Raw genomic sequence first — 229,525 nt, forward strand, 5'->3', positions numbered from 1 at the left:
GATGAACACCGCGACCAATCCTGCCCATCGGGCGAACGATCCGATCAGGGCGTAGAGACCCAGCATCAGCACCGCCCCGAATGCGACACCGAACGCACTGACGATCAGCCCCAGCACCCACGGCGTCGACTCGGTGTGCCGCCAGCCCTCCAGATCGGCGCCGGAACTCGACCCGGCCACGACCCGCTCGGGTTCGCGCGCGTAGATGGTCCATGCGGGTGGCTCGGGTTCGCTCACGCGTCCATCGTGCCCGATCGGGCCCGTTCATAGAAGGCGATGGCCGCGGCCGTGGCCACGTTCAGCGAATCGGTTCCGCGGCTCATCGGGATCCGGGCGGTGCGGGTCGTGGCCTGCATCGTCGCCGCGCTCAGCCCGGGTCCCTCCGCCCCGACCAGGAACGCCACCCGTGGTGCATCGACGACCTCGGCGAGCGGGACGGCCTCGGCATCGGGGGTCAGGGCGACGGTGGTGAAGCCGCGATCGTGGACGATGTCGAGATCGGCAGGCCAGCCATCCACGTGGGCGAACGGAACCAGCAGGACATGTCCCATTGACACCCGCACGCTGCGCCGGTAGAGCGGGTCGGCGCAGCCCGCACCGAAGAGCACCGCGTCGACGCCGAGTCCGGCGGCGTTGCGGAAGATGGCACCGATGTTCTCGTGATCGTTGACGCCCTCGAGGATCACCACGGTCCGTGACGAGGCGAGGACCTCGTCGACGCCGAGTGCCGCGGGCCGCCGCGCCACGCCGAGCACACCGCGGTTGAGGTGGAAGCCGACGATCTGCGCCATCACCTCCGCGCCGACGCGATAGAACGGGACCGGTGCGTCCGGGTCGACGCGGATGTGGCCGACCAGCTCGTCCAGACGTCTACCCACCCCGAGAAAGGCGTGCGGCGCGAACCGGGACGCGATCATCCGCTGCGCGACGAACACGCCCTCGGCGATCACCAGACCGCGGCCCCGGCCACCCCCGGGCATCGCGGGTAGGTCGGGACGGCGGTCGGCCGAACTGAGGTCGCGGAAATCGTCGACACGCGGATCGTCGGGATCCTCGATGTCGACGACACGCACCGGCAGCGGCCCATCGCCGGGTGCACGTACGGAGGTCACGGGTGCATCGGACACGGCAGTTCAGTCTGCCAAAACCCTTCGTCGGCGGGATCATCGCCAAACGATGTGGGCCGATGTGCACCACGGCGACCACGATGTGACACGGTGGATGGCGTGAGCAGCGCAGATACGACCATCGACGGACTGAGGTTGGCCCGGGCGACCGATGACGACTGGGACGACATCATCGACGCCGACGCCCGCGCATTCGCGATGCGCAATCCGCTCCCCGATGACGAGCGAAATGACTTGCGCGGCAAGGTATCCGACGCCGACATCGTCGTCGTGCGCGACGACGACACACCCGGGGATCCTCTGGTGGGTGTGTCGATGTTCTATCGGATGACCATGACGCTGCCCGGGGGCGCGCGGTCAGATGCGGCCGGCCTGTCGTGGGTGTCGGTGGCCGCGACGCATCGTCGACGCGGCATCCTGCGCCGGATGATCACCGAGCTCTTCACGCAATGGCTCGACGAAGGGCAGGTCTTCGCCATCCTGACCGCGTCGGAGGGCACCATCTACGAACGCTACGGATTCGGTCCGGCGACGTTCGCCCACCGGATTCACGTCGGCGGATCACCCCGGATGCGGGCCGCGGCACCGAAGCGCACCGGCGTGCGATTCGCCCGGCCCGACGAGGTCGCCGCGGCGGTCGCCGACATCCACGACCGCTGGTGTGCCACCCGGCCGGGCGCCCTGGGCCGCACCACACAGTGGTGGGCGCCGATCCTCGCCGATCGCGACTCCGAGCGGGCACCGGCGGCCAGCGGCCTGCACTATCTGCTCCACCAGGACGGATATGCCTCCTATCGCATCCTCAAGGGTGTCGCCGACGGCGAGGTGCGTGCGGAGGTGTCGGAGGTCGTCGCGGTCACCGATGACGCGCACACCGAACTGTGGCGCGTGCTCATCTCCCTCGATCTGGTGCCGTCGCTGACCGCCTCGATCCCCACCGACGATCCGCTGCCGTACAAGCTGGTCGACCTGCGGTCGGCGGAGGTCACCGGCATCGCCGACACCATGTGGCTGCGCATCCTCGATGTGCCGGCGGCACTGTCGGCGCGTCGCTATGCCGCCGATCTCGATGTCGTCATCGAGGTCACCGACGCGTTTGTCGACCGCGGCGGGGTGTTCGCGGTCAGTGTTCGAAGCGGCGCGGCCGCGGTGATTCGTACCGACGAGAAACCGACTGTGCGACTTGATATCTCGGTGCTGTCGAGCATCTACCTCGGCGGGATCCCGGCGCGGGAGTTTGCTGCCGCCGACCGGTTGTGGACCGATTCCCCGGAGACATTGACGGCGCTCGAGCAGTCCTTCGCCACCGGACGGGCACCGTTCGCCGGCACCTTCTTCTGACGTCCGCCGGAGGTCAGATGTCGTTGACGATGATCTTCTCCAGCACCGGGATCGCGGCGCACAGGGTCGCGCGTTCGTCGTCGGAGAGTTCGTCGAGACGATCGTTGAGCCAGGCCTTGCGGGCGGCCACCTCGTCGGTGATGACCTTCTCACCGGCCGATGCGAGCGTGACGATCGCCTGCCGGCCGTCGGTCGGGTGCGCCTCGCGGCGCACCATTCCCAGGTCGGCGAGGGAGGCGATGACCCGTGTCATCGACGGGGGTTTGACGCGTTCGGCGGCCGCGAGTGCGCCCGGCGACATCGAGCCCTCCTGATAGAGGGTGTTGAGCGCCGACAGCTGGGTCAGCGACACGAGTTCGTGGTCGCGGCGCAGACGCAGCCGACGTGCCATTCGGACGATGGCCAGGGCCAGCGATCCGGCGAGACGTTCATCGCTCGGCAAAGTTGCTTCCACGGGCTGAATATTAGATTTTATTCAGGCTCCTCGCAGCTTCCTCGGCCGTATTGTCCATCGTCCGGACCACGCCGAATCGCGTCTCATACTTTCTGTGTGATCATCCGATCCAGTCAGAGATCGGTTGCCGGGCGAAGTAGGCGACGAACACGATCGCGACGAGCCACATCAGCGGATGGATGGTCCGCGCCTTACCTGCCGCGGTGGCCATCACCACCCAGCTGATGAAGCCCACGCCGATGCCGTTGGCGATCGAGTAGGTGAACGGCATCGTCACGATGGTCAGGAAGGTCGGCAGGGCGATCGCGAAGTTGGTGAAGTCGATGCTGCGGACCTGCGCGATCATCAGGCCACCGACGATGACCAGTGCCGGTGCGACCGCCTCACTGGGGATCACCTCGTAGATCGGGGTGAGGAACATCGCGATCAGGAACAGCACGCCGGTGACGATGTTGGCAAGACCGGTGCGGGCGCCCTCGGCGATACCGGAGGCGGACTCCACGAACACCGTGTTCGACGACGAGGAGGCGACACCGCCCGCGATCGCACCGGTGCCCTCGACGACGAGTGCCTTGCCGATGCCGGGCAGGTTGCCCTTCTCGTCGGCGAGGCCGGCTTCCTTGCCGAGTCCGGTCATGGTGCCCATCGCGTCGAAGAAGTTCGACAGGACCAGCGCGAAGACGAACACGCAGGCGGCGAGGACACCTATACGGGTGAACGCCCCGAACAGGTCGACGTCACCCACGAGACCCAGATTCGGCAGGCCACCGAAGGAATCGGGGATCGCCGGCACCGACAATCCCCAGCCGTCGGGGTTGGTCGCGCTCGAACCGAGATCGAGGACCGACTCCAGGATGATGGACACGATGGCGGTGACGACGATGCCGATCAGCAGGCCGCCGGGTACGCGCCGGACCACCAGCACCCCCATGAGCAGGACACCGATCACGAAGATCAGGGTCGGCACGGTGGTGATCGAGTTGCCGAAGCCCAGTTGCACCGGCACCGTGGTGCCGGCGGCGTCGGGAATGCGTTTGACGAAGCCCGCGTCGACGAATCCGACGAAGGCGATGAAGCAGCCGATGCCGGCGGCGATCGCCGCTTTCAGTTCCGCGGGAACGGCATTGAACACCGCGGTCCGGAAGCCGGTGACCGCGAGCGCCACAATGATGATGCCGTCGATGACGACCAGGCCCATCGCCTCGGGCCACGTCACCTCCGGCGCGATGGTCACCGCGAGCAGGCTGTTGATGCCGAGACCGGTGGCGATGGCGAACGGGTAGTTGGCGACCAGACCGAAGATGATCGACATGACGCCGGCGACAAGCGCGGTGACGGCGGCGACCTGTGCGAGCGGGAGCACATTGCCGAGGACGTCGGCGTTGTGCGGCTCACCCGGGATGCCACCGATGATGATCGGGTTGAGGATCACGATGTAGGCCATCGTGAAGAAGGTGACAAGACCGCCACGCATCTCGCGGGTCATCGTCGATCCACGTTCGCTGATCTTGAAGAAGCGGTCGATGACGTTGGTCGGCGGGTTCGGGGCCGGCGATCCCGATTCGCCCTGTGGTGGCGCGGGCGTGTTCAGGTCTGACTTGCTCAGGTCCGGCGGGTTCGGCTCACTCGACGATTCGGTGGACACACCCGAAAGTTACCCTGAGCACATGTCCGATGCAGCCGACGTTCCCGAACTGCCGCGATCGTTGCGTGCGCCCGAACCGGTGATCGCGGTCGGGATGACCGCGTGGCTGATCGCAGCCATCGTCGTCGGTGTCACCGGGTGGGGCGGTGGACGGACGCTCGCCGTCTGCCTGGTGGGTCTGGGTGTGGGCGTGCTCGGGACGTCGATTTTCCTGATCCAGCGCGCCGCGTCCCGTCGTGGGGATCGCACGGCGCAGCGCGGGCTGGACTGACACGCGCCTGCGCATCGCGCCTCTCAGCCCCCGCAGATCGCCCATCCGTGCGGTGCGACGGACCCGGGTGTGTCGCGGGTGGCGTCGTCGGAGTCGAGCAATGACGCGGAGTCGATGCCGACGGGTTGGTCGCCGAGGTTGAGGGTGAACTCCAGACGCTGTCCGTCGGCGGTCACCGCCCAGGTGGCATGCTCATTGGCCAGCGTGAGCTGTTCGGTGGTGGCCCGGTGTAGCCACGGATAGCGTCGGCGAAATCCGATGAGCCGCTGGTGAAGTCGGTAGATCCGTTCGTCCGGGTACTCGAGTTCGCCGGGGGTCGATGGGAATGGCGGCCGGACCTCGTCGTCTCCGCCGACTCGTTCGTCCTTGACGCCGGTGAAGCCGTATTCGTCGCCCGCGTACACCGACGGTGTCCCACCGAGGACAGCGAGCAGCACGATCGCGTGGTCGAGGTGGCGCGCATCGGCGATCTGGCTGGCGATGCGGGTGACGTCGTGATTGCCGATGAAGGTGGCCGGCACGAAGGCCTCGAGCATCTCGCTGTGGCGGGTCATGGCCCAGGCGAGTTCGAAGAGATTGCGGTCGTTGATGGCCGACCAGATTGCTTTCCACAGTTCGTACTGGGTGACGGTGTCGGCGGTGCTGTCGGCGACGAACCCGGCATAGTCGCCGTGGATGACCTCGGCCTCGAACCAGACGTCCGGATGAGAGGTGCGCACCTCGGGAAGCACCTGCGCCCAGAATCGGGTCGGTACCGCGTAAGCGGCATCCAGGCGCCAGGCGTCGGCACCGCGGTCCAGCCAGTGCCGCATGACGTCGACGGTGAAGCGGCGGACCTCGTCGTCGTCGTGATTGAGGGTGACGAGGATGTCGTGGCCCTCGAAGGGCACGAATCGCCGGTCGTCACCGCTGCCGGTGGTACGCAGGCGCCGCGCGGCGTCACTGTCCGGCCCGTCCCGCAGTGCCGCCGCGGCGAGCGGATGACCGCGGCCGACGTGGTTGAACACGCCGTCGAGTTGGATCTTCAGTCCGCGACCGTGGGCCTCGGCGACGAGTCGGTCGAAGTCGTCGTCGGTGCCGAGCCGCGGGTCGATCCGGAAGTGGTCGACGGTGTCGTAACCGTGGCTCTCCGCGGCGAAGATCGGGCCCAACTTGATCCCGGAACAGCCCAATTCGATGGCGTGGTCGAGCCATCCGAGGATCCGCAGCAGTCGGTGCTCGTCGTGACCGTGGGGATCGGGATGGGCGCCGGTGAACCCCAGGGGATAGATCTGCCACCAGATGACGTGCTGCACCCAGTCCGGTTCTGCTCGTTGCGCCATGGTGGTCACGCTATCGCGCGCCCCCGGGTTCGCGGGTCGCCGCGCCCGACATGCGACCGGAAGGCCGCCTCAGCAGTGTCGCGGCCGTTCGGATCTGGAGGCGGACCACGGTTTCCCTGAGAATTCCTCCCCCACCGGCAGGTTCGTCCCCCAACAGTTTCCCATGGATGACCACATACCCGGGGTACGAACTACTCCTCCCCACTTTCGTACTCGCCCAACACTTTCAGCGGCGGTGAGCGTCGAGCCTCTCGCGGGCCGCCGCACCCATCGCGCGGCCCGCCGCGATCAGTGGTTCGCCGGAGCGCAGCGTTCGCGCGAGAACGAAGGCGCCCTCGAGCGCCGAGATCACGGCAAAGGCCAAGGCGCGGGCTTCGGCGTCGGCGAGGCCCCGCGACGCGAAGAGAGCCGTCGCCCCGTCGATCCAGGTACCGAAGATCGCGGCCGCGACCTCACGCAACGCGGGTTCGGAGTCCGCGGTCTCCCCCGCGACCGTGCCGACCGGGCACATGTTGATCCAGTCGGACCGCTCGATGTCGTCGGCCGCCGCGGTGAAGGCGGCCTCGATCGTCGCGGGTAGATCGTCGCCCTCGGCCAGCAGCCCACCGACGAGTTCGCCGTAGGCGGCGCCCATTCGCCGGAGTGCCACGCCGGCCAGTTCGCGCTTGCCACCCGGAAAGTGGTGATAGAGCGACCCATTCGGCATCCCGGACGCGGCGATCACCTGGCTGATCGGGGTTCCGGCGTAACCGTTGCGTCGCAGCGACTCACCCATCGCTACGGTGATCCGCTCGTCATTTCGCATGATCTCACTCTAGACCACACGCTCCAGAGTGGTTACTCTAGAGCAATCACTCCATCACCCATGGGAGGCCCGATGCCCACCACGACCACACGCCGCCGCGTCGACCTCCCGGCGGGAACCATCGAGTACCTCGACCAGGGCGCAGGCCATCCCGTCGTGCTGTTGCATGGGTTGTTCATGGACGGAGCCCTATGGGATCCGGTGATGCCACTCCTGCCCGACGGGTTCCACTACCTCCGCCCGGTACTACCGCTCGGCGCCCACCGGATTCCGATGAACACAGACGCCGATCTGTCGCTGACCGGACTCGTCCATCTGGTCGCCGACTTCCTCGACGCTCTTGATCTCCACGACGTCACGGTCGTCCACACCGATTGGGGCGGTGCGCTTTTCCTGACCGCGATCGGTCGCGACGATCGCGTGGGCTCGATGATGATCCTGCCGTGCGAGGCCTTCGACAACTTTCCTCCGGGATTGCCCGGACGAATGGCATCCATCGCCGCCCGGCTACCCGGCGGGCTCACCCTCGCGGCTCGCCAGATTCGTAGTTCCCTGTTCCGGCGGACACCGATGGTGTTTGGCTGGATGACGGCCCGCCCCCTCGACAACGACCTCGCCCGCAGGTGGACCGATCCGGTCTTGACCATTCCCGGTATCGCCCGCGATCTTGCGAAGTACGCGTCAACCGATTTCGACCCGGCGAGTTTGATCCGTGACACCGAGGCACTGTCGGGGTTCGACGGGAACGCCGTGGTTGTCTGGTCGCCGGACAACAAGGTGATGCCCACCACGCACGGACGCGCCCTGGCCGACCTTCTTCCTCACGCCGGCTATCGCGAGATCGGCGGCGCCGCAGTGCTACTCACACTCGACGCGCCCGCCACGGTGGCCGCGCACCTGACCGAGTTGGTGAACACGATCTGAACGGTGGCGGTTAGGATCGGCAGAGTCATCGGGATACTGAAGGGGACGGTCCATGCCGCATCGACTGCTGGTGGTGGAGTTCGCGCTCCGATCGGACTATCGCGAATCCCTTTTGGGGACACTGCTTCCGGCGTTCACCGAGCATGGCTACGACGTAGCCATCCATTGCTTCGATTGTGATGCACCGAAGCCGAGCCCCGATCCTTCCGACTTCGACGCCGTGCTGGTCACCGGCTCACCCGAATCCGCCTTCGACGACACCCTGCCCTGGATCGACGATGCGCGACAACTGATGTCGGACACCGTCGATCAGGGAGTACCCACCCTCGGGGTGTGCTTCGGCGCGCAGATGCTGGCGATCGCACTCGGCGGGTCGGTGGCCCGCAGCACACACCCCGAACACGGTTTCGTCGAGGTCGAGAGCACCCGTCCCGATCTCATCGGCCCCGGACCGTGGCTCGAATCCCACATCGACACCATCACCGTGCCCGACGGCGTCGATGTGATCGCCACCAATGACGCAGGTGTTCAGGCCTTCGTCTCGGGCCCACACCTCGGGGTTCAGTTTCATCCGGAGGTCACTCCCGAGGTGCTGACCTCCTGGTATCAGGGGTTCATCCGTCGCAGCCATCACGATTCCGGCGACGTCGACCGCGCTGCGATGGCCGCCGCCGTTGCCGCGCGGATCGACGAGTCGGCGGCCGATTGCCGCGAACTCGTCGATCGGTTTCTGCGGCACGCGGCGTTACCGCTCACCGAGTGACCGGGTGGCGCGATCCGCCGACAGCGGTCGGCCGCTCCCGGTCACGCAATCAAAGTATTCGCCGCAGCGTCCATACGCTCCGCATCGGTTTTCGCAGCCTTGCCGGCATCGCCGGCGGCGATCGCGTCGACGATGTCGAGGTGGCGTGGCATCCATGTTGCGGATTCCGCGATCGACGCCGGCGAACATGATCGACATCCGGATGGTGCCTCCGAGCGATTGCCAGGAATGCACCAACCCGCTCCTCACACCAGCGGCGCTGTATTGCTCCCTGACCTGATCGGCTCGCTCTCCGGCGGCCACACCTCGCTCGAACTCGGCAATGGTCATGGCCACACCTAACCACCGCCGATATCACTCGAACGATATCCCCAGGAGCACATGAACAGCCGGTCGGCGGCAGGTGGGTTTCTACGCCTACCCTCTCCAAATACTCGATGTGACCCTTGACACGCCGTCGGAGTGAATGTACGTTCATTCACCATGAAGTGCTGATCACCGCCCGGCGATCAGGGACCGAACACAGGGAGCACCGAGATGAACTACGAAGACATCGACTACACCGTCGAGGGACCGACCGCGATCATCACGATGAACCGGCCGCAGCGCTACAACGCCTTCCGCGCCAAGACCGTCGAAGAGATGATCAACGCGTTCCGTCGCGCCTGGGCCGACAAGAATGTCCAAGCCGTGATCCTCACCGGCGCCGGCGAGAAGGCCTTCTGCACCGGCGGCGACGTCAAGCAGCGCGCCGAGACCGGCGACTACGGCCCGTCCGAGAGCGGCATGTTCGAGATCGGCAACCTGCACAAGACCATCCGCGACATCCCCAAGCCGGTCATCGCCGCGGTCAACGGCCTGGCCATCGGCGGCGGCCACGTGCTGCACGTGCTGTGCGACCTGACCATCGCCGCCGACACCGCCCGCTTCGGCCAGTCCGGTCCCAAGGTCGGCTCCTACGACGCCGGGTTCGGCTCGGCCTTCCTCGCCCGCATCGTCGGCGAGAAGCGGGCCCGCGAGATCTGGTACCTGTGCCGCCAGTACGACGCCGAGACCGCCGAGCGTTGGGGTCTGGTCAACTGGGTCGTCCCGGCCGCCGACCTGCTCGACGAGGCCAAGAAGGTCGCCGCCGAGATCGCCGAGAAGAGCCCCACCGCGATCCGTTTCCTCAAGCAGAGCTTCAACGCCGACACCGACCACCAGGCCGGCCTGTCCAACCTCGCGATGAGCTCGCTGGACCTGTTCACCCACTCCCCCGAGGGTCTCGAAGGCGCCGCCGCATTCGCCGAGAAGCGGATGCCCGAATTCAACAAGTACGTCGGCGCCTGAGCCCCGACTCCACCCCACCACACCGGAGAAACCATGAGCAGCAACAACATCGCCGTCGTCACCGGAGCCGCATCCGGCATCGGCAAGGCCATCGCCCTCGCGTTCGCCGAACAGGGCACCACCGTCATCGCCGCCGACCTCAACCTGGACGCCGCCAAGCAGACCGCCGCCGAGAACACCAACATCGTCCCGATGAGCGTCGACGTCTCCGACCGCACCCAGGTCGACGCCCTGCGTGACGCCGTCAACGCCGAGGTGGGTGTGCCCGACATCCTGGTCAACGCCGCCGGCTGGGACCGCACCGACCAGTTCCTCAACGCCACACCGGAATTCGCCGAAAAGGTCGTCGCCATCAACTACCTCGGTCCGGTGCACATGGCCAGCGCCTTCCTGCCCGGCATGGTCGAGGCATCCAAGGTCGACGGTTGGCAGGGCGGCCGCGTGATCAACCTGGCCTCCGACGCCGGACGCGTCGGCAGCTCCGGCGAGTCGATCTACGCCGGCGCCAAGGGCGGCGTCATCGCACTGTCGAAGTCCCTCGCGCGTGAGATGGCCCGCTACCAGATCACCGTCAACGCGGTCTGCCCCGGACCCACCGACACCCCGCTGTTCCAGGCCCAGGACGAGAAGCTCAAGGCCGCTCTCGTCAAGGCGATCCCGTTCCGTCGTCTCGCCCGCCCCGACGAGGTCGCCGCACCCGTCCTGTTCTTCGCCTCCCCCGCAGCGTCGTTCATCACCGGACAGGTGATCAGCGTCAGCGGCGGACTCACCATGGCCGGCTAGGCCAACGGTCACCCGAGAGATCACTGGAGATCCGCCATGAGTTACGTCTACGACGCACACGCCTACCGTTCGTTCTTCGAGAACGAATTCACCTATCTGAACGGCTTCCGCCGCAACGTGTCCCGCTACGCGAATGCGGTGGCGATGATCGACCCGGTGACCGAACGCACCTGGACCTACGCGCAACTCGGCGCCGACGTCGACACGGTGGCGGCCGGACTGGCCGCGGTCGGCGTGAACACCGGTGACGTCGTCGCCTACCAGCTGCTCAACGGCCCGGAGTTCGCGCAACTCTATCTCGCCACCCAGGTCGCCGGCGCGGTCGGATCTCCGGTGAACTTCCGGCTCGCCGCCGGCGAGACCGCCGTGATCCTCGACGTCAGCCGCCCCAAGGTGTACATCTACGACACCGACTACACCACCATGGTGACCGAGGCGATCGCGCTGGCCGACCACACACCGGAGATCCTGGTGGGCGTCGGCACCGGGGCTCTCGTGGACGGACCCGTCTCCATCCGCTTCGATGACCTACCCTCGGATTCGGCTGTGCCACAATCGGAGCGAGGAGTCTTCGACGAGACCACGCGGCTCTACACCTCGGGCACCACCGGCATGCCCAAGGCCGTGCCGATGAACAGCGCCATCGAGATCTTCTCCGCACACGACGTCATCATGGCCTTCCCGCTCTCGCCGGAGGACCGCACCCTCAACATGACCCCGTGGTTCCACCGCGGCGGCCTGTATTGCGCCGGGCCCAATCCCACCTTCTACCTGGGCTCCTCGCTGGTGCCGATGCGCGCCTTCGACCCCGAGGTGGTGCTCGACTGGGTGGAGAAGTACCAGCTGACCTTCCTGATCGGCGCCCCGACGAACCTCGCCATGCTCGCCACCGCACAGCAGGCCAAGCCTCGTGACCTGTCCAGCCTGCGGGGTATCGTCACCATGGGCGCACCGCTGGAACGTGAAGCCGCACTGCACTATCAGAGCGTCCTCACCCCGAGGATCTTCAACGGTTACGGCTCCACCGAGGGATTCTGGAACACCTTCCTGCGACCCACCGATCTGCCCGATCACGCCGGCACCGCCGGCCGCGCCTGCATCGACGACGATGTCCGGGTGGTCGTGGTGCACGACGACGGTCACCTCGCCGACCCCGACGAGATGGTCGCCCGCGACGGCTCCGAGGTGGGTGAGGTCATCATCCGTTCACCCAAGTGCGCTGCCGCCTATTACGATTCACCCCTTCAGGAGAAGGCGAAGTACAACGGCAGCTGGCTGCACATCGGCGATCTGGCCACCTGGGATGCCGACGAATTCGTCACCATCGTCGGACGCAAGGACGACATGCTGATCTCCGGTGGCGAGAATGTGCACCCGGTACAGGTCGAGGAGGCCCTCAACGGCCACCCGCAGGTCGCCGATTCCCTCGTCGTCGGCGTCCCCGACGACCGGTGGGGCCGACTCGTCGTCGCCTATGTCGTCCCCGTCGAAGGCGCCCACCCCACACCCGAGGAACTCGACGCCTACTGCCGCACCCATCCGATGCTCTCGCAGTTCAAACGGCCCCGCGCCTACCGGGTCATCGAATCCCTCCCCGTCTCGGCCACCGGAAAGAAGCTGCACTACAAGGCAACCGAATCCGCGGCCACCGAGATGGCCGCCGGACACTTCACCTCCCCCGACTCCGCACTCTCATCCTCGACAGGAGCCACCCGATGAGCGCCACCACCTCCGCACCCAAGTTCTCCGCGATCGATCCCCTCAACCTCGACCTCGGATACTCCGACGACGAACTCGCGGTGCGTGATTCGGTCCGCGGATTCCTCGCCGAACACGTCACCCCGCACATCGCCGACTGGTTCGAGGCCGGCGGCATCCCCGGCGCCCGCGACCTCTTCAAGGAATTCGGCCAGCTCGGCGTCCTCGGCATGCACCTCGACGGATACGGTTGCGGCGGAGCATCATCGGTGCACTACGGTCTCGCCAGCCTCGAACTCGAGGCGTGCGACTCCGGCATCCGCTCGATGGTGTCGGTGCAGGGCTCCCTGGCGATGTTCTCCATCTACAACAACGGCAGCGAGGAACAGAAGAACCGCTGGCTGCCGTCGATGGCCGAGGGCACAACGGTCGGCTGCTTCGGCCTCACCGAACCCGACGCCGGCAGCGACCCCGCCTCGATGAAGACCCGGGCCCGCCGCGACGGTTCCGACTACATCCTCGACGGCCGCAAGATGTGGATCACCAACTCCCCCATCGCCGACGTCGCCGTCGTGTGGGCCAAGACCGAACTCGAGGACGGTTCGGTGGGCGTGCGCGGCTTCATCGTGCCGACCGACACCCCCGGCGTCTCCACACCGGAGATCAAACACAAACTGTCGCTGCGCGCCTCGACCACCGGCGAGATCGTCCTCGACAACGTGCGCCTGCCCGCCGACGCCCTGATGCCGGGCAATGACGACCTGCACAAGGGCAAGGGCATCAAGGCACCACTGTCAAGCCTGACCGAGGCCCGCTACGGCATCATCTGGGGTTCCATCGGCGCGGGCCGCACCGCATGGCAGGCGGCCGTCGACTACGCCACGCAGCGAACACAATTCGGCAAGCCCATCGCCGGATTCCAGCTGACGCAGGCCAAGATCGCCGACATGGCACTGGAATTGCAGAAGGGCCAGCTGCTCGCCCTGCACCTCGGACGCCTCAAGGACACCGTCGGTCTGCGCCCCGATCAGGTCAGCTTCGGCAAACTGAACAACACCCGGGAGGCCATCAAGATCTGCCGCACCGCACGAACCATTTTGGGCGGCAACGGCATCTCCCTGGAGTACCCGGTGATCCGGCACATGGTGAATCTCGAGTCGGTGCTCACCTACGAGGGCACCCCGGAGATGCATCAGCTCGTCCTCGGTCAGGCGTTCACCGGCGAGAACGCCTTCCGCTGAGCAATCGCGTACCCCCCCCCCGCCGGTCGAGTAGCCCCGAGGAACGAGGGGCGTATCGAGACCCCCTATCCCAGGAGACCCACCATGACATCCCTCACCCACGACATCGAGCACAAGCACTTCCGCGAGACCGTCGCACGGTTCGTCGCCGAACAGATCACCCCGCACCACGAGGACTGGGAGTCCGCGGGCCTGTGGGACCGCAGCATGTTCACCGAGGCCGGCAAGAACGGCCTGCTCGGATTCCCGGTGGCCGAAGAGTTCGGCGGACCCGGCGTCGACGACTTCCGATACAACGCCATCGTCATCGAGGAAACCGCGAAAACCGGTGCGGCAGCCGAAGCCATCTCGTTCTCACTGCAGAACGACGTGGTGCTGCCGTACCTGGTGGAGATGACCACCGACGAACAGAAGTCGCGGTGGCTGCCCGGCGTCGTGTCGGGCGAGACGGTGCTGGGCATCGCGATGACCGAACCCGGCACCGGCAGCGATCTCACCGGCATCCGCACCTCCGCGGTCCGCGACGGCGACGACTACGTCGTCAACGGGTCGAAGACCTTCATCTCCAACGGCCGCAACGGTGATCTGTTCGTGGTGGCCACCCGCACCAGTCCGGACAAGCACAAGGGACTCACCCTGCTCGTCGTCGAGGCCGACACGCCGGGCTTCGAACGCGGCCGCAACCTCGACAAGATCGGTCTGCACGCCCAGGACACCAGCGAGTTGAGCTTCACCGACATGCGCGTGCCGGTGGCCAATCGGCTCGGCGAGGAGGGGCAGGGCTTTTACCAACTCGTGCACAACCTTCCGCAGGAGCGGTTGAGTCTGGCCATCGGTGCGGTCGCGGCCGCCGAGGGTGTCTTCGCCCGGACGATGGACTATGTCAAGGAGCGCACCGCCTTCGGTTCGCCGATCAGTTCCTTCCAGAACACCCAGTTCGTGCTCGCCGAGATCGCGACCGAACTCGACATCGCCCGAACCTCTCTCGACGACTGCATCGCCGAGCACGTGAAGGGTGAGCTGACCGCCGCACGGGCGGCGAAACTGAAGTGGTGGGCCACCGAACTGCAGTTCCGCACCGCCAACCGCTGCCTCCAGTTGCACGGCGGCTACGGCTACATGCGCGAATACGCAGTGTCCCAAGCGTTCATCGACGCCCGCATCCAGACGATCTACGGTGGCACCACCGAGATCATGAAGACGATCATCGCCAAGGACCTCGGCATCTGAGGCGTTCGTCGTCGTCGCATACACTGTGAACGGCGATTCACCGGCCCAACCAGCAGAGGAGACACGGATGGCCAAGACAGCCGCGGCCCGATCGGTGGCCGACACCGCGGTCGAGGATGCGGTGCGGGCGGTCCGGGTGTCCTCACGTCAGCGGCAACTTCTCGACGCCGCGGTGGCGGTCATGGAGCGCACCGGCTTTCACCAGATGTCGATGCAGGCCCTCGCCGAGGAGGCGGGCGTCAGCGTCGGACTGTTCTACAAGTACTTCGGCGGCAAGGAGGACATCCTGCTCGCCGCGATCGTCGACATCCTGGAGAAGTTCCGGGACCGGCTGCAACCGGCGATGGACGTCGCCGGTGACGATCCGGTGCGTCAACTCATCGCGGGCTTCCGGCAGTACCTGCAGATCGTCGATGAGAATCGCGACGCCGTCGTCCTGACCTACCGCGAGAGCCGGACCCTCGATGCCGACGGCCGCGAGGCGATCAAACAACTCGAGGTCGAGACATCGGCCCCGATGCGGGGCGCCATCGAGGCCGGCGTCGCGGCCGGACTCATCCGTGCCGACGTCGACGCCGACCTCGTGGTCTTCGATCTGATGATGCTGGCCCACGGCTGGGCGCTCAAACACTGGCATTTCGCGCCGCACCTGACGATCGATGCGTACACCGAAAGCCAACTGCGCCTGGTGCTTCCGTCGCTCGTCGTCCCCGAGCGGGTGGCCGACTACCAGCCGTAGCCGAGTCGGCCGGGAGTTCTCAGGCCGTCTGGCCGGCAGATTCGAGTTGGAGGACGTGGCGCAGCCCACCCGAGAGCACCGGCTTGGCGAACGGTGCGCCCCAACGCCAGGGCAGGAAGCCGATCCACTTCGGTGAGCCGCCGACCTCCCACCGGACCGTCAGCGTCCCTGCTCGCGGACCGTCGGCGATGGTGAACCGCTCGGCCGCGTCACGTACCGCCAGCGGAATCGAGACACCCGAACCCACGAGGGACAGCCGTTCGCCCGCAACGGATTCGACGACGCGCAGCTCGGCCGACACGAAGGTGCCCGACGCGGTGCACCAATCCCCGGCCGACACCCCGGCACGGCCGGCGTTCCATACGGGGCCGGTGAACAGCGGCAGCGCCGACAGGTAGGGGCTTTCGGTCAGTCGCTGCCAGACCTCGGGCCGCGACAGCGCGGTGGTCACCTCGACCGAGGTACCGAAGCTCGCCCTCGTGCCGAAGTAGGAATCGAGTTCGGCCACCGGCACATTCCGCAGTTTCGCCCGATCGGGACGCTTCGCCATCGCGCGCGCCACGAGGAGCCCGAGGACTCCGAGGATGCCGATGGCGAGAACCGCCCCGACCACGATTCCCGCCACCGTCACACCATCCACTTCGACCCTCCCGAGAAGTCATCCGTGTATCAAATATGAAATTTGACCGTAGCGGGGTGAGCTCTGTCACGCAACCCTCTGAGGGTGACTGCTGTCCGGGGCGCTCAGCGGTAGCGCGTGGAACCGTCGGCCGGCGCCGTCGTCGACACGAGCTTGGCGAAGCAGTGATCGCCGTCGAAGCCCTGCGCCGAACACCACGCGTTGGCCTGATCGGGTCCGGGGAACGTCAGCGCGGCCACCGTGACCCACCACCCCGGCTGACTGAACACGCTCCATTCGGTCGAATAGAGCAGACGGACGTCGTTGAATCGGAGCCGCAGACCCAGGAATTCGTCCAGGATCGCCTGGTTGTCCCACGTCTTGCCGTCCGCGTACAGGCCCGGTCGTTTGGAACTGAGTTGCGCGACCCACCGATTGTTGAGGTTCGCGAGGATGAAGGCGCGGTCGGAGTCCGCCTGCGCCCGCAACGCGTCGCCCGTGGTGGCGACAATGTCGGTGCCTGCGGGTACGGCCGGGCCGGTCGCGGTGATCGGGGGCGCCGTCGATCCCGACTGCGGCGCGGGGAGTTGATTCGTGGTCTGCGCGCCGGGGTCGCAGTCGACGGTGAACTGGCCGCTCGCGGTGCCATTTGCCTGACCGAGCGTGTCCGGCGTCCGATAGAACGACCCCGGCGGATAGGTCAGGTCCATCGTGATGCTCGCGTCGTCATCACTCGACGGGATGGCCGTCGGGGCACGGGAGAAATCAAACAACCCCGACGCCACCAGCTTTCCGGCGTCCGAGATCGAAATGCGGGTCGCTGCACCGGACATCACGTCTCCGTCGGGACACGTCGCCACCACCTTCATCGTCGCCACCAGCCCGGCGGAGGTGGTCCGGAACTTCTCCGGTGTGAACGTCGGAGCCGAACTACAGTGCGTCACCGAACCTTCCGGGGCCGGGGCCTTCGTGGTCGGCGCACCCGGGACGGTGGCGTCGCCGCCGGTGGGGGCGAAGCCGGTGATGGTGGTGCTGGTCAGGGTCACCAAACTCTTCCCGACCGCGAACACCCGGGGTGCCATATTCGACGTCGCGCCGAGCGCCGATGACGGCAGGCTCCACGCGGACGACCCGTCCGTCAGATTCAACGCCTGGAGTCCGGACGCGGAATCGCCGGCGATGAGCCGGGCGCCGTCGGTGACGCCGGTGTTCTGGTAACCCGATCCGGTGCCGAGTTCGGCGGTCCAGACCTGGCGGCCGGTCGCGGTATCGCTCGCGACGATCTGCTGCCCCACCCGCGTGAGGATCTCGCGGTTGTCCGCGACGATCACCTCGGCGGCGCTCAGTTCGTAGCTTTCCCCGGAAAGCGACGTGGCCCAAGAACTCTGGGCCGTGCTCGCCGAGGTCCACTTGCCGGCCACCAGCAGGTGATCTCGCTGCTCCGGGGTGACCACCGTCGCGGCCGCCACCGCCCTTCCGGGGATCTCGACGACGGTGCCGTCGGGGCGCACCACCACGACCGGGCCCGCCTGGAACGTCCCGCCCGAGCCGGTTCCGGACACCGCCGCGATGGATCCGTCCGGGAGTGATTCGAGGGTGGAGAATCCGGGTCGGTTGAGGATCTCGCGGCCGTCGACCGCCGAGACCACCACCAGGGAGGTCTGCGCACTCGCCACCAGCGCGGGCGTCGCCGTGAACGACGAGGAGTCGCCGCCCGGCGCGCCGTCGGTCAGCGTGTACGCCTTGGTCCACTCGGCCTGTCCCTGCCGGGAGATCTTGCTGATCCGCATGCTTCCACTCCCGCCGCCGAAGTCCCGGAGGTAGGCGGCGTCGCCGTTGAGGGCGATCTCGTACGAGGTGGAAGCGGAACTGGGTGCGGTGGCGGTGACCCGTCCGGTCGCCGCGTCGAAGAAGGTCACCGTACTCTCGTCGTAGCAGGCGATCTGGCCGCCGACGATCGCATCCGCGCATCCTGTGACGGCGCGGGCCGCGGTCCAGTGTTCACCGGTGGCCGGGTTGATTCCCACCACCCGCCGACCCTCGCTCGACGATGTCGACCCGACCATCGTCACCAGGTGGGTCCCGTCGCTGACCGCGCCGACGGTGCCGTACGCGGACCGGCTCGGATCGACCGACAGGAACTGCTCCCCACCCGCGTCGGAGGCGTTGACCGTCCACGCCGCACTCGGCGCGCTGGGGTAGGCGCCGGTGAGTTGCCCCGGCAGCAGTGCTTGGCGTTCGGCGTCATTGTCGTCGCCCGCCACCCAGCGGATGACGCCACCGACCACCAGACCGACCACGCACAGCAGGGCGACGCCGGCGATCGCCCACGGCCAGATACGGCGGCGTCGTGGCTGGGGTGGCATCTGCGGCCCCGGTGATCCCGGCGGCTGCGGCGGATACCCGTAGAACCCGGTGCCGGACTGCGGGTATTGGCCGGACTGCGGGTATTGGCCGGACTGCGGGTATTGGCCGGGTTGCGGGTACTGGCCGGGTTGCGGGTACTGATCCTGCGCCGGAAAGCCACCCGTGGGGATCGGGCGCGCCATGGTCGGTTCGTAGTTGCCGACCGGAGGCGGTGGAGTCGTCGGATCCGGGGGCCGCTGCGACTGTGGCATCGGGGCCATGTTGGTGGGTGGCGCGGGTCGCGGGATGAATTCGGTCGAGTCGTTGCGCCCCGGCTCAGGCTGTCCCGGCGGCCAATCCGAATCCGACATCGACCCAGTTAATCGCATCGTCGATGTCCGTGCCCATCGTCCGAGTGGATCAATCTGGGTGGTTCACGTCCGGGAGGTCGACGGCCGTAACGTCACCCTGGTGGACAACCACACGCAGAGCAGTACCCACAGTGCGCCGCACACCCAGCCGGCCAGGACGTCGGTGGTCCAATGAACACCGAGATACACGCGTGTGACGCCGATCGCGAACGACAGGATCGGTGCCGCGAGCATGATCCAGGGGTGATCGCGTACCCACGGAATGGTCCGGTAGGCGACCACCGCGAGGAGGCAGTAGACAATCATCGACATCATCGCGTGGCCGGAGGGAAACGAGTAGCTCTCGATGTGCAGGAGACGGTCGTCGACGGGCGGACGGGTCCGGGCGAAGAGATGTTTGAGCGCGACCATCACCACCGATCCCATCAGCGCGCCGACGCCCAGCAGAACGGCCTCGGCGTAGTGACGGCGAAACGCGAGCAACGCCACCACGACGGCGGAGATCACGGTCATGGTGAGCGAGTTGCCGAAGAAGGTGATGGTGTGCGCGACGCCTATCCAGGGCTCAGAACGCCCCTGCACCATCCATTCCGTCACGCCGTCATCGATCCGGAGTTCGCCGAAGGCCAGGGGTGCGGTCATGCCCTCACCGTAGGCGACTCACGCGGTGGCCAGTGACCGGCTGATCACCAGGCGCTGAATCTGGTTGGTGCCCTCGAAGATCTGGGTGATCTTCGCCTCCCGCATGTAGCGTTCCACTCGGAAGTCACGCGTGTAGCCGTTGCCGCCGAGCACCTGCACGGCGTCGGTGGTCACCTTCATCGCGGCATCGGTGGCGACGAGCTTCGCGGTGGCTGCGGCACGCGAATACTGTTGTCCGGCATCGCGCCGGCGCGCCGCGTCGAGGTAGGTGGCGCGCGCCGAGTCAACTGCGGCGGCCATGTCGGCCAACAGGAATCCCAGGCCCTGATGGTCGATGATCTTGCGGCCGAACGTGGTCCGCTCCTGCGCGTACTCGACCGCGGCATCCAGCGCCGACTGCGCCAGCCCCGTCGCACACGCGGCGATACCGAGCCGGCCGGAATCGAGTGCGGAGAACGCGATCGGCAGACCCTGACCTTCGACCCCGAGCAGCCGGTCGGCGGGCACCAACGCGTCGTCGTAGGTCGCCGACGTCGTCGGCACGGCGTGCAGACCCATCTTCTCCTCGGGCTTGCCGAAGCTCAGCCCGTCGGTGTCGCGGGCGACCAGCAGACACGAGATGCCCTTGGACCCCTCACCCGTGCGGACGAAGACGTTGTACACATCGGCGATCCCGCCGTGGGTGATCCACGATTTCGTGCCGGTCACCCGGTAGCCACCATCGGCGGGTCGGGCCCGGCACACGAGTGCCGCGGCATCGGAGCCCGCCTGCGGTTCGCTGAGGCTGTAGGCGCCGATCAGTCTGCCGTTCAACAGATCCGGCAGCCAGCGCTGCTTCTGTTCCTCGGTGCCGAAGGTGAACAGCGGATGCGCGGCGAGGCCGTGCACACTGACCGCCACGGCCACCGCCGCCCACCGGGCCGCGAGTTCCTCGAGCACCTGCAGGTAGACCTCATACGGTTGCCCACCGCCGTCCCACTCCACCGGATACGGCAATCCGAGCAGGCCCGCCTCCCCCAGCTCCGCGAACAGGCCGTCGGGGTAGGCCTCCCGCTTCTCGTGATCGTCGACGATCGGCGCCAGTCGCTTATCGGCGATGTCGCGGGTCAGGGCGATCAGGTCGCGGGCATCGTCGTCGGGAAGTAGCCGGTCCACCGCCATGTCATCACCTCTCGGGCTCACAAATAGTACTCAAGTACGCCTGACAGTACTATTCTCGGACGAGAGGCATCAACCCCGTCGACGAAGAGGAGGCAGCATGCCCCGCCCCGCCGCCACCGACTTCGCGACCCGACGTCGCAGTGCCCTGTTCGACGCGCTCCTCACCCTGGTGCTCGACGAAGGGTTCGCGCACCTGTCGGTGGCCGATCTCGCCGCCCGGCTGACCTGTTCGAAGTCGACGCTCTACACCCTTGCCGACAGCAAGGAGCAGCTGGTCACCAAGACCGTGGCCCATTTCTTCCGTACCGCAACCGATTCCGTCGAGGAGAAGGTCGCTCAGGCGTCGTCGGCGCGGGACGCGGTGATCACCTACCTGATCGCGGTCGGCGATGCCCTCACGCCCGCATCGCCGAGGTTCATGGCGGATCTGCACGCCTTCACACCGACCCGCGAACTCTACGAACGCAACACCGCCGCCGCGGCGTCCCGGGTCCGCGAGCTGATCGATGCCGGCGTCACCTCCGGTGAGTTCCGGGATGTCAACGCCGCTTTCGCCGCCGATCTGGCCGCCTCGATGATGAGCCGCATCCAGCGCCGCGAGGTCGCGGCCACCACCGGTCTCGACGACGCGCAGGCCTACCGGCAGCTGGCGGCCATTCTCACCACCGGTATCGACGCCCGCTGATCAGCGCCCGACGCCGAGATGGGTGATACCCCGATAATCGACCCACCAGCGCACCCGCACGGTTATCTTGTGATCGGTCCCGTTGCGCGACAGCGTGATCCACAGCTCATCGTGTACCCGGACCTGTCCGAGGAGTGCGCGGCCGGTCTCCGCGGTGAACAGCACCGCCGCCGTCGACGACCCGGTGGCCGGTCGCCCCTCATCGTCGACGCGGGCGGAGAAGGCCTCCCCGACCGTGGGGAGGTCGAGGATATCGGCCAGCAGGGAGGCACCGTCGGCATCGGCCGGTCCGACGACGAGGTCGTCCGGGTCGATTGCCTGCGCCCACCACGGGGCATCGAGGATCGCCGATCCGGTCGCGGCACCTGATGCCGCCCGGACCCCCTCGGGTTCGGCGACGTCGCGCCAGTCCACCGCACCGGCGCGGCAGGCGTCCACGACGGCGGCATACACCCCGCGCGCCACGCCGGGGCTGACCTGCCGTCGCGGATCGCCCACCCGGGTGATCAGCAGCGATGCCTCGTCAGAGGACGCGGGCGGCAGCGACGCCACCGCGGCGGCGAAGGCGTCGGCGTGCGGATGATCCAACTGATCGAGGACACCGTCGAGCGACGTGTCGGAGGCTGCCCGGTACTCACCGAGGAGCAGTCCGTCGATCTCGGCGAAGTTCCGCAGCCACCAGGCGGTGTAACCGGCCCGGTCGTCGAGCGTTGCGGCGATGTCGGGGTCGGTGGCCAGCAGGGTGAGTGCCGCCGGCCACTTGTCGGGATCCACGAGATCGAGATCTCTTACCGCACAGATCGACTCGGGTGCAGCGGAGAGTGTGTCCCACCACTGTTCCTCGTCGGGTAGCTCGTGATCGGGACCGGTCGGAAGGTCGTCACGCACCACGGCGAACCCCCAGCCGACGCCGAGCCTGCGCAGCGTCCCGACGCCGAAACGTCCCACCATCTCGTCGGCGACGAGCGAGAACGGATGATCCTCGACCAGCACGGCCAGCAGCGGCGAGTCCGCGAGCACCATCTCGTCGGCACTGCGGAACTCTCCCTCGCTGTCGCGCAACGGAATCCGGGACAACCACTCCGGGGTCGGGACGTCCGGATCGGCGGCGAGCAGGGCGAGCACCTCCTCGGCGAGACCGGTGACCTCGTCGTCATCCTCGCCGCTGTCGGCGAGGTCGACGGCCGCCTCGACGAGGGCTCGCAGCGCCGGATCGGCGAGTGCCTCCGGGATCGAGAGCGGCTGCGCGCCGACACGCAGCAGCAGGGGGTGGTCGGCGTCGGGCGCGATGGTGTGAATCCAGCGCAGCGGGATACTCACCGCACCGGCCGAGAACAGGCCGCGCACACCGAAGTTCGTCCGGCCATCGGCGCGTGGAACCGGCAGTGCGGCAAGTTCTTCGACGTCGAGCGGGGTGGCCACCAACGGTGCGAGCGCCTCGTAGAGCCGTCCCCACCAGCGTGGTTCACGCTCGAGGCCGGCCAAGCGTTCCGCCAGACCGGCCAGACCCAGCCGTTCGACGCCGAGCGACTCGAGCAACGCGAGATGCTGCGCCAGAGACAGTTCCGGGGACACCAGATCGGCGAATGCGTCACCCAGCAGTTCCGCGAGGGCATCGGTGAGGCCGATCAGCACCACGGCACGCGCAGGCACCAGCGATGACTCGTCGATGCCGGGCAGCCACGACGTCACCCGGAGTTCGTCGAGTACCGCCTCGATCAACTGCGCGTCGACACGTCCGCGTGCCCGGTGCGCGGAGGGCACCAGCGACAACCGTTCCGAACCGGCGATACAGCGCATCACATCGGTGTATCCGACTGCGGCCGAGGATATGTCGGCATCCGGGTGGAGGTGCCGACGGTCCGGGGTGAGCGGCAGGTCGGCGATCAACCGGCACGGCAGCGACAACTCGATCTCGGTGGGCGTGGGCGCCCACAGCACGTCGCGGGCGATCGGCTCGACCGACTCCCCGTCGGCGCGACGCGAAATGAGCCATCGCGACGGCGGGCGGGCGACCTCCGTCCAGACCTGTGGTGTCCGGGTCTCCGGGCCGGCCGTCCGGGTGATCACCAGTCTGCGCATCGTCGACCCGATGGCCGGATCGGTTTCCGGCACAGCGGTGCGTTCGATCTCGACATCGTTGTCGGCCACCGTGATCCGATCGACACCGGCCAGCGCGAGCAGGAGCCCGGGCGCCTGATCAGCGGCGGATTCGAGGAGTTTTCCGACGTCGACGTCGGGTCGCAGATGCAGGACGACCTCGGTGTCGAAGGGTTGTGCCGGCGCGACATCGGTGGGCCAGGCCAGGCGCAGGACCGGGACGGCGGCGGTCTCGATGCCCGCTGCTGCTGCGGCATTCGCCGCACGCTCCCGGTCGAAGACGACCGATCCACTCCGCGACCGGATCTCGATCCGATCGGCGACGGTGGCGGTCGCGGTGAACCCGACACCGAACCGCCCGATCACATCGGGATCGTGGGCATCGCCCTTCGCCGAGACGCGCAGTGCCAGCAACGATCGCACACCCGAATCCGTCAGCGGCGCACCGGTATTGGCCACATGCAGGGCACCGTCATCGTCGGCCCAGACGCCGACGACACCGCCGACCCCGACGGCCCCGGCCGCGTCGGCGGCGTTGGCGATCAGTTCGACGAACAGCCGATCCCGGTATCCGACGGTGGCGAGGTCCGCCTCGGCGGCGCGGTCCTCGGCCATCCGGGTCGGCGAATCACGCCACGCGGCGAGGGTCGCCGCGCGCAGGGACGCCGTCGCGAAGGGATCGTCGGCGGCGGCGCCGCGATCGCCGGCACCACTCTCGTCCCGGTTCAGGACGACGGGTCCGCCTGGGCGCCGGTTCCCGCACCGACCGCGACGATCTCGAGAACCCCGTCATCGAAGGCGTCGTAGGCCGGTGATCCCTCACCGGAGGGCGCGACGACCGACGAATGTGCCCCGCAACCGAATTCGGCGGAAACCACCTGGGCGTCGGCGGCGTACGCGTTGGCGCAGGCACCGAACGCCACCCGCAGCGTCCCCGACAGCGGGATGTAGAAACCGCAGGTGCAGCACGCGTACGGTGCCGCCTGCGCCATCTCGGAATCGGGACCGCGGTCGCCCTCGTACCACCGTGTGGCGGCCTCGTCACGACCTTCCCGGCTCAGCACACGTTCGCGGCCCAGACCGAGTTCGCCGGCGACCTCGGCGACCTGATCGGGATCGGCACCGTCGGCGAGGTCCACACCGTCGGCGGTGTCCACATACCCCGGGACCAGTCGCACATCGTCGGCGTCGGCGGCCAGCAGGTCACCCGCGGACAGGTCACCGGCGGCGACCCGCTCATTCCACGGCACCCATTCCGGCGCCAGCAGCGCGCCCTCGCCCGGCAGCAGCACCACTTCGCTGACGGTCACCGTGTCGGCACCGGGAGCCCCCGCCACCACCACGCACCACTGCCAACCGCGGTATCCGACCAGGTCGGCGTCGAAATAGTGGGCAGCCGCCCACTCCCCTTCCGCCACCGCCGCACGATGCGCCCCCGGCTCGTGTCCATCATCGATGAGCGCGCCCCGGGCGATGTCCACGGCGTCGAGCAACCGCGGCCCGTCCACTACTCCAGTCACCGTTCCAGTGTGCCTCACTCGCCCACGTCGAGGCACACAAGGTCGCCCACGACACCACCGGATGACGGCATGCGGCGGGCCCGGCCACCGATGAGGAACAATTGACGCGTGATCGGACGGACGCCGAAGGACAACGCCACCGCGCCTGGGGGGAACGACACCCCGCAGCCCGCTGCGCGTACCCGACGCAACCCCGTCGACCATCCCGGTGCGGCCAACTACCCCGCCGACGGTCCGCGTCGCCGCGGCGGCAACGGCGCCGGTCCGCACGGTAACCCGCCGGGCGGAAACCGCGGTGAGGCGTACCTGCCGCCACGGACCCACAATCCGCATCTGCCGCCGCTCCACGACGCTCCCACCGATCCCCAGGAGACCTCGCACCGCCCGTCGGGCTCGACCGCGGCACTGCCCACCGACCCCGAGCAAGCGCAGATCCCCAAGAAGATCACCGTTGCCCGCGTCGCCGCCATGCGCAGCAGGCAACTGACGGCCAAGGGAATCGGCAAGATCCACCGGGCCGCCACCGCCGACGGCGCCGACCGGTCCGGGTTGACCGCCCTCACCCTGCCGGTGATCGCCAACTTCACCGTCGACGCCGCCATGGCCGTCGCCCTGGCGAATACGTTGTTCTTCTCCGCCGCCACCGCCGAGTCCAAGGTCAGCGTCGCGCTCTACCTGGCCCTGACCATCGCGCCCTTCGCCCTGATCGCCCCGCTGATCGGGCCGGCCCTCGACCGCCTCCAGCACGGACGGCGGGTCGCGATGGCCGCGACGTTCGCGGCGCGTGTGGTGCTCGCGCTGCTGATCATGGCGAATGTGTCGTGGGACGTCGCGGCACAGCAGCTCACCTACGACCCGTGGGTGCTGTATCCGTGTGCGCTCGGGCTGCTGGTCCTGTCGAAATCGTTCGGGGTGCTCAAATCGGCGGTGACGCCCCGTGTGGTGCCACCGTCCATCGACCTGCCGAGGGTCAACTCGCGATTGACCACCTTCGGCCTCATCGGCGGCACGATGATCGGCGGCGCGGTGGCCGCCCTGTTCGAGCTGCTGCTCGCCAAGGTGCTGCCCTTCCACCTCCCGGGCGCGATGCTGTGGCTGGCGATCGTCGCCGCGATCGGCGCCTACCTGTGCATGCGGATTCCGTCGTGGGTGGAGGTCACCGAGGGTGAGATCCCGACGACGCTGACCTATCACGCACCCGACTCGCACACCTCGACCCGCGGCAGTGTGCGGGGCGGCGCGAAGGCCATCGCCGCCAAGATGCGCCAGCCGCTGGGCCGGCGGGTGGTCGCCGCGCTCTGGGGGAACGGCACCATCCGCATCCTGACCGGCTTCCTGACGCTCTACATCGCCTTCTACGCCAAGGCCCAGCAAGGTGTGCACTCCGACTGGCGGCAACTGGCGATGCTCGGAGCGGTTGGTGCCGCGGCGGGCGTCGGCAACATGATCGGCAACGGTGCCGGCACCCGGCTCGAGCTGAAGAACCCGGCGAAGATCGTCGTCTATGCGACGGCCGCCTGCTTCACGATGGCCGTGCTGGCCGCCATCTTCGGCAACATCCTCCTCGCCGTCCTCACCGCATTCGTCGCCTCCGGGACCAGCGCGATCGGCAAGGTGTGTCTGGATTCGTCCATCCAGGACGACCTTCCGGAGGAATCGCGGGCGTCGGCGTTCGGCCGGTCGGAGACCGTGTTGCAGCTGTGCTGGGTGCTCGGCGCCGCGCTGGGTGTACTGCTGCCGACGACCCTGTGGATCGGTTTCACGGTGGTGTCGGTGCTGCTCGGTCTCGGGCTCATCCAGACCGTCATGACCGACCGCGGCCGGTCGCTGGTGCCCGGGCTCGGTGGCGAACGTCCCGAGCAGGCGGCACCGACCATGCCCTTCGGTGCGACCCTGAACCCACACCACCAGAACCCACAGTCCCAGAACCCGCGGCCCCAGAACCCCCACGCATCGACGCCACACCAGCCGAACCCGCACCCCAACCCCTCGGCACCGAAACCGGGACAGCCGGGCTCCGAGGCACCCACGACGCGGTACCCCTCCGGACCGGGTGACGCCTCGACCAAGCGGATGGGATATCACTAGAGCGTGCTCAACTCCGGTGACAAGAAGGCCATCGCGATCGTCCTCGCGGTCGTCGTGGTGTTCGTGGCGGTGGTCGGGACGACGGTGGGGATCCTCGCCGCGACCGGTACCTCACACAAGGACGAGGCGTATCTGCAGCTCGCCGTCGGCGACGAACTGCACACCGTCGAACCGGTCAAGTGGTGCGACGTCTACCTCAAGGAATGTGACCCGCCACTGCTCAGCCCGCAACGAGAGACCCCGCACCTCCCCATCGCGACGGGCCAGACGATCCTGTTGTCGGTATCCAGCGAGATCGCCGAGGGGCCGTGGAATCTGACCACGCTCTACTGGACCCCCGAGGGTCTGGCCGAGAACGAGTCGCCGTTCGCGTCGGGCACCACGTTCACCGTGCCGCTGCAGACCGAGCCCCAGCACATCCTGTTGGGCATCACCATCACCGCGGCGTCGGTGGTGGCCTCCGACGACGGGACCACCAGCTTCGCTCGCGGGGTGCTCACCGTCGACACCTCACCGGCCGACGTGCCGCAGATCCGCTGACGCGGCGTCGGCGTCGTTCACGCGGGTCGTGCTCGCCCGCGCGGCACGCCCACCCTCGCGTGGTCATTGCACAGCGCGCGTGAGCGCGCGGGTGCCGCGTCGGCATGGACGACCCGCGCGAACGACGACCCGGCGTGGCCTAGCGGTCGAGTTCCCGGGCGACCGCCCGCACAACCTCGGAAATACGTTGCGCGGTCTTGCGATCGGGATACCGTCCCTTGCGCAGGTCCGGCTGCACCTTGCCCTCGAGCAGGGTGATCAGGTCGGCGACCATGCCGTGCAGCTCGTCGGGGCTGTGGCGCTTGACCTCTTTACGCGCGGCCTCGCGATCACGGTCGCGGGTGTTCTTCGCCACCGACGGCGCCGGTTCGAGGACGGTGACGGTCAGTGCCTGCGGGCCGCGGCGTCCGGCGGCCATGCCGAACTCCACGCGCTGACCGGGCTTGAGCGCATCGACACCCTCCGGGAGTGCCGACGAGCGGACGTACACGTCCTCGCCGTCCTCCTGCGCGAGAAAACCGAAGCCCTTCTCGGCGTCGTACCACTTCACCTTGCCGCTCGGCACTGTGCTCACCCTCATCTGATGGTCGAAATCGGTCACAATAAAAGGCGCGGAGACACACGACTTGAGCCTTTCCGCGCCTGGTATCCACCATTCTAAACACTGGGCCAAGCGGTTTCTGACCACCCGTCGGGCCACCGACGTGCTCTACCGTGGAAGGCTATGGATCAGAATCGTTCCTCGCGCCTGCTGGCGGTGGCCGGCGTGGTCTTCGCGATCGGACTGTTGGCCATCGTCGCGTTGTTCGTCACGCCGCTGGTCACCGACGGTGACACCGCACCGACCGCCGTCTACCTGCTGACCATGTGCGCACCGCTGGGTTTCCTCCTCGGCCTGGTCTACGCGCTGCGCTCGGGTCGACGGACCCGGTGACGCGGTGTCGGCATCCTACGACCCGGTCCCGGCGATGATCGATCGTCGGCCCGATCTGTCACCGGCCTCCGACGAAGGCGCGCTCAAACGCGCCTTCAGTTGCTTCCCGTCCGGTGTGGTGGCGGTCTGCAGTCATCATCACGGCACCGAGCCGGTGGGGATGGCGGCGAGCGCCTTCACCGCCGTCTCCATCGATCCCCCGCTGGTGAGTGTCTGCGTCCAGAACACCTCGACGACGTGGCCGCGGCTGCGCGACGCCCACATGCTCGGTGTCAGCGTGTTCGCCCACGATCAATCGCGGCAGTGTCGTCAGCTCGCCGGTCCCGCGGCACACCGATTCAACGACATCGATCCCCTCGCCGCCGGCGACGGCTCCCTGTTCATCCCCGGCGCGGCTGCCCACCTGTCCTGCAGTATCGAGCAGGAGATCCCCGCCGGCGACCACATCCTCGTCCTGCTGCGCATCGAACAGTTGCAGGCCGACCCCAGCGTCGAACCACTCGTCTTCCACGCGAGCACCTTTCGCGCCCTGGCGACCCGGGCCGACGTCATCGAAACCCGGGACCGCTGATGACCGCCGTCGACCTCGGACTGCCGCTGCCGTCGCTGATCCCGGCGTCGCGCGCCCCGGCACCGGTCGACGGCCCGCTGCGGGACACCTTCGGCCGGGTGGCCACCGACCTGCGGGTCTCGGTGACCGACCGCTGCAATCTGCGCTGCACCTATTGCATGCCCGCCGACGGTCTCGACTGGTTACCGACCGACGCGGTGCTGAGCACCGACGAGTTCGTTCGTGTCCTGACCGTCGCGGTCCGTGACCTGGGGATCCGGACGATCCGCTTCACCGGCGGTGAACCACTGCTGCGCCGGGATCTCGAGGAGATCATCGCCCGGGTGTCCCGGCTGCCGGAACGTCCCGGGATCGCGATGACCACCAACGGCCTCGGCCTGTCCCGTCGGGTGCAGGGACTCACCGAGGCCGGGCTGACCCGGGTGAACGTGTCGCTGGACACCATCGACCCGGCCCGATTCGCCGAGATCACCCGGCGCGATCGTCTCGGTGACGTCCTCGAGGGACTCGCGGCCGCCCGCGCGGCCGGACTCGATCCCGTCAAGGTCAACGCCGTCGTCCCGGACCGAAGCGATCTCGGTGGACTCGCGGCGCTGTTCGGGTTCTGTCTGCGTGAGGGATATCAGTTGCGGGTGATCGAGCAGATGCCGCTGGACGCCGATCATCGCTGGGATCGCTCGGCGATGGTGACCGCGGTGGAGATCCTCGAGGCGCTGCGCCACGTCGCGCGGCTGACGCCCGACGACGTACCGCGCGCCGGTGCGCCCGCCCAGACATGGCTGGTCGCCGGCCACACCGACGCCGCGGGTCGTCCCGCGCGGGTCGGCGTCATCGCCTCGGTCACCCGCCCGTTCTGCGGCGACTGCGACCGCACCCGCCTCACCGCCGACGGCGCTCTGCGCAACTGCCTGTTCGCCGAGACCGAGACCTCTCTGCTGCCGGTCCTGCGTGGCGGCGGCGCCGACGTCGACGCCGCGATCGCCCGGCTGTGGCGCGAGAACACCTGGGCCAAACGTGCCGGGCACTCGGTCAACTCCGGCGACTTCCGTCAGCCCACGCGTCCGATGTCGGCGATCGGGGGCTGATCGGTGCGTCTGACGATCCGCTATTTCGCGGCCGCGCGGGCCGCCGCGGGCCGGGAAACAGACGTCGTCGACGTCCCCGACGAGATCACCCTCGGTGAGCTGGAACACATTCTGGCAGCCGACAATCCGGCCCTGCGGCATGTGTTGGATCGGTCGTCGTATCTCTGGGACGAGGTCGCGGTGTGCGACCGCGGCCGGGACCTCGGCGCGACGCGCACCATCGACGTCCTGCCGCCCTTCGCCGGGGGCTGAAACGCCGCCGCACCCATGTGAGCTTAATCACATAACGGGCCGATAACGAGATGGACACGAGAAGGGCATCATGCCCGTGAACTGCGGCGACGATCGAATGGGGCCGAAAGTCCCACTCGCAGACACGAAAACCGTTGTGGAAGAAGGTGTGATTCGTCGGCGTCGAGGCCGTACTGTACGAAGCGTCCTTCCAAGAAGGTCACAGCACAGCAACCAAGACACACAACTTTCACCGGTCGCGCCGAGCCTCGTTCCACCGGTGGAATGACGAGCAACATCTGGGAACGAGGACGGGGGACCCACCCTTCCGCACGGAAGAACGGACGTCAACGACGTTCTTGGGGTTAAGTCCGACGGCTACGGCCGACGCGACCGAGCACCTCTCGCTCGAACCCGACAGCTGACTTCGCAGGCGCGTGGAGAGAGGTAACACACTCATGTCCGGACGTCATCGCAAGCCGACGACCACCACTGCCACCAAGACCTTCGCGAAGGTCGCACTGACCGGAGCCGTCCTCGGCGGCGGCGCGGCCCTCCTGGGCACCGGTTCCGCACACGCGGCCACCGACGCCGAATGGGATCAGGTCGCCCAGTGCGAGTCGGGCGGCAACTGGGCCATCAACACCGGCAACGGCTACCAGGGCGGGCTGCAGTTCAGCCCGAGCACCTGGTCCGGCCACGGTGGCGGCGAGTTCGCACCGAGCGCCAACCAGGCCACCCGTGAGCAGCAGATCGTCGTCGCCGAGCGCGTCCTGGCCAGCCAGGGTCCCGGCGCATGGCCGACCTGTGGCACCGGGCTGTCGGGCGCCACCCCGCGCACCGCTCCGACCACCACCCCGAGCCTGCCCGCCGTCCCGGCACCGTCGGCGCCGAGCACCGGCAGCAGTGGCGCCACGAGCACCGACGACGCCCTCACCACGCTCCGCGACAAGACCACCGACCCGAGCCTGCTGGCTCTGCTCGATGCCGCCCAGAACAGTGGCTACCAGCTCACCCCGGATCAGCTGAAGCTGTTCAACGAGCACCAGGGCCAGATCCCGAATCTCCCCTGAGCCTGATAAAGGCCCCTGAGCAAAGAGCCCCCGCATGCTGCTTCGCGCCGTGCGGGGGCCCTTTTCATGCTCGTGTCACCACTCAGGCCGACCCAACCCATTCGTCGCGACCGTCGGTGAAGAACTGGTGCTTCCATACCGGGAGTTGGGCCTTCACCTCGTCGACGAGCCGAGCGCACAGAGCGAATGCCGGACCACGGTGATCGGCGGCGACCGCGACGACGAAGGCGACATCACCCACGGCCAGGTCGCCGATCCGGTGCGAGACGGCCACCGCCCGAACCCCGTCGGCATCCTCGGCGACCTCCGCGACGACGCGGCGCAGCACCTGCGCGGCACTCGGGTGGGCCGAATAGGACAGCCGGGTCACGCCGTTGCCACCGTCGTGATCGCGGACCGCGCCGACGAATCCCACCACGGCTCCCGCCGCTCCCGCCGCGGCGTCGGTGACCAGCGCCTCGTGATCGGCAAGACCGATCGGGGCCTCGGAGATCTCGGCGCGCACGATCTGCGCCATCTAGTGATCCCCGCCCCGGATCTGGTCGAGCGCGTGGTCGAGGACGGTGCCCAGGACGTCCAGGCCATCCCGGACGCCCCCGGTGGAGCCGGGAAGATTGATCACCAGGGTCCGGCCGGCCACGCCGGCGATACCGCGCGAGAGAATCGCCGTCGGCACCTCGGGCAGGCCCGCCGTGCGGATGGCGTCCGCCAGCCCCGGCAACTCGACGTCGAGCACTGGCCGGGTCTGTTCGGGAGTGCGGTCGGTGGGTGAGAGCCCGGTACCCCCGGTGGTGACGACCAGATCCACCTCGGCGTAGATGCCGGCGCGGATCGCATCGCCGACGGCGGGCCCGTCGACCACCACGTCGACCTCGTCGACGGTGATGCCGCGATCGGCCAGCCAGGCGGAGATCAACGGTCCGGTGCGGTCGGTGTAGACACCGTTGGCCGCCCGCGTGGAGGCCACCACGACGCGCGCCACCCGCTGACCTGTCATCGACCGATCGCCGGGTCGTTGCTGCCGGTGTCTCGGGTGCCGGTGTCTCGGGTGCCGGTGTCTCCGGTGGCATCTCGTGTCCAGTCGCCCGAGCGGCCACCGGATTTGGCCAGTAGCCGGATCGCGTCCATCTGGGCATGCCGGTCGACGGCCTTGACCATGTCGTGCAAGGTGAGTCCGCTGACCGCGACGGCGGTGAGCGCTTCCATTTCGACACCGGTCGGCCCGGCGGTGGTCACCGTGGCGGTGACGTCGACGGTGTCCTCACCGATCTCGAAGTCCACGTCGACCGACGACAGGGCGAGCTGATGACACAGCGGGATGAGGGAGTCGGTGCGCTTGGCGGCCATGATCCCGGCGATGCGTGCGGTGGCCAGGACGTCACCCTTCGGCAGCGACGAGGACGTGAGCAACTCGATCACTCGACGGGTCGTGCGGAAGGTCCCACCGGCGACCGCCCGGCGACGGGTACGCGGTTTGTCGCCGACGTCGACCATCCGCGCCGTGCCGGAGTCATCGACGTGTGAGAGTCGGTCTGCGGTCCGCGATACGTCCGGATCGACGTCGGTCACCGCGTGTCAGCGGTTGATGACGGTCTTGGGATTGATGTAGTGGACCTCGTCGGCCGGCAACGGGAACTCCACGTCGCCGAACGGCGACAACGCACCGGCGAGTTCGGCCGCGAATTCGGAGACCGCGTGCTCGGGTCCGTCGCCCTCGGCCGCCTTCGGCCAGCCGTTGTCGACGTAATGCTTCTTCGAAGTGCTCTCAGCCACGGATGTATTGTGCCATGCCATCGCCGCCCCCACGTGATCGAGCTCGCACCGGGTGGCCGACGACACCGACTTCGACCGGTCACCCACCCACCGTTCGAATGATAAGACGACCAATTCGGAGGGCACTTCGGTAAGGTCACACACCATCGTCCGGAGACAGTCGAAGGGGTTAGACGTGCCGCTCAGTCCAGGTTCACAGGTCGCCGGATACAAGGTGATCTCGCTGCTGGGATCGGGCGGGATGGGTGAGGTGTACCTCGTCGAGAATCCGCACCTGCTCCGGAAAGAGGCACTCAAGGTCATCTCGTTGGCCGGCGCCCACGATCCCGACTTCCAGAAGCGATTCACCAACGAGGCTCGCACCACCGCGTCGCTGGATCACCCCAGCATCATCTCGATCCATCAGTACGGGATCAACGACGAGGGCACGCCGTGGTTCACCATGAGCTACCTCGACGGACGCGATCTCAGCAGCGGCCCGACCTCGCCGGCCGACGTCGTCGCGGTGACGGCGCAGGTCGCCGATGCCCTCGACTACGCGCACCGGCACCGCGTGATCCATCGAGACGTGAAACCCGCCAACATCATCGTCAGTCGGGATCCGTCGACCGGCGATGTCGAGCGGGTCACCGTCCTCGACTTCGGTATCGCCAAGCTGGTCAACTCCACGTCGCTGACGGCCACCAGCGCCTTCATCGGGACCCTGGCCTATTGCGCACCCGAGGTCATCGAGGGTCATGACGCAACCGCGATGTCGGATCAATACTCGTTGGCGTGCACCGTCTTTCAACTCCTGACCGGCCAGGCCCCGTTCACGACGACGACGCCGTCGGCGCTGGTGATGGCGCACTTGACCAAACCGATCCCGCCGATCAGCTCGCTGCGGCCGGATCTCGCCGCCTTCGACCCGGTGCTGCACAAGGCGCTGGCCAAGAATCCCGCCGACCGCTACCCGAACTGCCGCGCCTTTGCCGCCGCGCTGAAGCAGGCGCTCGACGCCCGTCCCAGCCCGGGCCCGGGTCTGAGCGCCGGGCCGACCGGCGTCACCAACCCACCGTCCTACGGTTCCGGACACCAGACCCGGCCACCGTCACAGCCGACCCCGGCCGGGTTCTCCCCCGTCGGCGCCACCGTCCCCGGGCACGCCCCGATCGCTCCGACCCCGCCGCCCTCGGCTCCGTCGTATCCCGGTGTGGGCCAGCCGAACCTGGGGATGCCCTACACGTCGCAGCCGAATCCGTCGGTGCCCTTCGGCGCTCCGCCCTCGGCAACCACCCCGGCGACAGCCGGATTCGGTGGTGGCACACCTCCGCCCGGATACAATCCGGCGCAACCGAATTCACTGCTCGGCGGTGGGGGCTACCCGTCGCAGCCGGGTACGGTTCCGCCGAAGAAGAAGCGCACGGGTCTGATCATCGGGGCAATCGCCGCGGCGCTCGTGGTCGTCGTCGTGGCGGTGGTCGGAATCGGTTTCGCCACCGGCCTGTTCGGTGGCAGCGATGAGCCCGCGGCAGTCGTCGCGCAGCCCAATACCGTTGCCACATCCGGTAATACGACATGCGCTGTCACCAACGAGGCGCTGCACTGCTGGGGCAACAACGCCAACGGCCAGTTGGGCAACGGGACGTCGACCGATACCACCACGCCGGTCGCGGTGAATCTGACACCGGTCACCTCGGTCAGCATCGGCAACTACGTCAACACCGACGACAAGTACGTCACCACCGCCTGCGCGGTCTCCGACCGGCAGGCCTACTGCTGGGGCGCCAACAACTACGGTCAGATCGGCGACGGCAGCACCGATTCCAGTGAGACGCCGAAGAAGATCTCCACGCTGAGCGACGTCACCGCCATCTCCACCGGATTCGGATCAACCTGCGCGATCTCGGCCGGCGACGTGTACTGCTGGGGCGACAACGATCAAGGCCAGCTCGGTACCGGCGGCACCACGGACTCCACGACACCCACCAAGGTCACCGGGGTGACCGGAACAGCCACCGACGTGACCACCGCACGCGGCACCACCTGCGCGATCGCCGACGGCGCCGTGTACTGCTGGGGCAACAACGACAGCGGGCAGATCGGCAACGGCTCGACGAGCCGCCAGCCCTCTCCGGTGAAGCTCTCCCTCACCGACGCCACCGACATCGCGATCGGCACCTACAAGCAGAGCGGGACCGGGTCGACATACCCGCAGACCGCATGTGCGGCCGCGGCGGGCAAGGCCTATTGCTGGGGAGACAACGCGTACGGTCAGATCGGCGACGGAACCACCGCCGCACGACAGACCCCGACCGAGGTGGTCGGACTGACCGATGTCACCGATGTCGCCACCGACTGGGGTACCTCCTGCGCAGTCGCCGGTGCCGAGTTGCGGTGCTGGGGCGACAATTCCGACAAGCAGCTCGGTGACGGTTCGACGTCGGATTCGTCGGCACCAAAGCAGGTCACCCTGGCCGGTGCCGTGGACTCCGTATCCACCAACTCGGGTACGACGTGCGCGCGGGTCGACACCACCGACGTCTATTGCTGGGGTTATAACGTCGCCGGTCAGGTCGGCAACGGGGCGAGCGGGGAGAACAACGTCGTCGCCACTCCGTTCCGAGTCAACATCACCACGTCGTAGAACGTGCCCCTGGCCCGGGCTGATCCCGATCGGAAGACCCGCTCGGTAGAATCGGTCGAATGAGTCCGGACAGTCGCGCGAGTGCACTCGCCGATGACCTGGCGTCGCGTTCGGATGCGCAGCTGGCCGATCTCATCACGCTGCGGCCGGATCTCGCCTCACCCCCACCGCAGGGCACACAGGTGCTCGCCCAACGCGCACTGTCCCCGGCGTCGGTGGCCCTGGCGGGTGAGAGCCTGGATCTACTCGGCCTCGCCGTCCTGGAGTCGCTGATCGAGCACGGCCCCCCGGAGTCAGACACGGTATCGCTGCCGACCATCCGGTCCGCGCTCGCCGACCGCGCCGATGCCGACGAGGTCGAGGTGCGCGTCGATCAGCTGCGACGGCTCGTTCTGATCTGGGGACCCGACGATGCGCTGCACATCGGGGCGCACGCCGCATCCGCAATGCCGTGGCGCGGTTTGCACCTCACCGGCCCGTCGGCGACGCTCGCACCGGCCGAACTCGCGCAGCGGCTCGCCGCGCTCGACGAACGGGAGCGGGAATTGCTCGGCGCACTGTCGCGTGGTCCCGCGCTCGGACGCAGCCGTGATGCCGCTCCCGACGCCGATCCCGCCGCGCCGGTCGCCCGTCTCATCGCCGACGGCATGCTCGCCCGCATCGATCATCAGACCGTCGAGCTCCCACCCCAACTCGGCCAACTGCTGCGCGACGAGCCCCCACTGCGGACCGACGATCTGAGTCGCCCGCGGCCCGAGGACGACTCCGGCTCACGTCGCTTCTCCGCCCGCGACGTCGATGCGGCTGCCGGCGGCGAGGCACTCGAGGCCATCCGGCATACGACAACCCTGCTGCGGATCCTCGGCGCCACACCCGCGGCGGTGCTGCGGTCGGGCGCGCTCGGGGTACGGGAACTGCGCCGCCTGACCAAGGCCACCGGTCTCGATCAGCAGCGGGTGGCGTTGCTCATCGAGATCCTCGGACATGCACGACTGATCGACGCGGGATTCCCCGATCCGCCACCGCCGGGCGACACCGGTGAGCACGTGTTCGCGCCGACCACCACCGTCGACACCTGGCTGCACCAACCACGAGAACGCCAGTGGTACACGCTCGTCGAGGCCTGGCTGACCATGCCGCGACGCGCCTGGCAGGTCGGCGAGCCCGACCGCGACGGCACCGCGATCCCGGCACTGTCGGGTGACAACTACGACGCCCACGCACCCGCCCAACGGCGCACCATCCTCTCCGCGATGTCCCTGAGCCCGGCGGCGGCACCGGTGTCGGTGGCCGGCCTGGTCTCCCTGTTGGCCTGGCAACACCCACATCAGATGCGGCGCTTGGGTTCTCATGTCGTCGAACACACGCTTCGGGAAGCGCGCGAGATGGGACTCGTCGCCCACCACGCCCTGAGTTCGGTCGGACGCGCGATCCTCGAGGCCGATGCCGGCGCCGACGACGCACCGATCGTCGCCGCGATGCGCACGGCACTGCCGGAACCGGTGGATCACTTCCTCACCCAGGCCGACCTCACGATCACCGTCCCCGGCCCGATGACCCCGGAACTCGCCGAACAGGTCGAGATGGTGGCCGATCTCGAATCCGGCGGCGCCGCATCGGTATACCGCGTCAGCGAGGTGAGTGTGCGGCGCGCCCTCGACGCCGGTCGCTCCAGCAGCGAACTCATCGCGATGTTCACCACACACTCCCGTACGCCAGTACCACAATCACTGACATATCTGATCGAGGACGTGGCCCGTCGGCACGGACAGTTGCGCGTCGGCATCGCCTCGTCGTTCATTCGCTGCGAGGATGCGGCCACCCTGGCCGCCGTGTTGCGCAGTGAGGCCGCCGCGCACCTGTCGATGCGGGCGCTCGCACCGACGGTTGCGGTGTCCCCCAGCGAGATCCGCGACGTGCTCGACTCCTTGCGTGCTGCCGGGTTCGCGCCCAGCGGGGAGGATTCCTCGGGCGAGTTGGTGGACATGCGTGAACGCGGCAGCCGGGTCCCCGTCACCCGCGCACGACGTCACGCCATCCCGCCGCGGCGGTCCGCGCTGAACGACGACCAGGTATTGGCGGTGATCGGCCGTGTCCGATCCGGCGATCGGGCCGCGACCGCACGCCCGGCGTCGGCGTCGGCGTCGGTACGGGCCGGCGGAAACGGTGAAACCGCCACGGCCCTCATCCAATTGGCGCTACGCGCCCATCGCAGACTGCGGGTCGGCTACGTCGACGCACACGGGTCGGCCAGTCAACACGTCGTCACCCCGCAGGCCTTGGGTTCGGGCCAGCTGATCGGCGTCGAGGACGGCACCGATGACGAACAACGGTTCTCGTTGCACCGCATCACCAGTGTCGAACTGCTCGACACGTAGCCCACGTCGGGGTGTCCGGTTTCCGGCGTCCCGGTCCGAAAATGGTTCGCCCTCGCCGGGATTCGCACGTACCTTTGCCACGCCCCGGAAACCTCCTGGGCAACAGACACGAGCAATGGAAGAAGCCATGGAACCGCAGTTCCCCGTATCCCTTTCGGGCACCACCGCATCGACCCTCATGTGGGCCGACGAGGAGTCGATCGAGCATCAGGCGCGCAATCAGCTGCGCCGGGTCTCGACGCTGCCCTGGGTGTACGGGGTCCGTGTGATGCCCGACGTGCACGTCGGGAAGGGCGCGACCGTCGGATCGGTGATCGCCATGCGTGATGCGGTGTGCCCGGCCGCGGTCGGCGTCGACATCGGTTGCGGCATGGCCGCCGTGCGCACGGACCTGACCGCTTCGGACCTGCCCGACGATCTGTCCGGGTTGCGTTCGGCGATCGAGGCCAAGGTGCCGGTCGGATTCCGGGGTCATGCGGAGCCGGTCAACGTGGTCCGCCACCGCCTCGGCGGCGGCTGGGACAGCTTCTGGGAGCGCTTCGCCGGCCTGCATCGTGGGGTTCGGCAGCTCGACACCCGCGCGCAGCGTCAGATGGGGTCACTCGGTGGCGGCAACCACTTCATCGAGATCTGTCTCGACGACGAGCAGCAGGTGTGGATCATGCTTCACTCCGGGTCCCGCAACATCGGCAAGGAACTCGCCGAACGGCATATGACGGTGGCGGCCGCCCTGCCGCACAACGCGGAGCTGCCCGACCGTGATCTCGCCGTGTTCCTGACAGGGACCGCAGAGATGGACGCCTACCGTCGTGACCTCGACTGGGCGCAGGAGTACGCGGCACGCAATCGCCGGGTGATGCTGGCACTGGTGTGCGAGGCGGTCCGGCAGAGCTTCGCCGACCGCGTCGTCCGATTCGACGAGCCGATCAGCTGCCACCACAACTACGTGGCCACCGAGCACATCGACGGTCTGGAGTTGCTGGTGACCCGCAAGGGAGCGATCCGCGCCGGCGCCGGCGACCTCGGTCTCATCCCGGGATCGATGGGTACCGGCTCCTACGTGGTGCGGGGGTTGGGTTCGGAGCAGTCGTTCTACTCGGCGTCGCATGGTGCGGGGCGTCGGATGAGCCGGTCGCAGGCACGTCGACAGTTCACCGCCGACGACCTCGTCGCCCAGACCCGGGGTGTCGAATCCCGCAAGGATTCGGGCGTCGTCGACGAGATCCCGGCCGCGTACAAGGACATCGACGACGTGATCGCCGCGCAGACCGACCTCGTCGAGGTGGTGGCGCACCTGCGTCAGGTGGTCTGCGTCAAGGGGTGAGGGCGCACCCACCGTCGACGTTGACAGCGCCCTCACCCACGTTGACAGCGCCCTCACCCACGTTGACTGCGGTCGGCTGGGCGCTGTCAACGTCCCGGCAAGCGCTGTCAGCGAGGTACAGAGCGCTGTCAACGGCCGTGCGGGGTCTGGCTCGACGGGACTTGCACCGATCTGGACAATGGATCGGGTGACTGATGGACCCCTGATCGTGCAATCCGACAAAACGCTGCTGCTCGAGGTCGACCACCCCGACGCCGCGGCGGCTCGTGGTGCGATCGCCCCGTTTGCCGAACTCGAACGTGCACCCGAGCACGTCCACACCTATCGGGTGACCCCACTCGCGCTGTGGAACGCGCGGGCGGCCGGGCACGACGCCGAGCAGGTCGTCGACGCCCTGGTCACCTACTCCCGGTATGCGGTCCCGCAGCCGCTGCTGATGGACATCGTCGACACGATGGGCCGGTTCGGTCGGCTGCAGTTGGTCAAGAGTCCGGTCCACGGCCTGACGTTGGTCAGCCTCGACCGCGCGGTCCTCGAGGAGATCCTGCGCAACAAGAAGGTCGCGCCGATGCTCGGCGCCCGCATCGACGACGACACCGTCGTGGTGCATCCGTCGGAGCGGGGACGCCTCAAGCAGGTGCTGCTGAAGGTCGGCTGGCCGGCCGAGGACCTCGCCGGTTACGTCGATGGTGAGGCTCATCCGATCGCACTCGATCAGGGCGACTGGCATCTGCGCGACTATCAGGAGATGGCCGCGGACTCGTTCTGGGCGGGTGGTTCGGGTGTCGTCGTGCTGCCGTGCGGTGCCGGTAAGACGATGGTCGGCGCGGCGGCGATGGCCAAGGCGGGCGCGACCACCCTGATCCTGGTCACCAACACCGTGGCCGGCCGCCAGTGGAAACGCGAACTCATCGCCCGCACCACGCTGACCGAGGACGAGATCGGTGAATACTCGGGTGAGCGCAAGGAGATCCGGCCGGTGACGATCGCGACCTACCAGGTGATGACCCGGAAATCCAAGGGCGAGTACAAGAATCTCGATCTGTTCGATTCCCGGGACTGGGGCCTGATCATCTACGACGAGGTGCATCTGCTGCCCGCTCCGGTGTTCCGGATGACCGCCGATCTGCAGTCCCGTCGCCGTCTGGGCCTGACCGCGACGCTGGTCCGCGAGGACGGCCGCGAGGGAGATGTCTTCTCCCTCATCGGCCCCAAGCGGTACGACGCGCCGTGGAAGGACATCGAGGCGCAGGGCTGGATCGCGCCGGCCGAGTGCATCGAGGTGCGGGTGACCCTCACCGACGAGGAACGCCTGCAGTATGCGGTTGCCGAGGCGGAGGAGAAATACAAGCTCTGTTCGACCGCCCACACCAAGGTCAACGTGGTGCGGTCGATCTTGGCCCGCCACAGCGAATCCCAGACGCTGGTGATCGGCGCGTACATCGATCAGCTCGAGGAACTCGGCCGTGAACTCGACGCCCCGGTGATCCAGGGAGCGACCAAGAACAAGGAACGCGAGATCCTGTTCGACCGCTTCCGGTCCGGTGAGATCCAGACGCTCGTGGTCAGCAAGGTCGCCAATTTCTCCATCGATCTCCCCGAGGCGTCGGTGGCGGTTCAGGTGTCGGGCACGTTCGGTTCCCGGCAGGAGGAGGCGCAGCGCCTCGGCCGGCTGTTACGTCCCAAGGCCGATGGCGGACAGGCGCACTTCTACTCGGTGGTCTCCCGCGACACCCTCGACGCCGACTACGCCGCGCACCGTCAGCGGTTCCTCGCCGAACAGGGGTACGCCTACCGCATCACCGATGCCGACGACCTGCTCGGACCCACCATCGGCGAGGAATCGGCGGGCTGACGGCCCCGGCCTCCGAGAACGGTCCGTCGAGGGCGAACCTCAGATCAGGAACCGGATTCCTGGGTCAGGCAGTACCCCAGGGATTCGGGCTGGGCGAAGATCCACCGCAACTCCCCCGTCGCGCAGCTCACCGCGCTCGTCGACCGGTTGGTGATCCGGAATGCGACCGTTCCCGCCGCCGCGGCCGCACCGCAACTCAACTCGTGGTAGTCGGCGAGTGAACCACCCGAACTGGGGATCTGGTAGCACTGCCCTGGCGTGAAATTGGGTGCCAGACAGAGCTTTTGGGCGGTCCCACCGAAGGACAGACTGGCGTTGTGGTCGTTGGGGCACTCCGCGGAGGCGGCGACGAATTCGGCGGCGTAGAACGTCATCGCCGACGTGGCGCAATCGACGCGACTGGTGTCGACATTGCCGGCGGAGTCGGGCTGCCGACCGATCTGCACACAATCACCGACCGCGATCTGGCCGGGACCGGAGATCTGCGTCGGCTGCTCGGTCACCGGCGGGCGGGTGAACGGCGTGGAGGTGGGCGTACCCGCGACCGCCGTGGTGGTGACCGAGTTGCCGGCGGCGGTCGAGGTGCCCGAATCCGACCCGGACAGCAGATTCGCCACCCAGACACCGGCGCCGATCACCAGGCCCAGCACCAGCAGGGCACCGACGACCGCCAACGCGGTCTTCGACGACGATCCGCGTCGAGGTGCCGGCGGCAGCGGATAACCGCCGGTGCCGCCCGGCTGACTCGGATACGACCCCACCGACAGCGGCGCACTGGGCGGGCCGTACGGCGGAACCGAACCGGGCGCCGCGGCGCCGGGATACGACGCTCCGGTGTACGGGCCCGCGGGCGCCGGCGGAACCGGTGAGGACGGGATCGGCTGCGCATACGGCGGCGGTACCGACGCCCGTGCCGGGATGACCTCCGTGGGACCCGGCGGCGGCCCCGCCTGCGGTGGTCCCGACTGGGCGCCGCGCAAGGCCCGATCGAGGTCGGCGGCGAGATCGCCACACGACGGATACCGCTCGTCGGCGGTCTTGCCGAGTCCGCGCCGCAACACCTCGTCGACGGCGCTCGAGGTTCCCGGCCGCAGCCCGGAGAGCGCAGGCGGATCGGAATTCAGGTGCGCGGCGATCACACTGGTCTGGGTACTGCCCTCGAACGGCGGGACCCCGCAGAGCAACTGGAACAGGGTGGCGGCGAGACTGTACTGGTCGGCCCGCCCGTCGACCTCGGTACCGAGGAGTTGCTCGGGAGCGACGTAGGCCACCGTCCCGAGAAACATGTTCGCCGAGGTCAGGTTGGTGACGTCGGCGGTCGACTTGGCGATCCCGAAGTCCGCGAGCAGCACCCGCGGCGGCTGCCGGCCGACGCGTGTGGCACCCGCGCCGTCGGCGCCCTGCACCAGGATGTTGGCCGGTTTCACATCCCGGTGCAGCAGGCCGCGGGCGTGCGCCGCATCCAACGCCGACGCCACCGACATGGCGATCACCGACACCAGTGCGGGGTCGAGACCTCGGGGGTGACGACGCAGCAGTTCACTGCCGTCGACGCCGTCGATGAACTCCATCGCCAGCCACAGGTGGCCGTCGTCCTCACCGGAGTTGTAGATCGTGACGATCGCCGGATGCACCATGCTGGAGGCCAACTCGGCCTCCCGGATGAAACGCTGCCGGAACATCGGATCCCGGCTGAGATCGGCCGGCAGGATCTTGACGGCCTCCTTGCGGGGCAGTTTGGGGTGGCGGGCCAGATAGACCTCACCCATGCCGCCGCGGCCCACGAGCCGCTCGATCGTGTACCCGGCGAAGGCATCACCCGGTGTGTAGACCACCTCAGCCCTCCTCGACACCGGCGGCACGTCAGGTCCGTAACCTTACCTGCTCCCTGCGCTTTCCCCGGATCAGACGACAGTCCTCAGGCAGTAGCCCACCGATTGCGGCCGGGCGAATGACCACATCGTGTCGTCGGCGTCGCAGGTGATCGACGCGTCGCCACGCTCGACGGCGCGCGCCACCACCGTTTGCTCGGCGGCCTGCGCATCGCAGGTCACCTCGCGGTAGTCGACGAGGTCGCCGCCGATCGGGATCTGATAGCACCGTCCCTCAGTGAAGTTCGGTGTCAGGCAGAGACTCTCGCGATTCTCACCGAAGGTGAGGGTGGAGGTGTTGGCGGCGTCGCAACCGGATTCGGCGGCCACCGTCGACGCGGCGTAGAACGTCAGCCCATCGGTGCGTTCGCAGTCGACCTTGGCGGCGTTCACCTTGCCCTGCTCGTCGTCGGCACCGATCGACAAGCATTCGCCGACTTCGATGTCGTTCGGGGATTCGATGGCGTCGGTGCCGAGGCTGACGCTGCATGCAGCGACGAGCATGAACCCGAGGCAGCCGATGATGACGGCACCGTTGTAGGCGAGCCGCAACAGTGGCCGGGCGGGCCGGCCCTCGACTTCGGGGTCGTGGTTGTGGTCGTGGTCGTGGCGATCGGTGGTGAACATGGCGGGTCCTTTCGGCAGCGGTGGTGTGCTGCCGACACGGTCGTCGTCGTGGCTTGTCGCGCACTTGACAAACGCTTGGACGGCGTCGGTCGTTCAGCTCACCCGAAGGCAGTAGCCGAGCGGTTGAGGTTCGGTGAACTCCAGGGCGGTCAGACTCGCATCGCAGGTCACCGTGCTGTTGGAGCGGGTGACGACCTCGACCACGGCGGTGCCGTCGGCCGCCGTCGCGCCACAGTCGACGGCCTTGAAGTCGGTCAACGACCCGGCGCCGCCCGAGGGCACCTCGTAGCACTTGCCCTGCGCCATGTTCGGCGTGAGACACAGCTGTTGGTCGCCCTCCTCGAACGTCAGTCTGGACTCCTGACCCGGGCATTCCGACGTGGTCGCGGTCGTCGACGCCACGTAGAAGGCAAAGGACTCGGTGGTCTCGCAGTCGGTCTTGGTGGCCTCGACCTTGCCGTCGGAACTGTCTGCGACGGACACGCACTCGCCAACGTTGACGTCGTCGGCCGAGTCGACGGTGTCGCTGCCGACGCTGACCGAGGTGCTGCAGGCGGTGAGCAGGCCGAAGGCCAGGCAGGCGCATGCGACGCCGAGACGCCGAGCCCATGCAGATGTGATCTGACTCACTTGCGTTCCCATTCCGGGGAGGTTACTCCGGACAACCGAGGCAATCGTCGGAATTCACCCGACCGGGGTGTGACAGCCTGAACCCATGCCTCCTTCTCCGGCCACCGTCACGCGTCTGCGCCCGTTCTCCGCCACGATCTTCGCCGAGATGTCGGCACTGGCACTGCGTCACGACGCGGTGAACCTGGGTCAGGGTTTCCCGGACACCGACGGACCCGAGGCGATGCTCGAGGCGGCCCGGGACGCCATCTCGACCGGCCAGAACCAGTACCCGCCGGGGATCGGGGTCCCGAACCTGCGCCACGCCGTGGCCGGCCACCAGCGCGAACATTACGGCCTCGACTACGACCCCGACACCGAGGTGCTGATCACCGTCGGCGCCACCGAGGCCATCGCGAGCGCGGTCGTCGGGCTGACCGAACCCGGCCGTGAGGTGATCATGATCGAGCCGTACTACGACTCGTATGCCGCGACCGTCGCGATGGCCGGCGGTGTACGCCGCACCGTGCCATTGATCCCCGACGGCGACGGGTTCCGCCTCGACCGCGACGGGCTGGCCGCCGCGTTCGGACCCGACACCGCCCTGATCCTGGTGAACTCGCCGCACAATCCCACCGGGACCGTGCTCTCCGACGACGACCTCGCCGAGATCGCGCGCCTGTGCGTCGAGCACGACGTGATCGCGGTGACCGACGAGGTGTACGAACATCTGCTGTTCGACGGACGCACCCACACGCCACTGGCCACACTGCCCGGGATGCGCGAGCGCACCCTCCGGATATCGAGTGCGGCAAAGACATTCAACTGCACCGGCTGGAAGGTCGGCTGGATCAGCGGTCCGCGCGAACTGGTCGCCGCCGCGCGTGCGGCCAAACAGTTCATGACCTACGTGGGTTCGGGACCGTTCCAGCCCGCCGTCGCGGTGGCACTCGAGCAGGAGATGGCATGGGTCGCCCGCAGCGCCGGCGAACTCCAGAACAAACGGGACCTGTTGTCCCGGGCGCTGTCCGATGCCGGGTTCGCCGTGCACCGCAGCGAGGCAACCTATTTCGTGTGCGCCGATCCGCGCCCGCTCGGATACTCCGACGGCGAGGACTTCTGCCGGTCGCTGCCCGAGCGGATCGGGGTGGCCGCCGTGCCGGTCAGTGTGTTCGCCGATCACAAGGACCCGTGGAATCACATGGTGCGCTTCGCCTTCGCCAAACGCGACGACGTGATTGCCGAGGCCGCCGACCGGTTACGGCGTCTCTGAACACATCTCAGACACGCACGACCATCTTGCCGATGTTCTCCCCGCGCATCATGCCGAGGAAGGCGTCGACGGCATGGTCCACCCCGTCCACCACGGTCTCGTCGAAGACGATGTCGCCGCCCGCATACCACTGCGACATCTTCTCGTTGAACTCCGCGGCGAAGCCGAGGTAGTGCCCGAGGGTGAAACCTCGCAGGGTCAGTCCGCGGGTGATGATGTTGCTCATGTTGCGGGGGCCGGGCTGCGCCTCGGTGGCGTTGTAGGCCGAGATCGCACCGCACAGGGCCGCGCGCCCACCGTCGTTGAAGACGTCGAGCGCGGCCTCGAGGTGCTCGCCGCCCACATTGTCGAAGTACACGTCGATACCGTCGGTGGCCAGCTCCCGCAACTGCTTTCGCACCGAACCGGCCTTGTAGTCCAGCGCCGAATCGTAACCGTAGCGGGAGGTCAGCAGATCAACCTTGGCCGGCCCGCCCGCGGAACCGATCACCGCCTTCGCGCCGAGGAGTCGGGCGATCTGTCCGGCGGCGGTACCCACCGCGCCCGCGGCGCCGGAGATGAACACCACGTCACCGTCTTTCAGCTTCGCGATCTCGGTGAGCCCGACGTAGGCGGTGAGTCCGGTCAACCCGAAGATGCCCAGATACGCCGAGGAGGCCACACCATCGGGCGGCTCCGGCAACCGGGTGAAAGCCGTTGCGGGGGCTTGTGCCACGTCGCGCCACCCCAGTTGGTGGCTGACCAATGTGCCGACCGGGAGGTCGTCGGCGCGCGACTCGCTCACCCGGCCGACCGCACCGCCGGTCATCGTCTCCCCCAGCGCGAAGGGCGGGATGTAGCTTCGGGTGTCGATCATCCGGCCGCGCATGTACGGATCGACGCTGACGAACTCGTTGGCGACGCGCACCTCACCCGCGGCGAGGTCGTCGAGTTCGATTGTCGCCACACGGAAGTCGTCGGCGGTGGGCCAGCCGACGGGTCGCGACACGAGTTGAACCTGCGTGCTGGTGACGGTCATGAAATCCTCCTTGATTCAGCGGAAATGATGTCAGTTCACCGATGAGAGAAGCGCGATACTCAGGGCGACCACCGCGATCAGCGGAAGCGCCGACTGGGTGATGGCTGCCCGCGCCTTGTCCGGCGAGGAGATCAGCAGCACGAGACCCGCGGCGAGCATCGATCCGGCCCCGGCGTAGATCAACGCGGCGCCGACGGCCTCGTCGACGAACCAGGTCACCGCACCGATCCCGGCGATCAACGCCAGGAAGAGGTTGTAGAAGCCCTGATTGAAGGCCATCTCGCGGGTCGCGACCGCCTCGTCGGCGGTGGTGCCGAATGTGGCGCGGGTCGACGGGTGAGTCCAGCGCCACGACTCCAGCACCCAGATGTAGACGTGCAGGGCGGCCGCCAGAGCGGCGAACACGATGGCGACGATACCCACGGCAACTCCTTTGTGAACCGAACGTTCCAGTACTATACTGGAATGATCGTTGCACAAATTGTCAACAGGGAATCGAGGAGGCCATGGGCCGCGCAGTGACCCACGATCGCGGCAGGCTTGTCAGCGACGCGCGTGACCTATTCTGGCGCAAAGGTTTCGACGCCGTATCCGTGGCCGACGTGGAGGCGGCCACCGGGGTCGGACGATCCAGCATCTACCACGCGTTCGGCAACATGCGCGGCCTGTTCGACGCCGCGGTGACCGACTATCTCGACACCATCGTGCGCCCCCGGCTGCGACCGATGACCGTCGAGAAGGTCGACGGTGACGCCGTGATCGACTACCTGCGCGGCCTGGGCGATGCGATCGCCGTCATCGACCGCGACGGCGCGGCACCGGCCGGTTGCCTCCTGCTCACCACCGCGGCCGGCAACATCGGCGGCGATGACGCCGTCGCGCAGGTCGTCGCCGCCTATCACCGGGAATTGTCGACGGCGATCGCACGTGGCGTGCAGGCTCATCTGCCCGACGCCGACGCCACCACGTGGGATCGCCTGACCCGGATGACGGTGGCGGCGAGCATCGCCGCGCTCTCACTGGCCCGCGTCGACGCCGATGCGGCTTGCGCCACCATCGACGCGGCGATCGCGACACTGAGCGCGGCACCGACCGAGGTGCGTCGCCGATGAATCCGCGGCAGGATCAGAAGTGTTGCGCCCCACCATCGACGGAGATCGATTCGGCGGTGATGAACTTCGATTCATCGGAGGCCAGGAACGCCACCGCGTTCGAGATCTCCTCCGCCTCGGCCACGAACTGATTGACAAAGGTCATGCCCATGCCCGCCAGCCGCGGGTTGGCCGCATTGGTCTGCTCGATGCGCGCGACCATCTGACCCGAACCCATCGGGGTGGCGACCGCCCCCGGGTGCACCGTGTTGACCCGGATGTGGTGGGCGCCGAGCTCGGCGGCGAATGCCCGGGCCATCCCGACCAGCGCATGCTTGCTGGTGGTGTAGTGAACCATGAACGGCTGCAGCTTCTTTCCGGCCAGGGAGCTGATGATGACGATCGACCCCGCCGCGCGAGATGAGGTGATTGGCGGTGGTGGTCAAGGTGTTCCACACGCCGATGACGTTGATGTCGATGGTGTCGCGAAAGCTGTTGGGGGTCACCTCATCCCACGTCTCGGGGATACAGACGCCGGCGTTGGCCACCACGATGTCGAGGCCACCGAGTGCCTCGACGCCCCGTGTCACGGCTGCGGTCATACCCTCGAGATCACGCACATCACATTGCGCCAGAAGGGCTGTGGCGCCTTGTTCTTCGACCAGCCGGGCGGTTTCGGCGAGATCCTCGGGCGTCGCCGAGTCATAGGGCACCCCGGGCAGCGGTCCGGCCAGATCGACCCCGATGATCTGGGCGCCTTCACTCGCCAGCCGAACCGCATGCGCGCGTCCCTGACCGCGCGCCACACCGGTGATGAAGGCGACCTTGCCACTCAAACGTCCCACGATGCACATCCTTCCCCGCCGCGTCGTCGCCGCGGACCAACACTATCGGCCGCGATCGAGCGGTAGTCCTTGTTCCAGTAGATCGACGGCGTCGAGCAGGGTGCCCAGAACGTCGCCGTCGCTCGGGTCCACGACGGATTCGGCGATGTGGAACATCACCCCGCTGGTGGCGGCGATGAACACCCGCAGACACGGATCATCCACCGGCACATCCAGATACGCGGCGAAGTACGCGGCACCCTGAGAGATCGACGCATCCGCCTCGATCCGATAAGCCGTCCGTAGCGCCGGTTCGGACCGGATGAGCTGCAACCGCTGCGGATTCGATGCCCACGGATCCTCGAGGGCGATCCGCCCTTGCGCGGTGATCAACGCACGGAGCAGGTCGAAGTGCCCGAGTTCCTTCGGAATGGCCGCCGCGGCGGCGTCGCGTTCATCGTCGAGCCCGTCGGAGATGACCACCTGTTCCTTCGAGGCGAAGTACCGGAAGAAGGTCGTGTGGGAGATCTGAGCCTCGCGCGCGATCTGCTGGACGGTGGTCTGCGTGTATCCCTGCGCCGCGAACAGGCGCATGGCCGCATCCCGGATCGCCTGCCGGGTGCGCTGCTTGTGCTTCTCACGCAGCCCGGCAGGGCGAACGGTGGGCGCCACCGTATCCGGCAGGTCGATCATGGCGCCGTCGTCAGAGCCTTCTCATCCTCGGCGGAGGGCACACCCCGATCGCGGACGGCCCCGCCCTCGATGTCGAAGTCGAACACCACCTTGTCCAACCACTTCGGCAGACTCCAGGCGCGATCGCCGAGCAACGCGATCACTGCGGGCACCACGGTCATCCGGATGATGAAGGCGTCGAAGAACACCGCGATGGCCAGGGCGAATCCGAGCATCTTGGAGGTGGTGTCCGGGGCGAGCATGAAGGAGGCGAAGACACTGATCATGATGATCGCGGCGGACGTCACCACTCGCGCACCGTGCCGGTAGCCGGCGATGATCGCGTCCTTGGCACTCATGCCGTGGACGTACTCCTCGCGCATCCGGGTCACCAGGAACACCTGGTAGTCCATCGCGAGACCGAAGACCACGCCGATCAGGAAGATCGGCAGGAACGACAGTGTCGGGCGGGTGTCGGAGATGATCCCGAGGTAACCCTCCTGGAAGATCGCGACGGTGACACCGAAGGTCGCCAGCACCGAGAAGATGAATCCGACGGTGCCCACCAGCGGCACCCAGATCGATCGGAAGACACCGATCATGATCAGGAATGCCAGCCCCACCACCACGATGAGATACGGGATGAGCGCCTTGTCGAGCTTCGCCGAGAGGTCCGACATGATCGCGGTCTGCCCGCCGACGTGCATCTCGACGCCGGCCTTGTCGACCTGCGGCCCGTAGTCACGGATCGTCTCCATCAGGTCGTGCGTCGCCTGATCCGACGGCGCACTGGTGGGCGTGACCATGATCAACGCCGTGTTGGCACCGACGTTCGGGTTGGCACCGGTGCCGTTGCCCGTCCAGGCCAGCGACGCCGCGTTGGCCACACCGGGCAGCGTCTTGATGTGTGCGACGGCCTCGTCGGCCGCGGTGGCGACCTGCCCGTCGTCGTGCAGGATCACCAGCAGCGGCCCGTTGATGCCCTCGCCGAAGCCCTTCTGCAGCAACGCCGATGCGCGCGCCTCGTCGGCGTTGGACAGGTCCATGCCGAGCTCGAGCTTGCCCACCGGGATCGCCGCGAGGACCAGGACGGCGAGTCCGACGATGATGAACGGCAGCGGCCGCTTGACCACCTGCTTACCGAAGCGCACGCCGTTGGTGTCGGCGGTCGTCGATTCCTCGGCGTGCCTGATCCACGGGATCTTCGGGGTGAAGGCGAACCGTCCGGTGGCTCCGAGTAGCGCCGGGATCAGGGTGAGCGCCGCGAGGACCGCGATGATCACCGCGACCGCCGCACCGGCACCCATCTGGGTGATCAGGGGGATGCCGACGACGGTCAGGGCCACGACCGCGATCACCACGGTCAGACCGGCGAAGACCACCGCGGTGCCGGCCGTGCCCACCGCACGTCCGGCGGCATCGGCCGGGTCACCACCGCGGTGCCGTTCGGTCCGGAACCGCGACACAATGAACAGCGCGTAGTCGATGGAAACCGCGATACCCAGCATCGTGACGATGCCGGTGGCGGTCTGGTTGACGGTCATGAACTCCGCCGACAACGTCACCAGCATCATCGTCAACGCGACCCCGACGACGCCGGTGATCAGTGGGATGAAGGCCGCCACCAGGGCCCCGAAGGCCACGATCATCACCACGAAGGCGACGGCGAAGCCGATGAGCTCGGCGGTGCCACCCTGTTCCATAACCTGCATGAGCGACCCGGTGGCTTCCACCTGCAGTCCACCGGCCCGGTTCTTCTCCAGCACGTCGATCAGCTGCTGTTTCTGATCAACCGTCAGATCCTGGATGTTGGTGGTCACCTGCACCGAGATGAGTCCGACATGACCGTTGTCGCCGATCACCGACGCGGCCATCTCCGGTTTCGCCTGGGCCACCGCGAGCGGGCTGACCACGGCCTGCGGATCGGCGATGTCGGAGAGCCCACGCAGGTCGGTGGCCAGCTTCTGCAGCTGTTCGGCATGCGCGTCGAGACCGTCGGCGGCGTACACCACGACCGTCGCCGACCCCTGCGACTGCTGCTCCATGACCTTGGGGAAGTACTCCTGCAGCTGGCTGGTCGCCGTCCCGGAGTCGGTTCCCGGCAGATCGAAATCCTGCGCGAACTTCGGCTTGAGCAGGCCGACCGATCCAGCGACCACGACGAGCAGGATCAGCCAGGTGGCGATCACCCACCACTTGTGCCGGAAGGAGAACCGGCCGAGCCGGAAGAGTATGGATGCCATCAGGGAGTCCTCGAAAGACGAGCGAACGGGCGGTGTGTGCGGACGAGTCTCGGCCGCCGGGGAGTTCTCCGCGACGGCCGCCACCCACGAAAGTGTGAGTGACTAACACTTGACAATGTTTACTCCACTTTCTTCGCGACAGCCAGGCCGGATCGGGAATGTGGGCGAACCCACGCACACAGGTATTGGCCGGCCCGCGTCATGCCGCGGTCGCATCTAGAACATTCTTTCGATCGACGCTACGCTGGACGAATGACCGTCGGCATGCAGGGTTCGATCTTCGACCTCACCGATACCACGCCGCAGATCGGGGCCGTGGCCACCGGAGTGACCCGCCGCGAACTCACCGACGGCGCGTGGGTGGACGTGCGTCCCGGCTGGATCACCGGTTCGGAACCCCTGTTCGATGCACTGCGGGAGAAGGCCGCCTGGCGCGCCGAGCGACGTCGGATGTATGACCGGGTGGTCGACGTCCCACGTCTGCTGGCCACCTACCGGGCCGACGAACCGCTCCCCGATCCTCTTCTCGCCCAATGTCGTTTGACGTTGACCGGCCACTACCGTGACGAACTCCCAGAGGGCTTCGCCACCGCCGGACTGTGCCTTTACCGCGACGGTTCGGATTCGGTTGCCTGGCACGGTGATCGGATCGGACGTGGGGCGAGCCACGACACGATGGTGGCGATCCTCTCGCTGGGCTCACCGCGTGCACTGACGCTGCGTCCGCGCGGAGGCGGCGCATCGTTGCGTTTCGTGATGAGTTCCGGAGACCTGCTCGTCATGGGCGGCAGCTGCCAACGCACGTGGGAACACGCGGTTCCCAAGAGCCCGGGCGCCGGTGCCCGCATCAGTGTGCAGTTCCGGCCACCCGGGGTCTGGTGACGGCGTGGTCAAGTGCTTCGGCGCAGCGCCCCTCAGACGGCGAAGGTGACCCCGGTGAGCTTCTCCGACGCGGCCCAGAGCCCGTCCCGGATGGCCCGATCGTTCGCGCGCCCGGAGTATGACGACACCCCCGGCGCCCCACGCATCCCGAAGAGCGCCGTCGGTCCGTAGAAGGTGCCGTTCACCACGTCGGGCGAGGTGGCGGCGTACAGGGTCGGCAGGGCTCCCGACGCCGCCGACTGCGCGAACAGATTGCCCACCTTCATCACCTGATCCATCAGCGATTCGGTGTGCCCCTGCAGTTCGGTCGCGGCGTATCCGGGGTGGGCGATGAGCGACAGTCGGCCGTCGTCGGCGGCGTCGAAACGGTCGGCGAGGTCCATCCCGAACATCAGGTTGGCCATCTTCGAATCGCCGTACGCCTGCCACCGCTTGTACCGGCGCGACCGCCAGTCCAGATCGCCGAGGTCGATGCGCCCGAGTTGATGCAGGCCCGACGACAACGTCACCACCCGCTCGGAGATCTTCGGCAGCAGCAGCCCGGTCAGCGCGAAGTGTCCGAGATGGTTGGTGCCCATCTGCATCTCGAAACCGTCGGCGGTGCGCCGTAACGGCAGCGCCATCACACCGGCGTTGTTGATCAGCACGTCGGCGGCGGGCGCCGCGTCGGCGAAGGCCCGCACCGACGCGAGGTCGGCGAGGTCCAGGGACGCGACGCGCACGCGGTTGCCGAGTCCGGCGGCGATCGCATCGGCCTTGGTGGTGTTACGGCACGCCATGACGACGCTCGCGCCGGCGGCCACGAGGGCCTTGGTGGTCTCGGCGCCGAGTCCACTGTTGGCACCGGTGACGATGTAGGTCTTGCCGGACTGATCCGGGATGTCTGCGGTTGACCATCCGCTCATATGCGAGTCCCTTCGTGGACGAACGTGACGTTCGTCGCCCAGCGTAGGCGTCGGACGGGCCGGGTCAGCGCAGGCGCAATAGTCCGGCCGATCCCAGCCACTTGGTCGGACGCAACAAACCCGACAACATCTCGCCCATCGACGGCGCGTTCCGGGCGACCAGATCGGCGGGCGCGAAGATCTCGGTGGGTTCGCTGCGGCCGCGCATCACGCGCCGGTCCAGCAGCGTCCACCTCTGCGTTTCGTCGCCCGCAGCGGTCACCGCGGGCCCGCTGGCCAGCACCGGTACCCGACTGGTCTTGGCCATCTCCGACAGTCGGGCGCATTCGTTGACCGGGTCGCCGATGACGGTGTACTCGTAACGGCGTTCGGCGCCGATGTTTCCGGCGAACACCATCCCGAACGACACCCCGATCCCCCACCGAACATCGAGTGCTTCGGTCAGCCCCGCTGCAAGGTCGCAGGCGGCGGCCAGCGCCGCGCCCGCCGGATTGTCGATGGCGACGGGGGCGCCGAACACGGCCAGGGCCGCATCCCCCTCGAACTTGTTGACGAAGCCGGCGTGATGGTCGACGACCTGCGCGACAATCTCGAAGAATTCGTTGAGCAGCGCCGCGGTGTCCTGCGGACAGCGTTCCTGGGCGATCGTGGTGGAGCCGATGATGTCGACGAGCAGCACCCCGACCTCGGTGTTGGTGCCGTGCAGACCCATCCCGTTCTCGATGGCCAGCTCGGCCACCGTGTCACCCACGTGCCGGGCGAACAGCTCTCGCATGCGCTCACGTTCATCGAGGCCGGCCACCATCTCGTTGAATCCGTGCTGCAGCACCCCGAGCTCCGAGGAGTCGTAGACGTCGACGTGGACATCGAATTCGCCCTGATCGACCTTCTCGACCGCGTCGCGCAACTCGGTGAGCGGATCGATCAACGACTGCCCGACGAGTGCGATGATCCGGGCTCCGGCGGCCAGGCCCACGATCGCCAGCACCACCGATGCCCAGTCGACATCCCCGACCACAGCGGGCAGCAGATGTATCCGCCGGCCGATGTTGAGGATGATCAGGCCGATCATCGGGACCGCCGAGCTGATCGCCCACACCGCGAACATCCGCTCCCGGACACCGTGCACCACACGCGAGGTGGGGTCGGAGGCCAGGGCTACCATCATCAGCGGGCGGGCCGCCCGTTCGGCGAACAGGTACGTCAGACACGCACTCGACATGCCGGCCAGAAAGAACGCCACCGTGACCCCGACGAGTGTCGACACGGTGAGCGTACGCGCCGCCAGGAGCACGTAACACAGCAGCGAGGCTGCCCATGCGACGCTCGTCCCGATCACTTGCATCATCGGGATACGTTGCACGGCAAGGCGTCTGGCGTGATCGGCGACCTCTCCGCCGACAAACCAGGCGATCTGCGGGCGGAGCAGTACTACACCCAGAACCACATTCACCACGATCGACACCGCGATCGCGGTCACGATCGCCGGGAAGTTGGGCGCACCAATCGTGGCGTCCACGGTCAGCAGTCCACCGTTGTAGGCGAGTTGGACGAGAAGAAAGGTCTCCAGACCGATCAGTGCGTTGCTGCCGACGATCGCGGCCACCGAGACGGCCACCGCCCGGCGGGCCAGGCGCCGGCGTCCGTCGATCCCCAATTGCTCCCACTCGGCCGCAGTCGGCTCGCCGGCCACTCCCCAGACCCGGGCGGCGTATCGGCGTCGCGCATTCGACCACCGCAAGCCGTCGAAAGGGGGCCGCGTATGCGGCCCGTCGGCGGAACTCGGTGTTGGGGTCATGCGCCTTTCCCTGCCGATCGATGTCACACGTGAGATTACCGAATGACACCGCTCACAAAAGGGCCCGACGGACCCGCAGAGCCGGGATCGCCGTCATTCGGTCGGCGTCGTGCGGCCCGACCCACCGCGCCGGGCGCGTTTATCGTCGCACCGTCACTCACCCCGACACGCCGACACCCGCGGAGGTTTCATGAGCCAGAGCACCCCGTCGAGCAGACGAGAGCGGTATTCGAACGGTGGCTCGGCCAGTTGGATCGCTACCCCGTCACCGACCGCGCCGCGACGATGAGCGAGGTCGATCTGCAGCGGTGTGACGGTGCCGGGTTGGCCCACCGGTTCGCTGGTACTCCCGTTGGTGCGCAGCGCATTCGGAGAGTTCTGGTTCTACAGTCCGGGGAACTCCGGCCGGCTGGGCGTGCATCCGGGCACCGGCCACGTGAACACCGACCGCACCGAGAAGCACGACGGTGATCCCGACGCGGACATCATGTCGTGGTTCAACCGGATCAACGAATACCCCAGCCTGATCGAACCTGAGTTCAGGCTGCTCGACGAGGTGTGCGGGACCCTCGCCTACGACGAGTGCCACGCCTACACGCCGGCGCTCACCGAGGGCGGCAAGGCCCGAGACACCCATGCCTCGCTGGTCTTGATGCGTGACCACCTGCACTTGCTCGACAACCTTCGACGGCGGCCGAGCGCGACACGCCAGTGCCGACGACGGCTTGTTCGACCCCGGCGGTGAGCTGATCTGCCGGCTCGAGTCGTACGGACCCGATGAGCGGCCGGCCAATCCTTATGCGTCGGGCCGCCACGAGAAGGAGATCGTCGCCGACATCGCGACCGACCTGCAGGTCGTCGCCGACAGGACACTGCCCGATTGGCGATGCGTCGTGCTGGGGCTGGCACGGGTCGGCCGAAGGTCATATCAGTCCGCGGTGATCGCCTACAGCGCGGACGCGGGCAAGCTGTCGCAGTCAGACCATCATCGGGCACGTGAGATGTGGCGCAATGTTGCCGCACTGCCGGCTCCCATGCCCTGGGAGCACAAGGGACTCAAGCTGATCGCGTATCGAGCCGGCCGAACGCGGATCGAACGTACCGACGACGCTGCACAGGCTGCGTCGTGGACGGCCTACGGAATCGGATCTCCGCCCGTCGACGTCGTCGTCGAGGCGATGCGGCCCGGGATGCTCTGACTCTCGTCGGCACCCGCGGTGCCCCCAGTAGGGCTCGAACCTACGACCTGCGGATTAAAAGTCCGTAGCTCTACCAACTGAGCTATAGGGGCAGTCCTTCGGTTAACGAAGGCGGATGCGAGTTTACCCGGTCGGATCCGACGTCGGTGCGGACGGTCGGCCCCGTGCGTGTCATGATCGAGAAACCCGCTCTGACATGGCGATTTGTGTTTTCTCCGCGCGGTGTCCTAATCTAAGTCGGCTCCCAACGGAGCGCCTCCTAACGGAGAACCGGCCCCCTTCGTCTAGCGGCCTAGGACGCCGCCCTTTCAAGGCGGTAGCGCGGGTTCGAATCCCGTAGGGGGTACGCTGCGGGTTTCGACCGGCAGATAACTGAACATGGCCCTGTGGCGCAGTTGGTTAGCGCGCCGCCCTGTCACGGCGGAGGTCGCGGGTTCGAGTCCCGTCAGGGTCGCCAAAGGTTTCGGTATGCACCGGACCTTCCGGCCAGGTAGCTCAGTTGGTACGAGCGTCCGCCTGAAAAGCGGAAGGTCGCCGGTTCGATCCCGGCCCTGGCCACAGATATTGCCCCGACTTCGGTCGGGGCTTTCTCTGTTGCACCACATCTCGCAGCGAGTCAGTTGATGTGCTGTTTTCTTGACATCGGGCACATACCCATCTCATGTGGCATTTTCTTGACATCAGCATCCGAGGTTCGCAATGTGGCGATATGTCAACATCCGAGGGTTTCGACGATGTGCGGGTCCGATCCGCTTCCGCACTCGGCCGAGTCCTCCGGGCCGCACGTCAGTCACGCGGCATGACCCAATCCGATCTCGCCGACATCTCGCGCACCAACCGTTACACATTGGCTCAGATGGAGGACGGCGACGCCACCAAGGCCGTCGACCGGCTCTTCGATGTGCTCGCCGCACTGGAACTCGAACTCGCGGTCCGTCCTCGCCGTCGACGCCCGGCCGGCGAATGACCGAGTTGGACATCTGGCTCGACGGCGTGATCGTTGCGACGGCCGCGACGACATCTCGAGGCCGCAAGGTCATGGTGACCTACACCGATACCGCGACCGAAGCCTACGAGCAGGGCGACCCGATCCTGTCGTGCTCACTGCCCGCGCTACCAGGAGCAAACCCACCCGCCGCCTCACGCGCCTTTCTCGAGGGCCTGCTGCCAGAAGGACGGGCGTTGCAGATCGCGGCCGCGCATCTGCACGGCGTAGGCCTGGATTCGTCGGGTGCACCCGAGACCGCCGCCGACTCGATCAGACTGTTGGCGGAGTACGGAAGGGACTGTGCGGGAGCCGTGTCCGTCCTCCCGGCCGGCGAGCCGCCTTCGGCCAATGCTCGACCATCCGCACCGTTGACCGTCGAAGAACTCGGTTCGCTCATCGTCGATCTTCCGGTCCGGCCCCTGGGTGCGGACCGGGCAAGGGGGTTCGCATGTCCCTCGGCGGAGCGCAAGACAAGGTACTGCTCACCCGGGTGGGCGACGACTGGTGCACACCGCTGGACGGCTATCCGTCCACCCACATCCTCAAACCCGCGACCGTCTGGAGTCACAGCGCCGAGAATGAGGCGTTGGTGATGACACTCGCGCGGACATGCAGATTGTCCGACACCGATCTCTGGGTCGAGTCAATCGGCGGCAGAAGCACATTCGTGACCACACGATACGACCGGACGGTCGGCGAGGACGGGGTCGATCACCCGCATCCACCAGGAGGACATGTGCCAGGCGCTCGGGATACGACCGAAGGACAAGTACCACGTGGGACGACCCTCGGAGCGCATGGCGCGGATCCTGCGTGAGTTCGCCGATTCACCAGGGCACGAGGTGCTCAGACTCTTCCGCCAAGTGGCGTTCCGGGCTTTGGTGGGCGATGAGGATGGCCACGGAAAGAACTACTCCCTGCTGTTGCGCGGCGGCTCCGCCACCGTCGCCCCCATCTATGACTCGCTGTGTACCCTCTACTACCCCGAACTGTCCGCACGGATGGCACTGCCCATCGGCGGCCAGACTTCGTTGGCGAAGGTCGACCGCGCCGCCCTGATCGCCGAGGCAAGGGCGATGCTCTTGCGGGAGGCTGACGCTCAAGCGGCCATCGATGACCTCATCGCCGGAGTCCGGGCGGGGCTGGAATCACTGCCCGACGAGGTGACCTCCGGTTGGCCGTCGGATCACCTCATCACCACCATCACCGACCGGGCCCGACGCCTGGAGTCGGGGCAACCTCTGGGCGACAACGGTTCCCGTTCACGAAGGCCCACTCTCGACGAGGCGACTGCGCGTCGGCACACACCGTGACCGACCGGCGACCGCAGGCCCCTGACCGACTCAGGTCACCGATTGGGCGACGCAGCGCCAAACACCGAGATACCTTCGCGGGCAGCATCACCGGCAATCACCCGGAGCTGATTGCGGTCTCGGCGCGCAGCGCACCGGCCAGATCGTGATCCCAGATCTGGTTGAGTAACGTCTTGGTGCCGGCGAGCGCTTGACCGGAGACCCGGCCAGGCGACCGGCGATCCCGGACCCACGGTGATCAGATCAGCGGCCGGGACCACCCATCCTGCCGCTCGACGCGCTTGCCTTCACCCTGGTCACAACCCTCGAATCCTTCTGTTACACATGGCTTGCCACCGATGGAGACATCGGCGTGGCACGCCCCGACGACGACACCGCCATCGAGATCCTGACCGCGATCTCGTACCGCACGGTGTACGGGCCCGGCACCGGGTAGTCCCGGGGGACGCTCAGCGCCACCGCCGCTGCAATTGCGGATCGGCCTGCCACCACAGGCCGGTTGACGCAACCGGGGTGTCCTCGCCGTCATCGGCCAGGTCGAGCACGGCGTCCACCGCGTCGGCGCGATCTCGCTCGTCCAGCCGGAATCGGTGAAACAACACCAGCAGGAACGGAAGCCCGATGAGGTCACCGAGTATCCAGAAGACACCCGCACCGATGGTCTGATCGGTGCGGAGTGACGGACCCCAGGTCCGGTGCAGCGCCTCATAGTACGTCGCCGCGATCAGCGGCCCCTGCCACATCACCACACCGAGAACGCCGTCACCCAACGTCTCCGCGAGGGTGATCAGCAACGACAGACCCTGCGGGTATCGTCGCGGCACCGGATCGAGTTGCAGCCGTGCGTAGAAGTAGCCGAAGCCGCAGAGCACCAGCAGAATTCGGGTGAGCACGTCGATAGCGTCGGAGCGCAGCACGAGCGGATACCAGCCGGTCAGGTAGATCAGCCACGGCATGAGCACCACTCCCGCCGACGTCACCATCGGCGATGCGAGGACGCGAACGGCCCTCAAGGCGAGCGCATCGTCGACGAGTGATGCGCGATCGGGTCCGAGGGCCCGACGCAGGACCGATACCGGCCGGCCGAGGGCCAGACAGAATGGCACGGCGAGCAACACCACGACGAACTGCAGCGACCGCACCCAGAACAGGGTGTCGGCGTACACGCCGACGAAGCTGCACGCTCCGACGACCCACAGCACGACACCCGCCGCGAACGCACCGGCCGGCCGCCACCCGATTCCGGCGCGGCGCGCACCCCACGAGTAGATGAGCGCTATCGCCACGACGGGGAGCAGCGTCAGGTCGGCCCGCCACGAGGTGAACGCCGCGGTGAGTGTCAGTGGGGCAAGCGTCGATGACACGCGACCAGTATGCGCACACCGGGTACCGGGTAATCGACTCGTAAAATGCAGGACTGCAACCGGATTCGGTTGACACAGACAACGCGGGCAAGATTGGGGCATCGATTGCCACAGATGACGCCGCAGGCGATCACCGGTGGAATAGGGTGGATCCACGGATCGTCGACGCGGAGGTCGGGACATGGGCAAGAAGAAGCACAAGCACAACAAGCACCACGAACCGGTGGCGATTCAGCAGGTTCCGCCATCACCGGACCGTGAACCCATGACCAACAAGGAGTTTCGCAAGCTCATCAAGCCCCTCCACGCCGAGCTCGTTGCCCTGCAGGAATGGGTGAAGTCCACCGGGGCCAAGATCTGCATCGTCTTCGAGGGCCGGGACACGGCCGGTAAGGGCGGGGTGATCAAGGCGCTCACCGAGCGGGTCAGTCCACGGGTATTCCGCGTCGTGGCGCTGCCCGCCCCCACCGAACGCGAGAAGTCGCAGATGTACATCCAGCGGTACGTGCCGCATCTGCCGGCAGCCGGCGAGGTGGTGATCTTCGACCGCAGTTGGTACAACCGTGCCGGCGTCGAACGCGTCATGGGATTCTGCACCGAGGAGCAGAGCAAGCAGTTCCTGGCCGACACCCCCGGCTTCGAGAAGGCCGTGGTCGCCTCCGGGATCATTCTGCTCAAGTACTGGCTCGAGGTCAGCGAGGAACAGCAGACACTGCGGCTGCAGGGGCGGATCGATGACCCGCGCAAGTACTGGAAGCTCTCCCCGATGGACCTGAAGTCCTACACACATTGGGATGACTACAGCCGGGCGCGTGACGAGATGTTCCGCACCACCGACACCGGCTGGGCGCCGTGGTACGTCGCCAACACCGACGACAAGAAGCGCGGACGCCTCAACGTCATCCACCATCTGCTCGAGCAAGTTCCCTACACGCCGCTGGAGCCCCTCGACATCACGCTGCCGGAACGGACGGTCGGCGAGTATCGCGCCGCCGACCTTCCGTTGCGCCGGATCGCGACGCCGTACTGACGCCGCCGGCGTGGTCAACTGAACGGGTGACCCATCCCGATCGAGACACCCTGACCGCACGCCTGGACGCCTTCGACCGCCGCGGTACCGAGCTCCCCGGCACCGCCGCCGCGGTGGCCGTCGTGGTCACCGAACGCGAGGGCACCCTCGGCATCTGGCTGATGAAGCGTCCGGCGACGATGCGTCGGCATGCGGCGCAGTTCGCCCTTCCGGGTGGCCGGTGCGACGCCGGCGAGGACGCCCCGACGGCCGCGTTGCGCGAACTGCAGGAGGAGATCGGCATCGCACTCGACGACGATGCCGTCGTCGGTCTGCTCGACGACTACCCGACCCGCTCGGGATTCGTGATCACCCCGGTCGTCTGCTGGGCGGGGGTTACCGAGGATCCCACGCCCAACCCGGACGAGGTGGCGCAACTGTTTTTCGTGCCTCTCGACGACGTCCTGGTCACTCCGCGGTTCCTGTCGATCCCCGAGTCCCCGCGTCCGGTCATCCAGCTGCCGATCGTCGGCGCCCTGGTCCACGCGCCGACGGCCGCGGTCATTCATCAGTTCGCCGAGGTATGCCTGCGCGGTCGCAACACGCGCGTCGACGGATACGAGCAACCGGTTTTCGCCTGGTCATAGACCTTCGGAAAGAATTTTCGCGGATCCGGGAATGAAATCGGACCGCGGTCCGGTTATGCTCGGTGATGGGTCACGACGGCCCAGAGACCACCCAGCATCACCAACCGAGCGTAGGAGCCACCATGAGCACCCCCACCGTCACCGCACCGATCGCCGCCGGCACCTGGACCATCGACCCGACCCACTCGACCGTCGGCTTCTCCGTGAAGCACCTGATGGTCAGCAAGGTCCGCGGCAAGTTCGACACCTTCAGCGGCACCATCACCGTCGCCGAGGACGGCACCCCGTCGGTGCAGGCCGAGATCGACGTCACCTCCATCACCACCGGAAACGCCCAGCGTGACGGGCACATCAAGTCGGCCGACTTCTTCGACGCCGAGAAGTTCCCGACCGCCACCTTCGTCTCCACCGACGTCCGCCCCGCCGGCGACGACTACAAGCTCGTCGGTGACTTCACCCTCAAGGGCGTCACCAAGCAGGTCGAGCTCGATCTCGAGTTCAACGGCCAGAACCCGGGCATGGGACACGGCGCCGTCGCCGGTTTCGAGGCCAACACCGTCATCAACCGCAAGGACTTCGGCATCGACATCGAGATGCCGCTCGAGGGCGGCGGCGTGGTCGTCGGCGACAAGATCACCATCACCCTCGAAATCGAGGCCGTTCAGCCTTCCTGAAATCGCAGGCCACTTGATATTCTGAGACTCCCTTCTCACAGGGAGCGGTGACGAACCGATCGGCGTCATCGCACACGAGACCGATACCGCGACCCCCGACTGCGGTATCGGTCTCGTCGTATGTGGGGTCGTGGCGATGCCGATGCGCCGGCCGACCTACCGCAGGATCGACCTACCGCCGGATCCGGCGACGGCGCCGATCGTGGCCGCCGACCGGCGAATCAACCCGGATGGCCGAGGCGACCTCAGGGCAGGATGAGCCGTGGCCGTGTACTCAGATCGGCCGCGGTCACCACCGCGTCGACCGCATCGAGGAACTGCGGGACGAACTTGTCAGCGCCGAGAACGCAGCAGGCGTGCCCGCCGTCGACGTCGAACCGTTGCGCCCCGGGGATGCCGTCAACCAGGAGCTGCTGACGTTCGGGCGACACGGTCTTGTCTCGAGTCGAGACGACCACCGCCGTCGGAACGTCGATCTGGTGCAGCCAGTCACGAGAATCGAAGCGACCCAGGCCTTCTCCGAAGTCACCGGTGTGCGACAGCGGCGTGGACAGGAACTGGCGCATCCCCCACACCACGGTGTTGGAGGTCGGCTTGTCCAGGGTCTGGCCCGATGATCGCGGGATCACCTTGTAGACCGGTTTGAGGAGGCGACCGGTGCGATTGGCCTGTTCACGCAGCCGCGGATCGTGCGTACTGAAGAACGGTCCGGTCGAGCACAGCACCAGGCCGGCGACGCGATCGGCATGCCGACGCCACGCCAGCTGCGAGATGCCACCACCCATCGAGAACCCGGCTGCGACAAAGCGTTCGACGCCCAGGACATCGGCCAGTGCCGCCACGTCGTCGGCGCAGTCGAGCAGGTTGAACTCGGTGGACCGGATACCCCGGCCGTGCCAGCGGTGGTCGAGCGTGATTACCCGGTACCGCTGATTCAATTCGGGGATGGTCGGGTACCAGCACAACAGGCCGGTCGTCATCACCGAGTGCTGCAAGATGATCACCGGGGCGTCGGCCGGACCGGAATCGGTGACGAAGGTGGCGCCCCGACCCGGGAGTTCGACCATGCGGCCGGTTGGCAGATCACGGACCCGCGGGTAGGGCGACTGCCCCAACGGTAAGGCTCGTGCCACCCGCTCCACCACTGACGTACTCACCAGTACGACGGTACGCGACAATCCTTCCGGGGACCTGGGGACGAGACGCCGCGCGTCAACCCCGACTACGCCCCTACGCGGCCAAAGTGCGATCCTGATCACATGATGGAAATCGACCGCCCGAAGATCGAGGGTTCGGTGGCCGTAGACGCCGGACGACGCCGTATCGGTTTCGCCGAGTTCGGTTCGGCCACCGGCCGCACCGTGATCTGGCTACACGGCACGCCGGGTGCGCGCAGGCAGATCCCGACCGAGGCGCGCGCCTACGCCGCCGAGAACCACATCCGTCTGATCGGCCTCGACCGGCCCGGTGTCGGCAGTTCCACTGCCCACCGCTACCAGAAGGTCGCCGACTTTCCCGCCGATCTCGAACCGGTACTCGAGGCACTGGGCATCGAGAGGTTCGCGGTGATCGGCATGTCCGGCGGCGGCCCGTACGCCCTGGCCTCCGCCTACGCCTTCCCCGACCGGGTGGTGGCCGCCGGGATCGTCGGCGGCGTGGCACCGACCGTCGGCCCCGAGGCCATCGGTGGCGGGGCGATGCGACTGGGGACACTCGCCGCACCGATCGTCGGTGTGGCGGGCGCACCGGTGGGCAAGGTCATCAGCTCGTTCCTGGGCGTGGCCCGGCCCATCGCCGATCCCGCGATCCGCCTCTACGGGCAACTGTCTCCGCGCGCCGACCGGGAACTGCTCGCCCGCCCGGAGTTCCGGGCGATGTTCCTCGACGACCTGCTCCACGGCGGGAGCCGCCGGATGGACGCGCCGTTCGCCGACATCCTGGCGTTCTCCCGCGACTGGGGTTTCCGCGTCGCCGACATCTCCACCCCGGTGCGGTGGTGGCACGGCGATCACGACCACATCATCCCGTATGCTCATGGGACACATATGGTTTCGCTGTTGAGTGATGCCAAGCTGTACGAGCTTCCCGGTGAGAGTCACCTCAGTGCGCTGGGTGCCTCGACCCAGATCCTCGCCGAACTGATGGCCCTATGGGATTCCGCTGACGCCGCCGAGGAACCCGCCGGACTTCTCATCGAGCCCTGACCAGGTAGTGGGCCCGCCATGACCGCAGACTCCAAATTCCCCAACGACTTTCCGGGCGTCCGGATTCGCGAACTGAGTTCCACCGACGACCTCGATGCGCTCACCCGGGTGTTCGACGATGTGTGGCACCCGGATCCGACGAATCGTCCGGTGAGCGTCGACATGCTCAAGGCGTTGTCGCACGCCGGCAACTACGTCGTCGGAGCGTATGTCGACGGCGAACTGGCCGGCGGGACCGTCGCCTTCTTCGGCGCCCCGGTCGGCGAGGTTCTGCACAGTCACATGACCGGGGTGTCGCGCCGCGGCACCGGACGTCGGGTCGGATTCGCGCTCAAACTGCATCAGCGTGACTGGGCGCGCGCGCAGGGACTGTCGCGAATCACCTGGACCTTCGATCCGCTGGTGGCACGCAACGCCTACTTCAATATCGCCAAACTCGGTGCCGTACCGGTGGCCTATCACCGTGACTTCTATGGCGCGATCGGCGACGAACTCGGCGGCATGGACGAATCCGACCGGATGGTGATGAGCTGGGCGATCGATGGACCGGACACGGTGGGCCGCAACGCCATCGACCCCGTCGGCGATCTCCGTGCCGCCGGCGGGGTCGCTGCGATCGACACGATGGACCCGGCGCATCCGATATCGGGCACCGAGGAGCCCGGTCCGGGGGACACCGTGCTGGTGGAGATTCCGCGGGACATCGAGGCGATGCGTCGAGTACATCCCGTAGCGGCGTCACGCTGGCGGCAGGTGACGCGAGACGCATTGTCGCCGTTGCTGTCCGATGGGCCGGTCCGTCCGGTGAGCTTCCTGCGATCGGGGTGCTATGTCTTCGGTCCGGCAACCGAGCGTGAACGCAACCCGATGAACGGAGCGTCGTGAAGATCACCGGAGTAGAGTTGCGGCGGGTGGAACTCCCGCTGGTGTCACCATTTCGCACATCCTTCGCCGTCGAGCGCAGCCGCAACGCCCTTCTCGTGCGGGTGGTCACCCCGGGCGCGGAGGGGTGGGGTGAATGCGTCAGTATCGACGAGCCGGTGTATTCGTCGGAGTACACCGACGGAGCGATAGACGTCCTGCGGCGCTTCCTGATTCCGGCGGTGACCAACGCCGACGACCTGACTGCGATTGCGGTGGCGCCACGCCTGGCCCACATCAAGGGACACCGCATGGCCAAGGCGGCGTTGGAGGCAGCGGTCCTCGACGCCGAATTACGGTCGGCAGGGATGTCATTGGCGTCCCGACTCGGCGGTACCGCGACGTCGGTGCCGGTCGGGGTGAGCGTCGGCATCAAAGACGACATCGGCGCCCTGCTCGACGAGGTCTCCGGATATCTCGAATCCGGTTACGGCAGAATCAAACTGAAGATCCAGCCCGGGTGGGATGTGGAGCCGGTCGCGGCCGTGCGAGACCGCTGGGGTCCACGCCTCCCATTACAGGTCGACGCCAACACCGCCTACAGTCCGGCCGATCTGCGTCATCTGACCCGCCTCGATGAGTACGACCTCCTGCTCATCGAGCAGCCGTTCGACGAGGAGGACTTCGCCAGTCACGCACGGCTGCGCCAGATCTCGACGACACCGGTGTGTCTCGATGAATCCATTCTGTCGGCCGCGGGGGCGGCCGACGCGATCACCCGCGGGGCGGTCGACATCGTCAACATCAAACCGGGCCGCGTGGGCGGATACCTCGAGGCGGCCCGCATCCACGACGTCTGCGCCGCGCACGGAATCCCGGTGTGGTGCGGCGGCATGCTCGAGACCGGAATCGGCCGCGCCGCCAACCTCGCACTGGCCTCACTCCCGGGCTTCACCCTGCCCGGCGACATCTCCTCGTCGGCACGCTACTTCCACACCGACATCACCGAACCCTTTGCGGCACAGGATGGTCGGATGACCGTTCCTACCGGACCGGGCATCGGCGTCACACCACTGACCGATACCCTGGCGGCCCTGACCACGTGGAGTGAGTGGATCACCGGGCCATGAGCCCCGGGGTGACAAAAGTGGGGGAAGAAGATTCTTCCCCCACTTTTTGCAACCGGTTCGCGCGGACGGTTCGCTACTCGTCGTCGAGTTCGGCGAGGATGGCATCGGTGTGCTCACCGAGGGCGGGGACCGCACCCATCGACAGTTCGACGTCGTCAAAGGTGATGGGCGGCAACAGTGCTCGGATCGAGCCGATCTCCGTGTCGACGGTGCGCCATCGGTCGCGGGCGGAGAGTTGGGGATGTTCCACCAGACCTGCGACGTCGCGGATCTGGGCGGCCGGGATGCCGGCCTTCGCCAACCGCTCGTCGAGGTCGGCGCTGGAGAAGTCGCGGGTGCAGTGGGCGACGAGTCCGTCGACCTCGCCGCGGCGGGCGACCCGCTCGATGTTGGTGGCGTAGCGCGGGTCGTCGGCGAGGTCGGGGCGACCGAACACGTCGGTCACCAGAGCGCGCCAACCGCGGTCGTTCTGAACGCCGATGAGGATCTCGCCGTCGCGCGTCGGGTAGGCGTCGTAGGGAACGATCGCGGCATGCCCCACCCCGCAGCGTGGGATCTGCCGATCCTCGTACATCTGGATGTACATGGCGTGGCCCATCCACTCGACAGTGGCGTCGAACATCGACACCGAGATGCTTGCGCCGCGGCCGGTCACGCCGCGACGCACCAGCGCCGACAGGATCGAGGTGAGCGCGTACATCCCGGCGGCGATGTCGGAGGTCGGTACGCCGGTCTTGGTGGCGTGCTCGGCGGTACCGGTCACCGAGATCAGTCCGGCCTCGGCCTGCACCAACATGTCGTAGGCCTTCCGGTCACACATCGGGCCATGGGTGCCGTAGCCGCTCATGTCGACCACGATGAGTTCGGGATGACCGGCCCGCAGTGTGCCCGCATCCAACCCGAGGCGGGTCGCGGCGCCCGGCGCAAGATTCTGCAGGAAGACATCGGCGCGGCCGATGAGGCGGCGCACCTGCTGCTTACCCAGCTCGGACTTGAGGTCGACCGCAAAGGACTCCTTACCGCGGTTCAGCCACACGAAATGCGACGCCAAACCCTCGACCGCGGCGTCGTAGTTGCGGGCGAAATCCCCCTCCCCGACCCGCTCCACCTTGATGACGCGCGCCCCGAGGTCGGCAAGGTGCCGGGTGGCCAGCGGCGCGGCAACCGCCTGCTCGACGGCCACCACCGTCAAGCCGGCCAACGGCAACCCGCCGTCGGCGCCGGCGTCACCGGCGGGGTCAGCAGAGGTCGCATCATCGAAGCCCACTGCGCCACCCTGACCGTCGCACCCTGCGGTGTCAACGTCCGAGCACATCTGGGACACATAGGGTTTACCTCACGATGTATGAGCCCAGAAATGGTTGCCCGATGCACCTATCCCGTGATCGTATGGATCGATGAGCACTGCATCGGATACCGAGCCGACGGGCTTGTCGGTGGTGGTCACCGGCCACCGACAGCGCGAGGCATGGGCTGAGAAGGTTCTCCCACCGGTCGAGGAGGTCCGTCCCGGCCTGTTCTCCGTTCCGGTGCCGATGCCGGGCAATCCGCTGCGCTACATCCTGGTGTACGCGCTGGTCACCGCCGACGGTGGACTGGCTCTCATCGACACCGGCTGGAACACCGACGAGTCGTGGGACACCCTCGTCGCGGGGATTCATGCCACCGGGCACGACCTCTCCGACATCACCGATGTCTTCATCACCCACCTGCACCCCGACCACTTCGGTCTGGTCCCCCGTCTGCTCGAGCACACCGATCCGCGGCTGGGTATGCACCGCAACGACGCCCGGTTCCTGCGTCATCACGACGAGGAGGAGGTGGCCCGCCAAGTCACCGACGCCCAGCTCGATCTCGTGGATCTGGGCGCTCCCACCGAGATCGTCGACGCCGGAATCCGTGAGATCGTGCGTCTACCGAAGGGCCGCACGATGGACGTCGAACTGGACGGCGGCGAACCCCTGGACATCCCCGGCTGGAACCTACGCGCGATCTGGACACCCGGTCACACGGCCGGGCATCTGTGTTTCGCCGACGACGACGCCGGGGTGATCTTCACCGGCGATCATCTGCTCCCCCGGATCAGTCCGAACGTCTCCACCAACCCGTTCCAGAGCCGGAGTCCACTCGCCGACTATCTGACCTCACTGGCCAATACCGAGCACCTCGGTGATCTCGAGGCGATGCCGTCGCACGAGTACCGATTCCGCGGCCTGTCCGACCGCGTCACCGACCTGCTGTCCCATCATGAGGAGCGGCTGACCGAGATCGCCGAGACCATCACCAACGCACCGGGATCCACCGCCTGGGAGATCACCCGGTCGGTCACCTGGTCACGGCCGTTCGAGCAGCTGTCGTTACCTCTTAGCCGAATGGCGTTGCGCGAGACCAATGCCCACCTGTTGGTATTGGCCGAACGCGGACTCATCAAGGGCGTCGGCACCGAACCCATCGGGTGGTTCCCGATCGCGTCGACATCCACACCATCGCATTCCACTTCCCGAGAGGACATCTCCCGATGAGTCCGGTCACAACCGAATTCGCCGACGGCGTCGCCGTTTTCACCATCGACCGCCCCGAGGCGCGCAATGCGGTCAACAGCGAGGTCGCCGAACTCCTCGCCGCCGCCATGGACGAGTTCGATTCCCGCGACGACATCACCGTCGGAATCCTCACCGGAGCGGGTGGAACCTTCTGCGCCGGAATGGACCTCAAGGCCTTCACCCGCGGCGAGGTTCCGAGCGTTCCCGGTCGCGGCTTCGGCGGCATCACCGAGAAGCCGCCGAGCAAACCGTTGATCGCCGCGGTCGAGGGCTGGGCCCTGGCCGGTGGTTGCGAGCTGGCCCTGTCCGCGGATCTGATTGTCGCCGCCGACAACGCGAAATTCGGTCTGCCGGAGGTGAAGCGCGGACTCGCAGCCGCTGCCGGCGGCCTGCTGCGGCTGCCGAAGATCCTCCCCTATCAGCTGGCCATGGAGATCGCCCTCACCGGAGACCCGATCACCGCCCAGCGTGCGCACGATGCCGGCCTGGTCAACGTCCTCACCGCCCCCGGCGGGGCGCTCGACGGCGCGCGGGAACTCGGCGCACGCATCGCCGCCAACGGCCCGCTCGCGGTCCGCGCCACCAAGGAGGTGGTCGGCATGGCGATCCGCTACACCGATCCCGACCTCGTCACCGCACAGCGCAGTGTCCTCGACCCGATCTTCGCCTCCGCCGACGCACAAGAAGGCGCTTTGGCCTTCGCCGAGAAACGTGCCCCGAAGTGGACCGGGAGCTGACTACTATGCTCGTATGATCCCGCCCCCATCCGGCCCCGGCCTATCGCGCCGACGCCTTCTCACCGGTGCCGGCATGGGTATTGCCGGGTTGATGGCCGGCACCCCGGTGGTATCGAAGGCCGTTGCCGCACTGAATGATTCATCGTTTGTCTCCGCGGCACCGGTTCCCGGGTGGACGGACGGCTTCCACTTCGGCGTCGCCAGTTCGGGTTTCCAATGCGAGGGATTCAACCCGGATTCCAACTGGCGCCGCTACACCGACCGCGCGGCTGCCGCGGGCACCGTCGATCCGGTACGTTCTGCCGTCGACTTCCGGCACCGCTACGCCGAGGACCTACGACTCGCACAGGGTTTGGGGCTCAACACGTTCCGGCTCGGCATCGAATGGGCGCGCGTGGAACCGCGCCGCGGACATTACGATCCGACGGCGCTCGCCTATTACGACGCGGTGATCTCGACGATCCGGTCGCTGGGTATGAGCCCGATGATCACCCTGGTGCATTACGTGTACCCCGGGTGGGTGGCCGATCAGGGCGGGTTCCTCGCTTCGGACACCCTGCGTGACTTCGAGCGATATGCGCGCATGATCACCGCCCGCTACGCCGAAGCCTGCACGATGTGGATCAGCTTCAACGAGCCACTCGTGTTCTACGGCCACGAGATGGAGATCGGCGCGATCACTGCCGGCGATCTGCCGCGGTTCCTCGATGCCGTCGCCGAGGGGCATCGCATCGCCCACCGGGTGGCGCACGCAGCGAACCCGAAGGCACGCGTCGCCGTCAACGAGGCGTTCCTGCCTGCGGTGACGCCGGTGACCGACGCGATGTTCTTCGATCGGGTTGTCGACGTTCTCGACTTCATCGGGATTGACTACTACTACGGTGCCGCGCTCAGCAACCTCACCGCGATCTACGGTGCGACAAGCGAGTTCGCCCGGATCACACCGCAACCCGACGACATCTATCAGGCGTGCCACCATTACGCCCGGGCGTTCCCCGGCAAGCCGCTGTACATCGTCGAGAACGGGATGCCCACCGACAACGGCCAACCGCGGGCCGACGGCTATACCCGCGGAAACTTCATCCGCGACACGATGTTCTGGCTTCAGCGGGCCCGCGGCGAGGGACTGCCCGTCGTCGGCTACAACCATTGGGCGATCACCGACAACTACGAGTGGGGTACCTATGACTCACGCTTCGGGTTGTATCAGGTCGACGTGCTGACAGATCCGACCCTGACGCGCAAGCCCACCACCGGTGTCGAGGCCTATCGGGAGATGACCGCACGCCACGGCCCGCCCGCGGGGTATCGCCCCGTGATGGCCCCGGCCACCGGCTCCTTCGCCCGTGTGCCACAGTCCTGGACGTCGCCGTCGGTGGTGGCCGGGCCACGGGCGCGGTTGGCCTAGGATCGACGGGTGGACCTGCATCTCGCCACCTACTTCGTCGCAGTCATCGACCACGGCGGCATCACCAAGGCGGCTCAGGCGCTCTACATCTCGCAGCCGTCGCTGTCGCAGGCCATCCGCACCCTCGACCGTCGTCTCGGTGTCACCCTGTTCGACCGCGCCGGCCGTCGCCTCGAACTCACCGACGCCGGACGCCGGGTGGAGGTGGCCGCGCGACGCATCCTGACCGACGTCGACCGCGCCAAGGCCAAGGTCGCGGCGGTCCGCGAATTGCGTTCGGGACGTGTGCATATCGTCGCGGATGCCTCCTTCGCGATCGATCCGCTGGTGTCGCTGGTACGGGCCTTCCGCACGCGATTCGATCACGTCCTGGTGCGGATCACCGCCGCCGACGGCCCCGCCGGCATCCTCACCGCGCTGCGCAGCGGCGACGCCGAGATCGGGGTGATGGATTCCGACGCCGACCATGCGAGTTTCACCGCGGTGCCGCTGGGGACGCAGGAGTTGGTGCTGGTCGCCGCACCGGGCATCGTCGACGACGACCTACCCGACGCCGACGGCAGACTGTCACACGCGCGTGTTCGTGACCTGCCGTTGATTGTCGATCTGTCCGATCAGGCCAGTGCCGCGGTTTTCGCCGGGATCGTCGCCGACGGCGCCCGCAACGTGGTCGTGGATTCGGCACATCCCAACGTGACGTGGGATCTGGTGTCACGCGGGGTCGGTGCGACCATCGCGCCGCGGGCGGTGGCCGCCGACGAGGCACCGCCATTGCCCGTCTACGAGTTGCGGCCGCCGTTGCGACGCCACTACGGCCTGGTCCTGCGGTCCGGTCAACCGTCGCCCGCGGCGGCGGCGTTCATCGCCACCGCGCGCGGTGTGCTCGGTTCGCCGTCGGCACCCGGCTCGGATCCCGGTCCACTCGACGACGTGGCGGTGTGGTGAGCCGTGGAGTTACGTCAGGTCGAGTACTTCCTCGCCGTCGTCGAGCACGGCGGCATCGGCGGCGCGTCCACCGCGTTGGGCGTCACCCAACCGACTGTGTCCCAAGCACTTCGGGCTCTGGAACGGGAGCTCGGGGTGCAACTGTTCCACCGCATCGGTCGCGGTATGGTGCCGAGTTCCGCCGGCCGCGCCCTGGTGGGTAGCTCACGGCAGATCATCCGCGACGTCGGCGCCGTCGACGATGCACTGTCGGCGGCCGGCGGTGAGGTGACCGGCCGGGTGGAGATCCTGGCCTCGCCCTTTGTCGAGGGACAAGCCGTCACCGACCTGATCCAGCGCTTTCGGCTCGACCATCCCAGTGTCACCGTTCATCTGGGCGATCTTCGCGACGAGGAACTGGCCGCGACCATGCTCGAGGAGGGTCGCTGCGAGTTCGTGATCACCCACTTGTCCACGGTGTCCGACGATCTCGACGCCATCGTGCTCGGTGAGCACGAGTACTGGCTGGTCTGCCCACCGGGCACCGAGCTTCCTGACGGTCCGGTGGCGGTGGCGGACATGCCACTCATTCCGATGATCTTTGTCCCGAGGGGCGGCTCGGTGGCCGACGAGATCGAAAGCGCCATCCGCGAATCCGGGGTTCGACTACCCCACGCGGTGATCTCCGCGCATCGGCAGGAACGGTTGCCGATGGTGCTCGCCGGGATCGGCGGCAGCCTCCTCGAACGGCAGATCGCCGAAGCTGTCGCCGACCGCGCCGTCGTGCGCCCGATGAGTCCGCGTTTCGCGCGGACCTTCGCGCTCGTCTTCGATCCGGGCGCTCTGTCGTTGGCGGGTCAGGCGTTTGCCGATACCGCGCGGGCGATGATCGGAGGCTGAGGAGCCGTATCCGCCGAGTCGGGCATGTCGGGGTCGAGGAGGTTCCACGGTTGAGTGCTGTTGCGTGCGTGAGGTTTTCGGATTGCGGTGGTCTCGACCTCGACAAGCTCGGCCCGGCGGACACACGACGAGCTCGCTTCGCGTGCGCACTCGACCAGCGGGAGTGACGGCCGCCGCCTCCTCAGGAATCCAGGTCGTCGGCGATCCGACGAATCTCCGATCTCTTTGCCCGATGTCGCGCAAACAGGTAGGCGGCCGTGCCGCCGGCCACCCCGCCGACTATCGCTCCGACGATCGTGGCCGAGTCGCCGGACGGAGTGATCTCGAGGATGACCGCGAGGGCCATGGACACTGAACACGCTCCCGTGATCACGCCGAGACCGAGGACGCGTCGCCGTGAGGCACGAGCGTAGACCAGCGATTGCGCGTCGACGCCACGCGCCTTGGCAAACCGCTGCCATTCCATCGCCGGCACGATCAGTACCAGCCACAAGCCGATCGTGACCCAGATCGGGATGAACCAGGCAGCCACCGCTGAGAGGATCCACAGCGCAACCGCCATCACCGAATAGATGTAGGCGTAGCCCTCGAGCAGGACCGCCCGTTCTCGTTCATCCCCCCAGGAGGCGTCTTCGGGTCCGAGGACGAGATTCGGGAGAGTTCTTCGTGCTGAACCCATGTCATTCCTTCCGATCATCGAGCGGAAACAGTTCCTCCACGGTCGCACCGAGAGCTCGTGCGATCCGCAACGCCAAGTACACCGACGGCGCGTAATCGCCACGCTCCAGCGACACGATCGTCTGCCTGCTCACCCCGACCGCCGATGCCAGATCGGCCTGTCGCATGGCGTTCCGGGTCCGCGCCACCCGTACCGGTGACTCCCCATCCGCCATGCCACGAGTAAAGCCCGCTTGACATGACATGTCAAGCGGGCTTTACACAGAACGCGTGGCTACAGGTGCCAGCTCACCCGCTCGAACACCGCGGCCAGGCCCTGACCACCGCCGATACACATCGTCTCGAGACCGTAGCGGGCTTCGCGCCGGTGCAGTTCCCGAGCGAGGGAGGCGAGCATGCGGCCGCCGGTCGCACCGACCGGATGTCCCAGTGAGATACCGGAGCCGTGGACATTCGTGCGCGCGAAATCGGCACTGCCGGTGGAGAACCGGCCGAAACCCCATTCCCGGGTGACCGCGAGGGCCTGCGCCGCGAATGCCTCGTTCAGTTCGATGACGTCGATGTCCGACAACGCCAAACCCGCTTTGGCCAGGGCCTTCTCGGTGGCCGGGACCGGTCCGATACCCATCGTGCGGGGCGGCACTCCCGCCAGCCCCCAGGACACCAGCCGCACCAGCGGTCGCAGCCCACGCTTCTCGGCGACATCGGGGGTGGTGACGATGCACATCGACGCGGCATCGTTCTGGCCGCTGGCATTGCCCGCGGTCACCGTGGCGTCGGGGTCGGTCTTGCCCATGATCGGCCGCAGACCCGACAGGGCCTCGAGTGAGATGTCGGCGCGCGGATGTTCGTCGGTGTCGATGACGTTCTCGCTCTTCCGGTTCCGTACGGTGACCGGGACGATCTCCTCGGCCAGGATGCCGTCCTTCTGTGCGCGGACGGCCCGCTGATGGGATTCGACGGCGAGTTCGTCCTGCTCGGCGCGGGAGATGTCGTACTGCTCACGCAGGTTCTCGGCGGTCTCGATCATCCCGCCGGGCACCGGGTAGTTCTTGCCACCGGCGGTCGAACGCGCGCGAACGAGACTGTCGTGCATGGTGATTCCGGTGCGTGCGCCACCCCAGCGCATGTCGACGGAGTAGAACGAGGCGTTGCTCATCGATTCGGTGCCGCCGGCGATCACCAGATCGTTGTCACCGGCGGCCACCTGATAGCCGGCCTGGATGACGGCCTGCAGCCCGGAGCCGCAGCGACGGTCGATGTGCATGCCGGGTACCGACGTCGGCAGTCCGGCGTCCAGCGCCACCACCCGGCCGATGGCCGGCGCCTCGCTGTTGCCGTTGCAGTGTCCGAGGATCACATCCTCGACTACGTCAGGCGCGATACCGGTGCGCTCGAGCAGGCCGGACAGTGCGCTCACCCCCAGCTCGACGGCGGTCAACGCCTGAAACATGCCGCCGTAGCGGCCGATCGGGGTGCGAACCGGTTCACAGATGACCACGTCGCGCATGGGGTCTGCCCTTCTCCTTCGTGAACGATCAAAAGAATGTCGTGATTCAGCATGCCGCGAGCTGGGCCCGCAACGCCACCTTCTGGATTTTGCCCGCCGCCGACGTCGGCAGGGCGTCGACGACGATGACGTCGCGGATCTTCTTGTACGGCAGCACCTGTTCGGCGACGAAGCCGATGACGGCATCGGGGTCGACGTGATGACCGCCCTCGGCCACCACGAATGCCACCGGCTCCTGCCCCTTGGCGCCGACCTCCCGCGCCACCACCGCGGCACTGGAGATGTCGGGGTGGGTCACCAGGATCTCCTCGAGCTCACGCGGATACACGTTGTACCCCTTGTAGATCAGCATGTCCTTGGCGCGGTCGCAGATGTAGAGGTGACCGTCGTCGTCGAGGTAGGCGATGTCGCCGGTGTCGAGCCACCCGTCGACGTACTGCGCGGCGGTGACATCGGGATGATTCAGGTAGCCGGCGGTCACCTGCGGGCCGCGCACCCAGAGCCCGCCACGCTCGCCCGGTGCGAGCACCGTCGCTTGATCGTCGAGCGAGCGGATCTGCACCTGGGTGTCGAAGGTCGGCAATCCCACACTGCCGAAACGGTAGTCACCGATCCCCGATGCACCGGCGGTCAGTGGTGCCGACGACACCAGGCAGGTGGCCTCGGTCAGACCGTAACCCTCCACCACCGAGCCGTGCGGGAACGCGGCGGCCAGCCGCTCGAGGGTGACGTGATCGATCGGTGCGGCCCCCGACGAGACCACCCGCACCGACGACAGGTCCCGGGTCGCGACGTCCGGATGCGCGGCCAGCGCATGCCACATCGTCGGGCTCCCGGTGATGTAGGTGGCGCGGTGGGTCTCGATGAGCTCGAGCATCCGCGCCGGATCGAACCGCTGCGCGCCGGTCACCGCCAGCACATGGGTGGCGCCACACAACAGCAGGAAGGACATGTTGATCAGGGCGTGGGCATGGAACAGCGGTGAGACCACCACGGTCGCAGCAGCTCCCGGCACCACGCCGCGATTCGAGTCTTCTCGAGCCACCAGCGTGAAGCCACCGTCGGCGTCCTCGGTCACGGCGTGTCCCGCCCGCCAGGCGATCATCTGCGTGGCGTTGGCGATCACGTTGCGGTGCAACACCTGCACGCCCTTGGACACCCCGGTGGTGCCGCCGGTGAAGGCGAGGTGCGCGACGTCGTCCCCGGTGATCGTGAGCTCGGGAACCCCGGTGGCGTCGGCGGTCAGTTCGGCGAGGGTGATCACCCCGGCCGGGGCCGCCTCGCCGTCGACGAGGATCACCGCCCGCAACGCGGAATCGGCTGCGGCCAACAGGGTGTCGAGTTGCTGTGCTCCGGTGAACACCGCCACGGCGGCGGTCTCGACGAGTTGGCCCCGCAGACCCGCAACCGGTTGCGCCGGATTGATCAGCGTGACCGCGGCACCAGCGCGCAACGCACCGTAATAGGCGACGACGAACTCGACGCTGTTGGTGAGATGCAGTGCCACCACATCTCGTTCGGCCACCCCGACCGCCCGCAGCCCGGCGGCCACCGCGGCGGTACGCACGTCGAGGTCGTCGTAGGTCAGGACGGTGTCACCGTCGACGACCGCCGCACATCCCGGGTAGAGGTGCGCCATGCCGGCCGGGAGATCGGCGAGAGTGAGTGCCGGGTAATGGAGTTCGCTCATCGCGGCGCCATCCGGATGGCGCCGTCGAGCCGGATGGTCTCGCCGTTGAGGTAGCTGTTCTCCAGGATCGACACGGCCAGCTGACCGAATTCCGACGGCTTGCCCAGCCGCGACGGATTGGGGATGCTCGCGGCCAGCGACGCCCGGACATCGTCCCGCAGACGCGCCAGCAGCGGCGTGTCCATGGTGCCGGGGGCGATGGTGTTGACCCGGATGAGTTTGCTCGCCAGGTCACGCGCGGCCACCAGGGTCATGCCGACGATGCCGGCTTTGGAAGCGCTGTAATTGATCTGACCGATCTGGCCCTCGAAGGCGGCGACCGACGCGGTCATGATGATGGCGCCGCGTTCACCGTCGATGTCGTCGAGGCGGGCCATCCGTTCGGCCCCCAGCGAGAGGGCGTGGAAGGAGCCGATCAGGTTGAGGCGGAGGACGAACTCGAAGTCGTCGGCCGACCCGGCCTTACCTTCGCGGTCGAGGATGCGCATGCGTCGGCCCGCACCGGCGCAGTGCACCAGCGCCCGAAGCCCACCCCGATTGTCGGCGACGTCGAGGGCGGCCGCGAACTGTTCGGCGTCGGTGATGTCGGCGGCGGCGAAAGCTGCTGCCGGGCCGAGTGATTCGGCGACCGCGGCTCCGTCGGAGGTGGGCAGGTCGATGAGGGTGACCTGCCCGCCGGCATCGATGATGCGTTGTGCGGTGGCGAGCCCGAGACCGGATGCGCCGCCGGTGACGGCGGTCGAGAGACCTTTGAGTTCCATGAATTCTCCTGGGGATTGAGGCGAGTGCTCAGCCGAGCAGTTCGTAGATGGTGGCGTTGGCCATGCCACCCGCCTCGCACATCGTCTGCAGGCCGTGGCCGATACCGTTGTTGCGCATGTGGTGGACCAGCCGGGTGGCGAGGATGGCCCCCGAACCGCCGAGGGGATGGCCGACGGCGATGGCCCCACCGAGCGGGTTGAGGGCCTTCTCGTCGGCACCGGTCTCGATCTGCCACGCCAGCGGCACCGGCGCGAATGCCTCGTTCACCTCGAAGGCGCCGATGTCGCCGATCGAGAGTCCGGATCGCGCAAGGGCTTTGGCGGTGGCCGGGATCGGTCCGGTCAGCATGACCACCGGGTCGTCGCCGGTGACGACGGTGGTGTGGATGCGGACCAGCGGCGTCAGGCCGCGGGCGGCGGCCTGAGCACTCGACATGATCAGCAGCGCGCCGGAACCGTCGGAGATCTGGGAGGCGTTGCCCGCGTGGATCACTCCGTTCTCGTCGAAGACCGTGCGCAGCTTGGCCATCGATTCCAGCGAGCCGCCGCGCCGGATTCCCTCGTCGCCCTCGAGCACCCCGGGTAGCGGGGCGAGTTGCCCGTCGAAGGCTCCGGCGTCGGAGGCGGCCGCGGCGAGTTCGTGTGAGCGCAGCGAGTATTCGTCGAGTCGGGTGCGGGAGAGGCCCCAGCGGCGTGCCATCGTCTCGGCGCCGAGGCCCTGACTGAAGCGGTCCACACCGTAGCGGTCGAGGACGGTCGACGGTTGGTGTTCCCCGTTGGGGGCGGCGCTGCCCATCGGAACGCGACTCATCGATTCCACCCCGCCGGCGACGACCACGTCGAGTTGACCGGAGATGACCGCGGCGGCCGCCATCGCGATGGCCTGCTGACTCGAGCCGCAGGCGCGGGTGATGGTGGTGCCGGGAACACTCTCCGGCCAGCCGGCGGCCAGGATCGCGGTACGCGCGATGTTGCCGGCCTGCTCGGCATGCTGACTGACGCATCCCCACATGACGTCGTCGATGTCGGCCGGATCGATGCCGGTGCGTCCCACGAGCGCCTCGAGGACGTGGGCGGAGAGGTCGGCCGGGTGGATTCCCGACAACGCTCCCCCGCGTCGTCCGATCGGTGTGCGGACCGCGTCGACGATCACTGCGTCGGTCATGGTCGTGTCCTTCCCTTGCTGCCGGTCCTTCGAATCCACCATGACCGGTGTTGCTTCACAAGTAGATTCACGTTCATGCGGTCATAGCCGTGGCCTATGGTCGCCTCACGCATCGGCGTACACCGTGGTCCGGATCGCCCTCTTGTCGCGGTCGGGATCGACGAAGATCAGCGCCAGCACCGCGGTCACCGCGGCGACGAGACCGAGGATCTGGAAGGCGGTGGCATAGCCCGCGGCCTTGCTCGAGGCGGCGTCGACAATCAGCCCGGTGGCGTACGGCGCGATGAGTCCGCCGATGGCCATCACCGCGAGAAACGCGCCCAGGGTGCCGGCCATCTGGCGCGGCGGGCAGATCTCCGAGATCGCCGAGTTCAGCAGCGGGAAGACGATCGCGGCGAATCCGTACCCGACGGAGACCACCATCACGGCGACGATCGGGGTGCCGATCGACGGCAGCAGCGCCAGCATCGCACCGCAGAACAGGACCCCGGCCGCGGGCACGATCACCCGGACCTTGCGTGACGACGACCCGGCCGCGAGCATCCGATCGCCCACCGACGTCGACACCAGCATCAGGATCAGACCGACGATCGAGGGCAGCGCGAACATCGATCCGGCCTGCACGCGGCTGTAGCCGAGGCCGACCTCGAAGTACGACGGCAGCCAGGTCAGCACGACGGTGACCAGCGCGTACACACTCATCACCAGCAGCGCCCCGAAGACGAAGGTGCGTGAGGTGACGATCCGGCGCCACGGCACCGTCGGTTCCTCGGCCACCTCGGTGGCACCAGTGTCGTCCGACGCCTTCTTCACACCACCCTTGGTGTACGGACCCTCACGCCACGTACCCAGCCAGACCACGCACCAGACCACCCCGGCCACCGACAGGCAGATCAGTGCGGCGCGCCAGCCGAGGCTGACGGTGACGACGGCCAGGACGGGGGCGATGGCGATCTTGGCGATCGATGCCGCGCCCGCGAGCAACGCCGACGGCACACCACGCCGGGCGGGCGGATGCCACGAGTAGGCGGCCGTGTGCAGCAGCGCCGAACTCGGTCCCTCGGCCAGGCCGAGCAGCAACCTGCTGACGATGAGCACACCGAACGACGCGACCGCCACCAGCGGCAGCATCGCCACCCCCCAACACAGCGCGAGCAGGATCAACGCCCATTTCAGGGTGAGCCAGCGGTTGAGCAGTCCGGCGAAGAAGCCGCCGATGGTGAAGGTCAGGAAGAACAGGCTGCCCACCAAACCGATTTGCGCCGAACTCAATCCGATCTCGTCGGCGAGTGGCTGGGCGATGATGCCGAGGACAGCCTTGTCGGCGTAGTTGACGACGTAGAGCGCCACCAGGAGGCCGGTGAGTCCCCACGCGGTGCGACGCGATTCGCCGAAACCACCGGCCGAGCCACCCGCGGGGGTGGCGGCCGGGATGTCGGTGGTGGACGGGGCCGTGGCGAGCGTGGTCGTCGGTTCGGGAGTGCCGTCGGGGGCGGCGAGGGTCATGGGGTCCTCCGGGGGTTCTGGCGGCGGGGATGAGATCCGGGAGCGAGTGTGGCGGCGCCACCCGATGCTCGAATGAGTGCGCTGGATCACAGCCGCAGTCCCATCAGAACCGACGGTCCGTTTTGCCGACAATGCCCAAGTTGGCGATGGAGCCGGAAGGCCGAACCTATATGCGCAGGTCGGGCGCCGAATCCCGGTGGTTTCCGGGTCATCCATTGTCTGGCCCTATCGGAGCGTTAGCCGGAGACCACGTTCCTGATACCTGCCTCGCGGGGCATGCTGTGACCATGGCCCGCCTCGCCCAGACCCTGGGACTCACCGATATCCAGACCGAGATCGTCGCCAACGTGCGCCGCTTCGTCGACACCCAGATCATCCCGAACGCGCAGGAGCTCGAGCACACCGACACCTACCCGCAGGAGATCGTCGACGGTATGCGGGAGATGGGCCTGTTCGGCCTGATGATCCCCGAGGAGTACGGCGGACTCGGCGAGTCCCTGCTCACCTACGCCCTGTGTGTCGAGGAACTGGCCCGCGGTTGGATGAGCGTGTCGGGGGTGATCAACACCCACTTCATCGTCGCCTACATGCTGCGTCAGCACGGCACCGAGGAGCAGAAGGCGCGATTGCTCCCGCGGATGGCGACCGGTGAGGTGCGCGGTGCCTTTTCGATGAGCGAACCCGATCTGGGTTCGGATGTGGCGGCGATCAAGACCTCCGCCAAACGCGACACCGAGGGCGGGTACACCATCAACGGCGCGAAGATGTGGCTGACCAACGGCGCGTCGTCGACATTGGTGGCCGCGCTGGTCCGAACCGACGAGGGTGCCGAGAAACCGCACCACAACCTGACCACCTTCCTGATCGAGAAGCCCGCCGGCTTCGGCGAAGTGGTTGCGGGACTGACCATTCCGCGCAAGATCGAGAAGATGGGCTACAAGGGCATCGACACCACCGAGCTCGTCTTCGACGGCTATCACACCACCGCCGACAACATCCTCGGCGGCGCCCCCGGCCGCGGGTTCGCGCAGATGATGGACGGCGTCGAGGTCGGTCGGGTGAACGTGTCGGCCCGGGCATGCGGTGTGGCGCAACGCGCTTTCGAGTTGGCGATCGACTACGCCCAGCAGCGACGCACCTTCGGCAAGCCGATCGCCGAACATCAGGCGGTCGCGTTCAGCCTGGCCGAGATGGCCACCAAGGTGGAGGCGGCGCATCTGATGATGGTGAATGCCGCACGGCTCAAGGATTCCGGCGAACGCAACGACGTCGCCGCCGGCATGAGCAAGTATCTGTGCAGCGAATACTGCGCCGAGGTCACCCAGGCCAGTTTCCGCATCCACGGCGGATACGGCTATTCCAAGGAGTTCGAGATCGAGCGGCTGATGCGTGAGGCTCCCTTCCTGCTGATCGGTGAGGGCACCAGCGAGATCCAGAAGCAGATCATCTCCAAGGGACTTCTCCGCGAGTACCGGACCAACTGAGAGGCGAGAACACATGCAGCGCACCGTTTTCAACGAGGATCACGACGCCTTCCGCAAGACCATCCGGGATTTCATCGCCAAGGAGGTGGTGCCGGTCCATCACGAGTGGGAGAAGCAGGGGCATCCGCCCCGCGAGTTCTACAACAAGCTCGGCGAACTCGGCGTGCTCGGCATCGAGGCACCCGAGCAGTACGGCGGCGGCGGCGAACACGACTTTACCTACTCCCTGGTGATCAGTGAGGAATGCGCCGCGGCCGGGGTGACCTTCGGCAGCTATTCGGTGCACGCCAACCTGATCCTGCCGTACCTGATGGAGTACGCCACCGAGGAGCAGAAGCAGCGGTGGCTGCCCGGATTCTGTTCCGGCGACCTGATGTTCGCGATCGCCATGACCGAACCGGGTACCGGATCCGATCTCGCCAACATCTCGACAACGGCCAGGCTCACCGAGGACGGCACGCACTACATCCTCGACGGCGCCAAGACCTTCATCACCGGCGGCGCCCTCGCCGACCGCATCCTCGTGGTCTGCCGCACCTCGCCCTTCGATCCCGACAACCGTCGTGCCGGACTGACGATCCTGGTGGTCGACACCACCTCCGAGGGCTTTGCCGTCGGCCGCAAGCTGGAGAAGATCGGCCTCAAGGCCTCCGACACCGCCGAGTTGTCGTTCAGCTCCGTGAGGGTCCCGGTGGAGGATCGACTCGGCGATGAGGGCGCCGGATTCCGTTACCTCACACATAATCTCGCGCAGGAGCGACTGACGATCGCGATCGGTTCGTCGGCGACGGCGGCCGCGGCCCTGCAGCATGCGCTCGCCTACACCCGCGAACGCGACGTCTTCGGACGGCCGGTCGCATCGTTCCAGAACACCAAGTTCGTCCTCGCCGAGTGCTCGGCCGAGGTGGAGGCGATCCAGCACTTCGTCGACCGTGCACTAACCTTGCATAACGCCGGCGAGCTCTCCGTCGCCGACGCCGCACGCGCCAAACTGTTCGCCACCGACACCGCGGGAAAGGTCATCGACAAGTGCCTGCAGTTGCACGGCGGCTACGGCTACATCACCGAATTCCCCATCGCCCGTCTGTACGCCGACACCCGCGTCTCCCGGATTTACGGCGGCACAAGCGAAGTGATGAAGACGATCATCGCCAAGGATCTGGGGTTGTAGGTCGACAGACCCACCCGGCCCTGGGATCAGTTCCCGTGCAGTTCATCCAGCCAGGCCCGTGCCGATGCATCCGACGGCGAGCGCCAGTCCCCGCGCGGCGACAGCGATCCACCCGAACCGATCTTCGGCCCGTTGGGCATGGCGGTGCGCTTGAACTGGTTGCCCATGAATCGCTCGCAGAACACCGACAGCCACTTCTCGATCGTCTCGTCGTCGTAGACGTTGTGCGCGTCGATCGATTCCCGATCCCATTGCGCGCCACGGTCGAGTAAACCCCACGCCTGTCGCGCGAGGAAGGCGATCTTGCTGGGGCGGTAGCCGAAACGGGTCAGGTGATACAGGAAGAAGTCGTGGAGTTCATAGGGTCCCACCGCGTCCTCGGTGGACTGGATGGCGCCGTCCTCACCGGGTGGCACCAGCTCCGGCGAAATCACGTCGGCGAGGATCTCGGTCAACGCACCGGTGGTCTCAGCGGAGTAGTCGCCATTGCCGATCATCCAGCGGATCAGATGCTGGACAAGGGTTTTGGGCACCGAGGAGTTCACGTTGTAGTGCGACATCTGATCGCCGACACCGTAGGTACACCAGCCGAGAGCCAGTTCGGAGAGATCACCGGTACCGAGGACGATCCCGCCGTGGTGGTTGGCCAGGCGGAACAGGTGCGACGTGCGTTCGCCGGCCTGCACGTTCTCGAAGGTGACATCGAAAACCTTCTCGCCCTTGACAAACGGATGGCCGAGATCGGCCAGCATCTGCTCACACGACGGCCGGATGTCGATCTCGGAACCACTGACCCCCAGCGAATCCATCAACACGTGTGCCCGGCGCAAGGTGGCGTCGCCGGTGGCGAATCCCGGCATCGTGTACGCGAGAATGTTGGTGCGCGGCAAACCGAGTCGATCGAAGGTGTCGACGGCCACCAGTAACGCCAGCGTGGAGTCGAGGCCACCGGAGACGCCGATGACGATCTTCTCCAGTCCCGTCGCCCGCAGTCGCGCGGCGAGCCCCTGCACCTGGATGTTGCCCACCTCGCGGCAACGTTCATCGAGATCCGCGGTACCGCTGGGCACGAACGGAAAGCGCGGGATCGGGCGTCGCAGCATGCCTGCGGCGGAACCGGAAGCGATGTCACCGAACGTAAATGACACACGCCGCATGCCTTTGAGAGCTTCCCGGTGGTCCCCGACCTGGTCCCGCACACTGGTCATTCGCATACGTTCCTGCCGAAGGCGGTCCAGATCGATGTCGGCACTGATGATCTGGGCGCCCATCTCGAACTGCCGGCTGCGCGTCAGCAGTGACCCGTTCTCGGTGATCAGCGCGTCACCATCCCAGGCCAGATCGGTGGTCGACTCGCCGAACCCGGCCGCCACATACAGGTGCGCGGCGATACACCGCGCGGAATGGCTGGTGCTCAACAGTTTCCGATACGACTCCTTACCCACGGTGACCGGCGAGCCGGACAGATTGGCCAGCACGGTGGCACCGGCCAACGACGCCCACACGCTAGGCGGGATCGGCACCCAGCCGTCCTCGCAGATCTCCACATGTACCGCGAACCCGGGCAGATCGTCGGCGACGAAGATCAGGTCGGCACCGAACGGCACATCCGCGCCGAAGAGCCGCACCGAGTCGGTCGGCGCATCACGCGCGGCACTGTAGTAGCGCTTGTCGTAGAACTCCCGATAATTGGCCAGATACGACTTCGGCACGACGCCGAGAATCTGCCCGTCGCGGATCACGACGCCGCAGTTGTACAGCCCGTCGCCGACCACGAGTGGCGCCCCGACCACCACCAGCGCCGGGCATCGGGCACTGGCGTCGACGACGGATGCCAACGCCTGCAGGCACCCGTCGAGGACGGCATCCTGCTGGACGAGGTCGTCGATGCTGTAGCCGCACAGCCCCATCTCGGGGAAGACGATCAACGCGGCGCCGTCGGCAGCGGCGTCGGCCATCAGCTCGATGGTGGCCTCGGCGTTGGCGCGGGGGTCGGCGATACGGACCACCGGAACGGCTCCGGCGACGCGTGCGAAGCCATGGTCATAGACGGACACGTGATAAGCGTATCGGTCAGTCGTCGCACGCCTCGATCAATGCCTTGAGCTGATTTTCGAAGGCCTCGGCGATCTCGTCGACGTCGGGTACCTCGTCGGGACAGGTGAGGATGCCGACGTTGAGGTGACCGTCGACGGAGAAGACCGTCACGTTGAGCGCCAACCCGTGGAAGATCGGCCCGAGCGGGTACACCGCGGTGACCTTGGCTCCGCAGAAGTACATCGAGAAATCCGGTCCGGCGACGTTGGAGACGGTGACGTTGTACACCGGCGGGTGATTCATCGAGAGTTTGCGGTCGCCGTAGAACTTCATCAGCGTCGACATCGTGGTGCCGGGCGCGAACTGCGCCCAGGCGCGCAGGATGTTCGCGTCGATGTCGGCGTGATGTTCCTTGGCACGCCGGGACAGTTCGCCGGCACGTTCCAGCCGGGCGACGGGATCGGCGACGTCCGACGGCAGTTCGGTGAACATCCCGGTGACCTTGTTGGTGCCGTTGACCACGAGGTCACGTTCGTCGGCGTCGTGCACCGAGACCGGTACCAGCGCCACCAACGGTTGATCGGGCAGATCGTCGTGACGGTCGAGGTACTCGCGCAGTGCGCCGCCCACCATGGCGAGCACGACGTCGTTGACCTTCACCCCGAAACGGTTCTTGACCCGTTTGACGTCGTCGAGGGACAGCTGGGTCGTCGCGATGCTGCGATGCGGCGAAATCGGGCCGTTGAACACCGTGCGCGGGGCCGCGAACGGTGCCGGCATGCCGATGTGCGAGCGGGAGCGGCGCAGCCATTCGAACGGTACGGACACCGTCTGCGGGATCAGTTTCGCCATCGCGATCGGGCGGCCGACGAAGTAGTTGAGCGCGCCGGAGATCACCATACCGGTGCGATTGGGCCCGCCCGCGGTCTCCTGCAACTTCGCCGAATCGGCCTCGTCCTCGTCCGGGGTCAGGGTGCACAGTTGCCCGAGCACCTCGGCAGTGGTGACACCGTCAACACTCGCGTGGTGCATGCGCAGGAAGGCACACAGCGAACCGTCGGCGCTGCCCTCGATGATCCACATCTCCCACAGCGGTTTTCCGCGATCGAGGGTCTGACCGGCCAGATGCCCGCACAGTTCGTGCAGTTCCCGATTGCCGCCCGGTGCCGGCAACGCGACCCGATGCACGTGCCGGTCGATGTCGAAACGCTCGTCCTCCACCCACACCGGGTGATCGATGTTGAGGGTCGAGTTGTCGAGCTTGCGCCGCAGCATCGGCATTCCGGCGACCCGACGCGAGATCTGATTGCGCATCCGGGTGAAGGAATAGCCACCCGGAATCGTGGACGGGTCGAGTTCCATGATTCCGACGACGTGCATCAGCTGGGACCGGGTCTCCAGATAGAGAAACGACGCATCCAACCCACTCAACCGCTGCACTGCGGACCTCCGGTTCCAGCCCTCACGTCACCGAGCAGTCACTCGGCGATCACAACCATTCTGCTCTCCTGCGTCGCGGATCCCCACCACTTGTCGAGATTGGCGAATCGTCGTCGATACCCGGTCGAGAACTGGAACACGTTCTAGTGTGTGCCTCATGGGTGCCACTTTCACCGCCGCAGAACTCGACGACGCCTTCGCCGCGTTCCAGCGAACCGTCGCCGAGGTCGGCGTCGGCCGCGACTGGGATCGCTTCGCCGACATGTTCACCGTCGACGCCACCTACATCGAGCACGCCCTGGGCGTCATGCACGGACGTGAGGAGATCCGCACCTGGATCTGGAAGACGATGACAACCTTCCCCGGCAGCCACATGACGGGATTCCCCGCACTCTGGCACGTCTCGGACCCGACGACGGCCCGGGTGATCTGCGAGGTCGACAATCCGATGCGCGATCCTGGCGATGGGACCCTGATCACTGCGACCAACATCACCATCCTCACCTATGTAGGTGAGGGCCTGTGGTCGGTCGAGGAAGACGTCTACAACCCTCTCGAGTTCGGCGCGGCGGCCATGAAATGGTGCGAAAAGGCCGCCGACCTCGGTACTCTCGACGACAGCGCGGAGAAGTGGATGCGACGGATCGGGCCGGCGTTTGCCGCGCGACGATGACCTGCCGATCCCCTGTGAGTACGGACTGCGGGGTGGACGGTCGGATTCGATCCACGCACGATGGTGAGTCGGAACCGGGCACGTAACGCCCGGCACCCCGACGACGACAACCCACACGGTTCGGTTACGCCCCCGTAGGTCGAGACTTGGGCCGACCCGGCCCGGTGCCGTAGCCTGGTCCCTTGACCTACGCGCGTGCGCACCGAACCCACAACGCATGCGACCACCGTTCGGAGGAATCTATATGGCACGTGCACTGACTCAGCTGGAGCTCCTACAGGAACTCGCTCCGGTTGCCGAAGAGAACGTGAACCGTCACCTCAAGACCGCGCGTGACTGGAATCCGCACGACTACATCCCGTGGGATGAGGGACGTAATTACGCAGCACTCGGCGGCAGCGACTACGACCCGGAGCAGTCGCAGCTCAACGAGGTTGCCAAGGCCGCGATGATCACCAACCTCCTCACCGAGGACAACCTGCCCTCGTATCACCGCGTCATCGCCGACAACTTCTCCATGGACTCCGCGTGGGGCCACTGGGTCGGCCGCTGGACCGCCGAAGAGAACCGGCACGGCATCGTGATGCGCGACTACCTCGTGGTCACCCGCGGCGTCGACCCGGTTGCCCTCGAGGCCGATCGCATGGTCCACATGACCAACGGCTACGACCCGATGCTGGCGGCCGCCGGGCGCATGGACGAGTTGGAGGAGCACGCCGACGAACTGGGCATCCTGCACTCCGTCGCCTACGTGACTTTTCAGGAACTCGCGACCCGCGTGAGCCACCGCAACACCGGCAAGGCCTGCAACGACCCGATCGCCGACCGAATGCTGCAGCGCATCGCGGCCGACGAGAACCTGCACATGATCTTCTACCGCAACATCTGCGGGGCAGGTATGGACCTCGCCCCGGATCAGACACTGCGCGCGGTCACCGACATCGTCACCAACTTCCAGATGCCCGGCGCCGGCATGCCCAACTTCCGTCGCCACGGCGTGCTGATGGCCAAGCACGGTATCTACGACCTGCGTCAGCACCTCGAAGAGGTCGTGCAGCCGGTGCTGCGCAAGTGGAATGTCTTCGAGCGTGAGGACTTCAGCGCCGAGGGCGAGAAGACCCGTGAGGAGCTCGCCGCCTTCCTCGAGCAGCTCGAGAAGGACACCATTCGCTTCGAGGAGATGCGCGACCGCGCACTCGCCCGTGAGGCCAAGAAGCGGGAACGGCAGGCATCCTGAGCACCACCACGCACCCGATCACCGCGCCGGCGCCCTCCATCTCCACCGAGGGCGCCGGTGCGCTGTCGTCTGCCACCCGCGCGACGCCGCTGCGTATCGGCTCCATCGAACTCGCCAGCCCCGTCGTGCTGGCCCCGATGGCCGGCGTCACCAACGTGGCGTTCCGGACGCTGTGCCGCGAGCTCGAGCTGGCGCGCACCGGGACCGTGTCGGGACTCTATGTCTGCGAGATGGTCACCGCCCGGGCACTCGTGGAACGGCACCCGGTCACGATGCACATGACCACATTCGGCCCCGACGAGAACCCGCGGTCGATGCAGCTCTACACCGTCGACCCGCGCTACACCTACGAGGCCGCGAAGATGATCGTCGACGAGGGCCTCGCCGACCACATCGACATGAACTTCGGCTGCCCGGTCCCCAAGGTCACCCGTAAGGGCGGTGGATCGGCCATTCCGTTCAAGCGGGTGCTGTTCCAGAAAATCGTCGCCGCCGCCGTCCGCGCGGTCGAGGGCACCGATATCCCGGTCACCGTCAAGTTCCGCATCGGTATCGACGACGATCACCACACCCACCTCGACGCCGGACGTATCGCGGCCGCGGAGGGAGCGAAAGCCGTTGCACTGCATGCGCGTACCGCATCCCAGCGGTACTCCGGTGAGGCCGACTGGGGTGAGATCGCCCGGCTCAAGGATCACGTGACCGAGGTTCCCGTCCTCGGCAACGGCGACATCTTCGAACCGGCCGACGCGGTGGCGATGATGAACCAGACCGGCTGCGACGGCGTGGTCATCGGACGCGGCTGCCTGGGCCGGCCGTGGCTGTTCGCCGAACTCGCCGCCGAGCTCAACGGTCTGGCGGCACCGGCACAACCGACACTCGGCGACGTCGCCGCGATCATCGTCCGCCACGGTCAACTCCTCGCCGATCATCACGGTGAGGACAAGGGGATGCGCGAGATCCGCAAGCACGTGGCCTGGTACCTACGTGGCTTTCCCGCGGGTTCGGATCTGCGGCAACGCCTTTCCCTGGTGACCACGCTCGCCGAGCTACGTGAACTCGTCACGTCACTGCCGGCCGATGCCCCCTTCCCCGAGGACGGCCACGGCCCACGCGGCCGGCAGGGATCACCCGCGAAGGTCGCCCTCCCCGAGGGATGGCTCGACGACCCGTACGAGGACGTCGTCCCCGAGGGCGCCGAAGTCATGCACTCCGGCGGCTGAGTCGCCGCTCCTCCGCCACGTGGGCAGCGCCCTGTCCGCGTTGACAGCGCTCTCCTCATCACTGACAGCGCCCTGTCCCGCGTTGACAGCGCTCGCCACGTCGTTCACAGCGCTCATGTGCCCGACATCTGAACGCTGTCGGCATCGAGCGAAGCGCTGTCAACGGCAAACAGAGCGCCGTCAACGACGGAGAAGGGCGTCGGACATCACCCGAGCCGTGAGCTGAGGATGCCTCTCAGCCTCGACCAAGTACGATGTCGCAAGGCCCTGCCGCGGCAGGTTCCACCAGAGGTACGTGCCGCAGGCGTCAACCCCCGACGCCGTGGTTCACCAAGTAGCGGGGGATAAGGATCTGTCAGTTGAGTCGTTGGACGCGTAACAGGGGCGGCGCATCGGGCGACGACGAGCCCACCGCCGGGCGCGAAACCGCCGGCGGGCGACGCCGTCGCGAGAACCGTGGCGTTTCCGGCGACGACCTCGGTTCGATGTTCGCCGCACCACCGGCCGGCGAGACCCCCGAATCCGATCGCCTCCGCGAACCACGTTCCGCCGACCGCTTCGTCCGCGGCCGCAACCGCATCACCGTGCGCGAGCTGATGGAACAGATGAACGCCGCCGGCGAGCATCCCGACGCCAATCGCGCCCACCAGGGCGGTCCCGCCGACGAATCGCCGACCCAGGCCATCCCGACCGCCCGCTCACGCTTCCGTCCCGCCCGCAGCAATCAGCCGCCGGTCCCGCCCCGTCCCGAGCAACACCGCCCCCAGCCTCCCCGTCCCGACGCCCCCACCACGGCGCTGCCGCCGATACCGCGCGTCGAGGGCGACGACGTCACGCAGAAGATCCCACCGGTGGGCGCCGACGGCCCGGGACCCGACCTGTCCGATCGCGCGACGACGCGCCGGGCCATCGAGGAGTCCCGCGCGCAGGGCGGACAACCGGTCCCCGGCCCCGTCGCGCCCGAGGAGACCGCCGGCGGCGAATCCTCCACGGGAACCCAGGACGCCCCCGCCGACAACACGCCCACCGAGGCCGTCGCCGCGACCGCAGCCCCCACCGACGACGACGCCTTCACACCGGTCGCCCCGGCTCCGGCCACCGCAGCATCCGAGACGGTCGCCGCTGCCCCGATGGAGCGCACCCCGGATCTGACCACGGTCGCCCGGTCCCGACCGCGTCGACTCGCCGCACGGACCCGCAAACAATCACTGAGCCGCAACGCCACCATGACCGGGCGCATCCTGGTCTCGGTCGCCTGCATCATGGCGCTGGTCGGCACCGGATTCGTGTGGGGATATCTCAAGTCGTGGAACGGTAACTGGCGCAACATCATCGCCGTCGACCCCGACGACGCGAACATCCGCGACAAGAACGCACAGTACGGCGACGAGAACTACCTGATCGTCGGCACCGACACCCGCAGCGGCCAGAACGGCGACGTCGGCGCCGGCACCACCGCCGACGCCGAGGGCGCCCGCTCGGACACCGTTATCCTGGTGAACATCCCGGCCGACCGCAGCCGCGTCGTGGCCGTCTCGTTCCCGCGTGACCTGCAGGTCGATCAGCCCGAATGCCAGCAGTGGGACAACGACAAGGGCTCCTACGGCGATCCGCTGCCTGCACAGACCGAGGTCAAGCTGAACAGCGTCTACGCCCTCGGCGGGCCGCAATGCCTGGTGCGTGTGATCACCCAGATGAGCGGTCTGAACATCAACCACTTCATCGCGATGGACTTCTACGGCTTCGAGAAGGTCGTCAACGCTGTCGGCGGTGTCGAGGTGTGCTCCACGCAGCCGCTCTACGACTACGAACTCGGTCAGATCCTGCGCAAGCCCGGCAAACAGAAACTGACCGGACGACGCGCACTGAACTACGTGCGGGCACGGACCGTGTCCACCGAGGGCAACGGTGACTACGGGCGCATCAAACGCCAGCAGCTGTTCATGTCGTCGCTGCTGCGATCGACGCTGTCGGGCAACGTGCTGACCAATCCGAGCAAACTCAACTCGATCGTCAACACGTTCATTGACTACAGCTACGTCGACAACGTCAATACCGAGTCGTTGCTGAAGCTCGCCGAATCGATGCAGGGCATCGAGGCGGGACGCGTCTCGTTCATCACGATACCCACCGACGGCACCGCGACCGACGGCAGCAACAACGAACTGCCCAACACCGAGAAGATCGACGCGCTGTTCAACGCGATCATCAACGACGACCCGCTGCCCGGCGAGCAGGCCGAACGGACGTCCAGCTCGAGTTCATCGACGTCGACGACGACCACCACGGCCGCACCCACGAACGTCTCGGCCACCGCCCAGAATCCGGGCAACGTCGAGGTCCGGGTGCTCAACGGCACCGGACGCGACGGCAGCGCCAGCGAGGTCTCCGATCAGCTCTACGCGCAGGGTTTCAACGTGCAGGGCGTGGCCGACGCGTCGGAGAACCGCACCGACACCGTGATCCGCTACGGCACCGGTTCCCAGGACTCCGCGGCGACTCTGGCCGAGATGTTCCCGGGCGCCTCGATCCAACTCGATCGCACCGTCCGCTCCGGTGTCGAGGTGATCCTGGGATCGGAGTTCGACGGTACGGTCGGCACTGCGCCGTCGGTGGGCACCACGCTGTCGGTGTCATCGTTGCCGCCGGCCGCCAACACCGGCGACCTGCCCAACGATCTGGCGATCACCAACGCCGGCGACACCACGTGCTCCTGAGGCGTTCACTGGGAGTTCACCGCCCAGAAGAGGGACTGGGCACCCCGGACCCAGTAGCCTTGATACATGCGTACCGCCTACCAGGAACAACTGCGCGTTCTCAACGCCATTCTGGGTGAGATGTGCGACCTCGCCGGCTCGGCGATGGAACGTGCCACCCAGTCCCTTCTTCAGGCCGATCTCTCGATCGCCGAAGACGTCATCAGTGAAGACGAGCGGATGAGTGAGCTCACCGCGAAGGCGGAGGAGCAGGCCTTCGCGTTGCTGGCGCTGCAGAATCCGGTCGCGGGGGATCTGCGCGGTATCGTCAGCGCCCTGCAGATCGTCTCCGACGCCGACCGCATGTGCGCCCTGGCGCTGCACGTCGCCAAGGTGGCCCGCCGCCGCCATCCCGCCAAGGCCCTCCCCGAAGAGGTCGCCGGGTACTTCGCCGAGATGGGTCGGCTCGCGGTGATCCTCGCGCACAACGCCCGTGAGGCGCTGGAAACCCTGGATCCGCAGGCCGCCGCGCGCCTCGAAGAGGACGACGACGCGATGGACGATCTGCACCGTCACCTGTTCACGGTGATGATGGATCGCGAATGGAATCACGGCGTCGCCGCCGCCGTCGACATCACCCTGCTGGGGCGTTACTACGAGCGCTTCGCCGACCACGCCGTCCTCATCGGCCGGCGGGTGGTCTTCCAGGCGACCGGCAAGACCCTCGAGGACCTCGAGGTCTGATTCTCCCCCGGTTTTCCGACCGCTGATCGGCGTCGACGTCGCGTTTCGTCGGCGCCGATCGTCGTCCCCACCCCCTGTGACCCCGACCACTGATACGGCCGCGTGGGGTACATCGTCTCAGAATGTGCGACGCACATCGGCGAGCGATTAGGGTAACTGCCCATGGGCCTGCGCTACCCCGCCGAACCGGACTTCAACGCCGTGTCCGACGACGATGACACCGGACACCATCACCTCGGTGCCCGACAGCTCGTCATCTATGGGGGCGTGATCGCGTCGCTGCTCGCACTGCTGGTGATCCTCTACCTCAACATGTGAGAAATCCCCGACCGCCGTGGGCGATCGGGGATTTCTGTGTCGAGGGGCGCCGAAGGTGGACGGCTCCGCCTATCCGAAACGGCCCGAGATGTAGTCCTCGGTCTCCCGCTTGGTGGGGTTGGAGAACATCGTCTCGGTGTCATTGATCTCCACGAGCTGACCGGGCTTGCCGACGCCGTCGAGGTTGAAGAACGCGGTCTGGTCACTCACGCGGGCGGCCTGCTGCATGTTGTGGGTGACGATGACGATGGTGTAGTCCTTCTTGAGTTCACCCATCAGGTCTTCGATGGCCAGCGTCGAGATCGGGTCGAGCGCCGAGCACGGCTCGTCCATCAGCAACACATCCGGCGACACCGCGATGGCGCGGGCGATGCACAGACGCTGCTGCTGGCCACCGGACAGGCCGCCACCGGGCTTGTCGAGACGATCCTTGACCTCATCCCACAGGTTGGCGCCCTTGAGGCTGCGTTCGCACACCTCTTTCAGTTCGGACTTGTTGCGGATGCCCTGCAGTTTCAAACCCGCCACCACGTTGTCGCGAATCGACATCGTGGGGAACGGGTTCGGGCGCTGGAACACCATACCGATGGTGGTGCGCACCGCGGTCGGATTGACCTCCTTGGCGTAGATGTCCTCGCCGTCGAGCAGCACACTGCCGACCGCGTAGGCGCCGGGGATCTCCTCGTGCATGCGGTTGAGGGTGCGCAGCACGGTGGACTTGCCGCAGCCGGACGGTCCGATGAACGCGGTGATGCTGCGCGGCGGCACCGACAGCGTCACGTCCTTCACGGCATGGAACTTGCCGTAGTAGATGTTCAGATCTTTGATGTCGAGGCGCTTGGCCATGGCACTACCTTTGGGAAGTCTGGATGAACTGGTGGATGCGACCGGTGAGGTGTGCGCCGGGAGTCGACGCAACCCGCGTGGCCTATTTGGTCTTGGGCGCCAGGTACTTCGCCAGCAACGCGGCGATGACGTTGAGAACGGCGATGATGATGATCAGCGTCAGTGCCGCGCCCCAGTAGTAGAACGACGACGCCGGCTGGCCCGCCGACCACATGTCCTTGATGAACAGCGGCAGCGAATTCATGCCGCCCTCAAAGGGATTGGTCTTCACCAGCGAACTGGCCGGTCCGGCGAGGATGAGCACCGGGGCGGTCTCACCCATGATGCGGGCGATCGCGAGGAAGATACCCGAGAGCATTCCCGACAGCGCCGTCGGAATAACCACGCGCACAATGGTTTTCCACTTAGGAATACCCAGGGCGTAAGACGCCTCGCGCAATTCGTCGGGGACGAGTTTGAGCATCTCCTCGGTGGAGCGCACCACGATCGGGATCATCAGCAGGATCAGTGCCAGGCTCACCATGAAGGCGCTCTGCCCCATCGACAGTCCGATGACGAACACCGTGAAGATGAACAGCGTCGCGACGATCGACGGCACTCCGGCGAGGATGTCGACCATGAAACTGACCGGCTTGACGAGCTTCGACGTCGGGTACTCGACCAGCATGATGGCCGTGAGGACGGCGATGGGCACCGAGATGATGGCCGCGATCAATGCCTGGATGATCGACCCCACGATCGCCGGTGCCACACCGGCGCCGTACTGGGTGGTGGTGTCGATGCCGTAGGCGTCGCCGAACCACCAGTTGGGATCGGTGATCGCCTGTGCGCCCTGCGAGATGACGGTCCACAGCAACCACACCAGCGGGATCACCCCGAGCACGAAGCAGGCGATGAAGGCGATCTTGGCCGCATTGTTCTTGGCCTTGCGGCTCAGCGAGACCTCGCGGAATGCGCTGGGGGCCTGTTTGACGGGACCGCCACCGGAGGCCGCTTCGTCGGCTGTGATGGTCATCCGTTCACCTTTCCGCCGGCGACCGCACGGGCGACCGCGTTGACCACGAACGTGAGAACGAAGAGCACCAGGCCGGCGGCGATGTAGGCGCTCTGAGTGTCGCGACTGCCGACGAATTCGCCGACGTCGCGGGCGATCTTCGAGGCGAAGGTGTCGCCACCCTCGAACAGCGACCACTTGAGGCGTCCGACGGCCGCGCTCAAGATGATCATCACCGCGATCGTCTCGCCGAGCGCACGCCCGAGGGCCAGCATCGCGGCGGCGATCATGCCGGATCGGCCGTACGGGAACGAGGTCATCCGGATGACCTCCCACTTGGTGGCGCCGAGCGCCATGGCCGCTTCCTTCTGGCCACTCGGCGTCTGCCGCAACACCTCTCGGGTGATGGAGGTGATGATCGGCAGCATCATGATCGCCAGCACGATGCCGGCGGTGAAGATGGTGCCGCCACCGGCGATCGACGTGCTACCGGTCCCGAACAGGAAGAACCAGCCGAGACTGCTGTTCAGCCATTCGGCGAACGGTGCGATGAACGGCGCCAGGATGTAGATACCCCAGAGACCGAAGATGATCGAGGGCACCGCGGCCAGCAGGTCGATGACCGCACCGAGCGGACGGGAGATCCGGCGGGGCGCGTACTCGACGAGGAAGACCGCGATGCCGATCGCGATCGGGGTGGCGATGACGAGCGCGAAGAACGACGTCAGCACGGTGGCGCGGAACAGTTCCCACACACCGAATCTGACGGTGCCCTCGTCGAAGTTGCTCTGGGCGACATTCCATTCCGAGGAGAACAGGAAGGTCGTGGTGTTCGCCGCGATCGACGGGATCGCGTCGACGACGAGCGTGATACCGATCCCCGCGATCAGCACGATCACGAAGAAACCGGTCCCACGAGCGAGGTAGGAGAAGACGCGGTCGCCGACCGCGCCCCGGTGGCTTTTCAGGCCGGGGTGGAGCTGTTCCTGCAGTTCCTGCTCTTGCTCGGGCGGCAACTGGTTGGGCTCGTCCGGCGTGGGGCCGGACTCCGACGGGTTGCCCGCCGAAGTCCGGCCCAGTCCGGTGGTGTCATCCACAGACATAACTCTTATCTCGCATCGTGGTGGTCGGTACTGCTACTGGATCGCGTTGATCGATGCCTGCAGCTTCTGCTGGAACTCGGTCGGCAGCGGGATGTAGCCGGCGTTGACGAGTTCCTGTCCCTGGTTCTGCGGCGCGGCGGCCACCGAGAGGAAGGTCTTCACACCCTGACCGACGGAAGTGTCAGAGTACTTGGAGCACACAATCGAATATGTTGCCAGAACGATCGGGTAGGCACCGGCCTGAGTGGGCTTGTAGAAGGACGAGGTGTCGATCACCATGTTGTGGTTGTCCGGACCGTTGGCCAGGGTCGCCGACTCGATGGTCTTGCCACCGGTCTCGGCGGTCAGGGCCACACCGGTGGGATCCTGGTCGGTGATGATCTTGGCCATCGACAGCTGATTCGACTGTGCGTAGGCCCATTCCACGTAAGCGATAGAACCGGGGGTCGGCTTGACGGCCGAACCCACGCCCGGGTTGCCCTGCTTGCCCTCACCGACACCGCCGTTGAAGGTCTTGCCGGTGCCCTTGGTCCAGCCGCCGGCCGCGGTCAGGTACTTCTGGAAGTTGTCGGTGGTGCCCGAGGAGTCGGCGCGGTAGATCACGTTGATCGGGGTCGACGGGAGCGTGACGCCGGGGTTGTCGGCGGCGATCGCCGGATCGTTCCAGGTCTTGGCCTCACCGCTGAAGATCTTCGACAGGGTCGCACCCGAGAGCGCCAGGTTGTCGACGCCCTCGACGTTGTAGGCGACCGCGATCGGGCCGAACACGAGCGGCAGCTGCCAGGCCTCGGAGCTGCAGCGCTGGGCCGCGGCCGAGATCTCGTCACCCTTGAGCGGGGAGTCGGAGCCACCGAAGTCGGTGAGGCCCTGGTTGAAGTCGGACACGCCCTGGCCGGAGCCACCGCCGCCGTAGGCGAGTTCGGACCCCGGGCAGGTCTTGGCGAAGGAGGTCTGGAAGATCTTCATGGCGTTGGCCTGGGCGGTGGAGCCGCTGGCCTTCAGCGACTGCTTGCCCTGGCACTGAATATCCGACACCGCCGAGGCCGGCGCGGCGCTCGTGCTGTCCTTGTCGGCATTGCTGCTACACGCACCGAGGACGAGGGCGGAGCTGGCCGCCATCGCGGCGACGACTGCACCCGTACGACTCAATTTCACTTTCAGGTTCCTCCAGCATCAGAACACGACAACCCCCCGCGGGGCGCCCGGTCGGGACAACCCTAGGGTCCGCCGATGGACGGCCCGCGCACCGAAGGTGAACGGAAGATGAATTGGACATCCCCGACACCTGGATCCGGGTAGATGACCGTCGCCGCCACCGCCCGGCGAGACGGGTAGCGGGCAGCCGTCGAGCCACGCGCCCGTCGACGAGCGGATTGTCGGGTTGTGCGGGGATGGGCAGGAGGGGAACGCTCAGGCAACCGCGGTGGTCGCCGGGTTCCTCAGCAGCGGGAGCAGGAGGTCGGCGGCGATCTCGGCTTCGGCGGCCAGCGGCCAGCCGGACAGAATCCAGATGTCGATCCCTGCTTGGAGTACGCACCGAATATGGCCGCCGGTCAACGCACCCTCGGTGAGTTCGACGATGGTCAGGAGGTCGACGTCCTCGGCCCGTACCGTCGAGGCCAGCGACACGATGTCGGCCTGACCGAGGTAGATATTCGCCTGCATGACAACGAGATCGGAGTCTGACGCCGAGGACGCTCCCACATAGAGCGGCGCCTGCGTCACCACGCCGGCCGCCACCACGACAGCCGCAACACCGGCGACGATCCACCGCCGCGCGAGCAGCAGCACGACGAATCCGACGATGCCGGCGACCACCAACACCGGGATGAAGGCGGCGACGCGGCTCGCCGTCGAACTGACAAGTCCGGAGTAATGCGCGAACACTCCTGCAGCGCAGGCGAATACCGCCGACGTCCCCACAACGGTGGCGGCAGCTCGCACCAACCTCCGGACCCGCGGTCCCGGTGTCGCCCGATCCGACGGCGCACCGTCGACGCCCGCGACCGGTTCAGCCATAGGCGACGTCGATGGCGTGCCGCGCAAATCCCAGCCGCTCATAGGTGCGCAGGGCCGCGGTGTTGTCGCCCTCGACGTAGAGCATCACGTCGTCGATGCGCCGGTCGGCGAAGTAGTGAAGCCCGGCCAGGGTCAGCAACCGACCCAGCCCACGACCCTGCGCGGCCGGATCGACACCGACGATGTACACCTCGCCGAGCGTCGGGCTCTGCGTCTTGGTCCAGTGAAATCCCAGGAGAGTGTCGGGAGCGGCGGTGTCGAACGCCAGGAACAGGCCCGCCGGGTCGAACCAGTCGGCCTGCACCCGCTCGGTGATCTGTTCGGGCGCCCAGCCGCCCTGCTCCGGATGCCAGGCGAAGGCGGCGTTGTTGACCCGCAGGATCTCCGGGTCGTCGGCCGGCCCGGCGTAGGTGCGCAGCTCGGTATCAGCGGGCACGACGAGCGGATCAAGTCCCCTCCGACCGCCGGTACGCAACAGTTGCAGCAGTTCGCGGCGTCGGGTCAGACCCATGGCCGCGGCGAGCGCCTGCGCGCCGGGCAGATCGCCGTGGGCCCACGCCCGGGGTGCTCCGTCGGCATCGAGTGCGCGTGCCGCGGCGAACGCCACCTCGAGAAGCGCCCTACCGTGTCCCTGACGCCGGAGCTCCGGATCGATCACCGCCTCGATCATCGCGGGCTCGTCGTCGCGTCCGGGGGTGATGTTCGCGTACCCGCCCACCGACACGACGTGGCGCACGCCGGGGGTGCCGTCGATCGCGTGCACCGCCTGTTCGGACAGCGGCGCCACCCCGTCGGCCTCCGTTGCGTCGGCCACCAGACGACGCGCGTACGCCGCGACCTGCGGGGACACCGCATCGCTGACGGTCGGCTCATCCGGAATCGTCGTATCGCCGAACGGTGATGTCACTGGTGGTCAGCCTCCACTGGCACTGATTTCCTCGTCTGCGGGTTCGTGGTCGACGGGTACGTCCTCGGGCAGGTCCGGACCGAGGTCCTCGTCGAGGTCGTCGACCGTGGTGTCCGGGCCGCCGGCGCGTCCGCGGCTGGGCCGCACCGCCTTGTAGCCGACGTTGCGGACGGTGCCGATGAGTGATTCGTGGTCGCTGCCGAGTTTGGCCCGAAGCCGCCGCACGTGGACGTCGACGGTGCGGGTGCCGCCGAAGAAGTCATAGCCCCACACCTCCTGCAGCAGTTGCGCCCGGGTGAAGACCCGGCCCGCGTTCTGCGCGAGGTACTTCAGGAGTTCGAATTCCTTGTAGGTCAGATCGAGTGGCCGACCACGCAGCCGCGCAGTGTAGGTGCCCTCGTCGATGACCAGCTCACCCAGCGTCACCTTGCCCGACGCCTCTTCGGCGGTCACTCCGCGGGTGCGCATCACCAGCAACCGCAGCCGGGCGTCGAGTTCGGCCGGTCCGGTTGCCGGCAGCAGGAACTCGTCGAGCCCCCAGTCGGCGTTCACCGCCACCAGGCCACCTTCGGTCAGCACGGCGGCCACCGGGACCGCCGAGCCGGTGCTGCCCAGCAGCCGGCACAGGCCGCGGGCGGCGGCCAGATCCGTCCTGGCATCCACGATGGCAACGTCGGCGTTGCTCGCCTCCATCAACGACGACACCTCTGTCGGAGCAACCCGTACCGTGTGCGCGAGCAGCGCCAACGACGGCAGAACCGACTCCGGATTGGGATCGGCGGTCAACAGTAGGAGATCCACGCAATACTCCGATCTTCCTCAGTCGCGCCCGAAGCACCTCTCGTCCCCGCGGCGAGTGACCCCGGGGGCATTCTCCCCCGTTCGGCCACCTCGACACTGAGGCGAACGATCGGTCGCGCCGGCGGCTCGGCATGTTTACTCCGCCTTACCAACATGTGCGCGACAGGTGACAGAATAACCGCAATGTCGCGCTCTGCTGTTAACAAGGCCGACGCGGACGCCGTGAACTCGGACGATTCGTCCGCCGAGATGTCGGCTCATCGGCTCCGACGCACAGTGATCGTCGCCGTCATCGTGCTGGCGGTGATCGTCGCGGGCGCTTTCGTCACCGACACCGTGGCGGCGAGCCGCGCCGAGCAGCGTTTGTCGGCGTCACTGGCCACCGCACCGGGCATCGAGTACCGCCCCGAGGTCACCCTCGGCGGGTTCCCGTTCCTACGCCACGCCACCGACGGCGAGTTCACCGGCGTCGTCATCACCGCACGCGGAGTACCCGTGTCCGGGTGCACGTATCCGCAGGCACCGGACTGTTTCGCCGAACTCGGCGCCACCCTCGGCCCGGTCACCGTCGACGACGGCTTCGACATCGCCCCGACCGAGGTGATGCGGACGTCGTCGGTGACCGCGTATTCGCTGCTGAACTCGGTGAACCTGGGCCGGATGCTGGGCATCCTCGACCTGAGCGTTAACACCCCCGCGACACCCGACCGCGTCGGTGGGGGCGGTCCGCAGTTCGGGAATCTGGAACGCAGCACGGGCGTCGTGCTCACCGGCACCGTCGCGCTGCCGCCGTCGTCGGCACCCGAACCCGGCGGTGTGCCCGACCCGACACGGGCCCCGTCGGCGTCGGAGTACCCCGGCGCGCACACCAGGGTCAGCGTCACCGTCGACCTGTCGGTCGTCGACGGCCGACTCCACCTGCAGGCCACCGGCTTCTACACCGGACCCGAGGAACACGTGGTGTCCGCGGAACTGTCCGGCGATGGGGCGCAACAGATGCGTCGCGCCGTGCTCGACAGATTCACCCGGACCCTGCCGCCGCTGCCGATGCCGTGGGATCTGCCCGCCACCGGCGCGCACAGCGCCGGCAGCGACATCATGCTCACCGCCGAGTCCGGTCCCCGTGACCTGCGGCCCGACCGGTTCTGATCACCGCGACCGCAGACCACCGACGCGATTGCGGTGCGGCCCGGGCGCTGTTGTACCCTCGTGGGCATGCAACAGCGCCGTGAGTTCTTGCTCACCCGCCGCCGGGCGATCGACTTCTGTCGCGTCGCCGACTGTTGCTGTCGCTGTACACGGTGATCGTGGCGCATCGCGCCGGCACGCTCACCTATCGATGACGGTCGGCACGGCGCACATTCTGTGAGTTCTGGGCGACCAACGCGCATCGAGCGTTGTGACCGTCATCGTCCGCCGAAGTCTTCGGCAATCCGACGCCGACGCCTTCATCTTCATTTCCCCTATCCCACACCCATGTATCCGGGAGGAAAATCCATGGCACGTTCCGACGTCCTGGTCAGCGCCGATTGGGCTGAGCAGAACCTGCACACCGACAAGGTCGTCTTCGTTGAGGTCGACGAGGACACCAGCGCCTACGACGGCGGCCACATCGAGGGCGCCGTGAAGATCGACTGGAAGACCGATCTGCAGGATCCGGTCCGTCGTGACTTCGTCGACCGCGAGCAGTTCTCCAAGCTGCTCTCCGAGCGCGGTATCGCCAACGACGACACCGTCGTGCTCTACGGCGGCAACAACAACTGGTTCGCCGCCTACGCCTACTGGTACTTCAAGCTCTACGGCCACCAGGACGTGAAGCTGCTCGACGGTGGCCGCAAGAAGTGGGAACTCGACGGCCGTCCGCTGTCGACCGACGCCGTGAGCCGTCCGGTCACCGAGTACAAGGCCGCCGACCCGGACAACACCATCCGCGCCTTCCGTGACGAGGTCGTCGAGGCCATCGACGTGAAGAACCTGGTCGACGTCCGCAGCCCGGACGAGTTCTCCGGCAAGATCCTGGCGCCGGCCCACCTCCCGCAGGAGCAGAGCCAGCGTCCCGGCCACATCCCCGGCGCCATCAATGTGCCGTGGAGCAAGGCCGCCAACGAGGACGGCACCTTCCGCTCCGACGAGGACCTCGCCGCGCTCTACGCCGAGGCCGGCCTCGACGGCGAGAAGGAGACCATCGCCTACTGCCGCATCGGCGAGCGTTCCAGCCACACCTGGTTCGTGCTGCAGGAGCTGCTGGGCCACAAGAATGTGAAGAACTACGACGGCAGCTGGACCGAATACGGTTCGCTGGTCGGCGTTCCGGTTGAACTGGGAGAAGGAAAGTAAGTATGTGTGCTGCACCCAAGCAGGGACAGAAGCTGCCCGCGGGCGTCGACGTCGAGAAGGAGACCGTCCTGACCGGACAGGTCACCGACGGCTCCGGTAGCCCGGTGGCCGGCGCCTTCGTGCGGTTGCTGGATTCGACCGGTGAGTTCACCGCCGAGGTCGTCGCAAGCCCCACCGGCGATTTCCGTTTCTTCGCCGCCCCCGGCACCTGGACGCTGCGTGCGCTCAGCTCGGTCGGCAACGGTGACGTCACCGTGAGCCCGGAGGGCCCGGGCGTGCACAGCCACGACATCACCGTCGCCAAGTAAGGCTGTCCCGCAAGACAAGCGAGGCCCGGTCACCCTGGTGGTGGCCGGGCCTTCGTCGTTTCCGGGGGCGTCGTCGCCCGCCCCGCCACCCGGCTGAAAGTGGGGGAAGAGTTTTCTTCCCCCACTTTCTGCTGTTTCCGGCAGAACTTTCTGGGGGAAGATCGCGTACCCGGGGGAAGAAGATTCCTCCCCCACTTCTGTTGTCCCCCATTCGTGCGGCACCCGTTGGTCCGTTCGGACGATTCTTGCGTCCGCCCCCACGTCCGCGGCCGCCAATTCCCCTGCGCCCGTGTTAGCTTCACCTTCCATACGTGAAGAATCCGGCCGTTCGCCGGCACTGGAAGGTAATCGGTTCGATGGTACAACTCTGGCCGAATTCTGTTCGCACACATCGCGATTCGACATCAACCCGGACCATCGGCAGAACCGGGGGCCGCGCCCTGCGTCGAGTCGTCGCCGTCCTGGCCCTGGTATTCGCCGCGGCCGCAACACAGATCGCGCCGCCCGCGCACGCCGCACCACCGACCTTCGCGCAGTTCGCGAGCCGCGACGTCCTCGTCGGCACCTTCTTCTCCAGCGACGCCGACCTGACCGACACCATGTACTACTCCACCGATGGCAAGAAGTTCACGTACCTGTCGACGCCGTACCGTCGCGGCCAGAACCCGATGAGCGACCCGTCGATCATCTATCACAACGGCTACTTCTGGATGCTGTCGAACTGGCCGCGTAAGGACGGCCGATTCTGGCCGATGATCGGGGTGTCGCGGGACGGTAAGAACTGGTCGAGACCCGAAGGGCGACAGTTCAACAACGGTCTCTATGCCGGCATCCCGCTGAATCCGGCGCCGGGCGGTCGCGACATCGTCGCACCGGATTGGTACCGCGCCGCCGACGGCAGCATCTACATCGTGTTCACCGCCGGATACTTCGGACACTTCCGTGGCCAGGTCGGCGCCGACCGTATGACGCCGTATGTGGTGCGCGTCAACCAGCTCGACGTCAACGCCGCCGGCCGTGGCCGCGGTGTCCCGCTCGGGAAGAACATCGTCTTCAATGCCGGTCCCGCGACCCGCATCGCCCTCAACCCTGGCGCCAAGGACCGGATCGACGGCTCGTTCTTCGAGCGCGGTGGCACCAAGTACCTGACGATCAAACGCGACGGCACCTGCAACGAGGTGTGGCGCTCGGGCTCGTTCACCGGGCCGTGGCATCGCGACGTGGCGTGCGCGGCGAATGTGCAGGAGGGGCCGAGCATGACTCGCCTCGGCGGCACCTACTACCTCTACACCGACAAGATCTACGGTGGCCGCGCGATCTACTACTCGACGGCGCCGTCGCCGAGCGGCCCGTGGTCGAATCCGACGCCCATCACCACCGCCGGCGGCCCGGGCCGCACCCGGCACGGCACCGTCATCCGCCTCGACGACCGCAACGCCAAGTGCGCGGTCTACCGGATGGCGTACGGCCCCGGCTGCACGTTGACAACGGGCGTTCCCGGCATCGGTGGGCTATTCGGCAGCTGACGGATTGACGGCGACGGCATCGGACCGACTGAAAGTGGGGGAAGAAATTTCTTCCCCCACTTCCTGCTGTTTCCGGCATAACTTTCTGGGGGAAGATCGCGCACCCGGGGGAAGAAGATTCCTCCCCCACTTTTCGCACACACCCGACGCCACCGACCGCGCGCAAACCCGCGAGTGATCCACGTTGCACTCGGTCGGTCCGAGGACGGTGCGCAACACACCGGGAGGTAGACTCCGACGCGTGGTCCTCTTCTTCGAAATCCTCCTGGGTCTGGCCTCGCTGCTGATCGTCTGGTTCGCGCTGTACGTCATCTACCGCCTGGTCAACGACGAGTCGTGACTCTCCCTCCCGAGGGATCCCAGCCCGACGGCACCGGCGCCGACGCGCCTCGCCGGTCGGGTGACGAGGCGATCAGTCAGGCCGAGGCGCGGGCCGTCGAATCCGGCAGCCGCGAACGCAACGTCCCCACCTGGGACGATCTGCCCCTGCCGATCGACACCTCCAACCTCCGCGCAGGCCCCGATCTGCATCCGGGTCTGCTCGGACTGCTGCCGCTGGTCGGCGTCTGGCGTGGGGAGGGCGAGGCCCGCAATCCGCACACCGGCGACGAGTACCACTTCTCACAACAGATCGTCGTCAGTCACGACGGGCAGAACTTCCTCAACTGGGAATCACGCTCGTGGGTCATCGACGAGGACGCCAACTTCGTGCGCCCCGACCTGCGGGAGACCGGCTACTGGCGGATCGGCGACGACGACACCATCGAACTCCTCCTGGCCCACGCCGAGGGCTGGGTCGAGGTCTTCTACGGACAACCGCTCAATCAGACGTCGTGGAATCTGACCACCGACGTCGTCATCAAGTCGGCGACCGGCCCGCATGCCGGCGGCGCACGACGACTCTACGGTCTCGTCCCCGACGGTGACCTCGCCTACGTCGAGGAGCGCGTCGACGCCGACGGCGACTTCGTGCCGCGCCTGTCCGCCAAGTTGCGACGTCACGTCGGATAGCCGCCCGACGATGGTCCGCGACCACACCGGCGCACCGCGATCCCTGCCCGTCTATCTGGCATTGATGTGGCTGCCGGTGCTCGTCGATCTCGTATTCGGCGAGACCTCACCGACCCTGTTCGCATCGGTCGTGGCAGCGGTCGTCCTCGCCGGTGGCGCCCTGTCGCCGCAGACCCGGCGGCTGATGGCCGCCGTCCTCGCCGCCCTGCGGGTGCGGTTGCAACGGATACCGGCACCGCTCGACGCCAATCAACCCCGACGACGTCGGGGCACCACCTTCCCTCGAGAGCTGATTCTTGTTCTGCGCGTGGGTGATCCACGCGCACCGACGTTCGCGGCCTGATCCCCCGCCACCGCCGACACCATCTGAAGGATCTCCCCATGCTCTCCATTCGCGGAGCGCGCCGTTCACACGGCGCGCAAACCCTGTTCACCGACCTCGATCTCGACGTACCCGCCGGCCGCTGCGCGGCGATCATCGGCCCCAACGGGAGCGGCAAATCCACGCTGCTGCGTTGCGTCATCGACGACGACCGGCTCGACGCCGGCACCATCGACATCGCCGGGATGCGCCCCGACGAACGGTCGCCCCGCTTTCGGGAACTCGTGTCCGCCGACACCGGCGAACAGGCGGCGTTCTTCGACGTCACCCTCACCGAACACCTCGAACTGCTGGCCCGCGCACATCGCACCGAGGATGCCGACGTCGAGAACGCTCTCGCCGACGCCGGACTCGCCGACCTCGCCGATCGCTTTCCACACACGCTCTCCTCGGGTCAGCAGCAACGCTTCGCGCTGGCCGCGGCGCTGTTACGACCGGCGTCGCTGCTCGTCCTCGACGAACCGGAACGTGCACTCGACTTCGCCGGACAGGAGTGGGTGGCCGAGCGGATCATCGAGGCGAAGAACGACGGGAAGGCCGTTCTGGTGGCCACCCACAGCCCAACCCTGGTGCGGCGGTGCGCCGACGACGTGGTGGACCTCGGCCGATGAGGATTCCCGACCTACGCCTGGGGTGGATGCGCCGGTATGACTTCTCCTGGTTCGAGCTCATCTTCTGTGTGGCCGTTCTCGACGGTTTCGCGAGCTGGCTCCTGACCCCGGCACGAGTGTCCCACGTCGCGACCCTGACCGGCGTCGCAGCGACCCACCCGACCATCATCGGGTGCGTCATCGTTGCGGCGATCGCGGTGGGTGCCTACCGCTGGACGGTGGTGTGGGGACCGGTCCGGGTCGAGGGTGCGATGATGCGCTGGCAATTGTCGGGGCCGGGGCCCCGCGGGCCCGAACTGGCCGGCCGGTTGGGCGGCATCGTCATCACCGTCGTCGCCGGATGTACCGCGGCGGGAGCGCTACTCGGGCTGCTCGCACCCGATTCCCTGGTCACCGTGGTCGGCGTCGCGGCCGGACTCGGGCTCGTCGCGGCCATCTGCGCGTACGGCACCCAGGTCGTCGCCGACCGGCGCCACGGTTGCGCACCTCCCCCGACCTGGCAGTGGTCGCCGAATCGGTTGCACCGGAGCACGATCGCACCTGCCGACGGCTACGCCGGTGCGCTCGGACTGGCCGCGAGCCTGATGGACTTCAGCTGGATCACCGATGCCCGGATCGTGCGGTGGAAACGGGGGGCGACGTCGGCGCCGACCCGGCGCCTGCACCGAAACCCCTATGTTGCCCTGGCGCAGATCGACTTTCGACGACTGCGACGACACCTAGACGGCGTGCTGCGCGCGCTCATCTGCATCGCGGTGCTTCTCGTTGCGCCCCAGGTGGTGAGCATCGCGCACGCCGCGACTGCCGTCATCACGGTGCTCATCTCCTGCGCGGGCAACGCGGTGGCAACAGGCCTGCGCAACGCCTCTGAGAGTGTCGCGATCCGGCGCGCCCTGGGGCTCGATGACCGTCGAATCACACGGGCGCACATGGCTGTTCCCGGATCAGTGATACTCATCGCCGCCGCCGCGGCCGCCGTCGCCTGGTCACTGACGCCGGCCTCGGCGGTGATCTGCTTCGTGGGTTGCGCAGTCGCCGTCCTGCGGCGGGGTACCCGGCCACCCCTGCCGTACGACGCGCCGGTGGTCACCGAGTCGGTGGTCACCGGCGCGGCGACTCAGCCGCTGATGATCGCCGCCCAGGCGCGCGGGATGGTTGCGCTGATCATCACGGCCGTCGCCGCGTCGGTGGTGTGACTCCCTCCCGCAGCGTGGGCGTCGGTCATTCGGCCGAACGACACACACCGCCGGCCGGGGCGCACCGGCCGGGTAAGGTTCACCGATGACTGAATCGGGGAGTCACCACGCCAATCCGTACGCGCCGCCGTGGCCGCAGGCCGGGCAGTACCCGGCGAATCCTCCCCATCCCTACCCCGCCTACGGCGCCCCCGGTCTCTATCCGGGCCAACCACCGTACGGACCGCCCGCCACCAAGCCACCGCTACGGCATGTGGCACTGACCCGTTCGTTGGCCGGAGCATCGATCGTCGTCTACCTCATGATCGCGGTGTTCGGCTTCCTGACCTTCGCCACGGTGACCCGCAACGGTGAATCCGAGGGGTCGACGTTCAACGGGTGGGCTCACTGGACATCGCAGGTTGAGGGCCTCCCGCTCACCGACGGCTCCCACGCGGTCATCTTTCCGGGAGTCCTGTTGCCGCTGCTGATCCTGTTCCCGACGGCGCTGTCGTCGATTCTGATCATGTGCAACGTCGGACGACGCCCCTTCGCGGCGGTCACCATCCTGTTCGGGGTGATCGCCACCGCGGTGGCCACCCTCGCCGTGGTCAACCCATCGGTGGTGGTGGGGACCTTCGACGACAGTTCGGCAACCGTCATCGACGCCAACTACAGCTTCTCCCCCGGACCGTCGGCGATCCTGAACATGGTGATCGGCGTCGTGATCGTGATGCTGGCGATCGGCGTGGTCGCCTTCGGGGGCCGGGCCCGCACCTGAGGGATGACGGTGCACATCCCAAAGATGTTTGGCGACTCGCCCGTCGAGATCAGCGCCCGGCCACCAGGTGGATCACATCGACGACGACGGGTCGTCCGTGCCGCCGCGCCGCCTGCACGTAGTGGATGCCCGGGCCCGGCGGCAGTGGGATCGATTCCCCCGGATGGGCGACCACCAGGTCGTAGGCCCCGCCGAGTCCGGTCATCAGCACCGCAATGCGCCGGTCGCCACGATTGTGCACCACAGCGAGCCCGCCGGTGTGCGTGCACTCGACGCCGGCATCGGCGACGTGGGTCGGCTCGCCGACATCCCAGTCCCCCGTCGCGGTCCCGTCCACGGCCGACGGCGAAGTGCGGGGCGTCCAGAACTCGTCGACCCCGTGGATCACCGACCAGTCCACATCACCGGGACGCGGCGAGTGCAGCAGGACGCACGGATCGTCGTCGTCGATGATCTGCCCGACCAGCACCGGGCGTCCGTCGCGACGCTCACCCTGCAGGATGTGGAATTCGACGTCCGGCAACGCGGCCGAGGAACCGCTGGGCAGCAGAGTGAATCGGGTGCCGGTGGTGCCGGCGAATCCCGGGGTCGACAGCACCGCGAGATTGCGGCAGCCGCGGTTGTGCACGGTGAGGTGTGAGTCGCGGTTCCCGGGTTTGGCCACCGAGTAGCTCAGTCCGCCGGCGTGGCCGGTGAGCCAGGTGCCGGCGCCGTCGTCGGTCCATTCACCGTCGTCGGGGGTGAGGAACCGCGACGTGGTGGTGCGTCGAGGCGGCTCCGTCAGCATCGTGGTCATGACCGGCCTCCTGTGTAGAGCGAAGAACTGTGTGCATTCAGTGCACCGCGCCCCGGTCGGCGTGCACATGAGTAGCCGACTACCCGAAATGTCGGATCCACTTCCCCCGAACATGAAACGGCCCCCGCACCACCCGAGTCGTCGGGTACCTCGAGCAGGACCTGCTCGGGTGCGGGGGCCGGGTGACCACCTGGTATTCGCCAGTGCGAGTACGTGATCTGACGATCACATCAGCGGATATCAGATGGGACTCCGCGCTAGCGGATGGTCACCTCACATGTCCGTAAATCACTCAACGTCGGACCACCTCCTTCCTTGTGTACCGACGAACCTACGCCGGGTCTGCCGACGCGGCAACGCATTTACTCACACCGGCGCCGGGTGCGCCGCGAAGAACCGCCAGACGGTGGCGGTGGCGTCGAGGGCGTCGGACGGCGGGTCGGTCCCCAGGGCGCGTTCGAGTACCGGAGCGCCCGGCGCACCCGGCCATTGATGACCGGCTCCGGCCACGCCGATCAGTTCGACGGCCCGCCCCGACGGACAGACGGCGGTCTCGCGGGTCACCGGTCCGACGACCACCGGCGTCGGCGCGGCACATCCGTCGATGCGGCGCCATGTCGCGCTGACCTCGGGTACCGGCGGACCGTCGACCCTCGCGGTCCCGCCGAGGTTGAACGCCTCACCCGGCCCACCGGCGTACGGGACCCGACCGTCGGCGGTGCCATGGATCTGGAGCACCGATGTCGGTGCGGCCGAGCCACATCCGGTCAGCAGGGTTCCGGCCACCGGGGCCACCGCCGCGAAGAGCGTTGTCTGACAGGCCAACCGGAGCGCCATCATCGCACCGTTGGACATTCCGGTGACGTAGATCCGGCGCGGATCGATCGGGCCGCGTCGCGTGATATCCGATACCACGGCACCGATGAAGGCGACGTCGTCGACGTTGCGGGATTGTGCCGGCCCGCAGCAGCTTCCGGCATTCCACGATCGGGCGACGCCGTCCGGGTAGGCGACGATGAACCCATCGCGGTCGGCCTGGGCATCCCAGCCGTAGCTGCGTTGTGCCTGTGCCGCGCTTCCGTAGCCGCCGTGCAACATGATCACCAACGGCATCGCCTGCTCGGTGGTGCCCGGCCGGTGGATGCGGTAGTCGCGGGCCATGCCACCCACGCTCAGCGACTGCGCAGAGTCGCCGATGGGGATCTCGTTCGACGGCGCGCCGGAGGCGTCTCCGGGACGGACCGCACACCCGGCGACGATCACCACCACCACGACCAGCGACGCGACGATCCCCGCGGTTGCCGATGCCGCCCGTGTGTGCGCGCTCATGCGTACGAGTGTGGCCGACATCGACACAATTGACAAGCTTATTGACAAAATGCGGTTCGGTCCTCGGCGACACTCCCGACGTTTGGCACACTCAGGCCATGCCCCCACCCGCCGCCGGTGTGACGCCCACGGTTCCGGCGCTCGTACAGATCCTGTCCGCATCCGCCGGTCCGCGGCTGACGCGGGCGTTCGCCGACGCCGGACTCGACAACCTCCGTCCGGGGCAGGCGCTGGCCTTGACCGCACTCGTCGGCGGTCCCGTGCACGCCAGTGACATCGCCGGGCGCCTCGGGATCAGCCGTCAGGCGGTGGCCCAGGCGGTCGCGGCACTGGATCGGCATGGTTACCTGACCCGCAGCACCGATCCCGCCGACGGCCGCGCCAAACTCGTCACGCTGACCGACCGCGGATGGGCGGCACTGCGCGTGATGCGGTCGAGTGCACTGGCCCTCGAACAGCAGTGGCGTTCGCTACTGGGCGACGAACGCCTCGCCGAGTTCGCCGACGCCCTGACGACGCTGATCTCGCACAGCGGTGGCAGCGGATCCGACGGCAGCGGGTCAGACGGCAGCGGGTCAGACGGCAGCGGGTCAGACGGCAGCGGGTCAGACGGCAGCGGGTCAGACGGCAGCGGGTCAGACGGCACCGAGATCCAGGACCAGTGAGGACGACGCCGCGGCACGCTCCGGCAACTGATGGGTGATCACCACGACGGTGCGCCCGGGACCGAACATGCCCGAGGTGGGGTCGAGAATGCGCTCGAGGAGACGCTGCGCGTCGGTGGCATCGAGGTGTTCGGTGGGTTCGTCGAGGACGACGATCGGCGCACGGTGGATCAGGGCCCGGGCCAACAGCAGGCGACGTCGTTGCCCTCCCGAGATCGACTCGGCCCCACCGGTCAGCGTGGTGTCCAGCCCCTCCGGCAGCTCGGCGACCCAGTCGTCGAGACCCACCTCGGCGAGTGCGGCGTGCATCTCCTCGACGGTGACATCGCCGCGTGCGACCCGCAGGTTCTCGGCCACCGACGTCGAGAACAGATGCGCCTCCTCGGCGAAATAGCATGTCGCCGAACGCACCGCGATCCCCTGCCCAGAGGCCTCGCGCGCGTCGACGTGGCCGCCCTGCGGCGCCAGCAGTCCGGTCATGGTCAGCGCCAACGTCGACTTGCCGATGCCACTCGGGCCGATGACGGCCATCCGCGATCCCGGTGTCAGAATCACGCTCATTCCGCCCGCGGGACCGAGCAGGGCCTTCGGCGACCAGCCCCAGCGCAGATCCTGCAGGTGCAGCGTCGCGGGTCCGTCGTGTACGGGCACGTCATCGATCACCGAGTGGGTGACACCCGAGGTGCCCGCCCCGGCGCCGTCGACGAGAGCCATCACCCGCGCGGCACTCTGTCGGCTGCGTTCGAGTTGGATGCCGGCCTCGGTCAGGGGTGCCGTCGATTCGAATGCCGACAGCGGCAGCAGGATCAGCACGCCGAGCACCATCGGGGTCAGTTGGCCGGTGACGCTCGAGACGTCGGCGAGCGATCCGGACACTCCGGACGCCAGCCCGATGCCGATGAGGCATGCGGCGAGTAGGGATGCCCCCAGCGACAGTGGGGTTGCGGCCGCGGCCGTGGCCTCGATCCGTTCGCCACGATCGGTGGCGACGATCGCGTCGGCGTCGGCGGCCGCACCCGCCGCGAGCACCGCATTCCGGCGCCGCGCGACCACCAGTTCCGGTGCGTGCCACAGTGCGGTCGTCACCGCCTGCGCGGACCGGCCGGTGGCGTCGGCGCCGTCGAAGATCGCCCGTGTCGATCCGCGGGCGGCCAGCCATGGGGCGATCACCCCGGAGACGATCAGCGCGATCGCCAGGATCAGTGCCGCCCAGCCCGACACCATCGCCATGATCGCGACCGCCGCGACCGACGTGGTCAGGCCCACCCCGATCGGGACCAGTCCGCGAATCAGCGCGTTGCCGATCTCGTCGACATCGTCGCCGGTCCGGGTGAGCAGTTCCCCACGACGCAGGGTCACCGAGTAGGCCGGCGAGCCGGATGCCAACGCCACGTAGAGGCGTTCCCGTGCCGTGGCCATGGCGCCCAAGGCCAGGTCGTGGGTGGCCAGCCGCTCGAGATAGCGGAACAGGCCGCGCGAGATGCCGAGGGCGCGAACCGCGGTGATGGCCAGCGACAGGTAGAGCACCGGCGGCATCTGCCAGGCCCGGGTGATCAGCCACGCCGACAACGCGGCCAACCCGAGCGCCGAGAGTGCGCCGGCGACCCCGAGCAGGACCGACCACAGCACCGGACGCCACCGCAGACCGAGGAATCCCAGCGCCCGGATCAGCGGGTCACCGCGCCATCCGGCCGGCGACGGTGTGGTGACGGGCTGCAGGGCTGACTCAACCGACACCGATGGCCTCCGGGAAGTCGATGACGGCCCCGGCGAACTCCCGGACCACCGGGCGGTGGGCCACGACGATGACGGTGTCGCCGGCCGCCGCCCGGGCGGCCAACGCCGCCAAGACCCCACGTTCGGCGTCGGCATCCAGATGGGCGGTCGGCTCGTCGAGGATCAGCAGCGGTGAGGGTGAGGCCAGGACGCGGGTGAGGGCGAGCCGTTGACGCTGCCCGGCCGACAGCCCCGTTCCCCCGGCACCCAGGACCGTCCGGTCGCCGTCCGGCAGCGACGCCACCACCGCATCGAAACCCGTTGTGGCGGAGGCACGTCGGAGCGCCACCGGATCAAGCGCACCAAACATCGCCAGGTTGTCGGCGACGGTGCCGGGAACCACCACCGGTTGCTGCGGCAGCCACGCTACCTGTTCGTGGAATGCGGTGGGTTCGAGTTCGGCCACCGGCACCGAACCGATCAGCACCGAGCCCTCATCCGGCGACAGCAAACCGAGGATCACCGCGATCGTCGTGGTCTTCCCGGAACCGTTGGGCCCTGAGAACACCGTCAGCGCACCGGGTTCGGCGGTCGCCGTCAGCTCGTAGGGCGCCCAGCCGTTCCGCCCGTGCACACCCACGTCGAGCAGCCGGATCGGTGCGCCGGCCACCGTGACGGTGCGGGTGCGCGTCGAAGTGGTTGTCGCCGTTCCTGATTCGATGAGGTCGGCGACCTCTCCGGCGGCGGCGACCCCGTCAGCCGAGTTGTGGAACTGTGCGCCGACCTGCCGCAGCGGGAGATACGCCTCCGGCGCCAAGATCAGCGCCAGCACACCGGCATACAGGCTCATGTCGCCGTACACCAGACGCAATCCGATCCCGACCGCGACCAACGCCACACACAGGGTGGCGAGCAGTTCGAGCACCCCACCGGAGAGGAAGGCGATCCGCAGCGACGACATGGTGCTGCGCCGATGCGACTGGCCGAGGTCGGCGACCTGCCGGGCCGGGGTGCGGGCACGGCCGAGGGCCCGCAGCGTCGGCAACCCGGTGATCAGGTCGAGCAGCTGCGCCGACAACCGGCTCATCGTGGCGAGTTTGCGTTCGGTACGGTCCCGCGTCATCACCCCGATCAGGATCATGAACAGCGGGATCAGCGGCAGCGTCACCAGGATGATCACCGCCGACGGCCAGTCGACCACGCCGATGACCGCGACGACGGTCGGGGTCACCAGCACCGTGACGATCAGCGCGGGCAGATAGGCCGACAGATACGGCCGCAACGCGTCGAGCCCGCGGAGCAGCACGGTGGTGGCATGTTCCCTGCGCTGCAACAGCTCTCGCGGCGACACCCGGTCCGGATCGGTGAGCACCCCGAGCGCGCGGGCGCGCAACTCGGCGATCGCGGTCGCCGACGCCCGGTGCGCATACCGGTCGTGGGCGAACGAGGTGATCACCCGCACCACCAGCGCCGCGACGAGCACCCACAGGTGCACCGCCTGCGCCCCGAGCGACCGCGCCGACGGGTCGGTGACGAGTTCGGCGAGGATCGACGCCGTCATCGCCGCGGTGACGATGACACTGACCACCGTGATCGCGGCCAGAGCCGCGGTGACCACCACATAGACGCGGGTGGCGGGCGAATACCGCAGCAGGCGCGGGTCCAGCGGTGGCCGGGCCCGGCGCCGTGCCGCGACCGGCTCGGCTACCGACACAACGTCACTGCCACGCCTTCAACGAGGGCAACCCGATCGGATCCGGGATCTCGTCGACGCTGATCCGCTTGCGGAACACCCAGTACGTCCAGGCCTGGTAGGCGATGACGATCGGCGTCATGAGGAGCGCTGCGATGGTCATCACGGTCAGGGTGTAGTGGCTCGACGCGGTGTTGGCGATGGTCAGGCTGTAGTCCGGGTTGGTGCTGGACGGCAGGACATCCGGGAACAGCACCGAGAACAGCGTGGCCACGGTTCCGGCGATCGCGATCGATGTCGCCAGGAAGGCGATGCCCTCCCGATTGACCTGGGTGGCAGCGACCATCACCAGTGCGGCCACGGCGGCGATGAGGACCGGGATCCAGGTCCAGCCGTTGCCGTAGGCGAACTGCGTCCACAGCAGGAAGGCCGCGGCGACGACGAGCGTCGGAATGGCCAGTGTCTTCGCGTATTTCATCGCGTCCTGTTGCAGCACACCACTGGTCTTGAGGCCGAGGAAGACCGCACCGTGGGTGAGGAAGGCCAGCAGCGTGGTGGCCCCACCGAGCAGGGCGTACGGGTTGAGGAGATTGAAGAATCCTCCGGTGTACTGCGCGTCGGCGTCGATCGGCAGACCGCGGATCACGTTGGCGAAGGCCACACCCCACAGGAGCGCGGGAATCCAGGAACCCAGACCGATGCCGACGTCGCACCAGGTGCGCCACTTGGGGTCGTTGATCTTGCCGCGCCACTCGATGGCGACGACGCGGGTGATCAACCCGATCAGGATCAGGAACAGCGGGAGGTAGAACGCGGTGAACATCGTTGCATACCAACCACCGAACGCCGCGAACAAGGCGCCGCCGGCAGTGAGCAGCCACACCTCGTTGCCGTCCCACACGGGACCGATGGTGTTGAGCAGGGCGCGTCGACGCTTGTCCGGGTCGGCGATGTCGGACTCGGGCGACACCTTGTCGTCGCCGCCGGTGTGGCTCGACCCGAGGAAGGACATGAGCATGCCGACGCCGAAGTCGAATCCCTCGAGGACGAAGTACCCGATGAACAGGACCGCGACGAGGATGAACCAGAGGTTTTCCAGAGACATCTACGTCACCCTTTCAGTACGCGAACGAGAGTTGTTTGGGTTCATCGGAATCGGCGTCGTCGGTCTCGACCTCCGGTGCGACGTTGTCGTGCGCGCCCGGCCCCTCGATGGCGTAGCGGCGTTGCAGCAGGAACCACACCACACCGAGTCCGCCGTAAATGAGGGTGAAACCGATCATGGTGACCCACAGGATCGGTGGCGTGTGATTGGAGACGCCGTCCTGCACGAGCATGCTGATGCGGGTGGGATCGAGATCGTCGACCCAGTTGGGGGCGACCACCCACGGCTGACGACCCATCTCGGTGAAGATCCAGCCGGAGGCATTGGCCAGGAACGGCGTCGGGATCAACCAGAGCGCGAGTATGCCGAACCGTCTGGATTCGACCACCCGCTTTTTCCGCGTGAACCACAGGCCGCCCAGTGCGATGATGACCGATCCGAGCGCCCAGGTGATCATCGCGCGGAAGGCCCAGTAGGTGACGAACAGGTTCGGCGCGAAGTTCTGCCCCGGCATGTTCATCTTCTGCTGGTACTCCTGCTGGAGCTGATTGACGCCCTCGACCTCACTGGTGAAGCTGTGATCGGCCAGGAACGACAACATCTTCGGGATCTCGATGAGGTGATCGATGGAGCTGCAGTTGTTCTGCCGTCCCACGGCCAGCACGGAGAACCCGGCACCGTCCTCGGTGTTGCACAACGATTCCGCCGCGGCCATCTTCATCGGTTGCTGCTTGAACATGATCTGCGCCTGCAGATCTCCGGTGACGAAGAGCAGCAGACCCGACACGATCGTCACCCATAGCGCGAACCGGGTCACCGGCCGCCACAGGTCGCGGGCGTCACGCTCGAGATCCTCCGGCGTCGCGTCGATCTGACTGGGCGAGGTGGTCTTGGGCATCCCCGAGGTGTCACCGGTCTCGATGGCGTGGCGAAGCTTCTTGGCGCGCCACATGTTCCGGCTCATCCACCAGATACCGATGCCCGCGACGAAGGTGCCCGCGGTGAGCCAGGCACCGGTGATCACGTGTGGGAACGCGACCAGCGTCGTGTTGTTGGTGATGACCGCCCAGAAGTTGTTCATCGCCGGACGCTCGCGCGCCTCATCCCACGCCACCCCGACCGGGTGCTGCATGAACGAGTTGGCGGCGATGATGAAGTACGCCGATGCGGTCACACCGACCGCGGCCAGCCAGATGGTGGCCAGATGCACCCGCCGCGGCAGGCGCGACCAGCCGAAGATCCACAGACCCAGGAACGTCGACTCCAGGAAGAAGGCGATCAAACCCTCGAGGGCCAGCGGCGCTCCGAAGACGTCGGCGACGAATCGGCTGTATTCGCTCCAGTTCATGCCGAACTGGAACTCCTGCACGATGCCGGTCGCCACACCCAGTGCGAAGTTGATCAGGAACAGCTTGCCGAAGAACTTTGTGGCCCGTAGCCACTGTTCGTTCCCGGTCTTGTGCCACACCGTCTGCATGATCGCGACCATCGGCGCGAGGCCGATGGTCAGCGGAACGAAGATGAAGTGGTAGACGGTGGTGATACCGAATTGCCACCGGGACAAATCCAGAGCGTTCAACGTCGCCTCGAATCGCGTAGCCGCGCTCGGGCTGCGAGACACGGACTGGAACGAAAGCTGAGTACTACCGGTAGTAGTACTCGTGATGGTGACGCTACGCCTGGCCACACCCGTCGACAACCGACCAAGGTCCCGTCACCGAACATTCAGTTGTGGGCTGGGTCTCGTTTATGTTAGGGATCACCGGCCGCGAACGTTGCGAAATGTCCGATCCCGTGAATCGACCCTATTCTCGATCAACCGAAATCGCTCGGTCGACCAGATCGACGAATTTCTTCGCGTCCTCCGGCACCGACAGCGGATGCCCGTTGAGTTTGGTGACCCGGGCGGCGAGGGTCACACTGCTGATCAGCCAGACCGAATCGGCCTCGATGAGGTCCGCCGGGCGGAGGACCCGGGTCTCGGTGCGCCAGCCCTCCTCGGCCGCGAGCGCGAACGTCGCGACCTGCGTGGTTCCCGGCAGGATGCCGATCTCGGCCGGCGGGGTGACCAGTGTCTCTCCGATCACCGCGACGACCGTCGACCGTGGACCCTCGAGGACCGCACCCTCGCTGCTGACGTAGATGACGTCGTCGTAGCCGAGTTCGGCTGCGTGCCGCAGCGCCCCCATGTTGGTGGCGTAGCTGAGGGTCTTGGCCCCCAGGAGTTGCCACGGCGCCGTCGCGGCCAGATCGATCGAATACCCGCGTTCGAGTGTGATCACCGAGACACCGTGCTCGCGTACCGCGGTCGCGCGTTCGGCGACCGGACCGACGGTCAGATACGCCGTCGGCTCCGGCTTCGGCCCGGCGCTCTCCCGCCCCCGCGAATACACCAGGCGCACCAGCCCCTCGGTGCCCGAACCGTGACGCTCCGACCAGGTCCGGGCGGCGACGTCGATCGCAGTGCGCCACGCGTCGACGTCCGGCTCCGGCAGATCGAGCATGGCCGCGCTGCGGGCCAGCCGCTGCAGATGCAGTCCGACGGCGCGGGCGCGACCGCCACGGATCAGCAGGGTCTCGAAGATCCCGTCCCCGCGCACGGCGGCGAGGTCATCGGCGTAGAGGAACGGGGCGTCGGGATCGAGGACCGTTCCGTCGAGGGCAACCAGAAGCGACTGCGACATGCCGAACAGCTTAGGACGCGGGGCCGCGCAGCCGAGGACGACGGTCGGCGCACCGTCGGCGGGTAGACTCGACGCGTGACCCGCTCACCCATCCTGACCAGGTATTCCGTCGACGGCGCAGTGGGCGCACCCGATGATTCATCGTCGGTCGCCTGGCATTACGGCGACCCGCTCGGCGAACAGCGCGCGGCCATCAGCGGGGCGATCATCGTCGACCGCAGCGACCGCACGGTCATCGAACTGCCCGGCCCGGAACGCCTGACGTGGCTCAACACCATCTGTTCTCAGCGTCTCGACGATCTCGGCGACCGGCGATCCGCCGAAGCACTGTCGCTCGACGCCAACGGACGCGTCGAGGACCACTTCGTCATCACCGACGTCGACGAGGTGACCTGGATCGACACCGAACCCGCACGCGGTGAGGCCCTGCTGACGTTCCTCACCCGGATGGTGTTCTGGGCCAAGGTCTCCCCCGCGGCCCGCCCCGACATGAAAGTGCTGACCCTCATCGGTCCCGGCGCGTTCACCGGCCCGATCGCCGAGCTTCTCGAGATCGACCCGGATGCGGCGACGTATCAGGTGGGCGATCTGCCCGAGTCCCATCACGAGGACGAACCACTCGGCTTCTGGCGGATCATGCCACCGCTGTCCGAGGGGCCGCATTCGACCACGATGCTGCCCGTCGTCGACCTCGTCGTGCCGGAATTCCTGCTGCCGACATGGTGGGACGAACTCGTCGAGGCGGGCGCACGGATGGCCGGGAGCTGGGCGTACGACGCGCTGCGCGTCGCCGGGGTCCGCCCCCGGCTCGGCGTCGACACCGACGACCGCACCATCCCCCATGAGACCGGCTGGATCGGCGGCCCCGAGCAGGCGGGAGCGGTGCACCTGGACAAGGGCTGCTACCGCGGGCAGGAGACGGTGGCCCGGGTGCACAACCTCGGCAAGTCACCGCGGCAACTGGTGCTACTGCATCTGGACGGCAGCTCGGATCATCGGCCCTCACCTGACGAGGCGATCACCGCGGGCGGTCGGACCGTCGGACGTCTCGGTACCGTCGTCGACCACTTCGATCTGGGTCCCATCGCCCTGGGATTGGTCAAACGGAGCATCGGCGCCGACGTCGATCTCACCGTGGGCGATGAGAACCCCGTCGCGGCGCGCATCGATCCGGATTCGTTCGCCTCCGACGATCACGTCCAGGCCGGTCGCGCGGCCGTGGACCGGCTCCGCGGCCGGGCGTGACCGGCGGCCGGGGGGTGACGGGCATGAGTGATCACGGCGTCGTGCTGGCGGTGTGTTCCGTGGTGGCCGACATCGACCTCGGCAAGGCCGGCATCAGCGCCATCGACAAGCGACCCCAGCAGGGCCGGATCGTCGTCGGCGAACTGGGCCTGACCACCGACCACGTCTGCGACCGCAAACATCACGGCGGGCTGGATCAGGCTGTGTACGCCTACGACGATGCCGAGGCCGCCCGGTGGGCCGACGAACTCGACCGTGATCTGCCTTACGGCTGGTTCGGGGAGAACCTGCGCACCACCGGCATCGCGGTGACCGACGCGATCGTCGGCGAACGCTGGGCGATCGGCGACGACGGCGTCGTCCTGGAGACCACGATCCCCCGGATCCCGTGCCGCACCTTCGCCGCATGGGCCGAGGAGGACCGGTGGGTCAAACGCTTCATGCAACGCGGCGACAGCGGCTCCTACCTGCGGGTTGTCCACCGCGGGACCATCGGCGCGGGCGATGCCGTCACCGTCGTGCATCGACCGGACCACGGTGTGCGGGTGCGCGACCTGCTGACCGGCACCGACGCCGACGCACTGGAACGTCTCCTCGCCCAACCGGACCTGGCCCCCAAGGTCGCGCGGGAGGCCTCGCGGCACCTCGCCCGGTCCTGACGAGGGTGCCGAACCGCTGCTCGGCGTGGCGTGACCGGGGCAGTCCGCGTAATCGGAGAACGCGCGCTAAACTGGTCCCCACGACATACTCAACTACCTAGAGAACGGGGCCGCCACACGTTTGGCCGCCCCGTCATTGTGCGAGGGGGTCCCATATGGGCCGCGGCCGGGCTAAAGCAAAGCAGACGAAAGTTGCTCGTCAGCTGAAGTACTCCACTCCGAACACCGACTTCGAGAGCTTGCAGCGCGAGCTCTCGGGGACAACGGCGGACTCACCAGACCGCCCGGATCCGGTGGACGAGTGGGCCGAAGAAGACGAGTGGCGCCGCGCCTGAGCGCGCGGATTCCTCCTTCGTAGTTCTTATCTGACGTCACTGCCCAGACGTCGACTCGGTGACGTCCACCAGCCACCGATCTCACGAACCCCACCGTCGGGACCTTCTCCAGGAGAATTCCGGCGGTGGGTTTCGTTGTCCCTCGGCCCCGTCGAGTGGGCGCCCTTTCCCGTTGACTGGGCGCACATCTCCATCGAGTGGGCGCGATATCGCGTCGAGTGGGCGCACTGCGTGTCACGGTGTCAGAACCGCGGGTGATCTCCCCGAAGCGTCGCAGCGCCGTGCGAGTCAGAGCTGCGCTTGATCGTGCCGAGCACCCAGTTGTCGACGTGCCGTGCGGTCAGCACCGCCTGCGCGCGATCGGTGTCCTCCGGAGCCACCACGGCGACCATGCCGACACCCATGTTGAAGGTGCGTTCCATCTCCAACTGCTCGACCCGACCGCGCTGGGCGATCATCGCGAAAATCGGTGCGGGACTCCAGGTATTGCGCTCGAGTTCGGCGACCAAACCCGCCGGGATGACGCGCGCCAGGTTCTCGGCGAGGCCACCACCGGTGATGTGGGCGAAGGTGCGTACGTCGGCCTCGGCGGCCAGCGCGAGGCAATCGCGAGCATAGATGCGGGTGGGTTCGAGCAGTTCCTCACCGAGCGTGCGACCGAACTCCTCGACGTGCCCACCGAGATCCATGTGGCCGTAGTCCAGCAGGACCTTGCGGGCCAGTGAATAGCCGTTGGAATGCAAGCCGGACGACCCCATCGCGATCACCACGTCGCCGGCGCGGACCTTGTCCGGCGAGAGCACCTGATCGGCCTCGACGACGCCGACCGCGGTGGCCGACAGATCGTAATGATCATCACGCATCAGTCCGGGATGTTCGGCCGTCTCACCACCGAGCAACGCACATCCGGCGATCACGCAACCATCGGCGATGCCGCCCACGATCTCGGCGACGGTCTCGGGGACGACCTTGCCGATGGCGATGTAATCCTGCAGGAACAGCGGTTCGGCACCACAGACGACGAGGTCGTCGACACACATGGCGACGAGATCCTGACCGACGGTGTCATGCTTGCCGACCGCCTGTGCCACAGCGAGTTTGGTGCCGACGCCATCGCTGGCCGCGGCGAGAACCGGCTCACGGTAGTTGCCCTTGAGGGCGAAGAGTCCGGAAAAACCACCGAGGCCACCGAGGACCTCGGGCCGGGTCGCACGCTTGGCGTGCGACCCGATCAGTTCGACGGCCCGTTCACCGGCGTCGATGTCGACCCCGGCCGCCGCGTAGGACAGTCCCTCGGAAGAGTTCGTATTCTCGGCAGCCGAATCAGCGTCACTCACGGATGACACGGTACCCGAGCACCTCAGGGACGCATCACGGCACTGACGTTGTCATTGGACGCGACCAGCGGATCCGTCCTGACATCGCCGGCGGCGTTGGCGAGCATCTGCTCGAGGACCGCCTTGCCCATCGAGGTCTCCTTGGGCAGTTCGATCGGATAGTTCCCGTCGAAGCAGGCCGCACACAGCGCAGATGCCGGCTGATGAGTGGCCGCGATCATCTCGTCGGTGCTGATGTACCCCAGTGAATCCGCGCCGATCGCCTGCCGCACACCGTCGACCATGTGCTCCTCGGACTCCATGCCGTTGGCGATGAGTTCGGCCGGCGACGCGAAGTCGATGCCGTAGAAGCAGGGCCAGCGCACCGGACTCGACGCGATCCGGACATGTACCTCGGCGGCACCGGCTTCGCGCAGCATCCGGATCAGTGCCCGCTGGGTGTTGCCACGAACGATCGAATCATCCACGACGACAAGCTTTTTGCCGCGGATGACCTCTTTGAGCGGGTTCAGCTTGAGCCGGATACCCAGTTGGCGGATCGTCTGCGACGGCTGGATGAAGGTGCGCCCGACGTAGGCGTTCTTCATCAGGCCCTGACCGTAGGGAATGCCCGATTCCTGCGCGAACCCGACGGCGGCCGGGGTGCCCGACTCGGGCACCGGGATCACCAGATCGCCCTCGGCCGGGTGCTCACGCGCCAGCCGACGGCCGATGTCGACGCGCGCGGAGTGCACGGACCGGCCGTGGATGACGCTGTCGGGGCGGGCGAGGTAGACGTATTCGAAGACACAGCCGCGCGGCGTCGCATCGGCGAATCGGGTGCTGCGCACCCCGTCGGCGTCGATGGCGAGGAGTTCACCGGGTTCGATGTCGCGGACGAAGGAGGCGCCGACGATGTCGAGGGCCGCGGTCTCCGAGGCGACGACCCACCCGCGGTCGAGGCGACCGAGTGACAGCGGCCGCACACCGTGCGGGTCACGCGCCGCGTACAGCGTGTGCTCGTCCATGAAGGTGAGGCAGAACGCACCGCGCAGCGTCGGCAGCAGTTCCATCGCCGCCTGCTCGAGGCTGCTGTCGGCGGCGCCGTGGGCCAGCAGCGCTCCGACGATGTCGGAGTCGGAGGTGGCCGCGGTGCTCTTGATGCCCAGTTCGCGGGCCCGGCTGGCGAGCTCGGCGGTGTTCACCAGGTTGCCGTTGTGGCCCAGCGCCACACCGGTCCCGGCGTCGGTGGTGCGGAAGATCGGCTGTGAGTTCTCCCACGTCGTCGATCCGGTGGTCGAGTACCGGCAGTGGCCGATCGCGACGTGGCCGACCATCGAGCCCAGCGTCTGCTCGTCGAAGACCTGACTGACCAGGCCGAGGTCCTTGAAGACCAGCACCTGCGAGCCGTCGCCGACGGCGATACCGGCGGCTTCCTGACCTCGGTGTTGGAGCGCATAGAGCCCGTAGTAGGAGAGCTTGGCGACGTCCTCACCGGGGGCCCAGACACCGAAAACGCCGCACTCCTCGCGCGGCTCGTTCTCCGGTTCGTCGACCGGTGCACCCGCTGCGCAGGCGTGCGGCGTGGGCGCCAGCAGATTTCTGCCGGCTATGGACTGCTCGGTCATCGACGAACTCCCTGGGGCTGGGCGGGTCTACTCATCGGTCGGCATGCACGCGTCACGATGGACGACCACTGGACGATCCAACGCGACATCGGGCTGGGAGACCCTCACGAGTCTACCGGCCGGTAGACCCCGATTTCCAACCGTGCAGCGCCGCGTCGCCCGGCAGTATTCCCGGCTCGGATGCTCCCCGCTCGGATGCTCCAGGCTCAGATCCTCCCGGCTCAGATGCTCGAGGTGCGATGCCTCACAACCTCACCGCCGCCGATTCGCTCGACCACCGACAGCCCGGCCCCAGGACCGAACTGCACAGGACCGAACTGATCGACGGCTCGGCGCAGGCGGTCCGGTGAGAATGCCGAACCCCGAATCCGTACCCGATAGGGCAGGTCGGTGAGCACCTCGTCGGCCCGGATCGGCATCGGTCCCGTGGTGAGCACCGTGCCGGGATGCAGACTCAACCCGATCTCCACCACGTCCGATCGTTCATCCCGGGTGTAGACGACGGCCGCGACCGCCGACCATCGCACGGTGTGCCAGCGCATCGTGATCGCCTTGTCCGTCATCGCGAACAGCGTGCACATGTTGAGGGAGATCCAGATCCCGGCCATCACCGGGAGGGCGAGCACGGTGCCGGTGGCCCGCAGCGAGTCCGACTCCAGCGGGCCGACCGCCATCAGCACCGCATACAGCAACAGATAACCCGCAACCGCGGCCACCACCAGCCAGATCGCGCTGCTCCGCAAGGCGACGCGGTAACGCACCCGCGACATCGCCGCACGGGCGACGACCGCGAGCAGCCCACAGACGACCACCAGGACGACCAGGGCCAGCTGCGCCACCGGGGAGTTCGTCTTCGGATCCGCCACGAACAGGGCGGCGATGATCGCCCAGATCCCGGTGAACATCGCGCAGAACAGTGCGACCTTGGCCCACCGTTGAGCTGCAAGGTGGGCGGGCCGTCGAGCGGCGGGGGTCGTCACTCCTACTGGGCGCTGCTGGTACGACATCTCGTGACTGTGACACGTCCGCGCGTCGGAGTTCACATCCCGGTCATTCGGCCGACCGCGCGGCGGGTCACGGCTGCATCGGGATGAGCGGCAGCCACCCGGCCACCTCGGCGGCCCGACTTCCCGACGCACTCACCGCACCGGAGTCGACGAGGTCGTCGAAGGCGGCGTCACCGATCACCAGCAGCAGCCATGATCGCGGATCGGTCTCGACGACGTTGGGTGGGGTGCCGCGGGTATGCCGGGGTCCGGCGATGCATTGCACCGCGACGAACGGCGGCACCCGGACCTCGACGGAGTTTCCCGGCGCGATGTCCTCCAGGGTCCGCGCGGTGAGCCGGACGGCTGCGGCCAGATCGGCGCGTGCCGGGGTGGGCAGCGTCGTGTCGCGTAGCCACGGCGTCACGGCCACCACCGCGGCTCGCGCCGCGACGGGATCGATGGGTTTACGAGCGGGCACGCCTGACATGATGCCCCCTGCGCGTGGCGACGCCCGATTCGTCCCCGCCACGCCGCTCGCTCCGGCAGGATATTTGCCATGGGGACCGACGTCACCGCCCAACATTTCACCGGCGCGGATCGCGTGCGTTTCCGACGGCAGGTCAGCCGCGGGACCGAGGCGATCGCGCGCATGCTGTCCGACGGTCTGTTCACCGACCACGGGCAGCCACCGGAGCCGCTGCTGGGCATGGAGGTGGAACTCAATCTCGTCGACGACGAGATGAATCCGGCGATGGCCAATGCGGAGGTCCTCGACGCCATCGCCGACGAGGACTACCAGACCGAACTCGGCCAGTTCAATATCGAGATCAACGTCTCGCCACGGCCGTTCACCCACGACGACACCCTGTCGTTGGAGCAGGGACTGCGCAGTTCGCTCAATCGGGCCGAACAACAGGCGGCCCAGGTTTCCAGCCATCTGGTGATGGTCGGCATGCTGCCCACATTGCACACCGAACACTTTGCCCACCAATGGATTTCGGCGAACCCCCGGTATGATCTGCTGAACCAGCAGATCTTCGCCGCCCGCGGCGAGGACATCGAACTCGACATCACCGGCATCCCCGTCGCCGATCATCACAGCAGCGAACGCCTGCACCTGACCACCGATTCGATCCTGCCGGAGGCGGCGTGTACCTCGCTGCAGCTCCACTTACGGGTCGCGCCAGAGGATTTCGCCGCCCACTGGAACGCCGCGCAGGCGGTCGCCGGGGTTCAGGTCGCACTCGCCGGCAACTCGCCGTTCCTCGCCGGGACCGCCCTGTGGCACGAGAGCCGCATCCCGGTCTTCGAGCAGGCCACCGACACCCGGCCGTTGGAGCTGAAGAATCAAGGCGTCCGCCCGCGGGTCTGGTTCGGCGAGCGCTGGATCAACACGATCTTCGACCTGTTCGAGGAGAACACCCGCTACTTCCCGGCGCTGCTGCCGGTCTCCACCGATGTCGACCCGCTCGCCGAACTCGACGCCGGCCGTATTCCCACGCTCGACGAACTGCGGCTGCACAACGGCACCGTCTACCGCTGGAACCGTCCCGTCTACGACGTCGTCGACGGTCAGGCGCATCTGCGCGTCGAGAACCGGGTGCTGCCGGCCGGCCCCACCGTCGTCGACACGATGGCGAATGCGGCGTTCTATTACGGCGTGGTGCGTGGCCTCGTCGAGGCCGACCGGCCGTTGTGGTCACAGATGTCGTTCAATGCGGCCGCGGAGAACCTGCATTCCGGCGCGCGCGCCGGACTCGATTCCCAGCTCTATTGGCCCGACGTGGGATGGGTTCGCCCCGCCGAGCTGACGCTGCGCAGGCTCCTCCCCCTCGCCGACGACGGGTTACGTGCGTTCGGCGTCTCCGGTCGCGCGCGCAACCGCTACCTGTCGGTGATCGAGGGCCGGTGCCTCACCGGCCAGACCGGGTCGGTGTGGCAGCGGCGCGCGGTGGCCGCCCGCGAGGATGCCGGCGAGAGCCGTTTCGACGCGCTACGCGGAATGCTGCGTGACTATGTCGCGCTCATGCACGAGGGCGAACCGGTGCATTCGTGGTCTGACTGATCACCGCATCGTTCGGGTTGGCGGGTCGCACCCGGTGACGGCCGTGCCCCTGCGCCACCACCCGGCGCTCGACGTGCATCGACGCGGCGGTGTAGACACGGCGACCGTCTCGATGACTCACCCAGGCGCTCAACGCAATCGGAGTATCGAGCGGCACCGGACGAATGTAGTCGACGTCGATTCCGCAGCGGTCGGCGACCAGCCCGAGTGGCATCAGCGCGGCGGTCACGAGTTCGTCGAGCAGGGACAGGACAGCACCGGCCGAAGCGAACCCGGCGGACGCCGCGGGAGAGTCGTGGAGCGCAACCCAGCCCCGCAGACCGCCGGGCACACGATCCATCGCAATGCCCGATGCCGTCCGGATGGCCGGTTGCGTAGCGCCCGCCGGCACGTCACCACGATGACGGTTCCCCGGTACCACCGGACACCGGAAGTCGAGGGTCTGCGCGACACCTTCTCGCACCGTGTGCGGCTGCTCGAGCACGCGATCGATCATGCCCTCACCTCTCCAGGGAATAGCGGCGCCACCGAGAATACGATGATTGCATTCCGCGTATTGGCGAAATGGCTTTTCCCGCCGGTCGAAATGGCATCGCGAAATCGGATTCCGGAAATCGCCCCGAGAATCCCGACCGTGTCATGTCAGGTCTCAGACGCCCGGCACCGCCGTCAGCCACACCGATTCGGTACGCCAGCACACGAAGGCCAGCAGCGCCAGGACCACCGCCCGCACCAGCGACGCACTCCGCGGCCCGAGATGTCCGGTGGCCGGCACCGCCACGGCGGCCAACCCGAGCGCGGTGGCGGCGTATCCGGCGAACACCCCCGGACGCGCGGGAAGCTGATTACCGATGAGCCACAGGAACATTCCGCCGGCGATCCACGCCGTCACGGCCACCGCGACGATGGTGGTCACCGTGGGGCGCCACCGCAGGTGCGCAACGCCGGTGACGCCGAGGACCGACGCGACCGCGGCCAGTGCGCATGCGGCCGTGATGATCAGCGCCACCGAGGGATTCATCGCTGCGTGATGACCACTCAGACGCCGACCGGCTCGGCTGCGGAGCCGGCACCCGGGGTCTCCGGGCGATCGGTGCCCGCCGACCTGCGCGCGCGGGCGGCTAGCCGTCGACGACGGTTGGTGCGGTTGCGGATCTGCCAGGTGCTCAGGCCGGTCAGCAGCAACAGCAGCGGGGTGAGTCCGAAGCCGAACCACAGTGCGCGCCACCATCCGTTGACCGCATGCCCGTAATGCAGCATGGGTTGCGCCCACTGGTCGGCGATCCGGTTGGACAGACTCCGGGGCGCTCCGGAGAACTCCTTGATGATGGTCGGGTCGTGCCCGTCGATGCCGAGTTCGCGGTTGCCGTGGTAGGTCGGGTTGGCGGCCCACAGATCGGTGTCACCCGCGAGGACATCGATGGAGTAGTACTCGGCACCGTCGGAGGGCATTCCCACCCAGGTCGCATGCGATCCCGGATAGTGGGCCTGGGCGGCGGCGAGCGCGGTGTCGAGCAAGATGAGCGGGCCGGTGGCCTCCGAGGTCGGCATGTCGTAGGCGTCGTCGGCCGGTGCCACCCCACCGGTCGCCGAGTACCAGACCTTGCCGACGCCGGGGATCTCGAAGTTCATGCCGGTGAGTCCCCAGATCAGCAGTGGGATGGCGGCGACGATACCGATCACATTGTGCAGATCCGTGTCGCGGGCGAACCGGCCCTTCCCGATTCGGACACGGAATCCGTTGCGCCACTTGCGTAATCCGGGATACCAGATGACGATGCCGGAGATCGCGAGGAACACCAGCAAGAGACCCATGGCGCCCAGGATCACCGCACCCCAGGTCATGTCGGCGGTGAACCAGACCCACTCGGCGATCACCGACGGCTGGGCGAGCCACGCGACGTACCCGGGATACCCCTCGCAGGTCAGCCCGCAGTCGTGGAGATTGACCATGAATCCCCAGAAACCGCCGTCGATGTCGCCGTGCCCGTTGACCTTTCCGGTGCCGGCGTCGACGAACCAGGTACCCGCACCCGCGTCGTCACCGGTCAGGAAGTACACGCCGCCCTTGGACGAGATGTAGGCGGCGTCGAAATCCGGGTCGGCGGCGTGCACGGCCGCGATGGCCTCGGTGAAACCCACCTCGTGGCCGGTGTCGGTGGTGGCGAACAGTTCCGAGTTGGCGGCGCGGACGAGTTCGGGCTGGTACACCAGGATGGCCCCGCTCGTACACACGATCACCAGCAGCAACCCCAGCACGATCGACGTCCACCGGTGCGTCACGATCAAAGCGCGGCGAACGGGCTTTCGCTTCACTCGACGCCGCACACGCTGCCGACGATTGGTCACTGCGGGCGACTCGACTAGCTGCTCCGTGGCCATGGCGCCTGAGGCTAGCATACCAAACCACCGAAGCGACGGGCTTCGGTTATGTCCGATTAGACCGAAATGCGTTGTGGAGCAGGAGAATAGTGCTCCCCCACCTCACCTACCGGCAGGTGCCGAGGTGCGCGTCACCAGGCCGGCACCGGTGATCAGTGGCAGATCGAGTGCGGTGATCAACCCGGGCTCGGCGTCCACCACCGCCGCGACCGCATTGACCAGTCGCTGCGCGGTCACGATCATCCCGGAGACGTTGTGATCGCCGAACTCACCGTGATGGGTGAACTCGACCTCCATCGCGGGTTCCCCCGCGATCAGGATGCGGTACGCCCCATCGCCTTTGGCCGGGGTCGGCCAGTCCGGACACTGATCGGGATGGGTGCGTGTGTAATGCTCGAGAACGATCCGATCGATCCCATCGACCTGGCCGACCACCTCGAAATGCAGTGCGGCCATGGACCCTTCCGGAATCTCCACCGACACCGTCGAGTAGTCGCGATCGGCGGCAACGCGTTCGACGCGCTCGACGAGCGGTTCGTCGAGGTGCACGCCCAGACCGGCGGCGAGTTGTCGTACGACACTCCCCCACGCCATCGAGAGGACACCGGGTGCCAGCAGCAGCGGGGTGGAGTCCATCGGCTGTCCGAAGCCGAAGATGTCGCGCATCACCACCGGCTGGTAGTACGTCGAATAGTCGGCGATCTCCAGACACCGGACCTCGTCGATCCGCTGCGACAGACTCGCCATCGCCAGCGGCAGAGCATCATTGGCGAATCCGGGGTCGATGCCGTTCACGTGCAGACTGGCGCCACCGGCGCGCGCCGCGGACTCGATGTTCTCGACCATCTCCGGCGGGAGAATGCCGTGCGGGAACTGCAGGACCACCGGACCCGACGAGACGACGTTGATGCCGGCACGGACGAACTCGGTGAGGTCCCCGATCGCCTCGACCACCCGGTCGTCGGTCATGGCGGTGTGCACGATCGCGTCGGGTTGCAACGCGAGTAACGCGGCCCGGTCGTCGGTGGCGATCACGCCGAGCTCACGACCGAGACCGGCGAGGTCACCGGCGTCACGACCCACCTTCGCCGGATCGGACACCCACACCCCCACCAACTCGAGATCCGGATGCGCGTCGATGCCCGCGATCGCATGCCGTCCGACGGTTCCCGTCGACCACTCCACCACTCGCAATGCCATGAGAGTCAAACTAGAACACGTTGCAGTTCTGTGCCGGGCTTTCGTCGAGCCGGTGGGCGTAGAGTGCTCAAGCGATGTCCGCGTCAGCACCCATCGCCCTGCGCCGAGATGGCCACACCACCCGCCTGAAATGGCATCGTGCGCGTCGGCGGGCCAGTGATCCGCCCTTCACCGCGCGCCGGATCGTCGAGGGAATGCGGGCCGGGGCGAGCGTGGAGATCGACCTGGTGCTGAACGCGGACCGCGGCTGCACCGTCCTGCACGACCGCTTCTTGAACACCGCCACCACCGGAACCGGCGCCATCGCCGACACCCCCGCGACCACCCTGCGCACTCTCTGTCTCCGCGACAACGACGCAGGGGTCCTCGAGGACCAGCACGTGCTACTGCTCGATGACCTGGCCGGTCTGCTCACCGACATGCACCCCGATGCGATGCTGCAGTTGGACTTCAAGGAGTCCGCGGCCGATCTCGATGACGTCGCGGTGGCGGCCTTCGCCGAGGCCGTCACGCCGTTCGCCGGCAACGCGCTGCTGTCGTGTGGCGACGCCGAGGCCGTGCGCATCCTCACCGACGCGGTCCCGGCACTACACGTCGGCTACGACCCGTGCCACCACGGCGCGGTCGACCGCGTCCTGCGGTGGCGCACCTATCGACGGTTCGTCGACGCCGCGATCGAGGCGTCACCCCGCGCGGAGGTGATCTACCTCGATCGCCGACTCGTCTTCACCTGTGCGGACCGGGGATTCGACCTGATCGCCGCGTTCCACGCCCGCGACCGCGAGATCGACGTGTACACCCTCGGCCGAGCCGACGATCCCGACATCGACCGGGCGTTGGCGTTACGTGCGGATCAGATCACCACCGACGACGCCGACGGCGTCATCGCGGCGCGGCGTTGAGCCACCTGGTCGTCGGCGGGATCAGCGCGAGAACGATGGTGACGATCGGGAAGATCAGAATGAGCAGCCCGACGATGCCCGCTCCCGCCGCGTAGCCGGCACCGTAAGCGCCCCCGGCACCGATCCCGGCGGCAACGGTGACGATGACGTCGAGGATCTGGAACGCGACCACGAGTCCCGCGCCGATCACCACCAGCAGTCGCCCGATCTTCTTCTGACGCAGGAACAGAATGCCGCCGGTGAGCAGTAGCGCCAACACGGCCAGGTAGATGATGATGCTGATCGACAACAACACAACGGTGGCACCCGTTTGGTAGTAGTCATCGGAGGCGAACACCCAGATGGCGATGACGAGAGACACGAGCATGTGCAGCGCGCCCAAAAACGCCAGCACCGACGCCGCGATTGCCGTTCCGCGGGACACCGGCTGGACGTAGGGATCACCGAACGGATTCTGCGGGTATGCCCCCGGGTAGGCGGCCGGCTGCTGCTGACCCCATGCCGGTTGCTGTCCGTACGCGGGCTGCCCGTAGGCGGGTTGGCCGTAGGCGGGAGGTTGCTGACCATAGGGCGAGGCCGGCGGCTGCTGGCCGTAGGCGCCCGGCGCGGGCGGTTGCTGCCCGTATCCCGGGTACGACTGGGCACCCGGATGCGACTGCGCGCCCGGCTGCCCGTAGGCGGTCGGCTGATCCCAGGGTGATTGTGCTCCCGAATCGCTTCCGGACGGAGGTGTTGTCATCTGTTGTGCCTCTCAGCGATGTCGTCAGGACTGTAACCATCACGACAGTGCAGCCCCGGTTCATGTCGTCTCATCGAATCACACGGACCGGCCAGCGTCACACCCCGCGCAACGACCGCACGTCGACGTAAGCCCACCAGCTTCCCGCGCACTCGTTTACTCCCCGCGTAACGATATCGGTACGCGGGAAGTAAATGAGTGCGCGCGAAGGCGAGGTCGTCAGCCGAACAGCCCCGGCAGCGTGCCCTCGTAGACCTGGCGCAGTTCATCGAGCGTGACCTCGAAGTGGTCCTGCACGCTCACCGCGTCGCTGCCCTGATCGACGACGCCGATGCGGGTCCACGGCATGCCGCGGGCGTCGAGCATCGCCGAGAATCGCGACTCCTCAGTGCGCGGTACGGCGACGACGACACGTCCGGTCGACTCGGAGAACAGCCACACGAACGGATCCGCACCTTCGGGAAGCAGGATGCGGCAACCGGTTTCGCCGGCCAGGGCCGATTCGACGACGGCCTGGATGAGACCGCCCTCGCTGAGATCGTGGGCGGCGGAGATCAGGCCGTCACGGGAAGCCGCGGTGAGAATCACCGACAACAGCTTCTCGTGGTCGAGATCCACCGACGGCGCGGTTCCGCCGAGGTGATCGTGGGCGACCTGCGCCCAGATCGACCCGTCGAACTCGTCGCGGGTCTCACCGAGCAGGATCAGCGTCTCGCCCGGTTCGGTGCCGAATCCGGTCGGGATGCGGCGGGTGACATCGTCGATGACACCGAGCACGCCGACCACCGGGGTCGGCAGGATCGCGGTGGAACCGGTCTGGTTGTAGAAGCTGACGTTGCCTCCAGTCACCGGGATGCCGAGTTGCGCACAGCCGTCGGCGAGGCCACGGACGGCCTGCTGGAATTGCCACATCACGGCCGGGTCCTCCGGCGATCCGAAGTTGAGGCAGTTGGTGACGGCCTTCGGGCTCGCGCCCGACGCCGACACGTTGCGATAGGCCTCGGCGAGAGCCAGCTGTGCTCCGCGGTATGGGTCGAGGAAGGTGTAGCGACCCGACGCGTCGGTGGCCAACGCGATTCCGCGACCGCTCTTCTCGTCGATGCGGATGACCCCGGAGTCGGCGTTCTCGGCCAGCACGGTGTTGCCGCGGACGTAGCGGTCGTACTGCTCGGTGATGAACTTGCGACTGCACAGCGCCGGCGACGCGAGCATCTGCAGCAGGGTTGCGCGCAGCTCGTCGTCGGTGGACGGCCGGGCCAGCGACGACGTCGACGACGCGGTCACGTCATCCTGCCAGTCCGGGCGGGCGACGGGACGCTCGTACACCGGACCCTCGTGGGCGACGGTGCGCGGCGGCACGTCCACCACGGTGTCGCCGTGCCAGGTGATGACGAGGTTGTCGCCGTCGGTGACCTCACCGATGACGGTGGCGAGCACATCCCACTTGCGGCACACCGCGAGGAAGGCGTCGACGTTCTCCGGCGTGACGACCGCGCACATGCGTTCCTGCGATTCGCTGGAGAGCACCTCGGCGGGGGTCATGCCGACCGCCCGCATCGGCACCTTCTCCAGCTCGATGTGCATGCCGCCGTCACCGGCCGACGCCAATTCTGATGTGGCACAAGACAATCCGGCGCCACCGAGATCCTGGATGCCCACCACCAGTCCGGCATGGTAGAGCTCCAGGCAACATTCGATGAGCACCTTCTCGGTGAACGGGTCACCCACCTGCACACTCGGCAGCTTCTTACGGTTGGGCCCCGATGTACCGTCGTCGTCGAAGGTCTCCGAAGCCAGCACCGACACGCCGCCGATACCGTCGAGGCCGGTACGCGCACCGAACAGGATGATCTTGTTGCCGGTGCCCGACGCGAACGCCAACTGCAGGTCCTCGGTGCGCAGAACGCCCGCGCACAGCGCGTTCACCAAAGGATTGCCCGCATAACTCGCGTCGAAGACGGTCTCGCCGCCGACGTTGGGCAGGCCGAGCGAGTTTCCGTAACCGCCGACACCGCGGACCACGCCGTCGAGGACGCGACGGGTGTCGGGGGCGTCGGCCGGGCCGAAACGTAGCTGATCCATCACCGCGATCGGACGGGCACCCATCGCCATGATGTCGCGGACGATGCCGCCGACACCGGTCGCCGCACCCTGATAGGGCTCGACGTAACTCGGATGGTTGTGCGATTCGACCTTGAAGGTGACCGCCCAGCCGTCGCCGACGTCGACGACGCCCGCGTTCTCACCGATGCCGGCCAGCATCCCGGCCTTCATCTCGTCGGTGGTGGTCTCGCCGAAGTAGCGCAGATGCACCTTCGACGACTTGTAGCTGCAGTGTTCGGACCACATCACCGAGTACATGGCCAGTTCGGCGTCGGTCGGGCGGCGGCCGAGGATCTCGCGGATGCGCTCGTACTCGTCGTCCTTGAGGCCGAGCTCACGGAACGGCTGGGGCAGATCGGGGCTCTCGGAGGCGGTCGAAACGGTGTCCACGGAATGCGGCGCGGCGCCGGTCTGATCACTCACCAGGCCATTCTAGACAGTGCACCAAACCGACGCTGTTCGGCGATGAGTGGTGCTGTTCGCAAAATTCGTCCGGGGTATTCGGTGGAGCGATGGGCGACCGGCGAGGCGGCGGAGTGAGCGATGACAGCGTCATCGTGATCGACGACAACGCAGTCAGTCGTTCATCGCTCCACCGAAGACCCCGACGAAGGTGCGGACAGCACCACTATGCTGTCCCGATACTGCGCGGGCAGGCACGGGTGGGGGGGATCGCATGGTCGACGTCGGCAGGGCACGGCAATTGTTCGAACTCGGCGTTCTGTCGCTGGGCATTCGGGTCGAGGGCACGGAGCCCGTCGACAATCCCGACCAGGCGGCCAAGGCGTTCGCGCGGGCCAGCGAATGGGATCCCCGGATGGCCGACGCGTGGATCGGTCGGCTCGCCTGCACCATCGGCACCCACAGCGACACCGCCGACGAGACACTGCTGGCCATCTACCGCCACCGCGACGCGATCGGCATCGAGCAGCGGCGTCTGGGGCTGCCGCCCGGCACGCTCGTCGGCCGCTGGTACACCGGCATGTTCATCGACTATCCGCTCGTCGACGCCGCCCACGCCGCTTGCGCCTACGCCGCCACCCTGATCCGGGGCCGCGACCTGGCCGGGGCGTCCGACGTCCTCGACGCGATACCCGTCACCGCTCCGATCATCGAGTTCATGCGCGGAGTGCTGCACTTCTCGGCGCAACGCTGGCCGGATGTGCTCTCGGCGGTGTCGGGCGCCGAGCGATGGACCGATGAGTACCTGCGTACCGCCGCCGACTACATGGCCGGAAGCGCCTGCGTCCAACTGGGCATGTTCGGTGAGGGCGCACGCCGCCTCCAGCACGCCATCGAGGGGCCGATCCCCGCGTGCGCGACGCGCGCGCTCTATGCGCTCGGGCTCGCACTGCGGGAGACCGGTCAGGAGGACAAGGGCCGATCGATGTTCGAGCAGGCAGTCGCCCGGGATCCCGGCTTCACCGCCGCGGCCACCGCGATGCGCAATCCCGGCATCCGCGTCACGGTCACCACCGCCGACGAGATCGACGCCCGCAGCGATCGATGGGACCCGGCCTCCGCACAGCAGCCAATCGCGCCCGATGACGAACATGGCGGCACCGGTGAGGATCTCGTGGCCGATGCGCAACGCGAACTCGATGCCCAAATCGGGCTGACCACGGTCAAGGAGCAGGTTGCGAAATTGAAGTCGGCTGCGACACTGGCGAAGGTGCGTGCCGACCGCGGCCTGTCCACCTCCGCCCGCAGCCTGCACCTGGCCTTCACCGGACCTCCGGGCACCGGCAAGACCACCGTTGCCCGGGTGATCGCGAAACTGTACTGCGGACTGGGATTCATCGCCACCGACAAGGTGGTCGAGGCCACCCGTCGCGACCTCGTCGGCGAACATCTCGGCAGCACCGCCATCAAGACGTCGGCGCTCATCGACTCCGCGATGGACGGCGTGTTGTTCATCGACGAGGCGTATACCCTGATCCAGCAAGGACTTTCCGGCGGCGATGCCTTCGGCCGCGAAGCCGTCGACACCCTGCTGGCCCGGATGGAGGACGATCGCGATCGCCTGGTGGTGATCATCGCCGGGTATGACTCCGAGATCGATCGATTCCTCGCCGCCAACGACGGTCTCGCCTCGCGGTTCGGCCGGCGCGTCCGCTTCGATTCCTACACCCCCGCCGAGCTCGCGCAGATCGGCGAGTACCTGGCCGCACGTCGCGACTCGGTCCTCACCCCGGACGCCATGGCCGAGCTCGAACTCGCTTGCACTCCCCTTTATCACGATGTGCAACAAAATCATTCAGGATTCCACCGCGCGACCGACCTGGCCGGTAATGGCCGCTTCATCCGCAATATCATCGAGGCCGCCGAAGAAGAACGTGAGTTTCGCCTGTCCGCGTCGGGCGATCTCGAGAATCTATCCCAAGATGATCTGATGCGTATCGAGACAACGGATCTCCGTGCAGCCATCGCATCAGTTCTCTCGGGTCTGCTACCCACCAGGAGTCACGTGTGAAGCTTGCCCAACGAGTCCCACCGGCGGTGGCCGCGGCGGTCATCATCGTCGCCGGGTTCGCCGCGTGCACCGTCGAGGGTGATCCTGTCGCCGATCCCGACGCCACCGGCATCACCACCACCGAGACGACGACCACCACCGATGATTGGGACGAAACAACGACGGAGACAACATCGTCCAGTTCAGAAGCGCCTATCAGTGACGTACCCGCACCGGCGAACGCGACGACGATGACCTGCCGGGAATTCGTGACACTGGATCGTTCGACACAGGTCGCCGTGCTGCGAGCCAACGGTGCCACCGCCGACCCGTCCCGGCTCGGGGTCGTCGTCGACCTGATGTCGGCAAGCTGTCCGGCATTTCCCGACACGACGATCGCCGACATTTTCGCCGGCAACCTCCCGACGAACTGATCCCCTCCCGCCCGATGTCCCCAGAAGTGGGGGCATGTGCCGACGCCCGCCCGCCCTTACCATCAAACTCGGGTCCGGGGAGGGAACCGATCAAGGGGTGGACGACGCGGTGACGATGTCACGAGGGTGGACCGGTGGGCTTCCTACGATGGTCGGGCCACGAATCATCCCGACCGGATGCGGTCCGTTCGGTGTGGCGATCGGAGCCGACGGCCGTACCGCCTATGTCACCAACCATCGCGACAACACGGTCTCCGTGGTGGACACCACGTCCGGGAGTGTGTCGGCCACCATTCCGGTCGGCACCAATCCCACGCTCATCGCCATTGCCGGCAACTCCGCCTATGTGACCAACACCGGTTCGGGCACCGTCTCCGTCATCGACACCGGAGCAGCGAGGGTCGTCGACACCATCGTGGCCGGCACTCAACCGCATTCGGTGACGGCCAGTCCCGGCGGCGAGGCTGTGGCGGTGAGCACCGATGCCGGCACCGTCATGATCGTCGACACCTCGCGGACGACGATCATTCACACGATCACCGTCGGCGCCAACCCCCGCGGAATGGCGATCGGTCACGACGGACACGCCTACATCGCCAACGCCGATTCGAACAGCGTCTCGGTGGTCGACATCGTGTCCGGCACCACCGATGACACCATTTCCGTTGGTGCGCAACCGTACTCCGTGGCGATCACACCCGATGGCCGCACCGTCTTGGTCACCAATGCCGACTCTCGTACGGTCTCGGTCATCGACACGCGTCGGCGCGTCGTGGTCGAGACCATCTTCGTCGACGTCGCTCCGTATTTCGTCGCGACCGCACCCGACGGTGCCATGGCCGTCGTCACCGATCCGAGCGCGGACACCGTCACGATCATCGACGTGGAATCGATGCGGGTGGACGATGCCGTGCCTGTCGGTGCCGGACCCACCGGTGTGACCATCGGATCGACGGGCATCGCGCATGTCACCAACTACTGCGGGAACTCGCTGTCGTTGATCGACCTTGCCACCGGCCCTCGTCACGTCAACCCTGTTGTCCCGGAAGGGTGCCGGTGATCGGCGTGTTCTGACCCGCCGCCACCCACCACCGCCCGTCGCGTTCGGCGAGGACGTACATCGCCATTTCGGAGAACCCGCCGTCGACGGCGTGGCGTCCGATCTGGGCGATCACCACACCGGGGGCGGGCGCGAGCACCTGAGCCACCACGCATCGTGACGACGGGGCGACGCGCGCGGGCATCATCGTCCGATGAATCGTGTTCAGATCCGTGAAGCCTTGCAGCACCTGACCTTTGGGGGTCCCCCAGAGGATGTCGTCGGCGAACATGGCATCGTAGGTGTCGGCCTCGGCGTCATCGAGTCCGCGCTGCAGATGGTCGAGCAAGGCGTCGACCGCGTCGTCGATACCCGCCTGCCGGTGATGCAGCGCCGGTCGTGTCAGAGAATTGTGCGATGAGGTCATGCATCCCGACGGTAGAACCTCAACCGCGCTTGAGGTCAAGGCGGCAGCGATGGACTCGGGACAGGTATGCCCCCCAAAGAGGGGGCTTTCCGGCCTCTCAGCCACATCTTAGGTTCACACCAAGGGCCGGCGACCACGCCGCCACGACGAGAGGATTGGCGATGACCCGCCATCGTGTTACCGGACGTGCAACGCGAACCCGCCGAGCAGCCGCCGGGGTCGGCGTCGGAGCGGCATTGCTCTTCGGCGCGCCCGCCTTGATCGATCTCGGAGCCGTCGCCCATGCCGACACCGAAACCGGTACAACACATCCCGACACAAACGGATCGGCGGAAACCGACGCGTCCTCGGATGCCGCGAGTATCCCGGAGCCGACGAGCAGCTCCGCCCCGGCGACCGATGCGGAGCCGGCACCTGCCACCGAGGACACCGGACCTGCAGTCGAGTCCGTGCCCACCACCGACTCCGCACCCGTCACGCAGTCCACTCCCGAAACTCCCGAGGCCACTGAACCGACCCCGGAAACCTCAGCCGCGGTAGCCGACTCGTCGACGACGTCGTCTCCGGCCGCGATCATTACGCCCGACCGAACGCCATCGATCGAGACACCACCCGAACCGTCAGACGCATCGCCGACGACGCCCGGCTCCGACAGCAACGCCGACAACCCTGCCGCCGAAAGTGCCACCGAAACACCGACTCCTGCAGACGCCGAACGCGCCGCCGTGGCATTCGCAGCCGCCGACGTCACCGCACCCACCGACACCGCGCCCGTCATCGCCACCGGCCCAGCGCCCTACACCGTCGACGAGGGCGGCAACCGTGTCGTCAACACGCCCACCGCCGTCGTCGCCGCCGTCCTCGGCCTGTTCGGCTGGAACCCGCTGGCCGCCTCCGAACCCGGCACCCCCGCACCCACACCAGCCCTCGGATTCCTCTGGGCCGCATGGCAATCGGTCAACCGGCGGTACCTCAACTCCCACCCCGCCCTCGCCCCGAGCGGTCAGACCACCACCGACGGCGTCACCACCGGCAGCCTCGGCGCCACCGACCCCGACGGCGACACCCTGACCTACACCCTGACCACCGCTCCCACTCACGGCACCGTCGTCATCCACGCCGACGGCACCTACACCTACATCCCCGACGCCGACTACGCCCACGACCTCGCCGCCGACCCGACCCTGCCGGGCACCGACGCCTTCACCATCACCGCCACCGACGGTGCCGATCAGCACTTGTTCTCCGCCACAACACAATCCGGCTCACAGACCACCATCACCGTGCCCATCGGCGCGGCCAACAACACACCGAGCGCGACGGTCGAGGTCACAGGGACCTCCACCAGCAGCAACATCATCCTGCCGGCAGGCGCCCACACCGTGGTGATGAACTCCGACGGCACCCGCGCCTACGTCACGACACCGACGACCAACAGCGTGGCGATCATCGACACCGCGACCGGCCAGATCCTGATGACCGTGCCGGTGGGCGCAACCCCGCAGAGCGTCATCCTCGCACCTGACGGCCTCACCGCCTACGTGGTCAACCGGGACTCGGACTCGGTGTCGGTGGTCGACACGACCGGAGGCACGGTCACCTCGACCATCCCGGTCGGCGACGGCCCACTCGACATCGCGTTGTCCGCCGACGGCTCGTATGCCTATGTGACGAACCAGGGTTCGGGCACCATCTCGGTCATCGACACCGCCGCCGGGACCGTGACCGACACCATCGACGTGGGCAGAGCGCCCCGCCAGATCGCGGTGAGCGCCGACGGTTCACGCGCCTACCTCACGTCGTATGGGTCTTCTCGGATCACCGTCGTCGACACGTTCGGCAAGACGATCCTCGGCACCACCGCCGTCGGCCCCAATCCGACCGATGTAGCGCTGAATGGCGATGGATCGACCCTGTATGTGACTTCGAACAACGGCTACCTGACCACCATCGACACCGCCACGACGGGAATAGTCGACGCCAACGAATTGGGTGGGTACTTACTGGGCGTCACCCTCAACCAGGATGGGTCACGAGCCTTCGTGACCGACTACGCCACCGGCAAGGTCAGGGTCGTCGACACCGCCACCGGGACCGTCGTCGGCGATCTGTTCACCTGGGCCGGACCGGTCACCTCCGCAGTCAGCCCGGATGGGTCGTCGGTGTACGTCGCCAACAGCGGCTCGAACGCGCTGTCGGTCCTCCGCCAGAGTGTCACCGGCACCGTTACCGGCTCCGACATCGACGGCGACACCCTCACCTACGCGATCACCACTACCCCCACGCACGGCATCGCCACCGTCGACCCGGCCACCGGCGCCTGGACCTACACCAGCAACGACGCTCTCGCGATCACCGACGACACCTTCACCGTCACCGTCTCCGACGGCCACGGCGGCACCACGCAGCAACTGATCACCGTCGGCGACGCCCTCACAGTCGGCGACGAGGTCTGAGCCAACCCTCCATTCAGAGGCCTCAGCCAGCCGACGTCACCGCAATGATCTTGTCCCGCAACTCCGGTCGGCAGATGACGAGATCGGGCAGGTACGTGTCGTCGCGGTTGTACACCAACGGCGAACCGTCGATCCGACCGCACCACAGTCCTTTTGCCTGCGCGACGGCCACCGGGGCGGCCGAGTCCCATTCGTACTGCCCACCGGCGTGCACGTAGGCGTCGGCCTCCCCGCGCACCACGGCCATCACCTTGGCACCGGCCGACCCCATCTGCAGCACCTCACCGCCGATCGCGTCGGCGACCGGTTGCGAGAAGGCCGGTGGCCGTGAGCCACTCACCACCACACGGGGCCGATCACCTTTCGGCTGCGACGCCAAACCGTGGGTGGGTTCGATCACCGTGTCGTCGTCGACGTAGGTGATTCCCAACGCGGGCAGTGCCACCGCACCGGCGATCAGTTCACCGCCGTTAACCGACGACCACAACGCCACATGCACAGCCCAGTCGGTGCGCCCGGGCATGCCGTATTCGCGCGTGCCGTCGACGGGATCGACGATCCACACCCGATCGGCGTGCAGGCGGGACTTGTCGTCGGCGGATTCCTCGGACAGCACCGCGTCCTCGGGACGTCGGTTGGCCAACTGCGCCATCAGGAACTCGTTGGAGCGCATGTCGCCCTCCTTGCCGAGTTGTTTGCCCGCCAGTCCGCCGGCGCGGATCTGCAGCAGCAATTCGCCTGCCGCGGTGGCGAGATCACCCGCGAGTGCGCGGTCGTCCATCACATCTCCTCCAGATCGGTTTACAGTCCCAGGTTCCGCAGCACCGCGTCGGCGGCCTCGGCCGGGGCACCGTCGTCGGGGGTGACGACGATGTCGGCGTGTTCGGGACGCTCATACGGTGAGTCGATTCCGGTGAACTGACTGATCTCACCGCGTCGCGCCTTCGCGTACAACCCTTTCGGGTCGCGTCGTTCGCATTCTTCCAGCGAGGTGTCGACGAAGACCTCAAAGAACGGCAGACCGCGTTCGGTGTGGATCTCCCGGGCCCGGGTGCGTTCGTCGGTGAACGGCGAGATCAGCGAGACGATGGCCACCGCCCCGGAGTCGGCGAACAGTGCCGCCACCTCCGCGGTACGGCGAATGTTCTCGCGTCGGTCGTCGTCGCTGAACCCCAGATCGGAGTTGAGCCCGTGCCGCAGGTTGTCGCCGTCCATCAGGTAGGCGGGGCGTCCCTCGGCGACGAAGCGTCGCTCGAGTTCGGACGCGAGAGACGACTTGCCCGAACCGGACAGGCCGGTCAGCCAGATCGTCGCACCGGCGTGCGGTCGGTGCTCGCGGGTGACCTTGGTGGTCTGCCAGACGATGTGACTGTCGTGGCTCACCGGTGCGGTGATCATGCCCGCGCCGACGGTCTTGTTGTTCGCGGTGTCGATGAGGATGAAGCTGCCGGTCTCCCGGTTGCGCCGGTACGAATCGAACATCACCGGCTGCTGCGTGCGCAGGGTGAGACGAGCGATCTCGTTGAGCCGCAGCGATGTTGCCGACTCATCGCGATGCAGCGTGTTGACGTCGAGCCGGTAGGTCAGTCCGGTGATCTCCACGCGCGTCGCGCGGGTGCCGATCTGCATCTCGAACCGGCTGTGCTCACCCAGGGTGGTGTCGTCGGCGAACCAGCACACCATCGCGTCGATGTCGCGGCCGACGTACGGCCGGTTGTTGGGACGCGCCAACATGTCCCCGCGGACGATGTCGATCTCGTCGGCGAGCTCGATCGAACACGCCATGGACGCGAATGCCTCGTCGACCTTGGTGCCGCCGGGTCCCCAGATATCGGTGATGGTGGTGGTGAAACCTCCGGGCAGCACCACGATCTCGTCGCCGCGCGCGAAGACGCCACCGGCGACCGTCCCCGCGTAGGCGCGATGGTCGGCACCGTCGGCACGCTGCGGACGGATCACGTACTGCACCGGCATCCGCGCGTCGATGAGATTGCGATCCGACGCGATGTGCACATTCTCCAAGTGCGACAGCAGCGTTCGGCCCCCGTACCAGTCCATCTCCGACGATGGATCCACCACGTTGTCGCCGCGCAGCGCCGAGATCGGGATGAAGGTCAGATCACCGACGTTCAGCTTCGCGGCGAAATCGACGAAATCCGAACAGATCTCGTTGAATCGATCACGTGACCAGTCGACGAGATCCATCTTGTTCACGCAGATCGTCAGGTGCGGAATGCCGAGCAACGACGACAGGAAGGCGTGCCGACGGGTCTGCTCCAGCACCCCCTTGCGGGCATCGATCAGAATGATCGCGAGGTCCGCGGTCGAGGCGCCGGTCACCATGTTGCGGGTGTACTGCACGTGTCCGGGCGTGTCGGCGATGATGAATTTCCGTCGCGGAGTGGAGAAGTACCGGTAGGCGACGTCAATGGTGATGCCCTGTTCCCGCTCGGCACGTAGGCCGTCGGTGAGCAAGGCGAGGTTCGCGTACTCGTCGCCGCGTTCAACGCTGGTGCGCTCGATGGACTCCAGCTGGTCGGTGAAGATCGATTTGGCGTCGTAGAGCAGCCGGCCGATCAGCGTGGACTTGCCGTCGTCGACCGAACCCGCGGTGGCCAGACGCAGGAGTTCGCCTGAGGCGCCGACGATCTGGGCCCCACCGGCGGATGTATCCGCAGTCATCAGAAGTACCCTTCCTTCTTGCGATCCTCCATGCCGGCCTCGGAGATCCGGTCGTCGGCGCGCGTGGCACCGCGTTCGGTGACCCGGGTGGCGGCCACCTCCTCGATCACCTTGGCCACGGTGTCGGCGTCCGACAGCACGCATCCGGTACACGTCGCGTCACCGACGGTCCGGAACCGGACACGTTCGGTGTGCGCCTGTTCGCCTGGCAGACGCTCGAGAAAACGGTTGTCCGCCAACAGCATTCCGTCACGCGGGATCACCTGCCGATCATGCGCGTAGTAGATCGACGGCAGCTCGATGTGCTGTTCGGCGATGTACTGCCAGATGTCGAGTTCGGTCCAGTTGCTCAGCGGGAAAACCCTGATGTGTTCACCCTTGTGGTGGCGTCCGTTGTACAGGTGCCACAGTTCGGGACGCTGGGCTCGCGGGTCCCAGGCGCCGAACTCGTCACGGAAACTGAAGACCCGTTCCTTGGCGCGAGCCTTCTCTTCGTCACGCCGCGCGCCGCCGAACACGGCGTCGAAGCGGTTCTCGGCGATCCCCCGCAACAGGGCCGTGGTCTGCAGTCTGTTGCGGCTGGCGCCCGGACCGGTCTGCTCGACCACCCGCCCGGCGTCGATGTCATCCTGCACCGAACTGACGATCAGGCGCACGCCGGTCTGCTCGACCACCTGATCGCGGAAGGAGATGACCTCGTCGAAATTGTGTCCGGTATCGACGTGCATCAGTGCGAACGGGATGGGCGCCGGCCAGAAGGCCCGGCGCGCGAGGTGGAACATCACCACCGAGTCCTTGCCGCCGGAGAAGAGAAGTACCGGCCGCTCGAAAGTGGCCGCCACCTCGCGGAAGATGTACACCGACTCGGCCTCGAGGGCATCGAGGTGACTCAGCTCGTAATGAATCCGGCCCGCTGACGCCGACGACCCTGCCACACTAGACTCCCTTGACACGTCGAATATTCGACACCCAGTATTGACTATGTGACGGACACGCTAGGCGAGAGACGTTCCGACGGTCAACCACCCGACCGCAGGTCCCCATCGCCACCCACCGGACGCACCGTCGAGATCGTGACGGTGATCGCGGACGACGGCCCACTGACCCTCGCCGACATTGTCCGCCGAACCCGGCACTCGCGTGCGACAGCACACGCGGTCGTCAGCGAATTGGCAGCCCGCGGCTGGGTGAACCGATCGGGCGACGGCCACTTCACCGTCGGCCCCGCCCTCGGAGACCTCGCGATGTCGATCGCGCACGCCGATCCCGTGAGCCGGTTCGCACGGCCGGTTCTCGAAGACCTCGCCGCGGAGCTGGCCATGGATTGCTTCGTCGCCCGCCGCACCGGCGGCGAGGTGACCATCGTCGAGAGCGTCTCCACCACCGCGCCATCCCGGCATCACGAGTGGCCTGCCACGGGTGCGACGATGCCGCTGCGCCCACCCGTCTGCCGCGAGTTCGTCGCCTGGGAGACCCCCGAGGCACGCGCCGCCTGGATCGCCCGCGCCCCCGCCGCCCTCCGGACGCGGCTCGGCTTGGCCCTCGACGCGGTCCGCGCCCGGGGCGTCGCCATCGAGCGGATGACCGACGAGCACGTCACGCTGCTGACCGCACTCGATTCCCTCGACTCGACCGATCTACCTGCCGGAATGCGTCGTCAGATGGGCGAGATCCTGTCGCACCTCACCGCGATCGACTACCTGTCCGACGAGCTACTCGATGGCGCGGACGCGACGATCTCCGCGGTGACCGTGGGCGCCCCGGTCACCGACGCGGCCGGTTCGGTGATCGCGTCGGTCGTCGTCTGCCCCTCGGGGAACCTGACACCGCCCGAACTCCAGCGCGTCGTCGACGCGGCACAGGCCGCGGCCGGTCGATTGTCGGCACCCCGGGGTTGACCGCGGCTCGCGCATCGAACTACCAACCAAGCACTTGCTAGGTTACGCTCGTGGACATGAGCGATGCCGTCATCCCCGCGCCGTTGAGCCCGAACGATCTCGGACCGGACACCTCCCCCGTCGCCTACGAAACGGGAGGGCCCGACGACGCCGTCGCGTATGTGACGCTCAACCGGCCGGAGTACCGCAACGCGCAGAACTCGGTGATGACGTACTCGCTCGACGCGGCGTTCCGTAAGGCCGTCGACGACCCGTCGGTCAAGGTCATCGTGCTGCGGGCCAACGGCAAGCACTTCTCGGCCGGTCACGACATCGGCACCCCCGAACGCGACTTCGACACGTTCTACGAGAACGCGGCGGTCCTGCATTGGGACCACACCGACAAGACCGGGGCCGATCAGCGCCTGGCCCGGGAGATGGAGGTGTACATGGGGATGTGCCGCCGGTGGCGTGACATCCCCAAACCGATGATCGCCCAGGTGCACGGTGCCTGCATCGCCGGTGGCCTGATGCTCGCCTGGGTCTGCGATTTCATCGTCGCCTCCGACGATGCGTTCTTCTCCGATCCGGTGGCCCGCATGGGTATTCCCGGCGTCGAGTACTTCGCCCACGCATACGTCCTCGGCGCGCGTCGCGCCAAGGAGATCCTGTTCACCGGTGAACGGTTCACCGCCACCCAGGCCGCCGACTGGGGCATGGTGAATCACGTCGTCGAGCGGGATGGCCTGGCCGGCAAGGTGAACGGCATCGCCGAGAGGATCGTCGAGATGCCGATGCAGGGCCTGTTCCTGTCGAAGAAGGCCGTCAACATCTGCGAGGACCAGATGGGCATGCGCAATGCGATGGACTCGGTCTTCGGCTGGCATCACTTCGCCCATTCCGCGAATGCCGAGTCCTCCGGCGGGGATTCGCTGGGCGGCATGGACGCCAAGTCGATGAAGACCGCCGCCTCCCCCAACGGCAGCGGAGCCTGACATGGATTTCCTCTTCGACGACGCCGCCGACGCCTTTCGCGCCGAGGTGCGCGCCTGGCTGACCGATCACGTTCCCGCACAGCCCCTTCCGTCGATGGACACCGCCGAGGGTTTCGAGGCGCATCGGCAGTGGGAGGCGACGATGGCCGCCGACCGGATGTCGGTGGTCAGCTGGCCGGAGGAGTTCGGTGGCCGTGACGAACCGCTCCTGCACTGGCTGATCTTCGAGGAGGAGTACTACCGCTCCGGGGCGCCGGGCCGGGTCAGCCAGAACGGCATCTTCCTGTTGGCGCCCACCCTCTTCGAGCATGCGCATCCGGACCAGTTGGCGCGGATCATGCCGCGGATGGCCCGCGCCGACGACATCTGGGGACAGGCGTGGAGTGAGCCGGAGGCCGGGAGCGACCTGGCTTCGCTCCGGTCGACCGCCACCCGCACCGACGGCGGATGGTTGCTCAACGGGCAGAAGACGTGGAGTTCCCGATCGAGCTTCGCCGACTGGGCGTTCGGCCTGTTCCGCAGCGACAAGGCCGCGCAACGCCATAAAGGGTTGACCTACTTCATGTTCGATCTGCGCAGCCCCGGCGTCACGGTTCGTCCGATCGCGCAGCTCGACGGCGAACCCGGATTCGCCGAACTCTTCCTCGAGGATGTCTTCGTCCCCGACGACCCCGGCGCACCAGCCGAGTCCGGGGTGATCGGCGAGGTCGACAACGGATGGCGGGTGGCGATGAGCACCGCCGCCAACGAACGCGGCCTGTCGCTGCGGTCGCCGGGGAGATTCCTGGCCACCACCGACCGCCTGGTCGAGCTGTGGAAGACCCACCGCGACGAGGTCCCGTCCACCGCGGCCACCGACAAGGCGGTCGCCGACGCCTGGATCGGTTCCCGCGCATACGAACTCTCGACGTATCAGACGGTCAGTCGTCTCGCCGCCGGCGGGCAGCTCGGCATGGAGTCGTCGATCAACAAGGTGTTCTGGTCGCAGTGGGACATCGCCGCGCACGAGACCGCACTCGACCTGCAGGGCCCACTCGCCGAGGTCGACGACCCGTGGATCGACGGCTACCTGTTCTCCCTATCGGGTCCGATCTACGCCGGCACCAACGAGATTCAGCGCAATGTGATCGCGGAGCGGCTTCTCGGCCTACCGCGGGGAGATCGGTGAGACATGGACTTCCTGTTGTCCGACATCCATGACGACCTCGCGTCGAGCATCGACGGCCTGCTGACCAAGGCCGACAGTCCCGCGGTCGCGCGGGCCTGGGCCGCCGGGGATCGCGAACCGGCGAGGGCGGCATTCGGCCACCTCGCCGACGCCGGGGTGTTCGGCCTGATGATCGACGAGGGCAGCGGGGGTGCTGGTGCCGGCGCCGTCGAAATGGTCGTCGCTGCAGAGCAATTGGGACGTCACGCCGTCCCCGGCCCCCTGGCCGAAACCCTCGCCGTCGTCCCGACGTTGCTCGCCGGGATCGACGACGTCGAGATGCTCTCCGGGATCGCCGAAGGCCGCCTGGTGACCGTGGCGGCCGCACCGTGGGCGCCGATGGCCGCCGACGCGGACGCCGCACACACGATCTATCTGCTGGCCGACGCGACGTTCTCGACCGCCGAGACCGTCAGCACCCATCGGTCCGTGGACCCGGCGCGCACGGTCTCCGAAGTCCGCGCCCGCGACACCATCCAGAGCGGGGTGGCAGGCGCACGGGCAGTCGATCTCGGCGCGCTCGCCACCGCCGCCCAGCTACTCGGTCTGGGGCAGCGCATGCTGGCCATCGCATCGGAGTATGCGTTGGCCCGCAAGCAATTCGGCCGCACCATCGGTACCTTCCAGGCGGTCAAACATCACCTGGCCGACGTGGCGATCGCCGTGGAGATGGCCCGGCCGCTGGTCTACGGCGCCGCCGTGGGCATCGACGGTGGCGCACCCGAGCACACCGACGTCTCCCGCGACGTCTCGGCCGCCAAGGTGGCCGCCTCCGACGCCGCATACCTCGCCTCGCGCAACGCATTACAGGTGCTCGGTGCGATCGGCTACACCGTCGAACACGATCTCTCGATCTACCTGACCAAGACCCGCGCCCTCGTCGGCGCGTGGGGTACGCCGGCACAACACCGGTCCCGCATCCTGGAGACGCTATGAGCACCACCGTCGACCAACCCGCTGTCAACAATCCTGCTGGAGCGGAGCCGATCTCCGCCGAGGATCGTGAGGCGCTACGCGAGTCGGTCGCCTCCCTGCTCGCGCAGCGCTCCGATTCCGCGGCGGTGCGACGGGCGATGACGCGGACACCGCGAATCGACCAGACACTCTGGCAGACACTGAGTTCCGAGATCGGTGTGGCCGCCCTACCGATCGCGGAGAACGTCGGTGGCGCCGGTGCCACCTTCGTCGAGACCGGTATCGTCCTCGAGGAACTCGGTGCGACACTGGCGATGGTCCCGGTGTTCACCGCGGCGCTGGCCACCGCCGTCCTACACGCCACCGGCGATGATGATGCGGCACAACGACTGCTGCCCGGGATCGCCTCCGGCGAGCAGATCGTCGCCACCTGCTGGGCCGGGCCGTCCGGCTGGTCGGGATCGCCGGGCGTGCGCGCCGAGGCCGGATTGCTTTCGGGCACCGCCCACTACGTCATCGACGGTGAGTGCGCCGATCACTTCCTGGTATTGGCCTCCACCGACTCGGGTATCACCGTCCACGACGTCGACGCGCACGCCGAGGGCGTCACCGTCGCCGCCTTGCCGACCGTCGACCCCACCCGGCCGCTGGCGTCGGTCACATTCGACGAGGTGCCGGCGACCACGATTTCGGCCGGCTCGGGCACCGTCGACCGGGTACGTGCGGCCGCGCGGGCATTGCTGTCCGCCGAGCAGGTCGGCGGCGCCGCGCGGGCGCTTGCGATGACCGTCGACTACAGCCGGGAACGATCCCAGTTCGGTCGGGTCATCGGGTCCTTCCAGGCCCTCAAGCATCGGATGGCCGACATGTACATGCTGGTGGAGACGGCTCTGTCGATGTCGCGGGCGGCGATCGACGCGGTGGCCGCCGACGCTCCGGACGCCCCCGATCTGGCCGCCGCCGCACATGTCTACTGTTCGGAGGCGTTCTCGTCGGTGACCGGTGAGGCGATCCAACTGCACGGCGGCATCGGCATCACCTGGGAGCACGACATCGGCCTGTACTTCAAACGCGCCCACGGTAGTTCGCAATTGTTCGGGCGGCCCCACGAGGTGGTGGGCGAGTTGGTGGCCGAGCTGCGTCGCTGAGCGGGATGATCGGACGACGTCACCCAGACGATCACGCAAGCCCGAGCCCGAGAACACTACCGCCGCGCGTGCGCCACCCGCGTCGTCACCGCGTTCGCGGGTCCGGCGAGGAACAACAGCAGCAATGACCACAGGCCCACGTTCGGAACGAGTGCGGTGACCGCGAATGCCACCGTCAGCATCACGATCGTCCCGAGGTCCGGTGGCGCCGAACGCCACGCATCTCCCTCCGGTGAGGTCTCCATCAACCGCGGGTGCCGTCGACCCCACAGCGACATCGCGATGAGGGTGGCGATCGACACCCACAGCACCACGATGTACATGAGATTCGCACCCTTCAGCTCATGTCCGCTGATCAGCGCCGTCGCGAAGGGCAACACCACGATGGTGAACATCCACACGAAGTGCAGGTCGAAGATCACCCGGTCATAGGCCCGGAAGTACTCCATCATCCGGTGGTGGTTGCGCCACAGTACCCAGATCACCGCGAAACTGATGAGGAATCCGACCACCTCGTCGGAGTGGTCGCGGTACACCTGCCCGACCGTCTCCCCCGCGGTGAGATCGCCGACGACGTCGACCAGTGGGAGGATCAGCAGCGTCAACGCGATCGCGACGACGGCGTCGGTGAACGCGATCAGGCGACGGAAACCCTCCTCGGTCCGTCGCTCCGGAGATTCGGCCATGTGCTCACCGTAGGCGCCCGACGCCTGTTCCTCACGCCGTGTCCGACCCGGCGCGGCGGGACAGGAACTCACGTGTGTGTGCGTCAGCGGGATGAAAGGTCTCGACGGTGAGCTCGGAGATGGTGACATCACGTGCGGAGGTCAGCGCCGCGGCGGTCGAGAAGAAGCGCAGTTCCCCATCGCGGTGCGTCAGGCGCAGCGGCAGGACCACCGCGTCGTCGGCAACCCCGGGTTGCGCATCGGCGTCACCGGTGCCGCCGTAGGTCGACAGTTCGCCGACGAGGCCGTCGAGGGCCGGGTCACCGGTCCGGTCGGCACGACGCCGGACCTGCCCGATCAGATGCGCGCGCACCTCGGCGAGATTGACGATCCGGGGTGCCATCCCTTGCGGATGCAGCGCCAGGCGAATCACATTGACCGGGGCCGCGAGCAGATCGGCGGCGCACCCGTCGAGCAGCACACCGATGGCACCATTGGCCTCCACCATGTTCCAGTGTCTGTCGAGGATCACGGCGGGCGCGGGTTCGACGGCTCGCACCATCTGCGAGAGCTGCCCGCGGACCGCGGCCAGTGCGTCATCGTCGAGGTCGTGATGTGAATATAGCGGCGCGTGTCCGGCGGCCACGAGTATCCGATTGCGTTCGCGCAGTGGGATATCGAGATGATCACTCAGGTGCACCACCATCGCGGTGCTCGGCGTCGAACGCCCGGTCTCGAGGAAACTCAGGTGCCGCGCGCTGACACCTGTCAGCGTCGACAGCGCCAGTTGTGACAGCCCGCTGCGATGTCGCCAGTCGCGCAGTATCTCTCCGGGCCGACCAGAGGTGTTCATGACCTCCAAGGTAATTGACCGCACGCGGCTCCGAGGGGTGCAATGGGCATGGCGAGAGGAGGCCCGATGGACACACCGTCACCGCCGTGGGAACCCGACGTCGCGGTCCCGCGCTGGCTCCGGATCACGATGCGTTCCGACCGGGCGTGGTCGTCGTGGTACATCGTGGCGAGTCTGTTCTTCGCGCCGATCCTGCTCTGGCTGGACACGTGGCCGGTGTTGCGCACCGTCGCGGTGATGGTGATCGCGCTGGCCGGTCTGTGGCTGGGCCTTCTCGGCATCGCGATGGCCACCGACCTGGCCATCGTGCTGCACTCGGGTGCAGAGTTGCCGGAACACTACTGGCGCACCGTGTTCCACGATCTTCCGCCGACGGGTCAGTCGGCGAATGCCGCCGCCACCGACTCCTCGTCGAGTCCGTAATCGGCGAGCCGATAGGTGTGCCGGGGTGCCCGCGCACCCGAGCGGCTCTCCTCGTCGAGGGCGACCATCGCCGCACGCGCCGGCTCGGAGAAGTCGGCGCCCACCGCGTCATACACCTGTTCCACGACACCGAACGGATCGGATCGCAGGTCGGCGAAGTCGATGTCGAGGAACTGGCCTGGGTCGTATCGCTCGCGCGCGGAGGAGAATTCGCGCAGTCCCCGCGACCACAGTTCCAACTGTGACTGACCGATCCGGTCGCCGACGAAGGTCGTCGACCATCCCGGGGTGGCGTGTTCGGCGAGGCTGCACATGGACGCGATGATGGTCTCGGGTGCGCGGTGGGTCTGGATCACCAACGCGTCGGGGTAGGTGGCCATCAGCGCATCGAGGGCGAAGAGATGGCTCGGATTCTTGAGTACCCACCGCTTGTCGCGATCGTTGCTGCCGATCAGCTGCAGGTTGCGCTTGTGTCGCGCGTACGCGGGTGTCCAGTCCTGACCGGCCAGCCAGCGTGAGTAGCTCGGCAGGTAGGCCAGCGACTCATAGGAGATCGACATGATGCTCTGCCGCAACAGTTGCCAGCATTCCTCGACCTCGCCGGCGTCCATGTAGTGCAGTCCGAGGAACTCGGGGTTCTCGACGTGGTGTTGTGCGAAACCGGCGTTGATCTTTTCGTACACCGGGTTGTCGGCCCAGGTGTCGCGTGGCGGTCGGGGCTGGGGGAACTCGCACAGCCACATCTCGAGGCCCTGATGCGCGGGGTCGGCGGTGAGCAGACGATGCAGCGCGGTCGTTCCGGTGCGCGGCAGGCCGGTGACGAAGATCGGGCGGGTGATCTCGACGCCGGCATGGCCCGGATTCGCCTTCCACGACGCCTCGCTGAGCAGGCGCGCCACCAGCGCACCTTTGAGGAAGAACCGGAACATCTTGCTGCCCAGTTCGGTCAGCCCGGCCTCCTCGGCATAGGAGTCGAGCAGGATCTGTAGTGGTTCGCGGTAGGCGCCGTCACCGAAGTCGTCGAGACCCGTTGCCCGGATGGCCGATTCGTGGAGATCGTCGACGGTGCCGACCGAGGTCAGGGTCGATCTAGTCATGGTATTCCCCGCAGTTGACGTCGAGGGTGTGGCCGGTGATGGCGGCAGCCATCGGCGAGGCGAGAAAGACGACGGCGTCGGCGATCTCGTCGGGTTCGGGGAGCCGCTTGAGGTCGGATTTCGCGGCGGTCTGCTCGTACACCTGTTCCGGGGTGATGCCGTACTTGGTGGCGATCTCGCCGAAGTACCACTTGAGCTGATCGTCCCAGATGTAGCCGGGCGCGACGGAGTTGACGCGAATCCCCTTCTCACCGAGTTCGGTGGCGAGGGTCTGCGACATCGCGAGCATCGCCGACTTCGCGAGTTTGTAACTGCCGTAACGCGGTTCGGAGTGCCGGATCACCATCGAGTTGATGTTCACGACGGCGCCCGACCGCTTGGCGAGGGAGTCGGTGAACGCCTTGATCACCCGGAGGGTACCCAGCACCGTCAGGTCGAGACTCGCGGTGATCTGGTCGAAGTCGGTGCGCGACAAGGGTTTCATCGACGGCAGGGCGAACGCGTTGTTGACCAGCACGTCGACGCCACCGAACTCGTCGGTGACCGCGCCGGCGAGCGAGGTCACGGCGTCCTCGTCGGTGATGTCGGTGGGGACCACGAGGCTCGGGCCGTCGATCTCGGCGGCGACCTCCTTGAGCCGGGATTCGGTGCGGGCCGCGAGCACCACCGTCGCTCCGGCCGCGGCCGCGCGCAGGCAGATCGATCGGCCCAGTCCGGGACCCACGCCGGACACCACGACGACCTTGCCGGCGAGCAGTCCGGTGGCCGGCGTGGTGACGGTCATGCGAGCATCCTTTCGGCGAACTGCCGTTGCCGCTGTGCGATTCGCTCCGACCATCCGTGGTCGTCGATGCGGTTCTGTTCGAGGTGGGGCAGGTGATAGTCGAGGTCGCCGATGTCGATGACCTGTGCGCTCGGGCCGAGTTCGGGCGTGATCGGCGTGTCGGTGCGTTGCCACCGGAACTGCAGGATGCCGCGGCGTCGTCCGGTGGTCTCGATCCAGTTGGTGACGCCGGGGTTGCGGTGGGACACCACCATCCGGATCATCCCGTCCGGATCGACCTGTCCCTGAGCGGAATTGAGGCTGGTCTGGTGGTGGACGTAATCCAGCGAGATGTACCAGAGACTCCCGAGCTGGAATCCCTGATACGGCGCAACGGATTTCGGGACGGTGATCACCATCGCCTCGTCGTCGGCGAGCCGATAGTGACCGACCGAGGAGAACTGGGTGGCCAGACCGCCCGGGGTGAGCCGCGGTGGGGTGAAGGTGTTCACCGGTTCGTCGAGGTAGAACCACTTCGGGAAGTTGAACCAGGTGTTGACGCGTGCGGTCAGCATCTTCGCGGCCGTGCGATATCGGCGGACCACGCGGTCGAGGTCGGGTTCGGCGGGTGCCGTCCCGGCGGTGTCGACGCGTTCGATCGCGATCTCCCCCTTGCGGGCCGACCAATCCGAGTACACCTCGCGCACCGACAGTGTCGTCGCACCCTCGGGCAGCACGAACCGGCCCGGCCCCGGTTCGGAGCCGGCCGGCGCGAAGGTGATGTCGAAGTGGCCGTCGTCGTCGATACTCAGGCGCCGATCGTCGAAGGCGTCGTCGCCGCCGGGGACAGCGTCAGGGGTGTAATCCCCGCGCAGCACTTGGAAACTCAGGTCGGCGGTGGTGCCGCGCCGACCCCACACGCGGTAGGTTCCGGTGTCCTCGATGTCGGCGTGCCGGTAGAGGGTGTCCGGGTTGTCCAGGCCCATCTTGGTGTAGGGCCCGGTCGAGGTGACGAACACCGGGTGGGTCAGGTTGCGGGTCCGCACCAGGTGCAGGATCGCCGAGATGCTGCCGGCGAGATAGTCGTAGCCTTCGGCGAGATCATGCTCGTCGACGATGAATTCCGCCGAGGCGATCAACTTCTCGGCCTCGGCGATGGCATCGGTGAAAGGTCGGGTGACGTCGGCGGGGATCGCGACGGCCGGTGACTGCGCGGGGGCGCTCATAGCCAGGTGTCTCCTCCGGTCCAGGTGAGGAAGTTCTCCAACTCGGCCTGGGCCGGTGTCACCCGCGGATGCTCGGTGGACAGGTAACCACCGCGGTAGAACAGCAACGGCTTGTCCTGCAACACATCTCCCAACGTCTGGGCGCGGCCGATGACGATGTGATGATCGCCGCCGTCGGCGACGGTCTCGATGGTGCACTCCACCCAGGTGAGGCAGTGCCGGATCACCGGAAGCCCGGACGGCGACGGATCCCAGGTGACGCCGGCGAATTTGTCGTCGCGGGGCGCACCGAAGTTCGCGCTGACGTCCTGCTGCCGGTTGGAGAGCACGTTGACGCAGAACGCGCCCCGCTCCTCGATCACGCTCCAGGTACGAGAGGTCTTCTGCGGACAGAACAGCACCAGCGGCGGGTCGAGCGACAGCGCCGCGAACGACTGGCAGGCGAAACCGGTGGGCTGATCGTCGGCGGTCAACGTCGTGATGACGGTGACGCCGGTGCAGAACTGGCCCATCGCCGTGCGGAACTGGCGGGAGTCGAAGTCGGCGGAACCGTACGGTGTCGCGCTCATCGCCGAACGCTCAGTCCCGGAATCCGACCGTGAAATCGTGGCCCCAGAGGCTGACCGCGGTCGACTCCCGGGCGATCCAGTCACCGTCGTCGACCTGTCGTCCCTCACAACCGAATTCGACATCGAATCCTCCCGGGGTCTTCATGTAGAACGACAGCATGAGGTCGTTGACGTGCCGGCCGAGGGTGGCCGACATCTTGACCTTGCGGCGCAGTGCACGGTCGAGACAGAGACCGACGTCGTCGGAATTCTCCACCTCCACCATGAGGTGCACGATGCCGGTCGAGTTGGGGATGGGCAGGAAGGCCAGCGAGTGGTGGCGCGGGTTGCAGCCGAGGAAGCGCAGCCAGGGCACCTCGTCGCCCTCCTCGCGGCCGACCACCTGCGGGGGCAGGCGCATCGAATCGCGCAGGGAGAAGCCGAGCACGTCGCGATAGAACTCGAGTGCCGCCTTGTCGTCGTCGCAGGTGAGGACGACGTGACCGAGTCCCTGATCGCCGGTGACGAATCGATGTCCGTACGGGCTGACGATGCGTCGATGCTGCAGCGCCACACCGTGAAAGGCCTCGATGGTGTTGCCGGCCGGATCGGTGAAGACGATCATCTCCACGACCTGCCGGTCGAGGAGTTCCTCGTCCTTGGCCTCACGGAAGACCACTCCGGCATCCGACAGCCGATCCCGGACATCCTGCAGGGCAGCGGCATTGGCGCATTCCCAGCCCGACGACGAGAGTCGGTCGTGCTCACCGGGCACGATCACCAGACGTGCCGGGAAGTCATCCATCCGGAGATAGAGTGCACCCTCGGTGGGACCGGCGCCCTCGACCATGCCGAGCACCTTGAGCCCGTAGTCGCGCCAGGCGCCCATGTCGGTCGCCTCGATGCGCATGTAGCCCAGCGATCGGATGGGACTCTCGGTCATCTTCTGTGTCTCCTCGGAAATGTCAGGTGATCGATGCGGCGCGGATGCCCCTCACACCATGGTGTCGCCGACCGGAATCCCGAACTCGCCATTGCCGAATGCGACGTACGCGCGTTCCGGATCGTTGGCGGCGTGCACCCGCCCGGCGTGCGCGTCCCGCCAGAACCGCTGAATCGGCGAATCGATGTTGAGCGCACCCGCGCCGGAGTTCTCGAAGAGGCTGTCGACGGCGGCGATGGCCCGTCCGGTGGCCCGCACCTGGTCACGGCGGGCGGCCAGGCGCAACTCCATCGGGATCTCCTCACCGGCGAGGATGAGGTCGTATTCGGCCTGCAGGTTGCCGGACAGCTGGCGCCACGCGGCGTCGATGTCACTGGCCGCACCGGCGATACGCACCTTGGCGAACGGATCGTCCTTGGACTTCTCACCGGCGTAGGCGGCGCGCACCCGCTTGCCCTGATGCTCCACGTGAGAGTGATACGCGCCGTACGCCATTCCGACGATGGGCGTGGAGATCGTGCTCGGATGGATGGTGCCCCAGGGCATCTTGTAGACCGGCGCGGTGTTGCGTTCGAGTCCGGGACTGCGGTACTCGGCCATGGTGCGCATGCTCAGGACCCGGTGGGTCGGCACGAAGGCGTCCTTGATCTCCAGGGTGTTGGAGCCGGTCCCCTTGAGCCCGACCACATTCCACACGTCCTTGATGGTGTAGTCCGAGCGCGGCAGCAGGAAGCTGACGAAGTCGACGGGTTTGCCGCGCTTGATCACCGGGCCACCGACGAAGGTCCAGTCGGCGATCTCACAGCCCGAGGAGAAGGCCCAGTTGCCGTTCACCTTGTAGCCGCCGTCGACCACCTCGCCCATCCCCATCGGGGCATACGACGACGAGATCCGCACCGAGGTGTCCGAACCCCAGACGTCCTCCTGGGCCTGCTGGTCGAAGAGCGCCAGATGCCAGTTGTGGATGCCGATGATGCCGGAGACCCAGCCGGTGGAACCGCACGCGGTGGACAACCGCCGCACCGCCTCGTAAAAGGTGACCGGATCGACCTGATAGCCGCCCCACTGCTCGGGTTGCATGAGTTTGAAAAAGCCCGCACCTTCGAGGCTGGAGACGGTCTCGTCGGGAATCCGTCGCAGATCCTCGGTCTGTTGCGCACGCTGCTCGATCTCCGGCAGCAGTGCGTTGATCTTCTCCAGGACCTGCTCGGCCGCCTCGCTGCGCTGGTCAGACCCGCTCGATTGTGCTGGCATCTCGCCCATTCCTGTCCTCGTCGTCCCTGTTCTCGCCGTCGCCGCCGTCGCCGAAACCCCGGCCGTTGGACGGCTCCTGCTCTCAACTTCTTCCGAGACTAGAACACGTTCTCATTTATGTCGAGTACTGGGCCTTTGGCCTCATGTCCTGCCCATATCGAGTCCGCTAGCCTCGAACCCGTCACCATTTTTGTAACATGTTCTAGTATTGGCCGTGGGGCGATTCGCCAGAGCTTTTCGCCGATCGATACGCCACCGCCACGACGATGGGAGAGCGCCGCATGACCGCGACAGCCGACACCGGCAGCAGTGTCACCAGGAGCACGGTCACCGGGAGCACGGACACCGGAATCCGGGAGATCGACACCGGGACCCCACCGACGCGTTTCGCACGGGGCTGGCACTGCCTCGGGCTGGTCGACGAATTCCGCGACGGCAAGCCCCACCCGGTGCAGGTCTTCGGCACCAAGCTCGTCGTCTGGGCCGACACCACCGGCGACATCCAGGTGCTCGACGCCTACTGCCGGCACATGGGCGGCGACCTGAGCCAGGGCACCGTCAAGGGTGACAACGTCGCCTGCCCCTTCCACGGCTGGTTGTGGAAGGGCAACGGACGATGCGGCGGCGTGCCGTACGCCAAGCGCAACCCGAAGCTCGCCAAGACGCGTGCGTGGCCGACGATGATCCGCAACGGTCAGGTGTTCGTCTACAACGATCCGGAGGGCAACCCACCGCCGGAGGACTGCATCATCCCGGAGCTCTCGGAGGTCGACTCCGACGAGTGGACCACCTGGACGTGGAATCGGCTCGTCATCGACGGCTCCAACTGCCGCGAGATCATCGACAACGTCGTCGACATGGCGCACTTCTTCTACGTGCATTACGCACTGCCGGACTACTTCAAGAACGTCTTCGAGGGCGAGACCGCCGCGCAGTACATGAACAGCCACGGCCGTCCCGACGTCGACTTCGGCAGCGGCTACGCCGAGAGCCGTCTCGAGTCGGTGGCCGCGTACTACGGCCCCTCCTACATGCTCAACCCGATGGTGCAGTACTACGGCGACTTCAAGATCGAGACGATCCTGACCAACTGCCACTACCCGATCGACGCCAACTCGTTCGTCCTGATGTACGGGGTGATGGCCAAGATCCCGGAGGGACTCAACAAGGAGCAGGCCGCCAAGATGGCCGCGAAGATCTCCGCGGGTATCGAGGTCGGATTCCTCCAGGACGTCGAGATCTGGAAGAACAAGACCCGCATCGACAATCCCCTCCTCGTCGAGGAGGACGGACCGGTGTACCAACTGCGGCGCTGGTACGAGCAGTTCTACGTCGACACGACCGACGTCGTCGACGAGATGACGCAGCGTTTCGAGTACGAGATCGACACCACCAAGGCCGTCGAGAGCTGGAACGTCGAGGTGGCCGAGAATCTGCGACGTCGGCAGGAAGAGGACGAGCAAGCCGCGGCTGAAAAGGCTGCGGCCGAACAGTCTGCGGATACCGCCGAGAGCCCGGTGTGATCCGGTGACGCGCGCGGTCGAGGAGAACACCTCGGGCTGGGCCAAGGCACCCGATTTCAGTGCCGACCCGACCCACCTCGCACGCGTTCATGACGCGACCGCGCGCGACCGCGCCCACTATCTGCGCGGCGGCATGACCGAGATCGAATGTCGGTCATGCCACGCTTGCGTGATGGTGAAGAAGACCAGTCCGCACCACACCAGCGTGCAGTGGAACTCCGCGGCCGCCGATCGCTGCAACGAGTTGGCCATGATCCGGGAGTCCGGCGGCAACCCGGCGATGATGCGGACCTGCCCGCGACTGTCGGCAAGTATCGATCACGGTGTGGCCGAGGGCATCATCCCGTCGGAGTCGCCGGAGTCCGATCCCGACGGGTATTGGTGAGAGCCTCTCCTTGATTTGTGGCGACTACTCTCGCACACCGCTTGTCCCACAGAGTAACTCGACGGCGTGAATCAATCTGCGCAACGATCTGCTCCGTGGCCCCGCCTGCTGCAGGTCGATGAGCGACGAGAATCGAGCTTGGTGAAGCGTCTCTCGATAACTCTCCGTCATCATGTCGCGCAGTCTGCCCTTCGCGTCGCGTGGCGACTCGGGGTCACCGAGGTATTCAGCGTCATCCCGCACGCTACTGTGCGACCTGAGCGAATCCATCGACGCCAGGAACCATGACTCATATTCCTGAATCGCGACCACGACCTCGACTCGTGCGTTCACCCCAGTGGAACTCGCGGCGCGCAAGCGATCTGCGATATCAACGCAGGTCATGTTCTTGTCGTCGCCATCGCGGAGCACGAGAACCCCGCCAACGGGACCTACCCGGGTGCTTTGGAAGGAGATCGCCCGAGCGAGTTCATCTGGCTTCATCATCTTTCCGGCGTCCAGCCGAAACGGCTTCGCGATCCTGGGGTAGACGCCTCGCTCTTGGGCGATCTTCCGGATGAGGATCGGCAGCGCGTCCTCTTCACCCTTGCCCTCGACTATCGGCGCTATCACCACAGCGGGTTCAGGCACCGAGCGCTCCTTCGTCCGGGAGCAGTTGATCTATCCGCAAGAGTTCGCCCGGGGTATAAAGCGATTCCCGAATCGCCTTCGCACCTGCAGGATCGAGACCGCTGACGATGGTTTCGCCGCCAACCGAACGAACCGCGAGTAATTCGCTCTCCTGAAACCCTCCTCGGTCCAGGAGATCTGCACTGTGGCTGGTTGCGAGCACTTGTCGGCGTTCACTTGCATCCCGCAGGGCGTCCATGAGAATGCTCGCAGCGGCGGGGTGGAGGGCACTCTCCGGTTCCTCGACACCGATCGGACTCAGCGTGTGTCCCGAACTCGCAAACAGAGCGGTCAACACCGCCAGAGCGCGCAAGGTTCCATCGGACACCGACTGGGCAGGAAATCTCCATGGGTGTTTCGCCCCTGGCACGTCCTGCGAGAATGTCACGGTTTCCCATTGCCCCAGCGGTTCTCGATCCACACTCCGCATCCCCGGCACGATCAGCCGGACATACTCCTCGATTCGATTCTTCACGGCCTTGTCGGCAGTGCTCCGATCGAGACGGTGTAGGACGCTGGCAAGGTTCGCACCGTCGCGGTGAAGAAACTCGCCGGCGTCAGGTGCCTGCGGCAGACGGATCGCGTCCGGGTTGGGGTTGTAGACGTTGATCCCACGGAATCCATCAAACACCGGTAGGAATTGGGGAAGTCCCGCGGCGGACACCAGATACAGTCGTTGACTACTCGAGGGAGGCATCACCGGCAGACTCTGCTCGACGAGCTTGCCATCGAGAACCTTGAAGAATTCTCGCGCACCCCCGTCGACAGCGATGTGGCACGCCTCGGAGGAGATGCGAAACCCACCTCCCTTCTCGGCCGCCACTCTGAATCCGTACTTTCCGGAATATTGGGCAGAATCGCGAGGGTCGCTCAGGTCGCCGGAATCACCTTCGAAACTGAGCTCGATGGAGAAATGCGTCGGATGCCCTGTCGAACGACGGCGAACCTCGGCCACTCCTCCCCGATTTCTCAGCGCCTGATCCAAGGAGGTCTCGAGAGACTCGGACACCAGTCGTAGCGAGTCGAGGAAGTTGCTCTTTCCCGACCCATTGGGTCCCACCAGAATGAGTAGCTTGCCGAGCGTCACATCCGCGGTGGCAATGCTCCGGTACTGGCGCAACGCCACGCGAGTGATCGCGAACGTGTTGCTCATGACCGCACTCCTTCAGGTGTCACGGGTGAACGCCTATCCACGGCGCACCAAGACAGTGGTGTCCCCGGTCTCTCGGCAGGGACCACGTCCACGATAAGCCACACCGGGTCGGACACAACTCCGCGACGTACGTCGCGTCGCCGTCATCGAACGGCCCGCCTCTCACACCGACAGCAACACCTTGGTGGCGCGACGTTCGTCCATCGCCCGGTAGGCCTCCGCGGCGTCGGCCAACGGCACGGTGAGGTCGAACACCTTGCCCGGGTTGATGGTTCGGTCCCAGATCTTCTCGATCAGTTCGGGCAGGAACCGACGCACCGGTGCCGGGCCACCGAGCAGGTGCACTTCGGCGAAGAAGACCTCGAGTCCTGGCAGTTCGACGCCGTGCGACACCCCGACGTAGCCGACGTGACCGCCGGGCCGGGTGGATCGGATCGCCTGCATCATCGATTCCTGAGTGCCCACCGCCTCGATGACCGAATGCGCGCCCAGACCGTCGGTGAGTTCCTTGATGCGGGCGACGCCGTCGTCGCCGCGTTCCTCGACGATGTCGGTCGCCCCGAACTCGCGGGCCAGCGCCTGCCGATCGGCGTGCCGACTCATGGCGATGATGCGCTGCGCACCAAGCTGTTTGGCGGCCATCACCGCGCACAGCCCGACCGCGCCGTCGCCGACGACGGCCACCGTCTTACCCGGTCCGGCGTCGGCGGCGACGGCACCGAACCACCCCGTCCCCAACACATCCGAGGCGGCCAACAACGACGGGATGAGGTCGGGATCGGGCTGCCCCGGGGTGGCGACGAGCGTGCCGTCGGCCAGTGGCACGCGGGCGTACTCGGCCTGGGTGCCGATGGCGCCCATGGGTTTGGCGTGCACACACCGGGATTGGTAGCCGTCGACGCAGATCTCGCAGGTGTTGTCGGAGGCGAAGAACGATCCGACGACGAAGTCGCCGACGTTGATCGTGGTGACCGCGTCGCCGATCTCGGTGACGGTGCCGACGTACTCGTGGCCCATCGGGGCGCGCTTGGTGACGTCCTCGATCCCCCGATACGGCCACAGATCCGAACCGCACAACAGGAAGCGGCGAGTTTGATGACGGCGTCGGTGGGTTCGACGATGGTCGGGTCGTCACGCTCCTCGACGCGGATGTCGCCGGGGGCATAGATCATGACTCCACGCATGCGGTGGGTCTCCTCTCGATGTGGACGTCTCGTCCTTCCACAGTGGCACGAGTTCGGCGTCGCGCACTACTGCGCAGGTGAGACGCCCTGACGCCACCGCAGCAGCGCCGCGATGACCGCACCGATCGCGGTGATCACCCCGACGACGAGGGTCGTGATCAGACCCCACCCCGGGCTCAGGATCGGGCCGGGTAGGTCGACCGCGTCGATGACGTTGGCGTCGAACAGCTTTCGGGCCGGATCGGCGACCACGACACCCGCCCAGACCGCCGTCGCCACCCCAGCGGCGACGATGATCCCGGCAGCGACCGCCACGGCGATTCGATTGGCACGGAACGGCTTCCACCAACAGAGGGTCGCGGCGAGGAAGATGACCACACCCAGGATGAGGGTGATCAGTCCCGGCCGGTGGGTCTGATCGGCGAAGAAGGCCTGGGCGTCGGCGGAATCGGCGGCAGTGGCGTCGACCCCACCGAGCCCGGTGATCCGCAACCCGATGCCCTCGTCGGAGTATCCCCAGGTGGCCTGGCTGCAGCCGACGATCACCACTCCGGCGATCACCAACGCGGGCCACAGAAACGGGCGGACTCTGTCGACGACGCTGTTCACCGCTCCAGCGTGCCACGAGCCGGTGCCGCCAGCAGCGACCCGTCGACGACGCCGGCCACGGTTCGCGCCGCCACCACCAGCCACGCCACCACCAGCGCCCCGAACGAGATCAGGGCCGCGACCGTGAACCCCACCCAGCCGTCGACCAGCGCCAGTGCCGCTGAACCGGTGACGAAGGTGCCCACCGGGAAGATGAACGACCACCAGGTCAGCGCGAACGGAAGGCCGCGTCGAGCGGTGTGGGCGGTGATGGCGGCGGACAGGACGATCCAGACCACGGCCAGAATCCACACCGGGATGGCGTAACCGAGGGCGAGGTCGTGCACCACCCGCGCGGTCGGGGCGTCGAGTACGCCGGCGGAGTTGTGTGAGAGCAGGCACGCCGCGGTGACGGACTGCCCGAGGGGACCGAGCACGATCCACCACGTCGGCACCAGCGCGGCGGGGCCGACGCCGTTCGTGAACAGGCGACGGCCGATCGCGGCGATGATCGGCGCACTCAGGGCGAGCGACAGCGTGAATGCGGCCACCCCGACGACGAGAAGGGTCTCGCGCGCACGTGTGCCGGTGACGGCCCCGGCGAGCACCGCGGCCGCCGACGCCGACACCATCGGCGGCACCACCGACATCAGCCATCCGCCGAAGGCGTCGCCGCGCCCGTCGCGTCGCAGATGACGCAGCGGGATGACGATCGCGGTGACGACTCCCCCGACGGTGCCGACGGTGAAACACACGAGATCGACGGCGAGCGCGGCGTCGTGGCCGATCAGCGACGTACCGGCGACGAGCGTCGAGGTCCCCACGGTCAGCGTCGCCATCGGCACCGCCCCATAGAAGTGGACGATCACCGGGTGGGTGTGATGGCCCCGCGCGGCCGCCGGGTGGGCCAGCCAGTGGACCGCGGTGGCCGCGACCACGGAGGTGAAGATCACGCAGGCCAGGAGCCAGAACACGATCGATACCGCCCCGAACACCGCCGCCCGATCGACCAGCGCATGGGCGGCCACCGAGATGATCCCGGTGCCCATGACCGCCGCGAACCAATTGGGCGGAACATGCGCGAAGCGGGCGGGTGCAACGATCGCGGTTCTGGTCACGGTGGTGGTCATGTCATTCACTGTCGCGGTCGCGATCGTCGCCCAGTAGAGAGCAATCTCCTGCAGGGGATACAACGACCGGTTGTACCCTGACGGGGTGTTGAGCTCCCGCATGCCCGATCTGGTGTCCCTGGAAACGCTGCTCGCGGTCGTCACCACCGGCAGCCTCAATGCCGCGGCGACCGAACTGGGGATCTCACAGCAGGCGACGTCGGCGCGGATGCGTGCCCTCGAGGCGACGCTGGGGGTCTCGTTGCTCGACCGTTCACCGACCGGCACCGTCCCCACCGAGGCGGGCACCCTGGTCGCCGAGTGGGCCGATCGACTGCTGACCCTGGCGGGCGAGTTCGACGCCGGCCTCGCCGCGCTGCGCCGGGAGCGTCGCGACCAGTTGCGGATCGCGGCAAGCCTGACGATCGCCGAACACCTCCTGCCCCGATGGCTGGTGACGTTCGCCGCGTCCGCCGACACCACACCCAAGGTCTCGTTCACCGCCACCAACTCCGAGCACGCGTGCGAACTGGTGCGCGGCGGCGACGTCGAACTCGGCTTCGTCGAAGGTCCGACCGTGGCCACCGGTGTACACAGCCGGGATGTGGCCGTCGACCGGCTGGTGCTGGTCGTCCCGCCGGATCATCGGTGGGCGCGACGGGAATCGGTGACCGCCGCCGAACTCGCCGCCACCCCACTGGTCACCCGTGAATCCGGTTCCGGCACAAGGAGGGTGCTGGAGACACGCCAGCGCACGGCGTTGGGTGACGACGTCGCGATCGCGGCACCGGTGCTCGAGTTGTCGACGACGGCGGCGGTGCGTTCGGCGGTGATCGCCGGCGCCGGGCCCGCGGTGCTCAGCGACCTGTCGGTGCGCGACGACATCACCGGCGACGGCGCGGGGCGGCGACTCGTCGTCGTCGACGTCGACGGTCTGGATCTGACCCGCATCCTGCGGGCGGTGTGGATCGGCGGCCGGGAACCGAGGGCCGGCGCGGCCCGCGACTTCCTCACGCACGTCACGAGATCGGTCGGTCCTCTCCACGGCCGATGAGTTTCGGGAAGACTGACGGTCTGTACTGCCGACACCATCGTCAGCACCGAAGGAGACACGTCATGGCCGAGTATTCCGCCCCGGTGGGCGCCCCGATCTGGTTCGACCTGATGAGCAGCGACCCCGACAAGGCCGCCGAGTTCTACGGGCAGATCTTCGGCTGGGAGGCCGAGGAGGCCCGCGAGGAGTTCGGCGGATACCGCAATTTCCGCCGGGGCGGCGCCCGGGTCGCCGGTTTGAGCCCGTATATGGAGGAGGCCGGCGGACCGGCCAACGTGTGGTCGTTCTACCTGCACACCGAGGATCCCGACGCGACCGCGAAGAATGTCGAGGCCGCCGGCGGTTCGATCATGTTCCCGCCGATGGCGGTCGGCGACGAGGGCACCATGATGGTGGCCGTCGACTCCGCCGGCGCCGTCGTCGGCTTCTGGAAGCCCAACCAGCACCCCGGTTTCACCGAGTGGGGTGTGCACGGAGCGCCGTACTGGTTCGAACTGGCGTCGAACGATTACCCCAAGTCGATCGCCTTCTACAGCGAGGTGGTCGGCGCGCGCGCCGACACCGTCATCGACAACACCGGCATGGAGAATCCGCCGAGTGGCCCACTTCGCTACTCGCAGTTGTTCTTCGGCGAGAGCGCCTACGGCGGGATCATGGACGCGAACGGGATGTTCGGAGACGCACCGTCGTTCTGGCAGATCTACATCTGCGTCGACGACGTCGCCGCGACGGTGGCGCTGACCGAGAAGCTCGGCGGGGAGGTGGTGATGCCGGGTGAGGACACCCCGTACGGCACCCTGGCCGTGATCAAGGATCCGCTGGGTGCGTTGATCTGCCTGGGGCATCCGCCGGCCGGGATGTAGGGCGTATTCGCGCGGGTCGTCTCGGCTCGCGCGGGTCCAGTTCATCGGCGCGGTCTTTGCAATGACCGCGCGAGTGAGCAGGAGCCGCGTGAACAGCGAGGACCCGCGCGAACCTACACCCCCGCGTTCGCGTCGGCCTTCTTCTTGAGTTCCAGCGCGATGTCGATGAGCTGATCCTCTTGCCCACCAACGAGTTTGCGGTTTCCGGCCTCGATGAGGATGTCGGCGGCGGAGACGCCGTAGCGTTCGGCGTGGTTCTCGGCGTGCTTGAGGAAGCTGGAGTAACAACCGGCGTAACCCATCATCATCGACGGGCGGTCGACGAGGCATTCCGACGGCATCACCGGGCGGACGACGTCCTGGGCGGCGTCGGCGATCTTCATGAAGTCGATGCCGGTGGTGATGCCGAGTTTGTCGCAGACGCCGACGAAGGCCTCGGTGGGGGTGTTGCCCGCACCGGCGCCGAAGCGGCGGATGGAACCGTCGATCTGCTGGGCACCCGCGCGGACCGCGTTGATCGAATTGGCCACGGCGATATCGAGATTCTCGTGTCCGTGGAAGCCGATCTGGGCGTCGTCGCCGAGTTCGGCACGCACCGCCGCGACGCGGTCGGTGACGTCTTCGAGGACCAGCGCTCCGGCCGAGTCGACGACGTAGACGCATTGGCATCCGGCATCGGCCATGATGCGGGCCTGCTTGGCGATGACCTCCGGCGGCTGACTGTGACTCATCATCAGGAAGCCGACGGTTTCCAGGCCGAGGTCGCGGGCCAGGCCGAAGTGCTGGATGGAGACGTCGGCCTCGGTGCAGTGGGTGGCGATGCGGCAGATCTGACCGCCGTTGTCCTGCGCGGCGCGGATGTCGTCCTTGGTGCCGAGCCCGGGCAGCATCAGGAAGGCGATCTTGGCGCGTTTGGCGGTGTCCGCTGCGGCCGCAATCAGTTGCTGCTCCGGGGTTTTGGAGAACCCGTAGTTGAACGACGAGCCACCGAGCCCGTCGCCGTGGGTCACCTCGATGACCGGCACACCCGCGTCGTCGAGGGCGCCGACGATCGCGCGGACCTCCTCCTCGGTGAACTGATGCCGCTTGTGATGGCTGCCGTCGCGCAACGACGAGTCGGTGATGCGGATGTCGAGGGTGTCGGAGTACTTGCGGGCGTTCGCCATCAGCTCCGGATGCGTGGTGGTCATGCCGAGACTCCCAACTTGGTCTTCGCGATCTCCTCGCCGACCTTGGTGGCGGCGGCGGTCATGATGTCGAGGTTGCCGGCGTACGGCGGCAGGAAGTCTCCGGCACCCTCGACCTCGACGAAGATCGAGACGCGGGCGTGACCACCGTTGATGATGCTGGGCGGGTCGAACTGCGGGTCCTGCAGCAGCCGGTAGCCCGGCACGTACTGCTGGATCTCCTTCTCCCGCTTGTGGATCGACTCGGCGATGGCATCCGTGTCGGCGTCGGCGGGGATGGCGCAGAAGATGGTGTCGCGCATGATCATCGGCGGATCGGCCGGGTTGAGGATGATGATGGCCTTGCCGGCCTCGGCGCCGCCGATGGTCTCGATACCCTTCGACGTGGTGCGGGTGAACTCGTCGATGTTGGCGCGCGTACCCGGTCCGGCCGACACCGACGCGACGGATGCAACGATCTCCGCATAGGGCACGGGCACAACCGAACTCACCGCGTGCACCATCGGTATGGTGGCCTGCCCACCGCAGGTGATCATGTTGGTGTTGGGGGCGTCGAGGTGTTCGCGCAGATTCGCCGGCGGCACCACCGCGGGACCGACGGCGGCCGGGGTGAGGTCGACGGCGGTGATGCCGGCCGCCTCGTACTTCGGCGCGTACTCACGGTGCACATACGCCGAGGTGGCCTCGAAGATCAGGTCGGGTTTGTCCGACGAGCCGAGGAGTTCGTCGGCGCCGCCGCTCATGGTGATGAGGCCGCGGTCGGCGGCACGTTTCATCCCTTCGGAGTCGGCGTCGATGCCGACCATCCATCGCGGTTCGATCACCTCGGATCGCTCCAGTTTGTACATCAGGTCGGTGCCGATGTTGCCCGACCCGACGATCGCTGCGGTCAGCTTCGCCACGGGGTGATCTCCTCTTGTCTCACGTGAAATCCAATGTCACCGAGCCGAGCCCGGCGAATTCGGCGACGACGTGGTCGCCCGGTCCGACGTCGAAGGCGCGCGTCGCGGTGCCCGGCAGGATCAGGTCGCCCTTGCGTAGTCGCACCCCGAAACTCTCCACCTTGCGGGCGAGCCAGCTCACCGCATTCAGCGGATGACCCAGTACCGCAGACGAATTGCCCTTCGCGACGATCTCGCCGTTGCGATGCAGCACGGCGTCGATGTCGCCGGTGTCGATCTCGCTGATCGGCACACGCTGCTCCCCCAGAATCCACCCGCACGACGACGCGTTGTCGGCGATGGTGTCACACAAGGTGATCTTCCAGTCCTTGATCCGCGAGTCGATCAGTTCGATCGACGGCACCACCCATTCGACCGCATCGATGACGTCGTCGTTGGTGCAGCCGGCGCCCGGCAGGTCCTTGCCGAGGAGGAATCCGACCTCGACCTCCACACGCGGGAAGCACAGCGTCGACGCGTCGATCGGGGTGGATTCGAAGTACTGCATCTCATCGAGCAGGTGCCCGTAGTCGGGTTCGTCGACGTTCATCATCTTCTGCATCGCCTCCGACGCCAGCCCCACCTTGTGGCCGGCGACCGTCGCACCCGCGTCGAGGCGCTTGCGGATGTTGATCAGCTGGATCTCGTAGGCGTCGACGACGTCGAGGTCGGGGTGGGTGTCGGTGGGCCGGTCGATGGCGGTCGCGGTCTTTTCGGCGTTCCAGAGATCAGCCGCGATCTGCTCGCGGACGTGCTGGTCAACGGCCATGTGGCGAACTCCTGGGTCGAGTGAACGTGTTCTAGTTTAGAACATGTTCCACCGATGCGGAACGGCTCGACCCACTGGCGCAGGAAATCTGCAACGTGTTCTAATTTGTGGATAGAACACGTTGCACCGCGGCGCACGAAGGGACATCCATGACCGACACGGCCAAGACAGACCCAGAGACCTACGACGTCATCGTCGTCGGCGCCGGCGCGGCCGGATTGTCCGCGGCCATCACCGCCGCCGCGCAGGGCCTGCGGACCGTCATCATCGAGAAGTCGGCCTACTGGGGCGGGTCGACGTCCCGGTCGGGCGGAGGTGTCTGGATTCCGAACAACTCCGTGCTCAAGCGCGACGGCGTGGACGACACCACGGCCAAGGCACGCGAGTACGTGCACGCCATCATCGGTGAGCACGCCCCTGCGGAGAAGATCGACGCCTACATCGATCGCGGCCCCGAGGCGCTGGACTTCCTGATGGCGCACGCGCCGTTGGACCTCGAGTGGGTCAAGAACTACTCCGACTACTACCCGGAGGCGCCGGGCGGACGGATCGGCGGACGCAGCGTCGAACCCCGGCCCTTCGACGCCCGTGCGCTCGGTGACGATCTGAAGACGCTGCATCCGCAGTACACCAAGGCTCCACTGAACATGGTTGTGCTGCAGTCTGATTACCGCTGGCTCAACACCGGCCTGCGGCATTGGCGGGGCCCGGTGCGGATGGCCAAGGTCGGCAGCCGGTTCTTCTGGGCCCGCTCGCGCGGCAAGAAGCTCATCGCGATGGGCGCCGCGCTGGCCGCCGAGTTGCTTCTCGGCGTCCGCAAGGCCGGTGTGCCACTGCGTCTCTCGACCGGCCTGGTCGATCTGGTGACGGAGAACGACCGGGTGGTCGGGGTGATCGCCGAGCACGAGGGCTCCCGGGTCGAACTGCGCGCCGAGCGGGGCGTGATCCTGGCGTGCGGCGGTTTCGAGCACAACGCCGAGATGCGCAGGAAGTACCAGCGCGATCCGATCGGGTCCGAGTGGACCACCGGTGCGCCGACCAACACCGGCGACGGCATCAACGCCGGTCTCAAGATCGGCGCGGCGGTGTCGCTGATGGACGACTCTTGGTGGGGCCCAACCATTCCCCTGCCCCGCGGGCCGTGGTTCGCGCTCTCCGAGCGCGCGGTACCCGGCACCTTCATGGTCAACGAACGCGGACAACGCTTCATGAACGAGTCACTGCCCTACGTCGAGGCCGTCCACCACATGTACGGCGGCGAGTTCGGTCAGGGCGACGGCGCAGGCGAGAACGTCCCGGCGTGGCTGGTCTTCGACCAGAAATGCCGCAACCGCTACCTGTTCGCCGGAGTCAACGCACGACAACCGCTGCCCAAGAAGTGGTTCACCTCCGGGGTGGTCGTCAAGGCCGACTCCATCGAGGCACTCGCCGAGCAGATGGGTGTGCCCGCCGACTCGTTGCGCGCCACCACCGACCGCTTCAACGGATTCGCCCGCCGCGGCGTCGACGAGGACTTCGGCCGCGGCACAAGCGGATACGACCACTACTACGGAGACATCACCAACAAACCCAACCCCAGCCTCGGAGCGGTCGAGAAGGGGCCGTTCTACGCGGTCAAGATGGTCCCCGGCGACCTCGGCACCAAGGGCGGCATCGACACCGACGCGAACGGCCGGGCGCTACGCGCCGACGGCTCGGTGATCGACGGCCTGTACGCCGCGGGCAACACCAGCGCACCGGTGATGGGCCACACCTACGCCGGTCCCGGCGCCACCATCGGACCGGCCATGGTCTTCGGATACCTCGCCGCACTCGATTGCGCTGGAAAGTAAGGAGATACGATGCCCATCGATCTGTCCGTCGCCCTGGGCGCCGAACTGCCCGAGACCAGCTTCTCGTGGTCGGCCTCCGACATCGCCCTCTATCACCTGGCCGTCGGTGCCGCCGCCGACCCGATGGACACCGCCGGGCTGGCCTACGTCGACGACGTCGCCCCCAAGGTGCTGCCGACGTTCGCCACCGTCGCGGCGTCGTTTCACGCCATCGAGGCACCGAAGGTCAGGTTCCCGGGCATCGACATCGATCTGGCGAAGGTGGTGCACGGAAGTCAGCAGGTGATCGCGCACCGCCCGATCCCCGCCGACGGCAAGGCCACCACCCGGGCGCGGATCGCCGAGATCCAGGACAAGGGATCGGCGGCGGTGATCATCACCGAGAAGGTCACCACCGACTCCGACGGCAACGACCTGTGGACCGAGCGGTCGTCGATCTTCGCCAAGGGCGAGGGCGGCTTCGGTGGCGATCGCGGGACGTCGACGAAACTCACCTACCCCGACCGCGAACCCGATCACCGGCTGACCGCGCCGACGTTGCCCAATCAGGCACTGCTGTACCGGTTGTGCGGCGACCGCAATCCGTTGCACTCGGATCCGGCGTTCGCCGCCCGGGCGGGCTTCCCGCGGCCGATCCTGCACGGATTGTGTACCTACGGGACGGTGTGCCGGACCGTCGTCGACGCCCTCCTCGACGGCGACGTCACCGCGGTGAGCGACTATTCGGCCACCTTCGCCGGGGTCGTCTTCCCCGGCGAGACGCTCGACATCGCGGTCTGGGAGGACTCCGGCCGCTTGCTGATCTCCGCATCGGTCGCCGACCGCGACGGCGCTCCAGCATTGGGCAACGTGGCATTGGGAAACGTGGCATTGGGCAACGTGGCCATCACGTCGGCGAAACCCGCTTCACCGGCCTGATGTGGGGCGATCGGCGGTCCGATGACGGGGCCTGTCCACCTTCGATATCGCACTGACCATACGGACGACGCCGGGCGTCTATTCTGCTCAAGGAAGACCCGTCCCATCCTTGAGGAGAATTGATGAGCGATTCGCTGCAGTCCTTGCTCGACACCAACCGATCGGCCGCCGTCGACGACCTGGTGGGGGTGATCGACTCGCAGGTTTCGGCTCAGAAGGGCATCGGTGGGGCTGCCGTCAAGGCCGCGTACGCCGCCGCACAGAAGGTCAAGCCCGGGATCGTGCGCAAGGCCACCGATCTGATGCTGCCGGACTTCGTCAACGCGCTGACGCCGTTCTGGGATTCGAAGCCCGCCGGAACGGCATTCGGCGATCACCTCGCCGCCAACGCCGACGCCGCGACTGAAGCACTGCTCGCCGTCACCGATGATCAGGTCGAGTCGGCCAAGGCGCCGCTGGTCAAGGCGTACAAGTCGCTGCGGGGCAAGGCGAAGGGATACGTCAGCGACGCCCTACCCGCGGTGGGTGCCGCGGTGGAACGCAACGTCGCATGATCGACGGTCGCGCCGCGTCGACTCGCAACGCGGGTCGGCGGCGCGGCCATGCCGCGCCGTCGCAGTCAGCGCTGTCGCGGACAGGACTGTCGCGATCAGCGCCCGCGCGGTCAGGCTGCGGTCGTCACGATGAGGACGAGCATGCAGACGACCGCGACCAGCGCCGCGAGCATCGCGAGAACGCGCCACACGTGCAGGCGCGGGGTATCGGCGGATCGGGAAGTGTTGACCGGTGCGGCCATGATGTCCCACTTTCAGTTGGCCGGGGCCGGTACCGAGGTGTGGTCACGATCCCCGTGTGTGCGACTTCAGTGATTAATGTGTCACACGTTGCATTTGATGTCGCGTCTTCGGGCCAGCGTGTCGCGTGCGTCACACAGCTGAGCCCCGGAAAATCCACAGGAAGGGCGTGACGATGCGCCGATTCACCTCCATCGATCTGCGATCGGCATGGCTCATCCTGATCTCATGCGCGGCCGTCAGCATGGTCGTGGCCGCCATGGCCGCCCTCAACACGGCCCTCGCCGACATCGCCATCGACATCAACGCCGACACCGGACAGATGACGTGGATCGCCGACGGATACACCCTGGCTCTGGCCGCGCTCCTGCTGCCCGCCGGCGCCATCGGCGACCGCCTGGGCCGGCGCGAATTGCTGATCGCGGGTCTGATCGTGTTCGCGATCGGTTCCCTCGCGGCCATCTGGACCACCGATCCGACCCAACTGATCATCACCCGATGTGTGGCCGGTGCCGGCGCCGCGTTCATCATGCCGACGACGTTGTCGTTGATCACCTCGGGCGTGCCGGAGGACAAACGCAGCATCGGCATCAGCATCTGGGCCGCCGTCGCCGGCGCCGGCGCCATCGCCGGATTCCTGGTGTCCGGGGTCCTGCTGAAGTTCTTCTCGTGGCATTCGATCTTCATCACGTTCGCGGCGTCGGCGGTGCTCACCGCGCTGGTGTGCCTGACGATCGGCACCTCCAAGGACTCCGAGCCGAAACCGTTCGACTATCTGGGCACGCTGGTCTCGATCCTGGCGGTCACCGGCATCGTGTTCGGATTGCTCGAGGCACCCCATCGTGGCTGGGATGACGCGCTCGTCCTGATCACGTTGATCGGCGGCATCGTCCTCGTCGCAGTGTTCTGCCTCATCGAGCTGCGCGGGTCACGCCAGCTCCTCGACGTCCGGCTGTTCACCAACCGCGCCTTCGGTTCCGGCGCATTGTCGGTGGCATTGCAATTCTTCGCCTCCTTCGGCGCGTTCTACCTTCTGCTGCAACGACTGCAGCTGGTGTTCGGCTACACCCCGCTCCAGTCGGCCTTCGCCCTGATGCCCATGGTGGCCGGAGTGAGCATCTTCGCACTCATCGGCAATTGGCTTGCGGTGCGCTATCATTCGCTGCGCTTCGTCTTGGCCGGCGGAATTCTGATCTCCGGGCTCGGCTTCATCCTCATCGGCACCATCGACTACGACACGTACTGGGTGCTGGCGGCGATGCTGTTCTGCACCTCCGTGGGTATCGGCCTGGCGACCGCACCGTCGACGACGGCCATCATGTCCAACACCCCGCTGGACAATCAGGGCGTGGGTTCGGCGGTGAACGACACCGCTCGCGAGATCGGCGCCGCCATCGGCATCGCCATCTCGGGAAGCCTGCTGGCGGCGGGCTATTCGGATCGCATCGGGTCGACCGCAGCACTGGCGCGTGATCAGCTCACCGCCGCCGGACAGCCACAGGCCGCCGCCGAAGCCGGCGAACGGATCTCCCGGTCACTCGCCGAGGCCACCGAGGTCGCCTCCAGACTGCCCGGAGAACTCGGTGCCCGGATCCTGCAGGGCGCGAAAGACGCGTTCATCGAACCGATGAACATGGCGTGTCTGGTGTTGGGGATCGTGCTGGTGGTCGGTGGCGTGGCGCTGGGATTCCTCGCCCCGCGTCGTGTGGTCGCACTCCATCACGACGGTCAACCCGAGTCCGGGGTCAACGAATTCGGCTGGTCCGGTGAGTCCGACGACGACCCTGTTTCGAACGACAACGCAGCGAGCGGGCCGACCGCGAACGAGCCTGCTGCCGACGGCCGCGACTCGAATGACCCCGTGGCGTCCGAGTCCGATTCCGTCTGATTCAACTAGGCTCTCGTCGTGCTCGATTCCCAGAGTGTCCTGGGCACCATCCTGGCTGCCTGCTGCCTGTTCGGTGTGGTCGGCGTTGCCGTATCGGCGCGCCGGATGAGTCCGGCCGTGGTGGCGGTCCCCGCCGCCGTCGTGCTGGTCGTGCTGGGTGTGGTCTCGTGGTCGCAAGCCGGGGACGAACTCTCGTTCATCGGACCCACCATCGGCTTCCTCGCGGCCATGCTCGTCGTCGCCGAGGTGTGCGCCCAGGAAGGCGTATTCGCCTGGATCGGTTCGGTTCTCGCGCGGGTCAGTCGAGGGTCACCGCAACGTCTGCTCGGACTGGTGTTCGTCGCCGCGGCAGTGACCACCGCGGTGCTGTCCATCGATACCACCATCGTGCTGCTGACACCGGTCGCCGTCGCCACCGCGCGTCGCATCGGGGCGAAGGTCGCACCGGCGGGCGCGGCCACGGCACACCTGGCCAACAGCGCGTCGACGCTGCTTCCGGTGTCGAATCTGACCAACCTGCTGGCCTTTTCGGCAACGGGCCTCGGATTCCTCACCTTCGCCGGATTGATGGTCGGTCCGTGGGTCGTGGCCATCGTCGTCGAATACGTGCTATTCCGTTGGTTTTTTGCGAGTGAGTTGCGGTCGGTGCGCGACGAGGCGACTTCGGATGGCCCCGCTCCGACCGCCCCCGCGGTGAGCCGCCCGGCACCTGTGCTGACCCTGGTGTTGCTCGGCCTGCTTCTCGTCGGATTCGTGGTGGCTGAACCGCTGGGTGTGCCGCTGTCGGTCGTCGCCGCGATCGGAGCGGTGGTGATGCTCATCGCTCCCCTGCGACGTGCTCCGCTGCCGACGGTCATCCGCGCCGGGCGCGCACTGAACGTGCCGTTCCTGGCGTTCGTCGCCGCGTTGGGCATCATCATCCTGCCGATACGGCTTGGCCCCGTGGGCGATTGGGTCACCACACTCATCCCGTCCGGCGAGGGGCTCCTCGCTCTGCTGGCCGTCGCGGCGCTGGCGGCGGTGGTGGCCAATCTGCTCAACAATCTGCCCGCCACACTCCTGCTCATCCCGCTCGTCGCGCACGAGCCGGGACTGGCGCTCGCCATGCTGCTCGGGGTCAACATCGGCCCGAATCTCGCCTACTTCGGCTCCCTGGCCAATCTGCTGTGGCGAGATGTGATGCGGCGCAACACCACTCCTCCGCCGACGCGGCGCTACCTCCTGCTGGGGGCGCTCACCGTCCCACCCACCCTGATCGCCGCCGTCGTCGCCCTATGGGTGGGGCTTCAGGTCGGCTGATCGGGGCTTGATCCGGGCTTGATCCTCCAGGCGTGCTCTGCGTTGACAGCGCTCTCGATTCCGTTGACAGCGCTCTCCAGTTCACTGACAGCGCTTGCCATCCCGTTGACAGCGCTCAGGTTCGTCGGCGCAGTAGTTGTCAACGTGGGTACTTTCCAGCGCACGCTGCGGAGGTCTCGACTCGCCGCTCGCCCTGGGGGCTCGCGACGGCTCGACCAACGGGTTGGCGAGCGCCGTCAACGTGGGCGAAGGCGCCGTCAACGGGTGACAGAGCGCTGTCAGCGTGGACACTTTCCAGCGCATCCTGCGGAGGTCTCGACTCGCCGCTCGCCCTGGGGGGCTCGCGACGGCTCGACCAGCAACGAAAGAGCGCTGCGAACGTTCCCGGGTCAGGCCGGGGCCGGCTCCGCACCCGCGGTGGCCGCGGCGTTCTTCGCCCACCGGTAGTCGGCCTTGCCTGCGGGCGTGCGCTTGACCTCGTCGACGAAGACGACGGTGCGCGGAACCTTGTAGCCGGCAAGCGATTCGCGGCAATGTGCCTGTATCTCTTCGAGGCTCGGTTCGGTGGCGCCGTCGGCGACGCGGGCCACCGCGGCCACGCGCTGCCCGTAGCGTTCGTCGGGCACCGGGACCACCAGTGCGTCGCCGATGGCCGGATGCGCGTGGAGTACCGCCTCGACCTCCTCCGCGTACACCTTCTCGCCGCCGGTGTTGATGCATTGGGAACCGCGGCCCAGGAAGACGATGGAACCATCGGCCTCGACGGTGCCCATGTCACCGAGGATCGAGATCCGCCGACCGTCGGGCAGGGTCGGGAAGGTTCGGGCGCTCTTCTCCTCGTCCTTGTAGTACCCGAGTGGCACATTGCCGATACGCGCGATGTAGCCGACATCGCCGGAGCCCGGCTCGATCTGACGATGCCGCTCGTCGACCACCATCATCTTGTCGGTCGGCGGCACCCGGAGATTCCCGTTGTCGTCCATCAGGATCTCGCCGTCATTGCCCGATTCGGAGGCACCGAAGTTGTCGCGCAGGATGAGATCCGGCTTGATGGCGGCGAACCGCTCCCGATTGTGATGTGACCAGATGGCGCCGCCGGAGGTCACCGAGAACAGGGTCGAGTAGTCGACCTCGTCCTTGCGGCGTTCCATCTCCTCCGCGAGCGGCATACCCATCGCGTCACCGACGATGAGGATGATCTGGATTCCCTCGTCCTCGATGCCCTGCACGATCGCCGCCGGGTCGAAGTCGCGCATCAAGACCAGCCGCCCACCCAGGGTGAGGAAGGTGAACAGCGAGTACGACGCCGCGCCGTGCATGAGCGGCGCGGCGATGTTGAAGGCGATCGACCCGAATTCCTGGACAGCAGTTCCCAGTTCGGCGAGATCCTTGCGAGCCTCACCGTACGGGTTGCCGCCGGAGATCGGCTTGCGGAAGAAGTCGTCGTGACGCCACATGACACCCTTCGGATAGCCGGTGGTGCCGCCGGTGTAGAGCAGATACAGTTCGTCGCCGGTACGCGGCTCGAAATCGCGTTCCTCGGAGGCGTTCTCCTCGTCGGCGAAGGACACCACCGCAACCTCGCGGCCGTCGGGAAGCGCGGCGGCCGCCTCGGCCAGCTCCGTCTCGATCGGTCCGATCACGAAAACGGTGCGCACCAAGGGCAGGTCGCCGAGCAGCGCCGCGACGCTACGCTGATGTTCGGGGAGTTCGACGATGATCCCCCGTGAGTCCGAATTGTCGAAGATGTAGCGCAACTCGGTGTTGGTGTAGCGGTAGTTGACGTTGACCGGCACCGCTCGGATCTTGAGCAGTCCCAGCAGGCTCGTCACGTGCTCCACACTGTTCTTGAGGAACAGTGCCACCTGATCATTCGCCTCGATTCCGTTGTCCCGCAGCAGATGCGCGACTCTCGTGGCGAGTCGGTCGAGTTCGGCGTAGCTGATCTGCCGTCCGTCGTAGCTCAGTGCGATGCGGTCGGGCACCGAGTCGGCGACGGTCTCGAACACGTCGGCCAGGTTGAACTTGTGGGGCGCGTCCTGCGTGGTCACTGTCGAACTCCTTTGGGCTGATGATTGTCCGTACCCGAATGTCATTGCGCGGCAAGCACCAGGCCGCTGGTGGGGACTCCCGTCCCGGCGGTGACGATGACGCGTTGCGCATCGCTCACCTGGTTGACCGAGGTCCCGCGGATCTGGCGCACGCCCTCGGCGATGCCGTTCATCCCGTGGATGTAGGCCTCGCCGAGTTGCCCGCCGTGTGTGTTCAACGGCAGACGACCGCCGACCTCGAGCGCACCGGGTTCGGCGACGAAGTCCTTCGCCTCTCCCCGACCACAGAATCCCAGCTCCTCCAACTGCATCAGCGTGTAGGGGGTGAAGTGATCGTAGAGAATCCCGACGTCCATGTCGTCCGGCCGCAGCCCGGACTGCTTCCACAGTTGCCGCCCCACGAGGCCCATCTCGGGCAGCGCGGCGAGGTCATCACGGTAATAGCTGGTCATGATGAACTGGTCGTCGGCACTCCCGGCGGCCGCACCCACGATCACCGCCGGCGGATGCGGCAGGTCCTTCGCACGCTCGGCCGAGGCCACGACGATGGCGACGCCACCGTCGGACTCCTGACAGCAGTCGAGCAGATGGAGCGGCTCGGCGATGTAGCGCGATTTCTGGTGATCTTGCAGGGTGATCGGCTTACCGAAGAAGAAGGCGTTCGGATTGACCGCCGCATGCTTGCGGTCGGCAACGGCCACCCGGCCGAAATCCTCACTGGTGGCGCCGTAGTCGTGCATATACCGCTGCGCCACCATCGCGACGAAGGCCGCCGGAGTCGACAGTCCGTGCGGGTAGGAGAAGGCGTTGTCGGTACCCGACGAGTTCTCCTGGTTCGCGACGGCCGAATTCACCTGTCCGAAACGTAGTCCCGACCGTTCGTTGAATGCCCGGTAGGCGACGACGACGTCGGCGACGCCGGTGGCCACCGCCATCGCGGCCTGCTGGACGGTGGCGCACGCCGCACCGCCGCCGTAGTGGATGCGCGAGAAGTACGTCATCTCACGGATTCCCACCGCACGCGCCACCGCGATCTCGGCGTTGGTGTCCATCGTGAACGACACGAGACCGTCGACGTCTGCCGGGGTGAGGCCGGCGTCGGCGATCGCCGCGGAGACCGCTTCGGCGGCCAGTCGCAGTTCACTGCGCCCGGAGTCCTTGGAGAACTCGGTGGCCCCGATACCGACGATCGCGGCCGCCCCGGAGAGGGTTCCCATCAGTTCTCCCCCGCCCTGTTGCCGCCGACCGCGTGACCGAGTCCGACGACCACCGTCGAGATCACATGCTTGCCCAGCGAATTCGTTCCCACCACCGACACCGTGACCTCATCCCCGTCACGCGCGGTCACCTCGCCGGTGAACGTCACCGAATCGTAGGCGTACCACGGCACACCGAGTTTCAGTCTGATCGAACGCACGCGCGCCGACGGTCCGGCCCAGTCGGTGACGAACCTCTCCACGAGGCCGGTGTCGGTGAGGATGTTGACGAATATGTCCTTCGAGCCCTTGGCCTGCGCCAGATCCCGATCGTGATGCACATCCTGGAAGTCACGCGTGGCCAACGCCGTCGCCACCACGAATGTCGGTGTCGCCTCAATGGTCAACGCGGGCAACGTCTGACCGACCTCGACGGTTGGTACCGCCTCGAGGGTCATGCGCTCACCTCCTTCTGACGCGGCTGCCAGGCATACAGCGTCCACGCAGGTGTACCGGCATCGTCGTCGGCCGGGAAGTCGAGATAGGTTGCCTCGACCGGCATTCCGATGTGCACCTGCTCCGGGTCCACACCACGGAGCTCACCGAGCATCCGCACACCCTCCTCGAGTTCGACGAGGGCGACCACGAACGGCAGCCCCCGTCCGGGCACCTTGGGGGCACGGTGCACGACGTAGCTGAAGACGGTGCCGCTCCCACTCGCGACCACGTAGTCGGTGGCCGGCACGATGCCGTCGGCGCCACGGGGCTTCCACGTCGCCGGTATCGGCGGGTGACGCAACGTACCGTCCTCGACGGCCTGGATGCGCAACTCGTGGGCGGCGATGCCCTCCCAGAAGAAGGCGGTGTCCCGGGAAACACCGGGCCGCAACATCGTCGATGGATCGAGGTCATCGAACGAGGCGCCGGCCGGCGGCTCGGCGGGCGGCGCGGAGGCTCCCGCGCCGGGCGGCCGGAACTTCAGGATCCGGAAATCCATCTCGGCGACCACCTCGTCGCCCACCGACCAGGTGTTGCGGGTGGTGAAGAACCACCCCTCGCCCAGCGCGGTGTTCTTGGGACCGACGACGTCGACGAGTTCGGCGGAGATCGCGACCTGCTCACCGACCTCGACGTAGCGGTGATAGGTGGTGTCGCAGTTGGTGGCGACGACGGAGGTGTAGCCGGCCTCGTCGAAGAGTTCGGTGGCGCGGCCGAGCGGATCGTCGGCGGCCCGCGAACCGTGGAGGCCGCGCATCGTCCACACCTGCGCCATCGCCGGCGGGGCGACCACTCCCGGATGGCCGGCGGCCCGCGCGGAGGCGGCGTCGGTGTAGATGGGGTTGGTGTCGCCGATCGCCTCGACCCAGTTGTTGATCATCGGCTGATTCACCGGGTCCCGGCCCGCCACCGGCGCGCTGGGGCCGTCGCCCTTGATCTGCCGGGCGGCCGACTCGATGGCGTCGATCAGCGTCTGCGATCCGGTCATCGTTTGGCCCTCGGCAATCCGAGTCCGGCGGTGCCGATCATGTCACGCATCACCTCGTTGACGCCGCCCCCGAAGGTGATGACCACGTTGCGTTTCTGCTGCACGTCGAGCCAGTCCACCAACTCGGCAGTCTGCGGATCGGTGAAATCGCCGTAGCGGCCGATGATCTCGTCGATCATCCGCCCCACTTTCTGAAGTCGTTCGGTGGCGAAGACCTTGGTGGCCGCGGCGTCGGCCATGGAGATGGCTTCGCCGGTGGAGGCCACCTGCCAGTTGAGCAACTCGTTGATGCGCGCGTAGGCGTCGATCTCCGCGAGCGCCCGGCGCACGTCGGGATGTTTGGCGATCACCGTGCCGTCCGGTCCGGGGCGTGCAGCCCAGGCACGCACCCGCGCCGCGAGGCCATCGATCCGGCCGGCCGGACCGAGCATCACCCGTTCGTGATTGAGCTGGGTGGTGATCAGCTTCCAGCCGTCGCCCTCCTCACCCACCCGCATCGACAGGGGCACCCGCACATCGCTGTAGTAGGTGGCGTTCACGTGGTGCGCGCCGTCGGCGGTGATGATCGGCGTCCAGGAGTATCCCGGGTCACGGGTGTCGACGATGAGGATCGAGATGCCCTTGTGCTTGGGGGCGTGCCGATCGGTGCGCACGGCCAGCCAGATGAAGTCCGCGTCGTGTCCGCCGGTGGTGAAGATCTTCTGCCCGTTGACGATGTACTCATCGCCCTCGCGGACGGCGCTCGTGGTCAGCGAGGCGAGGTCGGTCCCCGCGTCGGGCTCGGTGTAGCCGATGGCGAAATGCACTTCGCCGGAGAGGATCTTGGGCAGGAAGCGATCCTTCTGCTCGACCGTGCCGTGGGCCTGGAGCGTCGGACCGACGGTCTGCAAGGTGACCGCCGGCAGCGGGACATCGGCGCGGACGGCCTCGTTGGTGAAGATCTGTTGCTCGATCTCACCGAAACCCTTGCCGCCGAACTCCTTCGGCCAGCCGACGCCGAGCCAGCCGTCAACCCCCATCTGCCGCACGATCTTGCGGTAGGTCGGCCCATGCCGTTCGGTGAGCATCGTCGTCGCATCCTCGGGGCTGATGAGGTCGGCGAAGTACTCGCGCACCTGCGCCTTCAACGCCCGCTGATCGGGAGTGAGATCGATGAACATCAGTGCGCTCCTACCGATTCCGACAGTCCGGCCAGCTCGTCGAGGCGGGCCTCGGCGCCACCGACGAGTCGGGCGAGATCCTTGGCGATCGAGAAGTACCGGTGCAGCGGGTAGGTGACGTCGACACCGATGCCGCCGTGCAGGTGGGTCATGGTGCGCAGCGTCGCGGGCACCTCGGCGGCCATCCAGTACGTTCCGATACCCAGATCGTGTTCGGCGTCCAGCCCTTCGGATAGTCGCCACACCGCCGCCGCCGCCGACAACGACAGGGCTCGGCCGACGACGTAGATGTCGGCGAGTTGCTGGCCCACCGCCTGGAACAGCGCGATCGGCTTGCCGAACTGTTCGCGTTCGGTGACGTGCCGCGCGGTAAGCGTGGTCGCTCCGGCCACCAGTCCATCGGCGTAGGTACACAAGGACATTCGGTAGAGGTCGCGCAGGATGCCGAGGTCGGCGGTGAGTACGTCGGCATCGGCGACGGGAACATCGTCGAATCGGATCGTGTACTCACCCCAACCGCTCGACGACGGGGTGCGCCGCATGCTGATCCCCGGCGCATCCGATCGCACGGCAAGAACCCCGATGTCGGTGCCGACGAGCAGCGCGGTCGAGCCCTCGGCATGCAGCACACCGGATTTCACACCGACGAGGTGGCCGTCACGGACGGTGGTCTGCGGGGTGGAGGTGAGCGCGTCACCCGGTTCCCCCAGCGCGACCGCATGCCAGGCACCCTCGGCCAGCGTTCCGGCCCACCGCCGTCGCGGGCCGTCGGCGGTTTCGGGGTCGACGGCACCCAACACGAGCGCCGAGGTCACCGAGCCGAGGACGGGCACGACGGCCGCCGCCGCGCCGAGCCGGCGGAGCAGCGGGGCCACGGCGGTGACCCCGAGATCGTCGCCACCCAGTGATTCGGGGAGTGCGAGCACGTTGAGTCCGGCATCGGCCATCTCGGCCCACAGCCCGTCGTCGAGCCCGCCGACGCCGTTCTGGTCACCAGCGCGCAGTCCACGCCCGAACTTCGTCTCCCAGCGGGTCTCGTGCCGGGAAAGTACGTCGTCGGCGACGTCACCGACCGCGACCGCTTCCGCGTCGAGGGCAAAGTCCACCCGGTGCCTCCTGTTCGAAAAGTAGAACCTGTTCTAGTTGTATCAGACGGGAGCGTCAGGAGCGGGGCAGTCCGAGAATCCGCTCGGCGGCCGCGGTCCGCAGGATCTGGGTGGTTCCACCGGCAATGGAGAGGCACCGGTTCTGCAACAACAGATCCGACGCATCAGTCGCCGCGACGGCGTCGACACCGAGCAGGTCGACGGCGAAGTCCGGCACCGCCTGACGATGGGCGACGCCGATCAGCTTGCGCACGCTCGACAGCGCCCCCGGGTCGTGTCCGGCCAGGCGTCGCGTGACCGCCCGGGCGTCGAGGACGCGGCCGATGTGGGCGTCGGCGACGAGTCGTCCCAGCCCGGACATCTCGGCGTCGGTCAGCGGCCGGGGCATCTGCGCGATTTGCCGGAGCAGCGCGTCCATCTCCTTGCCCAGACCCGACCCGCCCATCGCGACACGCTCGTTGGCCAGGGTCGTGCGGGCCAGCCGCCATCCACCGTTGATCTCACCGACCACACAGTCGTCGGGCACGAACACATCGTCGAGGAAGACCTCGTTGAAGTTGGCCCGTCCGGTGAGTTCGCGCAGCGGCCGGATGTCGATGCCGGCGGCGGCCATATCCACCAGAAAGTAGGTGATGCCCTTGTGTTTCGGCGCTTCGGCGTCGGTGCGGGCCAGACAGATCCCCCACTGCGCGTTGTGGGCCTGCGAGGTCCAGATCTTCTGTCCGGACAACCGCCAGCCCCCGTCGACCCGGGCCGCCCGGGTACGCAGCGCGGCCAGGTCGGAACCGGCCTCGGGTTCACTGAACAGCTGACACCACACGATGTCCCCGTGCAGCGTCGGCGCGACGAACCGCTCGCGCTGCGCGTCGGTGCCGTGTTCGAGAATCGTCGGGATGGCCCACGCCCCGATGACCAGGTCCGGCCGGATCACCGCGGCGCGCTCGAATTCGGCGTCGATGAGCAGCTGCAGCGCCGGGTCGGCACCGATCCCGTGCGGGGCGGGCCAGTGCGGCATGAGGTAGCCGGCATCGGCCAGCAACCGGCGTTGCTCGGATTCGTCTATCGCCGCGACCTTTTCGACCACGCCACGAACCTCGTCACGACGGTGCTCGACCGCCGACAGATCGATCTCGAAGTCGCGTCGGTCACCCCGCATGCCCCGCCGGGCGAGGTCGGCGCGGGCGGGGTGCCCCTGTCCCAGCAGGGCGCGGGCGACCATCGCCGAGCGCAGGTACAGGTGGGCGTCGTGTTCGAAGGTGAAGCCGATGCCACCGAGGATCTGTATACAGTCCTTGGTCACCGCGACGGGCAGGTCGGCGACGAGGATCTCGGTGGCGAGTCTGCTCAACTCGAGTTGCTCGCGGGCCCGCTCGCCGGGTGCATCGTCGAGTTCCGCCGCGATGGCGTCGTCGACGGCGCGCGCGAGATCCCAAGCCGTGGCCTCGACTTGCTCCGTGCGACAAAGCATGTCGGCACAGATGTGTTTGACGGCCTGGAAGGACCCGATCGGCGCACCGAATTGGGTGCGCACCGTGGCGTAGTCGACCGCAGTCGTCAGGGCCCATCGGCACACGCCACTCTGGTATGCGGCGCGAGCCGCACTCAGCACGCCGGCGATCACCGGGCTGCCCCCGCAGTCGATCAGGTCGTCGGGGCCGACGCCACCGATGCGCACGCGGGCGGTCGGGGCGGCACCGTCGACCGGCGTCTCGACGTCGACCACCCGCTCGCCGACACCGGGCGGGATGACCCACCACGAACTGGGCGTCGTCCCCGTCACCGCCGGAAGCAGGATCGCGGCGCCGTCGACGTAACCGGGCACCACGCCGAGGTCGACTTCGCCATCGCCGACCGTTGTCGCCTCGATGTGTGCTCGCGCCGGAACGATGCCCGGCGTCGCGCCCGCGATCACTGATTCGAGCAGCGCGGCTGCGCGCGGATCGTCGGCGCGGGTCAGCGCGAGCGCGGTCGCGACGGTCTCGGCGATCGGACCGGGTACCAGCGACCGGCCGCAGCGTTCGACCATCGCGGCGACGTCGGCGTAGGACGCGCCCAGGCCACCGCGCGATTCTGGGACAATGGCCGACACGACACCGAAGTCGGCGAGTTGGGCGAATAGCTCCCCCACCTGATCGTCGGGTTTATCCAGGTGCGCACGGGCGATATCGGTGGTGCCGACCTTCGCGGCCCAGGCCGCGATGGCCTCGCAGACGGCGATCTGTTCGGGGGACGTGGCGAGTGTCACGGGAATCCTCTGTGCCGATTAGGTGACCAAGAACTAGAACCTGTTCTAATATGCCATGAGTACCGTACGCGCGGTAGCCATCGCGCCATCAAGCCGCCGACCACCGACGTGAGGAAGCCCGAGAGCACATGGCCGCATCTGACAATGCCGTAACGGTTCCGGAATCCGGCACCGCAGACACGGGTTCACCCACCGAGAGCGGATCGGCCGCCCAACGTGACCGGCGTCGCCGCATCCTCGACGCCACCCTGGCATTGGCATCCAAGGGCGGCTACGACGCGGTGCAGATGCGGACGGTCGCGGAGAAGGCCGACGTCGCCGTCGGCACCCTCTACCGGTACTTTCCGTCCAAGGTGCACCTGTTGGTGACGTCGTTGGCACGCGAGTTGGCCCGCGTCGAATCGCGCGTCGACCGGTCACAGCTGCGCGGCGACAACGCCATCGAGCGTCTCCGCCACGTGCTGGACATGATCACCTTCGCGATGCAACGCGACCCGCTGCTCACCGAGGCGATGACTCGGGCATTCATGTTCGCCGACGCGTCGGCGACCGCCGAGGTCGACCAGGTCGCCTCGATCATCGATCGACTCCTCGCCAACGCGATCGTCGACGAGGGCGAACCGACCGAGGAGGATCTCGCGATCGCCCGCGTGCTCGCCGATGTGTGGATGTCGAATCTCGTGCAGTGGCTGACCCGACGCGCGTCGGCGACCGACGTCACCAACCGGCTCGAACTGACCGTCCGCCTGCTCCTGAAGGATCGGGTGAGTGCCTCGTGAAAACCCGGCTGACCTGCCCCTGCGGCGAGATGCTGCGCGGCGCGGACGAAGACGAACTGGTCGAGACCGTGCGGAAACACCTCGCGGAGAACCATCCCGGGCACGAGTACTCGCGCAACGAGATCCTGTTCATGGCGTACTGAGCCGCCCGAGCCCCGGGCGTGGTTGCTCGGGCTTGAGTTGCTCGGGCTTGGTTGCATCGGGCTTGGTTCACCCGGGCTCGGTTCACCCGGCTCCGTTGAACCAGGGTTGGTTCGCCGGGCTCACTTGGCCAGATCGCCCGCGATCATCGGCCAGGTGTCGTGCAGATCCTGCTCCCAGTACGCCCAGGAGTGCGTGCCGACCGGCCGCAATGACACCCGGTTGACGACGCCGAGTTCGTTCATCCGCTGCGCCATCTGGACGGTGCACTGGTTGACCGCCGCCTCGATGACCCCGCCCAGGATGATCTGGTTGCCCAGGGTGACCGGGTTTCCGTCGATCAAGGGTGCGTTTAGCTGATCGTTCGGCCCGGGCAGACCCGAACCGCTGGTCATGTAGACCTTGGTGCCCTTGAGCTTCGCGGCATTGATGTAGGGATCGTTGGCCACCCAGCCGGGTCCGCCGGGGGTGCCCCACATGTTGTTGATGTTGCCGCGGCCACGATCGCCGACGACCATCCGGATGTAGGTCATGCCCAGCGGGTCGCTGGTGCGGGCGCAACCGCTGTAGGCCGCGACGGACCGGTACAGATGCGGCGCGGCGATCGCCAGATTGAGCACCGACGTCCCGGCCATCGAGATACCGGCAATGGAGTTCACCCCGGTCGTGTCGAATTCCTTGTCAATCAGCGGGGGCAGTTCCTTGGTCAGGAAGGTCGTCCACTTGTTGCGGCCGAGCACCGGGTCGTCCTGCTGCCAGTCGGTGTAATACGAGAAGGCGCCGCCGATCGGCGTCACGACGTTGACGTTCTTGTCGGCGAAGAACTGCGTGTAGCTGGTCTTGGCGGCCCAGGTGGCCGAATCCTCGCCGCCACCCGCCCCGTTGAGCAGGTAGAGCGTGGGCGCGGGCTTGCTGGTGTCCTTGGGGCGCAGGATCGTGACCGGGATCAGCTTGTTCATCGACGCCGAGTAGACGATCGCGGTGACCTGCTGGGCGGAGTCGTGCACCAGGGTCTCGATCTTCGAGACGTTCATCGGCGCCGGGTTCGATGGGTTGGTGGGTGATGTACTCGTGGGGTCTGCCGCGGCGACGCCGAGTCCCGTGCCCGTCGCGACCACCATCGCGGTCACTGACGCCACAAGCGTGCGAGTGATTCCCTTACGCACCATCAACCCCTTTAGTCACAACAGCCCCAATCCGGGCGAGTCTATCCGGCCCGGACCTGGTCCCGGAAATCGAGACCGCTGTTGTTAGCCAGTTGTGACGATAACCGAGTGCGTCTCACCTCACCGTGCGCGTTCCGTCAATCACTCATGCGCGGACGTGCAAGTAATGACTCCCGCCAGTTCGCAGACTTGTGGCAACAGTCACATCACGTTCGCCGAACGGGCGGGCTCACGACAGAAATGGAGAGGTCATGACGGCATTGGACACGTCCATCGTCGACAGCGCACTACCCGACGGGGTGCACACCGAGATCCTCATCGCCGGCACCTGGCGCCCGGCCCGAGACGGCGTCACCTTCACCGACATCAACCCGGCCACCGGTCTACCGCTGGTCGAGGTCGCCGCCGGCTCCGCCGCGGACATCGATGACGCGGTGCGTGCCGCCCGGGCTCAGCTCGCCGGCGACTGGGCTGCCACACCCGGAGCGGCACGCGGTGCGATCCTCCATCGCGTCGCCGACCTCATCGAGCGCGACGGCGACATCCTCGCCCGCCTCGAGGCGCTCGACATCGGCAAACCGATCGGCCAACCGTCCATGCTGGACATCCCCAACGCCGCCGGCACCTTCCGCCACTTCGCCGGGTGGGCCGACAAGATCACCGGTCAATCCATCCCGACCGCCGGATACTTCGGGCGGCCCACCCACTCCTACACAGTCCGTGAACCGGTCGGCGTAATCGGCGCAATCATCCCGTGGAACACACCGCTCATGATCGCCGCGTGGAAACTCGCCCCGGCACTGGCCGCCGGCAACACCCTGGTGGTCAAGCCACCGGAGGACGCGCCGCTCTCGATCCTGCATCTGGCGTCGCTGCTGACCGAGGCCGGTCTGCCCGACGGCGTGGTCAATGTGGTCCCCGGTCTCGGCGGGGTGGCCGGCGAGGCGCTCGTCGCCCACCCCGACGTCGACAAGATCAGCTTCACCGGCAGCCCTCGCGTCGGTCGCCACATCCTGAAGGTGGCGGCCGACACCTTCAAACGCACCACCCTCGAACTCGGCGGAAAGTCACCGCAGATCATCCTCGCCGACGCCGACGTCGACGCCGCGATCAATGGCACCGCCATGGGCTTGTTCTTCAACCAGGGCGAGGTCTGTGCCGCCGGAACCCGTGTGCTGGTGCACCGTTCGCACTATGACCAGGTGGTCGACGGGCTGGCGGCGGCCGCCGCCGCGCAGGTGCTCGGCGATCCGCTGGATCCGGCCACCACGATGGGTGCGCTCGTCAACGCCAAGCAGCGCGACACGGTTCTCGATTACATCGAGGCCGGACGCACCGACGGTGCCCGGCTCGTCGCCGGCGGCGGGCGCGGCGGTGACGAGGGATTCTTCGTGCAACCCACCGTCTTTGCCGACGCCACCAACGACATGCGCATCGCCCGGGAGGAGATCTTCGGCCCCGTCGGCACGGTGATCCCGTTCGATGACGCCGACGAGGCCATCCGCATCGCCAACGACACCGACTACGGCCTGGCGGCGAGCATCTGGACATCGGATGTGGCACAGGCACATTCACTCGCCGGCCAGGTGCGTGCCGGGGCGGTGTGGGTCAACGGTTGGGCCGCAATCGATCCAGCGCTCCCATGGGGCGGCATGAAGACCAGCGGCGTCGGCCGCGAACTCGGGTGGGCGGGCATCGTCGCCAACACCGAGGAGAAGGTCGTCACCGTCGTCCTGTGACAACACAGCTCACATACCCGTCAACAATCACCAGAAGAGGAAGTCACTCATGAAGACTCAGGCAGCGGTCCTGTGGGAACCCGGTCAGGACTGGAAGGTCGAGGAGCTCGAACTCGACGACCCGAAGTACGGCGAAGTGAAGGTTGAACTCGCCGCGTCGGGAATGTGTCACTCCGACGAGCATGTGCGCGACGGCAGTGTGCCCGTCGGTATGTACCCCTACATCGGCGGACATGAAGGTGCCGGCGTGGTCACCGAGATCGGTCCCGGAGTCAAGTCCGTCGAGGTCGGCGACCACGTGGCACTGGGCTTCATCCCGGCATGTGGTCGGTGCCCGTCGTGTGCCAAGGGCATGTCCAGCATCTGCGATCTCGGCGCCAATCTGCTTGCCGGGGTGCAGCTCTCCGACGGAACCGCACGCCATCACGTCAACGGTCAGGATGCCGGATTGATGTGTCTGCTCGGCACCTTCGCCCCGGTGACGGTGGTCAACGAGGCATCGTGTGTGAAGCTCACCAAGGACATCCCGCTGGACAAGGCCGCACTCGTCGGCTGCGGTGTCACCACCGGATGGGGCTCGTCGGTGTACGCCGCCGGCGTCTCCGCGGGTGAGACCGTTGTCGTACTCGGTATGGGCGGTGTGGGTTGTGGTGCGGTACAGGGGGCTTCGCTCGCAGGTGCACGTCACGTGGTTCTCGTCGATCCCTCCGAGTTCAAGCGTGAACAGGCGAAGATCTTCGGCGCCACACACGCGGTGGCCACGATCGACGAAGCACTGGCGCTGCTACAGGACATCACCTGGGGACAACTCGCCGACAAGGTCCTCATCACCGTCGACGTGGCTCGCGGCGACCTGGTCGGCCCGGCCATGAGTTTGGTCGCCAAGGGTGGTGTGTGCGTCCAGGTTTCGGTCGGAGATCTCACCGCCACCGACGTCACCATGAGCCTGTTCGATCTCACCGCCATGCGAAAGACCTTCAAGGGAGCCTGGTTCGGAAATGCCAACATCCGCTTCGACATTCCGCACCTGCTCCGGCTGTACATGGAGGGCCAGCTCAAGCTCGACGAGATGATCACCCGCACGTACACCCTCGACCAGGTCAACGATGGATACGCGGCAATGCGCAGGGCCGAGAACGTCCGTGGCGTGATCATGTACTGATCCGAAGTCCTCGCGCTCGACCGGCGGGTCGTCCCACCAAGTATCTTCCCGCTGGTCGAGTAGCCCGTCCCGTGGGCCAAGCCGGTCAGGAGCGATAGCCGAATGGGGAGGTGCCCAACCAGCGGGAGTGAGGATGCTCGCTCAGCGGACAGGTCAGTGGACCGACAGGTGGTTGTCTCGGTACTGGCGCGGACTCATCCCGTAGGCATTCTTGAACAGCCGTGAGAAATGTGCGGCGTCCACGAGACCATTTGCTGCACAGATTGATCCGACGCCGCGGTGGGACTGCGCGGGATCGGCGAGGTCTCGTCGACATCGTTCGAGTCGACGTTGCCGGATGAAGCCGGCGACACTGTGTCCGTCGTGTGCGAACAGCTTCTGCAAGTAACGGAGCGACACGTGATGGTGCGCCGCCACGGCCGACGGCGTCAGCGTCATGTCACCGAGTCGCGCATCGATGTATGCCCTGGCCGACAGCAGAATCGTCTCACCGGCCCCCAGCGAATCGTCGGGTGAGCCCGCGCGCAGTGCCGCGCTCACCAGATCGGCCACGGCGTCAGTCACCAGGGTTTGTCCCACTGACCCGGAGTCGTCGGGCGACGATGCCCGCAGGGCTATCAGCATCGGGCGTAGCAGGGCGCCGACTCCCGACGTGGTGGAGATCGCCCGTGCGGTGGCATGACGCAACTCTGAATCGCTGATACGCAATGACTCTCGCGGCAGCACTGCCACCAACATGTCGAAGGTGCCGGCGAGGAAGAGGTCGTAGCGCTCGCTGGTGTCGTAGACGGCGAGATCACCGGGACCCAGCGCGGCCTGACGTTCATACTGCGTCACCGTGGACGTGCCCGCCATCTGTAATGCCACCTTGATCACGCCCGGATCCGAACGCCGGATGGTGCGGGGAGATCGACGAACATGCGCCGACGATCCCAGCACCTCCGACAGTTGCAGGTCACCGAGCGACCGACTGTGCAGCCCACCCTCGAACGATCCGAATCCGGGGGTGAGTGGCGTCGCATCGAGAGGGACGAACGCCTGCGAAATCGCCTCGCGCCATCCGTCGAAATCCAGCGGGCGGTCGCACATGGTCATTCGGCTCACATCACTCTCGTCACGCCTTCGGCCGGTTGTCCACCAATCGCTTTGCCTTGCCCGTCGACCGCTGCAGGGTGCCGGGTTCGGCGATGGCCACGTCCACGGTAACGCCGATCCGATCCTTGATGAGCTTCTTCAGTGAATGCGCAGCGGGTTCACGGTGATCGGCGGAGACATCGGGACGATACTCGACATGCACCGTCAGGGTGTCCATCCGACCGGGCCGGTCGAGCACGCACTGGAACTGTGGGGCCAGCGGCGGCAATGTGAGGATGAGTTCCTCGATCTGGGTGGGAAACAGGTTGACCCCACGCAGGATGATCATGTCATCGGTGCGTCCGGTCACCTTCTCCATTCGACGCATCGTGCGTGCGGTACCCGGCAGCAGACGCGTGAGATCCCTGGTGCGATAACGGATGATCGGCATCGCCTCCTTGGTCAGCGAGGTGAAGACGAGCTCTCCCTCCTCGCCGTCGGACAGTACCTCACCGGTGAGCGGGTCGATGATCTCGGGATAGAAGTGGTCTTCCCAGATATGCAGTCCGTCTTTGGTTTCCACGCACTCCTGCGCCACCCCGGGCCCCATGACCTCGGACAGTCCGTAGATGTCGACGGCATCCATGTTCAGTTGCGCCTCGAGCTCGGCGCGCATCTGTTCGGTCCAGGGTTCGGCACCGAACACACCGGTCCGCAGCGAGGTCTGCGCAGGGTCGATGCCCTTGGCGATCATCGCGTCAACGATCGTCAACATGTACGAGGGGGTGACCATGATCGCGTCCGGAGCAAAGTCCTCGATCAGCTGGATCTGCCGCTCGGTCATACCGCCAGACATGGGAATGACGGTGCAGCCCAGTCGCTCTGCGCCATAGTGGGCACCCAGACCGCCGGTGAACAGGCCGTATCCATAGGCCACATGCACCTTGTCCGACGGCCGGACACCCGCCGCGGCCAGGCTGCGCGCCACCAGATCCGCCCAATTGCTCAGATCATTGGCCGTGTAGCCCACCACGGTCGGACGCCCGGTTGTTCCCGACGAGGCATGAATCCGCGACACCTGATCCTGTGGCACGGCGAACATGCCGAACGGATAGTTTTCCCGCAGATCTGTCTTGGCGGTGAACGGGAACAATGCGAGATCGCCCAGGCACTTCAGATCCGAGGGGTGAACACCCTTCTCGTCGAACGCCTTCCGATAGTGCGGGACGTTCTCGTAGGCGTGCTGCAGTGACCATTTCAGGCGCGTCAACTGCAGATCGGCGATGCGGTCACGGCTCGCGTACTCGATGTCGACGGTATCCGCTCCGCCGGCGGGACTGCTCAGGGTGCTGGTCATGGTGGGCTCCATGCTTGTGGGTCGGTGGGCTGCGTTGTCGTGAGGAGGGGTGTGGTGATCAGGCGTCGAAATCGATGGTGACATCATCAGATAGCGGGTAGGACTGACAGGTCAGGACGAACCCGGTGGCCACTTCGGACTCGTCGAGTGCGTAGTTGCGTCGCATGTCGACTTCACCGCAGGTGACCTTGGCGCGGCACGTCCCGCACACTCCGCCCTTGCAGGCGAACGGCAGATCCGAACGCAGGTCCTCACCCGCGTCGAGGATCGTCTCGTCGCGGGGTAGGGCGCCCGCCACCGACCTGCCGTCGAGCACGAGGGTGACCTCGCTGGTCGGGCCCGAGGCGCCGCGTTCGCGATGACGATCCATCGGCGGTGGAGTGGCCTCCACGTAGAACAGTTCGTGGTGGATGCGGTCTTTCGTGATCTCCTGCGAACGTAGGACATCCTCTGCCGTCTCCACCATGCCCAAGGGGCCGCAGAGCCAGAAGTGGTCGATGTCGGTGGTGGGCACCACCGTTGTCAGGATCTTCTCGAGACGTCCGCGATCAAGTCGGCCGCTGAACAGTTCGGACTCGCGGGGTTCGCGGGACAGGACGTGGATGACGTCGAATCGCGGACCGTGTGCATCCTTCAGGTCGGCGATCTCTTCGGCGAACATCACCGACCGGGTTTTGCGGTTGGCGTAGATGAGGGTGACCTCGGTATCCGGGTTGGCCAGCATGGACGCCGCGATCGACAGCATCGGAGTGATACCCGAGCCCGCGGCGATCAGCAGATGTCTGCCGCCCGAATCCGGGTCGGCGTGAAAGGAACCGGTCGGCGGTGAGACCTCGATGCGATCCCCCGGACGGACATCGTTGACCAGCCAACTCGAGAACAGTCCGCCGTTGACCTCACGCACCCCGACACGCGGCGCCGTACCCGCCGGTGCGCAGATCGAGTAGCTTCGACGGTGCTCGACCCCGTCGACGGTGCGACGCAACGTCAACGACTGGCCCGGGCGAAACACATACTCGTCGTGGAGTTCCGGCGGCACCGCGAAGCGGACGGCGACGGCGTCGTCGCACAGCGACTCGATGTCGGCGACGGTCAGGGCGTGAAAACCCCGCCCGCGCGCGGGCGCCGTCACCGGGACCGCCGTGGTGGTGCTGGTCGTCATGTCAGATCTCCTTGACGTGATCAAACGGTTCGGCGCAGGTCAGACACTGATAATGCGCCTTGCACAAGGTGGCACCGAACTCCGAGATCAGCTGCGTGTGATCGGATCCGCATTGCGGACAGACGACGGCACGCGGACGGACGGTCAGCGTCAGCGGGATTGGCCCCGGCGCGCGGAGCGGCGCCGCCGCAGGTGGCGAGTATCCGGCCGCGACGAGCTTGTCTCGACCCGCGGCCGAAATCCAGTCGGTGGTCCACGGCGGGGTAAGGCTGGTGCGGATGACGACGTCACCGAATCCGTGACGCGTCAACGCCGAGATGATGTCGTCACGAATCGTGGCCATCGCGGGGCAACCGGAGTACGTGGGCGTGATGGTGACAGTTACCCGGCCGGCGTCGTCGATCTCGACGTCACGAATGATGCCGAGATCGTCGAGGGTGACCATGGGCATCTCCGGATCGAGCACGTCGGCGACGATCGCCCGCGGTGATTGTGTTGCTACGGCGGTCATCTCACCACACTCCTTCCGGATGTCGTCGCGCTACGCTCTGCATCTCGGCGAGGATGTAACCCATCTGCTCGGTGTGCAGCCCGTCGCGCCCGGCGCGACCACCGACCCGCCCGATCCGGCCGACCTCGGGTGTCTGCACCTCCGCGGCGTGCAGAACCTGCCCGATGACCTCGTCGAATTCACCTCGCACGGTGGCGGGATCGACGCCGACACCGGCCGCGGCGAGAGCGATCTCCTCGGCGGTGGGGACAAAGAGCTCGTCGACGTACGGCCAGATCTGAGCCAGGGCAGCGGCCAGTCGTCGTGTGGATTCGTCTGTGCCACAACCGAGTGTGACTATCCAGCGAGCCGCGTAGTCGCGATGGTAGGTCAGTTCCTTGACGCCTTTGTCGGCCACCGCGGCCAGGACCGGGTCACGGGAGGTCCGCAACCGGTCCACGATGGCGAGCCGCCAGGTGGCGAAGATCAGCAGCCGGACCATCGAGACCGCGAAGTCGCCGTTGTCGACCTCGGTGAGATGTACGTTGCGGAAGTCCTGCTCGTCCCGGAAGAATGCGAGGGCATCCTCGTCAGGTATCGGTGTCGTGTCCGAGATGTGCGGGACCACAGTGGGATCGGCGGCTGCCGCACGGGCGAGAAGCAGTCGCGCGGCGCCGAGCAGATCGAGACCGATGTTGGCCAGCGCCACTTCCTCTTCGAGTTCGGGTGCATGGGTGCACCATTGGGCGAGACGGTGCGCGCTGATCAGCGCGTCGTCACCCAACATGAGGCAGTACGTCGCGAGTGCGTGGCGGTCGACGTCGTCGGGGACGGTGGTGTCGACGCCGGCGAGCGGGTCGTCGAAGCTGGTGCCAAAAGCCCACTGCCCGTGCGAGTCCTCGTCGACGAGGCCTTGATATGCGTTGTCATGGTCTGTCATGTCGGCATCACTCACATGTGGGGGACGTTGTCGGGGATCTCGTAGAACGTGGGATGGCGGTACACCTTGTCGCCGCTGGGAGCGAAGAAGGGGTCCTTCTCCGACGGACTGGTGGCGACGATGTCGCTCGAGCGCACCACCCAGATGCTGACTCCCTCGTTGCGGCGGGTGTAGACGTCACGGGCGTGCCGCAGGGCCATCTCGTCGTCGGCGGCATGCAACGAGCCGACGTGGACGTGGTTGAGTCCGCGCTTGCCGCGCACGAAGACCTCGTACAGCGGCCATTGCGCCTTGATCTGGCTCATCGGTGATTCTCCTGTTCTCGCGCGGCGAAGGCGGCGGCGGCGTCGCGGACCCACGCTCCGTCGTCGTGGGCGTTGCGGCGCACCGCGATTCGTTGGGAATTGGTGGCGCCGTTACCCTTGACGACCTCGGCGAACTCACTCCAATCCGGCTCACCGAAGTCGTAGTGCCCGCGGTCGGGATTCCATGCCAGGTCCGGGTCGGGGAAGGTGACGCCGAGGGCTTGCGCCTGCGGCACACTCATGTCCACGAACTTCTGCCGCAGATCGTCGTTGGTGTTGCGTTTGATGCCCCACGCCATCGACTGTTCAGTGTTGGGTGACCGGTCATCGGGAGGTCCGAACATCATCAGCGCCGGCCACCAGAACCGGTCGACCGATTCCTGGACCATCGCACGTTGTTCGTCGGTGCCCGCCATCATCGTGGTGAGCAGTTCGTAACCCTGGCGCTGATGGAACGACTCCTCCTTGCACACCCGGATCATCGCGCGCGCGTATGGTCCGAAGGAGCTGCGGCACAACGGCACCTGGTTACAGATGGCGGCCCCGTCGACGAGCCAGCCGATGGTACCGACGTCGGCATAGGTCAGCGTCGGATAGTTGAAGATCGAGGAGTACTTTTGCTTGCCGGAGATGAGCTTCTCGGTGAGGTCGTCACGATCGGCACCGAGTGTCTCCGCAGCGGAGTACAGGTAGAGACCGTGGCCGGCCTCGTCCTGCACCTTGGCCATCAGGATCGCCTTGCGCCGCAACGACGGCGCCCGGGTGAGCCAGTTGCCCTCGGGCTGCATGCCGATGATCTCCGAGTGTGCGTGCTGGGCGATCTGACGGATCAGCGTCTTACGGTAGCCGTCGGGCATCCAGTCGCGGGGTTCGATACGCGCCTCGTCGGCGATCGTCGCGTCGAACCACTCCTGCAGGTCGGTGGTGTCGGTGGTGGGGCTGCTCATCTCATCTGCCTTGTTGTCGGGGGCTGTACTGCCGTGCGTTCAGCGGCCGGCGAAGTGGGGCGTGCCCTTGTTCAGGAATGCCTGGACGGCGCTCGCGTGATCAGCGGTGGCACCCAGATGTCGCTGGGCGTCGAGTTCGCGGTCCAGGGCCGCATCGAGTCCGGTGGCGGACGCGCCGACGAGTGTCTTGATCCGGCGGAACGCTTCGGTCGGGCCGGTGGCGAGACGTGCCGCCGATTTCTTCACTGACGTGTCGAATTCGGCGTCGTCGACGACGCGGTGCACGAGTCCCCAGTCGGCGGCCTGTGCGGCATCGAAGCGGTCGCCGAGCATCAGCAGTCCCATCGCCCGGCTCGCGCCAAGCATCGAGACGAGGTGATGCGACAGGCCGGAGTCACTGGCCAGCCCGATGCCGGCGAAGGCGGTCGCGAATGTCGCGTTCTGCGAGGCGATCCGGATGTCGGCGGTCAGCGCAATGCCGAGTCCGGCGCCGACGCAGGCTCCGCGGATGGCGGCGATGACGGGAACGTCGATGGCCGCGAGGGCCCGGATCACCGGGTTGTAGTGGTCGGCCACGGTGTCCATCGCGTGTTCGGGCGATTTCTCCAATTCGGCGACGTGATCGCCGAGATCCTGTCCGACGCAGAAGTTCTTGCCGTCGGCGGCGAGCAGGACCGCACGCACGCTGCGGTCGCCGACGATCTTCTCGATCGCCTGGAGTAGTGCGACCTTGGTGTCGACGTCGAGCGCGTTGTGGGCTGTCGGGCGGGCCAGAGTGATGGTGGCGAGCCCGTCGGCGATCTCGAGGGTGGTGGTCATGCTCTCAGCCTTTCCAGTCATAAAAGCCGCGGCCGCTCTTGCGTCCGAGTTCGCCGCGAGCGACCTTGTCACGCAATAGCTGTGGCGGTTCGAAGCGTGGTCCGAGGGTCGCGGCGAGATGTTCGGCGACGGCGAGACGTACGTCGAGACCCACCAGGTCGGTGGAGCGCAGCGGACCCATCGGATGTCGATAGCCCAGTTCCATGGCCTGATCGATGGATTCGGCGTCGGCGACGCCCTCCGCCAGCATGCGGATGGCCTCGAGGCCCAGGTGCACGCCGAGGCGGCTGGTGGCGAAGCCGGGTGAGTCGTTGACGACGATCGCGGTCTTGCCCAGCGCCTGCGCCCAGCCGACCACGGCGTCGACGGTGACCTCGGCGGTCTGCGGTGCACGGACGATCTCGACCAGTTCCGACACCGGTACCGGATTGAAGAAGTGCATCCCGACGAAACGGGACGGATCGGACAGTGCCGCACCGAGTTCGGCGATCGACAGCGAGCTGGTGTTGGATGCGATGATCGCGTCGGCGTCGAGCGTCTTCGCGAGTTGGGTGAGGACGTCGAGCTTGAGCGCGGTGTTCTCCGGAACCGCCTCGACGACGAGGTCGAGATCCGCGGGTAGCTCGTCCGGCGCACCGACGGTGCGCACCTGCGCGAGGACGGCCTCGGGTTGCGCCCCGTCCAGCTTGCCGCGTTCGGCGGCCCGCCGCAGTCCGGTCTCGACACGCTGGTATGCGGCCTGCTGATCGACGGTCTCGGCGATGGTGACCGTCGCCCCGCGTTCGGCGAAGACCTGCGCGATGCCGGCTCCCATGCGACCACCGCCGACCACGCCGACGCGGGCCGGGACCTGTTTGCTGCTCATGACTTCCTCTCCAGAAACGCACTCATCCGCTGGGCCTTGTCGGCACTCTCGAAGAGCACGGCCTGCACGATGTCGTCGGCCCACGGGTGATGTCCCGGGGCGTCGATGACTTTCTTCGACAGCCGCAGCGCCAACAGCGACTGCGTCACCACCCGATCGACGAGGGTGTGGGCGGCGACGAGCGGATCGTCGGCGATCTCCATCACCAGCCCATGCCGCAGGGCTGCGTCGGCATCGAGCCGCACTCCGCCGAGCAGGATCTGCTTGGCCACCGACGTACCCACCAATTGCGGCAGCCGGTAGCTCGCGCCGGCGGCCGCGAGAATACCCAGCGCCGGTTCCGGGTTGCCGAACACCGCGTCGGGGGCCGCAACCCGGATATCGCAGGCGTAGGTGAGCTCCGCTCCCCCGCCGAGCGCATAGCCGCGCACTGCGGCAACGGTCGGCAACGGCAGGGCCGCCACCCGATCGAAGAGCGTGCGGTTGATGCCGGCGAGCGCGTCGTCGCGGGTGCGACGGGCGAGTTGGGCGATGTCGGCGCCGCCGGCGAAGTTGCCGCCCACTCCGGTGAGGATGACCGGCTTCGGGGCCTGCTCGACGGCGGCGCAGACCCGGTGCAACTCCGCGATCATCTCGCCGGTGATGGCGTTGCGCCGGTCCGGGCGGTTCAGCGTCACCACATAGCGGTCACCGCCGTCGTCGAACCGCACATACTCCAGGCCGTCGAGCACCGTGGCCGTGTCCTCGGTAACACCAGTGGGCATCTTCGCACCTCCTCACACTGTGGACCTTTCAATTAATAACCGACTATTTGGTCGGTTCGCAAGCCCTGGGTCGAAATACCCATCAACTCACGCGTCGGCGTTTGTCATGATGAGCACGTGACTGATGAGCTGATCGGGGCAAAACCCGCGAAACGCACCGGCCGCCCGGGGCGCCCCGGCTACGACCTCGACTCGCTGCTGGCCGTGGCGGTCAAGGTCTTCAACGAAAAGGGCTACGACGGCACCAGCATGGATGTGCTCGCCGACCGGCTCGGCCTGAGCAAGTCGTCGATCTACCACCACGTGTCGGGTAAACAGGAGCTCCTCGAGCTCGCCCTCGGCCGCGCCCTCAATGCCCTGTTCGCGGCCACCACCGAGGCGGGTGCGACCGAAGGGAAGTCCATCGAGCGCCTGGAATACCTGGTCAGACGCAGTGTTGAGATTCTGGCCGCCGAGCTCCCCTACGTGACCCTGCTGCTACGCGTGCGCGGAAACAGTGCCGTCGAGAGGCGCGCACTCGCCCGCCGGCGCGAGTTTGACGAGTTCGTCGGCAACCTGGTGATCGCGGCGGCGGAGGAGGGCGACGTCTCCCCCGAGGTCGATCCTGCCCTTGTCGCGCGGCTGCTCTTCGGCACCGTCAATTCGCTGATCGAGTGGTACCGGCCCCGCGTCGGCATCAGTGTCGATGATCTCGCCGACGCCGTCGTCGCGATGACCTTCGACGGTCTGCGCCGACGCCGCGCCTGACGTATCCCCCTCTTGACACGGGACCTTCGTCCCAGCGATGGTAATTACCGACCGAATGGACGGTAGAGGGAGTTGACTGTGAGCGCAATGTTGGACAGCTACGCGCAGGGACGCTGGTACACCGCACCGGATGAGGGCACCGCGTTGCCCGATGCGGTCGACGGAACGGAGGTCGCGAGGATCAGCTCGACCGGTCTCGATCTGGCCGGGATGGTGACCTACGCACGAACCGTCGGCGGGCCCGCGCTGGCGGCACTGACCTTTCACGAACGCGCCACGCTGCTCAAACAACTCGGACTGACCCTGATGGCCGGCAAGGAGGAGTTCTACGAGCTCTCCCGCCGAACCGGCGCCACCGATCGCGACTCGGCCGTCGACATCGACGGCGGAATCGGCACCATCCTCAGCTATGCGAGCAAGGCGCGCCGCGAACTCCCCGACGACACGGTGTATCTCGACGGAGCGGTGGAGACGCTGGGCAAGAAGGGTACCTTCGCCGCCCAGCACATCTACACCTCACGCCGGGGAGTTGCGGTGCAGATCAACGCCTTCAACTTTCCGGTGTGGGGTTTCCTGGAGAAGCTGGCGCCGGCGTTCATCGCCGGTGTGCCCTCGATCATCAAGCCGGCCAGTGCCACCGCCTACCTCACCGAATTGGTGTTCCGCCGCATCATCGAGAGCGGCATCCTCCCCGAGGGCTCGGTGCAATTGCTGTGCGGGAGCGCGCGCGATCTGCTCGATCACCTCGACGGCCAGGATTCGGTGGCCTTCACCGGCTCCGCCGACACCGCCGCCCTGCTGCGCGCACATCCGACGGTCGTCTCATCGGGTCTGCACTTCACCGCCGAGGCCGACTCGCTCAACGCGTCGATCCTCGGCACCGACATCGGTGTCGACGATCCCGAATTCGAGCTCTACATCAAACAACTCGTCACCGAAATGACCGTGAAGGCCGGCCAGAAGTGCACCGCGATCCGCCGCGCCCTGGTTCCCGAACCGCTCGTCGACGCGGTGATCGAGGCAGCATGTGCGCGCCTCGCGAAGGTCCGCGTCGGCAATCCGAGCAATCCCGACGTCCGGATGGGGGCACTGGCGGGCATCGAACAACGCGACGAGGTACTCAAGGCCGTTCGCGGACTGACCAAATCCGCCGACATCGTCTTCGGCGATCCCGATCATGTCGACGTGATCGACGCGGATTCCGGGAAGGGCGCCTTCCTGTCTCCACTGTTGTTGCGGGCCAACGATTCCACTGCACCCGAACCACACGACATCGAGGCCTTCGGGCCGGTGGCCACCGTCATCGAGTACCGCGACACCGCCGACGCCGTGGCGTTGGCGGCGCGCGGACAGGGCAGTCTGGTGGCGTCGCTGGTCACCAGGGATTCCGGCCTCGCCGGCGAGGTGGTCCGAGGACTCGCCCCATTCCACGGGCGCGTGCTGGTGCTCAACTCCGAGGATGCCGCCGAATCCACCGGTCACGGTTCGCCGTTGCCGGTCCTCGTTCACGGTGGTCCCGGGCGGGCCGGTGGCGGTGAGGAACTCGGCGGTATCCGCGGGGTGCTCCACCATATGCAGCGCACCGCCGTTCAGGGGACGCCGAATGTGCTGACCGCCGTCGGGCATCGCTGGGTCAACGGTGCCGATCGCCGGGAGAGTGACGTGCATCCCTTCCGGAAGGATTTGTCACAGTTGCAGATCGGCGACACCATCGTCGGCGGGCCGCGCACCGTCACGCGCGCCGACATCGACCACTTCGCCGAGTTCACCGGTGACACCTTCTACGCCCATACCGATCCGGTTGCGGCCGCGGCCAATCCACTGTTCGGCGGGATCGTTGCCCACGGGTACCTGGTGGTATCGCTGGCGGCCGGACTGTTCGTCGACCCGGCTCCGGGTCCGGTCCTGGCGAACTTCGGGGTCGACGGTCTGCGGTTCCTCACGCCGGTGAAGGCCGACGACAGTCTGACGGTCACATTGACCGCCAAACAGATCACGCCACGCCAAAGCGCCGACTACGGTGAGGTGCGCTGGGACGCCGTCGTCACCAATGCCGACGGCGCTCCGGTCGCGACGTACGACGTTCTCACCCTGGTCGCCAAGGGCCAGGACTGACCCGGTTGTCACCAACCGAATTGAGGAGCACACCATGACCATTCGCGTTGCCGTCTGCTACGGCGAGCCCACCGACCCCGCCGCCTTCGACGAGTACTACGAGCGTGTGCACATCTCGCTGGCCAATGCGATTCCGGGCCTGACCGAGTACACCTACGCCAAGGCGTCATCACTGGACGGTTCACCGGCACCGTACTATTCGGTGGCCAGCCTGTACTTCGCGGACGCGGAGTCACTCAAGGCCGGGCTGACCTCACCGGAGATGGGCGCGGCCGCCGCCGACGTACCCAACTTCGCCACCGGCGGCGTCACCATGTTCACGCATGAGGAAACCTCGGTCCGCCCATGACCGCAACACCCGCGTCCTCGCTTGACGATCACCCGATCGCTCGCCGGATGTGGGCCGAGGACAACGCATCCCGCGCGCTCGGCATCGAACTCGTCGAACTCGGTCCCGGGCGGGCCCGGACCTCGATACGGGTCGGGACGCAGATGGTCAACGGCCACGGCATCACCCATGGCGGCTACGTCTTCATCCTCGCCGACACCACCTTCGCCCTGGCCTGCAACAGCGGCACCGATGCCGCCGTGGCCGCCCGCTGCGACATCCATTTCCTCCGGCCGACCCGTGAGGGAGACGTCCTCGTCGCCGAGGCCCGCGAGGTGCGGAGTTTCGGCCGTAACGGCATCTATGACGTGACCGTCACCTGCGATGGTGACGTGGTCGCGGAGTTCCGCGGTGACAGTCGGACGATTCCGGCGCGGCGGGACTGAGTGCGTCGGGCCGAACTCCGACCGCTCCTTACATCGATTGAACCGATGCACTAGCTCAATTAAATGCGCTGTACAGAACCAATCGGCCCCTGAATCATTGACGGCAACACACGTGATGATCAGCGGACCATTGGAGGGTTACGGTGACGAACGAACAAGTCGAGGTGCTGATCGTCGGCGCAGGTCAGGCCGGTATCGCGATGAGCGAACACCTGAGCGCACAGGGTCTGGACCACCTGGTGCTCGAGAAGGACCGCGTCGCCGAGCGGTGGCGCTCCTGGCGCTGGGATTCCCTCGTCGCCAACGGCCCCGCCTGGCATGACCGCTTCCCGGGCATGACCTTCGCCGGTGACCCCGACGCGTTCGTCGGCAAGGAGGGCGTCGCCGACTATCTCGCCGCCTACGCGGCAAAGATCAACGCGCCGATCCGCACCGGCGTCGAGGTGACCTCGGTGCGCAAGCTCGACGACGCTGCCGGATTCCGGGTGACCACCTCCGACGGAACGATCGACGCACGCTACGTCGTCTCGGCCACCGGCGCCTTCCAGAAGCCGGTCATCCCGCCGTTGGTTCCCGCGAACTCCGCACTGCACCAGATCCATTCGAGCTCGTATCACAATCCGCAGCAGTTACCCGATGGTGCCGTCCTCGTCGTCGGAGCCGGTTCGTCGGGAGTGCAGATTGCCGACGAACTGCGGGCGTCAGGACGTTCTGTGTACCTCGCCGTCGGCCCGCACGACCGGCCCCCGCGCAGTTACCGTGGCCGCGACTTCTGTTGGTGGCTGGGCGTTCTCGGTAAGTGGGATGCCGCAGCTCCCCCGGCCGGAGCCGAGCACGTGACGATCGCGGTCAGCGGTGCGCACGGCGGGCACACCGTCGACTTCCGTAGCCTCGCCGCCGACGGCATCACCCTGCTCGGTCGTGCCGAAGGGGTGACCGACGGCGTGATGACCTTCGCCGACGATCTGCGCACCAACATCGAGGCCGGAGATTCCAACTACCTGTCGATGCTCGACGAGGCCGACGCGTATGTCGCCCGCAACGGCCTCGACCTGCCGGAGGAGCCCGAGGCACGGGTGATCGGCCCGGAGCCGGCATGCGTCACCGACCCTATCCGGTCACTGGACCTTGCCGCACACGACATCACGTCGATCGTGTGGGCCACCGGCTTCGCCTACGACTACGGCTGGCTGCAGGTGGACGCGCTCGACGAGAACGGTCGCCCCCGCCATCAGCGTGGCATCTCCAGCGAGCCCGGCGTGTACTTCCTCGGGTTGCCGTGGCTGTCACGCCGCGGGTCCAGCTTCATCTGGGGCGTGTGGCACGACGCCAAGTATCTCGCCGATCAGATCGCCATCCAGCGTGGCTATCTCGCCTACCGCGCGCCGGCGGCGGAGCCGGTCGCGGTCAGATAGTCCGCCGACCCCCACCACACCGAGAGGACACCACACCATGACCGCCGCCCCACTGACCCCCACCCACACCCGCATCCGGCCGTTCAACACCCGCGACACCTACCCCGAGCAGAACCTCGACAACGACCTGTGCCAGGCCGTCGTCGCCGGTGGCGTCGTGTATCTGCGCGGACAGATCGGCCAGGATCTCGACACCCGCGAATCGGTGGGCATCGGCGACATCGAAGCCCAGACCGAGAAGGCCATGAGCAACATCGCCATGCTCCTCGAGGAGGCCGGAAGCTCGTTGCGCGACATCGTGAAAGTGACCGTCTACCTCACCGACATCCGCTACCGCGAAACCGTCTATCGGGTGATGGGACGCTGGCTGACCGGCGTTTTCCCGGTGTCAACCGGCCTCGTCGTCGAGGCCCTCGCGCGCCCCGAGTGGTTGGTCGAGATCGATGCCACCGCGGTACTGAGCGATTCGGGAGATGCCCGATGACCATGTCACTGATCGCCCGTGACCCGGCTACCGGAGCCTTCGGCATCGTCATCTGCTCCTCGAGCCCGGCGGTCGCGGCCCGTTGCGCGCACGTACGACCAGGCGTCGGTGTGGTGGCCTCGCAGAACATCACCAATCCGGCGCTGGGCACCGCGGCGCTGGACGGCCTCGCGGCCGGTTCGGATGCCGCCACCGCACTGAAAGCCGCTCTGGCGCAGGAGGAATTCCCCGATCACCGGCAGGTGACCGTGGTCGACGCGCGGGGCACCGGCGCGGCCCACTCGGGTGCGCTCAGCCTCGGCGTCCACCATCACCTCGTCGGTAATCAGGCCGTGGCCGCAGGCAATCTCCTCGCCGACGCGTCGGTGATCGATGCCCTGCTGGCCGGCTACACCGACAGCGGCTCGACCGACTTCGAGCAACGTCTCCTCGACGGGTTCCGCAGTGCGCTCGAGGCCGGCGGTGAGGCCGGCCCGGTCCACTCGGCGGGACTGATGGTCACCGACGACGTGGCGTGGCCGGTCACCGACCTGCGGGTGGACTTCGCCGAGGATCCGTATGCCGATCTCGAAGCGCTGTGGCGTCTGTGGCAACCGCAGAAGGACGACTACCGGGTGCGCGGCATCGACCCGACCCGCGCCCCGTCATATGGTGTTGCGGGGGATCTGTGACCTCGCCCGACGCGATCGTCTCGACTCAGGTGACCGCCGATCACGGCGTCCTCACCGAACTGTCCCGCAACCTCTATGATCACCCCGAAATCGCTTGGGAGGAAGAGCGTTCCGCCCGTCGAGTGGCCGATCGGCTGGCCGACGCCGGATTCTCGGTCACCGAGCGCTTCTGCAACCTGGACACCGCCTTCGCCGCCGTCGTCGGCAGCGGCGATCTGCATATCGCGCTCTGCGCCGAATACGACGCCCTGCCCGGCCTCGGCCATGCCTGCGGCCACAACCTGATATCGGCGATCACCGTCGGCGCGGCACGTGCGCTGGCCCCGATGGTCGACGACCTGGGCATCACGCTCAGCGTCATCGGCACCCCGGCCGAGGAGGGCGGCGGCGGCAAGATCGAGATGCTCGAACGCGGCGGATTCGACGGCCAGCACGCCGCGGCGATGGTCCACCCCGGTCCCGTCGACGTCGCCCGCGCGCGACCATTCGCCGTGTCGCACAGCCACGTCGAGTATCGCGGCAAGGCCGCACACGCCGCCGCCTACCCCGAACGCGGTGTCAACGCCGCCGATGCCTTCACCATCGCCCAGGTGGCGATCGGATTGCTCCGTCAGCAGTTGCCCTCGTCGGTACGCGTGCACGGCATGATGACCCGTGGCGGTGAGGCACCCAACGCCATCGCCGAACGCACCGAGGGCCGGTGGTATGTGCGCGCCGAGACACTCGCCGAGCTGGCCGAGGTGGAACCCCGCGTGATGCGGTGCTTCGAGGCGGGTGCGCTCGCCTCCGGCGCACAACTGACCGTCACCCCGGAATCCAAGCCCTATGCCGAATTCCACACCGATGACGAGCTTCTCGGCTGCTACGAGCGGCGCGCGCTGGCTCTCGGACGACGCTTCGAGTCGGGTGCCGATTCGATGATGGCCCGCGCATCCACCGACATGGGCAACGTGTCGCAGGTGCTGCCGGCGATTCACCCGTACATCGGGATCGATTCCATGCCTGCGGTGAACCACCAGATCGAGTTCGCGGCCGCCACGCTCACTTCTGCGGCCGAAGCCGCCATCGCCCAGGGTGCCATCGCGTTGGCCGGCACAGTGATCGACGCGGCGAGCACCTCATCGATCCGGCAACGCCTCATTCTCCGGGAGCCGCGATGATCTCCACCGACCGAGATGCCGTGCGCATCGAACACGATCTGCTGGGTGACCATGACGTCCCCGCCGACGTCTACTACGGCGTGCACACCTGCCGAGCGTTGGACAACTTCCCCATCAGCGGGGTGCCGATCTCGCGGTACGACGATCTGGTGATCGCACTCGCCGCAGTGAAACAGGCCGCCGCCGAGACCAATCGCGATCTCGGCCTCCTCGACGTCAACGTCGCCGAGGCGATCATCGTGGCCTGCACCGAGATCCGTGAGGGTGCGCTGCACGAGCAGTTCGTCGTCGACCAGATCCAGGGTGGGGCCGGCACGTCGACGAACATGAACGCCAACGAGGTGATCGCCAATCGGGCCCTGGAGATCCTCGGATATTCGCGGGGCCGCTACGACATCGTCCATCCCCTCGAACACGTCAATCTCGGGCAGAGCACCAACGACGTGTACCCGACCGCGGTGAAGGTCGCCCTGGCCCGTGCGGCGCACGCCCTGGAGACCTCGTTGCGCGGGTTGGCTTCTCGGTGCCGATCCAAGGCCGATGAGTTCTCCGACGTCCTCAAACTGGGCCGTACCCAACTCCAGGACGCAGTGCCGATGACGCTCGGCCAGGAGTTCGGCGCGTACGCGGTGACCATCGCCGAGGACGCCGACCGGATGAGTGAGGCAACTCTGCTCATCACCGAGATCAATCTGGGTGGCACCGCGATCGGCACCGGCCTCAACACCGACCCCGATTACGCGGCACGCGCCTGCGATCGGCTTGCGGCCATCACCGGCCTACCACTGAGCAGCGCCGACGACCTCGTGGAGGCGACCTCGGACGTCGGGGCCTTCGTTCAGTTGTCCGGCGTCACCAAGCGCGCCGCGGTGAAACTCTCCAAGATCTGTAACGACCTGCGGCTGTTGAGTTCTGGCCCACGATCCGGATTCGGCGAGATCACCCTTCCGGCGGTGCAGGCCGGATCGTCGATCATGCCCGGCAAGGTCAATCCGGTGATCCCCGAGGTGGTCAACCAGGTAGCGTTCGAGGTGATGGGCAATGACCTCACGGTGAGCGTCGCGGCCGAGGCCGGGCAGTTGCAGCTCAACGCTTTTGAGCCGATCATCGTGCGCGCACTGCTCTCCTCGCTGACCCACCTGACCGCCGCGGTCGACGTGCTCGGAGCACGCTGCATCGCCGGGATCGCACCGAACGTCGACCGGATGCGGGACGCCGTCTACGGTTCCGCCAGCCTGGCCACCGCCCTGAACCCCCTCCTGGGCTACGAGACCGCCACAGCCCTGGTCGCCGAAGCGATGTCGACCGGAGCATTGATACCCGATCTCGTGCGGCGCGGGGCACTTCTCGACGAGGCGGTACTCGAGAAGGTCTTCAGCCCGGAACGTCTGTGCCGGACCGACACCGGTCGATGACGTCGTGCGGTCACCTGGGTGGTCGCGTGGCCTCCGATATCCCCATCGGGGTGCTGGGCTGCAGATGGTTTCCGGCGTCGGGATACGAGGTCTCGACGCGGCCCTCCGCGGGCGCCCCGGACCGGCTCGACCGGCGAGACGAGACCCACTCGACCGGCGGGATGAGGCCGCTCCACCCGCGAGAAGAGGCCGCTCCACCGGCGAGCGAAGCCAACCCGACCGGCGAGATGAGGCCACTCGACGCCGGAAAGCAAGCTACTCGACCGATGACGGTGGCCGCGCAGCCGACCGTGCGGTCGCGAGCAGCCGCGGACACGCCAGTGCCGCAATGAGATAGCCACGCAGCAGGGAGCGCGCCCGGTGTGCGTCGAGGTTCTCGTTGCGGCCGACCAGGTGGAGGCCCATTCCGTCCTCGAGTGCGACGGCGGTGGCCGCGATGTCGGCGGCGTCGCCGTTGATCACGAAGTCTCCGGCGCGCAGACCGTCGGCGATGACCTCGCGGTACAGCGACGCCTCGAGGTCGAACAGGCGCGCCATGAGCTCCGCATGACGGGTCACCCGGGCACTGTGCAGATGAAGTTCGTACAGGGCCGGCCACATCGGGTCGTCGGGATCGCAGATCCCCAGGTTCACGAGCGCACCGAGTCGGTCGAGCGGATCGTCGTACTCCCCCATAGCTTCTCGGCGCCCGCGGTAGAACCGCTCGACGGCGGTCTCATGTACCGCCAGTAACAGATCGTCGAGTTCGGGGTAGTAGTAGGCGACGGACCCGGGCGACAACTGCGCAGCGGCGGCGATGTCCTTGATCCGCAATCCGATCAACCCGCGCTCGGCAATGGCAACCGTTGCCGCGGTGATGATTTCAGCGCGGCGGGCATCTTGCCGACGGGGACGGGCCATGCCTGCCGATCCTGCCCCGCGCCACGCCTCGATGCAAGCGTGCACTTGCGTCGGTTCCACCGATGTCGCGGATCGAATCTTCCGATGACGAGATGTTGGCTACAGGTGGGCGAACTGGCAGGCCTCGCGATACCGTCGAATCGTTCTTTGCGATTGAGCACAAAGAATGACCATCCCAGCGACCCGCTGATCGACAGCCCAGCCCAACGGAGCGTTCCCCATGCGTGACCCCCGCTATGACATCCTCTTCGAACCGGTCCAGATCGGGCCCGTGACCGCCCGCAACCGCTTCTTCCAGGTCCCGCACTGCAACGGAATGGGATACCGCGATCCGTCGGGCGAGGCTGCGATGCGGCGCGTCAAGGCCGAGGGCGGGTGGGCGGTGGTGTGCACCGAACAGGTGGAGATCCATCCCACCTCCGACATCGGTCCATTCATCGAACTGCGCCTGTGGGACGACCAGGACATGCCGGCGATCGCGCGCATCGCCGAGCAGATCCACGAGGGTGGAGCGCTGGCCGGAATCGAACTGGCGCACAACGGCCTCAACAGCCCGAACCTCATCAGCCGCGAAGCCCCGCTCGGCCCACAGCATCTGCCCGTCGTGTCGTGGAACCTCGATCCGGTCCAGGCCCGCGCGATGACCAAGGCCGACATCATCGACCTGCGCAAATGGCATGCCGATTCGGTCCATCGCTCGCTGGCCGCCGGCTACGACATCGTCTACGTCTACGCCGGCCACGCCATCGGCGGCCTGCACCACTTCCTGTCGCGTCGATACAACAACCGCACCGACGAATACGGCGGCAGCCTGGAGAACCGCATCCGGCTGATCCGCGAGATCCTCGAGGACACCCGGGAGATCGCCGACGGCAAGGCCGCGGTCGCCTGCCGCATCTCCGTCGACGAACTCCTCGGCGACGAGGGCATCACCCGCGCCGAGATGGAGGACGTCTTCGGCATCATCGGCGAGCACCCCGACCTCTGGGATCTGGTCCTGGGCAGCTGGGAAGATGACTCGGTGACATCGCGTTTCGGTCCCGAGGCCGAGCAGGAGCCGTACGTCACCGGCCTCAAACAACACACCACCAAACCGGTGGTCGGTGTCGGCCGATTCACCTCCCCGGACACCATGGTGCGCCAGGTCAAGAGCGGCGTCCTCGACCTCATCGGCGCCGCACGCCCATCGATCGCCGATCCGTTCATGCCCAACAAGATCGAACGCGGCGACCTCGAGGACATCCGAGAATGCATCGGATGCAACATCTGCGTCTCCGGCGACTTCACCATGTCACCCATCCGCTGCACCCAGAACCCGACGATGGGCGAGGAGTTCCGCCGCGGCTGGCATCCCGAACACATCGCACCCAAGGCCTCCGATTCGTCGGTGCTCGTCGTCGGCGCCGGGCCCGCCGGCCTGGAAGCCGCTCGTGCCCTGGGTAACCGGGGATACTCGGTCACCCTGACCGAGGCCGGACGCGTCCTCGGCGGACGCGTCGCGCGCGAGTCGAAGTTGCCGGGGCTGGCCGCATGGATTCGGGTGATCGACTACCGGCTCCAACAGATCGAGAAACTCGACACCGTCGACATCTACCGTGAATCGCCGATGACGGAACAGGACATCCTCGAGTACGGCTTCGGCCACGTGCTCGTGGCGACCGGCGCTTCCTGGCGTCGCGACGGCGTCGGCCGCTGGCACACGCACGGCATCGAAATCGACTCCACCACCGACGTTCTCACGCCCGACGACATCACCTCGGGAATCCGCCCACAGGGCAACCGGGTCGTGCTCTTCGACGACGATCACTACTACCTCGGCGCGGTCATCGCCGAGATGCTCGCCAAGGAAGGATACGACGTCACCCTGGTGACCCCGGTACCGCAGGTGTCGCAGTGGACCACCAACACCATGGAATCCCACCGCATCCGGGCACGCATCATCGAGGCCGGGGTGGCGGTACGTACCGACACCGCCGTCACCGCAATCCGCGACGGGGGCGTCGACACGGCGTGCCGATTCACCGGTCGCGCCGGGCAGATCGAAGCCGACTCCGTCGTCCTGGTCACCGCGCGCCTGCCGCACGACGAGCTCTACTCAGGTTTGTATGCGCGCGAGGACGAGTGGGCCGACGCCCGCATCCGCAGTGTGCGTGGGGCCGGTGACGCATGGGCACCCTCGACGATCGCAGCGGCCGTCTGGTCGGGACACCGGTACGCCGAGGAACTCGACACGCCCCCGTCGGACGCACCGGTCCCGTTCCGACGCGAGGTGACCCAGCTGTCGATCGAGCCGGTGTTCCGCATCCCGGTTTCAGTGTCCTGAGCCGCGCGCCATAACCGCGCCGCCGCAACCCGCACCACCACCACACCGCCGCAGCCGAATACCGGGAGCCGCCATGTACGCCGAGCACATCTTCACCAATGCAGCCGTCTGGCAGACCGGCGATGGCGCATCCGGCGCCGACACCGTCGCCGTGGCCGACGGGGTGATCACCTCCGTCGTCCGCGGCGTGGATCGCGCTCTCGTCGGTCCTCGGACGCAGGTGCACGACCTGGCGGGTGCGAGCCTGATGCCCGGCTTCATCGACGCCCATGCGCATCCGGTGGCCGGCGGGCTGGCCGCGCTGCGCTGTGACCTGTCGGAGTTGCCGCATGATCGTCGGCGCTACCTCGACACGATCAATGCCTATGCCCGGAACCATCCGGACGAGCCGATGATCAGCGGAAGTGGTTGGTACGGTGACGCTTTCCCCGGCGGGCTGCCCACCCGGGCCGACCTCGACGAGGTCGTCGCCGATCGGCCCGTGGTGCTGTCCAGTCATGACGGTCACGGTGTGTGGGTCAACTCGGAGACGTTGCGGCGTGCCGGTATCGACGAGTCGTCCCTCGATCCCAGCGGCGGGCGCATCGAACGTGACCCGACCGGGCAACCGACCGGCGTGCTGTTCGAGCGGGCCGGCGACCCCGCGAATGCGCTCATCCCGGCCTACGACGACGAGTTCCTCCGACGCGCGTTGCTGACGGCGCAGCGCCGCCTGCATGCGGTGGGCGTCACCGGCTGGCAGGATGCGGGCGTGGACATCCCGGCATTCGGACTGTCCGACACGCTCGCCACCTATATCGCCGCCGACGACGCCGGGGAGTTGACGGCACGGGTGTGCGGCGCACTGTGGTGGGCCGCGGATAAGGGTCTCGGGCAGCTCGACACGCTGCTCCGGCGACGAGAACAGGGTCACGGCAATCGCTTTCACGTCGACACCGTCAAGGTGATGCAGGACGGGATCTGCGAGAACTGCACCGCCGCGATGCTCGCGCCGTACACACATCTTCCGGCCGGGGCCGCATCGCAGGGGCTGTCGTTCATCGATCCGGCGGAGCTCGACGAGGTGTGTTCACTGCTCGCGCGCAACGACTTCCACATCCACATGCACGCGGTCGGCGATCGGGCGGTGCGGGAATGTCTCGATGCGCTGGGCACCGCCATCCGGGCTCGCCCGGATTTCGCTGCACGCCATCAGATCGCCCATCTCGACGTCGTCGACCCCTCAGACATCCCACGCTTTGCCGAACTCGGCGTCATCGCCAACGTCCAGGCACTCTGGGCACGACGCGACACCGAGATCGTCGAACGCAAACTCCCCTTGCTGGGCCCCGACCGGCAGCGGTGGCATTTCCCGTTCGGGTCGATCCTCGCAGCGGGTGGCGCGTTGGCGATGGGCAGCGACTGGCCGGTCACCGATCCGAATCCTCTGTGGGCCATCCACACCGCCGTCCATCGGATGGGTTCGCTGGCAGACCCGCACGCCATCGGTGACGACGCCCGCACCCTCCCACTCGTCGCCGAGGAAGCCATCGGGCTGCGGGCGGCCGTCGACGCTTACACGATCGGGGCGGCACGCGCGATGCACGCCGACGACACGACCGGGTCCGTCGACGTCGGCAAGGATGCCGACCTCGTCGTCCTCGACGGTGACATCCGCGAGGCGCGTGACATCGGAGAGATGACGGTCCAGATGACGATGGTCGGTGGTGCGGTGGTGCACGGCGTCTGAGGTTGTGGGGTCCAGTCAGCTCACGCGGCACCCCCCCACGTCCACGCCCTCGTTGCACTGAGCGCGCGTACACGCAGCCGGCGCGTCCACCAGAACCACCCTCGCCAATCCCCACCGATCGGATCGACCTCGTCGACGAGCTGGCTCCCGCAGACACGACAGCGGTGGCCCGGCCCCTCCGTCGGAGAGGCCGGGCCACCGGTTGTGTCGCGTCTCAACCGACAGGTTCGGTGATCCGCGGCTCGTCGCTCACCACCGGTCGCGCCTCGGCAGGAACGCTTCCGCGTCCGCGGAGGTAGCCGGCGACCGCGATCAGGGCGAGTAGGGCCAGGGTGCCGACGGTGAACAGCTCGAACCTCATGCGGCTGACTCCCCACGTCTCGAGGAAGTCGTAGTCGATGCCGACGAGGTTCTCCAGGGTTCCGGGGAAGACCGCCGCCCACACGCCCAGTGCGGCCCAGAACGTCGTCAGGGCGACGGCCACCGTGATGCCCACGCGTCCACCGGGAATCGCGTAGGAGCGGCCACGCGCGGGATGGGTGAACCGCAGGCGAAGTGCCGCCGGGAACACGAACAGGTAGGCGACCAGCGAGGTGGAGATGGTGATCGTGAGGACCACGGTGAACGTTGCGGCACTGTCGCCGCGGGAGAACAGCACACCGGCGACCATGAACAGCAACGCGATGACACCGGTGAACATGTTGACGCGCACCGGAGAATCCCGCTTCTCGTCGAACTTCGCGAAGTAGGGGAAGAAGCCACCGTCGGCCGCCGCGACGGCCAGCGCACGGTTGGCGGCAAGCGCCCAGGTGGCACCGGTGACGCCGAGCCCGATGATGAAGGCGATCACCGCGACTTTGACCAAGACCTCGCCCGCCGGACCGTAGACGCCGAAGACGGTGTCGACGGCGGCCATGAATCCGCCTATGCCGGTGATCTTGTCGGCCGGGAGCACCAGGAGCAGGGCCAGAACCGGCAACGCGTAGACGAGGATTCCGACGAATCCTCCGACGGCGATGCCGCGGGGAACGTCGCGCTGCGGGTTGGTCATCTCTCCGCCGGCCTGGCTCGGCACCTCGAAGCCGACCAGTGAGAACAGCAGCAGCGGAACCAGTCCCAGGAAGCCGGCCATCGTGGGCGACCAGCTCACCGCTTCGATGCCGTGGAAGCCGTGCTTGAGACCGAAGATCACAGTGGTGATCAGGAAGACCGCGGCGAGAACGAGTTTCAGATACGTACCAATCCGGAAGACCACCCGTGCACGGCGCATCGACAGCAACGTGATGCCCACCGACGCACAGACGAACACGATCTTGAAGGCGTAGTCGCCGACGCTGCCCTCGCCCACCGGACGGATGAAACTGCTCCACGCCTCGGTACTGATGAAGGCGAGTGAGCCGCCGATCCATAGCGGGTTGATCGACCAGTACATGATGGTGGCGATCGATCCGGGCAATCGGCCGAAGGCACGTTTGACCCACTCGTAGAGGCCGCCCTCGTCGGGGAAGGCACTGCCCAGTTCCGCGGTCACCAGGCCGTAGGGAATCATCCACAGCACGGCGAGCATGAGTAGCCAGGTGAAGGTCTCGCCACCGAAGGACGAGATCTCACCGACCATGTCCAGGCTGATGAGTGCCGACAGGATCATGATCGGGACGTCGAGACGGCGCAGCGAATGCCGCAGATGCAGATCCGGCCCGTCCTGGGCTACGGGATGGGTTCCCATGAGTCAACTCCTGCTCGACGGGGGAATGAATACGTGTGCTACCAGCCTGAATGCCGAGGTTTCATCTGTACAGTCTCTGTTTCCGTGGTTTAATATCGGAAGAGTCGAATCAACGAGGTGAGGCATGGCGGACTACACGCTGCGGCAACTCGAGTACTTCGTGGCGGTCGCCGAAGCCGGAAGCATCACGAAAGCGGCCACCGCCGTGCACCTTTCACAGTCGGCGATGTCGACGGCCCTCACCGACCTGGAGGGGTCCCTGGGCGTCCAATTGTTGGTGCGCCACCACGCGAAGGGCATCACGCTGACACCTTCGGGCCGCGAGTTGCTGGTCGCGAGCAGGCAGCTTCTGGCGTCGGCCGCCGACCTGCGGTCGATCGCCCACGGCATGGGCGGCTCCCTGACGGGGTCCTTGTCGATCGGCTGCTTCGAGGTGATGGCGCCCTATCTGCTACCCGAATTGCTCAGCACCGCAGCGGAAAAGCTACCGCGGCTGCAGTTGCAGACCACCGAGGTCGACCTCGCGGACCTCGCCGAGGGCGTCGCCGACGGCACCTTCGAACTCGGGATCGGTTACGACCTCGTCGACGATCCCCGGCTGAAGCGGTGGCCGCTGCGGACCGTGCCACCCTACGTCCTCGTGTCCGGTTCACACCGGCTCGCGAAGCGGAAATCGGTACGGCTGCACGAGCTTGCGGACGAACCCATGGCCCTACTCGACCTACCGCACAGTCGCGACTATTTCGGCCGGGTCTTCCGGGAATGCGGAGTGGAACCCAACGTCCGGTATCGATCCACCACCGTCGAGACCTGCCGCGCGCTGGTGGGACGGGGGCTGGCCTACACCGTGCTCAACCTGCAGTCGGCGGTGCCGATGGCACTCGACGGGCACGCGGTCGCGTCGATCCCCATCGCCGACGACGCCCCGGCCCTGACCATGGTGCTGCTCAACGCGATTGCCGCGCGGCCGACCAGGCGGGCCGGGGTGGTCGCCGAACTCTGCCGCGACCTGTTCGGGACGTAGCCCAGGCCCCCTACGGCTCAGTGCCCGCGACGACGATCGGTGGCGATGAGTTCTGCCGCTCGCTCCGCAATGCTCATGATCGTGCCAACCGGGTTGACCGACGTCAGCGTCGGCATCACCGAGGCGTCGACGACGCGTACACCATTGACGCCCCACACGTTCAGTCGGCTGTCGAGAACCGCGAGTGGGTCGTCGTCGGCTCCCATCCGGCACGTTCCCGACACGTGATAGACGGTCTGATGGGTCGCGCGCAGGGCCTCCGACAGTGCCTCGTCGTCGTCGACGTCGGTTCCGGGAAAGACCTCCCGCACAACCCAATCCGACATCGGAGCGGTGGCCGCGATACGTCGCGCGGCGCGGATACCGGCCAACAGTGCGGCCTCGTCCTCCCCATCGGGGTCGGTGAAGTAGCGATAGTCGATGGCCGGCGGTATCGCCGGATCGACGTCGGTGATCCACACGCGCCCACGACTGTGGGGTTTGGCCACGTTGGGGGCGATGGAGATGATCTTTGCCGGCAGTTCGGTGCCGTAGGTGACGGCATGATCGGCGACGGCCTCAACCGGGAAGTGCATCAACACATCCGGCCGTGCCGGGCTGTCGTCGGACAAGCGCAGCGCGGCACCCGCATCCCAGCCGGTCGCGCAGGTGGACGGCACAGCCCGATCGGTCTCCCACACGATGAGACCTTCGGCGTGATCCATCAGGTTCTCCCCCACGCCGGGCAGGTCGACCCGGATCGGCACGCCCGCCGCCGCGAGAATCTCGGCGGGACCGATGCCCGAGCGCTGCAGGAGCGCGGGCGACCCGATCGCGCCCGCGCAGACGATGATCTCGCGGTCGGCATGGATGTCGGCGATCTCGCCCGCGGCATCGACGGTACGGACACCGGTCGCGCGATGGTCGTCGAACAGCATCGTCGTGACCGAACGGTTGTGCACCACAGTCAGATTGGGACGTTGACGGATGGCATCATGCAGGTAGTGCACCGACGTCGCCGACCGGAGATTATCCTCCGGCGTGTAGCCGATCTCGAAGAATCCTGCGCCCTCACCGGTTTTCGCGAAGTCGATATCGGTGTTCCAGTCGGTCCGGGCCGGCAACTCCAGGGCCTCCCGGGCCGCGGCCACCACGTCGGCGACATACGGGTTCTGGTCCGCCGGCGCCACCGGCGTGATGGGTGTGGCCAGACGGTCGTAACACCGGCCGAGCGTCTCCGCATCCCACCCGGCGACCCCGTAATCGGCCCATTCGTCGATATCGGCGGCGAGTGGCCGCCAGGTGATCATCGTGTTCGCCGTCGAGCATCCACCCAGGATGTGCATGCGCGACTGACGAATTCCGGAGTTCCCGCGTTCTTGCGGCACGCTGCGGTAATCCAGGTCGTACTCGCTGCCGATCATCTCGGCCCACCGGCGGATCGACCGCGCCCGCGGTTCGTGCTCGTCACTGGGCCCCGCTTCGATGACCGTCACAGTGACATCGGGGTCTTCGCTGAGCCGGGCGGCGACGATGCATCCCGCGGTTCCGCCGCCGACCACGACGTAATCGCTGCTCATGCAGCGGGTTCCGTCATCAGTACGGACGGGGAGGCGGCCGTAGCAGACTGCCGCAGCCGCATCAGGCCGTAATAGAGGGGGCAGATCACCGCGAGCCCGACCAGCCACGAGATGTCCACGCCACCCAGCGATTCAGCGATCGGACCCACCCACAGGGTGGTCGAGAGGAACGGTATCTGCAACGCGATGCCGAGCACGTAGCAGGCGATCGCCGTCCAGTTGAAGCGGCCGTACACGCCGCCGTCACGGGCGAACAGCGAGGGGATGTCGTAGACGCCGTGGCGCAGGAAGTAGTAGTCGACCAGGTTGACCGCGGTCCACGGGATCAACACGCAGAGCAGCAGGGACAGGAAGTTGGCGTAGTTGGCGAGGAAGTCGTCGGCGCTGACGAGGGCGGGCACCATCGCGATGGCGAACAGGACGACGGCGATCACCGCACGACTGGTGGCCTGTGGCCGCCATCGTGGCAGGATGTTCTGTCCTACGGTGATCGTCGACAGCGCACCGCAATACAGGTTCATCCCGTTGGTCAGGCTGATACCGACAGCGAAGACCGCGAACAGTCCCGTCGAGATCCCGTGGGTGAGCGTGGACATGCCGTCGAGGGTGTCGGCGGCGGGAAGGGCCGCGCCGACCAGGACGCCGAGCAGCATCGGCAGCACCGAGCCGAGGACGCATCCCGCGTAGGTGGCCCAGAAGGCGGTGGTGACGCCGGTGTCCTTGGGCAAATAGCGGGTGTAGTCGGACACGTAGGGCGCATAGGCGATCTGCCACAGCGCGGCGGCGGAGAAGGTCGCCATGAAGCCGGCCCAGCCGAAATCACCGCTGTGCCAAGTGCCCTCGGGCAGGCCGTTGACACCTACCATCCAGACGAACGCCACGAGCAGCGCCAGGCCGGCCACGACCGAGAGCACGGCGGCCATGGAGTGGATCAGCTTGTAGCCGATGACGGTCACCACGACGCTGATGCCGCCGATGATCAGGATTGCCCAGTTCGTCGGTAGTCCGGTGACCTCGGCGAAGGCCTGTCCGCCGAGGACCGCGTTGGAGGCGAAGAACCCGAGGTACATGAAGACGACGAGGACGACGACGAGGAGGCTGCCCAGCGATCCGAACTGTGCGCGGGTCTGCAGCATCTGCGGCACGCCCATCTGCGGTCCCTGCGCCGCGTGCAGTGCCATGACGACACCACCGACGAGGTTGCCGAGGATGACGGCCAGCGCGCCGGCCCAGAAGGGCAGACCGAACACCGTGGTCGCGAGTGCGCCGGTGATGATGGTCAGCAACATGATGTTGGAGCCGAACCAGACGGTGAAGATGTCGCGGGCTCGGCCGTGCCGCTCGTCGTGCGGAATGTGGTCGATGGTGCGGCGCTCGAGTGCCGGCCCGGCACCTGTCGGCGTGGCACCTGTCGGCGTGGACTCGGGTGTGGTCGTCATGAATTCGACTCCTCGTTGCCGTCGTGGTCTGTGAGATGCGCGCCACGTCGTCGGGGCGTTCAGGCCAGTATTCGACAGCACGCATCCCAGGGAAAACAGAATCTTCCGACCTTCTGGATCAACAAATCAGATGCAGTATTTATCGACTCCACCGATGTAGATCATCAGATAATTCGGCTCGACAGGATCTGTTGATCGGCGGCCGAGTCGGTCACCATGGGTGCATGTCTGCACTCACGATCGATTGGCACGCCCGCGCGGCCGGCCTCAAGATGCCGACCGACGCGTTCATCGACGGTCGTCCGATTTCCGCGGTCTCGGGAGACACCTTCGATGTCGTCAACCCGGCCACCGAGGATGTCCTCGTCGCCGTCGCCGCCGGTGCGGAGGCCGACATCGACGCCGCCGTGGTCGCCGCGCGGCGAGCCTTCGACGACGGCCGCTGGTCGCGTCGCTCCGCCGCCGATCGCGGTGCGATCCTCGTCCGCTTCGCGGATCTGCTTCTCGAGCACGCCGACGAACTCGCACTCCTGGTGACCCTGGAGATGGGTAAGGCCATCCGCGACTCGATCGACGTCGAGGTGCCCGGCGCGGCCGCGGTGTTTCGCTACTACGGCGAAGTGATCGACAAGATCCCCGGTGAACTCCCACCCACCGCCGACGGCAGTGTGGCCATGGTCCGACGCGTACCCCTGGGCGTGGTGGGCGCGGTGGTCCCGTGGAACTTCCCCCTCGACATCGCCGCGTGGAAGCTCGCACCGGCACTGGCGGCCGGCAATTCCGTCGTCCTCAAACCCGCTGAGGAATCACCGCTGTCGGCGCTGCGGATGGCCGAGATCGCCCTCGAGGCAGGCATCCCGAGCGGCATCCTCAACGTCGTACCCGGTCTCGGCGCCACCGCTGGACGCGCCCTGGGCCGACACCCCGACGTCGATTGCCTGACGTTCACCGGCTCGACCGAGGTCGGCAAGAAATTCTTGGCCTACAGCGCCGAATCCAACATGAAGCAGGTGTGGCTCGAGTGCGGCGGGAAGAGCCCCAACATCGTGTTCGCCGACTGCGGTGACCTCGAAACCGCCGCCGAGATGGCATGTTTCGGGATCTTCGGCAATCAGGGTGAGGTGTGTTCGGCCAACAGCCGACTCCTCGTGCAGCGGGAGATCGTCGACGAACTCGCCGCGACCCTTGCGGCAAAGGCCGCGACGTACCGGCCGGGCGATCCACTGGATCCGTCCTCGACCACCGGCGCGATGGTGTCGCGCAAACAACTCGACCTCGTCCTCGACTATGTCGAACGGGCGCGATCAGACGGCCGGATCATTCTCGGCGGCAACCGGATCGGAGACACCGGATTCTTCATGGAACCCACCGTCGCCACCGACCTGCCGACGGACTCGACGGTCATCACCGAGGAGATCTTCGGTCCGCTGCTCGCGCTCATCCCGTTCGACACCGAAGAGCAGGCCATCGCCATGGCCAATGACACCGAGTACGGTCTCGCGGCATCGGTGTGGACCTCCGATCTCGACCGGGCCCTGCGCGTTTCGGATTCCCTGCACGCCGGAACGGTGTCGGTCAACACCGTCGACGCCCTGTCACCGGGTACCCCGTTCGGCGGCTTCAAGGGATCGGGATTCGGGTCCGACCTCTCGGTGCACGCCATCGACAAGTTCACCGGACTCAAGACGACGTGGATCGCACGGCGGTAGGCCGGCCCCGGCATCACGGCGGCCGCACCGTCAAACTTGGCCCCTCCGGCAATCGCTGCTCCATGAGCGCGAACATCTTTCGCGTCACCTCGCCGATTGTCCGGGTCCGGCGCGACAGCCAGTACTCGTGTGCGGCAATCGCCGCTGCCGACGACGCAAACCCCGCGGCCACCGGATACTCGTCGTCGGCAGAGCATCCGGTGTGTTCAGCCGCGAATTCTGCCACCACAGCCGCTGCGTCTGTGCCACCAACCCGTGAGCGCTCGTCACTGCCGGACGACCGCCCCGGTCGATGCCGCTGCCGTCGTGGGTCCCGCTCCCGACCCCGTGATGCAGCGGGGGAGCACCTCACACCTCCGCGCGTTCCAGTCGCTGCCGGATGTCTTCCCGCATGGCCTTCTTGTCGATCTTGCCCACCTTGGTCATCGGGAACTCGTCGACGACGACAAGCCGCTCCGGGAACTTGAATCGGGCCACCCCGGCCCCGTCCATCACATCGAGGACGTCGTCGAGTCCCACCGAGGCGCCCCGCTCCAGCGTGACGTACAGGCACAACCGCTCTCCGAGAACCGGATCCGGCTTCTCGTCGGCGACGCCAGTCCCGGACATCTGGTCGGTGCCACCGAACATCTCGCAGCGTCCCTACCGCGTGCGACGACCGTCGAACTGGATGGTCAGGGACACTTCGCGCACGTCGCCGACACCGCGCGAGTAGCAAAGACGATTGCGGATTTCATCGACGGATGACGACCATCAGGCGCGTGCCGGTTCGTTGCTCTGCGCGCCGGCCACCGCCGATTCCACCAGATTGCCCTTGTCCAGGGCGCGTCCGTCACCGAGTGCGGTGAGCCACTCGTCGGTCGATGCGACGGCGGCAAAGTTGGAGTGGAACAACACCATCAGCGTCGTATGTAGCTGTTCGGCAGAGACCGATCCGGCACCGTTGGCCAGGTGAACCGCACCGGTGGCGTCGGACAGGATCTCCGCACCCAGCCCACGCACCTCGGCGTCCGCGGCGGTGGCGAGGTCGCAGTTGTTGGTCATGTAGCCGACGATGGTGATGGTGTCGACGTCACGGTCGGCGAGCCACTGCGCGACGTCGGTGCCACCGAAGACCGTGCCGAACTGCTTGGTGGCGACCAACCAGTCGACACCGACGCGCCGCGCCACCTCGGGGTGAAGCTTCCACCCCTCCGATCCCTCGGCATAGACCGGGAAGTCGGCGGGCAACGTGTGCTGCAGCGCCACCACCGGCAGCCCAGCCGCAACGGCCGCGTCGATCGCCCGCGTGATGTTGGCCAACGACTCGTCGCGCGGCGGGTACTGGATCTGCATTGGTCCGTCGAAGTAGTCGTTCTGCACATCGACGATGACAAGGGCGCGCTTCGGTGCGGTCATGGGACATCCCCTTCCGGTGGTCGGCGAGCGAATTCCCTCGCCTGGCACTGCAGTCTGCTGCAGTATCGTCGGTCGCAGAAGTGGCACGAATGCCACTCTGCGATGGAAACGCGCCAGCCGGTCGGCGCGATAATCGTGCCGCCGAAGGGAGCCGACGGATGCATGTCGCGATCTTCGTGTACGACGGCGTGAGTCTGTTCCATGTCGCCGCCCCGCAGATGGTGTTCGGCGAGGCCGCAGCAGTCACCGACCATCCCGCCGAGTGGTCGGTCACGTTGTTCTCGACCGGTGCCGAGAGCGTCGACGTGGCCGGCGGAACACACCTGTCCGGCATCGCCGGGCCCATCGCCGCCGACGACGCCGACGTGGTGATCATTCCGTCGTGGCCGGAGTCCACGCCCGAGATCGGCGAGGATCTGCGTGCGATCCTCGTGCGCGCGCATACGCGCGGCGCGGTGGTCGCGGGCCTGTGCCTTGGCGCCATCGCGGTCGCCGATGCCGGATTACTGGAAGGTCGCGCGGCCGTGACACATTGGCTGGGCACCGACACCCTGCTCGGCCGCGGCCGATGTGGCTCGGTTGACGACTCCGTGCTCTACATCGACCACGGCGACGTGATCACCTCGGCCGGTACCGTCTCGGCCGTCGACGCCTGCCTACATCTGCTGCGCCGCCGCAGCGGAGTGGACCTGGCCAACCGGGTGGCACGCCGCATGGTGGTGGCACCGCATCGCGATGGCGGTCAGGCGCAGTACATCGAGAATCCGGTCACCGCAGTCGATTCCGATGCATCCATGAGCGCGGTCATGCAGTGGGCGGTTGGCCGACTCGACCGGGATCTCTCCGTCGCGGTACTGGCCGACCACGCCGGCATGAGCCAACGAAGCCTCATTCGCCATTTCCGGAGCGAGACCGGCACCACGCCGGCGCGATGGGTGACCCGGCAACGACTCGACCGCGCCCGGCAACTCCTCGAGACCACCGACCTCGATCTGCGAATGATCGCTCACACCTGCGGCTTCGGCAGCGAGGTGACGCTCCGCCAGAATTTCGCCGCGCAGTTCGGGGTGCCGCCGTCACGCTTCCGCAGCCAGTTCCGGTGAGGATCAGTCCACGAGATCCTCATAGCGGTACTCGGTGGCGATCTGCACCGAATCCCGGTGTGCGGCACTCTCCCGCTGCTGGAGTTCGACGCGGCGGATCTTGCCCGAGATCGTCTTGGGGAGTTCGAAGAACTCCACCCGCCGCACCTTCAGGTACGGGGCGAGGTGATCGCGGGAGTACTCGAGGATCGCTCGCGCGGTCTCGGCGCTGGGCTCCCAGCCCTGCGCCAGGGTCACATAGGCTTTCGGAATCGCGAGCCGGGTGTCGTCGGGTTGGGGCACGACGGCGGCCTCGACCACGGCCGGATGTTCGATGAGCACACTTTCGAGTTCAAAGGGGGACACCTTGTAGTCCGAGGACTTGAACACATCGTCGGTGCGGCCGACGTAGGTGATGTAGCCATCGGAATCCCGTTGCGCCACATCACCGGTGTGGTAGTAACCGCCGGCCGTCACGGCCTCGTTGCGCTCCGGATCGCCGAGGTATCCGGTCATCAGATTCTTCGGATGCTGCGACAGGTCCAGACAGATCTCGCCCTCGTCGGCGAGCTCGCCGGTCAGCGGATCCACCAGCACCACCGGCACGCCCGGCATCGGGCGGCCCATCGACCCCGACTTCACCGGCTGCCCCGGCGTGTTGCCGACCTGCAGCGTCGTCTCCGTCTGACCGAAGCCGTCACGGATCGTCAGTCCCCACGAGTCCTCGACCTGACGGATCACGTCGGGATTCAACGGTTCACCCGCGCCGAGCAGTTCGCGCAACGCGTCCGGACGCTCACCGAGGTCGGCCTGGATCAGCATGCGCCACACCGTCGGTGGCGCGCAGAAGGTGCTCACCTTCGCCCGGCGGAGTTGATCCATCAGTGCCGCCGCGTCGAACCGGCCATAGTTGTAGACGAAGATGGTGGACTCGGCGATCCACGGCGCGAAGAAGCAACTCCACGCATGCTTGGCCCACCCCGGCGAACTGATCGCGAGGTGAACGTCGCCGGGACGCAAGCCGATCCACGCCATGGTGGTGAAATGCCCGACGGCATAACTGGTCTGGGAGTGCTCCACCAGCTTCGGCCGGCTGGTGGTACCCGAGGTGAAGTAGATCAGCATCGGATCGTCGACGTCGGTGACCGCCTCGAACGGACCGGCCGACTCCGATTCCCCGGCGTCGGCGTACTCGACCCAGCCCGGGGCCGACGATCCGACGACGATCCGGAGATAGTCGCCGTCGAGGTCGTCGAACTTCGGTGTGTCGGCGGCGTTGGCGATCACTGCACGCGCCTGCCCGCGTTCGATGCGGTCGCGCAGATCCTCCGGGCCGAGCGCCGCGGTCGTCGGCATCACGATCGCACCGAGCTTCAGCACGGCCAGCATCGCCTCCCACAACTCGACCTGATTGCCGAGCATCAGGATGACGCGATCCCCCTTGCCGATGCCCAGGTCCCGCAGCCAGGTGGCCACGCGATCGGAGCGCTGCGCCATCTCGTCGAAGGTGACCGTCACCTCGGATCCGTCCTGCTCGGTGATCCACAGGGCAATGGCGTCGTTGTCGCGGGCGATGACGTCGAACCAGTCGGTCGCCCAGTTGAAGCGGCCGGACAGTTCCGGCCACCGGAACTCGGCGACGGCCTTGTCGTAGTCGGAGATGAGACTGATCATCTGGTCGCGGCCGGCGCGGTAGAGGTCGGTGTTACTCGTCATGGACGACATGATCCACGTCACACTCGCGGCGCGACACCCCCCGAAGAGGGGTCGGTCGACCACGGATCGGCAGGGACGTGCGGGTGGGTCGGTCCGGGAATGTCGATTCGATGGGCCATGCTCGAACGATGACGACACGACCTCCACGCCTCGAGGACCGCCCGCGGACGACCACCTACGAGACAGGTGACGATGCCGACCTCTCCCCCGACGCCTCCATCGAGATGACGTCGTTCCGTGATCTGGACCTCACCGACCGGGATCTGATGGGGGCGGCCCTCACCGACTGCGAGGTGCGATCGGTGATCCTCGACGGCGCCGACCTGAGTGCCTCCCGCATTGCGGACGCCCTCTTCACCCAGCTCCAGGTGGGACGATTGTCGTTGCCGCGCAGCACTCTCCGCAATCTGCACATGTCGCGCTGCAGGCTCGGCGCGCTCGACATGTTCGACGCACGGGTCCGCGGAATGGTCGTCGAGGGTTGCAAGGTCGACCTGCTGAACCTGCGCGGTGCAGACGTCCGAGATGTCTTCTTCCGGGACTGCACCATCGGCGAGATCGACCTCGGCGACACCACCCTCGCCCGCATGGCATTCCAGGACTGCATCGTCGGAGGCATCGATGTGCACCGCGCGAAGCTCACCGACCTCGACCTGCGCGGGGCGCGGGTGGGCACGCTGCGGCACCTGGACGGACTGTCCGGAACCACCATCGCCGGCGAACAGCTCATCGGATTCGCCGAGATGTTCGCCGCCCATCTGGGCGTCGAGGTCGACTGAGCGCCGCCTGGTCTATAGACTATTTTTTACAGTCGCCAGCGAGCCCAGGAGGCATCACCATGTCGGACACCGTGCAGCGAACACTTCGCGACCACGTCGCCGGTTGGCACCCCGCACCGATCGTTGAGACCGACATCCTCGATCCCGCCCAGGCGAGCCGACTCGCCGCCACCCTGGACACCGGCGAGACCTTCGGGCCGGATGACGCGCTCCCCATCCCGTGGCATTGGGTGTACTTCTCCGAGTGGCCGCCGACGGCGGACCTCGGCCCCGACGGACACCCCGCGGACGGACACTTCCTGCCGCCCCTCCCGGAACGTCGCCGCATGTTCGCCGGGTCGCGGATCACCTCCACCGGGCCGCTGCGTCTCGGCGTCTCGACCGAGAAGCGATCGTCGATCGCCGCGATCACCGAGAAGACCGGACGCACCGGCGACATGCTGTTCGTGACCGTGCGGTCGGAGTACCGCCAGGACGGCGACGACGAACCACGCCTCGTCGAAGTGCAGAACCTGTTGTACCGCAGCGACTCCGGCCATTCACGCCCATTCGAGCGCCCATCGTCGGAACTGGGCGAATCCACCGCACAGTGGTCGACGGAACCGACCCCGACCACCACCACGCTGTTCCGCTACTCCGCGCTGACCTCCAACGCGCACCGCATCCACTATGACCGCCCGTATGCGACGGAGGTCGAGGGTTACCCCGACCTGGTGGTGCACGGCCCACTGCTGGCCACCTACCTGGCCGAGCTGGTGCGCATCAGTCGAGGAGGAGAATCGTTGCGCAACTTCGAGTTCCGCCTTCAACGCTCGCTGTTCATCGGTGACCGGTTCCGGGTGGAGGCCAGCGACGATGACGGCGACGTCGCGCTGCGTGTCGTCACCGGTGGCGACGCGGTGCATGTGTCCGGACGGGGGTCGTTCTGATGAGCACCCATCCCGGCGACATCGTCGAGAAGATCCGCACGGCAAGGACATTCCTGTTCGTTCCGGGCGATCGTCCGGAACGGTTCGACAAGGCCGCCGCGGCCGGTGCCGACGCCGTGATCGTCGACCTCGAGGACGCGGTATCCCCCGCCGACAAACCGGCGGCCCGCGAGCACATCGCCGACTGGTTCGCCGCCGGGAACACGGCATTGATCCGCATCAATGCCGCCCAGACCCCCTGGCATGACGCCGATGTCGCTCTTGCGCAACAACTTCACGCTTCCGTCGTACTCGCCAAGGCGACCGACGTCGACGCGGTGGCCGCGGTCGGAGCGGCCACATCGGCACCGGTGATCGCGCTGGTCGAGACCGCGCGCGGAATCGGCAACGCGGGCGCCCTCGCCGAACTCGACGCGGTGGTCCGCCTCGGATTCGGCGCGATCGATTTCGCCGTCGACATCGGTGTCGATCCGAATGACCGTGAGGCGCTGCTGTTTGCGCGGTCGGCACTCGTGCTGGCCAGTACCGCAGCGGGTATCGCGGCACCGATCGACGGTGTCACCACGGCCCTGCGTGAACCGGACGTCCTCGTCGACGACGTGCGGTACGCCGCGCGCGTCGGCATGCCCGGCAAGCTGTGCATCCACCCCGCCCAGGTGTCTGCGGTGCACGACTGCCTTGCGCCGACCGACGACCAGATCGCCTGGGCACGTTCGATTCTCGAGGCGGCCGGCCAGGGCTCCGCAGCGGTCGCGGTGGACGGCCACATGGTAGACCCGCCCGTCGTGGCACGCGCAGAACGGATCCTGGCGTCAGTAAATCGCTGACAGGCCGGCCGGATCACCGCCCGCCGGACAGGCTCTCATCCCGCCCATCGAATCACCCGGGGTGCCAATATAATCGGGGTCGCTCAACGCCTCGGAGGAGATTATTGTTTCCGATCCGCTGAGTCATCCCGGTTGTATTCGCGTGTGCCGCCCGATCCAGCCCGAGTCCCCACTACTCCTCGCGGCGATTGTCGGCGAGGAGCCGACCGGCCTTGCGGACGTGCTCGGCCATCGACTCGCGTACCGCCTCGGCGTCCCCGCGGCGTAATCCGTCGAGGATGGCGCGGTGATCCTCGGCCGATGCCTGCGGCCATCCCTCGACCGAGGCGAAGAAACGTCGAGGCGCATAGCTCAGCGACGACTTGATCATCCAGGACAGCTTGGGCGAGTCGGCGGTGCGGTAGATCCGACGATGGAATTCGTGGTTGAGACGCTCCACCTCGTCGTTGTCACCACGGTCGGCCGCCGACTCCAGATCGGACTGGATCGCCTCGAGGGCCGCCAGCCCGGCGTCGTCGATGTTCGCGGTGGCCCGGGCGGCGAGTTCGCCGGCCAACAACGCCTGACCGGCGAACACATCCTCGATGTCGGCGCTGCTCAGGGGCGCGACAACGAATCCGCGTCGCGGCTCGACCCGCAGCATCCCCTCCGTCTGCAGCGAGAGCAGACCCTCCCGCGCCGGGGTCGCCGACACCCCGAGTTCCTCGGCGACGTTCTCCGGCCGGATGAACTCGCCCGGCCGTAGCTGCCCGGACACGATGAGCTCGCGTACATACTCCGACACCTCGTCGGATAGTCGGGGACGACGGCGGCGTGGCGATACCGCCCCGGAGGAGGATCGGCCCATCGGCCCCTGATCGGGCATAGTCTATAGACTATACACGGGGTCATCCGAGCCTCCCCGTCGATGACCGTGCCTACAGTGGAGCCGATGTCCGACAACCGCGCACCCGAGTCCACCACCGGGACTTCGGCGCAGGCCATGGACGACGGGATGTTCTCGTCCCTGCGAATCCACAACTACCGCCTGTACTTCGGCGGTCAGGCCCTGTCCCTGGTCGGCACCTGGATGCAGGCCACCGCCCAGGCCTGGCTGGTCCTCACCCTCAGCGGGTCGTCGGCGGTCCTCGGCGTCATCGTCGCCCTGCAGGCCGTTCCGATCCTGGTGCTCGGGCCGTATGCGGGGGTGGTCGCCGACCGGGTGGATCGGCGGAGGTTGATGATCGCGCTGCAGTCGGTGATGGGTCTGCTCGCGGCCGTCCTCGCGGTCCTCACCCTCGGCGGCTGGGTGCAGGTGTGGCACGTCGGAGTGCTGGCGGTGCTGTTGGGACTCAACAACGCCTTCGAGAATCCGGCCCGACAGGCCTTCATCCACCAGATCGTCGGCGAATCCCTGATCCGCAACGCCGTCACCCTCAACTCGGTGATGGTCAACGCCGCCCGCGCGGTGGGCCCGGCGGCCGCCGGGGTGATCCTCGCCGCGGTCGGTGCCGGCTGGTGCTTCGCGGTGAACGCGGCCAGTTTCGTCGCCGTCGTGGTGTCGCTGATCGCGATGCGCACCGCCGACATCGCCCACGAGAAACCCATCAAGCGCGGTAAAGGTCAACTGCGCGAAGGACTTCGGTACGTATCCGGAAAGCCGTTGCTGTGGGTGCCGCTGGCGATGATGGCACTCGTCGGCACGCTGGCCTACGAATTCCAGGTGTCGTTGCCCGCGGCCGCACGCGACTCGTTCGGCGGCGGACCGCAGGCCTTCGGATTCATGACAGCGGCTATGGGCGTCGGCGCTGTCGTCGGCGGCCTGCTCGTGGCCGCGCGCGGAACCACCGGACTGCGGACGTTGACCATCGCGGCGGCGGGCTTCGGGGTCACCATCGCCGTCACCGCCGCCGTCCCGCACCTGTGGATGGCTATCGTCGCGCTCTTCTTCGTCGGCTGGCTCAGTGTGTCGTTCATGTCGACCGGCAACGCCACGTTGCAGCTCAATTCGGAACCGCACATGCGCGGCCGGGTGATGGCACTGTGGTCGGTGGCGTTCATGGGATCGACGCCGATCGGAGGGCCGATCATCGGGTGGATCAGTGAGGTCGCCGACCCGCGTACCGGTCTCGCGGTCGGTGCCGCGGCCTGCTTCGTGGCCGCGGTGATCGGCATCGTCGCCCAGCGTCGAACCGATACCTCGATGCCCAGGATGGTGCGGACGACGTCGTGACCTCGCCGTCGACCCCGACCCAGCCGAGTCACGAGTGACGAAAGGGACGAACCCTGCAGTGGGATGCGTCACATCGCGGTCGGGGCGCCGCGCATCCGGCGGCGGGCCGGGATTGCGGCGAGCCGCCGGACGCCGCGTCCCCGCCTTCCTGCATATTTGATGGCAGGATGGCAGGAAGACTGCTGATGGGGCGATCGACAGGGACAGCGCCGCGACATCCCCCCGCAGCGACGGTTGTGGAGTGCCCCGAGGGCCGACCGACTTCGGTTCTCCCAGCAACACGGAGTAGCCTCACCCACTGCGACGTGCGAAGAACTGTGATCGTGCGAAGACTTGGATGGAGGGTCCCCGATCGTCACCGAACAGCCATCGACCGGCACCCCACCTGCCTCGTCGGACACCACGTCATCCAATGCTGCATCCTCTGACGCGGCCACACCAACGGCATCGGTGACCAAGCCTGCAACGACCGGTGCTCCGGAGACCGAGGCTGCGGCAACTCCCACCACCAAGCGTGACAAGCACCTCTACCAGATCGACCTCGTGCGTCTGGTGACCTTCGGCGGCGTGATCCTCGATCACGTCATGCTCACCGTCACTGCACCGACGAGCGTCGCCGCGGGCGCGGTGGAACTGTTCCTGCGCTACACCCGCTACGGGTTCTTCACCCTCACCGGCTTCGTGCTGACCTATCAGTACCGCAAGCGCGAACTGCAGACGATCCCGTTCTGGCGACGCCGCTTCAAACTCATCGGTCTGCCGTTCCTGACGTGGAGCCTCTTCTACTGGTTCTACGTGCGATATCACTTCCACGGTGTGCAATCGATCGTCGACGCCTGGAACAGCGTCGACGCGGTCAAACAATCGGTGAAGAGCATCGGCTAC

At 67.0% G+C, this 229,525-nt stretch carries 214 protein-coding genes, 4 tRNA genes, 4 pseudogenes and 1 riboswitch (2 of these 223 running past the window's edge); of the genes and pseudogenes, 110 read left to right on the forward strand and 112 right to left on the reverse strand.

From position 1 onward, the window contains the following. A protein-coding gene (locus ACWDPV_RS04675; protein WP_449741972.1) for a DUF2537 domain-containing protein crosses the window boundary here: on the reverse strand, positions 1-237 show its 5' portion. 135 nt of this gene lie to the left of the window's left edge; only the first 237 of its 372 coding nucleotides appear in the window; the start codon lies at positions 235-237; its stop codon lies off the left edge, out of view. Continuing rightward, a complete protein-coding gene (locus tag ACWDPV_RS04680; protein WP_449742422.1) occupies positions 234-1,073 on the reverse strand; it encodes a TrmH family RNA methyltransferase in 840 nt (279 codons plus the stop codon). Before ACWDPV_RS04680 ends, ACWDPV_RS04675 begins: the two co-directional genes overlap by 4 nt. Positions 1,074-1,226: 153 nt before the next feature. Between ACWDPV_RS04680 and ACWDPV_RS04685 the strand changes: the two genes are divergently transcribed. Further along, a complete protein-coding gene (locus tag ACWDPV_RS04685) occupies positions 1,227-2,468 on the forward strand; it encodes a GNAT family N-acetyltransferase (RefSeq protein ID WP_449741973.1) in 1,242 nt (413 codons plus the stop codon). 13 nt (positions 2,469-2,481) lie between these two features. Here ACWDPV_RS04685 and ACWDPV_RS04690 read toward each other — a convergent pair whose 3' ends face one another. Next, the gene (locus tag ACWDPV_RS04690; protein WP_449742423.1) at positions 2,482-2,859 is read right to left on the reverse strand and encodes a MarR family transcriptional regulator; all 378 of its coding nucleotides are present in this window, start codon (positions 2,857-2,859) and stop codon (positions 2,482-2,484) included. A gap of 163 nt (positions 2,860-3,022) precedes the next feature. After that, positions 3,023-4,408 (reverse strand): NCS2 family permease, encoded by a 1,386-nt coding sequence (locus ACWDPV_RS04695; RefSeq protein WP_449742424.1) that lies wholly within the window; start codon positions 4,406-4,408, stop codon positions 3,023-3,025. Positions 4,409-4,589: 181 nt separating this feature from the next. Here ACWDPV_RS04695 and ACWDPV_RS04700 point away from each other — a divergent pair, with 181 nt between their 5' ends. Then, the gene (locus tag ACWDPV_RS04700; RefSeq protein ID WP_449741974.1) at positions 4,590-4,838 is read left to right on the forward strand and encodes a DUF2530 domain-containing protein; all 249 of its coding nucleotides are present in this window, start codon (positions 4,590-4,592) and stop codon (positions 4,836-4,838) included. Between the two features lie 23 nt (positions 4,839-4,861). Here the strand turns inward: ACWDPV_RS04700 and ACWDPV_RS04705 are convergent, their stop codons facing one another. Together ACWDPV_RS04705 and ACWDPV_RS04710 are read right to left on the reverse strand one after the other, a co-directional pair. Next, on the reverse strand, positions 4,862-6,160 hold the full coding sequence (locus ACWDPV_RS04705) for an alpha-amylase family protein (RefSeq protein WP_449741975.1): 1,299 nt from the start codon (positions 6,158-6,160) through the stop codon (positions 4,862-4,864). Positions 6,161-6,386: 226 nt separating this feature from the next. Further along, entirely contained in the window at positions 6,387-6,965 is a 579-nt protein-coding gene (locus ACWDPV_RS04710; RefSeq protein ID WP_449741976.1) for a TetR/AcrR family transcriptional regulator, read from the reverse strand. A gap of 72 nt (positions 6,966-7,037) precedes the next feature. Here ACWDPV_RS04710 and ACWDPV_RS04715 point away from each other — a divergent pair, with 72 nt between their 5' ends. From ACWDPV_RS04715 to ACWDPV_RS04750, 8 genes are all read left to right on the forward strand, one after another. Continuing rightward, complete coding sequence (locus ACWDPV_RS04715; protein ID WP_449741977.1) at positions 7,038-7,889, forward strand: alpha/beta fold hydrolase; 852 nt, start codon at positions 7,038-7,040, stop codon at positions 7,887-7,889. Between the two features lie 52 nt (positions 7,890-7,941). Beyond that, positions 7,942-8,652: a type 1 glutamine amidotransferase gene (locus ACWDPV_RS04720; RefSeq protein ID WP_449741978.1), complete on the forward strand. Its 711-nt coding sequence runs from the start codon at positions 7,942-7,944 to the stop codon at positions 8,650-8,652. A gap of 537 nt (positions 8,653-9,189) precedes the next feature. Further along, complete coding sequence (locus tag ACWDPV_RS04725) at positions 9,190-9,981, forward strand: enoyl-CoA hydratase-related protein (protein WP_348804863.1); 792 nt, start codon at positions 9,190-9,192, stop codon at positions 9,979-9,981. Positions 9,982-10,014: 33 nt separating this feature from the next. After that, entirely contained in the window at positions 10,015-10,764 is a 750-nt protein-coding gene (locus ACWDPV_RS04730) for an SDR family NAD(P)-dependent oxidoreductase (RefSeq protein WP_449741979.1), read from the forward strand. A 36-nt stretch (positions 10,765-10,800) separates the two neighbouring features. Then, positions 10,801-12,483 carry a class I adenylate-forming enzyme family protein gene (locus ACWDPV_RS04735; RefSeq protein ID WP_449741980.1) on the forward strand — a complete coding sequence of 561 codons (1,683 nt, stop codon included), beginning with the start codon at positions 10,801-10,803 and terminating at the stop codon, positions 12,481-12,483. After that, positions 12,480-13,703 (forward strand): acyl-CoA dehydrogenase family protein, encoded by a 1,224-nt coding sequence (locus tag ACWDPV_RS04740; protein ID WP_449741981.1) that lies wholly within the window; start codon positions 12,480-12,482, stop codon positions 13,701-13,703. The genes ACWDPV_RS04735 and ACWDPV_RS04740 overlap by 4 nt, the downstream gene beginning before the upstream one ends. An 84-nt stretch (positions 13,704-13,787) precedes the next feature. Then, the gene (locus tag ACWDPV_RS04745; protein ID WP_449741982.1) at positions 13,788-14,933 is read left to right on the forward strand and encodes an acyl-CoA dehydrogenase family protein; all 1,146 of its coding nucleotides are present in this window, start codon (positions 13,788-13,790) and stop codon (positions 14,931-14,933) included. Between the two features lie 67 nt (positions 14,934-15,000). Continuing rightward, on the forward strand, positions 15,001-15,672 hold the full coding sequence (locus tag ACWDPV_RS04750) for a TetR/AcrR family transcriptional regulator (RefSeq protein WP_348804858.1): 672 nt from the start codon (positions 15,001-15,003) through the stop codon (positions 15,670-15,672). Between the two features lie 19 nt (positions 15,673-15,691). Here the strand turns inward: ACWDPV_RS04750 and ACWDPV_RS04755 are convergent, their stop codons facing one another. From ACWDPV_RS04755 to ACWDPV_RS04770, 4 genes are all read right to left on the reverse strand, one after another. Then, on the reverse strand, positions 15,692-16,297 hold the full coding sequence (locus tag ACWDPV_RS04755) for a hypothetical protein (protein WP_449741983.1): 606 nt from the start codon (positions 16,295-16,297) through the stop codon (positions 15,692-15,694). Positions 16,298-16,416: 119 nt separating this feature from the next. Continuing rightward, positions 16,417-18,909, reverse strand: a complete 2,493-nt coding sequence (locus ACWDPV_RS04760) for an outer membrane protein assembly factor BamB family protein (protein ID WP_449741984.1) — start codon at positions 18,907-18,909, stop codon at positions 16,417-16,419. A gap of 162 nt (positions 18,910-19,071) precedes the next feature. Then, the gene (locus ACWDPV_RS04765; protein WP_449741985.1) at positions 19,072-19,650 is read right to left on the reverse strand and encodes a phosphatase PAP2 family protein; all 579 of its coding nucleotides are present in this window, start codon (positions 19,648-19,650) and stop codon (positions 19,072-19,074) included. A gap of 18 nt (positions 19,651-19,668) precedes the next feature. Continuing rightward, positions 19,669-20,811: an acyl-CoA dehydrogenase family protein gene (locus tag ACWDPV_RS04770; RefSeq protein WP_449741986.1), complete on the reverse strand. Its 1,143-nt coding sequence runs from the start codon at positions 20,809-20,811 to the stop codon at positions 19,669-19,671. Positions 20,812-20,908: 97 nt separating this feature from the next. Between ACWDPV_RS04770 and ACWDPV_RS04775 the strand changes: the two genes are divergently transcribed. Then, entirely contained in the window at positions 20,909-21,496 is a 588-nt protein-coding gene (locus ACWDPV_RS04775; protein WP_449741987.1) for a TetR/AcrR family transcriptional regulator, read from the forward strand. Here the strand turns inward: ACWDPV_RS04775 and ACWDPV_RS04780 are convergent, their stop codons facing one another. Together ACWDPV_RS04780 and ACWDPV_RS04785 are read right to left on the reverse strand one after the other, a co-directional pair. Next, complete coding sequence (locus ACWDPV_RS04780; RefSeq protein ID WP_449741988.1) at positions 21,497-24,211, reverse strand: sacsin N-terminal ATP-binding-like domain-containing protein; 2,715 nt, start codon at positions 24,209-24,211, stop codon at positions 21,497-21,499. 110 nt (positions 24,212-24,321) lie between these two features. Beyond that, positions 24,322-25,116 (reverse strand): DUF3027 domain-containing protein, encoded by a 795-nt coding sequence (locus ACWDPV_RS04785; RefSeq protein WP_449741989.1) that lies wholly within the window; start codon positions 25,114-25,116, stop codon positions 24,322-24,324. Positions 25,117-25,224: 108 nt separating this feature from the next. Here ACWDPV_RS04785 and ACWDPV_RS04790 point away from each other — a divergent pair, with 108 nt between their 5' ends. Both ACWDPV_RS04790 and ACWDPV_RS04795 read left to right on the forward strand, forming a co-directional pair. Next, the gene (locus ACWDPV_RS04790) at positions 25,225-27,204 is read left to right on the forward strand and encodes an MFS transporter (RefSeq protein ID WP_449741990.1); all 1,980 of its coding nucleotides are present in this window, start codon (positions 25,225-25,227) and stop codon (positions 27,202-27,204) included. A 3-nt stretch (positions 27,205-27,207) separates the two neighbouring features. Further along, positions 27,208-27,744, forward strand: coding sequence for a DUF2771 family protein (locus ACWDPV_RS04795; protein ID WP_449741991.1), 537 nt, complete (start codon positions 27,208-27,210; stop codon positions 27,742-27,744). A 139-nt stretch (positions 27,745-27,883) separates the two neighbouring features. Here ACWDPV_RS04795 and ACWDPV_RS04800 read toward each other — a convergent pair whose 3' ends face one another. Continuing rightward, positions 27,884-28,309 (reverse strand): cold-shock protein, encoded by a 426-nt coding sequence (locus tag ACWDPV_RS04800; protein ID WP_449742425.1) that lies wholly within the window; start codon positions 28,307-28,309, stop codon positions 27,884-27,886. 159 nt (positions 28,310-28,468) lie between these two features. Here ACWDPV_RS04800 and ACWDPV_RS04805 point away from each other — a divergent pair, with 159 nt between their 5' ends. The 5 genes from ACWDPV_RS04805 to ACWDPV_RS04825 all read left to right on the forward strand — a co-directional run bounded on the left by ACWDPV_RS04805 (position 28,469) and on the right by ACWDPV_RS04825 (position 31,638). Further along, positions 28,469-28,678 (forward strand): hypothetical protein, encoded by a 210-nt coding sequence (locus tag ACWDPV_RS04805; RefSeq protein WP_449741992.1) that lies wholly within the window; start codon positions 28,469-28,471, stop codon positions 28,676-28,678. A 34-nt stretch (positions 28,679-28,712) separates the two neighbouring features. Further along, entirely contained in the window at positions 28,713-29,249 is a 537-nt protein-coding gene (locus ACWDPV_RS04810) for a flavin reductase family protein (protein ID WP_449742426.1), read from the forward strand. Continuing rightward, entirely contained in the window at positions 29,249-30,334 is a 1,086-nt protein-coding gene (moaA, locus tag ACWDPV_RS04815) for a GTP 3',8-cyclase MoaA (RefSeq protein WP_449741993.1), read from the forward strand. The genes ACWDPV_RS04810 and moaA overlap by 1 nt, the downstream gene beginning before the upstream one ends. 3 nt (positions 30,335-30,337) lie before the next feature. After that, the gene (locus ACWDPV_RS04820) at positions 30,338-30,586 is read left to right on the forward strand and encodes a MoaD/ThiS family protein (protein ID WP_449741994.1); all 249 of its coding nucleotides are present in this window, start codon (positions 30,338-30,340) and stop codon (positions 30,584-30,586) included. Between the two features lie 260 nt (positions 30,587-30,846). After that, positions 30,847-31,017, forward strand: a riboswitch (cyclic di-AMP (ydaO/yuaA leader). A gap of 6 nt (positions 31,018-31,023) precedes the next feature. Continuing rightward, the gene (locus ACWDPV_RS04825) at positions 31,024-31,638 is read left to right on the forward strand and encodes a transglycosylase family protein (protein ID WP_449741995.1); all 615 of its coding nucleotides are present in this window, start codon (positions 31,024-31,026) and stop codon (positions 31,636-31,638) included. 82 nt (positions 31,639-31,720) lie between these two features. On the opposite strand, the gene ACWDPV_RS04830 is transcribed toward ACWDPV_RS04825, so the two are convergent. From ACWDPV_RS04830 to ACWDPV_RS04845, 4 genes are read right to left on the reverse strand one after another with little or no spacing between them, the layout of a single operon-like run. Further along, positions 31,721-32,155, reverse strand: coding sequence for a molybdenum cofactor biosynthesis protein MoaE (locus ACWDPV_RS04830; RefSeq protein WP_449741996.1), 435 nt, complete (start codon positions 32,153-32,155; stop codon positions 31,721-31,723). Then, positions 32,156-32,635, reverse strand: a complete 480-nt coding sequence (locus ACWDPV_RS04835) for a MogA/MoaB family molybdenum cofactor biosynthesis protein (RefSeq protein WP_449741997.1) — start codon at positions 32,633-32,635, stop codon at positions 32,156-32,158. Further along, the gene (moaC, locus tag ACWDPV_RS04840) at positions 32,632-33,207 is read right to left on the reverse strand and encodes a cyclic pyranopterin monophosphate synthase MoaC (protein WP_449741998.1); all 576 of its coding nucleotides are present in this window, start codon (positions 33,205-33,207) and stop codon (positions 32,632-32,634) included. Before moaC ends, ACWDPV_RS04835 begins: the two co-directional genes overlap by 4 nt. A 6-nt stretch (positions 33,208-33,213) precedes the next feature. Then, a complete protein-coding gene (locus ACWDPV_RS04845; RefSeq protein WP_449741999.1) occupies positions 33,214-33,432 on the reverse strand; it encodes a hypothetical protein in 219 nt (72 codons plus the stop codon). Between the two features lie 154 nt (positions 33,433-33,586). On the opposite strand from ACWDPV_RS04845, the gene ACWDPV_RS04850 reads away from it, so the two are divergent. The 4 genes from ACWDPV_RS04850 to ACWDPV_RS04865 all read left to right on the forward strand — a co-directional run bounded on the left by ACWDPV_RS04850 (position 33,587) and on the right by ACWDPV_RS04865 (position 41,594). Then, positions 33,587-36,037, forward strand: a complete 2,451-nt coding sequence (locus tag ACWDPV_RS04850) for a protein kinase domain-containing protein (RefSeq protein ID WP_449742000.1) — start codon at positions 33,587-33,589, stop codon at positions 36,035-36,037. 59 nt (positions 36,038-36,096) lie between these two features. Further along, positions 36,097-38,415 (forward strand): helicase-associated domain-containing protein, encoded by a 2,319-nt coding sequence (locus ACWDPV_RS04855; protein WP_449742001.1) that lies wholly within the window; start codon positions 36,097-36,099, stop codon positions 38,413-38,415. A gap of 115 nt (positions 38,416-38,530) precedes the next feature. Continuing rightward, positions 38,531-39,739 carry an RtcB family protein gene (locus ACWDPV_RS04860; protein ID WP_449742002.1) on the forward strand — a complete coding sequence of 403 codons (1,209 nt, stop codon included), beginning with the start codon at positions 38,531-38,533 and terminating at the stop codon, positions 39,737-39,739. A gap of 187 nt (positions 39,740-39,926) precedes the next feature. Continuing rightward, the gene (locus tag ACWDPV_RS04865; RefSeq protein WP_348804837.1) at positions 39,927-41,594 is read left to right on the forward strand and encodes a DNA repair helicase XPB; all 1,668 of its coding nucleotides are present in this window, start codon (positions 39,927-39,929) and stop codon (positions 41,592-41,594) included. 44 nt (positions 41,595-41,638) lie between these two features. Here the strand turns inward: ACWDPV_RS04865 and ACWDPV_RS04870 are convergent, their stop codons facing one another. From ACWDPV_RS04870 to ACWDPV_RS04880, 3 genes are all read right to left on the reverse strand, one after another. Beyond that, on the reverse strand, positions 41,639-43,429 hold the full coding sequence (locus tag ACWDPV_RS04870) for a protein kinase domain-containing protein (RefSeq protein WP_449742003.1): 1,791 nt from the start codon (positions 43,427-43,429) through the stop codon (positions 41,639-41,641). Between the two features lie 69 nt (positions 43,430-43,498). After that, entirely contained in the window at positions 43,499-44,092 is a 594-nt protein-coding gene (locus ACWDPV_RS04875; protein WP_449742004.1) for a pyridine nucleotide-disulfide oxidoreductase, read from the reverse strand. Between the two features lie 93 nt (positions 44,093-44,185). Next, a complete protein-coding gene (locus ACWDPV_RS04880; protein WP_449742005.1) occupies positions 44,186-44,734 on the reverse strand; it encodes a hypothetical protein in 549 nt (182 codons plus the stop codon). Positions 44,735-44,807: 73 nt separating this feature from the next. Between ACWDPV_RS04880 and ACWDPV_RS04885 the strand changes: the two genes are divergently transcribed. Continuing rightward, complete coding sequence (locus ACWDPV_RS04885) at positions 44,808-45,974, forward strand: pyridoxal phosphate-dependent aminotransferase (RefSeq protein ID WP_449742006.1); 1,167 nt, start codon at positions 44,808-44,810, stop codon at positions 45,972-45,974. Between the two features lie 7 nt (positions 45,975-45,981). Here the strand turns inward: ACWDPV_RS04885 and ACWDPV_RS04890 are convergent, their stop codons facing one another. Further along, positions 45,982-46,992, reverse strand: coding sequence for an NADP-dependent oxidoreductase (locus ACWDPV_RS04890; protein WP_449742007.1), 1,011 nt, complete (start codon positions 46,990-46,992; stop codon positions 45,982-45,984). 30 nt (positions 46,993-47,022) lie between these two features. Further along, positions 47,023-47,415 carry a DUF1304 domain-containing protein gene (locus tag ACWDPV_RS04895; RefSeq protein WP_449742008.1) on the reverse strand — a complete coding sequence of 131 codons (393 nt, stop codon included), beginning with the start codon at positions 47,413-47,415 and terminating at the stop codon, positions 47,023-47,025. Positions 47,416-47,498: 83 nt separating this feature from the next. Between ACWDPV_RS04895 and ACWDPV_RS04900 the strand changes: the two genes are divergently transcribed. After that, positions 47,499-48,104: a TetR/AcrR family transcriptional regulator gene (locus ACWDPV_RS04900; RefSeq protein WP_449742009.1), complete on the forward strand. Its 606-nt coding sequence runs from the start codon at positions 47,499-47,501 to the stop codon at positions 48,102-48,104. 13 nt (positions 48,105-48,117) lie between these two features. Here the strand turns inward: ACWDPV_RS04900 and ACWDPV_RS04905 are convergent. The 3 genes and pseudogenes from ACWDPV_RS04905 to ACWDPV_RS04915 form a co-directional block, all read right to left on the reverse strand. Then, positions 48,118-48,928 (reverse strand): annotated as a pseudogene (locus tag ACWDPV_RS04905) (mycofactocin-coupled SDR family oxidoreductase). Between the two features lie 42 nt (positions 48,929-48,970). Then, entirely contained in the window at positions 48,971-49,600 is a 630-nt protein-coding gene (locus ACWDPV_RS04910) for a TetR/AcrR family transcriptional regulator (protein ID WP_449742010.1), read from the reverse strand. Next, positions 49,597-51,822, reverse strand: a complete 2,226-nt coding sequence (locus tag ACWDPV_RS04915) for an MMPL family transporter (protein ID WP_449742011.1) — start codon at positions 51,820-51,822, stop codon at positions 49,597-49,599. The genes ACWDPV_RS04910 and ACWDPV_RS04915 overlap by 4 nt, the downstream gene beginning before the upstream one ends. Before the next feature lie 252 nt (positions 51,823-52,074). On the opposite strand from ACWDPV_RS04915, the gene ACWDPV_RS04920 reads away from it, so the two are divergent. Then, a complete protein-coding gene (locus ACWDPV_RS04920; RefSeq protein ID WP_449742012.1) occupies positions 52,075-52,704 on the forward strand; it encodes an alpha-ketoglutarate-dependent dioxygenase AlkB in 630 nt (209 codons plus the stop codon). A 32-nt stretch (positions 52,705-52,736) separates the two neighbouring features. Here ACWDPV_RS04920 and ACWDPV_RS04925 read toward each other — a convergent pair whose 3' ends face one another. Together ACWDPV_RS04925 and ACWDPV_RS04930 are read right to left on the reverse strand one after the other, a co-directional pair. Continuing rightward, complete coding sequence (locus ACWDPV_RS04925; RefSeq protein ID WP_449742013.1) at positions 52,737-53,609, reverse strand: oxidoreductase; 873 nt, start codon at positions 53,607-53,609, stop codon at positions 52,737-52,739. A gap of 64 nt (positions 53,610-53,673) precedes the next feature. After that, the gene (locus ACWDPV_RS04930; RefSeq protein WP_449742014.1) at positions 53,674-55,407 is read right to left on the reverse strand and encodes an adenylate/guanylate cyclase domain-containing protein; all 1,734 of its coding nucleotides are present in this window, start codon (positions 55,405-55,407) and stop codon (positions 53,674-53,676) included. Between the two features lie 316 nt (positions 55,408-55,723). Between ACWDPV_RS04930 and ACWDPV_RS04935 the strand changes: the two genes are divergently transcribed. Then, the gene (locus ACWDPV_RS04935; RefSeq protein WP_449742015.1) at positions 55,724-56,152 is read left to right on the forward strand and encodes a hypothetical protein; all 429 of its coding nucleotides are present in this window, start codon (positions 55,724-55,726) and stop codon (positions 56,150-56,152) included. Then, the gene (locus tag ACWDPV_RS04940; protein WP_449742016.1) at positions 56,133-56,606 is read left to right on the forward strand and encodes a hypothetical protein; all 474 of its coding nucleotides are present in this window, start codon (positions 56,133-56,135) and stop codon (positions 56,604-56,606) included. Before ACWDPV_RS04935 ends, ACWDPV_RS04940 begins: the two co-directional genes overlap by 20 nt. 19 nt (positions 56,607-56,625) lie before the next feature. Here ACWDPV_RS04940 and ACWDPV_RS04945 read toward each other — a convergent pair. After that, positions 56,626-56,698: transfer RNA gene (locus ACWDPV_RS04945), tRNA-Lys, on the reverse strand. A 181-nt stretch (positions 56,699-56,879) separates the two neighbouring features. Between ACWDPV_RS04945 and ACWDPV_RS04950 the strand changes: the two genes are divergently transcribed. The 7 genes and pseudogenes from ACWDPV_RS04950 (at position 56,880) to ACWDPV_RS04980 (ending at position 58,907) form a co-directional block, all read left to right on the forward strand. Beyond that, positions 56,880-56,952: transfer RNA gene (locus tag ACWDPV_RS04950), tRNA-Glu, on the forward strand. A 34-nt stretch (positions 56,953-56,986) separates the two neighbouring features. After that, positions 56,987-57,063, forward strand: a tRNA-Asp gene (locus ACWDPV_RS04955). Positions 57,064-57,090: 27 nt separating this feature from the next. After that, positions 57,091-57,164, forward strand: a tRNA-Phe gene (locus ACWDPV_RS04960). A 151-nt stretch (positions 57,165-57,315) separates the two neighbouring features. Next, positions 57,316-57,573, forward strand: coding sequence for a helix-turn-helix domain-containing protein (locus tag ACWDPV_RS04965; RefSeq protein WP_449742017.1), 258 nt, complete (start codon positions 57,316-57,318; stop codon positions 57,571-57,573). Further along, positions 57,570-57,902, forward strand: a pseudogene (locus ACWDPV_RS04970) (HipA N-terminal domain-containing protein); the annotation flags it as partial. The gene ACWDPV_RS04965 and the pseudogene ACWDPV_RS04970, both read left to right, overlap by 4 nt. A gap of 140 nt (positions 57,903-58,042) precedes the next feature. Further along, positions 58,043-58,411, forward strand: a complete 369-nt coding sequence (locus tag ACWDPV_RS04975) for a HipA domain-containing protein (RefSeq protein WP_449742018.1) — start codon at positions 58,043-58,045, stop codon at positions 58,409-58,411. Then, positions 58,305-58,907: a HipA domain-containing protein gene (locus tag ACWDPV_RS04980; RefSeq protein ID WP_449742427.1), complete on the forward strand. Its 603-nt coding sequence runs from the start codon at positions 58,305-58,307 to the stop codon at positions 58,905-58,907. The genes ACWDPV_RS04975 and ACWDPV_RS04980 overlap by 107 nt, the downstream gene beginning before the upstream one ends. A gap of 449 nt (positions 58,908-59,356) precedes the next feature. On the opposite strand, the gene ACWDPV_RS04985 is transcribed toward ACWDPV_RS04980, so the two are convergent. Continuing rightward, a complete protein-coding gene (locus tag ACWDPV_RS04985) occupies positions 59,357-60,271 on the reverse strand; it encodes a cytochrome c oxidase assembly protein (RefSeq protein ID WP_449742019.1) in 915 nt (304 codons plus the stop codon). 181 nt (positions 60,272-60,452) lie between these two features. Here ACWDPV_RS04985 and ppk2 point away from each other — a divergent pair, with 181 nt between their 5' ends. The 3 genes from ppk2 (at position 60,453) to ACWDPV_RS05000 (ending at position 62,601) form a co-directional block, all read left to right on the forward strand. Beyond that, positions 60,453-61,301 (forward strand): polyphosphate kinase 2, encoded by an 849-nt coding sequence (gene ppk2 / locus ACWDPV_RS04990; RefSeq protein ID WP_449742020.1) that lies wholly within the window; start codon positions 60,453-60,455, stop codon positions 61,299-61,301. Between the two features lie 26 nt (positions 61,302-61,327). Further along, a complete protein-coding gene (locus ACWDPV_RS04995) occupies positions 61,328-61,927 on the forward strand; it encodes an NUDIX hydrolase (protein WP_449742021.1) in 600 nt (199 codons plus the stop codon). A 122-nt stretch (positions 61,928-62,049) separates the two neighbouring features. Beyond that, entirely contained in the window at positions 62,050-62,601 is a 552-nt protein-coding gene (locus tag ACWDPV_RS05000) for a YceI family protein (protein WP_449742022.1), read from the forward strand. A 245-nt stretch (positions 62,602-62,846) separates the two neighbouring features. Here the strand turns inward: ACWDPV_RS05000 and ACWDPV_RS05005 are convergent, their stop codons facing one another. After that, positions 62,847-63,668 carry an alpha/beta fold hydrolase gene (locus ACWDPV_RS05005; protein ID WP_449742428.1) on the reverse strand — a complete coding sequence of 274 codons (822 nt, stop codon included), beginning with the start codon at positions 63,666-63,668 and terminating at the stop codon, positions 62,847-62,849. Between the two features lie 192 nt (positions 63,669-63,860). On the opposite strand from ACWDPV_RS05005, the gene ACWDPV_RS05010 reads away from it, so the two are divergent. Genes ACWDPV_RS05010 through menC form a run of 3 tightly spaced genes read left to right on the forward strand, consistent with a single transcriptional unit; the run spans position 63,861 to position 66,796 of the window. Next, positions 63,861-64,805, forward strand: coding sequence for an alpha/beta fold hydrolase (locus ACWDPV_RS05010; RefSeq protein WP_449742023.1), 945 nt, complete (start codon positions 63,861-63,863; stop codon positions 64,803-64,805). A gap of 18 nt (positions 64,806-64,823) precedes the next feature. Continuing rightward, positions 64,824-65,690: a GNAT family N-acetyltransferase gene (locus ACWDPV_RS05015; protein WP_449742024.1), complete on the forward strand. Its 867-nt coding sequence runs from the start codon at positions 64,824-64,826 to the stop codon at positions 65,688-65,690. Then, positions 65,687-66,796, forward strand: coding sequence for an o-succinylbenzoate synthase (gene menC, locus ACWDPV_RS05020; RefSeq protein WP_449742025.1), 1,110 nt, complete (start codon positions 65,687-65,689; stop codon positions 66,794-66,796). Before ACWDPV_RS05015 ends, menC begins: the two co-directional genes overlap by 4 nt. Positions 66,797-66,869: 73 nt before the next feature. Here menC and ACWDPV_RS05025 read toward each other — a convergent pair whose 3' ends face one another. Then, the gene (locus ACWDPV_RS05025) at positions 66,870-68,063 is read right to left on the reverse strand and encodes a CaiB/BaiF CoA transferase family protein (protein ID WP_449742026.1); all 1,194 of its coding nucleotides are present in this window, start codon (positions 68,061-68,063) and stop codon (positions 66,870-66,872) included. 130 nt (positions 68,064-68,193) lie between these two features. Between ACWDPV_RS05025 and ACWDPV_RS05030 the strand changes: the two genes are divergently transcribed. The 5 genes from ACWDPV_RS05030 to ACWDPV_RS05050 all read left to right on the forward strand — a co-directional run bounded on the left by ACWDPV_RS05030 (position 68,194) and on the right by ACWDPV_RS05050 (position 73,308). After that, positions 68,194-69,318, forward strand: a complete 1,125-nt coding sequence (locus ACWDPV_RS05030; protein ID WP_449742027.1) for an MBL fold metallo-hydrolase — start codon at positions 68,194-68,196, stop codon at positions 69,316-69,318. After that, positions 69,315-70,076 carry a crotonase/enoyl-CoA hydratase family protein gene (locus tag ACWDPV_RS05035; RefSeq protein ID WP_449742028.1) on the forward strand — a complete coding sequence of 254 codons (762 nt, stop codon included), beginning with the start codon at positions 69,315-69,317 and terminating at the stop codon, positions 70,074-70,076. The genes ACWDPV_RS05030 and ACWDPV_RS05035 overlap by 4 nt, the downstream gene beginning before the upstream one ends. A 91-nt stretch (positions 70,077-70,167) precedes the next feature. Continuing rightward, on the forward strand, positions 70,168-71,484 hold the full coding sequence (locus ACWDPV_RS05040; RefSeq protein WP_449742429.1) for a family 1 glycosylhydrolase: 1,317 nt from the start codon (positions 70,168-70,170) through the stop codon (positions 71,482-71,484). 9 nt (positions 71,485-71,493) lie between these two features. Then, on the forward strand, positions 71,494-72,429 hold the full coding sequence (locus tag ACWDPV_RS05045; RefSeq protein WP_449742029.1) for a LysR family transcriptional regulator: 936 nt from the start codon (positions 71,494-71,496) through the stop codon (positions 72,427-72,429). 3 nt (positions 72,430-72,432) lie between these two features. Continuing rightward, the gene (locus ACWDPV_RS05050) at positions 72,433-73,308 is read left to right on the forward strand and encodes a LysR family transcriptional regulator (RefSeq protein WP_449742030.1); all 876 of its coding nucleotides are present in this window, start codon (positions 72,433-72,435) and stop codon (positions 73,306-73,308) included. A gap of 181 nt (positions 73,309-73,489) precedes the next feature. Here ACWDPV_RS05050 and ACWDPV_RS05055 read toward each other — a convergent pair whose 3' ends face one another. From ACWDPV_RS05055 to ACWDPV_RS05085, 7 genes are all read right to left on the reverse strand, one after another. Next, the gene (locus ACWDPV_RS05055; RefSeq protein ID WP_449742031.1) at positions 73,490-73,987 is read right to left on the reverse strand and encodes a hypothetical protein; all 498 of its coding nucleotides are present in this window, start codon (positions 73,985-73,987) and stop codon (positions 73,490-73,492) included. A gap of 1 nt (position 73,988) precedes the next feature. Continuing rightward, positions 73,989-74,201, reverse strand: a complete 213-nt coding sequence (locus ACWDPV_RS05060; protein WP_449742032.1) for a helix-turn-helix transcriptional regulator — start codon at positions 74,199-74,201, stop codon at positions 73,989-73,991. Positions 74,202-74,260: 59 nt separating this feature from the next. Then, positions 74,261-75,496, reverse strand: coding sequence for an acetyl-CoA C-acetyltransferase (locus ACWDPV_RS05065; RefSeq protein ID WP_348808780.1), 1,236 nt, complete (start codon positions 75,494-75,496; stop codon positions 74,261-74,263). Positions 75,497-75,542: 46 nt separating this feature from the next. Then, the gene (locus tag ACWDPV_RS05070) at positions 75,543-77,186 is read right to left on the reverse strand and encodes a class I adenylate-forming enzyme family protein (RefSeq protein WP_348808779.1); all 1,644 of its coding nucleotides are present in this window, start codon (positions 77,184-77,186) and stop codon (positions 75,543-75,545) included. Then, the gene (locus ACWDPV_RS05075; protein ID WP_348808778.1) at positions 77,183-77,947 is read right to left on the reverse strand and encodes an SDR family NAD(P)-dependent oxidoreductase; all 765 of its coding nucleotides are present in this window, start codon (positions 77,945-77,947) and stop codon (positions 77,183-77,185) included. The genes ACWDPV_RS05070 and ACWDPV_RS05075 overlap by 4 nt, the downstream gene beginning before the upstream one ends. 28 nt (positions 77,948-77,975) lie before the next feature. Then, positions 77,976-79,112 (reverse strand): thiolase family protein, encoded by a 1,137-nt coding sequence (locus tag ACWDPV_RS05080; protein WP_348808777.1) that lies wholly within the window; start codon positions 79,110-79,112, stop codon positions 77,976-77,978. A 105-nt stretch (positions 79,113-79,217) separates the two neighbouring features. Then, positions 79,218-80,618 (reverse strand): MFS transporter, encoded by a 1,401-nt coding sequence (locus ACWDPV_RS05085; RefSeq protein ID WP_449742033.1) that lies wholly within the window; start codon positions 80,616-80,618, stop codon positions 79,218-79,220. Positions 80,619-80,905: 287 nt separating this feature from the next. Between ACWDPV_RS05085 and ACWDPV_RS05090 the strand changes: the two genes are divergently transcribed. Continuing rightward, the gene (locus tag ACWDPV_RS05090; protein ID WP_449742034.1) at positions 80,906-82,102 is read left to right on the forward strand and encodes an acyl-CoA dehydrogenase family protein; all 1,197 of its coding nucleotides are present in this window, start codon (positions 80,906-80,908) and stop codon (positions 82,100-82,102) included. Between the two features lie 13 nt (positions 82,103-82,115). Then, positions 82,116-83,273, forward strand: coding sequence for an acyl-CoA dehydrogenase family protein (locus ACWDPV_RS05095; protein WP_449742035.1), 1,158 nt, complete (start codon positions 82,116-82,118; stop codon positions 83,271-83,273). A gap of 26 nt (positions 83,274-83,299) precedes the next feature. Here ACWDPV_RS05095 and ACWDPV_RS05100 read toward each other — a convergent pair whose 3' ends face one another. Both ACWDPV_RS05100 and ACWDPV_RS05105 read right to left on the reverse strand, forming a co-directional pair. Further along, complete coding sequence (locus ACWDPV_RS05100; RefSeq protein WP_449742036.1) at positions 83,300-85,330, reverse strand: NAD(+) synthase; 2,031 nt, start codon at positions 85,328-85,330, stop codon at positions 83,300-83,302. A gap of 16 nt (positions 85,331-85,346) precedes the next feature. Further along, positions 85,347-86,750 (reverse strand): WS/DGAT/MGAT family O-acyltransferase, encoded by a 1,404-nt coding sequence (locus ACWDPV_RS05105; protein ID WP_449742037.1) that lies wholly within the window; start codon positions 86,748-86,750, stop codon positions 85,347-85,349. 157 nt (positions 86,751-86,907) lie between these two features. Here ACWDPV_RS05105 and ACWDPV_RS05110 point away from each other — a divergent pair, with 157 nt between their 5' ends. The 6 genes from ACWDPV_RS05110 (at position 86,908) to ACWDPV_RS05135 (ending at position 93,641) form a co-directional block, all read left to right on the forward strand. Continuing rightward, a complete protein-coding gene (locus tag ACWDPV_RS05110) occupies positions 86,908-87,423 on the forward strand; it encodes a nuclear transport factor 2 family protein (RefSeq protein WP_449742038.1) in 516 nt (171 codons plus the stop codon). A gap of 244 nt (positions 87,424-87,667) precedes the next feature. Next, positions 87,668-88,660: an acyl-ACP desaturase gene (locus tag ACWDPV_RS05115; protein WP_449742039.1), complete on the forward strand. Its 993-nt coding sequence runs from the start codon at positions 87,668-87,670 to the stop codon at positions 88,658-88,660. Between the two features lie 38 nt (positions 88,661-88,698). After that, positions 88,699-89,883 carry a tRNA dihydrouridine synthase DusB gene (dusB, locus tag ACWDPV_RS05120; RefSeq protein WP_449742430.1) on the forward strand — a complete coding sequence of 395 codons (1,185 nt, stop codon included), beginning with the start codon at positions 88,699-88,701 and terminating at the stop codon, positions 89,881-89,883. Between the two features lie 359 nt (positions 89,884-90,242). After that, positions 90,243-92,600 (forward strand): LCP family glycopolymer transferase, encoded by a 2,358-nt coding sequence (locus ACWDPV_RS05125; RefSeq protein WP_449742040.1) that lies wholly within the window; start codon positions 90,243-90,245, stop codon positions 92,598-92,600. Between the two features lie 66 nt (positions 92,601-92,666). After that, positions 92,667-93,323 (forward strand): phosphate signaling complex protein PhoU, encoded by a 657-nt coding sequence (phoU, locus tag ACWDPV_RS05130; RefSeq protein ID WP_449742041.1) that lies wholly within the window; start codon positions 92,667-92,669, stop codon positions 93,321-93,323. A gap of 162 nt (positions 93,324-93,485) precedes the next feature. Beyond that, positions 93,486-93,641 (forward strand): hypothetical protein, encoded by a 156-nt coding sequence (locus ACWDPV_RS05135; RefSeq protein ID WP_348804781.1) that lies wholly within the window; start codon positions 93,486-93,488, stop codon positions 93,639-93,641. Between the two features lie 69 nt (positions 93,642-93,710). Here the strand turns inward: ACWDPV_RS05135 and pstB are convergent, their stop codons facing one another. From pstB to ACWDPV_RS05170, 7 genes are all read right to left on the reverse strand, one after another. Further along, complete coding sequence (gene pstB, locus ACWDPV_RS05140; protein ID WP_449742042.1) at positions 93,711-94,487, reverse strand: phosphate ABC transporter ATP-binding protein PstB; 777 nt, start codon at positions 94,485-94,487, stop codon at positions 93,711-93,713. 82 nt (positions 94,488-94,569) lie between these two features. Beyond that, positions 94,570-95,502, reverse strand: a complete 933-nt coding sequence (gene pstA, locus ACWDPV_RS05145) for a phosphate ABC transporter permease PstA (RefSeq protein ID WP_449742043.1) — start codon at positions 95,500-95,502, stop codon at positions 94,570-94,572. Further along, positions 95,499-96,584 (reverse strand): phosphate ABC transporter permease subunit PstC, encoded by a 1,086-nt coding sequence (pstC, locus tag ACWDPV_RS05150; RefSeq protein WP_449742044.1) that lies wholly within the window; start codon positions 96,582-96,584, stop codon positions 95,499-95,501. The genes pstA and pstC overlap by 4 nt, the downstream gene beginning before the upstream one ends. 33 nt (positions 96,585-96,617) lie before the next feature. Next, positions 96,618-97,739, reverse strand: coding sequence for a phosphate ABC transporter substrate-binding protein PstS (gene pstS / locus ACWDPV_RS05155; RefSeq protein WP_449742045.1), 1,122 nt, complete (start codon positions 97,737-97,739; stop codon positions 96,618-96,620). 255 nt (positions 97,740-97,994) lie between these two features. Continuing rightward, on the reverse strand, positions 97,995-98,603 hold the full coding sequence (locus tag ACWDPV_RS05160; protein WP_449742046.1) for a hypothetical protein: 609 nt from the start codon (positions 98,601-98,603) through the stop codon (positions 97,995-97,997). Continuing rightward, positions 98,596-99,483, reverse strand: coding sequence for a mycothiol synthase (gene mshD, locus ACWDPV_RS05165; RefSeq protein WP_449742431.1), 888 nt, complete (start codon positions 99,481-99,483; stop codon positions 98,596-98,598). The genes ACWDPV_RS05160 and mshD overlap by 8 nt, the downstream gene beginning before the upstream one ends. A 33-nt stretch (positions 99,484-99,516) precedes the next feature. Next, positions 99,517-100,311, reverse strand: a complete 795-nt coding sequence (locus ACWDPV_RS05170; protein WP_449742047.1) for a winged helix-turn-helix transcriptional regulator — start codon at positions 100,309-100,311, stop codon at positions 99,517-99,519. Between the two features lie 183 nt (positions 100,312-100,494). Between ACWDPV_RS05170 and ACWDPV_RS05175 the strand changes: the two genes are divergently transcribed. The 9 genes from ACWDPV_RS05175 (at position 100,495) to ACWDPV_RS05215 (ending at position 108,442) form a co-directional block, all read left to right on the forward strand. Next, positions 100,495-101,460 (forward strand): LmeA family phospholipid-binding protein, encoded by a 966-nt coding sequence (locus ACWDPV_RS05175; protein ID WP_449742048.1) that lies wholly within the window; start codon positions 100,495-100,497, stop codon positions 101,458-101,460. 348 nt (positions 101,461-101,808) lie between these two features. Continuing rightward, positions 101,809-102,648 (forward strand): sulfurtransferase, encoded by an 840-nt coding sequence (locus ACWDPV_RS05180; protein ID WP_449742049.1) that lies wholly within the window; start codon positions 101,809-101,811, stop codon positions 102,646-102,648. A gap of 2 nt (positions 102,649-102,650) precedes the next feature. Continuing rightward, a complete protein-coding gene (locus tag ACWDPV_RS05185; RefSeq protein ID WP_348804768.1) occupies positions 102,651-102,956 on the forward strand; it encodes a DUF1416 domain-containing protein in 306 nt (101 codons plus the stop codon). Positions 102,957-103,312: 356 nt separating this feature from the next. Further along, positions 103,313-104,482 (forward strand): hypothetical protein, encoded by a 1,170-nt coding sequence (locus ACWDPV_RS05190; RefSeq protein ID WP_449742050.1) that lies wholly within the window; start codon positions 103,313-103,315, stop codon positions 104,480-104,482. Positions 104,483-104,818: 336 nt separating this feature from the next. Beyond that, positions 104,819-105,493, forward strand: coding sequence for an FABP family protein (locus ACWDPV_RS05195; RefSeq protein ID WP_449742051.1), 675 nt, complete (start codon positions 104,819-104,821; stop codon positions 105,491-105,493). Positions 105,494-105,503: 10 nt separating this feature from the next. Next, positions 105,504-105,836, forward strand: a complete 333-nt coding sequence (locus tag ACWDPV_RS05200) for a hypothetical protein (protein ID WP_449742052.1) — start codon at positions 105,504-105,506, stop codon at positions 105,834-105,836. Between the two features lie 38 nt (positions 105,837-105,874). Then, positions 105,875-106,486: an ABC transporter ATP-binding protein gene (locus ACWDPV_RS05205; protein ID WP_449742053.1), complete on the forward strand. Its 612-nt coding sequence runs from the start codon at positions 105,875-105,877 to the stop codon at positions 106,484-106,486. After that, positions 106,483-107,682 carry a DUF6297 family protein gene (locus tag ACWDPV_RS05210; protein WP_449742054.1) on the forward strand — a complete coding sequence of 400 codons (1,200 nt, stop codon included), beginning with the start codon at positions 106,483-106,485 and terminating at the stop codon, positions 107,680-107,682. Before ACWDPV_RS05205 ends, ACWDPV_RS05210 begins: the two co-directional genes overlap by 4 nt. Before the next feature lie 85 nt (positions 107,683-107,767). Next, positions 107,768-108,442: a hypothetical protein gene (locus ACWDPV_RS05215; protein WP_449742055.1), complete on the forward strand. Its 675-nt coding sequence runs from the start codon at positions 107,768-107,770 to the stop codon at positions 108,440-108,442. Between the two features lie 49 nt (positions 108,443-108,491). Here the strand turns inward: ACWDPV_RS05215 and ACWDPV_RS05220 are convergent, their stop codons facing one another. Beyond that, positions 108,492-109,238: a hypothetical protein gene (locus tag ACWDPV_RS05220; RefSeq protein WP_449742056.1), complete on the reverse strand. Its 747-nt coding sequence runs from the start codon at positions 109,236-109,238 to the stop codon at positions 108,492-108,494. Between the two features lie 366 nt (positions 109,239-109,604). Then, positions 109,605-110,567 (reverse strand): extracellular catalytic domain type 1 short-chain-length polyhydroxyalkanoate depolymerase, encoded by a 963-nt coding sequence (locus ACWDPV_RS05225; RefSeq protein WP_449742057.1) that lies wholly within the window; start codon positions 110,565-110,567, stop codon positions 109,605-109,607. 98 nt (positions 110,568-110,665) lie between these two features. On the opposite strand from ACWDPV_RS05225, the pseudogene ACWDPV_RS05230 reads away from it, so the two are divergent. Beyond that, positions 110,666-111,094, forward strand: a pseudogene (locus ACWDPV_RS05230) (MarR family winged helix-turn-helix transcriptional regulator); the annotation flags it as partial. A 108-nt stretch (positions 111,095-111,202) separates the two neighbouring features. Here the strand turns inward: ACWDPV_RS05230 and cydC are convergent. The 5 genes from cydC to ACWDPV_RS05255 form a co-directional block, all read right to left on the reverse strand. Then, positions 111,203-112,903 (reverse strand): thiol reductant ABC exporter subunit CydC, encoded by a 1,701-nt coding sequence (gene cydC, locus ACWDPV_RS05235; RefSeq protein ID WP_449742432.1) that lies wholly within the window; start codon positions 112,901-112,903, stop codon positions 111,203-111,205. A gap of 55 nt (positions 112,904-112,958) precedes the next feature. Then, positions 112,959-114,662, reverse strand: a complete 1,704-nt coding sequence (gene cydD / locus ACWDPV_RS05240) for a thiol reductant ABC exporter subunit CydD (protein WP_449742058.1) — start codon at positions 114,660-114,662, stop codon at positions 112,959-112,961. Positions 114,663-114,666: 4 nt separating this feature from the next. Then, positions 114,667-115,746, reverse strand: a complete 1,080-nt coding sequence (cydB, locus tag ACWDPV_RS05245; RefSeq protein ID WP_449742059.1) for a cytochrome d ubiquinol oxidase subunit II — start codon at positions 115,744-115,746, stop codon at positions 114,667-114,669. Between the two features lie 13 nt (positions 115,747-115,759). After that, a complete protein-coding gene (locus ACWDPV_RS05250; RefSeq protein WP_449742060.1) occupies positions 115,760-117,325 on the reverse strand; it encodes a cytochrome ubiquinol oxidase subunit I in 1,566 nt (521 codons plus the stop codon). A gap of 226 nt (positions 117,326-117,551) precedes the next feature. After that, positions 117,552-118,430: an aminodeoxychorismate lyase gene (locus tag ACWDPV_RS05255; protein ID WP_449742061.1), complete on the reverse strand. Its 879-nt coding sequence runs from the start codon at positions 118,428-118,430 to the stop codon at positions 117,552-117,554. A 75-nt stretch (positions 118,431-118,505) separates the two neighbouring features. Between ACWDPV_RS05255 and ygfZ the strand changes: the two genes are divergently transcribed. The 3 genes from ygfZ to ACWDPV_RS05270 all read left to right on the forward strand — a co-directional run bounded on the left by ygfZ (position 118,506) and on the right by ACWDPV_RS05270 (position 120,669). After that, entirely contained in the window at positions 118,506-119,675 is a 1,170-nt protein-coding gene (ygfZ, locus tag ACWDPV_RS05260; protein WP_449742062.1) for a CAF17-like 4Fe-4S cluster assembly/insertion protein YgfZ, read from the forward strand. 23 nt (positions 119,676-119,698) lie between these two features. Beyond that, on the forward strand, positions 119,699-120,334 hold the full coding sequence (locus ACWDPV_RS05265) for an MOSC domain-containing protein (protein WP_449742063.1): 636 nt from the start codon (positions 119,699-119,701) through the stop codon (positions 120,332-120,334). 155 nt (positions 120,335-120,489) lie between these two features. Continuing rightward, a complete protein-coding gene (locus ACWDPV_RS05270; protein WP_348804752.1) occupies positions 120,490-120,669 on the forward strand; it encodes a DUF3073 domain-containing protein in 180 nt (59 codons plus the stop codon). Positions 120,670-120,911: 242 nt separating this feature from the next. Here ACWDPV_RS05270 and purM read toward each other — a convergent pair whose 3' ends face one another. The 4 genes from purM to ACWDPV_RS05290 form a co-directional block, all read right to left on the reverse strand. After that, on the reverse strand, positions 120,912-122,006 hold the full coding sequence (gene purM, locus ACWDPV_RS05275) for a phosphoribosylformylglycinamidine cyclo-ligase (RefSeq protein WP_449742064.1): 1,095 nt from the start codon (positions 122,004-122,006) through the stop codon (positions 120,912-120,914). Positions 122,007-122,029: 23 nt separating this feature from the next. Next, positions 122,030-123,613, reverse strand: coding sequence for an amidophosphoribosyltransferase (gene purF / locus ACWDPV_RS05280; protein ID WP_348804750.1), 1,584 nt, complete (start codon positions 123,611-123,613; stop codon positions 122,030-122,032). Between the two features lie 221 nt (positions 123,614-123,834). Then, positions 123,835-124,620: a hypothetical protein gene (locus ACWDPV_RS05285; RefSeq protein WP_348808748.1), complete on the reverse strand. Its 786-nt coding sequence runs from the start codon at positions 124,618-124,620 to the stop codon at positions 123,835-123,837. 67 nt (positions 124,621-124,687) lie between these two features. Then, entirely contained in the window at positions 124,688-125,080 is a 393-nt protein-coding gene (locus ACWDPV_RS05290; RefSeq protein WP_348804748.1) for a sterol carrier family protein, read from the reverse strand. Positions 125,081-125,158: 78 nt separating this feature from the next. Between ACWDPV_RS05290 and ACWDPV_RS05295 the strand changes: the two genes are divergently transcribed. After that, entirely contained in the window at positions 125,159-126,667 is a 1,509-nt protein-coding gene (locus ACWDPV_RS05295) for a glutamate--cysteine ligase (RefSeq protein WP_348804747.1), read from the forward strand. Here the strand turns inward: ACWDPV_RS05295 and ACWDPV_RS05300 are convergent. From ACWDPV_RS05300 to ACWDPV_RS05315, 4 genes are all read right to left on the reverse strand, one after another. After that, positions 126,627-127,163, reverse strand: a complete 537-nt coding sequence (locus ACWDPV_RS05300; protein WP_348804746.1) for a hotdog fold domain-containing protein — start codon at positions 127,161-127,163, stop codon at positions 126,627-126,629. The genes ACWDPV_RS05295 and ACWDPV_RS05300 overlap by 41 nt on opposite strands. A gap of 153 nt (positions 127,164-127,316) precedes the next feature. After that, positions 127,317-127,688: a hypothetical protein gene (locus ACWDPV_RS05305; RefSeq protein WP_348804745.1), complete on the reverse strand. Its 372-nt coding sequence runs from the start codon at positions 127,686-127,688 to the stop codon at positions 127,317-127,319. A gap of 17 nt (positions 127,689-127,705) precedes the next feature. Continuing rightward, positions 127,706-128,950 carry a PepSY-associated TM helix domain-containing protein gene (locus tag ACWDPV_RS05310; RefSeq protein WP_449742065.1) on the reverse strand — a complete coding sequence of 415 codons (1,245 nt, stop codon included), beginning with the start codon at positions 128,948-128,950 and terminating at the stop codon, positions 127,706-127,708. Positions 128,951-129,151: 201 nt separating this feature from the next. Continuing rightward, on the reverse strand, positions 129,152-130,249 hold the full coding sequence (locus tag ACWDPV_RS05315; RefSeq protein ID WP_449742066.1) for an NAD(P)H-dependent amine dehydrogenase family protein: 1,098 nt from the start codon (positions 130,247-130,249) through the stop codon (positions 129,152-129,154). A gap of 74 nt (positions 130,250-130,323) precedes the next feature. Between ACWDPV_RS05315 and ACWDPV_RS05320 the strand changes: the two genes are divergently transcribed. Continuing rightward, complete coding sequence (locus tag ACWDPV_RS05320) at positions 130,324-131,151, forward strand: glycerophosphodiester phosphodiesterase (RefSeq protein WP_449742067.1); 828 nt, start codon at positions 130,324-130,326, stop codon at positions 131,149-131,151. On the opposite strand, the gene ACWDPV_RS05325 is transcribed toward ACWDPV_RS05320, so the two are convergent. Next, a complete protein-coding gene (locus ACWDPV_RS05325) occupies positions 131,132-131,890 on the reverse strand; it encodes a hypothetical protein (protein ID WP_449742068.1) in 759 nt (252 codons plus the stop codon). The two genes, ACWDPV_RS05320 and ACWDPV_RS05325, sit on opposite strands and share 20 nt — an antisense overlap. Positions 131,891-132,109: 219 nt before the next feature. Next, positions 132,110-134,416: a phosphoribosylformylglycinamidine synthase subunit PurL gene (gene purL / locus ACWDPV_RS05330; protein ID WP_449742069.1), complete on the reverse strand. Its 2,307-nt coding sequence runs from the start codon at positions 134,414-134,416 to the stop codon at positions 132,110-132,112. A 253-nt stretch (positions 134,417-134,669) separates the two neighbouring features. Here purL and eccA point away from each other — a divergent pair, with 253 nt between their 5' ends. The 3 genes from eccA (at position 134,670) to ACWDPV_RS05345 (ending at position 137,939) form a co-directional block, all read left to right on the forward strand. Then, the gene (gene eccA / locus ACWDPV_RS05335; RefSeq protein WP_449742070.1) at positions 134,670-136,466 is read left to right on the forward strand and encodes a type VII secretion AAA-ATPase EccA; all 1,797 of its coding nucleotides are present in this window, start codon (positions 134,670-134,672) and stop codon (positions 136,464-136,466) included. Beyond that, entirely contained in the window at positions 136,463-136,879 is a 417-nt protein-coding gene (locus ACWDPV_RS05340) for a hypothetical protein (RefSeq protein WP_449742071.1), read from the forward strand. Before eccA ends, ACWDPV_RS05340 begins: the two co-directional genes overlap by 4 nt. A gap of 148 nt (positions 136,880-137,027) precedes the next feature. Then, entirely contained in the window at positions 137,028-137,939 is a 912-nt protein-coding gene (locus ACWDPV_RS05345; protein ID WP_449742072.1) for a YVTN family beta-propeller repeat protein, read from the forward strand. Here the strand turns inward: ACWDPV_RS05345 and ACWDPV_RS05350 are convergent. Next, positions 137,908-138,345, reverse strand: coding sequence for an SgcJ/EcaC family oxidoreductase (locus ACWDPV_RS05350; protein WP_449742073.1), 438 nt, complete (start codon positions 138,343-138,345; stop codon positions 137,908-137,910). The genes ACWDPV_RS05345 and ACWDPV_RS05350 overlap by 32 nt on opposite strands. 161 nt (positions 138,346-138,506) lie before the next feature. Here ACWDPV_RS05350 and ACWDPV_RS05355 point away from each other — a divergent pair, with 161 nt between their 5' ends. Next, positions 138,507-140,801, forward strand: coding sequence for an Ig-like domain-containing protein (locus ACWDPV_RS05355; RefSeq protein WP_449742074.1), 2,295 nt, complete (start codon positions 138,507-138,509; stop codon positions 140,799-140,801). Between the two features lie 22 nt (positions 140,802-140,823). Here the strand turns inward: ACWDPV_RS05355 and ACWDPV_RS05360 are convergent, their stop codons facing one another. The 3 genes from ACWDPV_RS05360 to cysD are packed head-to-tail and all read right to left on the reverse strand — an operon-like array spanning position 140,824 to position 144,418. Continuing rightward, positions 140,824-141,582, reverse strand: a complete 759-nt coding sequence (locus ACWDPV_RS05360) for a 3'(2'),5'-bisphosphate nucleotidase CysQ (RefSeq protein WP_449742075.1) — start codon at positions 141,580-141,582, stop codon at positions 140,824-140,826. Positions 141,583-141,602: 20 nt separating this feature from the next. Further along, on the reverse strand, positions 141,603-143,483 hold the full coding sequence (cysC, locus tag ACWDPV_RS05365) for an adenylyl-sulfate kinase (RefSeq protein WP_449742076.1): 1,881 nt from the start codon (positions 143,481-143,483) through the stop codon (positions 141,603-141,605). After that, entirely contained in the window at positions 143,483-144,418 is a 936-nt protein-coding gene (cysD, locus tag ACWDPV_RS05370; RefSeq protein ID WP_449742077.1) for a sulfate adenylyltransferase subunit CysD, read from the reverse strand. Before cysD ends, cysC begins: the two co-directional genes overlap by 1 nt. A gap of 135 nt (positions 144,419-144,553) precedes the next feature. On the opposite strand from cysD, the gene ACWDPV_RS05375 reads away from it, so the two are divergent. From ACWDPV_RS05375 to ACWDPV_RS05395, 5 genes are read left to right on the forward strand one after another with little or no spacing between them, the layout of a single operon-like run. After that, complete coding sequence (locus tag ACWDPV_RS05375) at positions 144,554-145,381, forward strand: MarR family transcriptional regulator (protein WP_449742433.1); 828 nt, start codon at positions 144,554-144,556, stop codon at positions 145,379-145,381. Positions 145,382-145,437: 56 nt separating this feature from the next. Further along, complete coding sequence (locus ACWDPV_RS05380; protein WP_348804729.1) at positions 145,438-146,355, forward strand: enoyl-CoA hydratase; 918 nt, start codon at positions 145,438-145,440, stop codon at positions 146,353-146,355. Position 146,356: 1 nt separating this feature from the next. Then, positions 146,357-147,523, forward strand: coding sequence for an acyl-CoA dehydrogenase family protein (locus tag ACWDPV_RS05385; protein ID WP_348804728.1), 1,167 nt, complete (start codon positions 146,357-146,359; stop codon positions 147,521-147,523). A 3-nt stretch (positions 147,524-147,526) separates the two neighbouring features. After that, positions 147,527-148,498 (forward strand): acyl-CoA dehydrogenase, encoded by a 972-nt coding sequence (locus tag ACWDPV_RS05390; RefSeq protein WP_348808742.1) that lies wholly within the window; start codon positions 147,527-147,529, stop codon positions 148,496-148,498. Beyond that, positions 148,495-149,625 carry an acyl-CoA dehydrogenase family protein gene (locus ACWDPV_RS05395; protein WP_348804726.1) on the forward strand — a complete coding sequence of 377 codons (1,131 nt, stop codon included), beginning with the start codon at positions 148,495-148,497 and terminating at the stop codon, positions 149,623-149,625. Before ACWDPV_RS05390 ends, ACWDPV_RS05395 begins: the two co-directional genes overlap by 4 nt. 56 nt (positions 149,626-149,681) lie before the next feature. On the opposite strand, the gene ACWDPV_RS05400 is transcribed toward ACWDPV_RS05395, so the two are convergent. Next, positions 149,682-150,311: a TMEM175 family protein gene (locus tag ACWDPV_RS05400; protein WP_348804725.1), complete on the reverse strand. Its 630-nt coding sequence runs from the start codon at positions 150,309-150,311 to the stop codon at positions 149,682-149,684. 31 nt (positions 150,312-150,342) lie between these two features. After that, positions 150,343-151,143, reverse strand: coding sequence for a helix-turn-helix domain-containing protein (locus tag ACWDPV_RS05405; protein ID WP_348804724.1), 801 nt, complete (start codon positions 151,141-151,143; stop codon positions 150,343-150,345). Between the two features lie 66 nt (positions 151,144-151,209). Between ACWDPV_RS05405 and ACWDPV_RS05410 the strand changes: the two genes are divergently transcribed. Next, on the forward strand, positions 151,210-151,566 hold the full coding sequence (locus ACWDPV_RS05410; RefSeq protein WP_449742078.1) for a hypothetical protein: 357 nt from the start codon (positions 151,210-151,212) through the stop codon (positions 151,564-151,566). Here the strand turns inward: ACWDPV_RS05410 and ACWDPV_RS05415 are convergent. From ACWDPV_RS05415 to hsaA, 6 genes are read right to left on the reverse strand one after another with little or no spacing between them, the layout of a single operon-like run. Continuing rightward, on the reverse strand, positions 151,521-152,663 hold the full coding sequence (locus ACWDPV_RS05415; RefSeq protein WP_348808741.1) for a sulfotransferase family protein: 1,143 nt from the start codon (positions 152,661-152,663) through the stop codon (positions 151,521-151,523). The two genes, ACWDPV_RS05410 and ACWDPV_RS05415, sit on opposite strands and share 46 nt — an antisense overlap. Continuing rightward, a complete protein-coding gene (locus ACWDPV_RS05420) occupies positions 152,656-153,447 on the reverse strand; it encodes an SDR family oxidoreductase (protein WP_348808740.1) in 792 nt (263 codons plus the stop codon). Before ACWDPV_RS05420 ends, ACWDPV_RS05415 begins: the two co-directional genes overlap by 8 nt. Continuing rightward, complete coding sequence (locus ACWDPV_RS05425; protein ID WP_348804720.1) at positions 153,444-154,652, reverse strand: hypothetical protein; 1,209 nt, start codon at positions 154,650-154,652, stop codon at positions 153,444-153,446. Before ACWDPV_RS05425 ends, ACWDPV_RS05420 begins: the two co-directional genes overlap by 4 nt. Continuing rightward, a complete protein-coding gene (gene hsaB, locus ACWDPV_RS05430) occupies positions 154,649-155,221 on the reverse strand; it encodes a 3-hydroxy-9,10-secoandrosta-1,3,5(10)-triene-9,17-dione monooxygenase reductase subunit (protein ID WP_348804719.1) in 573 nt (190 codons plus the stop codon). Before hsaB ends, ACWDPV_RS05425 begins: the two co-directional genes overlap by 4 nt. Positions 155,222-155,231: 10 nt before the next feature. Next, a complete protein-coding gene (hsaC, locus tag ACWDPV_RS05435) occupies positions 155,232-156,143 on the reverse strand; it encodes an iron-dependent extradiol dioxygenase HsaC (RefSeq protein ID WP_348804718.1) in 912 nt (303 codons plus the stop codon). A 51-nt stretch (positions 156,144-156,194) separates the two neighbouring features. Beyond that, on the reverse strand, positions 156,195-157,406 hold the full coding sequence (gene hsaA / locus ACWDPV_RS05440; RefSeq protein ID WP_348808739.1) for a 3-hydroxy-9,10-secoandrosta-1,3,5(10)-triene-9,17-dione monooxygenase oxygenase subunit: 1,212 nt from the start codon (positions 157,404-157,406) through the stop codon (positions 156,195-156,197). Between the two features lie 272 nt (positions 157,407-157,678). Here hsaA and ACWDPV_RS05445 point away from each other — a divergent pair, with 272 nt between their 5' ends. Continuing rightward, positions 157,679-158,920 (forward strand): Rieske 2Fe-2S domain-containing protein, encoded by a 1,242-nt coding sequence (locus ACWDPV_RS05445; RefSeq protein ID WP_449742079.1) that lies wholly within the window; start codon positions 157,679-157,681, stop codon positions 158,918-158,920. A gap of 4 nt (positions 158,921-158,924) precedes the next feature. After that, on the forward strand, positions 158,925-159,305 hold the full coding sequence (locus tag ACWDPV_RS05450; protein ID WP_449742080.1) for a hypothetical protein: 381 nt from the start codon (positions 158,925-158,927) through the stop codon (positions 159,303-159,305). 24 nt (positions 159,306-159,329) lie between these two features. On the opposite strand, the gene ACWDPV_RS05455 is transcribed toward ACWDPV_RS05450, so the two are convergent. From ACWDPV_RS05455 to ACWDPV_RS05475, 5 genes and pseudogenes are all read right to left on the reverse strand, one after another. Further along, complete coding sequence (locus ACWDPV_RS05455) at positions 159,330-159,935, reverse strand: DUF4276 family protein (protein ID WP_348804714.1); 606 nt, start codon at positions 159,933-159,935, stop codon at positions 159,330-159,332. After that, positions 159,928-161,127 carry an AAA family ATPase gene (locus ACWDPV_RS05460; RefSeq protein WP_348804713.1) on the reverse strand — a complete coding sequence of 400 codons (1,200 nt, stop codon included), beginning with the start codon at positions 161,125-161,127 and terminating at the stop codon, positions 159,928-159,930. Before ACWDPV_RS05460 ends, ACWDPV_RS05455 begins: the two co-directional genes overlap by 8 nt. Positions 161,128-161,289: 162 nt before the next feature. After that, a pseudogene (locus ACWDPV_RS05465) lies at positions 161,290-162,311 on the reverse strand (zinc-dependent alcohol dehydrogenase family protein). A gap of 66 nt (positions 162,312-162,377) precedes the next feature. Further along, complete coding sequence (locus tag ACWDPV_RS05470; protein ID WP_449742081.1) at positions 162,378-162,920, reverse strand: hypothetical protein; 543 nt, start codon at positions 162,918-162,920, stop codon at positions 162,378-162,380. Then, on the reverse strand, positions 162,917-164,029 hold the full coding sequence (locus tag ACWDPV_RS05475; protein ID WP_348804710.1) for a TDT family transporter: 1,113 nt from the start codon (positions 164,027-164,029) through the stop codon (positions 162,917-162,919). Before ACWDPV_RS05475 ends, ACWDPV_RS05470 begins: the two co-directional genes overlap by 4 nt. Before the next feature lie 100 nt (positions 164,030-164,129). Between ACWDPV_RS05475 and ACWDPV_RS05480 the strand changes: the two genes are divergently transcribed. Both ACWDPV_RS05480 and ACWDPV_RS05485 read left to right on the forward strand, forming a co-directional pair. Next, positions 164,130-165,062, forward strand: coding sequence for a LysR family transcriptional regulator (locus tag ACWDPV_RS05480; RefSeq protein ID WP_348804884.1), 933 nt, complete (start codon positions 164,130-164,132; stop codon positions 165,060-165,062). Positions 165,063-165,124: 62 nt separating this feature from the next. Then, positions 165,125-165,925, forward strand: a complete 801-nt coding sequence (locus tag ACWDPV_RS05485) for a VOC family protein (protein ID WP_348804709.1) — start codon at positions 165,125-165,127, stop codon at positions 165,923-165,925. 113 nt (positions 165,926-166,038) lie between these two features. Here the strand turns inward: ACWDPV_RS05485 and dmpG are convergent, their stop codons facing one another. Genes dmpG through ACWDPV_RS05500 form a run of 3 tightly spaced genes read right to left on the reverse strand, consistent with a single transcriptional unit; the run spans position 166,039 to position 168,822 of the window. Continuing rightward, positions 166,039-167,115: a 4-hydroxy-2-oxovalerate aldolase gene (dmpG, locus tag ACWDPV_RS05490; protein ID WP_348804708.1), complete on the reverse strand. Its 1,077-nt coding sequence runs from the start codon at positions 167,113-167,115 to the stop codon at positions 166,039-166,041. Beyond that, positions 167,112-168,014, reverse strand: a complete 903-nt coding sequence (locus ACWDPV_RS05495) for an acetaldehyde dehydrogenase (acetylating) (protein WP_449742082.1) — start codon at positions 168,012-168,014, stop codon at positions 167,112-167,114. The genes dmpG and ACWDPV_RS05495 overlap by 4 nt, the downstream gene beginning before the upstream one ends. 19 nt (positions 168,015-168,033) lie before the next feature. Further along, complete coding sequence (locus ACWDPV_RS05500) at positions 168,034-168,822, reverse strand: 2-keto-4-pentenoate hydratase (RefSeq protein WP_348808733.1); 789 nt, start codon at positions 168,820-168,822, stop codon at positions 168,034-168,036. A gap of 149 nt (positions 168,823-168,971) precedes the next feature. Here ACWDPV_RS05500 and kstD point away from each other — a divergent pair, with 149 nt between their 5' ends. The 3 genes from kstD (at position 168,972) to ACWDPV_RS05515 (ending at position 172,126) form a co-directional block, all read left to right on the forward strand. Further along, a complete protein-coding gene (gene kstD, locus ACWDPV_RS05505) occupies positions 168,972-170,654 on the forward strand; it encodes a 3-oxosteroid 1-dehydrogenase (protein ID WP_348804705.1) in 1,683 nt (560 codons plus the stop codon). A 9-nt stretch (positions 170,655-170,663) separates the two neighbouring features. Next, positions 170,664-171,572 carry a MaoC/PaaZ C-terminal domain-containing protein gene (locus ACWDPV_RS05510; protein WP_348804704.1) on the forward strand — a complete coding sequence of 303 codons (909 nt, stop codon included), beginning with the start codon at positions 170,664-170,666 and terminating at the stop codon, positions 171,570-171,572. A gap of 122 nt (positions 171,573-171,694) precedes the next feature. Next, on the forward strand, positions 171,695-172,126 hold the full coding sequence (locus ACWDPV_RS05515) for a DUF6918 family protein (RefSeq protein WP_348804703.1): 432 nt from the start codon (positions 171,695-171,697) through the stop codon (positions 172,124-172,126). 110 nt (positions 172,127-172,236) lie between these two features. On the opposite strand, the gene ACWDPV_RS05520 is transcribed toward ACWDPV_RS05515, so the two are convergent. Beyond that, positions 172,237-172,368 carry a hypothetical protein gene (locus ACWDPV_RS05520; RefSeq protein ID WP_348804702.1) on the reverse strand — a complete coding sequence of 44 codons (132 nt, stop codon included), beginning with the start codon at positions 172,366-172,368 and terminating at the stop codon, positions 172,237-172,239. Positions 172,369-172,541: 173 nt separating this feature from the next. Here ACWDPV_RS05520 and ACWDPV_RS05525 point away from each other — a divergent pair, with 173 nt between their 5' ends. Beyond that, positions 172,542-174,254 (forward strand): MFS transporter, encoded by a 1,713-nt coding sequence (locus ACWDPV_RS05525; RefSeq protein WP_348804883.1) that lies wholly within the window; start codon positions 172,542-172,544, stop codon positions 174,252-174,254. An 18-nt stretch (positions 174,255-174,272) separates the two neighbouring features. Then, entirely contained in the window at positions 174,273-175,553 is a 1,281-nt protein-coding gene (locus ACWDPV_RS05530; protein WP_449742083.1) for an SLC13 family permease, read from the forward strand. A gap of 389 nt (positions 175,554-175,942) precedes the next feature. Here ACWDPV_RS05530 and ACWDPV_RS05535 read toward each other — a convergent pair whose 3' ends face one another. From ACWDPV_RS05535 to ACWDPV_RS05565, 7 genes are read right to left on the reverse strand one after another with little or no spacing between them, the layout of a single operon-like run. Then, entirely contained in the window at positions 175,943-177,604 is a 1,662-nt protein-coding gene (locus ACWDPV_RS05535) for an AMP-binding protein (RefSeq protein ID WP_348804700.1), read from the reverse strand. Between the two features lie 41 nt (positions 177,605-177,645). Next, positions 177,646-178,821: a lipid-transfer protein gene (locus ACWDPV_RS05540; RefSeq protein WP_348804699.1), complete on the reverse strand. Its 1,176-nt coding sequence runs from the start codon at positions 178,819-178,821 to the stop codon at positions 177,646-177,648. Next, positions 178,821-179,258, reverse strand: a complete 438-nt coding sequence (locus ACWDPV_RS05545) for a MaoC family dehydratase (protein ID WP_348804698.1) — start codon at positions 179,256-179,258, stop codon at positions 178,821-178,823. The genes ACWDPV_RS05540 and ACWDPV_RS05545 overlap by 1 nt, the downstream gene beginning before the upstream one ends. After that, entirely contained in the window at positions 179,255-180,286 is a 1,032-nt protein-coding gene (locus ACWDPV_RS05550; protein WP_449742084.1) for a bifunctional MaoC family dehydratase N-terminal/OB-fold nucleic acid binding domain-containing protein, read from the reverse strand. The genes ACWDPV_RS05545 and ACWDPV_RS05550 overlap by 4 nt, the downstream gene beginning before the upstream one ends. Further along, positions 180,283-181,446 (reverse strand): acyl-CoA dehydrogenase family protein, encoded by a 1,164-nt coding sequence (locus ACWDPV_RS05555; protein ID WP_449742085.1) that lies wholly within the window; start codon positions 181,444-181,446, stop codon positions 180,283-180,285. The genes ACWDPV_RS05550 and ACWDPV_RS05555 overlap by 4 nt, the downstream gene beginning before the upstream one ends. Further along, positions 181,446-182,552 carry an acyl-CoA dehydrogenase family protein gene (locus ACWDPV_RS05560; protein WP_449742086.1) on the reverse strand — a complete coding sequence of 369 codons (1,107 nt, stop codon included), beginning with the start codon at positions 182,550-182,552 and terminating at the stop codon, positions 181,446-181,448. The genes ACWDPV_RS05555 and ACWDPV_RS05560 overlap by 1 nt, the downstream gene beginning before the upstream one ends. Before the next feature lie 55 nt (positions 182,553-182,607). Beyond that, positions 182,608-184,797: an acyl-CoA dehydrogenase family protein gene (locus ACWDPV_RS05565; RefSeq protein ID WP_449742087.1), complete on the reverse strand. Its 2,190-nt coding sequence runs from the start codon at positions 184,795-184,797 to the stop codon at positions 182,608-182,610. A 128-nt stretch (positions 184,798-184,925) separates the two neighbouring features. Here ACWDPV_RS05565 and kstR point away from each other — a divergent pair, with 128 nt between their 5' ends. Both kstR and ACWDPV_RS05575 read left to right on the forward strand, forming a co-directional pair. Next, a complete protein-coding gene (gene kstR, locus ACWDPV_RS05570; protein ID WP_348804693.1) occupies positions 184,926-185,576 on the forward strand; it encodes a cholesterol catabolism transcriptional regulator KstR in 651 nt (216 codons plus the stop codon). Next, a complete protein-coding gene (locus tag ACWDPV_RS05575) occupies positions 185,573-185,719 on the forward strand; it encodes a DUF1059 domain-containing protein (protein ID WP_449742088.1) in 147 nt (48 codons plus the stop codon). The genes kstR and ACWDPV_RS05575 overlap by 4 nt, the downstream gene beginning before the upstream one ends. A 120-nt stretch (positions 185,720-185,839) precedes the next feature. On the opposite strand, the gene ACWDPV_RS05580 is transcribed toward ACWDPV_RS05575, so the two are convergent. Then, positions 185,840-186,838: an alpha/beta hydrolase gene (locus ACWDPV_RS05580; protein WP_449742434.1), complete on the reverse strand. Its 999-nt coding sequence runs from the start codon at positions 186,836-186,838 to the stop codon at positions 185,840-185,842. Between the two features lie 296 nt (positions 186,839-187,134). On the opposite strand from ACWDPV_RS05580, the gene styD reads away from it, so the two are divergent. Together styD and ACWDPV_RS05590 are read left to right on the forward strand one after the other, a co-directional pair. Next, positions 187,135-188,622 carry a phenylacetaldehyde dehydrogenase StyD gene (gene styD, locus ACWDPV_RS05585; protein WP_449742089.1) on the forward strand — a complete coding sequence of 496 codons (1,488 nt, stop codon included), beginning with the start codon at positions 187,135-187,137 and terminating at the stop codon, positions 188,620-188,622. Between the two features lie 49 nt (positions 188,623-188,671). Next, positions 188,672-189,784 (forward strand): NDMA-dependent alcohol dehydrogenase, encoded by a 1,113-nt coding sequence (locus tag ACWDPV_RS05590; RefSeq protein WP_449742090.1) that lies wholly within the window; start codon positions 188,672-188,674, stop codon positions 189,782-189,784. Positions 189,785-189,937: 153 nt separating this feature from the next. On the opposite strand, the gene ACWDPV_RS05595 is transcribed toward ACWDPV_RS05590, so the two are convergent. From ACWDPV_RS05595 to ACWDPV_RS05640, 10 genes are read right to left on the reverse strand one after another with little or no spacing between them, the layout of a single operon-like run. Next, positions 189,938-190,879, reverse strand: coding sequence for an AraC-like ligand-binding domain-containing protein (locus tag ACWDPV_RS05595; protein WP_449742091.1), 942 nt, complete (start codon positions 190,877-190,879; stop codon positions 189,938-189,940). A 19-nt stretch (positions 190,880-190,898) separates the two neighbouring features. After that, entirely contained in the window at positions 190,899-192,215 is a 1,317-nt protein-coding gene (gene paaK / locus ACWDPV_RS05600) for a phenylacetate--CoA ligase PaaK (protein WP_449742092.1), read from the reverse strand. Positions 192,216-192,273: 58 nt separating this feature from the next. Beyond that, positions 192,274-193,377 carry a 1,2-phenylacetyl-CoA epoxidase subunit PaaE gene (paaE, locus tag ACWDPV_RS05605; protein ID WP_449742093.1) on the reverse strand — a complete coding sequence of 368 codons (1,104 nt, stop codon included), beginning with the start codon at positions 193,375-193,377 and terminating at the stop codon, positions 192,274-192,276. A gap of 1 nt (position 193,378) precedes the next feature. Beyond that, a complete protein-coding gene (gene paaD, locus ACWDPV_RS05610) occupies positions 193,379-193,888 on the reverse strand; it encodes a 1,2-phenylacetyl-CoA epoxidase subunit PaaD (RefSeq protein ID WP_449742094.1) in 510 nt (169 codons plus the stop codon). 1 nt (position 193,889) lies between these two features. Next, positions 193,890-194,807, reverse strand: coding sequence for a 1,2-phenylacetyl-CoA epoxidase subunit PaaC (paaC, locus tag ACWDPV_RS05615; protein WP_449742095.1), 918 nt, complete (start codon positions 194,805-194,807; stop codon positions 193,890-193,892). Positions 194,808-194,818: 11 nt separating this feature from the next. Next, a complete protein-coding gene (paaB, locus tag ACWDPV_RS05620; protein ID WP_348804684.1) occupies positions 194,819-195,112 on the reverse strand; it encodes a 1,2-phenylacetyl-CoA epoxidase subunit PaaB in 294 nt (97 codons plus the stop codon). Beyond that, complete coding sequence (paaA, locus tag ACWDPV_RS05625; protein ID WP_449742096.1) at positions 195,109-196,059, reverse strand: 1,2-phenylacetyl-CoA epoxidase subunit PaaA; 951 nt, start codon at positions 196,057-196,059, stop codon at positions 195,109-195,111. The genes paaB and paaA overlap by 4 nt, the downstream gene beginning before the upstream one ends. Before the next feature lie 39 nt (positions 196,060-196,098). Continuing rightward, entirely contained in the window at positions 196,099-196,878 is a 780-nt protein-coding gene (locus ACWDPV_RS05630) for an enoyl-CoA hydratase-related protein (RefSeq protein WP_449742097.1), read from the reverse strand. A 4-nt stretch (positions 196,879-196,882) separates the two neighbouring features. Beyond that, positions 196,883-197,743, reverse strand: coding sequence for a 3-hydroxyacyl-CoA dehydrogenase family protein (locus tag ACWDPV_RS05635; protein WP_449742098.1), 861 nt, complete (start codon positions 197,741-197,743; stop codon positions 196,883-196,885). Then, positions 197,740-198,507 carry an enoyl-CoA hydratase/isomerase family protein gene (locus ACWDPV_RS05640; protein WP_449742099.1) on the reverse strand — a complete coding sequence of 256 codons (768 nt, stop codon included), beginning with the start codon at positions 198,505-198,507 and terminating at the stop codon, positions 197,740-197,742. The genes ACWDPV_RS05635 and ACWDPV_RS05640 overlap by 4 nt, the downstream gene beginning before the upstream one ends. 129 nt (positions 198,508-198,636) lie before the next feature. Here ACWDPV_RS05640 and ACWDPV_RS05645 point away from each other — a divergent pair, with 129 nt between their 5' ends. From ACWDPV_RS05645 to ACWDPV_RS05685, 9 genes are all read left to right on the forward strand, one after another. Further along, on the forward strand, positions 198,637-199,254 hold the full coding sequence (locus tag ACWDPV_RS05645; RefSeq protein ID WP_449742435.1) for a TetR/AcrR family transcriptional regulator: 618 nt from the start codon (positions 198,637-198,639) through the stop codon (positions 199,252-199,254). A gap of 78 nt (positions 199,255-199,332) precedes the next feature. After that, positions 199,333-201,369, forward strand: coding sequence for a phenylacetic acid degradation bifunctional protein PaaZ (paaZ, locus tag ACWDPV_RS05650; RefSeq protein WP_449742100.1), 2,037 nt, complete (start codon positions 199,333-199,335; stop codon positions 201,367-201,369). A 34-nt stretch (positions 201,370-201,403) separates the two neighbouring features. After that, positions 201,404-201,718 carry an EthD family reductase gene (locus tag ACWDPV_RS05655; RefSeq protein WP_449742101.1) on the forward strand — a complete coding sequence of 105 codons (315 nt, stop codon included), beginning with the start codon at positions 201,404-201,406 and terminating at the stop codon, positions 201,716-201,718. After that, on the forward strand, positions 201,715-202,143 hold the full coding sequence (gene paaI / locus ACWDPV_RS05660) for a hydroxyphenylacetyl-CoA thioesterase PaaI (protein ID WP_449742102.1): 429 nt from the start codon (positions 201,715-201,717) through the stop codon (positions 202,141-202,143). The genes ACWDPV_RS05655 and paaI overlap by 4 nt, the downstream gene beginning before the upstream one ends. 143 nt (positions 202,144-202,286) lie before the next feature. Further along, positions 202,287-203,558, forward strand: coding sequence for a flavin-containing monooxygenase (locus tag ACWDPV_RS05665; protein ID WP_449742103.1), 1,272 nt, complete (start codon positions 202,287-202,289; stop codon positions 203,556-203,558). A gap of 37 nt (positions 203,559-203,595) precedes the next feature. Beyond that, positions 203,596-204,042, forward strand: a complete 447-nt coding sequence (locus tag ACWDPV_RS05670) for a RidA family protein (protein ID WP_449742104.1) — start codon at positions 203,596-203,598, stop codon at positions 204,040-204,042. Continuing rightward, positions 204,039-204,713, forward strand: coding sequence for a DUF1028 domain-containing protein (locus tag ACWDPV_RS05675; RefSeq protein WP_449742105.1), 675 nt, complete (start codon positions 204,039-204,041; stop codon positions 204,711-204,713). Before ACWDPV_RS05670 ends, ACWDPV_RS05675 begins: the two co-directional genes overlap by 4 nt. Next, positions 204,710-205,873: a M20 family metallopeptidase gene (locus ACWDPV_RS05680; protein WP_449742106.1), complete on the forward strand. Its 1,164-nt coding sequence runs from the start codon at positions 204,710-204,712 to the stop codon at positions 205,871-205,873. The genes ACWDPV_RS05675 and ACWDPV_RS05680 overlap by 4 nt, the downstream gene beginning before the upstream one ends. After that, positions 205,870-207,288: an aspartate ammonia-lyase gene (locus tag ACWDPV_RS05685; RefSeq protein ID WP_449742107.1), complete on the forward strand. Its 1,419-nt coding sequence runs from the start codon at positions 205,870-205,872 to the stop codon at positions 207,286-207,288. The genes ACWDPV_RS05680 and ACWDPV_RS05685 overlap by 4 nt, the downstream gene beginning before the upstream one ends. Positions 207,289-207,543: 255 nt before the next feature. On the opposite strand, the gene ACWDPV_RS05690 is transcribed toward ACWDPV_RS05685, so the two are convergent. Then, positions 207,544-208,188 carry a TetR/AcrR family transcriptional regulator gene (locus ACWDPV_RS05690; protein ID WP_449742108.1) on the reverse strand — a complete coding sequence of 215 codons (645 nt, stop codon included), beginning with the start codon at positions 208,186-208,188 and terminating at the stop codon, positions 207,544-207,546. 220 nt (positions 208,189-208,408) lie between these two features. Between ACWDPV_RS05690 and ACWDPV_RS05695 the strand changes: the two genes are divergently transcribed. Both ACWDPV_RS05695 and ACWDPV_RS05700 read left to right on the forward strand, forming a co-directional pair. Next, on the forward strand, positions 208,409-210,511 hold the full coding sequence (locus ACWDPV_RS05695; RefSeq protein WP_449742109.1) for an oxidoreductase: 2,103 nt from the start codon (positions 208,409-208,411) through the stop codon (positions 210,509-210,511). Positions 210,512-210,584: 73 nt separating this feature from the next. After that, complete coding sequence (locus ACWDPV_RS05700; protein ID WP_449742110.1) at positions 210,585-212,240, forward strand: amidohydrolase; 1,656 nt, start codon at positions 210,585-210,587, stop codon at positions 212,238-212,240. Between the two features lie 214 nt (positions 212,241-212,454). On the opposite strand, the gene ACWDPV_RS05705 is transcribed toward ACWDPV_RS05700, so the two are convergent. Continuing rightward, entirely contained in the window at positions 212,455-213,966 is a 1,512-nt protein-coding gene (locus ACWDPV_RS05705; RefSeq protein ID WP_449742111.1) for an APC family permease, read from the reverse strand. A gap of 124 nt (positions 213,967-214,090) precedes the next feature. Here ACWDPV_RS05705 and ACWDPV_RS05710 point away from each other — a divergent pair, with 124 nt between their 5' ends. Then, positions 214,091-214,990 carry a LysR family transcriptional regulator gene (locus ACWDPV_RS05710; protein WP_348804664.1) on the forward strand — a complete coding sequence of 300 codons (900 nt, stop codon included), beginning with the start codon at positions 214,091-214,093 and terminating at the stop codon, positions 214,988-214,990. Between the two features lie 17 nt (positions 214,991-215,007). Here ACWDPV_RS05710 and ACWDPV_RS05715 read toward each other — a convergent pair whose 3' ends face one another. Both ACWDPV_RS05715 and ACWDPV_RS05720 read right to left on the reverse strand, forming a co-directional pair. Further along, a complete protein-coding gene (locus ACWDPV_RS05715; RefSeq protein ID WP_449742112.1) occupies positions 215,008-216,549 on the reverse strand; it encodes a GMC family oxidoreductase in 1,542 nt (513 codons plus the stop codon). After that, complete coding sequence (locus ACWDPV_RS05720) at positions 216,546-217,988, reverse strand: purine-cytosine permease family protein (protein ID WP_449742113.1); 1,443 nt, start codon at positions 217,986-217,988, stop codon at positions 216,546-216,548. The genes ACWDPV_RS05715 and ACWDPV_RS05720 overlap by 4 nt, the downstream gene beginning before the upstream one ends. 224 nt (positions 217,989-218,212) lie before the next feature. Between ACWDPV_RS05720 and ACWDPV_RS05725 the strand changes: the two genes are divergently transcribed. Continuing rightward, the gene (locus ACWDPV_RS05725) at positions 218,213-219,697 is read left to right on the forward strand and encodes an aldehyde dehydrogenase family protein (RefSeq protein WP_449742114.1); all 1,485 of its coding nucleotides are present in this window, start codon (positions 218,213-218,215) and stop codon (positions 219,695-219,697) included. A 13-nt stretch (positions 219,698-219,710) separates the two neighbouring features. Here ACWDPV_RS05725 and ACWDPV_RS05730 read toward each other — a convergent pair whose 3' ends face one another. From ACWDPV_RS05730 to ACWDPV_RS05740, 3 genes are all read right to left on the reverse strand, one after another. Then, positions 219,711-220,049 (reverse strand): acyl-CoA-like ligand-binding transcription factor, encoded by a 339-nt coding sequence (locus ACWDPV_RS05730; protein ID WP_449742115.1) that lies wholly within the window; start codon positions 220,047-220,049, stop codon positions 219,711-219,713. Beyond that, a complete protein-coding gene (locus ACWDPV_RS05735; protein ID WP_449742116.1) occupies positions 220,046-220,327 on the reverse strand; it encodes an AMP-binding enzyme in 282 nt (93 codons plus the stop codon). Before ACWDPV_RS05735 ends, ACWDPV_RS05730 begins: the two co-directional genes overlap by 4 nt. A gap of 123 nt (positions 220,328-220,450) precedes the next feature. After that, positions 220,451-221,095 carry an isochorismatase family protein gene (locus ACWDPV_RS05740; RefSeq protein ID WP_449742117.1) on the reverse strand — a complete coding sequence of 215 codons (645 nt, stop codon included), beginning with the start codon at positions 221,093-221,095 and terminating at the stop codon, positions 220,451-220,453. Between the two features lie 158 nt (positions 221,096-221,253). On the opposite strand from ACWDPV_RS05740, the gene ACWDPV_RS05745 reads away from it, so the two are divergent. After that, the gene (locus tag ACWDPV_RS05745; RefSeq protein ID WP_449742118.1) at positions 221,254-222,198 is read left to right on the forward strand and encodes a GlxA family transcriptional regulator; all 945 of its coding nucleotides are present in this window, start codon (positions 221,254-221,256) and stop codon (positions 222,196-222,198) included. Between the two features lie 3 nt (positions 222,199-222,201). On the opposite strand, the gene ACWDPV_RS05750 is transcribed toward ACWDPV_RS05745, so the two are convergent. Next, a complete protein-coding gene (locus ACWDPV_RS05750) occupies positions 222,202-223,893 on the reverse strand; it encodes an AMP-binding protein (RefSeq protein WP_449742119.1) in 1,692 nt (563 codons plus the stop codon). 128 nt (positions 223,894-224,021) lie between these two features. Here ACWDPV_RS05750 and ACWDPV_RS05755 point away from each other — a divergent pair, with 128 nt between their 5' ends. From ACWDPV_RS05755 to ACWDPV_RS05765, 3 genes are read left to right on the forward strand one after another with little or no spacing between them, the layout of a single operon-like run. Further along, complete coding sequence (locus ACWDPV_RS05755; RefSeq protein WP_449742120.1) at positions 224,022-224,672, forward strand: pentapeptide repeat-containing protein; 651 nt, start codon at positions 224,022-224,024, stop codon at positions 224,670-224,672. A gap of 59 nt (positions 224,673-224,731) precedes the next feature. Then, a complete protein-coding gene (locus ACWDPV_RS05760; RefSeq protein ID WP_449742121.1) occupies positions 224,732-225,601 on the forward strand; it encodes a hypothetical protein in 870 nt (289 codons plus the stop codon). Next, complete coding sequence (locus tag ACWDPV_RS05765) at positions 225,601-226,428, forward strand: HpcH/HpaI aldolase/citrate lyase family protein (protein ID WP_449742122.1); 828 nt, start codon at positions 225,601-225,603, stop codon at positions 226,426-226,428. Before ACWDPV_RS05760 ends, ACWDPV_RS05765 begins: the two co-directional genes overlap by 1 nt. Positions 226,429-226,600: 172 nt before the next feature. Here the strand turns inward: ACWDPV_RS05765 and ACWDPV_RS05770 are convergent, their stop codons facing one another. Then, a complete protein-coding gene (locus ACWDPV_RS05770; protein WP_449742123.1) occupies positions 226,601-227,293 on the reverse strand; it encodes a GntR family transcriptional regulator in 693 nt (230 codons plus the stop codon). A 66-nt stretch (positions 227,294-227,359) separates the two neighbouring features. On the opposite strand from ACWDPV_RS05770, the gene ACWDPV_RS05775 reads away from it, so the two are divergent. Both ACWDPV_RS05775 and ACWDPV_RS05780 read left to right on the forward strand, forming a co-directional pair. Beyond that, complete coding sequence (locus ACWDPV_RS05775) at positions 227,360-228,640, forward strand: MFS transporter (RefSeq protein WP_449742124.1); 1,281 nt, start codon at positions 227,360-227,362, stop codon at positions 228,638-228,640. Between the two features lie 450 nt (positions 228,641-229,090). After that, positions 229,091-229,525, forward strand: partial view of an acyltransferase gene (locus ACWDPV_RS05780; RefSeq protein WP_449742125.1) — the 5' portion only. 948 nt of this gene lie beyond the right edge of the window; 435 of the gene's 1,383 nt are visible here — the first part of the coding sequence; it begins with the start codon at positions 229,091-229,093; the stop codon falls past the right edge of the window.

The organism is Gordonia sp. NPDC003504, assembly GCF_053587995.1.

Bases quoted from the DNA above. Each gene is read 5' to 3' on its own strand.
- ACWDPV_RS04690 (WP_449742423.1), bottom strand. From the start codon at position 2,859: ATGGCACGTCGGCTGCGTCTGCGCCGCGACCACGAACTCGTGTCGCTG.
- ACWDPV_RS04695 (WP_449742424.1), bottom strand. From the start codon at position 4,408: ATGACCCGCGAGATGCGTGGCGGTCTTGTCACCTTCTTCACGATGGCC.
- ACWDPV_RS04700 (WP_449741974.1), top strand. From the start codon at position 4,590: ATGTCCGATGCAGCCGACGTTCCCGAACTGCCGCGATCGTTGCGTGCG.
- ACWDPV_RS04705 (WP_449741975.1), bottom strand. From the start codon at position 6,160: ATGGCGCAACGAGCAGAACCGGACTGGGTGCAGCACGTCATCTGGTGG.
- ACWDPV_RS04710 (WP_449741976.1), bottom strand. From the start codon at position 6,965: ATGCGAAATGACGAGCGGATCACCGTAGCGATGGGTGAGTCGCTGCGA.
- ACWDPV_RS04715 (WP_449741977.1), top strand. From the start codon at position 7,038: ATGCCCACCACGACCACACGCCGCCGCGTCGACCTCCCGGCGGGAACC.
- ACWDPV_RS04720 (WP_449741978.1), top strand. From the start codon at position 7,942: ATGCCGCATCGACTGCTGGTGGTGGAGTTCGCGCTCCGATCGGACTAT.
- ACWDPV_RS04725 (WP_348804863.1), top strand. From the start codon at position 9,190: ATGAACTACGAAGACATCGACTACACCGTCGAGGGACCGACCGCGATC.
- ACWDPV_RS04730 (WP_449741979.1), top strand. From the start codon at position 10,015: ATGAGCAGCAACAACATCGCCGTCGTCACCGGAGCCGCATCCGGCATC.
- ACWDPV_RS04735 (WP_449741980.1), top strand. From the start codon at position 10,801: ATGAGTTACGTCTACGACGCACACGCCTACCGTTCGTTCTTCGAGAAC.
- ACWDPV_RS04740 (WP_449741981.1), top strand. From the start codon at position 12,480: ATGAGCGCCACCACCTCCGCACCCAAGTTCTCCGCGATCGATCCCCTC.
- ACWDPV_RS04745 (WP_449741982.1), top strand. From the start codon at position 13,788: ATGACATCCCTCACCCACGACATCGAGCACAAGCACTTCCGCGAGACC.
- ACWDPV_RS04750 (WP_348804858.1), top strand. From the start codon at position 15,001: ATGGCCAAGACAGCCGCGGCCCGATCGGTGGCCGACACCGCGGTCGAG.
- ACWDPV_RS04760 (WP_449741984.1), bottom strand. From the start codon at position 18,909: ATGCCACAGTCGCAGCGGCCCCCGGATCCGACGACTCCACCGCCTCCG.
- ACWDPV_RS04765 (WP_449741985.1), bottom strand. From the start codon at position 19,650: ATGACCGCACCCCTGGCCTTCGGCGAACTCCGGATCGATGACGGCGTG.
- ACWDPV_RS04770 (WP_449741986.1), bottom strand. From the start codon at position 20,811: ATGGCGGTGGACCGGCTACTTCCCGACGACGATGCCCGCGACCTGATC.
- ACWDPV_RS04775 (WP_449741987.1), top strand. From the start codon at position 20,909: ATGCCCCGCCCCGCCGCCACCGACTTCGCGACCCGACGTCGCAGTGCC.
- ACWDPV_RS04780 (WP_449741988.1), bottom strand. From the start codon at position 24,211: ATGGCCGAGGACCGCGCCGCCGAGGCGGACCTCGCCACCGTCGGATAC.
- ACWDPV_RS04805 (WP_449741992.1), top strand. From the start codon at position 28,469: ATGGATCAGAATCGTTCCTCGCGCCTGCTGGCGGTGGCCGGCGTGGTC.
- ACWDPV_RS04810 (WP_449742426.1), top strand. From the start codon at position 28,713: ATGATCGATCGTCGGCCCGATCTGTCACCGGCCTCCGACGAAGGCGCG.
- moaA (WP_449741993.1), top strand. From the start codon at position 29,249: ATGACCGCCGTCGACCTCGGACTGCCGCTGCCGTCGCTGATCCCGGCG.
- ACWDPV_RS04825 (WP_449741995.1), top strand. From the start codon at position 31,024: ATGTCCGGACGTCATCGCAAGCCGACGACCACCACTGCCACCAAGACC.
- ACWDPV_RS04830 (WP_449741996.1), bottom strand. From the start codon at position 32,155: ATGGCGCAGATCGTGCGCGCCGAGATCTCCGAGGCCCCGATCGGTCTT.
- ACWDPV_RS04835 (WP_449741997.1), bottom strand. From the start codon at position 32,635: ATGACAGGTCAGCGGGTGGCGCGCGTCGTGGTGGCCTCCACGCGGGCG.
- ACWDPV_RS04845 (WP_449741999.1), bottom strand. From the start codon at position 33,432: ATGGCATGGCACAATACATCCGTGGCTGAGAGCACTTCGAAGAAGCAT.
- ACWDPV_RS04855 (WP_449742001.1), top strand. From the start codon at position 36,097: ATGAGTCCGGACAGTCGCGCGAGTGCACTCGCCGATGACCTGGCGTCG.
- ACWDPV_RS04860 (WP_449742002.1), top strand. From the start codon at position 38,531: ATGGAAGAAGCCATGGAACCGCAGTTCCCCGTATCCCTTTCGGGCACC.
- ACWDPV_RS04875 (WP_449742004.1), bottom strand. From the start codon at position 44,092: ATGTTCACCACCGATCGCCACGACCACGACCACAACCACGACCCCGAA.
- ACWDPV_RS04880 (WP_449742005.1), bottom strand. From the start codon at position 44,734: ATGGGAACGCAAGTGAGTCAGATCACATCTGCATGGGCTCGGCGTCTC.
- ACWDPV_RS04885 (WP_449742006.1), top strand. From the start codon at position 44,808: ATGCCTCCTTCTCCGGCCACCGTCACGCGTCTGCGCCCGTTCTCCGCC.
- ACWDPV_RS04890 (WP_449742007.1), bottom strand. From the start codon at position 46,992: ATGACCGTCACCAGCACGCAGGTTCAACTCGTGTCGCGACCCGTCGGC.
- ACWDPV_RS04900 (WP_449742009.1), top strand. From the start codon at position 47,499: ATGGGCCGCGCAGTGACCCACGATCGCGGCAGGCTTGTCAGCGACGCG.
- ACWDPV_RS04910 (WP_449742010.1), bottom strand. From the start codon at position 49,600: ATGATCGACCTGCCGGATACGGTGGCGCCCACCGTTCGCCCTGCCGGG.
- ACWDPV_RS04915 (WP_449742011.1), bottom strand. From the start codon at position 51,822: ATGGCATCCATACTCTTCCGGCTCGGCCGGTTCTCCTTCCGGCACAAG.
- ACWDPV_RS04920 (WP_449742012.1), top strand. From the start codon at position 52,075: ATGACCGTCGGCATGCAGGGTTCGATCTTCGACCTCACCGATACCACG.
- ACWDPV_RS04925 (WP_449742013.1), bottom strand. From the start codon at position 53,609: ATGAGCGGATGGTCAACCGCAGACATCCCGGATCAGTCCGGCAAGACC.
- ACWDPV_RS04930 (WP_449742014.1), bottom strand. From the start codon at position 55,407: ATGACCCCAACACCGAGTTCCGCCGACGGGCCGCATACGCGGCCCCCT.
- ACWDPV_RS04965 (WP_449742017.1), top strand. From the start codon at position 57,316: ATGTCAACATCCGAGGGTTTCGACGATGTGCGGGTCCGATCCGCTTCC.
- ACWDPV_RS04975 (WP_449742018.1), top strand. From the start codon at position 58,043: ATGTCCCTCGGCGGAGCGCAAGACAAGGTACTGCTCACCCGGGTGGGC.
- ppk2 (WP_449742020.1), top strand. From the start codon at position 60,453: ATGGGCAAGAAGAAGCACAAGCACAACAAGCACCACGAACCGGTGGCG.
- ACWDPV_RS05000 (WP_449742022.1), top strand. From the start codon at position 62,050: ATGAGCACCCCCACCGTCACCGCACCGATCGCCGCCGGCACCTGGACC.
- ACWDPV_RS05005 (WP_449742428.1), bottom strand. From the start codon at position 63,668: ATGGTCGAACTCCCGGGTCGGGGCGCCACCTTCGTCACCGATTCCGGT.
- ACWDPV_RS05010 (WP_449742023.1), top strand. From the start codon at position 63,861: ATGATGGAAATCGACCGCCCGAAGATCGAGGGTTCGGTGGCCGTAGAC.
- ACWDPV_RS05015 (WP_449742024.1), top strand. From the start codon at position 64,824: ATGACCGCAGACTCCAAATTCCCCAACGACTTTCCGGGCGTCCGGATT.
- ACWDPV_RS05030 (WP_449742027.1), top strand. From the start codon at position 68,194: ATGAGCACTGCATCGGATACCGAGCCGACGGGCTTGTCGGTGGTGGTC.
- ACWDPV_RS05035 (WP_449742028.1), top strand. From the start codon at position 69,315: ATGAGTCCGGTCACAACCGAATTCGCCGACGGCGTCGCCGTTTTCACC.
- ACWDPV_RS05040 (WP_449742429.1), top strand. From the start codon at position 70,168: ATGGCCGGCACCCCGGTGGTATCGAAGGCCGTTGCCGCACTGAATGAT.
- ACWDPV_RS05055 (WP_449742031.1), bottom strand. From the start codon at position 73,987: ATGGGTTCAGCACGAAGAACTCTCCCGAATCTCGTCCTCGGACCCGAA.
- ACWDPV_RS05060 (WP_449742032.1), bottom strand. From the start codon at position 74,201: ATGGCGGATGGGGAGTCACCGGTACGGGTGGCGCGGACCCGGAACGCC.
- ACWDPV_RS05065 (WP_348808780.1), bottom strand. From the start codon at position 75,496: ATGCGCGACGTGGTCATCTGTGAACCGGTTCGCACCCCGATCGGCCGC.
- ACWDPV_RS05070 (WP_348808779.1), bottom strand. From the start codon at position 77,186: ATGAGCGAACTCCATTACCCGGCACTCACTCTCGCCGATCTCCCGGCC.
- ACWDPV_RS05075 (WP_348808778.1), bottom strand. From the start codon at position 77,947: ATGGAACTCAAAGGTCTCTCGACCGCCGTCACCGGCGGCGCATCCGGT.
- ACWDPV_RS05080 (WP_348808777.1), bottom strand. From the start codon at position 79,112: ATGACCGACGCAGTGATCGTCGACGCGGTCCGCACACCGATCGGACGA.
- ACWDPV_RS05085 (WP_449742033.1), bottom strand. From the start codon at position 80,618: ATGACCCTCGCCGCCCCCGACGGCACTCCCGAACCGACGACCACGCTC.
- ACWDPV_RS05090 (WP_449742034.1), top strand. From the start codon at position 80,906: ATGGCCCGCCTCGCCCAGACCCTGGGACTCACCGATATCCAGACCGAG.
- ACWDPV_RS05095 (WP_449742035.1), top strand. From the start codon at position 82,116: ATGCAGCGCACCGTTTTCAACGAGGATCACGACGCCTTCCGCAAGACC.
- ACWDPV_RS05110 (WP_449742038.1), top strand. From the start codon at position 86,908: ATGGGTGCCACTTTCACCGCCGCAGAACTCGACGACGCCTTCGCCGCG.
- ACWDPV_RS05115 (WP_449742039.1), top strand. From the start codon at position 87,668: ATGGCACGTGCACTGACTCAGCTGGAGCTCCTACAGGAACTCGCTCCG.
- phoU (WP_449742041.1), top strand. From the start codon at position 92,667: ATGCGTACCGCCTACCAGGAACAACTGCGCGTTCTCAACGCCATTCTG.
- ACWDPV_RS05135 (WP_348804781.1), top strand. From the start codon at position 93,486: ATGGGCCTGCGCTACCCCGCCGAACCGGACTTCAACGCCGTGTCCGAC.
- pstB (WP_449742042.1), bottom strand. From the start codon at position 94,487: ATGGCCAAGCGCCTCGACATCAAAGATCTGAACATCTACTACGGCAAG.
- pstA (WP_449742043.1), bottom strand. From the start codon at position 95,502: ATGACCATCACAGCCGACGAAGCGGCCTCCGGTGGCGGTCCCGTCAAA.
- pstC (WP_449742044.1), bottom strand. From the start codon at position 96,584: ATGTCTGTGGATGACACCACCGGACTGGGCCGGACTTCGGCGGGCAAC.
- ACWDPV_RS05160 (WP_449742046.1), bottom strand. From the start codon at position 98,603: ATGGCTGAACCGGTCGCGGGCGTCGACGGTGCGCCGTCGGATCGGGCG.
- ACWDPV_RS05175 (WP_449742048.1), top strand. From the start codon at position 100,495: ATGTCGCGCTCTGCTGTTAACAAGGCCGACGCGGACGCCGTGAACTCG.
- ACWDPV_RS05180 (WP_449742049.1), top strand. From the start codon at position 101,809: ATGGCACGTTCCGACGTCCTGGTCAGCGCCGATTGGGCTGAGCAGAAC.
- ACWDPV_RS05185 (WP_348804768.1), top strand. From the start codon at position 102,651: ATGTGTGCTGCACCCAAGCAGGGACAGAAGCTGCCCGCGGGCGTCGAC.
- ACWDPV_RS05190 (WP_449742050.1), top strand. From the start codon at position 103,313: ATGGTACAACTCTGGCCGAATTCTGTTCGCACACATCGCGATTCGACA.
- ACWDPV_RS05200 (WP_449742052.1), top strand. From the start codon at position 105,504: ATGGTCCGCGACCACACCGGCGCACCGCGATCCCTGCCCGTCTATCTG.
- ACWDPV_RS05205 (WP_449742053.1), top strand. From the start codon at position 105,875: ATGCTCTCCATTCGCGGAGCGCGCCGTTCACACGGCGCGCAAACCCTG.
- ACWDPV_RS05210 (WP_449742054.1), top strand. From the start codon at position 106,483: ATGAGGATTCCCGACCTACGCCTGGGGTGGATGCGCCGGTATGACTTC.
- ACWDPV_RS05215 (WP_449742055.1), top strand. From the start codon at position 107,768: ATGACTGAATCGGGGAGTCACCACGCCAATCCGTACGCGCCGCCGTGG.
- ACWDPV_RS05220 (WP_449742056.1), bottom strand. From the start codon at position 109,238: ATGACCACGATGCTGACGGAGCCGCCTCGACGCACCACCACGTCGCGG.
- ACWDPV_RS05225 (WP_449742057.1), bottom strand. From the start codon at position 110,567: ATGAGCGCGCACACACGGGCGGCATCGGCAACCGCGGGGATCGTCGCG.
- cydB (WP_449742059.1), bottom strand. From the start codon at position 115,746: ATGTCTCTGGAAAACCTCTGGTTCATCCTCGTCGCGGTCCTGTTCATC.
- ACWDPV_RS05255 (WP_449742061.1), bottom strand. From the start codon at position 118,430: ATGTCGCAGTCGCTTCTGGTTGCCCTCGACGGAACGGTCCTCGATCCC.
- ACWDPV_RS05265 (WP_449742063.1), top strand. From the start codon at position 119,699: ATGAGTGATCACGGCGTCGTGCTGGCGGTGTGTTCCGTGGTGGCCGAC.
- ACWDPV_RS05270 (WP_348804752.1), top strand. From the start codon at position 120,490: ATGGGCCGCGGCCGGGCTAAAGCAAAGCAGACGAAAGTTGCTCGTCAG.
- purF (WP_348804750.1), bottom strand. From the start codon at position 123,613: ATGACCGAGCAGTCCATAGCCGGCAGAAATCTGCTGGCGCCCACGCCG.
- ACWDPV_RS05285 (WP_348808748.1), bottom strand. From the start codon at position 124,620: ATGTCGTACCAGCAGCGCCCAGTAGGAGTGACGACCCCCGCCGCTCGA.
- ACWDPV_RS05295 (WP_348804747.1), top strand. From the start codon at position 125,159: ATGGGGACCGACGTCACCGCCCAACATTTCACCGGCGCGGATCGCGTG.
- ACWDPV_RS05300 (WP_348804746.1), bottom strand. From the start codon at position 127,163: ATGATCGATCGCGTGCTCGAGCAGCCGCACACGGTGCGAGAAGGTGTC.
- ACWDPV_RS05305 (WP_348804745.1), bottom strand. From the start codon at position 127,688: ATGAATCCCTCGGTGGCGCTGATCATCACGGCCGCATGCGCACTGGCC.
- ACWDPV_RS05315 (WP_449742066.1), bottom strand. From the start codon at position 130,249: ATGGCATTGCGAGTGGTGGAGTGGTCGACGGGAACCGTCGGACGGCAT.
- ACWDPV_RS05320 (WP_449742067.1), top strand. From the start codon at position 130,324: ATGTCCGCGTCAGCACCCATCGCCCTGCGCCGAGATGGCCACACCACC.
- ACWDPV_RS05325 (WP_449742068.1), bottom strand. From the start codon at position 131,890: ATGACAACACCTCCGTCCGGAAGCGATTCGGGAGCACAATCACCCTGG.
- eccA (WP_449742070.1), top strand. From the start codon at position 134,670: ATGGTCGACGTCGGCAGGGCACGGCAATTGTTCGAACTCGGCGTTCTG.
- ACWDPV_RS05345 (WP_449742072.1), top strand. From the start codon at position 137,028: ATGGTCGGGCCACGAATCATCCCGACCGGATGCGGTCCGTTCGGTGTG.
- ACWDPV_RS05350 (WP_449742073.1), bottom strand. From the start codon at position 138,345: ATGACCTCATCGCACAATTCTCTGACACGACCGGCGCTGCATCACCGG.
- ACWDPV_RS05355 (WP_449742074.1), top strand. From the start codon at position 138,507: ATGACCCGCCATCGTGTTACCGGACGTGCAACGCGAACCCGCCGAGCA.
- ACWDPV_RS05360 (WP_449742075.1), bottom strand. From the start codon at position 141,582: ATGGACGACCGCGCACTCGCGGGTGATCTCGCCACCGCGGCAGGCGAA.
- cysC (WP_449742076.1), bottom strand. From the start codon at position 143,483: ATGACTGCGGATACATCCGCCGGTGGGGCCCAGATCGTCGGCGCCTCA.
- ACWDPV_RS05380 (WP_348804729.1), top strand. From the start codon at position 145,438: ATGAGCGATGCCGTCATCCCCGCGCCGTTGAGCCCGAACGATCTCGGA.
- ACWDPV_RS05385 (WP_348804728.1), top strand. From the start codon at position 146,357: ATGGATTTCCTCTTCGACGACGCCGCCGACGCCTTTCGCGCCGAGGTG.
- ACWDPV_RS05390 (WP_348808742.1), top strand. From the start codon at position 147,527: ATGGACTTCCTGTTGTCCGACATCCATGACGACCTCGCGTCGAGCATC.
- ACWDPV_RS05395 (WP_348804726.1), top strand. From the start codon at position 148,495: ATGAGCACCACCGTCGACCAACCCGCTGTCAACAATCCTGCTGGAGCG.
- ACWDPV_RS05400 (WP_348804725.1), bottom strand. From the start codon at position 150,311: ATGGCCGAATCTCCGGAGCGACGGACCGAGGAGGGTTTCCGTCGCCTG.
- ACWDPV_RS05405 (WP_348804724.1), bottom strand. From the start codon at position 151,143: ATGAACACCTCTGGTCGGCCCGGAGAGATACTGCGCGACTGGCGACAT.
- ACWDPV_RS05410 (WP_449742078.1), top strand. From the start codon at position 151,210: ATGGACACACCGTCACCGCCGTGGGAACCCGACGTCGCGGTCCCGCGC.
- ACWDPV_RS05415 (WP_348808741.1), bottom strand. From the start codon at position 152,663: ATGACTAGATCGACCCTGACCTCGGTCGGCACCGTCGACGATCTCCAC.
- ACWDPV_RS05420 (WP_348808740.1), bottom strand. From the start codon at position 153,447: ATGACCGTCACCACGCCGGCCACCGGACTGCTCGCCGGCAAGGTCGTC.
- ACWDPV_RS05425 (WP_348804720.1), bottom strand. From the start codon at position 154,652: ATGAGCGCCCCCGCGCAGTCACCGGCCGTCGCGATCCCCGCCGACGTC.
- hsaB (WP_348804719.1), bottom strand. From the start codon at position 155,221: ATGAGCGCGACACCGTACGGTTCCGCCGACTTCGACTCCCGCCAGTTC.
- hsaC (WP_348804718.1), bottom strand. From the start codon at position 156,143: ATGACCGAGAGTCCCATCCGATCGCTGGGCTACATGCGCATCGAGGCG.
- hsaA (WP_348808739.1), bottom strand. From the start codon at position 157,406: ATGGGCGAGATGCCAGCACAATCGAGCGGGTCTGACCAGCGCAGCGAG.
- ACWDPV_RS05445 (WP_449742079.1), top strand. From the start codon at position 157,679: ATGACCGCGACAGCCGACACCGGCAGCAGTGTCACCAGGAGCACGGTC.
- ACWDPV_RS05460 (WP_348804713.1), bottom strand. From the start codon at position 161,127: ATGAGCAACACGTTCGCGATCACTCGCGTGGCGTTGCGCCAGTACCGG.
- ACWDPV_RS05475 (WP_348804710.1), bottom strand. From the start codon at position 164,029: ATGACCACCACCGTGACCAGAACCGCGATCGTTGCACCCGCCCGCTTC.
- ACWDPV_RS05480 (WP_348804884.1), top strand. From the start codon at position 164,130: ATGCCCGATCTGGTGTCCCTGGAAACGCTGCTCGCGGTCGTCACCACC.
- ACWDPV_RS05485 (WP_348804709.1), top strand. From the start codon at position 165,125: ATGGCCGAGTATTCCGCCCCGGTGGGCGCCCCGATCTGGTTCGACCTG.
- dmpG (WP_348804708.1), bottom strand. From the start codon at position 167,115: ATGACCACCACGCATCCGGAGCTGATGGCGAACGCCCGCAAGTACTCC.
- ACWDPV_RS05500 (WP_348808733.1), bottom strand. From the start codon at position 168,822: ATGGCCGTTGACCAGCACGTCCGCGAGCAGATCGCGGCTGATCTCTGG.
- kstD (WP_348804705.1), top strand. From the start codon at position 168,972: ATGACCGACACGGCCAAGACAGACCCAGAGACCTACGACGTCATCGTC.
- ACWDPV_RS05510 (WP_348804704.1), top strand. From the start codon at position 170,664: ATGCCCATCGATCTGTCCGTCGCCCTGGGCGCCGAACTGCCCGAGACC.
- ACWDPV_RS05515 (WP_348804703.1), top strand. From the start codon at position 171,695: ATGAGCGATTCGCTGCAGTCCTTGCTCGACACCAACCGATCGGCCGCC.
- ACWDPV_RS05520 (WP_348804702.1), bottom strand. From the start codon at position 172,368: ATGGCCGCACCGGTCAACACTTCCCGATCCGCCGATACCCCGCGCCTG.
- ACWDPV_RS05525 (WP_348804883.1), top strand. From the start codon at position 172,542: ATGCGCCGATTCACCTCCATCGATCTGCGATCGGCATGGCTCATCCTG.
- ACWDPV_RS05540 (WP_348804699.1), bottom strand. From the start codon at position 178,821: ATGGGAACCCTCTCCGGGGCGGCCGCGATCGTCGGTATCGGGGCCACC.
- ACWDPV_RS05545 (WP_348804698.1), bottom strand. From the start codon at position 179,258: ATGACCCTCGAGGCGGTACCAACCGTCGAGGTCGGTCAGACGTTGCCC.
- ACWDPV_RS05550 (WP_449742084.1), bottom strand. From the start codon at position 180,286: ATGACCGGATCGCAGACGCTGATCGACGCCATCGAGTCGGCCGCCCGG.
- ACWDPV_RS05555 (WP_449742085.1), bottom strand. From the start codon at position 181,446: ATGTTCATCGATCTCACTCCCGATCAGCGGGCGTTGAAGGCGCAGGTG.
- kstR (WP_348804693.1), top strand. From the start codon at position 184,926: ATGGCCGCATCTGACAATGCCGTAACGGTTCCGGAATCCGGCACCGCA.
- ACWDPV_RS05580 (WP_449742434.1), bottom strand. From the start codon at position 186,838: ATGGTGGTCGCGACGGGCACGGGACTCGGCGTCGCCGCGGCAGACCCC.
- styD (WP_449742089.1), top strand. From the start codon at position 187,135: ATGACGGCATTGGACACGTCCATCGTCGACAGCGCACTACCCGACGGG.
- ACWDPV_RS05590 (WP_449742090.1), top strand. From the start codon at position 188,672: ATGAAGACTCAGGCAGCGGTCCTGTGGGAACCCGGTCAGGACTGGAAG.
- ACWDPV_RS05595 (WP_449742091.1), bottom strand. From the start codon at position 190,879: ATGACCATGTGCGACCGCCCGCTGGATTTCGACGGATGGCGCGAGGCG.
- paaK (WP_449742092.1), bottom strand. From the start codon at position 192,215: ATGACCAGCACCCTGAGCAGTCCCGCCGGCGGAGCGGATACCGTCGAC.
- paaE (WP_449742093.1), bottom strand. From the start codon at position 193,377: ATGACGACCAGCACCACCACGGCGGTCCCGGTGACGGCGCCCGCGCGC.
- paaD (WP_449742094.1), bottom strand. From the start codon at position 193,888: ATGACCGCCGTAGCAACACAATCACCGCGGGCGATCGTCGCCGACGTG.
- paaC (WP_449742095.1), bottom strand. From the start codon at position 194,807: ATGACAGACCATGACAACGCATATCAAGGCCTCGTCGACGAGGACTCG.
- paaB (WP_348804684.1), bottom strand. From the start codon at position 195,112: ATGAGCCAGATCAAGGCGCAATGGCCGCTGTACGAGGTCTTCGTGCGC.
- paaA (WP_449742096.1), bottom strand. From the start codon at position 196,059: ATGAGCAGCCCCACCACCGACACCACCGACCTGCAGGAGTGGTTCGAC.
- ACWDPV_RS05630 (WP_449742097.1), bottom strand. From the start codon at position 196,878: ATGACCACCACCCTCGAGATCGCCGACGGGCTCGCCACCATCACTCTG.
- ACWDPV_RS05635 (WP_449742098.1), bottom strand. From the start codon at position 197,743: ATGAGCAGCAAACAGGTCCCGGCCCGCGTCGGCGTGGTCGGCGGTGGT.
- ACWDPV_RS05640 (WP_449742099.1), bottom strand. From the start codon at position 198,507: ATGCCCACTGGTGTTACCGAGGACACGGCCACGGTGCTCGACGGCCTG.
- ACWDPV_RS05655 (WP_449742101.1), top strand. From the start codon at position 201,404: ATGACCATTCGCGTTGCCGTCTGCTACGGCGAGCCCACCGACCCCGCC.
- paaI (WP_449742102.1), top strand. From the start codon at position 201,715: ATGACCGCAACACCCGCGTCCTCGCTTGACGATCACCCGATCGCTCGC.
- ACWDPV_RS05670 (WP_449742104.1), top strand. From the start codon at position 203,596: ATGACCGCCGCCCCACTGACCCCCACCCACACCCGCATCCGGCCGTTC.
- ACWDPV_RS05675 (WP_449742105.1), top strand. From the start codon at position 204,039: ATGACCATGTCACTGATCGCCCGTGACCCGGCTACCGGAGCCTTCGGC.
- ACWDPV_RS05685 (WP_449742107.1), top strand. From the start codon at position 205,870: ATGATCTCCACCGACCGAGATGCCGTGCGCATCGAACACGATCTGCTG.
- ACWDPV_RS05690 (WP_449742108.1), bottom strand. From the start codon at position 208,188: ATGGCCCGTCCCCGTCGGCAAGATGCCCGCCGCGCTGAAATCATCACC.
- ACWDPV_RS05695 (WP_449742109.1), top strand. From the start codon at position 208,409: ATGCGTGACCCCCGCTATGACATCCTCTTCGAACCGGTCCAGATCGGG.
- ACWDPV_RS05700 (WP_449742110.1), top strand. From the start codon at position 210,585: ATGTACGCCGAGCACATCTTCACCAATGCAGCCGTCTGGCAGACCGGC.
- ACWDPV_RS05705 (WP_449742111.1), bottom strand. From the start codon at position 213,966: ATGGGAACCCATCCCGTAGCCCAGGACGGGCCGGATCTGCATCTGCGG.
- ACWDPV_RS05710 (WP_348804664.1), top strand. From the start codon at position 214,091: ATGGCGGACTACACGCTGCGGCAACTCGAGTACTTCGTGGCGGTCGCC.
- ACWDPV_RS05715 (WP_449742112.1), bottom strand. From the start codon at position 216,549: ATGAGCAGCGATTACGTCGTGGTCGGCGGCGGAACCGCGGGATGCATC.
- ACWDPV_RS05720 (WP_449742113.1), bottom strand. From the start codon at position 217,988: ATGACGACCACACCCGAGTCCACGCCGACAGGTGCCACGCCGACAGGT.
- ACWDPV_RS05725 (WP_449742114.1), top strand. From the start codon at position 218,213: ATGTCTGCACTCACGATCGATTGGCACGCCCGCGCGGCCGGCCTCAAG.
- ACWDPV_RS05735 (WP_449742116.1), bottom strand. From the start codon at position 220,327: ATGTTCGGTGGCACCGACCAGATGTCCGGGACTGGCGTCGCCGACGAG.
- ACWDPV_RS05740 (WP_449742117.1), bottom strand. From the start codon at position 221,095: ATGACCGCACCGAAGCGCGCCCTTGTCATCGTCGATGTGCAGAACGAC.
- ACWDPV_RS05745 (WP_449742118.1), top strand. From the start codon at position 221,254: ATGCATGTCGCGATCTTCGTGTACGACGGCGTGAGTCTGTTCCATGTC.
- ACWDPV_RS05750 (WP_449742119.1), bottom strand. From the start codon at position 223,893: ATGACGAGTAACACCGACCTCTACCGCGCCGGCCGCGACCAGATGATC.
- ACWDPV_RS05755 (WP_449742120.1), top strand. From the start codon at position 224,022: ATGACGACACGACCTCCACGCCTCGAGGACCGCCCGCGGACGACCACC.
- ACWDPV_RS05760 (WP_449742121.1), top strand. From the start codon at position 224,732: ATGTCGGACACCGTGCAGCGAACACTTCGCGACCACGTCGCCGGTTGG.
- ACWDPV_RS05765 (WP_449742122.1), top strand. From the start codon at position 225,601: ATGAGCACCCATCCCGGCGACATCGTCGAGAAGATCCGCACGGCAAGG.
- ACWDPV_RS05770 (WP_449742123.1), bottom strand. From the start codon at position 227,293: ATGCCCGATCAGGGGCCGATGGGCCGATCCTCCTCCGGGGCGGTATCG.
- ACWDPV_RS05775 (WP_449742124.1), top strand. From the start codon at position 227,360: ATGTCCGACAACCGCGCACCCGAGTCCACCACCGGGACTTCGGCGCAG.